The organism is Paenibacillus sp. 2TAB19 (genome assembly GCF_052115185.1).
Lineage (GTDB): Bacteria > Bacillota > Bacilli > Paenibacillales > Paenibacillaceae > Pristimantibacillus.
The window spans coordinates 1-176,924 of sequence record NZ_JBFRGE010000002.1; the positions used below are offsets into that span (position 1 = coordinate 1).

Here is a 176,924-nt window from a genome sequence, read left to right on the forward strand (position 1 = left end):
GCTTAAGAATGGTGAGAACGACGATGGTGGAGGGAGCGGGCGGCGGTGTAGAAAGAATAGGCTGTGAAATACAGCTTATCGGCACAAACATAGGCTACTTGAGGGGTAATAAGCTGTGAAATGCAGCTTAWGAATGGTGAGAACGACRATGGTGGAGGGAGCCGACGGCGTTGGACATAGAGTAGGCTGTGAATTGCATCTTATTGGTACAAACATAGGCTACTTGAGGGAAAATAAGCTGTGAAATGCAGCTTATGAATGGTGAGAACGACGATGGTGGTGGGAGCGGGGCGCCAACAGGCAAGCATCAAGTGCATCAACAATAAAAAAGCGCCTCAGCCGCTCGAATGAGCAGTCAAAGCGCTTTTCAATCAAGATCAACCTACACTTGGAACGCGCGCACGGATGCTCTAACCAATGAAATGAAGCGAGGGCGGGCTTGCTCGGCTACACGAACGACTTGCTCATGAGTGAGCGGCTCAAGCTCTTCGCTGATCGCCATATCCGTTATGCATGTAATGCCTACTGCGCGAATGCCGCAGTAGTTGGCTGCGATAACCTCTGGCGCAGTCGACATGCCCACGGCATCGGCTCCCCATCCAGCCATCATAGCGAGTTCAGCAGGGGTGCAATATGTTGGTCCGGATATGCTGACGTATACGCCCTGCTGCAATGGAATATTCAGCTCGGCGGCTTGAGCAGCAACGATGGAACGGAGCTCCCGGTTGTACGCTTGCGACATATCGGGGAAACGAGGGCCAAGCTCGCCGATATTTGCTCCCATTAAAGGATTACTGCCTGTATTGTTAATGTGGTCGGTAATTAACATGAGATCCCCGGCAGAGAAGGCGCGGTTCATGCCGCCGGCCGCATTCGTAACGAGCAGCGTTTCGATTCCGAGCTGCTTCATGACATAGACAGGGAAGACGACTTCTTTCATCGAATAACCTTCATAATAGTGGAAGCGGCCTTTCATGACGAGAACGCTCTTGCCTTCCAGCTCTCCGATGATAAGCTCACCGGAATGCCCCTCAACCGTCGAAACCGGGAAATGCGGAATTTCACCATAAGGAATGACGATGGCGTCTTTCACTTCATCGGCCATTACGCCTAGGCCGGAACCAAGAATCATGCCGATCTGAGGCGGTGCTTGCAGCTTGCCGCGGATGTAGGCAGCCGCTTCTTTTATTTTGACTAACATATTGTCCATAGGGCTATAATGCCTCCTTACTCGATTTGGAATGCTTTGACAGCATCATTATCATAGCGTAACGCGCGAGTAAAAGTAAACCGCTGAGGGATGCAGGCCAGCCGCGTTGTTGTTTCGCTGAATCGTTCGTATTATGATAAGTAGCAGAAGTAGCAGAAGTAGCAGAAGTAGCAGACGTATCGAAACGCCGCCAATAGGGACAGGCTAGATGAATCGGAGGAATGACGATGAGCATAAAAACGAATTATACGCCGGAGCAAGTAGCTTCAATGATTGACCATACGCTGCTGAAGGCGGACGCGACTAGTAATGAAGTGGTTCAGCTATGCAAGGAGGCCAAGCAATATCAATTTGCAACCGTATGTGTAAATGCGGGCTGGGTGTCGCTTGCGGCTAGCGAGCTAGCCGGATCGGGCGTTGGAATTACGACGGTAGTCGGTTTTCCGTTAGGCGCGACAAGCACGGCATCCAAAGCGTTCGAAGCGAAACAAGCGATTGAGGACGGAGCGACAGAGGTCGATATGGTTCTTAATATCGGGTTGTTAAAGTCGGGGGACAACGATGGCGTGCGACGCGACGTTGAAGGCGTCGTCGCGGCATGCAAGGGGAAAGCGAAGCTGAAGGTGATTCTGGAGACGGGCTTGCTGACGGATGAAGAGAAGGTTACCGCATGCGAGCTGTGCAAGCAAGCGGGCGCTGACTTCGTGAAGACGTCGACGGGCTTCGGCAAGGGCGGAGCGACGGTGGAAGATATTGCGCTTATGCGTCGTACGGTCGGTCCGGACATAGGCGTTAAGGCGTCCGGGGGAGTAAGAGACCTGGAAACTGCATTGCAAATGTTCGCGGCAGGAGCAACAAGAATCGGCGCCAGCTCGAGCATTGCCATTGTAACCGGCGGCAAGGGCGAGGGTTACTAAGACTCCAATTAGCGAAGCGAATAATCAAAAAAGGCAAACCGTCTCTATTCGAAGCTTGCTTCGAGAGAGCTCGGTTTGCCTTTTTTGCGTTATATTACGATTCGCAAGCGATCGTCAGATTAGCGTGAAGCTCCTGTCCGGCCTCCAGCAGCACAAGCTCCTCTTGGCGGTTAAGCTCACCCGTCATCGCCATCCAAGGCTCGACGCAGATGAACGGCTTGCCGCTCACCGACCAGAGAACGACGTATTTGAATATATCGTCGTACGTCATTCTCACGCGAACATCGCCGGCAACCGGGAAGGCGATCTCGCGTTGCTTCGCATCGAGCAGCGTGACGGATTCAACCAAGCCTTCTAGATCGAATTCGCCCTCGAACGGTTTAGTGACATTGTCATTATAGTCGAGATATTGCGTAGCATCCGTATCATATACAAGCGACTTGCCGTCTTCGATTGCAAAGTAGGGGTGGAAGCCGGCATAGAACGGCATCGTCCTGTCCGTGCTTAGATTGCGGTATTGCTGGCGCGTATGCAGCTTGCCGTCCTTGAGCGCATAAGTGAACAGCAGCTCGAATTCGAACGGGAAGGAAACAAGCGTCTGCTCATTGCTGCGCAGCCTGATCGTAATGGAGGCTTCGCCTTCCTCGCTCGTGCTGATAACGTCCCAAGGGGACGTACGCGCTACGCCGTGATTGGCCATGCTGTAAGCCTGTCCAWCCCACTCATAGGATTGATTCTCCAGTTGCCCGCAGATCGGGAATAGAATCGGATTGCCGCCCCTAATGTTAGCGGTCGGATGCTCGAAGGTTGGTTTGTCCAAATAAAACAATTCATAGCCGTTCAATTGACAGCCGATAACGATTCCGCCTCGCTCGGGGCATACAATGATACGCGATACCGTGCTTTGCTCCGTCAGCTCATAGATCGTATAGGTGTCCACGTAGCTGCGTACTCCATAGTTGCTCACTAACATAACCTCCATATGTACATGCTAAATGTGATAAAAAACGTATAGACAAAGCATACCATAGCATTGTTCTTGAACACCACATCACTCATACAGCGAATGGGGGCTTCGCCTTCATGGACAGGAAACCTTCCCCTCTATTAGTCTGCATAGCTCTCACACATGGAATACGGGTTTGAGATTGGGCGTTTCTATTAAATCATTCATCTACGCCATTCCGAGTTACGAGAATAGTATGTTATTAGCTTCAAGAGAAGGGCAGGTGAAAGATTATGTCAAACTGCAGACAATTTGGAAACAACGTCGCCGGCGCTGGTTCGAACAACTTTGGATCTAACTCCAAAGTTAACTCGATCCTTGCTATTCTTCGCAATGTTAGCTTGGGACAAACGATCACAGTTGGAACAGACAGCGGCAACTTTACAGGCAGATTCGCTGGTATTGAGAACGGAAATGTTCTTTTAACAACAACAACTGGTGCTCTCGTTTTTATCCCTCTTCGCCAAATTAACTTTATCTCTATCCCGTAATGATAACAATCGATCCCTGCATCTGAAAAAAACGGCATCCGTGCTGTCGCCCCTCCGAGCGACGGCGCGGTTGTTCGCCGTTCATACCTTAATGGCGGTAATCGAGGCCACACGTACATAAAATATTGCGTTTTTATCCGTTACGATCACGACCGTATCGTCTCGAACGCCCTGATATTTTCCTTCTACCGACGTTTTGCCGAAATAGACCCGTATCGTGCTTCCGAGCTTTACCCACTGCAATATTCTCACCTTAAGGCCTCCCAAGAAGGCATACGAGACAAGTGAGAGTATTTCGCATACCAATTTTCATTTGTTGTATTGTATGCAGGCGGAGCCCGTATGCTCTTAGACGCTACGCTATATCGTGACCTCAGGAAATAATTCAACTAAAAAGCGATAATTACAAATGGGCAGAAGCGGGGGACGGCCTTATAATGAGCTATATAAGCAGAAGATACCCCTGAGACTTTGAGGTGACGGCTCCATGTATAAGCTATTGATTGTGGATGACGAGGCGCTCGTTCGCGAAGCGATTCAGGAGGGCATGAATTGGGAAAGCATGGGGCTCGTCTGTGCGGGCACTTGCGAGGACGGCATTGAAGCGCTGGAATTCATCGAGCGCGAGAAGCCGGATATCGTCATGACCGATATCGGAATGCCGTTCATGAACGGCATCGAGCTGACGCGCGAGCTCTCCGTTCGTTACCCGGACATCAAGGTTATTATTCTGACCGGGTACGATGAATTCGAGTACGCCCAGCAGGCGCTTAAGATGAAGGTTGCCGACTATATTATGAAGCCGGTTACCGCTATGGAAATGGAAGAGATACTCGTCAGGATTGCCGGACAGATGGATATGGAGAATAAGCAAAAAAGAGATTACGAAAGATTAGAGCAGCAATTGAATGAAAGCATGCCGCTCTTGAAGGAGCGCTTCCTTGAGCGGCTTGTCACCTCCTCGATGACGGCGAAGCAGAGAAGCGAGAGTTATGACTATTTTCAGATCGCTTGGAGCGGACCGTTCTTGGTCGAGCTGGCCGTCGACGTCGACGAGCTTGAATTGAAGCTGCCGTCGACGCCTTCCGACGATGAGCTGTTCCGATTCGCCATCTRTAATATTACGAAGGAAGTCATGGAGAGATATGCAGGGGCGGAGGTGTTTCGCGACCGCGAAAATCGTGTGCTTGTCTTGTTGTCGGGTTCCGATTCCGAGGCGCTCCGCGAGGAAGCGGGCGCAGCAGCGGAACAGATTCATGCCGCAATTACCGCTTATTTGCCGCTTAAAGCGTCAATCGGAATCGGCCATATATGCAAGCAAGAGGATAACATCGCGCTTGCGCATCGATCGGCGTTGTCCGCGCTCGTCTACCGCTTCGTTATCGGGACGAACGAAATCATTCGCATCTCGGACATGGAACGGCGGGAGAAGCCGGCGATGCTGTCTGCCGTCGCATGGGAGAATGAGCTCATTACGAAGCTGAAGACGGGGACGCCTCAGGATATGGACGAGTGGATAAGCAGGCTGTTCGGGACGTTCCGGAACCGGATTTTCTCGCTCGACGTTTGTTATATTTATTTGCAGCGCTTCGTGCTTACGCTTATGCATACGCTCTACGAGATGGGAGCCGATACCGATACGATATTCGGGGAAGCGGCAAATCCGATTGCCGAGATGGGGCAGCTTGCTTCATTGAATGAGCTCGAGAGCTGGATGAAGGAGCTGTGCGGCAAGTCGGTAACGATCATCCGCAGTATGCGGGAGGATCACAGCATGCTGCAGATCGAGAAGGCGATGGCCTACGTGAAGCAGCATTATACGGAACCGGAGCTTTCGTTAAAGACGGTATGCACTCATATATCCATGAGCACGAGCTACTTCAGCACCCTTTTCAAAACAAATATGGGCAAGACGTTCGTGGAATACGTCATTCACGAGCGAATGGAGAAAGCGAAGGAGCTGCTCAAGCTCACCGCCATGCGAAGCTATGAAATCGCTTACGCGGTAGGTTACAGCGATCCGCAATATTTCAGCAGCGCGTTCAAGAAACATACGGGGGATACGCCTACGGAATTCCGCGGCAAGATGTTGGGAGGCGAAGGATGAAGCTCGCGTCCTTCTTGCGTTTTCGAAGCATGCAGACGAATATGGTGCTCGCGTTTGTGCTGCTCATTCTGATGACTATCGTTATCATGAGCGTTGTTTCTTATTTCCTGTCGGAGGATGCCGTACAATCGAATGCGAAGACCTATACGACGGAACTTGTGAAKCAAGTGAACAACAATATTAAATCGTACGTGAACGGCATGAAGTATATTTCCGACCTGGTCGACGGCAACCCGTATGTGCAGCAGTATATGTCGGGGAAGGCAGAGGACGACCCTGAGAAGGAACGGGAGCACAAGCAGGCTGTTGCCGATTTCCTCGAATCGATGGCTGTGTCGCGCGCCGATATTTCGTCGGTGAGTCTATTCGGCTACAATGGACAATTCGTGCCTGGCAACAAGGAGCTGGAGCTCAACCCATTCATAGATATTCCGAGTCTTACCTGGTACCGCAGCGCTCAGGAAGCGGGAGGCGAATACGTCATTTCTCCTTCGCACGTTCAGCCGGTATTCAAGGATAAATATCCTTGGGTTGTCTCATTGAGCATGGAGCTGACGAGCAGAGAGAGCGGAACGAAGTTCGGCATCTTCTTGATCGACCTGAACTTCAGCGTCATGAACGATATGCTGCAGGACATTCGACTGGGTCAGCGAGGGTATTTGTTCATCGTTAATTCGGAGGGACAGATCGTCTATCACCCTCAGCAGCAGCTTATCTACAGCAAGCTGAAGACGGAGAAAATTCAAGAGGTGCTTCAAATCGAGAACGGCACGTTCATGAGCGGAGAAGGCGGCAACCGCAAAATGTACACGGTGCAGGAATCCGACTTCGGGTGGAAAATCGTTGGCGTCTCCTATGTCAGCGAGCTGGTCGGCAATCAGAATAAGATGCGGCTGTCCATTATTGTGCTGGGGCTCGTCTGCATCGTTATTGCGATCATCATTTCCTTGTTCGTGTCGCAGCGGGTAAGCCAGCCGATCAAGCAGCTGCAGGGCTATATGAAAGAAGTGGAGAAGGGCAACTTCGACATTCAAGTCCCCGTCCCGACGACAATCGAGATCGGCAGGCTGGCGCGGGCGTTCAACATGATGGTTGGCCGAATCAAGGAGCTGATGTCCCAGGTCGTCAGGGATCAGGAGCTGAAGCGAAGAAGCGAGATTAACGCGCTGCAAGCGCAGATCAATCCTCATTTTCTCTATAACACGCTGGATTCTATCATTTGGATGGCCGAGAGCAAAAAATCACAGGAGGTCGTACTCATGACCTCTGCGCTTGCCAAGCTGTTCCGGGCTTCGATCAGCAAGGGGGAGGAGCTCGTCACGATCGAGACGGAGCTTGAGCATATTACGAACTACCTGAAGATCCAGAAGATGCGTTACAAGAACAAGCTGGACTATCGTATCGAGACGGATGAATCGGTGAGCCAGTACAAGACGATTAAGCTGATTCTGCAGCCGATTGTCGAGAACGCGATTTATCATGGGATTAAGATGAAGCGCGGTCCTGGACTCATCACCATATATTCGGAAGAGACCGCTACCGATGTGCTTCTGATCGTTGAGGACAACGGGAACGGGATGGAAGAGGAGAAGCTTGCTAAGCTGTTAACCCAGCAATACGAGGGAGAAGCGGGCAAAGGCGTTGGCGTGGGCAATGTACACGGGCGGCTCAAGCTTTACTTCGGCGCGCAATACGGGCTTTCGTATACGAGCAAACCGGGCGAAGGTACAACGGTAACGATACGGTTGCCTAAGCATCCCCMGTTATAGGAGGCAGCATAAGATGATCTGGAAGTATAAACGAACATTGGCCATTATCTTGCTGCTGCTGATAGCTGCAKCTGGTGTGGCTTACTGGGGGCAAGGGTTGTCGAGCAGGGATCCGGTCGATATTACGGTTATTATTAAGTCGACGGACGCTTCGATTGAGTTCTGGGAAGTGCTAATCGACGGAGTTCAGGAGGCTGCCCAGGAATTCGAAGCGAATGTGAAGGTGACCGGTTCCAAAACGGAAACAGATGTCGATGAGCAGATTGCGCTCGTCGAGCAGGCGATTGGGGAGAAGCCGGATGCGATCGTGCTTGCCGCCAATGATTTTGACCGTCTAGTCCCTATAGCCGAGAAGGTCAGGAGCAAAGGAATCAAGCTCATCATTGTCGATTCGGGAATAAATTCCGATGCGGCCCATAGCAGCGTTGCGACGGACAACGTGAATGCCGGCCAGAAGGCAGGCGAGATGATGCAAAGCCAGATTAACGGGCAAGCCAAGGTCGCTATTATCAGTTATGTCAAAAATGCCGCCTCGCACATCGATCGGGAGAAGGGTGTCCGTTCGATACTGGGGAACAATTCGAATATTGAATTGCTTCCTACGTATTATGTGGAGGGATCGGAGCAGAACGCTTACCTCATGGCCAAGGAAATCTTGCAGTCGCAGCAGGATGTCGTCGGCATCATTGGGTTGAACGAGCCGACGACGGTTGGTGCGGGCAGGGCTATCCAGGAAATTGGTGGGAAGGACAAGGTTACATTGGTCGGCTTCGACAGTTCGGTTAACGAAATTATGCTGCTGGACGAAGGCGTTATGAAGGCGACGGTTATCCAGCGGCCTTTTCAAATGGGATATTTGAGCATGAAGACGGCCATTGACGCAGTTAGAAATAAATCGGTGCCGAAGTCTATCGATACAGGCTCTTTGGTTATTACGAAACAGAATATGTACGAGGAGGAAAATCAGAAGCTGCTGTTTCCTTTCGTTACGAACTAGCAGAACCTTTTTGGGGGTTCTGTTTTTTTGTTTTAACACCCAAAATTATTCGACTTTTACAGAAAGAAATCACATGTAAGGGGACGGTGAAGATATGCAAAAATAGAGACACATCAGGAATCAATTAGCGATAAGGAGGGGCAGGGATGGAGCAGACGATTGTTCGCATGGAAGGCGTAGAGAAGCATTTCGCTGGCGTTCATGCCTTGAAGAGCTGCCGATTCGAGCTTCGTGCCGGCGAGGTTCACGCGCTTGTCGGCGAGAACGGCGCGGGCAAGTCGACGATGATGAAGGTGCTGACCGGCGTCTACCGGATGGATGAAGGAAGCATCGTCTACAAAGGCCAGGACGTGCAAATCGCAGATACGAGAGCTGCCCAGAAGCTGGGAATCGGAATGATTCATCAGGAGCTTAATCTGGCTCAAGATTTGACGGTAGCCCAGAACATTTTTATCGGCAAGGAGCCGCGAGGAAAGCTTCGCTTTTGGCTCGATGACAAGGAGATGAATAGGCAGACCGCCTTGCTGCTGAAGCAGATGAAGCTGGACATCGATCCGACGACGCCGGTGTCGAAGCTGACGGTAGCCAAGCAGCAGATGGTGGAGATCATCAAAGCGATCTCTTACGATTCTCAGGTGCTTATAATGGACGAACCGACGGCCGCGCTAAGCGACTCCGAGATCGATGAGCTGTTCCGCATGATTGCGCAGCTGAAGGAGAAGGGTGTCGGCATCGTCTACATCTCCCATCGGATGGCGGAGCTGAAGCGAATTACGGACCGGATTACGGTCATGCGTGACGGCACGTATATCGACACCGTCGATACAGCCGCTGTCAGCATCGACCGAATCATTGCGATGATGGTCGGGAGGGAAATCTATCAACCTGCGAGGCCAGACAGGCAAGCCGCAGAGCAGCTTGAGAAAGTGCTCGAGGTTCGGGGACTGTCGCGAAAGAACGTGCTTCATGATGTCAGTTTCTCGCTGGCTAAGGGAGAAATTCTGGGCGTCGCGGGACTGGTCGGAGCAGGTCGAACGGAGACCGCACGCGCGATCTTCGGCGCTGATCCGATCGATGCCGGCGAAATCTACGTGCACGGCCGCAAGGTGCGCATAACCGGGCCGCATCAAGCGGTAAAGCACGGCATCGGTTATTTGTCCGAGGATCGGAAGCACTACGGCTGCCTGCTGGATATGGATGTGAAGACGAACATAGCGCTTGCGGCGCTTGGCCGATTCAAGAATGCGCTCGGCTTCATGAGCGACAGGCGGATGGCTCGAATATCAGATCAAGTCATCGACGATTTGCGCGTGAAGACGCCGGGAATCGCACAGAAGATGAAGTTCCTGTCCGGCGGCAACCAGCAGAAGGTTATTATCGGCAAATGGCTGACGCGGGATTGCGATATTCTCATCTTCGACGAGCCGACACGAGGAATCGATATTGGGGCCAAAAACGAAATTTATAAGCTGCTGGAAGGTCTAGCGGCGGAGGGCAAGTCGATTATAATGATCAGCTCGGAGCTGCCTGAGATTCTGCGGCTGAGTCACCGTATTGTTGTGATGTGCGAAGGCAGAATTACGGGAGAGCTTATGAATGATCAACATGCCTCGCAAGAAAGGATTATGACGTATGCGACAGATCGAGTCAGCTAAGCGCCAGGCAGAAGGGGGATATCTTGCAATGAGAAATGCTACAATGGCCGGCGGCGTCAAACCAAAGTTCGCCATTCAATCCGGACTGCAGCAATTATTGGCATTCGGCAGCTTAATTCTATTAATTGTTTTTTTCTCCATCGCGTCGAGCAATTTTTTCGTATTCTCTAACCTGGTCGGCATTCTGCTATCGACTGCGGTAATCGGTGTACTCGCGCTTGGATCGACGTTCGTTATCGTTACAGGCGGCATCGATCTGTCGGTAGGTACGGTAATGACGCTCTGTTCGGTCATGACAGGGGTATTCATTACGATGTGGGGGCTGCCGGTGTGGGTCGGCATCCTCGGCGGATTGCTTACCGGGGCCGTATGCGGAATGATGTCCGGGCTCGTGATTGCGAGGTTAGGCATACCGCCTTTCATTGCCACGCTGGCGATGATGATGATTGCCAAAGGGCTGGCGCTTGTTATCTCGGGCACGAAGCCGGTGTACTTCACGGAGACGCCTGTATTTATGAAGATCTCGCAAGGCTCACTGCTGGGAGCCGTCATTCCCGGCTTCGATATTCCGAATGCCGTTCTTATTTTCTTCCTCGCTGCGATTATCGGAAGTCTTCTGCTCTCCCGAACGATTGTGGGCCGTTACAACTTCGCAATCGGCAGCAACGAAGAGGCGACGCGCCTCTCCGGTGTCAATGTGCGCAATTGGAAAATCGCCATCTATACGATTACCGGCACATTCACAGGTATAGCCGGCATTCTAATGGCTTCGCGCCTCAATTCGGCGCAGCCGTCGCTCGGCATGGGCTACGAGCTGGAAGCAATCGCGGCGGTTGTCATCGGCGGCACATCGCTTAGCGGCGGGAAGGGCACGATCATCGGCACAGTCATCGGAGCATTAATTATGAGCGTCCTGACCAATGGGCTTCGCATTCTGTCCGTACCGCAGGAGTGGCTGACGGTCGTTGTCGGCTTTGTAATCCTGCTCGCTGTCTACGCGGATAACTTGCGCCGGCGCAAAGCTTAACGGCAACAACCATTCAATAACCATTCATTCAAACAAAGGGGTAGTGAACAATGAAAAAGGGTTTGTTTATGTTGGTACTCGCGATTGTTATGGTCATTAGCGCATGCGGTTCGAACGGCAATGGAGGCAACAGCGGGAATAATGGCAATGAGCCGGCGGCAACGACCGCACCCAAGACGGAGACGGATAACGGCGGCAAGGATGCGCAAGCGGAGAAAATGTACATCCCGATCGTATCCAAAGGCTTTCAGCATCAATTCTGGCAAGCGGTGAAGAACGGAGCGGAGAAGGCTGCTGCTGAACTGGGCGTAGAAATCACGTTCGAAGGACCGGAAACAGAGTCGCAGGTCGATAAGCAGCTGGAAATGCTGCAGGTCGCGCTGGATAAGAAACCGAGCGCAATCGGTTTCGCTGCCCTCGACAGCCAAGCTTCCATTCCGCTGCTGCAGAAAGCGAAGGATGCCGGTATTCCGGTCATCGCATTCGACTCGGGCGTGGACAGCGACATTCCTTCCAGTCTCGTCACAACGGACAACGTTGCCGCAGCGGGCATGGCCGCGGACAAGATGTCTGAGCTGATTGGCGGAGAAGGAGAAATAGCGGTTATCGTTCACGACCAGACGAGCCGCACGGGCATCGACCGCCGCGACGGCTTCGTGAACCGAATCAAGGAGAAATATCCGAACATCAAGATCGTCGACATTCAATATGGCGGCGGCGATCATTTGAAGTCGACCGACCTTGCGAAGGCGATTATGCAGGCGCATCCGAATCTGAAAGGGTTCTTCGGTGCTAACGAGGGATCGGCAATCGGTGTTATCAACGCCGTAACGGAAATGAAAGCCGAAGGGAAAATTACCGTTATTGGCTACGATTCCGGCAAAGCGCAAATTGACGCAATCAAGAGCGGTTTGATGGCTGGGGCCATTTCGCAGAACCCTGTCGGCATCGGCTATGAAACGGTCAAAGCAGCCGTGGCAGCGTCCAAAGGCGAGACAGTGGCGGCGAAGATCGACAGCGGTTTCGTCTGGTTCGACAAGACGAATATCGATAGCGAGGAAGTTAGAGCCGTTATTTACGAGTAACCCATATAATCAGAACGACAGCAAAGAAGCTGCAGACACGCGCCYGATGCGCGGTTCTGCAGCTTCTTTCTTGCTGTCTTTATTATTATTGAGCAGCTGTGCCAGCGTCTGCTTGAGCAGGCGGCGGCGTCGGCATTGTATTCGAGATCTTCGCTTTCTCGCGAATTTCAGTCATCCATGCTTGGGACAGGCCGCTTGCTTCTTGAGCGACAAGCGTCTTACGAATTTCTTCTTTCTTCTCGTCGAGTGCTGGGTACGTACCCAATTTCTCTTCCGTTTTCTTGATTATGTGGAAGCCGAAGCTCGATTGAACAACGCCGCTCAGCTCGCCGACTTTCAGTGCGAAGGCTGCTTCGCCGAAGGCAGGGTCCATGTCAGCCTTCTTGAAGAAGTCAAGGTCTCCGCCGTTTGCTGCCGAAGCAGTATCCGTCGATTTTTCCTTGGCAACGGTAGCGAAATCCGCGCCGCCTTTCAATTGAGCAAGGATAGCATCCGCTTCTTCTTGCGTCGCTACTAGGATATGCGATGCGCGAATCGTTGTTGGCGTATCCGTGAACGTATCTTTGTTCGCTTCGAAGTATTGGGATATTTCTTCATCCGTTACTTCTGTCTTAGGCTCTAGAATCTTCGAAATCGTCAATTGGAACTTCGTATCGCGAGTCAGGCTTTCTTCCGTCATGCCGTATTGCGACAATACGGATTGGAATTCCTCAGGCGTGCCAAAGTTGGCTTTGATTTTCTCGATCTCAGCAGTAATCTCTGCGTCCGTTACTTTCACGCCGGCTGCATCCGCTTCTTGCTGTATCAGCTCTTCTGTAATCAGGTTGTCCAATGTAGTTGGACCGCCTGCATCTACGAGCGCGTCATACAGCCTGCTCTGCGGGATATCTTGTCCATTGACGGTTGCAACAGAGCCGCCATTGCTTCCGAATGGAGGCTTGATCAGAACAATGACGAGCGCAACAGCCAATATGGCGGATACGATCATCCATCCTTTGCCGCCGCCAGTCTTTGGCGCGTCGGATACTTGTCCCGCTGCGTTCAGAGGTACAACTTCTGCAGTTGCCGCGGCTTGTTGCTCCGCATCAGCCTCATAGGCTTCCTCCGCTTCTTTCTCCAGGTCGATATCCTCTTGACCTTCAACTTGCTCGAACAGCTCGTCCTGCTGTTCGTTCTCTTGCGTGAATTGCTCTTCCTTCGCAGCCGTTACTTTTTCTTCGTCTTTTTTGGACTGCGATTCATTGTTATTCATTGGATAAACTCCCTTCAATCTTCCTGTCATTTACCTACTATAACAAATCGTTTAGCAAAATACCTTAATCTAAAATAAAAATATTGCTTGCAACAATTGTCGTTTCATATTAATTGTATAGTATGTAAGACATGCTGTTGACGAGTTAACAGCTTTACGGAGGGATCAATTGTTCATACTGCGAGGGTATTATGACGGCTGGATTGTAACATTGTCATTTTTGATAGCGCTATTCGTAGCTTATTCCGCGCTTAATCTCACATTTAAAATAACGAGTACCTCAGGGAAATCGCAATTGGGTTGGCTTGCTGCGGCTTCTTTCGTCATGGGCAGCGGCATTTGGGCGATGCATTTCGTCRGCATGCTTGCTTTCCATTTGGAGCTTCCTGTTCATTATGATGTCCGCGAGACTAGTATTTCCGTTTTTGCCAGTATTATCGGTTCATTTGCCGCATTTTATTTGACGATGACAAGGCAAGCAACGAAGCGGCGGCTAGCGCTTGGCAGCCTCATCATGGGGGCTGGCATTGTTGCGATGCACTTCATCGGTATGTCCGCTATGCGCGCGCCAGCCACAACAATTACCTACAAGCCGCTTATATGGGCGGCGGCGGCTTTGTTTGCCGTCGTTGCTTCGTACGCTGCGCTGTATATTTTCACGAAGTTTCGCCGAGACACGAACCGGGGCTGGCCGAAGTGGGGGGCATCCGCATTAATGGGATTGGCGGTTTGCGGGATGCACTATACGGGCATGAGCGCGGCTGAGTTCTGGTGCGGCGACGATGAGCTGTTAATGAGGGTTTCGAAAGTTGGAGTCGACCTCGTATTGCTTATTTCGATTACCCTTGTGATGCTTATGATTATGATGGTTACCTGGATTGCGCTTTACGTGGATCGGACGCTGCTGGAGCGTATGGCTTTCAGCGATCCGCTTACGGGTTTGCATAATCGGCATGCGATGAATCATCATTTTGACCAAAAGCTCGGAGATTCATCTCAAAGCGCGGTGCTCTTCCTCGATCTCGATCAGTTCAAGCTCATAAATGATACACTTGGCCATGACATAGGCGATCTGCTTATCCAAGAGGTGGCTTCTCGTTTGCAGAAGTTTCTTGGACAGGACAGATATGTGTTCAGGCTTGGGGGCGATGAGTTTCTGCTGTTGGTTAATGAGATGAAGCAAGAGGCGATAGAAACGATGGCGCTGCTTATATTAGAAGAAATACGAAAAGTATATGTTCTGGAGGGCAACGAACTGTACATCACAGGCAGTATCGGTATCAGCTACGCGCCGCAGCATGGCAAGGATCGTTCGACCCTGCTGAAGGCAGCCGACACGGCGATGTACCAGGCTAAGCGTCTTGGCAAAAATCAATTCTGCTCCTTCAATATCGACTTGGAACAGAAGCTGATCCGCAGAATGGAGATTGAGAAGGGGCTGCGAAGCGCGCTTGCTTCCGAGCAGCTCGCTTTGCATTACCAGCCGAAGTGGAATTCGGAACGCAATTGCCCGGTTGGCTTCGAGGCGCTTCTGCGATGGAATCATCCGAAGTATGGTCTCATTGCGCCGAATGAGTTCATTCCGATTGCGGAGGAAACGGGCCTTATTGTCGGCATGACACGGTGGGTACTAGAGCGGGCTTGCATCGATTGTAAAGAGTGGAATATGCGAACGGACAATAAACTGGGCGTATCCGTTAATCTGTCAATCAACGTATTCGAGAGCAAGAACTTAATGGACATGATTACGGCTGCCTTGCAGCGTGCGGCACTTGCGCCGGATATGCTTGAGCTGGAAATTACAGAATCGATCGTAATGAAGGATGCGCCCGATGTTATACGCCAGCTGCTCCCGCTTCAGGAGATGGGCGTGACGATCTCGATGGATAACTTCGGTTCGGGTTATTCGTTCCTCGGGGCGATCGATCAGATTCCGTTCCATACGCTTAAGATTGACAAGCATTATATGCAGGAGAGCGACTCTCCGTCTAAGCGTGCGATCGTCAATACAATCATTACGCTCGCGAATCAACTGAATTTGGAGCTGGTGGCGGAAGGAGTCGAAACGGAGCAGCAGCTCGACTTCTTACGGGCGGCAGGATGCACAGTCATGCAGGGCTACTATTTCAAGAGGCCGATGCCCCGCGAGGAGCTTGATCGCTGGCTGTTCAGCTTGAAGCAAGAGGCTGTGTAATCTTTTGTTTATCGAATACGACAGGGATGGTATGATAACCATATCTAGGTAAAATATGTTCGCAATTTGCTGAAAGCTATCGATTTGGAATGAAATGCGCCTTGCCACTTAATAGACGACGATTGAAGTGTAGGAGGTATCAGCTTGCGCAAAAATGCTGGGGTATTCGCAGGTCTCTTATTGTCGATGCTTGTACCGTGGCTTGGCTATTTATGGCTGAGGTCAACGGCTCTCGACAAATTATTTCAGGCGCCGAATGAGCATTTTTACATGGTTAGTCTCGTATCCTTGTTTGCGCTGCTCCTAGCGGTTGCAGTTGGCATCGTCGCAATCAGGCAGAGAAACATCAAGATAAGCTTCCTATCCTTATCCTATGTCTCGCTTGCCGCGCTATTCGTCTTGCATGGCATGTCTACACCCGGCTTTCTTATGCATCATTCCACCATCGCCGGCAATGCCGCGCAGCTGAGTGTTTTAATCGCAGTAATATGGCTATGGCTCTCCTCCTTGTCAGCAGATTTATTCATTATAAAATGGTTTGCGAAGTGGCAGCGCTGGCTGCTTCCTGTATGGGTTGTTGTTCTAGCAGCAATCTGCTTTACGATATGGAATTACCCTGATCTGCTCCACGCTGCCCACTTGAAGGAGAACCCCATCAAATGGGTTGTCAGCGCATTTATTGTGGTGATGAATCTATGGACCATGTACCGCTATCTTCAAATCTACTTATCCTCGCGTTTTCCCTTACAGCTTGCTATTGTATACAGCGCCGGTTGGATGATCATTGCGCAGCTCATTATCGTGACCGGTGAAACATGGAAGGCAAGCTGGTGGCTCTATCACTTCATGCTGCTAGCATCCGTCATTGTAATGGTAGGCGGTATTGTTAGACAATATATGAGCTCCAAGTCTATTACGTCGTCGGTGAAGCTGTTATTTCGGGCAAATCCGAGAGATTGGATCAATACGCATATGTCGCCGAGCGTCAAAGAGTTGATTATGACAACAGAAGCGAAAGACTCCTATACAGCAGGTCATAACTATCGCGTTGCGCTCTACGCGCTCAAGCTTGCAGAAGAGCTTGGCCTGTCAAGAATTGAGCTGCGAGCTATCGCACAGGGCGGACTCGTTCATGATGTGGGCAAGCTTCGTATATCCGATCGCATCTTGAATAAGCCGGGTAAGCTGACGCCTGAGGAAAGGCTCGTTATCGAGCAGCACCCCGTCACGGGGTACGACTTGTGCAGGCGCCTTGGCTTTATGCCCGAGGAGCTGGGTATTATTAGGTCACATCATGAGAAGTGGGACGGCAGCGGGTATCCCGATCAATTGGCCGGCGACCTCATACCGCTGCTAGCTCGCGTGACAGCTGTTGCAGACGTATATGATGCGTTAACGTCCTCCAGGTCATACCGGAAGGCAATGTCCCATGAGGCGGCAATGAAAATTATTGAAGCGGAGAGCGGCATTCATTTTGATCCAAAATGCGTGCAGGCATGGGTAAGACTCGTTGCCGAGCAACCTGAATTTTTCAAAGAAACGCTTCGCAATACGCCTCATCTGAAGCTTGATCGCAAGCTGGCGAAATAATAGATTACATACCGCAGACCTATTTGACCTGCTTGGACGCGGGAGATATGCTATTCATGTAGGATCAATATTCCAATCAGCCGGATGGAGGAATACAGAAAATGACTTATGTTCCAGCAAGTAACCGATATGAAAGCATGAAATATAACCGCGTAGGGCGGAGCGGCCTGAGGCTCCCGGCAATATCGCTGGGCCTATGGCATAACTTCGGCGGTGGCGATCGTTACGAGAATGGGCGGGCGATGGTTCGCCGCGCATTCGACCTCGGCATTACGCACTTCGACCTGGCGAACAACTACGGACCGCCGCCGGGCTCGGCGGAAGAGACTTTCGGACAAATTCTGAAGCATGACCTGGCTGCTTATCGCGATGAGCTCATTATATCGACGAAGGCCGGCTATCATATGTGGGAAGGCCCATACGGGGATTGGGGATCGCGCAAATACATGCTGTCGAGTCTCGATCAAAGTCTTAAGCGGATGAAGCTGGATTATGTGGATATTTTCTATTCACACCGCCCAGACCCGAATACGCCGCTCGAAGAAACAATGGGCGCGCTCGATCATGCGGTACGTCAAGGCAAAGCGCTGTATGTCGGCATCTCCAATTACAGCGCTGAGCAGACGGCCCGCGCTTCAGCCATACTGAAAGAGCTCGGAACGCCTTGCCTCATCCATCAGCCGTCGTACTCCATGTTTAATCGCTGGATTGAGAACGGGCTGCAGGATGTGCTTGATGATGAAGGGATTGGCTCGATCGTGTTCTCGCCGCTTGCCGGCGGCGTATTAACGAATCGTTATTTGAACGGTGTTCCTTCAGATTCGCGCGCGGCTGGTCCAAGCGTCTTTCTGAAGAGCGATCAAATTACGGAGAGCAAGCTGCAGAAGGTTAAGCTGCTTAATGAGATTGCTGGAGAGCGCGGTCAGACGTTGGCCCAAATGTCGCTTGCATGGGTGCTTAGAGGCGGAAGGGTAACGACTGCCTTGATCGGCGCCAGCCGTACCGAGCAGATTGATGATTGTGTTGCAACGCTTAATAGACTGGAGTTCAGCGATTCTGAGCTTGATCGTATCGAATCCATATTAGCTGCCGAATAGAAAGAAAACATATGAAGCCGGGAGGCCTGTCTGATCAATTGGACAGCTTCTCGGTTTTTTTGTGGAGTAGTTGTTATCCTTTCATTTCTAAAACTCTTTATATAGTTCAATATCCTAATTAAAGGTATAATGAGATTGTGCATTTTGGGCGTTATACATAAGCAGACGGGTTGAGAGGAGAAAGACACTTGAATAAAATGTCTTTACGGACCAAAGGGCTATGTTTAATCATTCTGATTTCATTATTTCCGCTGTTGTTGGCAGGGATAGGCAACTACTCTGCAGTGAAGCAGTCAATGATGGCATCGGCGTTCGAGAAGGCGAGCAGCCAGCAGAGCTCTCAAGCGAATGACTTGGCTTCGTGGATGGCGATCCGCAAGGCCGAAGTGCTGGTGATGAGTCGCACCGACGCCGTAAGGTTCGGTAAGGACGACACGCGTCTGCCCTATTTTGAGCGTGAGCTGATTAGGAGCGGATTCATTTATTACTCGATGGGTTATGCGGACAAGGATGGTCTTGTATTGCGTACGGATGGCGAGCGGCGGAATATTAATAATGAGCCCTTCTTTCAGGAGGCTATCAGAGGCAAGGTAGTTATTACGGATCCGTATAAGCCTTCCTTCTCCGACCTGAAGCAAGTAATGATTGTCGTACCGGTGTATGGCGTGCAGAACGAAGTGCAAGGGGTTGTTTACGCATCGATCCTATTCTCGGCTATCGATCATTTTCTGGAGAAGAACAGCGACCAATCCGTTCTCTATTTGTATAACGACAATGGCAGCCTTATATATAATTCGATCTCTGGCATTACCGAGAATGTATCGCTCTATGATAAAGGCGGAAGCTTGGAGTCCGTTGCGGATGAGCTTACCTCGTCTAATCACGGTTATGTGCAAATAAGCGAGCAGGCAGAACAGTATGCGCTATTTTACACCAAGGTTGAGGAGACGCCTTGGCGGCTTGCGCTTAAGGAGCCGGCGTCCAAGCTGGAGGCTATGCTCAGTCCTATCTTCTGGCGCATCTTCATGACGATTGCTGTATCGGAAGCTATTATTGCCGTATCATTCTACATGTATTTCGAACGTATTATTAAGCGGCTGGAACGCATTCTTGTCGTTACGGAGCAAGCCGCGAGCGGCAACTTCGAATCGAATCATTTGGCCGCAACGCCGAACGACGAGGTCGGCCAGTTAGCCCATTCGGTTAATGGCATGATGGAGCATCTGCAGGAGATGTTCGATCGTCTTGAGGCGATTATTAATCAAAATCAGTATTCGTTTATCGTGCTTGACGATCAATACCGCGTCACTTATCTCAACAAGACGGCAGAGAATATGCTTGGCTATAAGACGGAGGAGTTAATGGGCTGGGCTACGCCGCTGCTGTTCATGGATATGGAGGAAATCGAGAGGGAAGCCGCCAAGCTGACGGAACGGTTGGGACGAGAGGTACAGCCGGGGATGGAAGTATTCAAGGAGCTGCGCAATGAAAACTTMTCTTATGAAAGAGAGTGGACATTCATCAGCAAGGACGGCAAGCGTATTCCGACTGTTCATAGCTCGAACGGCTTGCGCGACCGCAATGGCCGATTCTCTGGTGTCGTAGGGATGGTAACCAATATTACGGAGCGGAAGCAAGTGGAGAAGTCCCGCAATCGGCTGCAGGAAATCGTTGAATCGGCTAAGGACTTGATCGCTTCGGTTGATACGGAAGGTAACGTCATTTACTTGAATCGTGCCGGGAAGGAAATACTCGGGATCACAGTCGAGGATGATTCTCCCGAATTAGTAGAGGAGCATGTAAAGCCCGCCATATACGAGGAATTGACGCGGGGGGCTGCTCTTGCCGCTGAACACGGCTTTTGGGAGGGCGGCGCGCAATTGACAAGGAAAGACCGCGAACCGCTTCATGTATCGATGGTCGTTGTCGCGCATCAGGATATTACGACAGGGGAGAGATTTTTCTCCTGTATCGCGCGTGATATATCGGAGCAGATACATGTGCAGGATGAATTGATTCGGGCAACGGAGGAAGCAGAAGAGGCGAATCAATCGAAAAGCCGGTTTTTGGCGCTTATGAGTCATGAGATTCGAACCCCGCTTAACGGCATTGTAGGGCTCACCCATCTCATGAGGAAGACAGGGCTGTCTTCTTCGCAGAAGGATTATATGGACAAGATGCAGACGTCTTCGGAGACGCTGCTGCGCATCATTAATGATATTTTAGACTTCTCCAAAATTGAAGCAGGCAAAATCGAGGTTGAGCGGCTGCCCTTCCAGCCGGATGAGCTGTTTAGCCGACTGGCGGACCAGCTTAGCGTATTCATGGGCGGCAAAGAACAGTTCGAATTTATTATTGAGTCGTCCGAGCATATGCCGCAGACGGTCATTGGCGATGCGATGCGACTTGAGCAAGCGCTGCTTAATTTATGCATTAACGCGATTAAGTTCACAAGCAAAGGCCGTGTGAAGCTTGAGGTCGAGCAGCTGCAATCGACGGGTGATACCGTGCAGCTCAGGTTTGGTATATCGGATACCGGTATCGGGATGTCGAAGGAGCAGCTCGATAAACTATTCATGCCCTTCACGCAAGCAGACGGATCTACGACGCGGAAGTTCGGGGGGACGGGACTGGGGCTTGTTATTTCGAAGAGCTTCATCGAGCTGATGGGCGGCAAGCTGAAGGTAGAGAGTACGCCGGCAGTTGGCAGCCGCTTCTACTTCACTTTGTCGTTCCCTATCATTCATCATTATGCGCAGAGCTCATGGCAGCTTAGCGCCGACATGGTCGAGCAGCCGGTATGGATTGTTGAGGATGACGCTGAGATGCTGGCGCATTGGAGCGGCATGATGGAGGCATTCGGAATGGCGCCGGTAGCCTTCGATTCATGGAAAACGACGAAGGAAAGGCTTCTGCGGACGGGGGCGGGCACGCTTCCCAAGCTCATCATTCTCGATATGGAAATGCCGGACATGTATGGGGTAGAGACGTGGCTGGAGTTCCACCGTGTCGCAGAAGAAAGAGGGGTAAGAACCATTGCCATGACGACCTCTTACGGGCGGGATGAAATGCTGCAATTACCGGATTCGCAGCGTCCCGTTACCTTGCTTATCAAGCCGTTGACGCGCGAAAGCTTGCAGCGTGCGCTTAGCGGACTTGATGAGAAGCGTGATTCGGGCACGGAGCTATTGCCGTATCGCAGGGAAGTCGCGGCTGCAAGCGAGGCCGTAAGGGTGGGCAGGGCGAGAATATTGCTGGCCGAGGACAACAAAATCAATCAGCTCGTCGCCCTGGAAATATTGAAGGCCAGCGGCTATGAAGCGGGCTTGGCCGAGAATGGGCAGGAGGCGCTGAATAAGCTGGACGAAGAGCATTGGGATCTTGTTCTGATCGATATTCATATGCCGGTCATGGACGGTTCCGAGGCGGTGCGGATTATACGCGAACAGCCTAGATTCAGTAAGCTTCCGATCATTGCGGTAACGGCCAATGCGCTCAGACAAGACCATGAGCAGTACTTAAAGCTGGGAATGAACGGGGTTGTGACGAAGCCGATTGATGCCGAGCGTCTGCAAAATGTAATTACGTATTGGCTGGCGCAGGCCGGCAAAGACAAGCTGCTGCCTCCCGGCATATGGGAAGAAGATTTAATTGAAGCAGAGAACAGCAAGAGCAAGCAGGAGAAGACCCAGCTGGTGCTGCCGGAAGTGAAAGGAATGGATGTGCCGAGCGCTTTGGCCCGGGTGAACGGCAAGCTTCCGATCTTTATTCATATGTTAGAACAGTTTAGAAGGGATTACCTATCATTCTGTGAACAGTTGCGGTTGATGGTATTGCAGGAGGACCTATCCACCGCGAAGAGAATGGTTCATACGCTGAAGGGAGCGGCTGGTTATTTGTCGGCGGGGGAACTGTCGGCATCCGCAGCCGAGGTTGATCGCATTCTGAAAGAAGGGCAGCCCGAACCGGGGGAATTACATGCTTCCATTGCCATACTTAATAGGGATCTTACAACTCTTTTGGAAGAGCTTCAAGACGTTCCGGCGCTCTTCGACAGTAAAGCCTAACATTTTTCTAACAAGTTATTGTCCAGATATAATTGGTATTGTATAGTAGAGTTACAAAATATATTCGACAGAAATCTTCAATCCTGAAAAAGGGTGACGACATGTATAAAGTTCTAGTTATTGAAGATGATGTCATGATGAGTGATATGTTGTCTATGTATTTGTCGGAGGAAGGCTACTCCGTTGCGCAGGCGTATCGCGCCGACGATGGGATTAAGCTGGCAGCAGAGTTCGACCCTGATCTTGTGCTGCTCGATCTTATGCTCCCCGACCTAGACRGCATGGAAGTGTGCGCTGTTATTCGCAAACGGTCTAATGTGCCTATTATGATCCTATCGATGAAGAGCGAGGTGTCTGAGCGTGTACAGGCACTCAAAGCGGGGGCTGACGACTATATGTGCAAGCCCTTCAGCATGCACGAAATGACGGCAAGGGTGGAAGCGTTAATCAGGCGTTCACAGACGACGATATCCGAGACTGTGATGCAGGTAGCTGCAACGAGCGAGATTGCCCTCGACCTTGATCCGATTCAATTGGATTTTGAGAGAAGACTGCTGCTCGTGCGAGGGCAACTGGTGGAGACGACTTTTTCCGAGTATGAACTGATGAAGCTGTTTTTGGCTTATCCAGGCAAAGTGTTCAGCAGGGAAGAACTGATTAACACGATTCGAGGCTTCGACTCCTTCGTTACCGATCGCGCCATAGACGTACACATAGTCAATCTTCGGAAGAAGATTGAGCAGAACCCGAAGGAGCCGCGTCTCATTCGAACCGTATGGGGATTTGGTTACAAATACACGGCAGATCACTCGAACATAGGCAAGGAATAAGTTCCCATCTTCTACTAATCACCGAGACTTAATTAGCAAAGAAACCATTCCGCGATTCTAGCGGGTGGTTTCTTTTTTTTATCAACATAGTTATTTTTGCTCAAGGGCTATTAGCATGCGGATGGTTATTCGATAGCAGCGGAGGACCTATTGGAATAAGTCGTTAGGCCTGCCTCTGTGTTTGTTAAAATATCTAACGAAACTCTAAACCCTTCCCATAAATTTCCCTAATAGTTATATGGCAAGATTGCCTTAACGAAAAAAATGTTGAGGCGGTGACACTGGATGGAGGCATTAACCGGTTTATCTGGACGCAAGGAAGCATTTGCGCAACTGGAATCAGCTGTTCATCTTGCTCGAGTGGCAGACAATAGATTGCTTATTTCACTTGTCGATCTGGATCGGTTTTATCGGTTAAATGAAACAAGAGGACATGAATTTGGCGACGACGTGCTTGGCATCGTTGGGAATCGGCTGTTAGAAACAGGAATTGCTCCTACAACAGTGTGCAGAATCGGAGGTAATACGTACATGGTGGCTATGCAACTTGCACAAGGTACGGATACTTGTCTACATGCTGTGGAAGCAATCAAGCACGCAGTCGAACTCCCAATCGAGGAGAATGGGACTGAGTTATATCTGACCTCCAGCATAGGCGCTGCCATATTCCCGGAGGACGGGCTAGCGAGCGAACAACTCGTATGCCGTGCAGAATCCGCACTCCATCAGTCGAAGAATGAAGGCGGCAATCGCACACAATTTTACAACTCGGACAATACAGATAGATTGCAACGCAGAATTGACATTGAGGCGTCGCTCAGACCGGCATTGTATATGAGGCAGTTTTACTTGGCCTATCAGCCTATCTTCCGTTTAGAGGATGGCAAGATGAGAGGTTTCGAGACGCTCATTCGCTGGAAGCATCCCGAGCTTGGTACGATTAGCCCAGCGGAGTTTATTCCAATTGCCGAACATAACGGGCTTATTGTGCCGATTGGTGAATGGGTGCTTCGCGAAGCGTGCAAGAGACTTGCCGGCATGCACAAATACGGCTTGGGACCGCTCATCATGTCCGTGAATATATCGCCGGTGCAGCTTCAAGATCCAACGTTTCCGCAGACTGTGCTTCATATTCTTGACGAATACAAAATCCAATACAGCTCGATTGAGCTGGAAATTACGGAGAACGTGACGCTGAAGCATTCTGATACGGTGCTGTCCTCCTTAAGCAAGTTGCGCGGTGCAGGCGTGCGTATCGCGCTGGATGATTTCGGCACGGGCTATTCCTCCCTCAGCAATCTCAAACAGCTTCCGATTCATTGCTTGAAAATCGATAAATCATTCATTAAAGCGATCGATCTGCCAAGCGCGGAGAGATTAATCGTAGAGTCTCTGATTGAGCTTGTTCATAAGCTTGGCCTTGAGGTTATAGCTGAAGGCGTCGAGTACAGAGAGCAATACGATTTGCTTAAGTCTTGGGGCTGCGACTACGTTCAGGGATTCCTGTTCGGCAAGCCTATGGAGCCTGAGCAGCTCGATCTATCGATGATCAAGACAAATGACAAACAAGATCTACCATTTGGCGAGGGAGATGTACATGTTGAAGCAGGGGCTATCAAATAAGACAAAAGGTATTTTGAAGGGGAGGTTTCCTATTCGGGGCAAGCTCATGATGTTATGCTTGTCTTTGCTTCTCGTACCAAGCGTTATCGTATCGGTATTAAGCTATCAGGCTGCAACCGATGCATTGAACCATAACGGCGAGGTCATTCTTGAAAATAATGTCAAAAGCACGATACAGTTGATCGCCATGCTGGACGCGCAAGTTAAGGCTGGCGTAGTTGAGAAGGCAGGCGCCGAAGAATTCGTCCGCATGACGATGCTGGGGCCAAAAGGCGAGGATGGCAAACGGCCGATTAATAAAGCGATTGATCTTGGCGAAAGCGGCTATCCGTTCATTATCGATGATAACGGCCTGACGCTGGCGCATCCTTCGATGGAAGGAACGAGCCTTGACGGACTTGAGAATAACAAAGGCGAGCTCGTCCTTGATACCGTGAACCATCTGCCGGTTACCGACGCCTTCGTTGAGACGGCAAAATCCGGCGGTGGTTTCGTATATTACGATTGGCAATTGCCGGGACAGACGGATAAGTACGCATCCAAGGTTACATACATAGAGAAAGATCCGAACTGGGGCTGGAATATAGCGGCCGGCACCTATATGCAAGATTTCAACAGCGGTGCAAGCAAGATTATTAAAGTAACGATTATTACGCTCATCATTACGAGCCTTCTAGGAGTAGCGGCGGCCAGCTTGTTTACGATTAGATTGACGAAGCCGATCAAGCAAGTGTCACAGCGCGCGTCTGAAGTCGCGAAGGGCAACTTGAAATTAGAGCCTATCGTTTGCAAGAGCGGAGATGAGCTTGAAGCGCTCGCAGGCAGCTTCAATGAAATGGTCGTACAACTGAAGGGCCTCGTCGTCGAGGTTGGTCGGAGCGTCGATCAAGTGGCTGCGTCGTCGGAAGAGCTGATGGCAAGCGGTGAGCAGACGAGTCAAGCAAGCGAGCATATCGCTAATACGGTTCAGCAGGTTGCCGAGGGTGCTGAGAAGCAGTCGGTAAGCGCAGAGGAAAGCTATCAAGTCATTCACGATATGTCGGCTAGCATTCAGCAGATCGCATCCAGTACCGAACAAGCTTCCCATGCGGCCAAATACACGTCGGAGCGTGCGACTGCGGGCAACGATACGCTGGAGCAGGCGGTTACACAGATGGAGTCGATTCAACATTCCTTCAACAGTCTTGCCGTGGCAGTGCGTGGATTAGGTGCGAGGTCGCATGAAATTGGCAGAATGGTTGAGGTAATAACCGACATATCCGCTCAGACGAATCTTCTGGCGCTTAATGCTTCCATAGAGGCGGCTAGAGCGGGCGAGCATGGCAAAGGTTTTGCCGTTGTGGCGGGCGAGGTAAGGAAGCTTGCTGAACAGACGAAAGCGTCCAGCGGTCAAATCGCGACTGTGATTCATGCGATTGGCATCGAAACAGAGCAGGTTGTCAAAGCAATGGATGAGGCAGGCGAAGTAGTAACGCACGGTATCGTCGTTGTCGAAAATGCCGGCGAGATGTTCGATTCAATCCGCGTAGAGGTGCTTCAGGTAGCTCAGCAGATCGATGAGGTTTCCGTAGCGGCTGGTAGTATTGCGGCCGGGACAGAGCAGGTAATGCAGTCCATCAAAGAGGTTGCAAGAGTCGCTGTAGAAGGCGCATCCGGCTCCCAGTCGGTCGCAGCGGCAGCGCAGGAGCAGACGGCTTCGATGGAAGAGATCGCGGCTGCCTCAACGATGCTGGCGCGAATGGCCGAGGATTTGCAGCTTCAAATCAATCGATTCCAAGTGTAGTTTCAATAGGGCTGTCCAGCCGGCGATTGCTTGCCTGCTTGGACGGCTTTTTGCGTTCCTGGGCAAATACGCGCCTAGTCTCGTGACACGCCGAAGTAGTGCTGTAAGGGCATATGTGCGCTAATGGGGAGTAACAAGTGTGTGATTGGTCAGTGTAAGAGAGCATATGTGCTTACAGGCTTCAATGGGCTGGATGGAACGCAAAGAAACCGCCTTGGCGTCGGCGGCTTTCGCGGATTCGGCATGATATGAAAGAGAGATGATGACATGAAATGCGGTTAATTATAAAGGGTATAAAGTATTGTGAAAATGTTAAGAAACTTCCAAATAAAGCTTTGTGCCGTCCGTGTATTGGAAGATAGCGACGTCGCGTACCATTTCGACGGATTTGATCCGTCTCCACTTTTTGCGGAAGTCGAAATCGAGCTCCATTTGGTGCAATTTATGGTTGAGCTGTTCTACCAATGCTGATTGTTCGTTAGGATAATAGACGGGAACAGAACGTTTTTTGAAGTTAATGATTCGCATCATAACCTCGAACACCTCCGATCATTTTTTCCCATTCTAACGTACAATTTTTAGCGCCTTATGAAACTGCCGTGAGGATTTTGTTTACTTTGCTCATACTTTCCTAATACATTTACGAGCTGGAAAAGCTGCTATATTTTTTCTTATAATAGCCATGCCCGTAATGGCGCTGACTTGGCGGTGGATAGTGCGGTGGACGGTTATGACTTCTTCTATGGTCGCTGCTGCTGTAGTGGTGATGCCTATGGTTTTTTCGGCCGATGAGGGAGTAAAACAAACGCTTTAGCAAATGTCTAATCATCGTTATGACCTCCTGTTCATCCATTTGAAAAGTAGTACGGCGGGGCTGCTCCGAAGTTTCTTGCGAATGGCGGTTTTCTCCTCGACAACAAAAAATAGGCGATGTAAGCTGAGCTTACGGCATATATATAGGCTAACGCATACGCTTACGAAGTAAGTTTGCTACGCAAACTTAAGCACACGCTTACGAAGTAGGTTTGCATTYGCAAACCTTTAAGGAGGGAGTCACCATGCTGCATTCAATCGCTCACAAATGGAGAGAGATGCTTAATCATTGGCGAGATTATCCGCTCCGCGAAGGGAAGAAGTGGAAGGGACGCTACCTTATCGAGCGGTTCCTCGGAATGGGAAGCTACGGTCAGGCATATGCCTGCCTTGATTTGCAGAGCGGTCAATCCGTATTGCTGAAGCGCAGCAAGCCGAGCAAAGGGGAGCTGGGCAGGCGGCTGCTGGAGCGGGAAAGCTTTATTTTGCAGGAGCTGCTGCATCCCCAAATTCCGCGATGGTACGGCTTCGAGAGAATGGCGGGTGAAGACGGCCTCATTATGGAGCTCATCTACGGCAGTTGCCTGGAGGACGAGTTGCAGGAGCACGGCCGCACCTATTCGGCGCTTGAGGCGTTGTGCGTATTGCAAAATCTGCTTCAGCCGCTTAAAGAGCTGCACCGAATGGGGTTCGTGCATCGTGACGTCCGTGTACCGAATGTGCTGTATAAGCAAGGTGTCATGTATTTGATCGACTACGGCTTAGCCTGCCGCATCGGAGAAGAGCTCCCTCAGGAGCTGCGTGAACAGCTTAAGGAGGTAACGACGGGAGATAAGGCGGCGTCCGGCAGTTGGGCGGCCGTGAAGCGGCGAATGCGTGAGCCGAACCCAACGAGCGACCTGTACGGTCTCGGTCATCTGTTCCTCTTCTTGATGTACGCCGGCTTCGAGGCGACAGACGATCTCGAGGAACGCGGCTGGGAGGAGGAGCTGGCGCTTCCCGCGCAAGTCATATCCTTCATTCGCAAGCTGCTTACGTCAGGAGAGGACGGCTATCTATCAGCGGAGCAGTGTGAACAGGAATTAGTGCAGCTCATTGCAGCGCTTAGAGGGCCAAGCAACGTCATCCGGAAGTTAACAAGTAGTAGGCGGCGGTAAGCAGCAGAAGGTGGAGCGGGTAGAAACTTCGCCAAACGATACGCGGTATTTTGATCCGATCGGCGGCTTGAACGAATTCGGGCAAGTAGACGAGCAGCATCGTCGAAGCAAGACTGAATAGTTGAATATACCAGCCCTTATAAAATACGAAGATCGCATTTAGGGCAAAATGCCAAGCTATCATCCAATAAGGAGACGAGTAGCGATATAGGATTACTAGTAATAGGCAATAAGCGCCATAGCTGAAGGGTGATAGCTCAACGAGCAGGATAGCTGATGCAATGACGGCGATCTGCGCAGGCAGCTTTCCCTTCCATCGATCCAAAAGCATGAGCAGCAGCAAGCTGATGAATAACGTGCCGACCGTATTGACTTCCGCTTGCTTGAACAGCATCATATAAGGAATTTGAGAGAGTAGAGCGATAAGTCCGGTACGCTGCAAATAACGATTCACGCTGCGGGTGCGGAAGTAGCCAATCACAAGCGCATAGGCATAGAAGGGCAACGCTAGTCTGCCTAACATCCGCCATTTGGAGTCGTCTGGAAACCAGACGATGCCGATATGATCGATTAACATGGTCAGCATAGCTAAAAATTGCATGGAAACCACCTTTGAACTAAGGTTTTTCCCAGTATAGCATAACCTTGATCGGAATAGAGGGGTTAGAAAAGCCCCCAGCTTCGGCAGTTGGAAGCGGGAGGCTGCGAATCCTATGGAATCTGATCAACGAGCGGACAAGGTTCACAGCCCGGCGTTTTTCTGCAGCCGTCTAGCAATTTCCCGGAAGTCCTCGGCTGAGATACCTGGCGCGAATTCTTCTGGGATGGGTGCTAGATCAGGCATAGGCGCCCCTTGCGGAGCTCCTTGAATGACTTCGAGCTGGGCACCGGTTTGCGGGTTCTGTCCGTTCCATATAAGAACAATATCTTTGTAATCGTTCGGGCTGAACGTATACAGCTTGTTGCCAAGCCCCATCGCCTCGAACTTCCGTGCCGCATCGAAAGCGTTATTGCTTAGATCGGGGATCGGAATGAGCTTCTTCACATCCACGCCTGTCGCAATCTCCAGCGCCTTCGCATAGGCAAGTACATGAACCCCGCCGCGTACGAGCAAATATCCGATCATCTCCCGCGCTGTCGGGTGATCGGTCATTTCGTATACACGCATCTTATGCGTCCTGGCACCGCACTCCAGGAAGAAGTTATGCAGCAGGTCCAGCACAAGATTGCCGCTGCTGAACACATTGTCGCCAGTCCATGCTCTGCCCATGGAGTCCCCTGCTAGGGACGTCTGCGCCGTAGCAATGAAGTGATACGTATTTCGCTTATTCACGCCTTCGCTCAGCGGCGTAGAGTCCGGTGAACCAGGCTGGGTGGAGCCGGTCAGCACCATATTGATAGCCGTCGATACGAGCTCGACGTGGCCGAACTCTTCTGCCGTAATGCTGGAGACGAGATCGTAGAAAGGTTTGAGCCGTTTGCGGTCGCGGAAGTTGAACGATTGATACATATAATTGTTCAGCGTCGACATCTCGCCGAATTTGCCCCCGAGCAGCTCTTGTACGGCTGCCGCCGCATTAGCGTCTGCGTAGGGGGAGGGAGGCAGCTCGATTTGAAGCTTATTGATTCTCTCGAACAAGGCAGCGCACACCTCTTTCCGTCACGTATTCCTACCTTGACATGTGTATGACAGAAGTCGTCATCGTAGACCTGCAATCTGACAAAATAGGACACGCATTGTCGAATGGCAGTGAGTGAAGGTGTGCAGTTTAGCTATTTTAAAGCGATAACGAGCAAGTCGAATAGGAGCAGAGGAAGGACGGTATGGAATGGACTGTGGAACACACGAGGATCGTGCATGGTGCACTGCAAATGAACAAAGCACGGGTCAACATGTATAATGACGCCCTCGTAGCAACGGCCATCGGACATTTTGATACAGACGTATTTATGCATATGGCTGCCGCATAGGCGCATGACCTTGTCTCGAATATCGTTAACCGTCGCGGTATGCGCCTTATCGGCTTTGTAGACGATTGTATTGCTTGCCGCCGCTTGCTGTTTTTTGTCGGACAAGGAATGACCCCCATTCGAATCGATTTGTCATATAAGTATGCGCTCGGCCGGCATGTCATGCAGACAGGAAGCGAAAGCTCGGACGAAAAATCGACACAATTTAGGAAGCGAAAACCAGCTGCAAATCTATTGACTTTTGTTCAGAAAATTATTATTCTAATAAAGGTCTTTCTTGAAATTGCGAGGTGAAACGGATAACGCCGTCCTTTGGTGGCTAGGCGCGTTTCATTCCGGTGAAATATAAGCCTGTTTATAAGTCGGAAAACTTATAAAGTCTTATATTTTGAGAAAAACAAATGATTTGCTGATGTAGCTCAGGGGTAGAGCAACGCACTCGTAATGCGTAGGCCGGGGGTTCAATTCCCTTCATCAGCATACCTCTTAGTGCGAAGGAGTCTTCTGCGATTAACGCAGGGGGCTTTTTTTATTTTCCGGCAGATGCCGTTCGATTAGACTATTTTTTGATCAGATCGCCAAGGAATCCGAGAAGTTCGGTCATGAAATTGAAAAACGGTCCAAGCCAGTTCCCGCGCCTTCTTTTTGCTCTTCTTGCCATATGTATCCTCCTTCTATGTATCGCTTTTCTAATGACGACAGTCACGGCCGCCGCTTCGGGCGCATACCTTATTACAGCAAAAATGAGCTGGGATAAACGATTTCCTGAGCAGCGAGGAGTGACAATATGCCGCGCATACCGAATTTCCCTCCGGCATTGCTGGAGGAGCATCGCATATGGCATCATACGAACCATTTGGCGCCCGGTTCCATGCCGCCGCCAGGTTACGGGGAACGGTTTCTGCGATTTCACCGCGACTATATTAATCGGGTTGCCGGCTGGTATGCCAGCCAGGGCTACGATACGAGAGCGATTGCAGGATGGAACGGAATACCTGACGCCATTAGGCGTGCGCCTTGCTACAATGCGGAAGCTGAACAGCGCGTTACGTATCAGCCGCAATCGTTCCGATCAGCCGATGAGCTGGGCAGCTTCATCGAGATGAACCTGCACGGCTGCCTGCATCCAATGGCAGCGCAGCTGTGGAACAACCCGGAGCTGAACGACTTCGATCTGGCGCCGCGCAATACGGAATTTTATAATATTCATTTTTTGATTGACGGATGGTTTCAGAATTGGGAGCGGGCATGGGGAATGCGCGATTCGGACTCGAATCGCGCGGAAGTGAAGAAAGCTCGCTCTACGTGCAATTGCGGAGCGAGCGAAGGACGTTCGTATAATAAGAAAGCTCGCGCGGAACGAACTGATCTGCTTTCACTACAACATGGGAAGCCAGCAGCGGACCGCCGCCAGGAGGCAGCGCCACGCCAGTCGCCGGCAGCTCTGTCAGCGAGCCCTCGAACAAAGCAAGCAGCATCTCCAGGTCGGCCTCATACACCCCGGCCACTTCTTCGGGCTGCAGCCGAAGTTCGCTCAGAGGCGTCTCGCACACGAGCCCGAATACATCGCTGACCTCACGGTCGATGAACGGAACACCGTTCACGATGCCCTCGCATTGCTCGCGTACCTGACCGAGCGGGATGAGCTGCTCGAGAGGAGCTTGAACGCCAAGCTCCTCATCCAGCTCGCGCACCGCTTCCGCGAGCGTCTCTCCTGCCGTTAGATGACCGGCTGCCGTTATATCGTAGCAGCTTGGGTTCGTATCCTTCGTCGCTTGCCGAAGCTGGAAGCGGACGAAGCGGTTGTCGCCTTCGCGGCGAGTCAGCCAGCAATGGATCGAGCGATGCCAATAGCCCCTCGCATGCGTTTCGGATCGTGTTGCCGTGCCGAGCGGATTCATCTCTTCGTCATAGATGTCGAACAGCTCATCAGCCATGCTGTACAGCCTCCAACTGCGAAGTGCAGTGCTTGCAGCGAGTGGCCTTAATCGGAACCATGGACAAGCAGTACGGGCACTCCTTCTCCGTTGGCGCAGCAGGCGCTTCATCCTTTTTCTTCTCCGTACGCCGTAGAACATTAATGACCTTAACCAGCATGAAAATACAGAATGCAACGATTAGGAAGTCAATAAGTACGTTGATGAATTGCCCGTAGGCGATGACTGGTGCGACGAAATCGGCAGGTTTATCATCGAGTTGCTCTTTCGTATACAGCGGAATCTTCAAATGCTTGAAATCAACCCCGCCCAATACTCTTCCAATCGGCGGCATAATGACATCGTTGACAAGCGACGTAACGATTTTGCCGAACGCTCCCCCTATAATAACACCGACAGCTAGGTCGATAACGTTGCCGCGCATGGCGAACTCTTTGAACTCTTTGACGATTTTCACGTAAGCTTCCTCCTGATCCTATTTAACTATAGTTTGCCCTGAATCTAGCAAATGTATTCTATCATTCTAGCGAAAATGTCCGAAAGTGAAAAGTGCCCTAGAGGACCTTATCACTAAATATAGCGGTCATTCATGTTCGAAGTGCTCACATGGACGATTTTATAATATAATTTACATAAACGGGATGAACGGGAATGAAACCTGTTCCGAACGACGCACGTATAAATCCTCACCATACACATTAGAAGCACCTGGAATGAAAATTGGAAAGCTAATTTATAGGAGGATGTTCACATGTTCAATCGTTTTCTAGCCAGCATCGGGATTGGGAACGCAACGATCGATACGGTATTGGAGAAGCCGCGCTATATGCCGGGCGAGGAGGTTCGCGGTGTCGTCCGTATACGCGGAGGCAACGTGGAGCAGCAGATCGAGACGATTCATCTGTCCGTTATGACACAATATGTTCGCGAGAGCAATGACCAAAAGTACAATCAGAATGCCGAAGTCGGCCGATATCATGTTAGCGCTCCTTTCTTGCTGAAGGCTGGAGAGAATCGCGAGGTGCCTTTCTCGTTCAACCTTCCGCATCAAACGCCGCTTACTTTCGCGCGTACGCCGGTATGGGTGAAGACGGAGCTTGATGTGCGCGGAGGCGTTGATCCTGGCGACAACGACAAGATCGAGGTTGTGCCGACGCCGCAGATGAATACGGTTCTTGAAGCGATGAACCGCCTCGGCTTCCAACTTCGCAAAGCAGACTGTGAGTACGCATCCCGTCTCGGCGGCAAGATGCCGTTCGTACAGGAGATCGAATTCGTGCCTACGACCCAATTCCGCGGCCAGCTGGATGAGGTTGAAGTGATGTTCTTCCCGTCGGATCGCGAGCTAGAGATCGTGCTCCAGATCGACCGCCGCGCGCGCGGGCTTGCAAGCATGTTCGCGGAAGCGATGAACATGGACGAATCATTCGTGCGAGTCAAATATACGAATGAGCAGTTGAATCAAGGAGCAGCGACGGTATCGCATCAGCTCGCTGACATTATTGCTCGTTTCGCTCGTTAATAGCGATCAGAGACCGCAGCCGCAGCCTGGAAGACGTTCCGCTTGGAGCGCCTTCCAGGCTTTTTTTTTACGATTGACCAATCAGCATACGAAAAAAAACACCTTGAACGAAATAACTGGAATTTTTCCCGCTATTACTGAGCTCGCCGACTACTTTTTATCAAATAGATGGAATAACTCCCGTTAAAATCATCTATTTTCAATCAGAAGGGGTCATATCACTGAAATTAACTGGAGTAATTCCAGTTATTCTACATTTCCGTTTGGAATCCAAATAAATAACTGGAGTAATTCCCTCTATTCCAATACAAAGAAACTTGTATGTTCGTTAATCGAGCCGTCGTAGTTTTTTTGCACGTTCGCCTCGTTTACAGCGTAGGCTTGTGTCATTTGCTGCGGACAAACGGTATAATTCATCATAGTAGAGCAATAAGGGAGGAGAACCATTTGGCAGAACCGTTAAAAGCGTTATACGACGGATTATTTATTGAACAATTCGCCGCTAAGGTGAAGGAGGCGTGGCAGCCTTTCAACGAGCGCTCCTTCGCAGAACGGGTGCGCGGCGGAGAGTGGGAGCGTCTCGAGCTGAAGGCGCGGGCAAGAGCGATTACGCTGGCGCTTGGGGCAGAGCTGCCGAGCAAGTATGAAGAAGCGATAGCCGTATTGTTCCAGATCGATGAGCAATGCTCGGGCTTGCCTTATATTTTCTTCCCTGATTTCGTAGAGGTGTACGGACTCGAACAGCCCGATTGGGAGCTATCGTTCGCGGCGCTCGCAAGATTCACGCGGCGTTCGACCGCGGAGTTCGCTATTCGGACATTCATTCTGACCGATCAAGAGCGTACGCTTGCCCAAATGCATGCGTGGGCAGACGATTCGAATGAGCATCTAAGAAGGCTGGCAAGCGAAGGTATAAGACCGCGTCTGCCATGGGCGCAGGCGCTTCCGCTGTTTAAGCGCGATCCATCGCCGATCCTGCCGATCCTGGAGAAGCTGAAGCAGGATCCGTCGCTGTATGTGCGCAAGAGCGTGGCCAATAACCTGAACGATATCGCCAAGGACCATCCGGAGCTAGTCATAGAGCTGGCGGAGAGATGGCATGGAGAGCATGAATGGACGGACTGGATCGTCAGACATGGCTGCCGTACGTTGATCAAGCGCGCAGAGCCGCGCGTCATGCAACTGTTCGGTTACTCGGCCGCCGCAGATGAAGAGACGCTATTCACATCGGCGACGCTTAACGTAGATCCGTCCGAAGTGGCGATCGGCGGGGAAGTACAGCTGAGCTACAAGGTGCAGCTTCGCGATACCGCGCGGACGAAGGTGCGAATAGAGTACGGAATCGACTTCGTGAAGTCGGGCGGGAAAACGTCGCAGAAAAGATTTCTTTTGTCGGACAAGGAATACGCCGGCGGAGCTGTCGCTTCAGGGACGAGGACGCATCGATTCGCCGATCTGACGACACGAAAGCATTATGAAGGCGTTCATCGGTTAACCTTATGGGTGAACGGCGTTCAGGCAGCGAGCAGCGAGCTGCTCGTGAAAGGGGAAGTATAGTGGTGACTATTGGAGGAAGAGTGCTTAAGACGGGCATGGCCGTCGCGCTCTCGATCTACTTAAGCAGCCTCTTTGGCTTTGTGACGCCGCTTATTGCCGCCGTCGCAGCGATCTTCACGATTCAACCGTCGATCTATCGCTCCTGGCAGCGAGTGGCGGATCAATTGCAGACGAACCTGCTTGGCGCGCTTATCGCGCTTGCGGCTGTCAGATTGTTCGGCCATACGCCGATTGCGGTCGGGCTTGTCAGCATCGTCGTCATTCTCATTAGTATTCGGCTCAAAATGGAAAGTACGATCAGCCTGACGCTCGTCACAGTCGTGGCAATCATGGAGGCGACCGGACAAGGGTGGGATGTGGCGATCGATCGTTTCCTTATGGTTCTTACCGGCATCGGAGCTTCCTTTGCGGTGAACGTACTCGTCTTCCCGCCGCGACCGAAGCGCCAGTTCAATGAGCAGGTAAGTCAGGCCTATACTCAATTATCGTTGCTGCTGCGCACGGCCATATCGAATGAAATGAAGGAGCAGGTGTTCCGCCAAGAGAAGGACAAGCTGCATGGGACGCTGCGCAAGCTGGAAGAGCGCTACCTCGTCTTTGAAGAGGAACGCAAAATATTAGCTCGCACGAAAACCAGCCACGCCCGTAAGCTGCTCGTATCCAAGCAGATGATTAAGACGCTGCAGAAGGGCGCCGATCTGCTCGATGTCGTCGAAGAGCATTACTTCGCCTCGCCGAGCGCGAACGAATGGGCTGCGCGGTTCGACCGTCAGATCGAGGATATGACCAAATACCATGAGCACATCTTATTGAAGCATGAGGAGAAGATAAAACCGAATGCGCAGATTGAACCGGAAGAGGAGCGCGAAGGACGCCTAGTGAAGGACCTGACCGCGTATATTATGGATGATCCGGATGAGAACAAGCGCCTCGTCTTCGTCGCTTCCGCGTTGTTCGAATACGCGTATCACCTGCGCCGATTGGAGAAGCTGATCGAACAGGTGCAGCAGCGCACGGTGTCAGTGGAGGAGAAGGAAGGCTAAAGCTCAGAAAAATGAAGCAGGCTTCAGGCGTCTTGATGACGTTCTAAAGCCTGCTTCTTCTAGTTACTCCTCATCCGTCTTATTGCTGCCTTCGTGACGACGCGGATGCTGCATATGAGCTTCTATGTCGTCGTCATCATCATGCGGTACGAGCCTAGGATCGGTCTTGCCTTGATGATGATTGCTAAAGTCAAGCTCAACCAGCTCCCACTCGGTCGTGCCAAGAATCTCGTCGGCGGGAAATACGTCACCGCGCTTCATCTTCTCTTCGCGGCCCCATTCGTTCTTATAGACGCCGTCTACCTCGACCGGTTCGCCAGAGAGCGGATCCATTGCATTATGCTTCTCATTGTCGCTCATTGCCTAATACCTACCTTCCTATGATCAAAGTCCGTGCTTCGGCACTGCGGCGCGGTCGGCGGTCGATTGCTGTTCACTGGCAGCTTGCTTGCTGGCGAGATGGCGATCCGCTTTCGATTGCGCTTTGCTAGCAGCTACTTGCTGATTGGACGGTTGTGTACCGGACATGGCGGTATCCTCCCTTCGACAGAAGATCATCAACAGTTTGCCACAAAAGGAGGAATTGTATGAGTGCAATAAGGAAGGCTTAGAGCAAGCGGAGATCGCAAGAGGGACAATGGACGTCGTTCTGAGTAACGGTCTCGCCGCAAGCTGGGCAAGGCTCCGAGAAGGAAGCCGCGGGTTTCGTGAGAGGTGACGGTGAGGAAGAAGCGGAAGTTGAGGCGTCGCTCGGCGGGGCAGCTCGAAGATGAGCGGGCGTGCCGAATAACGTCTCGACCATCTCGCGTATTTCGGCATGCTTGTCCTCTCCGCTGGAAGCGATGCGAATGAAGAAGATCATCCCCGCTAGCAGCAGAAACGCCACCAGCAGAACGATTGCCGTGGCGCCGAAGCCGAACCAGGAGAACAGAAGCTGCGTATGCAGTGCCGCTGCTGCCAAGGTTGTCATTTTCGTTCACCTCAACTCATCAGTTAACTTGATAACGCGACTCCAACTTTTTGCCGCCGAACCACATCACGAGAACGGCCGTAATCGTAACGAATATGCGCCAAGGCTCATCGATTAGATTGCCGATATCGAAGCTGATAAGCGATATGCTGAAGATCATGACCGCTTTGCCGAGCAGCGTTGCGAGCATGAACGTCTTGAACGGCACATTGCTTATACCGGATACGACGGTAATGATAATGGAAGGCGTGAACGGAAAGCAGGCAAGCAGGAAGAGAGGCGTGAAGCCGCGATTCTCGACCCAAGTGAAGAAGCGCTCCGACTTCGGGAAGCGGCGCATGACCCAGCCCTTGAATCGTCTTCCGATCTTTCGGCTTATCCAGAATACGCATAATGCACCGGCCGCCGCGCCGATCCAAGAAAATAAGAAGCCGAAGCCTAAACCGTAAATGTTGGCATTGGCAGCTACGATGACGATTAGCGGCAAGAAGGGCAGGAAGGACTCGAGCATCGGCAAGAGCAATCCGGGCAACGGCCCCAGCTGCGAGTAGCTCTCCAGCGTTCGTTGAATTTGATCCAAATCCATATGTTTCAAATAATRCAGCCATTCTTGCCATTCGTTCATAAGTTAACTCCGATCTACTTGTTTGTAGCAGTTCCGCTTGCCCGAAGACCATGGAACGGAAACCATAGGTAAAAGAGGCCGATAAGGCCGAACAGAACGGCGCTGAACCAAACGACGGACGTTTCGCCATTCCAGGTGGCAATCAGTCCCCCGGCTACAGGGCCGATCATGACGCCGATTCCTTCAACGGTGGACAGGATTCCCCAACCAAGCCCCTCCTGCTTCGGCGGCACATAAGCCGCAAGCAGTGCATTCCAGGAAGGGAGTACGGTGGCGTAGGACAATCCGAGCGCCATCGCTATAAGTAAACAATACCAAAAGGATAGTCCCCATGCCAGCATGTACAAAGCGAAGGCGAAGAAACCGAAGCCGAACACGAGAAACCATTTCCTGCCGCCTAGCTTGTCCGACAGCTTGCCCATTGGAATAAGGCCTGCGGCGGCGCATGCGCCGCCGACTGTCAACAGGACGGAATATTGCGTGCCCGATATGCCGAGCCTGTTTTCCGCGAAAGCAGGCAATATCGGAACTAGCATGCTTGCCCCCATTGTCTGCAGGATCATGCCCGGCAGCAGCAGCTTCATTTGGCTCATTCTGCTCTTAAGCACGCCAAGCTGCTCGCGCATCGGCAGAAATTCGCGTTTCTGCGCGCGCTGCTTGCTCATGAACATGGAGAGCAGGCAGGCGAGCACCGATAGGCTGACGAGCAGCGTGTACGTGAACGAAGAGCTGTAATCGAGCAAAATATTGCAAACAATCGGTCCGCTTCCTAGGCCAACGAACCAAATCGTATACAGGAAGCCCATCTGCGTGCCGCGATTTCCCTCGGTTACTTTGGTCAGGCAGACGATCCAGATCGGCGACATGCCGATTCCGTAGATGGCGGCCGCGCCAATGAACATCCAAGGGAGATCGGCGAATTGCAGCAGGTAGACGCCAATAAGCGATATGAAGAGTCCGACTTGCACGATGAGACGCATGGAGAATCGGTCCAGCAAATAGCCGATTGCAATCTTGAGCAGCGTGTCGGTAATGTAGTGAGCGGATATGGCGACGCCAATCACGTCAGGGGAGAGCCCCAGCGTCTTCGCGCCGTAGATCGGCAGCAGGCTGACAAGCACGGCGCCGCGGACGAATTCGACGAAGAACATAATGATGGAGATGAGAGTCATCTCGGCTCCAAACCAGCGGGTTTGTTTTGTCGGCACGGATAAGCTCCTTATATTACAAGATAGAAGCTCTGCCCACTATAGAATGTCTCGCCAAAATATCCGAAACAATGCTGTCCGCTGCCGTATGCGCCGTCTGAAGCTGTTCGATTAATATCCTGCTGTTAGTTAAACGTATCGGATCGTCAATCAGTTTCATAATTTGCGCGCAAAGCTCGGCAGGGTCGCGTGCTATAGTGGCAGCGCCCTTCGACGATAAGTATTTCGCATTCTGTTTCTCTTGTCCGGGAACCGGCCGATAGACGAATATGGGCAGCCTGGCGGCAATCGCCTCGGAGAGCGTGACGCCGCCAGGCTTCGTGACGATGCAGGAAGCGAGCGACATCAGCTCGTGAATCGTATCGATGAAGCCGAACACCCGCAGCCGGCTGGCCTCGGGGTGGAAGGCGAACTGTTCCAGCGCAGCGGCCCTGAGCTGCTCGTTGCGTCCGCAGACGAGCGCGATCTGCAGTCGCGGATGCCGCAGCAGCAGGCTGCAGATGTCCCAGGTATCGGCAAGCGTGCCTTGCGCGCCGGGCATCATTAGGATGACCGGCCGATCAGGGGAGAGACCGTAACGGGCATACAGCATATCCGATGCGTCCAGCATGCGGAAGCTGCGCCTCAGCGGAATGCCGCTCACTTGCACCCGGCTGCCCGGAATGCCGATATGGCCAAGCTCACGCTTCAAGTCATCGGTCGCGACATAATAGCGGTCAATGCTCGGATGCACCCAGCGGCGGTGCAGGTCGAAGTCGGTAATGACGGCATAAGAGGGCGGGTGAAATACCGCCCGACGCCTGCGCGTAATGGGCGGAACGGCCAGCAACGGGAACGTATGAATAACCGCGTCGGGCCGCTCGGCGGCGATGATCCGCCTTATTTTCTCACTGCCGAACGAATGGAGCAGCCCGCCAAGCAGAGAGTTGTGCTTAATCGGCTTCGTAACGTCGTACATCCAGCCATAAAGAGAAGGCATGCGGGTATAGCTTTGTTGATAGAAGCGCCGTGTAACCTCATTGAGCCAAGGGTGCGATTCGGCCATCAGGTCAATCATAGCGGAACGATAATTGCCCCTTTCTTCGAGCGCGCCTTGAATAGCGCGGGACACCTGCAAATGTCCATCACCGTAAGAAGCGTATAGAATCAACAATTTTGGATGCCGATTATAGTCGAAACGAAGCATAGGCACACCTCCTGCCGTTAGTGTAGCGGGCATTTGTCATCTCAGCGTGAACTACGGTTGGTTTCCTTTATATTATTTTTGTATAATGGATTTAATATCCGCCTATCTAAAATTTGAAGGAGCGATAACGAAGATGGAGTATACGAAGCTAGGTCGTTCAGGTCTAAACGTAAGCCGCTTATGTCTCGGTACGATGAACTTTGGAGTAGATACGGACGAAAAGGAATCATTCCGAATTATGGATGCCGCTTTGGAGGCGGGCATTAACTTTTTTGACACCGCTAACATTTACGGCTGGGGTGAAAACTCGGGGCGTACAGAAGAAATCATCGGACGCTGGTTCAAGCAAGGCGATGGCAGACGCGAGCGCACCGTGCTTGCAACGAAAGTATATGGCGATATGCATGACGCCCATGACGGACCTAACCGCGAAGCAGGACTGTCCGCATACAAGATTCGCAGACATTTGGAGAGCTCTCTGAAGCGTCTACAGACCGATCATATAGAGCTTTATCAAATGCATCACGTTGATCGCAGCGTAGATTGGAACGAGCTGTGGAGAGCTTTCGAGAACGCGGAAGCGCAAGGAAAGATTGGCTATGTAGGCTCAAGCAACTTCGCAGGCTGGGATATTGCAGTAGCCCAAGGAGAAGCGAAAGCGAGAGGGCATATCGGCCTTGTATCCGAGCAGCACAAGTACAATCTGCTGTGCAGATTGCCTGAGCTCGAAGTGCTTCCGGCATCGCAGGCGCTTGGCCTCGGCGTAATCCCTTGGAGCCCGCTGGACGGCGGCTTGCTCGCCGGCAACCATCGCCGCAAGGACGGCGGCCGCCGCAGCGGCGACTCGAAGCGCCTGGACCAGCACCGCGAGAAGCTGGACGCGTATGCCAAGTTCTGCGACGAGCTCGGCGAGCCCGAGGATCTTGTATCGCTCGCGTGGCTGCTCGCGAACCCTGCCGTGACGGCGCCGATCATCGGCGTGCGCACGCTCGACCAGTTCAAGCGCTCGCTGCGCGCGGTTGAGATTAAGCTCGACGAGTCGGCGTTGAAGCGCATCGACGAGATCTTCCCTGGCCCTGGCGGCGACGCGCCTCGCGCCTACGCCTGGTAAGATAGCAGCCCCGGAATGCCGAATAGCGCAACAACTTTGCGCTATTAACAAAAGCGCCTCCGCCGCAAGTCGGCGAAGGCGCTAAATAACCAATCAAATCAACAGATTAAACAATACAGGGTCCTTGTTCAACTCGACGAACTGGAAGCCTTTGCGCGACATACGCTCCACGAGCGATGTGTAGTCGTCGCGATGCTTCAGTTCAATACCGACGAGAGCGGGACCATTGTCCTTATTATGCTTCTTCGTGTACTCGAACCTGGTAATATCGTCATTCGGTCCAAGCACTTGGTCTAGAAACTCGCGCAACGCACCGGCCCGCTGAGGGAAGCTCAACATGAAATAATGCTTCAAGCCTTCATAGATGAGCGAACGCTCCTTAATTTCTTGCATTCTGTCGATATCGTTATTGCCGCCGCTAACGATGCATACAACCGTCTTGCCCGCGATCTGATCGCGGAACGCTTCAAGCGCCGCAATCGGAAGCGCGCCGGCAGGTTCGGCGACGATTGCATTCTCGTTGTAAAGGTCGAGCATCGTTGTACATACTCTGCCTTCGGGAATAGCAACGACGTCATCCAGAAGTTCCTTGCATATCGCAAACGTGAGATCGCCTACCCGTTTGACGGCAGCGCCGTCTACGAACTTGTCAATTTGATCGAGCGGCGTAACTTCGCCATGGTCAAGCGAGACGCGAAGAGAAGGGGCGCCTTCGGGCTCGATGCCGATGAGCTTCGTCGTAGGCGATACAATCTTAATATAAGAAGCAACACCCGCCGCCAAGCCGCCGCCGCCGACCGTTAGGAAGACATAATCGGGAACCGAATCGGCGGCTTCCATAATCTCTTGGCCGATCGTTCCGTTGCCTGCGATTATCTTCGCATCGTCGAACGGATGAACGAAGGACATGCCGCTGCGCTCGCTTTCGGCGACCGCTTCTGCGTAAGCGTCATCGAACGTATCGCCGGTCAATATAACCTCGACCTGCGAGCCGCCGAAGAAGGACACTTGGCTCACCTTCTGGCGCGGTGTCGTGCTTGGCATATAGATTTTGCCTGGAATACCGAGCGCCTGACAGGAGTAAGCCACACCCTGAGCGTGATTGCCTGCGCTAGCACAGATAACGCCTTTCTCCAGTGTCTCAGGAGACAGGGAGCGGATAAGATGGTAAGCACCGCGTATTTTGAACGATCGGACGATCTGCAAATCCTCGCGTTTAAGCAGTAGGTTGCAGCCGTAACGCTCGGAGAGCACACGATTGTATTGCAGCGGCGTACGTGTAATGACATCTTTCAAATGCATTTGGGCATGTACAATATCTTCAAGCCCGATGCRGGGTGAAGGTTCAACGTGTTGACTCATAGCGTCCATCCTCTCGATCTGTATGAATATCCATAATTATCGGTCTATTATAGCACCTTCATTGCCGAATGACCGCATTCTCTATCGAAGAAATTGACGAATAGGAGGCAAACCATGCGCAAAGCTCTCAAAAGATTAGCTATCCTAATCGGTATCCTTATACTGCTGCTCGCCTGCGGAGGCTGGTGGCTCGTATCCTACGTCGAGCCGGATGAGGAGCTCACGATGTCGTATGAGGCAATCAGCGTGAAGGACAAGGCGCTCGATATGATCAAGAAGCTGAAGCCGGAGCTTGTACTGACCGAAGCGGATATTAACAACTTGGTCAAAATGCATATGTCCGCGTCCGCCGAGCCGCTCGCTCCGGATACGACACTGGACGGCGCCGCGTTCGATTTGGACGGCGATCGTCTGATTGCAAAGCTGAACGTTACTTACAAGGATCGCTTGCCCGTACAATTGCAGGCGGAGTATAAGCTGGAGTGGCAAGCGCCGAACATCGTGCTGCGGCCTAGGGCGCTGACCGTCAAGGATATCCATTTGCCGCTGCGGATGCTAGAGACGCAAGTCATTCCGCTAGATTTGCCGCAGCAGGACGTTGTGACCGTACAGGATGTCCAGTTCAGCGGCGAGCAGATAAGTATACTTTTCAAGCTGCAACTTAAGCTGAATTTATGATGGAAATAAAGAAAGGCCGACCCCCGAGAGTCGGTCTTTCTTTTATTCTAGTAAAATTAGTTGATCGTAATGCCCGCGCTGCCGAAGCCAGTTGCGGTGAAGAGTTCGATAAGAGCATCGCCTGTAACAGAGTAAACCATCAGCAAGCGAGTAGTAGCCGTTACCGGAACAGCTATAGGAGAAGTGATACCGCTAAACGTGTCGCCGATATTAAGCAGACCAGCAGGTAGAGTCATATTAACGAGGGCGCCTGGAACAGGAGAGAATACGTTATTGGTTAAATCCGTGTTGCTATAGAGCTGCGCAGTTACAGTTGCCACACCCGTGAGCGTGATAGAAACTGTGTTGCTGAACGTAGCGGAGATCGAAGTGATTGTGCCATCGCGAGGAACGGAGAATGCCATATTTGGACCGAGAAGGGCGATATTGGCAAGGCTTGTTAAATCGATTGTTCCACCAATCAAGGATACTCCCGGAAGGGCTATGCCAAAACCGACTAGACTAACGGTTTCTACTAATCCTAAAGCAGAAATTAGAACTACAGGAATACCGGAAGCGTACGGAATGATCGAACCGGTTGTTCCAGGTTCGCCTGTAGCGCCCGTACCGCCGGTAGGTCCGATCAAGCCTTGAATCCCTTGAATGCCTTGTGCGCCAGTAGCGCCAGCAGGTCCGGCAGGTCCTTGCGGTCCAGGAGCACCGGTTGCACCGCTTCCAGCAGGCCCGATTGGGCCGACAGGAMCAGTGAAACCGCGGGGACCTCTACGTCCCGTTGGAGCATTGACTTGAATTTTACCCGTTACGATTTTTTTCTTAATGACGATACAATCATCTTTTTTTCTTTTTGGATGGCAGCCAGAGATTTTAACACTACGTTTTTTCTCATAAAGATTACCCAGATGAAACACCTCCCTAGTATTTGCTCCTATCTTATGCGTGTCTTCTAACAGTGGCTTGGGGAGTTGTCTGCTATGTTAAGAGAATTAGCCTTATTTCTTAAAATTAGTTGTTTGCTAGCCATAGATTCACCTAGAAAAAGTAGAGAAAGTGCCTATCTCCCTTGTTTAGAGGGGGCCGTTGTACGTCAAGTAGAGGTCGAAGTACTCTATCAATTAGGTACATTTGGAGGAGGAGGGCAGATACCGGCGCAGAGCAGAAAAAGTTTGGCAGTTATAGGAAGAAGATGAGGTAGGTGTATTGACACCAAAACTGAGAATGGTTATCATATATACGAAAGTGATAATCATTATCAATAAATCAACACAACAAAAGTTGTTGCGTTAACCAGGCAGGAGGTTTCATGAGTGGGCTTGCTTTACGAGATGGTAACGAATAAACGGGAAATAAGCGTTTTGCTGCATGAGGAGAACCGTATTGCCGGACACGAAGCAGCAATTGCACGGACGCCAAAGGGAGAAGTATCCCTAGAGCATAAACAGGCAGATAACAATAATCCATTGACGCGGAGCGTATACGCGGTTGAATAAATAACGTGAAGCAGCATCAGCACAACAAGCGAACAACTGAGAATAAAGGAGAGAAACGTATGCAAACGGAAAAGAGCAGGCCCTGGAATTGGCTGCTGTTCCCTTTTTCATCGATCAAGGCAGGTCCGGACTTTTTGTACGCGGCTTCGGTTGGTCATGGTATCTACGCGATTGATGCTTCAGAGAAATGGGTGAAGCTGGGGAACGGGATGCCGGAAGGGACATCGGTTAATCGACTGCAATTGCAGCACGACCTGCTTCATGCTTGCACCAGCGACGGCTTGTATGAATGGGATGGAAGCGAGTGGGTGAATGACGGTCTGACAATCCCCTGCTATCAATACCGCCTGATCGGCGGAACTTCCTATGCGGCAACGGAGTACGGGTTGTGGGCGAAAGGAGCGGGGGGCTGGGAGAAAGCGGCTTGCTCGGATAAACGAGTGTACGATTTCATCAACTTACCTCAATATCTTGTTATTGCCAATGAGAGCGGTATTTCGCTATATGATCGCTTTATGGATGATTGGACGCATTTCGAGCTGGAGGCGAGCGTTACAAGCTTGGCCGTATATAGAGGCCATCTAATCGGAACAAGCGATAAAGGCGAGCTGTTAATCGGTGATAAAAAGGGGCGTTTCAATCGGATCCGCTTCGGTAAGCCGTTTATATTCTCCGTGCAAGCCAAAGGAAATGACATTTTTGTATGTACCGATAAGGGATTATTCCGACTTGCTTATATGAGACAGCAGGTGACGCTGCTTTCGGTGAAGCTGGGTTGCCCGGTTACGGACATCGATCTGCAGGGTGACAGTATTTATATGGCGACGTTGTTCCAAGGGATTCAAACGTTGAATAGAGGATAGAAGAAGACGGGAGGCTGATACGGTGCCAAAAGTATTAGTAGTATATGCAAGTATGACAGGCAATACGGAAGAGATGGCGGAAGCGATTGCCGCTGGGGCTGCCGAGGCGGGAGCAGAGGTCGTGTCGAAGGAAGCATTCGATGCTTCCGCAACAGAGCTGCTTGAGTATGACGGTATTATTATCGGCGCATATACGTGGGGAGACGGAGAACTGCCCGACGAGTTCATCGATTTCTTTGAAGAAATGGAGGGACTTGATCTGACAGGTAAGAAGGCTGCCGTATTCGGCTCAGGCGACACGTCGTATCCGATCTACTGCGGAGCAGTCGATACAATCGAAGAGAAGCTTAAGGAGCTAGGAGCAGACATCGCCGCTGAAAGCATCAAGTTCGAATATAACCCTTCGAACGAAGAATTAGAAGCAGGCAAGAGCGTCGGACGCCAGATCGCAGGCCTCGTTGCAGTTGTTGGTTAACTAGGGCAGAAGGGCGGCCGTTCCGATGAGTCAGACACATGAGGTATTACGGTTAGAGGATTACAAGCTGGAGGAGCTGCTTCGCAATCCTCGCCGCAACAGCGAGCGGGAGCGGGATGTTAACTGGCAGCAGTTGGCTCAATATGCGGCCAGTCATTGCGTGAACGAGTTCTATACGCTTCCATTAGAAGCTCGAACAGAGCAGTCGATAGCGGCTATTATTGAGCGGCGGTGGAGTAATCGGAATTATAAGTTTCATTCCAATGAGCATTTTTTGCAAACGAAACAGCAAGTGATTTCGCAACTAGCAGCGTTTCTCACAGGAGAGAACCGAGCCTGCGAACCGATCGTTTGCTTCGAGCAGTTTAGCGTCTATATACCGTCTATAGACATGGAGCTCTCGCAAATTATCCAGCTTATTGTCGAGGACAATAGCCGTGATTCGGCTGCGAAAGGCTACAAGGTTCAAAAGTGCGTTTTCGAAGCAAATGAAGCAACGGTCTCCACGTTCTTCCACATGACAACGGTGTTATGTGCGCATGCGTTCGAGTGTCTTCCAGTTTCAATTGAGATTTTGTCTTTGCATAATGGAAAAAAACACGTGTATCATCCCGATAAGGCTACACTCTTGCAATCGCTAGACTATATGAGCCTGGCCAAAAGTTTGTTGCCGCTGATAGATGCGGGGCAAGTTAATTGAGGATACGAGAATAAGCAGGTTAAGAGCAATCCCGACGGGATAATTCTTAACCTGCTTATTTGTTGTTTGATATAGACAATTGAATCCGATTTCAAGTAACATGGCAGTAGTTGCAAGGGTCATATAAGATGCTAATGGGAGAGATCAGGTTGACAGAGGAATTATTGCTAACATTTCGTTCGCCGCCGCTGCCATTTTTTATAGAATCGAATCGATTAACCTATCGAGTTGGCGAGGAGCATCCGAATCGTTCCAACTTAGGCGTATTTGATTTGTTATTTGTAAACGAGGGGTCGCTTCATGTAGCCGAAGAAAATCGCAGATGGACGCTAGGTCCGGGAGACGTGCTCATTTTGCGCCCCGATCGTTGGCATTATTCAACGAAGCCTTGCTCGGAAAATACGGTGTTTGACTGGGTTCATTTTCAGACAGTCGGCGCGTGGGAAGAGACGGAGGGCAGCCAGACGGGCTCGCTCCGAGGCGACTATTATACATATGCGATTCGGCTGCCGAAGCATATGAAGCTTACGTATCCGGATGAGGCCAAGGTTATATTCTCTCAGCTGCATGAGGCGGCTAAGAGCTCGTCGCATGGCGCTTTCTGGGATCGTCAGCAACGGTTTCTGCATTTGCTGCAAATGCTTGACGAGGGCTGGCGCTCGGATGCGGCGAAGGCTGCTGTATCCGTCGCGGAGAGGGCTGCCGCATATTTAAAGCTTAATTATCGCAATCCGATCAGCAATACGATGCTGAGCGAGGTGCTGCAGCTTCATACCAATTACATTACACGCTCGATGACTGAGGTGTTCGGCTGTACCCCGCAGCAATATTTGCTGTATTATCGCTTGGATCAGGCCAAGCTGCTGCTCATTAAGACGGACTGGACGATCGCTCGCGTAGCGGAGGAAACGGGCTTTCGACAGACGCCGCATTTCTCGCGGCTGTTCGCCTCCAATACAGGCATGCCGCCGCTCAAATTCCGCAAGCGATTCACGATGTAGTAGTTAACGATGTTCATGAATAATTTTCCTTCAGCTAACAAAAACTGGTTTCAACAACGCTGAAGGAGAGTGCGCGATGATTGAACGGTTTTCGTTAACGGGAGAAATTGGCGATATGGTGGAGATGTTTCAAGTAAGTAAAGTAGTTCGGGGGTATACGAATCGGTTCAACGTGTCGCCGACGCAGAACGTGTCGATTGTTATGAACGATCGCTTTGGACAACRCACGATGCAGGAGTCAAGATGGGGGCTATTTCCGTTTTGGGCGAAGGATTCGGTGAATGCCGATCATACGACGTTGTCTCAAAAGCCGTTTTTGGATCGGATGCTTCGCAAGCAGCGCTGCGTCCTGCCTTGCAGCGGCTTCTTCGGCCGCAAGCAAATCGGGCAGGAGCGCGACCCAAGGGCGATGCATGTTGTCCTCCCGAATCAACCGATATTCGGCGTCGCTGCTATATATGATTCGTGGAAGGATACGAGAGGACAAGAGGTTCGCGCCTTCACCATCATTACAGCGGCCTCTTCGGGAGCGATGTCCGTATGGCAGCCCCGCGTTCCCGTTATTTTAGATGAAGAAGGAATTGAAGATTGGCTCGATCCGAAGCTGACGGAATTCGCCGGCTTACGCAAGCACTTGGAAGCAATGGATACCTATCTGATGCGCGCTTACCCCGTCACTAACGCGGTCCACGACGAATATTTCGAGTCACCCGACTGCATCCGGGAAATCCGAATCGATTACGCATAAACAAATGAACTCCGATACGAAATATGAAACGGCAGATCTAGCTGTTCCTTGTACGAAAGCCAGAGCTCAATCCGAGCCGGCATCTCAAGGGAATACCTAGCTTTGCTGTTTTTTTTGTTTTGTAGAGTCTAGGGCTGTGGAAATGAAGGAAGCTCTAAAATCGGCTTTATCGCACTCTCCCGTTAGGTCGGGAAGAAGAGGAGGAGGCAAGGCTGAAATCGGCATTATCTCACTCTCCCTTTAGATCAGGACGAACGTTAGAGGGGCAATGAAGATGGGATGGAAGCAGGCTGGCGGATGGTTTCTGAGTAGAGGGGAGAGTGTGATAAAGGGATAAAAACGTATAGTTGACCAAGCTTAGGGAGTAGGAGGAGCAGTGTGAACGGTGATGGTAAGAGGGGGGTACGATAGAAAGAGGGAGAACTCTCCCTTCTAGCTCAGGAAGATTGTTATTTCCTGAGTAGAAGGGAGAGTGTGCTAAAGGGGTTAAAAGGTGTTGATGTTTATGCGCGAGCGCGTTGGAGCTCGGCGGTTAGCAGCGGAACGACCTCGAAGAGGTCGCCTACGATGCCGTAGTCGGCGACGCCGAAGATAGGGGCGTCGGGGTCTTTGTTGATGGCGACGATGACGCGCGACTGGCTCATGCCGGCCAGGTGCTGGATGGCGCCGCTGATGCCGCAGGCGATATAGAGCTGCGGCGTAACGACTTTGCCGGTCTGCCCAATTTGCTGGGCATAGTCGCAATAACCTGCGTCGCAGGCGCCGCGGGAGGCACCGACCGCGCCGCCGAGCACGGACGCGAGCGCATGCAGCGGCTCGAAGCCCGCTGCGCTGCGCACGCCTCGCCCGCCGGAAACGACGACGTCGGCTTCGGCGAGATCGAGCTGGCCGCTCGTGCGGCGGACGAGTCCGCGCACGGCGGTATAAAGCGGCGGCACCGTGAAGGGGAGCTCCTTCACGGCAGCCGTATGGCCAGCGGCCGCATCCAGCGGCTCGGCCGCAGGCAGGTTGTTCGGGCGGACCGTGACGACCCACGGTCTGCCCGGCACGAAGCTGCGCCGCTCGAACGCCTTGCCGGCGTAGAGCGGGCGGATGAAGCCGACGTCGCCGCCATCATCGCCGGAGTCCTCGATGGCGGTGACGTCGGCGATGTGGCCGGCGCCAAGGGCCGCGGCCACGCGAGGCGCGAGCTCGCGCCCCATGGAGGTGTGGCCGAGCAGCACCGCATCCGGCCGCACCGTGGCAACGGCGGCGCCGATGGCGGCGATGTACGCCTCGGGCGCGTAAGCGCGGAGGGAAGGATCGTCGGCAATGTGCACGACGTCCGCCCCCCGCGCAGCGAGCGCGGCGACTTCTTCCGCCGCGCCGCCGAAGCAGGCGAGAACGGCGTGAACCTCGCCGTCCTTGCCTGCCAGGCGCCTTGCGGCGCCGAGCGCCTCAAGCGCGACGCGGCGCAGGCTGCCGCTGCGGCTCTCGGCAAAAACGAGTATCGTTCTAGACATAGGTAGGCAACTCCTTTGCACGATAATTTAAAGCAGCTTCGCCTCTGTCCGCAGCAGCTCGGTCAGCGCTGCGGCTTGCTCCGCGGGAGTGCCCGCGAGCGTCTTGCCCGCAGCGCGGGGAGGAGGAGCGGATAGCCCGGAGCGTACCGTCCTTGCCTCAATACTTATAGCCAGCTCGGACAGAGCCACCGTTCGGAGCGGCTTGCGCTTCGCCTTCATAATGCCCGGCAATGATGGATAGCGCGGCTCGTTCAGTCCTTGCTGGGCTGTAATAAGCGCCGGCAGCGGAATCGTTATCGTCTCGGTGTCGCCCTCGACGTCACGCTCGACTAACGCGTAGCGCTCGGCCTCGCAGTCAACTTCATTGAGCGCGGCGCGTAAGCCCGCATGCTCCGCTGCGGCGATAATGCTTACCTTGACCGCCGCGGAAGCATGCGGCAGGCCAAGACGCTCTGCGACCTGCAGCGCTACGCTGCCGGCGCCGCTGTCAACCGCGAACAAGCCCGCCAGCACGAGATCGGGCTCAAGCGGCTGTACAAGCGAAGCTAGTGCGGATGCGGCCGCATAGCCGTCATCGCCCAAGCTTCCGTCATCGCTTAAGCGGATCGCTTCGTCTGCACCAACGGCAAGCGCCGTACGCAGCGCATCCTGCGTCCGTTCTGATCCGCAGGCGACGGCGATGACCTGTCCTCCATGTTGATCCCGCAACCGAATGGCCTCTTCGAGCGCATACTCGTCGTAAGGATTAATAATGAACTTGGCCGCGCTGTCATCGATGCCTCCGCCTGTTACGATGATTTTTTCCTCGGTATCGAATGTTTGCTTGAGCAGCACCACGATCTTTAACATTGAAGCTCCCCTCGCTTATTCCTGTATTAGACACGCCGCTGCCGCATGAGGACGGCAACAGCCGTTCATATGCAAGCGGCAAAGCCGAACATTGCTTATCCCATATCGGCCCTCGGCATTGTCCCATCATTGCTACCATATGTATTCGCGAAGACGAATAGACCGCAGGCAATTGACGTTTCCCCTGCATGTTCGCGCCGTGAGGCTCATATACATGGAGCACCGCGGCTATTTATGTAAGCGCTTTATTACTTGTCCCATTTCATTGCGCTAAGCTGTATCGGAACAGAAAGGGGGCGACTTATGACGCTAAACGGCGCTTGGAGCTGGGAGCAGATTGCGACCGCCTCGAGATGGATCTTTTTTGCAGCGCTTGTCGTATTGGCGGTTGCGATGTTCGTTGTCGTCGTCTTAAGGCGCGTAGGCTATATGAGGCTGGGCGTCCCGTACCATTTCATTCGTTACCGTCCGAGACGAGACAACGACAACAACAACAGCTTCTTTGCTCACGTATTTGGACATCGCAGGCTGCTGGGGGACTTGCGGAGCGGCTTGATGCATCTTGTTTATTTTTACGGCTTCATCTTGCTCCAATTCGGAGCTGTCGACCTCATTGCCAAGGGGCTGAGAGGCGGCGAACCGCTGCCGATCCCAGGGCAGGTGTACGGTCCATTCTCATGGATGCAGGAGCTGACGGTGTCGCTTGTGCTGCTCGCTGTTTTGTACGGAGCGTTCAGGCGGTATGGAGAGAGGCTTCCGCGGTTGAAGCGGGGCTGGAAGCCGTCGCTGGTCATGTGGTTCATCGGGTCGCTTATGCTGTCGATTCTGCTCTCCTTATCGTTCGAGAGGCTGGCAAGCGAGGGACACGTCGTGTCCGATGTTTATGCGCCTGTAAGTGAGCCGTTATCCATTGCGTTGCAATGGATGGGGATTCAGCCGCACAGCGCGATGGCGGATGTGGGGTTTGAGCTGTTTTGGTGGACGCATCTTCTAGTGCTGCTGGGCTTCCTTGTTTATGTGCCGCAGTCGAAGCATTTTCACCTGTTGACGGCTCCTGTTAATTTGCTTTATCGGAGAGGAGATGCGCATGGACGGCTGACGCCGCTCAATCTGGAGGACGAGGAGGCGGAATCGTTCGGCTCGGGCAAAATCGAACATTTTACGCAAAAGCAACTGCTCGATCTGTATGCCTGCGTCGAATGCGGAAGATGCACGAACGTATGCCCCGCTGCCAGCACCGGCAAGCTGCTGTCGCCGATGCATTTGATCGTAAAGCTAAGAGATCATTTGACCGAGAAGGGGGCGGCCATTACGTCCAAATCGCCTTGGTTGCCTGCTGGGCTGTGGCAGTCTAGGGAAACGGCCGCTGCGGCTCATACAATGGGGGCGGTTCTCCCTTCCTGGGACGATGCTGCTCTATCGGTTGGCGCGACGACGATTGAGCCGACGATGGCGGCACAGGAGCAGGCATGGGTGAAGCGCGACGGCGTGAAGCCGGAGGACGCGGCGTTGATCGGGGATGTAATGACCGAGGAGGAGTTGTGGGCCTGCACAACCTGCCGCAATTGCGAGGAGCAATGCCCAGTCGGTAATGAGCATGTCGACAAAATTATCGATATGCGCCGCTATCTTGTATTAATGGAAGGAAGCTTGCCGTCTGACGGTCAGCGAGCGCTGCAAAATATCGAGCGGCAGAGCAATCCATGGGGGCTGCCTCGCGCCGAGCGCGCTGCCTGGATTGACGAATGCGAGCGAAAAACCGGCATTCGCGTGCCGACGATGCAGGAGCTGAAGCGGCAAGGTCATATGCCGGAAATGCTTTTATGGGCGGGCTCGATGGGGGCATACGATTCTCGCAGCAGGCGCGTGCTGTTCGATCTCGTAAGGCTGCTGCATGCTGCAAAAGTAGATTTCGCGACGCTTGGCGCGGAAGAACGCAACTCGGGCGATACGCCAAGAAGGATTGGCAATGAACTGCTGTTCCAAGAGCTGTGTCAGGGCAATATCGAGACGCTGGCCAAATACGGCATTAATCGTATCGTAACCGCATGCCCGCATACGTATAACACGTTCAAAAACGAATATCCCGACTTTGGCTTAAGTCCAAATGTGAAGGTCGAGCATCATACGGAGCTGCTGGCGCAGCTAGTGGAAGAGGGGACGATCAAGCCCGTATATGAGCTTGATGAGACGATTACGTATCATGACTCCTGCTACCTGGGACGCTATAACAATACGTATGAAGCGCCGAGAAATGTGCTTCGAGCCATACCGGGCGTCGCGTTAAAGGAGATGGAGCGTTCGCGCGCTAACGGAATGTGCTGCGGTGCCGGCGGCGGGATGATGTGGATGGAGGAACGCTCAGGCACTCGCGTCAACTATGCCCGCACCGCGCAGGCGCTGGCGGTGAAGCCTACCGTCATCAGTTCGGCTTGCCCGTATTGCTTGACGATGATGGAGGATGGGCTCAAGTCGCTGACGGACGACGATGACGGTGAAATTGTGCGAGCAAGGGACGTGGCGGAGCTGCTTGCGGAAAGTGTGTTCGGCGAATAAATGACATTTGTTGAAATGTGCGCTTCCGCGGAAAAACAGTGGGCTAGTTCGTCTATGGTTAGATGCTCGATGGACACTTGTTGATCGCTTGATTGTCGTTCCACGTTGCAGAAACTGCAACAGAACGGATTTGAGGAGCGTGATTTAGTCGGCGTCGTTGCAGTTTTTGCAACTGACCTATGCGTTAAGTGCTGCATTCGAGCTGATATCGGAGAATCAGTTGCACTTTGTACAACGGAGTTAATCACTGGAGGCGATGGTAAGCTGTTCTGTTGCATAGTCTGCAACGGAGCAAGGAGCGAATGTGATCTGCTGTTAGTTACAACTTTCTGAAGCATGAGGGGAGGATTCAGGCTATGTCTACAAAAGGGCAAGGGCTGCCAAAAACCGCCGCATCCATCCGTTCCGCGGCCGTTATCGGCTCAGGTGTAATGGGGGCAGGTATTGCTGCCCATCTAGCGAATGCGGGCATGCGCGTCCTGCTGCTTGATGTCGTACCGCGGCAGCTTACGGCGGAGGAGGAGCGGCAGGGGCTTACGCTTGCGGATGCTAAGGTGCGCAGCCGATTGGCATCTGCTGCCGTTGCTCGCATGGCGAAGGCACAGCCGGCGCAGCTCTACGATGCCGCTTGGGTGACACGGATCAAGCCGGGAAATCTGGAGGATGATCTGGCGGCGCTCGGTGATGCGGATTGGATCATTGAGGCCGTCGTCGAACGGCTTGATGTGAAGCGTGAAGTGCTTGCAGCGATTGCCTCGGTACGGAGGCCGGGCACGCTGGTGAGCACGAATACGTCCGGGCTGTCGGCTGGGGCGATGGTTGCGGGACTTAGCGAGGAGTTTCGCCGTCACTTCGCGGCGACGCACTTCTTCAACCCGCCGCGGTATATGAAGCTCGTTGAAATCGTGCCAACGGCAAGCACGGATGCCGGCGTTGTAGCGCTGCTTAAGGACATATGCGAGAAACGGCTGGGTAAAGGCGTCGTCATTGCGAAGGATACGCCTAATTTTATTGCTAATCGGATCGGCTCCTATGGCATGCTCGTCACGCTTGAGGATACGCTCGCGTTCGAGCTGACGGTGGAGGAAGCGGATGCACTCACCGGACCGGCTATGGGGAGGCCGAAGACGGCGACGTTCCGCATGCTCGACCTCGTCGGACTCGATACGCTCCTCCATGTCGTCGACAATGTAAGGGAACGGAGCGAGGATGCGGCGGAGCAAGCGGTCTTTGCGCGGCCGCCGTTGCTGGAGAAGCTGGTTGCCGCAGGTCGGCTTGGCGAGAAGTCGGGAGCGGGCTTCTACCGCAAAGTGAAGGGGGCGGGAGGCAGCGTTATTGAATCGCTGAATCTTAGCACGATGGAGTATGGAGCACAGCGAGCGGTGAGCTCTCCGATCATTGATGCGTCGAAGTCGGCCAAGGGAGCAGCGGCGAAAGTGCGCGCGCTGCTGCGTACCAATCCGTCCGACCGTTATGCGAAGTTCGCGTGGTCAACGGTTAAGCGGACGTTGCTATACTCGGCGGCGCAGCTTCATGCGATCGCCGACTCCATTGCAGACGTGGACCGCGCGATGCGCTGGGGCTTCAACTGGGAGCTTGGGCCGTTCGAGTTATGGGATGCGATCGGACTGCGCGAGTCGGTAGCACGCATGAAGGCGGAGGGGGATGACGTTCCTGCTTGGGTGACGGAGCTGCTGGAAGCCGGACATGAGAGCTTCTACAAGGAAGAGGACAATATTCGGTCATACGCAGCGGGTACATCCTATAAACTGGAAGAACGGGAATCGGATTCGATTTCCTTAACCGCGTTAAAAGCGTCCGGTCGAACGATTCTCGCTACGTCCGGCGCGAGCTTGATCGACCTTGGCGATGATGTCGCCTGTCTGGAGTTCCATTCGCCGAACAATGCGATCGGCGGCGATATTTTGTCGGCGATCCGCCTGAGCGCGGCCGAGGTCGCCAGCAATTGGCGCGGCTTGGTCATAGCCAATGAAGGCCGCAACTTCTGTGTCGGCGCCAACCTCATGCTGCTGCTCATGGAGGCACAGAACGGGGAGTGGGATGAGGTCGAGGATATCATCCGCTATTTCCAAAGCAGCATGCTGCAGCTTAAGCGGCTTGATCGTCCTGTCGTCGCGGCTCCGCATCGGATGACGCTAGGCGGCGGGGTGGAGGCGTGCTTGCCTGCCGACCGGATCATCTATTCGCCGGAGACGTATTTCGGACTGGTCGAAACGGGCGTCGGTCTCATTCCCGCTGGTGGCGGCAGCAAGGAAGCGGCGGCGCTTGCAGCTTCGCGAACGGCAACCGGAGCAGATTTGCAGCCGCAATTGAACGCGTTGTTCGAGACGATTGCGCTGGCCAAAGCTTCATCGAGCGGCTTCGAGGTCAGCAAGCTCGGCTTTATGCGGCCGCAGGATACGGTCATTATGCGGCAGGATGCACGCATTGCCGAGGCGAAGCGGGCGGTGCTGGAGCTTGACCGCGCCGGGTATGTCGCGCCAGCCGAACAGAGCATACGGGTTGCCGGGCGGGAGGGCAAGGCGGTGCTCAAGGTAGGCGTGCAGGCAATGAGACTAAGCGGTCATATTAGTGAGCACGACGAGCTGATTGCGAGCAAGCTTGGTCATGTGCTGGCCGGAGGAGACGTTCGGGCAGACGCTGCAGTGAGCGAGCAATATTTGCTCGATTTGGAATGTGAGGCCTTCCTCAGCCTGTGCGGCGAGAGGAAGACGCAGGAGCGGATGAGCCATATGCTGCGAACAGGCAAGCCGCTTCGCAATTAAAGCAATTACGAAGTGAAGGGGGAGGGAACGATGTCGGCTGATTTACCGTTGTTTGTTGATCATGACCGCGATGCGGTCATTGTGTCCGCTGTGCGCACGGCGGTCGGCAAGGCGAAGAAAGGCAGCCTTGCCGAGACGCGGGCCGAGGATATGGGCCGCGCGGTGCTGCAAGCGGCGCTGGCCCGTGCGCCCGGCGTAACGCCGGAGCAGATCGAGGACGTCATTATTGGCTGCGCAATGCCGGAAGGAGAGCAGGGACTTAACGTTGCCCGTGTTTTATCGCTGTATGCGGGGCTGCCGGTGACGACGCCTGCTGTCACCGTGAACCGGTTCTGCGCGTCGGGCTTGCAGGCTATCGCCTATGCGGCCGAGCGCATTCGGCTCGGCGAGGCGGATGCCATCGCATCCGGCGGCGTCGAAACCATGAGCCATGTGCCGATGACCGGCTTCAAGCTCTCGCCGCATCCGGGCATCGTCGATTCGATGCCGGAGGTATACATGGGCATGGGCCACACCGCCGAGGAGGTGGCCCGCCGCTATGGCGTGACGCGCGAGGCGCAGGACGCTTTCGCCGCGAGCAGCCATGCGAAGGCCGCGGCAGCGATCGCGGCTGGCAAGTTCAAGGACGAGATCGTCCCGATCTTCGCGACGAGATCGGGCGTCAATGACGCGGGCCGACCGTGGGAGAAGAGCTTCACCTTCGATACGGACGAAGGCGTCAGAGCAGAGACGACGGTCGCGACGCTCGCCCCGCTCAAGCCGTCCTTTGCCCGCGAAGGAACGGTCACCGCGGGCAATTCGTCGCAGATGAGCGACGGCGCTGCTGCCGTCATCGTCATGAGCCGGGCGCGCGCCGCCGAGCTTGGCCTTGCGCCGCTCGCAGCTTTCCGCGGCTACAGCGTAGCCGGCGTTGCGCCGGAGGTCATGGGCATCGGCCCAATCGAAGCCGTGCCGAAGGCGCTTGCGAAAGCGGGCATTACGCTCGAACAAGTAGATTTGTTCGAGCTGAACGAGGCTTTCGCCGCGCAATGCGTGCCGATCATCGAACAGCTCGGCATCGACCCAGAACGGGTCAACGTAAACGGCGGCGCCATTGCGCTCGGTCATCCGCTCGGCTGCACGGGAACGAAGCTGACCGTCTCGCTTATTCATGAGCTGCGAAGGCGCGGCGGAGGAATCGGCGTCGTAACGATGTGTGTCGGCGGCGGCATGGGTGCCGCTGGCGTGATTGAAGTGTATGGCGAAGTGGAATAAGGAAGAAAACGATTGAGGGGAGGCCATCGGCATGACGGAAACGATACGTTTCGGCGGCAGATTCGTCGTCGAAGATAGCACGCCGGAATCGGTCGTGACGCCCGAGGATTTTAATGAAGAACAGGTCATGATGGGAGACGCTGCCCGGCAATTCATGGAGGCGGAGCTGTTGCCGCGCGATGCGGATATCGAAGCGCTGAACTATGAGCTGACGGTGGAGCTGATGAGGAAGGCGGGCGAGCTTGGCTTGCTCGGCGCGGACATACCGGAATCGTACGGCGGGCTAGGCCTAGACAAGGTAAGCACGACGCTGCTCGCCGAGACTTTGTCTCGCGCTTCGTCCTTCGCTTTGTCGGTCGGCGCGCATACGGGCATCGGCACGCTGCCGATCGTGTTCTTCGGCACGGAGGCGCAGAAGCAGAAGTATCTGCCTAGTCTCGCTACGGGCGAACGGATCGCGGCGTATTGCTTGACCGAGCCGTCTTCCGGCTCGGACGCATTAGGCGCTAGGACGACGGCTCGGTTGTCGCCGGACGGCAAGCATTTCATCCTGAATGGCTCGAAGCTCTACATTACGAACGCCGGCTTCGCCGATTTGTTCATCGTATACGCGAAGGTAGATGGTGAATATTTTACGGCGTTTATCGTCGAGCGGGGGATGAAAGGCTTCAGCATCGGGCCGGAGGAACATAAGATGGGCATCAAAGGTTCCTCCACTTGCCCGCTGTTTTTCGAGGATGTGCCAGTGCCGGTTGAAAACGTGCTAGGCGAGATCGGCAAAGGCCACCGCATCGCGTTCAATATATTGAACATCGGCCGCTTCAAGCTTGGCGCGGGCTGTCTAGGCGCTTCGAAAGAAACGATTGAGCTGGCGTCCAAATACGCGAACGAGCGCAAGCAGTTCGGCAAACCGATTTCTTCGTATCCGCTTATAGGCGCGAAGCTTGCGGACATGAACATTCGGACGTACGTGCTGGAGAGCATGGTGTACCGGACGGCGGGTTGGATTGACGGTATGCTGAGCGGGGCGTCGGCCGAGGAAGTTGCTGGAGAAGGCGCTGCCGACGCGGGCAGCCGGATTGCGGCAGCGATCAGCGAATATGCGTTGGAATGCTCGATCGTGAAGGTGTTCGCGTCGGAAGCGCTGGACTTCGTGGCGGATGAGGGCGTCCAAATTCATGGCGGCTACGGCTACATCAAGGAGTACAAGGTCGAGCGGATATACCGCGACTCGCGAATTAATCGTATTTTCGAAGGGACTAATGAAATTAACCGCATGCTCATACCAAGCACCCTGATGAAAAAAGCGCTCAAAGGCGAGCTTCCGCTCCTGCGCAAAGCGCGCGCCTTGCAAGCCGAGCTGACACAGCCAATGCCGCTGCCGACATTCGACGAGCCGCTCAGCAAGGAAACGTACCGCATCGCTCAAGGTAAAAAAGCTTTTCTCGCCGTTGGAGGGCTGGCTTTACAGAAGCTTGGCATTCGGCTTGAGGAGGAGCAGGAGATCTTGTGCTCGCTGGCCGATATGATGATCGAGCTGTTCGCGATGGAGAGTGCGATGCTTAGGACGAAGAAATTGAACACGGCGGGAGGCGCTGGCGTATCGGACAAATTCGAGCATGCAGCCGCAATGACGGAAGTGTTCGTGCAGGAATCAATGGAGAGGCTCGAGTCGATTGCGAAGCTTGCCCTTGCAGCAATGGAGCAGGGAGACGGACTGCAGATGCAACTATCGGTCTTGAAAAAACTGATGCGTGCGCCGCTTGCCGATACGATCGCGCTGAAGCGGGGAATAGCGGGACGCGTCATCCGAAGTGAGCACTATGTCGTATAAAGGGGGAGAGCGTCAATGGAACCGCTCGGACCGCAGGACCCGCTACTACCAAGTGAGCAGCCGACTGTCGATCAGGCAGATGCTGAATCCGTCCACTCCGCCGTATCCGAACCGCTTCCGCGTCCATGGCTGCGTCACTATCCCGAGGAAATACCTGCTTCGCTCGATTATCCGGACCAAAACATCGTCCAATTTCTCTTGAACGCCGTTAATCATTATCCGAATCATACAGCCGTTCATTTCATGGGCAAAACGATGACGTACCGTGAGCTGCATGCCAATGCCGTTAAGCTTGCGCAAGGTCTTGTAGGACTCGGCATCTCGCCGGGCGAACGCGTGGCGATTATGCTGGCCAATTGCCCGCAGGCGGTCGTCTCTTATTATGGAGTCCTGCTCGCAGGCTGCGTCGTCGTACAGACGAATCCGTTGTACGTGGAGCGGGAGCTCGAAAGCCAGCTTGCCGACAGCGGCGCTGTTGCGCTAATTGCGCTCGATCTGCTGGCGGGGCGTATTGCCCGCGTTCGCGGCGAGCAACCGGAGAACGGACCGCTGCCGCAGCTGCGGCATGTCATCATTACTTCGATTAAGGATGGCCTGCCTTTTCCGAAAAATCTGCTCTACCCGCTCAAGCAGCGCAAGGACGGTATTCGCATCCATATCGAGTACGGCAAGGATGGCGTCATTGCCTATCGCAAGCTGCTTAGCTCGGTGTCCTCTACTGTGCTGCTCCCCGAGCTGCCGAAGGGGGATGAGCTTGCCGCGCTTCAATATACAGGCGGCACGACGGGAACGCCGAAGGGCGTTATGTTGACGCACCGCAATCTGGTCGCCAATACGATGCAGACGTCGGCCTGGTGCTATAAGGCACAGGACGGCAAGGAGCGTTTTCTCGCGGCGCTTCCGCTCTTCCACGTATTCGGCCTGACCGTCCTTATGAATATGTCGGTCTTGCGAGCTGGCACGCTCGTGCTGCTGCCGCGCTTCGAGCCGGATACGGTGCTTCGGACGATCAAGGAGCAGCGTCCGACGATCTTTCCCGGCGCGCCGACGATGTACGTCGCCCTCATTCACCACAAGGATGCTCCGCGGACTGACCTCTCTTCCATCAATGTGTGCATCAGCGGCTCGGCCGCCTTGCCGCTTGAGGTGCAAGAGCAGTTCGAGGCGCTGACCGGCGGGCGCCTCATCGAAGGTTACGGTTTGACGGAGGCGTCGCCCGTCACCCATGCCAATCCGATCTGGGGGCTGCGCAAGATCGGAACAATCGGACTGCCTTTTCCCGATACGGAAGCATCGGTCATCGATCCGGCGACCGGAGAGCACTTGCCGGTCGGTTCGCTTGGCGAGCTGGTCATACGCGGACCGCAGGTTATGAAGGGCTACTGGAACCGCCCGGAAGAGACGGCGCAGACGCTGCGGGATGGCTGGCTGTATACGGGCGACTTGGCGACGATGGACGAAGAGGGCTATTTTACGATTATGGATCGCATTAAGGACGTCATTATCGCCGGCGGATTCAACATCTATCCGCGCGAGGTGGAGGAGGTGCTGTTCGAGCATCCGGCCGTGAAGGAAGCGTCGGTTGTAGGCGTGAAGGATGCATACCGTGGGGAAACGGTGCGAGCGTATTTAGTGCTGAAGGAAGGGTGGAACATTTCGCCGATGCAGCTGGATCGCTGGTGCCGTGAGCGCTTGGCCGCCTACAAAGTGCCTCACCAATATATGTTCCGGGACAGTCTACCGAAGACGATGGTGGGCAAAGTGCTGCGTCGCAGGCTGTTGGAGGAGGAAGCGGAAGCAAAAGCGAAAGCAGAGGCAGAGGCAACCAAGAAGGAATGAAGGGGGAGCGTCATGGATGAGGATTGGTTCGTGCAGCAGGCAGGCGATGCCGGTCTCTTGACGCGGCTGGCCGCGCGTGCGCAGGCTACCTTCTGGGGCTTGCTTGGCTGCGAGGTTGTGCAAGCGGACGGCAAAAAAGCGACGATCTGTTTGGATGCGGGAGATCAGCATTTGAACTTGATCGGCATCGTTCATGGCGGCGTGCTGATGTCGTTAATGGACAATGCGATGGGGCTTGTCGTTATGCTGGCTCATGCGAATGAACGAACGGTGACGGCGACGATGAACACGCATTTCCTATCGAGCAGCAAGGGCGGGCTGTTGATATGCGAGGCGGAAATGCTGCATCGTACGAAGCGCACACTGACGCTGCAAGGGCAGGTTAAGGATGAAGACGGCAAGCTGCTCGCTTGGGCAAGCGGCGCTTATCGACTCGTATAGGGGGATTGGCGATCATTTGCTTACCATTGTGGCATTCGTTATAATACCTAATATATGGAAGCGTAAACATTTGGGTTTTCGATAATAATTTGGACCGTTTTATCCGATAAATAATATATAGGAGGGAGGCGGGATCATGGTTGAAGGTTGGGTAACGATGCTGGTGCTGGCGTTCGGGCTGGCAGTTGCTATCATTGGCGTTATCGCTTATTTAAGAATGTTTCGTAAAGAAAAGTTCGCTTCGGCTGCCCAATCATCGGCTGAAATCCCACCTCCTGTCAAGATTTCGGCCCGTACGGCGGATACGGAGCTCGCTGCCGAGCCGATATCCGAACAAGCCGATCGCATAGATTAATAATTGTTCACTTTCATAATTGTTCCCAAAATGTTATAATAGTAAGAAAAGTTAAAACATTGTGACTCATTGGCCATGGAGTTACCTGCACCGAGGGGGGTCTTGCGGTGGAATAAGCCGCATGCGTTCTCGTACATTGCTGTTTAGGACGACCATCCATCGTATAAGGGAGGAGATTTCATGGCGAAACATAGCCAGAATGAAGTCAAGGAAAGCCTGAAAGAACTCACGAGAATTTTTCAACCCAAGGACCCGCGGAAATTTGTGAAGGATTACATTCGAAAGTACCGGATCACAGGTGGCTACGAGGATGAATTGACGACATTGGTTGAAGACGAGTTAGGCAGAATGAACTCCTCGGTCAGTTGAGCACACGTACCCGAATATATAGCTTTGTCCGTTCCTGCTGGGAACGGGCAAGGCTTTTTTGTTGTTTGTCGTAATTTTCCACCACTCCACCTTCCCCGGTCACTCAACCGTCCAACCCCACTCTGTAAGATCATATATGAGCTTACTACTCCTCAACTTGCCCCGCTATTTGTCGCATCCTCATAACCTTTGGAGGATGCGGGAAATGTTCACGAATAGACGTCATGGGGGAGTGATTCAACGAATATCGTTTACATATACACACGCTTACAAAGTCATCTCATACTTGAGCAAAAACTTTAAGGAGGCACAGTCATGTCACTGGAGTTGAAGTCCAAGGAGCATATTCGAGGCATTCGGAAAGCGGGGCGCATCGTCGCTGCATGCCACAAGGCGATTGCAGGGCGTATTGCGCCAGGCGTGACGACGCAGGAGATTGATCGGTTCGTTGAACGGTTCATGCTGGATCGTGGAGCGACGCCTGCGCAGAAAGGCTATAAAGGATATCCGTTTGCCACTTGCGCCTCCGTTAATGATGTGGTGTGCCATGGTTTTCCCGATAGCGTTCCGCTTGAGGCAGGAGATATTGTGACCATAGATATGGTCGCCGATGTAGACGGCTGGAAGGCTGATTCAGCGTGGACTTACGCCCTTGGGCGAACAACAGCTGCTGCCGACAAGCTGCTTAAGGCGGCGAAGCTGTCCCTGATGGACGGTATTCAGCAGGCTCTACCTGGCAAACGTCTCGGAGACGTCGGTTACGCCGTTCAGTCCAGGGCGCAGCGCGAGGGCTTTCAGGTTGTTACATCATTCGTCGGACACGGTATCGGCCGTCATATACATGAGTATCCGACCGTAGAGCATCGCGGCATACCTGGTACGGGCGTTTTGCTGGAAGAGGGGATGGTTATTACAATAGAACCGATCTTAACGGCGGGCCGCGATGATGTGTACATTGCGCAGGACGGCTGGACGGCACGCACAAGGGACGGAGCGTGGTCAGCCCAATTCGAGCATACAGTGGCCATCACCAAAGAAGGGCCTATCGTCCTGACGCGTTGGGAATAAATGACTAATCAAACCCAGTTGCGCCTCACGAGCCTTGACGCAGACCCGCCTTACGCCAGATCCCCCTCCGTCACACCTTATCTCGTCTAAGAGGTAACTCTCCTCCCTCGTCTAATGGACATTTTCGACGATTAGAGCAGTTTTTTTCGGGGGTTCGCGATTTAACGGACATTTTCGGCTACTAGCTGGCGAAATCGGAGCAATACAACTCCAATTACCCGCTAACTGCTTTAAATGTCCGTTACGTTTCGCAAACCTCAAAATGGAGCCGCTAACGGTCGAAAATGTCCGTTACTTACACGGCATTCTCGTCGTTTACATCAATCGTGCGTCAAACGCGCTAGCTGGCGAGGGAAGATAGGAAGGAGCTGGAGGAATAGTAGCTAGAGGTTAGAGGTAGGAGGCGGCTGTTAGAWATAAAGCGGTAGCTTCTGGCGATTTTGAGGATTTGCTACCGAGAAAAGGCGGGTACAACCCGGATAGATAGCCACATGCGAGTGTAACAACTCCATGTGGCTTTCTTTTTTACATTGAAGTTATCGGAGATTATCGTTATAGCTGCTACGACATGAAACACCTGTGCCAAGCGAGCCGAAAAAATGAGAAATCATAACTATAATAATATCCGTTGGTGATTACGATAACTTGAGTATGACACCAACCGGAGGCTCAACATAATATGAAAAGAAGATCTAAGCATAATCGCAGCGGTATATTTACGTTCTTGCTGGCATTTGTCGCCACAGTCATCTTTGCCCCAATCGGTAAAATTGAGGGGGAAGGAAATATGCTTAAGACAGGTAACTATTTTCATAGCCCTGCTCCGAACGGAGGGAACTCTCCCGACTGGAATGGGTCCGGGGTTATATCCGCGGCGGACGGCGTCTTGTTCGACGGAACCCCGGCTTACGCTGGCTGGATGGGTAGCGCAACCTCGCATTCAACCGTAAATGTAGTTATTGATTTGTTGAAGGACTACCCTTTGAGCCAGATTCGTATCGTGTTGAATTCACCCAACAAATATTGGGGATTTAAGGACATTACCGTAAAGTACCGTCCCGAGTCGGCGACCGGGTATTACATTGCAACCAGACACGTTAGAACGGGAACCGACTTGAACTATTCGGTCACCGTCCCGATGTCGAACGTGACGGCCAGGTTCATCGTGCTGAACATTAGGCGTACCCAAGCTTATCAACATATTCCGCTGACGGAAGTCGAGATTTATAGAGGTTCGGGCGTTGAGGGGCAAAATCCGACTCCTGCTCTTATTCAGGAGGGATTGCAAGCCGAACTGAAGAAAGAGGCCCTGCTGGCGGACAGGTTCGGTCAATGGATGAATGAAGCCTGGCCGGGAAAGGTCGCAACCGAAACGCAGTTGCGGACGGAATATGCCAATGAGGCCGCTGCCTTGGCGAATATTTCTCTGGATACCACGAAATATGATCAATATGGTGGCCTTAAAAGCTTAGGAAAGCAAGCAAGCACCGGATACTTCAGGCTTCAGGCCATCAACGGAAAATGGTGGTTTATTACGCCGGACGGATATCCCTTTATTGTTAAAGGAGTGGATGCAACAAGTTTGTGGGAGGCCGGGTATAAGACGCCGATCCTGAAACCAGACGGCACCCTCAAGCAGATTTTCGAGCAATTGCCCGATCGTACCGCTTACGCACCTGCCTACACCAAAGATACGGGCGGCGAATACATCAGTTTCGTCGTCGCCAATGTCATGAAAAAATACGGAAGCGACTTTGAGTCGAAATGGGAGGATATCACGAAGAAGCGTTTGATCCAGTGGGGGTTTAACACGTTCAGCAAGTGGACCAAACCGAAAAACGTGACGTTCCCGTTCATTCAATCGCTGCAGGACCCCTCGAATTTGAGAAGGATCTTATGGACGTACGACGTATTTGATCCGCAGAGCGGACCCATCATCGAGAACGCACTGAAGGCGCAGCTTCAAAATGCGAGATACAGCAAATGGTTGATCGGCTATACCTACGATAATGAAGCGGGCTGGACTACCGATATTGTAAAAGAGGTTCTGACCTATTCTTCGTCCTCTCCGGCGAAAAGCGCATTCGTCGATTTACTTGCGCAAAGATACAACGGTAGCCTAACCTTGGTAAATCAGAAGCTGGGCACGAACGCTGCATCGTTCGACGCTTTAAAGGATATCCCGGTCAATATCGACAAAGTTCCCGCGGCCGACGTATCGGAATATATCGGGTTTGCGTCCATAACTTACCATTCCATGATCAAAGACATTATTAAAAAATATGATCCGAACCATCTGTTCCTAGGCACGTCCATCGTTCCTACTTGGCGTACCAGCCTGGATTGGGATCATGCGGCCATGGATTATGTAGACGTCTTTTCCGTTGACAGTTATTCAAGAGACGGAAGCTGGATTACCAGATACGAAAGTTACGGAAAGCCTCTATTGAATCTGGAGCATACTTTCGGCTCGTCCGAACGCGGACTTTCCTATTTCAGCTTGGCTACGATGACAACAAGCATAAGGGAAAGAGGATTGGCATACCAAGCTTTTACGCAAAGCCAGGCTGTTCATCCATTGTTTGTCGGCTCGGGCTGGTATTCCTACTATGACCAGCCGGTTACCGGGCGAGTGGACGGAGAAAGCTACAACGTGGGCCTAGTCAATCAGCAGGATCAGCCGTATACGGAAATGGTCAACATCATGAGGACGACGCATGCCGGATTGGAAAATGTTCACCTTATGGGGCTAACCTCTCCTTGAGAGGAGAGAACAGGAATTTTCATCATTGAGGTTAGAACTAAGCAATTGAAAGATGAAGAAAGCCCTGTGAACATTATGTTCACAGGGCTTTCTTCATGCTGTACAAAAGTGAGTGAACAGCCGTTTTGTATTGCACAAAGCTGCTATTGTGCAGAAATGTCAGATTCGTTCACTGTCCAAAACTGTGAAATGTTCAGCAGTGAAGCGGATTTTCACTATGTAGAACATTGTCGGTCAACTATAGTAGGTCTCAGGGCCAAGGCGTCGACAAGATTCACAGTCAGACGCTACATAAGCACGTAAGGTGAACACGCAGTTGAACACGCAAGTACAGTCACAAGCTTCAGAACCAGTAGGAGGGAGTAAACAAGCATGTTAAAGAAAAAAGGAGTTTTGCGGGAGCTATACACGAACCGGATATTATTTCTAATGTTATTGCCGGTGCTATTGTACTTTCTAATCAATAACTATTTACCGATGATCGGGATCTACTACGCGTTCGTACAATTCGACTTCAATACGAGCCTTTTCCAAATGGAATTCGTCGGGCTGAAAAACTTCGAGTTTCTATGGAAATCAGGCAAGCTAACCGAGCTTACGCTCAATACGGTCGGATACAACGTCGCTTTCATCTTATTAGTAAACTTTTTATCGATAACGGTTGCGGTACTGCTTAGCGAGGTCAAAGGGAAATGGTTCAAGAAGATTACGCAATCCGCACTGTTCCTTCCTTACTTCGTATCTTTCGTTATTCTAAGCGTTATCGTATTCAACTTGTTCAACTACGAGCAAGGGGTTATTAACACGGTGCTCCAGCAGTTTGGAGCAGAGCCGGTAGACGTATACAGCAAACCGAAGCTGTGGATTTTCTTGATTATCATGTTCTTCTTATGGAAGAACTTCGGTTATAGCATGGTTATCTACTTAGCTTCCATTACGGGAATTAGCGAAGAATATTATGAAGCCGCGAAGATCGACGGAGCGAACATCTTCCAACGCGCTTGGCATATTACCGTTCCAATGCTGAAGAACACGTTCGCGATTCTGCTGCTGTTCTCGCTAGGAAGCATCATGAAAGGTCAATTCGACCTCTTCTACCAAATGGTCGGCAACAACGGCCTGCTGTTCAGCACAACGGATATTCTGGATACCTATGTATACCGCTCCTTGCGTGTAACGTTCGATATGGGGATGGCGACAGCTGCCGGCGTGTACCAATCGATCTTCGGATTCACGCTCATTATGGTCGTTAACACCATCATCCGTAAAATCAACAAAGATTACGCACTGTTCTAGGAGGGAGCTTATATGAAAATTAGAGAAGATAGCGCCACAAAGTGGTTTCGGTTAATCGCCTATACAGTCGTTCTAGTGGGCAGCATCTTATGCATACTGCCGTTCATCCTAATTCTGTCGGCATCTCTTTCAAGCAATGCATCTATTCTGCAAAATGGTTACACGATCTTCCCGTCGGAATTCTCGCTCGAGGGCTATAAAGTCATCTTCCAGGTGCCGGACGAGCTGTTCCGAGCTTACGGCGTAACGACCTTCGTAACGATCGTAGGTACGGTGCTTGGCTTGCTGCTTATGACAATGGCGGGTTATGTCCTACAGCGCAAAGATTTCAAATACCGCAACCTGTTCTCGTTCCTGATCTACTTCACGACATTGTTCGGCGGCGGACTTGTTCCTTATTATATGCTGATCACCAACTACTTGGATTTCGCGAATACGATGTACGCGCTCATTTGGCCGTCGTTAATGACGCCGTTCCTTATCATCCTAATGAGGAGCTTCATCAGCTCCGCCRTACCGGATGAGGTTGTGGAATCAGCCAAGATCGATGGGGCGAATGACTTCTTGATCTATTACCGGATCGTATTGCCGCTCGCAATTCCTGGACTGGCAACTGTAGGCTTGTTTCTAGCGCTTCACTATTGGAACGACTGGTTCTCGTCGGCGATGTACATTAACGACGCAACGAAATACCAGCTCCAATTCTACTTATATAACATCATTAATACTTCCGCATTCCTGAGCAACATTGGAGCGGGCGCAGGCATCGTGTTGTCGGAGGGCGTTCCAACCGAATCGATGAAGATGGGCATGGCCATCGTCGTTACAGGACCGATCCTACTGCTGTATCCATTCATTCAGCGTTATTTTGTCAAAGGCTTAACGATTGGCGCGGTCAAAGGTTAGAACCGTTGTTTGGGCAACCAGATTTCGGCTAACATAGATATTACACATTCAAAGGGAGGATTCACATGTTAGGAAAAACAAAAAAAGCGGCAGGTATTATGCTTTCATCTGTATTGCTCCTATCTACAATGGCCGCTTGCAGCAGCAATGGCGACGGCAACAACAAGAGTAACGACACTGGCAATACAGGAACGAACAATACGGCGGCAACAGACGCACCGGCAGACGGCGGCGAAAAAGCGGGCATCGACACTTCCAAGAAGGTAGAACTGCAGTTCTACATGCTCGGCAACGCGCCTAAGGACTTGCCTAAGGTCGAAGCAGAGATTAATAAAATGGCACTTGAAGATTTGAACGCGACGGTTAAATTCAACTTCACGACTTGGACGGACTGGGATCAAAAGTACAAGCTGCTCCTCTCCACGGGTCAAGACGTTGACTTGATCTTCACAGCGGACTGGACGCAATATCAGCAGTACGCGAAAAAAGGCGCATTCCTGGATATTGAACCGTTGCTTCCAACAGCAGCTCCAACGCTTAACTCCTTCGTGCCGAAGGATATGTGGGATGCCGTTCGTATCGATGGCAAAATCTTCACCGTTCCTGCAACGTACAAAGAGTATGTAACGAACGGCTTCGTATGGCGTGAGGATCTGCGTAAGAAATACGATCTGCCGACTCCTGTAGATATGGCTACATTCGAAGCATACTTGGATGGCATTAAGCAAAATGAGCCTTCGATTCAACCGGTAACGATTGGCGGAGCAATTGATCAAGCTTTGTCCGATGCCTATCTGGATTTCCAACGCAAAATTGTTGGAGCATTGCCTTACGGCGTATTCGCTACTTACCAAAAACCGAGCGAAGTCACTTCGTACTGGGGCTCGCCTGAGCACCTGGAAGACCTGAAACGTTTCAAAAGCTGGGCAGACAAAGGTTACTTCTCCAAAAACGAGCTGAACGAAAAAGAAACGTCCCAAGATAAGCTGAAAAACGGAACGGCTGCCGCTATGCTAGGCGATAACCCGACTCGTTACAACAGCACGCAAGAACAAATGAAGTCGCTTCACCCGGATTGGGAGCTGGGCTACACGCCTTACGGCCGTACGAATGGCTATGCAACGCCGGTTCACCCGATCCACAACGGTTTCGCTATTCCGAAGAGCAGCGACAACGCAGAGCGCGCGCTTGCATTCTACGAGAAGCTTGTAACGGACAAACGTTATAACCTGCTTGCGCAATACGGCTTCGAAGGCGTGAACTACACGGTAGAAGACGGTCACTACAAAATGGTTGGCGACGCGAACACGAACGGCTTCCCTCGTGAAGGCATGCAAGGCTGGGCATGGCGTAATCCGGAATTCATGCTGTTCGAGCCAAGCTATGACGGCGTGAAAAAGATTTTTGACGAGTTGGACGCTATTCAAGTACCAGACATCTACACGGGCTTTGCAGAAGACTACACGGAATATCAAGCAGAGAGATCGGCGCTTGAGCAAGTAGAGAAACAATATCTGTTCCCATTGATGGCTGGACAAGTGGCAGACGTGGAAGCAGGATTGAACACATTCATGGAGAAAGCGAAGCAAGCTGGTCTTGAGAAAATTCAAGAGGGCTACAAGAAACAATGGCTGGCGTATCTCACTGAAGCAGGTATTCAATAATAGCATTTAACTAAGAATAAGGGCTGTCCCATAAGGTTATGAACCTAGGGGCAGCTCTTATTCTATATGTGAACAACAGCGAAATAACACGCCGTTGCGCTTTTTACAATGTACGAGATTTGTTCATCTGGGCAAAATGAGATTAGTTCATGCTTACTCAGATTGTTCACTGTCATTGTTTATATGGTTATGGTAGCAATATAGATGTAACGAATCGCTTGCAAGAATAAGGGAGGAAGGAGTTCTGTTACAATTGAAGACGCTTACAAAAGTCTTCGGCTAGTGATGCTTAGTCAGTTACAAACCAAGAGGAGATGATTTGTTGTGAGTAAGATGTTCAAATTATTGCTGACTCTCGCTTTTGCTGCTAGTATCTTTAACTTTGGCGCATCCTCCACTGAGGCTGCCGCCCAAACGATCACGAACGGAACGCCGTGGAAAGACACGAGCGGCGCTTCGCTGCAGGCGCACGCCGGTTCGATTCTTCAGGTCGGATCTACGTATTATTGGTATGGCGAGGACAAGATTCATAATAGTGCGAATCTCAAGGCAGTATCCATCTATTCCTCGACCGACCTGAAGAATTGGACGTTCCAAAGCAATGCTCTCACGACGGCGTCCGCCCCGGAGCTTGCCAGCTCCAAGATCGAGCGTCCTAAAGTCATCTATAACGCTACGACAGGCAAATACGTCCTGTGGGGACATTACGAGAACGGAACGGACTATTCCCTTGCGCGGGTAGCCGTTGCGTCGTCCTCCTCGCCGACCGGACCGTTCACTTACCACGRCAGCTTCCAGCCGAACGGCATGCAGTCCCGAGATATGACGCTCTTCAAGGATACGGACGGTACGGCGTACCTCATCTCCTCCTCCGACAACAACTACAATCTCAGAATATACAAGCTGACGTCCGATTACTTAGCCATTGATTCCGAGATGAACATGATTTACGAAGGCGACCACCGGGAAGCTCCGGCGATCGTGAAGAAAGGCTCCATCTATTATTTGATTACTTCAGGCGCTTCGGGTTGGTATCCGAACCAAGCGAAATATTCGACAGCCACTAGTTTGAACGGACCTTGGTCGGCGCTGCAGCCGATCGGCAACTCGTCCACTTTCTATACGCAGGCTTCCTTCATCCTGACGGTACAGGGCAGCAGCGCGACGAACTATATCTATGTGGGGGACCGCTGGAACTCCGGAGCTTTGGGCGATTCCCGATATGTATGGCTTCCTCTGACGTTGAGCGGTACGACAGCGTCGATGGATTACTACGAGAAAGTCAGCATAGATGCCGCTACGGGAGCCGTATCCGGCGTATCGAACGGCACGCTCATCTCCCAAGGCAAGACGGCAACGGCTCAGTCCGCATTAGGGACCAATCCGGCAAGCTACGCGAATGACGGCAATTACCAGACGGAATGGGTCGCGACAAGCGTAACATGGCCGAATTGGTGGCAGGTAGACCTTGGAGCGAACTATACGATCAAAACGGTTGATCTCTCCTGGTGGATGATGAACGGCTCCGAAGGCTTCTACCAATACAAGATCGAGACGAGTCTCGACAATATGAATTGGACGGTAGCGCTGGATCGTACGAGCAATACGACTTACGGGTTTACTTCGGACTCGCTCTATGCAACGGCGCGGTATGTACGGGTTAATATGGTGAATGCGGATCTGTGGAATAACCCTGGCAATTGGTATACGCCAAGACTCTGGGAGGCTAAGATATACGGCACCCCTGCGACTGCGGCGGTGACGACGAGATGGTCGTCGCATAACTTCCCGACAAGATATATTGCCAATGATGCCGGCAACGCCAAGATTGTGGAGAATCCAACGCTCGCGAACTCCGAGTGGATTATGGTTCCCGGCTTGGCAGACCCGTCGGGCGTTTCCTTCCAGTTGAAAAGCAATCCTGGCATTTTCTTGAGACACTACAACTACGTGCTCGTTGCACAGACGAACACGGGTGGTGCCTTCGCAGCCGATGCTACGTTCTATAAAGTGGCGGGGCTTGCGGACAGCAGTAAGTTTTCGTTCCAATCCTACAACTATCCTACCCGGTATATTAGGCATTCCAGCTATAACCTAAGAATTGACCCAATCTCGACGGCTACCGAGAAGAGCGACGCTACGTTCAACCAACTATAAATGTACAGCATGGGGGACTAAAGATTGTTTTAGTCGCAATAACCAAAATAAATGCGACAGCCTGAGCGGATCGATTCCGCTGGGGGCTGTCGCCTTTTTTACAGATATAATGTTTGCCTGTATTTCATACAGTCTAATCGGCCCCATCGCCTGTGAAGTGACTTTTGGGTGGAAATCATACAGTCAAAACCGGCATTCTTGCGCCTAGCAGCCCGCCAGCGCCCATTTGACTGTACCAAATCCAATCAAAACCTGAATTGATCTCGTTCCTAGCCATTTGATTGGAAGAAATCCATTCAAAAGGTTAGGACACCTCTAAGGGATCCGTATGAACCGGAACCGGACACTCTCCGCTATAGATGCTTATTTTTTCTTAGGGTGAGCATTACGGAATTCGGACGGCGTGACGCCGTATATTTTCTTGAACATGCGATGGAAGTACGAGCTGCTCGTATAGCCGGTCTTCTCGGCGATGTCGGATACGGAGCATTCCGTCGTTGTTAGCAGTTCCTTGGCTTTCTCCATACGGACATGATTAATCATGTCGACGATGGTGGTGAGCGTCTGCTGACGATAGACGCGGCTGATGTGATAAGAAGACATGTTCAGCTCGTCCGCGACGTAGTTCAAGCTAAGGTTCGGATCAGTGAAATGGGTTTCAATAAGATGCGTAATCTTCCGTATGAGATCCTCTTGCTTGCCGCTGCGTTTCTCGACGAGCTTGGATTTCATTAAGTCGAAAAACGTGAAGTACGCTTCCGTCATTTCTTCCAGTGTTTCGAAGTCATCGATCTTCGGCACGGCGAGCTCCGCGTTAAAGCCTAGCTGCAGCGAGCCGTTTCGCTCGATTTCCTTAAGCATGTTGCCTAGCGCGACGGTCATATGCGTAGCCGCCGAATGGACGACGCGGATCGGATACGGCGCGGTCTCGCCGATGATTTCCGTGAACATCGATTTGGCCTCGTCGGTCTTGCCTGCGATCAGCGCATCGATCATACGTTTCTCCTTGCCTACCGGGAAGGAGTAATCGACGCCCTCAGAGAATTGAAGCGACTCTGTCTCGATCACCGCGCTTCTGCCTTGGAAGAAGCGGTGGAAGGAGGCTTCTTTGGCTTGCTTATACATGGCATGAAGTTGGTGCGGGTCGTCTGTAATAGGCGTTACTGCAACAGAGATGCCGATATGAATGTACTCGAGGCACGCTGCCTGCACTTCACTGAGCATTGCACGAAGCGGCTCTGATTCCGCTAACGCAGGATCTACTACATTGAGCAGCATAAGGATACTGTCATCCTCTAGCTCGATAGAATCGACGCGGAAGTTCTTGGAGCAGACTTCAGTCGCGATATTCATGWTCGCAAATTTGTAAGTGAGCATATCTTTGGAATTATATTTCTTCAATTTCTCGAACTGATCGATGCGCAGATAAATGAGCAGATAAGGCTTTGTGAAATCAAATGAGATATCTGCCCGTCGCAGCTTGTCCAGCTGCACCTGCGGATCGAACTCTTGAATCTGAACAAGCTTGTGCAGAATGTTCTGGCGTATCGTATAGCTGCTGTTTCTTCGTTCGGACTCGAGATCCGCCATGCGGCTCTCGATCTTGTTAATCGGCACGTACAAATAGCGGGAGAGCAGCCAGGAAAGGAACAGGCCCGCGAGCAGTACGGAGGAGGCGATAAGCAGCGTTGTAACCCTCACCGACTTCATTTCCTTGACGATCTCTCCGTATGGAGAAATGCGGACGTAGTGCCAGTCGTATTGCGGAGAAGAGGTGCGTGAGATTAACGATTTGACGCCTTCGAACGAGGCGATCGTGTACCCGTTATTCGGCTCCTCTTGCGCTGCTTGTATAAGCTCGAAGTCTTGCTCGCTTAGCTGCAAAGGCTTAAGATCGCCCACGGAACGCACGATATTCCGGTCATCCAATAGCAGCGTGCGTGCAGAGCCGTCAGTCGTTTTTCTCGCCAGCTCGCCAGTGATCCAAGAAGCCGAGATGTTGACGACTACGGCGGAATTCATTTGTTTGTTGGAGCTGATGGCATCGTAGCAGAGATACGTGTATACACCTATATCCTCCTCATTCGATTTGACTGCCTTGATAATCCTTGGAATCGGCGTGAACGGCTTATACTCCTGATAGTGGTCGAGAATGTCCATAATGCCTGCATCATTGACTTCGCTTTGTTCAAGAATACCGCTCTGACCGGTTTGCGCTGATATATAGAAGAGATCCTCAGTCGGATTATATACATATATAGACTGGATATAAGGCATGGTGGCTAAGTAGTTGCTGATATCGATCATGACGGCCTGCTCGTCAAAAGCGCTCGGATTTTGATAATAGAGCACTTTGGCAATCGCGCTGTTCCGATAAATTTGGAAAGCAACCGATTGTGCGCTTTCTGTCGTTTTGGCTACGGCTTGTCCGGTCTCCCTTAGATTACTGAGATCCGACTCATAGGCTTTATCCTGAAGTATGCGGGTGAATGAAAAGTAATACACGGACGAGCTGATCAGCAGCACCATTACGATGCTGAGGGTAATACCGAGCAGTAGTCTGACGTATAGTTTGCCGTTTCTTCTGATCCTGTTCAAACGCAATGAATACTCCCCCTTAATCTCTATAATGTTTCATTGCTGCGTGTGTACATTTCTGCTCAATTATAGCTTGTGCACAGTGTATACGGTAGTAGAGCGTTCCCTACTTTATGCATAAATTCCACTTTCGGCAGTGAACAAAGTTGCTTTATGTGAACATTTCTGTGAAAAGAGCCGCGCTGTGCGGGTGTTTGTCGAATAATGAACGATGCACACAACCGTTCACATGAAAACCGCACCTTTGTTCACTAAGTACAGCATGTTGCTATAGTCCAGTGAAGTTTTCGATTATAAACTGGTTGGAGAGAGGATGCAATAGAAAAAGATTGGAGTGGGGAAAAGCAATGGAAACTCTTTCGAATTGGCATGCGGATGCGTGGTCGCAGATTACGAAAAAGGTTGCAAGCACCAGCTTGCGTATAGGTGACGGATTTCCTCATGCAAGCGTCGAGGGGAAGTACAAGCTCGAGCCGGCTTCATGGTGGACGGCAGGCTTCTGGCCAGGTCTGCTTTGGCTCGTGTATCGAGATACAAAAGAGGAGCGTCTGCGGCAGCTGGCCGAATCCTGCGAGAATCAGCTGGATCAAGTCATTCTCGACTATGAGCGGCTGGATCACGATATCGGATTCATGTGGACGCTGACAAGCGTGGCGAGGTATAAGCTGCTCGGGGATGAACAGGGCCGGCGGAGAGGTTTGCTGGCTGCTAATCTGCTAAGCGGACGCTTTAACATGCAAGGGAAGTTCATACGTGCCTGGAATCCATGGAAGCCCGGCGACCGCAACGAAGGTTGGGCGATTATCGACTGCATGATGAATCTGCCGCTGCTTCTATGGGCGACGGACATTACGGGAGATCCCCGGTATAAGCATATGGCGCTGGCGCATGCGGATACGGTGCTGCAGCATTTCATCCGGCAGGACGGCTCGGTCAATCATATCGTTGAGTTCGATCCGGAGAGCGGAGAGCGTCAGCGTATTCATGGAGGACAGGGCTACTCGCCCGATTCCGCTTGGTCGCGAGGGGCGGCATGGGCGCTATACGGCATGAGTCTGGCTTTCCGTTATACGGGTGAAGAGCGCTACCTGGATGCTGCTAAGCGCGTAGCTCATTTCTTCATCGCCAATCTGCCGGAGGACCATGTGCCGCATTGGGATTTCAGACTGCCGCCGGAAGTCGTCAAGTACCGCGACTCTTCTGCTGGAGCTTGCGCCGCTTCGGGGCTGCTGCTGCTCGCAAGGCTGGTGCGTCAAGAAGAGAGCTCGCTCTATTATGACGCCGGAGAGCGTATGCTGCATTCGCTGTATACGAATTACGGTGCATGGGACCGCAACGATGAGGAAGGGCTGATCCTGCATGGCACGAGTCATTATCCGGAAGGCAGAAATGTTGATGTGCCGCTTATTTACGGCGACTATTTCTTCGCCGAAGGCATTGCGCAATTGAACGGGCATGAAGAGCTGTTCTGGTAAGAACGAGTGGTTAGAGAGAGGAGAGACAGGATCATGACGAATAATGGGAAGCCATTGCCGATCAAGTCGAACCCGCTCGCGACAAAAGAGGATATGCAGGATGCGCTTCGCCAGTTATGCGAGCCGCTGGTTCCTTATTATAGTGATGGGAAGGCGCATCTAAAGCTGGGTGAGACAGGATCGGGCTGTACGAGTGAAACCGCGGAGATGGAAGGTTTCTCGCGCGTGTTATGGGGACTTGCGCCGTTGGCAGCCGGAGGCGGCGATTCAGCGCTATGGGACATCTATAGGGAAGGAATCCGAAACGGAACGAATCCGGAGCACGAAGAATATTGGGGAGTCGTGAACGATTACGATCAGAAGCTGGTAGAGATGGCGTCCTTCGGCCTTGCGATGGCGCTGGCGCCCGAGCAGGTGTTTCATCCTCTGTGCGATGTGGAGAAGGGGCGCTTCTTCGACTGGTTCAACCAAATCAACGAACGTCCGGTCTACGACTGCAACTGGCTTTTCTTTCTGGTAATGGTCAATCTCGGCTTCAAGAAGCTTGGCCTTCCGTACGACCGAGAGCAAATGAACGCGAATTTGGATCGGATCGACGAGTTCTATCTATCGGACGGCTGGTATTCGGACGGCATCGGCGGACATTGCGACTACTACGGGCCGTTCGCGATTCATTATTACGGCTTGATCTATGCGGAGTGGATGGGGGAGGAGGATCCGAAGCGCGCAGCGCTTTATAAGGAAAGGGCGTCGCTGTTCGCGAAGGACTTCATTTACTGGTTCGCAGGCGACGGCTCCGCGCTGCCTTACGGTCGAAGCTTGACGTATCGGTTCTCGCAGGCAGCCTTCTGGAGCGCGCTTGCTTATGCGGGCGTGGAGGTGGTTCCCTATGGCGTCATGAAGGGAATTGTGTTGCGGCATTTGCGTTGGTGGTTCGCCCAGCCGATCTTTGAATCGGACGGAAGACTGTCGATTGGTTACGCCTATCCGAATCTCGTCATGGCGGAGAACTACAATGCACCGGGATCACCGTATTGGGCGTTCAAGACGTTCCTGCCGTTGGCGCTGCCGGAGCAGCATCCGTTCTGGCAGGCAGAGGAACTGCCGCTGCCCGAACTGGACGAGCGCTTCTTGCAGCCGTCGCCTCATCTAATCATTCAGAGGCAGGAAGCAAGCAACCATATTGTCGCTTTCAATGCAGGACATCCCTCGACGAACGAGCATACGCATACCGCTGCCAAATATGAGAAGTTCGCTTATTCCAATCGATTCGGCTTCAGCGTGCCGCGAGCGGAATGGGGACTTGCGCAAGGCGCATACGATTCGATGCTCGCGCTTAGCGAAGGCGACCGGATCTATCGGGTCAAGCGAAAGGCGGAGCGGTCGACGATCGAGGATGGCGTTATCCATACCGTATGGAAGCCGTGGCTTGATGTCGAGGTGCAGACATGGCTCATCGTCGGCGCGCCATGGCATGTGCGCATTCACCGCATCGCGTCCAGCAGATATCTCGATGCCGCCGACGGCGGGTTCGCGCTCGGCGTTGAAGATCGTCAAGGGAAGAGAACGCTGCAACAGGGCAAGGAGCAGGGAGGAGCGCTGGCCGTATCCGCTCTAGGTGCAAGCGGCATCCGACTGCTCTTTGGCAGCGGGCAAGCTGAGCTTGTTCATCCGAACGCGAATACGAATGTGCTGTACGCGCGGACGGTCATTCCGACGGTGACGGCCAGCTTGCAGCCGGGCGTCCATTGGGTAGCGACTGGCGTATATGGCAATCCGGGAAGCGAGCTAGGTGATTGCGCAGAGCAGTGGGAGATTGGGCCTCGAGTGGTCTGCGAGAACGATAGCTTCAACGTGTATATAGGCGGGGAGAGCATTTATAAACTAACGAATGTTGGCATAGAGAGGATTGAAGCATAAGCAATGGGAGCAGAAATGAAACCAACAAGCGGTTGGCTTAGCGACGTGAGCGTATTTCGGGTGAACCGTCTCGATGCCCACTCGGATCATCGTTACTATCGCACGATGGAGGAAGCGGAGGCGGGAGCGCCGATGGCGCTTAGACATGAGCTGAACGGAAGCTGGAAGTTCAGCTATTCGGGCAGAGCGGAAGCGAGAGAAGCTTTATTTTATGACGTAAATTATGATCACTCGGGATGGTCGGACATTCAGGTTCCGGGTCATATTCAGCTGCAAGGCTTCGCCTCGCCGCAATACGTCAATACGATGTACCCGTGGGACGGGCTGGATGGCGTGCGTCCTCCCGAGCTTCCGAAGGAGAACCCTGTCGGCAGCTATGTGAAGACGTTCGAGCTGCCTGCTAATATGGCGGGCCAGCCTGTATATATTTCGTTCCAGGGTGTCGAGTCAGCCTTCTACGTTTGGTTAAACGGCGAGTTCGTCGGTTATGCGGAGGACAGCTTCACGCCGTCGGAGTTCGAACTGACGCCATACGTGCGTGAGGGAGAGAACAAGCTCGCCGTAGAGGTGTATCAGCGGAGCACGGGAAGCTGGCTGGAAGATCAGGATTTCTGGCGGTTCTCGGGTATTTTCCGCGATGTGTACCTGTATACGATTCCTGAGCTGCATGTGCAGGATGTGCGCGTTCGGGCGGAGCTGGACGATTCCTATTCGCAGGGTACTTTAACAGTGGATTTGCAGTTGATGGACAATATTCATCCGGCTGCTCAGGCACGAGTGGAGCTGAAGGATGCGGAGGGCCTTACGGTGGCTGCTGTGACAGGACAATTCGGGGACGGTCCGCTGACATTGACCGCTGCTGCAGGAGAGGTGCAGCTCTGGAGCGCGGAGAAGCCCTATTTATATCGGGTCTGTATTTCGGTATGGAATGCCGAAGGGGAATTGGTAGAGGCGATTGTGCAGAAGGCCGGCTTCCGCAGGTTCGAGATGATTAATCGGTTAATGTGCTTAAACGGCGAGCGGATCGTATTTAAGGGCGTTAACCGCCATGAGTTCAATTGCCGCAGCGGCAGGGTTGTGACGAAGGAGGATATGCTTTGGGACATTGCGACGCTCAAGCGCAACAACATCAACGCTGTGCGTACGTCCCACTATCCGAACCAGACGTTATGGTACGAGCTGTGCGATGAATACGGCGTGTACGTCATCGATGAGATGAACCTGGAATCGCATGGTTCCTGGCAGAAGATGGGGGCCGTCGAGCCTTCGTGGAATGTGCCGGGCGATAAGCCCGAATGGCAGCCCATCGTCATGGACCGCGCGATATCGATGCTGGAGAGGGACAAAAACCATCCGTCCATTCTTATCTGGTCATGCGGCAACGAATCATATGCGGGCGAAGTTATCCTGAATGTATCGAACTATTTCCGCGAGGCGGATCCGAGCCGATTGGTGCATTACGAGGGCGTGTTCCACAATAGGGCGTTCGACGACACGAGCGATATGGAAAGCCGCATGTATGCAAAGCCGGCGGATATCGAAGCTTATTTGCAGAGCGATCCGGCTAAGCCTTACATTAGCTGCGAGTATATGCACGCAATGGGCAACTCCGTTGGCGGACTGCACAAATATACGGAGCTGGAGAGCAAATACCCGATGTATCAAGGCGGCTTCATCTGGGATTATATCGATCAGTCACTCGTGAAGAGCAATCGGTACGGTCAGGAGTACTTGGCGTACGGCGGAGACTACGACGACCGTCCAACCGACTATAGCTTCTGCGGCAACGGAATCGTGTTTGCCGATCGGAAGGAAACGCCGAAGATGCAGGAGGTTAAGTTCCTGTATCAGAATATAAAGCTGGAAGTGTCGCTCGACTCGGTTGCCGTTAAGAACGAGAACCTGTTCGAGAGCACGGAGGGATTGAGTCTCCAATACCGCTTGTATCGGGACGGTAGGGAAGTGTTTGCTGGTGAAAGCGATGTCCTCGTAGCGGCGCAGCATACGAATGTTATTCCTTTCATATTGCCGGAAGGAGTCGATAGCGAGGCTGGCGAATACTGCTTGCACGTTTCGTTAGTATTGAAAGAGGACGAGCTGTGGGCAGAAGCGGGGCATGAAGTCGCGTTCGGGCAGCACATTTATATCGTAGAGCTACAACCGCAAGCTGATGTTGCAGGGCAGGCGTCCGGGGAACTGAAGGTTATCGAGGGAGACGTTAATATCGGCGTAACCGGGGAAGGCTTCGCCATGCTGTTCTCGAAGCAAGCGGGCTCGATCGTATCGTTGCGGTATGGCGACGGAGGTGAGATGATCGCCGCTCCGCCAATGCCGTTGTTCTGGCGCGCGACGACGGATAACGACAAAGGCTACAACCAAGGTTTCCAAGCGGGAGCTTGGTATGCGGCAAGCCTGGCTCGCCGTTGCGAGAGCGTCGAGCTAACCGAAGAGGCCGGGTCGGCAACAGTTGCTTATCAGTACTCCTTCAGCATTAGCCCGGATGTGCGGGTAAGTGTAGCCTATACCGTATTCGCAGACGGACGTCTTCGTGTTCGCTCGCGGTATAGCGGTGCCGAAGGTTTGCCGAACTTGCCGATCTTCGCGTTAACGTTCAAGATCCCGGCTGATTATGATCGTTCGCAGTGGTATGCGATGGGGCCGGAAGAGAACTATGTCGACCGCGCTTTCGGTGCGCGTCTCGGCGTATTCGAGCGACGCGTTGACGAACTGCCTTCCAGCTACCTAGTGCCTCAGGAATCGGGAAATCGCACGGGTGTGAGAAGATTATTGATTACCGATGCTGCCGGAGCGGGCCTGAAGATGAGCGCCGATCCGCAAAGGCCTGTGGAATGCACGCTGTCGCCATACACCGCCTTCGAGCTGGAGAATGCAGCCCATGCATGGGAGCTGCCGAATATCCATTATACGGTCGTGACCATTGCTGGCAAGCAAATGGGCGTCGGCGGCGATGACAGCTGGGGAGCGCCTGTGCATGATGAATACTTGATTCCAGCAGATAAAGAAATAGCGTTCGAGTTTACTTTGAGCGCTGCCGGGAAGTAAGTGCCTTACTCGGCATGAAGGATCTCATTCACCACCTAACCGTGGCGGATGAGGTCCTTTCGTTTTCGTAATCCGTCATGTTATAGCATATCGAATATGTTCTATCGAGGCGCTATAATAGAAGAAGGATATAAATCGGAAATGAGGGAGCGGCAGCCGTATGGGGAAAATGCTTGCAAGCGTGCGCAAAGGATTTGGCAAAAAGCTCGTGTCGCTGCATACGTGGAACGGATGGATCGTCGTCCTATTGGCGCTTACGGGGCTCATTCTAGTGGGCGGCTTCTGGCGCGGCATTCTCGGCGAAGGACGCGTATGGATCAAATGGCTGCATATCGTTGTCGGTATCGCCTCGATTCTGCCGGTAATCTATTATTTGCTGCTTGCGGGTAAGCACTGGAAGCAGCTTAAGGATAAGCCTGCCCAGCGGGCAAATGTAATCGTTGTGCTGGCTCTGCTGCTGGGCTGGTTTTTGTCTGGTGTACTGCTATGGCAGTTCCGGGCAGTCGGGCCGCGCGTCTCTAATGTGGCGTTGGTCGTGCATGATCTGCTTACGTGGGTCGGCCTGCCGTATATCATTTATCACTCGCTCACTCGGGTGCGGTGGCTCAAGGAGCCGAACCGCCGAACGATTAAGCGAGGCGATGAAAGCGAGGCGGCTGCGGCTGCAGGAGCGCTGCATCCCGCAGCGCCACAGCCGGTGTATACGCGCCGCTCGTTCATACGCGGCGCAATTGGTGCAGGACTTGCGGTCACGATTGGACCTTCCTTCCTGAAGTGGGTCGGCGATTCGCTCGGCAACTTCGGCGTTGGCGGCAGCGAGTCGCTTGAGAAGCTGATCGAGAACGATGGCAACAGCCTCGTTCCCGTGCCGCAGCCGCTTCCGGCATCGTCGCCTCCGCTCGGCGGAGGAGCCCAAGGGCAATTCCGCGTGTACACCGTCACGCCGATCCCGACGTTCACGAACGAGAACTGGTCGTTCACGATAGACGGACTCGTCGACCACAGTTTCAAGTGGGACTGGAAGCAGTTCGTCGCGCTGAAGCGCGAGGTGCAGGTGAGCGATTTCCACTGTGTAACAGGCTGGTCGGTGTATAAGAATACGTGGGAGGGCATTAAGCTGAAGGATCTGCTGAAGCAGGCAGGGGTGAAGGCATCCGCCCGTACCGTGAAGTTCTATTCCGGTGACGGCGTATACACGGATACATTGACGCTTGAACAAGCGGATTTGGACGATGTGCTCGTCACCGTTATGCATGACGGTAAGCCAATCCCAAGCGATCTTGGCGGTCCCGTAAGGCTGATCGTGCCGAAGATGTACGCCTACAAGTCGGTCAAATGGCTGAACCGGATCGAGCTGATTGACGGCGAGCATGTCGGATATTGGGAGCAACGCGGTTATTCCAACGATGCTTGGGTGTAGTGTAGTTCAGCATGCCCCTTCTTCGGGCCTCTCCAGCTGATATGGCGTTTTGCCTGTATTTCATACAGTCTAATCGGTCCCAACCGCCTGTTAAGCGACTTTTGAGTGGAAAACATACAGTCAAAACCGGCATTTGAGCCCTCAGCAGGGTTCCTCCGTCCGTTTGCTTGTACAAAGTCCAATCAAACTCTGATATCGTATCGTTTTCAGCCATTTGACTGCACAAAATCCACTCAAAAGCCCAGGACTAGGCGTTAACTTTCCGAATTGGAGAAACGGACATGAATGGACACGATTTCCGCCCGCGAGCCGATACGGATCGGAGGGCCCCAGAAGCCGTAACCGGAAGATACGATGGAATGCAGCGATCCTTTCTGCAAGTAACCCCAATCGTTTTCAAACAACCTGTCGGTTATTAAATTGCCGGGTGCGATTTGTCCATGATGGGTATGGCCGGATAACATCAAATCGATGCCTTGCTCCTCCGCGATACCCAGTTCGACCGGTTGATGCTCAAGCATAATGACCGGCCCGGAGCGGTCGATGTCTTCCATTAAACGATCAAGCTCCGCTCTCTCCGTATCACTGTAATCCTTCCGCCCGACCAGCGTGAGCCAGTCTCCAACCTGGGTTGTCTCGTCATAAAGCACCTGGATGCCGCTTTCCTCTATAAGCGCGACTAGCTCCTCCGTCTCGCCTTTGAACCGGTCATGATTGCCCAAAGAAGCGAATACGCCAAGAGGCGCCTCGATCTCCGATAAAATATCGCCAATGCCATTTTCTTTATAAGGTAAAATATCGTCATCCACAATGTCGCCGGGCAACAATACGATGTCCGGTTTCAACGCGTTAATTTCCTCAACCATTCGCTGTGCATGGCCTTTCCCCGACAAATAGCCAAAATGCATATCGGACGCCATAACGATATGAAGCTCACCATTCGCTGTGCCTTTCTTGTCGATATGTATGTCATAGGATCTCACTGTCGGACTAAAGGCATTAAAGCTTCCATAACCGAGCAGAGCCACCAACAGGAGCAAAGTGACGATTCCCGACCACTTCTGGATGGCATGGCGCGGCAGCCGTGTCAGCTTCGTTAACCAGACCGTAAGGTGAACGAGCGGGAGCAGCATGATCAATAAACTGAATAGGGCCAGCCAATAGCTGCCGATGACGCTGAGGATGGTCGACCCCGCGACAATTCTGGAGAGAAAGAGAGAGCTTGCCAGAAAGACTAGCGTAATGATATAAAATAGCCGGAACCTGCGCGATACCGCCGGCTTTATCCACGTCCAACCGCTCCAACCGATATAGAATACGATGAGGGCGTACACAACGATAAACACAAGCCCGATGATAATAAACATGTTGGTCCTCCTTAATCATGTTGCCTTCTATTATACATCCGATTGACCGATCAGTGGTCAGGAGAACTTGCAGCCGAAAATAGACGAATGAATCAGGTACAAACGTCGTGCCATGACCTATCCCCCGAAAATACACTGTTAACCGGATAGTTATATATCCAACGCAATGGCAGGAGGGAATGAATGTTTTGGTGGTCAGAAGAAGAAGACTTACAGTTGTTGAACGAGTCAGCAGACTTGAGTTGCCTATAACAGCTAGAAATTTAATTGCAACTCCCGCATTCGATAAAGTTGTCCGTTCCGTGCTGCCGGGTCTTGTATCAACGCCCGCATTCGCGCAAGCCATTCAAGCTGCGAATATTGCTGAACCAGCTAGAGCGGTAGAATCCCAAGGAGCAGTTGGGCCACAAGGGGCAACTGGAGCTACTGGTCCACAGGGGCAACAGGGAATAGAGGGAATACAGGGCCAAGCGGGTCCCCCTGGCATTTTGGATGTACGATTTGCCGGAAGCAGTGAGCCTGTTCCTTTGACGGAAAACGAGGCAACGACCACGTTAACCCTGTCGCCAATTGTTCTTGGAGCAAATCAAATCGTGAAATTAGATGCTTTTGCAAATGTGGAATTTACTAATAGTCTAAGTTATTTGGTCAATAGCTTCCTATCAAGAAATCCGAATGATATTATCGCTGTTAATAATGAAGCCGTTGTGCCGGGGCCGAATCAGCCTCCATTCGAGCAAATTACCGTGACACCTAGTCTTACTTGGGTCGACAATCCGGGACCGGGTACGTACAATTATTCATTTACTGTTAAAGGGCTGGCTACAGCTGCAGGAGAYGCCGGGGGATCGATAAATGCCCGGGCTGTTACAGCTACGGTTGTAAATACGAATGGTACTATTTAATTTTCAAATGCGATGATCGTCATTTAGGCCGGATGCCTCTTTAGCGGGGAGACTTACGGCCTTTTTACGATTCATGCTGCTGTTATATGCATATTTCAAGGCTTGTCATACTATATTTAACATGGTACATATTGTAAGGTGTGAAATAAGGGATGAAGGGAGAGATTCAGCGATGTGGGAACGGAAAGAGCTGAAGCAGAGAGCCAAAGAGGTGCTGCGCACATCGTATTGGAAGGCGTTTCTCGTAAGTATTATTCTTGCATTTGTCACTGGAGGCGGAGGCAGTCCGTCAACCTTTAACCTTGGATCATCCCCTTCCTCCGACATGGATGTAGACTGGGAGGTTATCGGTCCTTTCATTGCGATCGCGATCATCATCTTTATTATTGTCTTCGTGTTCGCTTTAGCGTTTCGTATTTTTCTCTGTTTTCCTCTTGAGGTCGGTTCGATGCGCTACTTCAAGCAAGCTGCGGAGCATGAGGTGAATCTCAACCATATCGGCTACGCGTTCAACAAACACAGGTATTGGGATGTCGTGAAAGCGATGCTGTGGAGAACGTTCCTGAACTTCCTATGGTTTCTGCTCCTTATTATCCCGGGAATCGTGAAATCGTACGCATACAGCATGGTGCCTTACATTTTGGCGGACAACCCGAACATTGGGTATCGGCGCGCAGTGGAATTAAGCAAGGAAATGACACGGGGACATAAATTCCGTATCTTCGTGCTTGATCTAAGCTTTCTTGGATGGATTCTTCTCGGTATAGTCGTATTATTCGTTGGTGTTCTATTCGTAATGCCATATATATACGCCACAAAGGCGGAACTTTATCTGGCCTTGCGTCAACAGGCGCTGAAGAACGGACTAACATCGGAAGAAGAGCTGCGGCTGAATCAGACGCCAGTTATCTAAATAGGAATGGTGTTAAACAGAGTAGCGGAAATATGACGTCCGCTGCTCTGTTTGTTATGGCTTTAATGCACCTGTCGAGAACGTATAGACCCATTAAACCCTTTCACGATTAGCCATATCGCTAAAATCATCTCGTTCGCTGCTACAGGAAGCGATAAGAGCGCGCCCCAAACGGAAAGCTGAGCAAATACGCCGAACATTTCGAACAACGCCGCAATGAATACGAGAGTCGCCCCGGTCATGCCTAAGATGGAGATAAAACGCGGTACGAGCTTGGTTTGATAGAAGATATAACTGTACATCATCGTACTAATCCCTAGCATGAAGTTAGGTCCCAGTATGAATGTCCAGTCGTGAACGGCATGCAGAACAGTGCCCGAAGCATGGTAAGAGCCTGCGTCCGGAGTGCCTGCCGATACATACTCCTGGCTCAAGGTTAATAGGGCCAGCATGCTGACGATGCCGATGATAATGATAACGGCTTCCATGAACCGGAAGCATACATGGCCGAGAGCAAGGCTTTCATTGTACCTGCGCAAAAAGGGAAACATCATAATGGATGTGCCGATCGCCGATACGACAAGAATCAATTCCATGAGCGCCCCGAGTACGATCCGATTGGCATGAGCAGCGCCGTTAATCAAGTAATCGGGGTCATTGAGGATCGGATCGTACAGGATAAGCCCAATAATCGATGAGGCTGCCGCAAGAATAAACAGTATGCCCACCATTTTACCAGCAGTATTGGATGATTTCATAAGATAACCTCCTATTTTTCTTTACTCGCGTGTTCCCCGTAGAAAAATACCTCTTCCAAAGGCAAGCCGAAGGCAATAGCGATGCGAAAAGCCAGCTCGAGCGAGGGCGAGTAGTTGCCCTTTTCCAACGCTACGATCGTTTGTCTGGTTACGCCGACCTTGTCAGCCAATTGCTGCTGCGTCATTTCGTCATGGTTGAAGCGTAATTTGCGGATGTGATTGCCGACAAGATTTTTGCCCATTCTTACACTCCTCTCCGGTAGTGATACAGCTTCGTCACGTTGCTGGCAACATCGGAAATGAAACCCGAGACGATCAAGATGACGAACATCATTTGTACAGGCTGCTCGATAGCCAGCGATGCCATGGCGAGAAGGAAGCCGATTATGAATACGAAGAAGCCGTTTCGGTGTGCCTTCAATTCGATCTGTTTATCCAGTTCATCCGCGAACGTCGGCTCCTTCTCCCCGGTTGTAATCCGAAACACGATGTTGAATACGATGCTGATCACGATATGCGCGAGGATTGAAACCAAAGTCAGGACGAGGACGAAAGAGCCCCAATAACGAAGCATTTCCGTGGACGCCAGTCCTTCCTCCGGATACCGCACATACTTGAATACGCTGAAAGAAACGAAAATGAGGATGGCGCTGATGATCGATACAATGCTCTTTTTTTCTTGATAAGTCATGCCTTAAACCTCCTATAGGATTTATTTTCCAAGTTAAGCTTGATATACATAATGTATATGTTACCATTCATCGTGTCAAGTAAACTTTACATAGAAGGCGGAAATATTCCCGAATTAGGCGGTAGTGGTATAATCACGGTAGACCGACGGAATTAGAAGGGTGATAGCGATGAGCGTAATTCGTTTGGAGAATGTGACTAAGAAGTATGAAGACTCCCTGATCATTCGCGATATTTATTTTCGCGTGAGCCAAGGAGAGCGTATCGGCCTTATCGGGAGGAACGGTGCGGGCAAGTCGACGGTGTTCAAGCTGATCATGGGCAAAGAAGAGCCAACGTCTGGCAAAGTGGATATAGATCCGAAGGTGAAGATCGGTTACTTCTCTCAGTTCTCGGAAATGACCGGCAGCATGTCGGTTCAACAAGAGCTGGAGCTGTGCTTCGAGCAGGTTGCTCTTATCGAGCGTGAACTGCAGGAAGTGGGAGAAAAGCTGGGAATCGTCACCGATGATGGCGAGATGGAGCGGCTGCTGGCGAGACAAGCGGAGCTTTTTGAACAAATGGACCATTTGGACGGCTGGAACGTTTCCGTCGAGATTAACACGGTGCTTACGAAGCTGGGGTTCAACGATATATCCCGCAATCAGCCTATTGATGAATTGTCGGGAGGCTGGCGGAACCGCGCGGCGCTAGCCAAGATGTTAATCGAGCTGCCGGATATCGTCTTGCTCGACGAGCCGACGAACTACCTGGATATCGAAGGGATAACGTGGCTGGAGCAGTGGCTGTATCGGTTCAATGGAGCAATGATTCTAGTGTCGCATGACCGTCAATTTATAGATAAAGTGGTTACGCGCACGATCGAGATCGAGAACTATCATTTTCAGGAATACGAAGGCAATTATACGGATTATGTCCGCAAAAAGAAGATGCGCAAGAAGGAGCTGGACCGCCAGTTCGAGTGGGAGGAGGAGCTTCTGCTCATGGAGTCTGAAGCGATCGATAGCCGCGCGAGCAAGAAGGCGTCGAAGGACCGGCTTTCAAGGCAACTGGCAGACAACAAGAAGCGGATCGAGCCTCATCCCGTTAACGTGCTGATTACGGATATTTACGAAAAGCTGCGTTTTCCGGATAAGCTGTGCGAAGTGAAGAGCATCGGACAGACCTACGACGGTCGGACGATCTTCGAGAATATCAGCTTCGATATTCAGAAGGAAGACCGCCTAGTCATCATGGGACCTAACGGTAGCGGGAAATCGACGCTCATTAAGGTGCTTACAGGACAGGAGAAACCGGAGTCCGGCGAGGTGACTTGGGAGAAAGGCGTAGGATACGCCTACTTCAACCGGATGTGGGACGAGCTTGATCCGAAGGATACCGTTAGCCACGCGGTTAATACGTACGGCTTGGGACTGGATGCGCCTCGTAAAAAGGTGAATAAGTTCTTATCCATGCTGCAATTCTCGGAGATGGATCTAAGCAAAACGATCGGCAATCTTTCCGGCGGACAGAAGGCAAGGGTTGCCCTTGCCAAATGTCTTCTCTCCGGCGCCGCAGTCATTGTATTGGATGAGCCGACCAACCACTTGGATCTAACGAGCATTCAGGTGATGGAGCAGGCGTTGATCCATTTTCCCGGTGCCGTCATTACGGTCAGCCATGACCGGTTCTTCATCGACAAAATCGGGACGAAGATGCTGAGCTTTGACCCTGTGTTAGGTATAACGGAACAAAGTTTGTAGATGCGTGTTCGTGAACCAAGATACACGCAAGCAAGACTGCTGCTTACTGTACGATAAAAGCGTCGCATTTCCCGATGGGGGAAAGCGGCGTTTTTTGTTGTGAAAAATCGTCTTTATGTAATAAAACATGACACATAATTATTCTTTTGTATAAATTCACAATCAAAAACCCTGCATATTTGTGAAATTCACAAACAAAAACCGATTTACATGTGATATAATGTGACACATGAACACGAAAGAAAGCAATCATCTTATGAAATACGACAATCATGTGAGGTTTGAAAGGAGTTGAATCAACGATGCAGATAACAGCTAACCCCTATGCGTGGCCCTTTGACGGAAGCGTTGATCCTTCAAAAACGGCGCTGGTCATTATTGATATGCAAATTGATTTTTGCGGCAAAGGCGGATATGTGGAGCAAATGGGGTATGACTTGTCGCTGACGGCAAAGCCTATCGAGCCTATCAAGAAGTTGTTGAACCGAGTTCGGCAAATAGAAGGCATGACGGTTATTCATACGAGGGAAGGCCATAAGCCGGATCTATCCGATCTGCCTCCTAACAAAAGGTGGAGGAGCAAACAGATCGGCGCGGAGATCGGCTCGCACGGACCAGCCGGACGAATCTTGGTTAGAGGAGAGCCCGGCTGGGAAATCATCGAGGACCTCAGCCCGATCGAAGGCGAATGGATCATCGATAAGCCGGGGAAGGGAAGCTTTTATGCAACGGACCTGGAGCTTGTATTGAGAAACAAAGGCATTACGCATTTAATATTGACCGGCATTACAACCGATGTGTGCGTTCATACAACGATGAGGGAAGCAAACGACAGAGGATATGAATGCTTGATTCTGGAGGATTGCACGGGGGCGACAGACCCGGCCAACCATCAAGCGGCGCTGAACATGGTAACGATGCAGGGCGGCGTATTCGGAAGCGTAAGCAGCTCCGAACATGTGCTGAAGGCACTGCAAAGTTATTAATCTACTAAAACCAAATTATAGAGAAGAGATAAATGGAGGGAACTATTATGTGGAGAAATTCAAAGAAATCATTGTTTATCGTATTGGCGGCTATCATGCTCGTTGCGACGGCATGCGGATCTAATCAAGCACCTGCTTCGTCAGAAGCGTCGAACGGAGAGACGGCTGAACTGAGGAAGGTCGTGCTAAGGCTGAAGTGGATTCATCAAGCTCAATTCGCCGGGTATTATACCGCGGTGGAGAAAGGCTTCTATAAGGAAGCGGGCCTGGATGTCGAGATTAGACCAGGCGGAGCGGATTTCCCTTCCGTACAGATGATCGCTTCGGGAAGCGAGCACTTCGGCGTTACCGGTGCCGATCAAATCTTGATGGCGCGGGAAAAAGGCGTACCGGTTCAAGCGCTGTCGGCCGTATATCGCAAGACGCCTTTCGTCTTGTTTGCCCTGAAGGATTCCGGCATAACGAAAATGGAGGATCTTATCGGCAAGAAGGTCGGCGTGAAATTAGGCGGCAATGAGGAATTGACTTACCGCGCTATGGTGAACAGTGCCGGCATCGAAGCTTCGAAGATTGAAGAAATGCCGGTGAAATACGATATGAGTCCGCTTCTTAGCGGCCAAGTGGCAGCATGGCCGGGTTATGTGATTAACGAGATGCTTGCCGTTCAAGAGCAAGGGCATGAAGTGAATGTGATCCAACCTGGCGATTACGACATTAATTTTTATGCCGATACGCTGTTTACGACCGAGTCTATCATTAAGAAAGATCCAGAGATGGTCAAGAGCTTTGTCCAAGCCTCGATGAAGGGCTGGGAGTACGCGATTGCTAACCCTGAGGAGGCTGCGGAATTCGGGTTGAAATACGGCAGTAAGCTGAATCTCGAACATGAAGTAGGCATGATGAAAGCTAGCGTAGAGTTGCTTGAGCCGGACAATCTGCCGCTTGGAAAGATGGATACGGAAGCTTGGGGCGAGCTGCAGAAGAGCTTGATCGACTTGAAGTTTTTGAAGGAAGAACAGAACTTGGAAGAAGCGTTCACGAATGAATTTATCGAATAGGGAGTGATTTGAATGCAAGCGACATTAAGTGAATTGGGGAATCGTGCAGCACACCTGAATGACGGGAAAACATCAGCTTCTTCGAGGAACGAAGTCGCGGTTACATTGAAAAATTGTTCCCTTTCGTTTGGCGATGTTCAGGTGCTGAACAATGTATCCTTGGACATTTATAAAAATGAGTTTGTTTCCATACTTGGTCCGAGCGGCTGCGGAAAATCAACGCTATTGCGGCTCATGCTGAATCTCCTCCAGCCGAACGCCGGAGGGGAGGTCAGCTTTGCATCGGGCGATCAATCCATCGGGATGGTATTCCAGAAGCCGGTCCTCATGCCATGGCTGACGGCGATCCAGAACATCGTCTTGCCGCTCACGATCGGTGAGAAGCGTTTCTCCAAGAGCGTTGCGAGGGAAAAGGCGGAGGGCGCGCTGCGATTAGTCGGCTTGCAAGACTTTATTAATCACTTCCCGCATCAGCTAAGCGGCGGGATGCAGCAGCGAATCGCGATCGCGCGGGCGCTTGCCGCCGACCCGACGGTGCTGCTGATGGATGAGCCGTTCGGAGCGCTTGACGAATTTACGAGGGAGAAGCTGAATTTTGAGCTGCTCCGCTTGTGGGAAAGCCCGGATACGAGCCTCAGCACGGTCGTCATGGTTACCCATTCCATTCAAGAGTCCGTTATTATGTCCAATCGCGTGGTCATGATGTCGCCTAGGCCTGCCGGAGTCGATGCGATTATACCTGTTCCGCTGCCTTCGCATAGAGAGGTAGGCATGGAAGAGCTTCCCGAGTATCATCATACGGTCAGCGAATTAAGAAAGAGGGTCAAGCATCTATGATGAAAAAAACAAAAGAGATCATGTACCCTGTCGCTTTTGCATTAGGCTTCATTTTGATATGGGAATTAGCCGTGCGTCTGTTCGATATTCCGGTTTATTTGCTTCCTGCGCCATCGGCTGTTCTGACGGTAATCGACGGCTCCTTGGCGTCTCATATGTTCGTTACGCTAATGGAGGCTTTGATCGGGTTTGTGCTTGCCAACATTTTGGGGATGATAACAGCGGTTATTTTCGTACACTCCAAACCGATCGAGAAAGGCATATTCCCGCTGGCGATTGCGCTCAAGACGACCCCGCTCGTTGCTCTGGCGCCGTTGCTAGTGGTATGGATGGGTACCGGCTATTCCTCCAAAATCGTCGCGTCCATGCTCATTTGCTTCTTCCCGATTCTCGTTAACAGCGTTAAAGGCTTAAAGGCCATCGAGCATGAAGCGTGGGAGCTGTTCTCGACGTACAAAGGCACGAAGCTGGAAATATTCTGGAAGCTTCGTCTTCCGACGAGCTTGCCTTACGTGTTCTCGGCTTTGAAAATATCGACGTCGCTCGCCATTGTCGGCGCTATCGTCGGCGAATTCGTCGGGGCGAACAAGGGGCTTGGCTATGTCGTGCTCGTATCTTCCTATCATATGGACACGCCGATAATGTTCTCGGCTATTATTGCTTCGGCGTTATGCGGGTTGGTGCTCTTCTGGGGCATCAGTTGGCTAGAGAAGAAAGTCGTATTTTGGCAAAGGACGGATGAAATATGATGAAATGTTCGGTTGTTAAAGTTCCAGCTCGTTCACCTAACGATACCCATACATTGAAACAGCGCTTTGAAGATTCGACGATAAATCCGAAGGATGTCGTAGCCGTGCTCGGCAAGACAGAAGGAAACGGCTGCGTGAACGACTTTACCCGCGGTTTTGCCGTTCTTGCCTTGAAGAATCTGTTCGCTGCCTATAGCGGCGAGAAGGCGAAGTCCATCTCATTCGTCATGTCAGGGGGAACCGAGGGCATATTGAGTCCTCACTTCTCGGTCATCAGCCGCAGCGGAACGGTCGACAAGGATTCGGTTCAACAGGAGCAGAAATCGCTTGCGATCGGCGTTGCGAGAACGCCCGACTTCAAGCCCGAAGAGCTCGGGCGCATGGCCCAGGTTGATCAAGTCGCGGAAGCTGTCCGCCGCGCAATCGGCGAGGCAGGCATCGGCAGTCCTGCCGACGTTCATTTCGTGCAAATTAAGTGTCCGCTTCTGACGGCGGAGCAGATTCAGGATGCGCATCTTAGAGGCATGGGCATCGTCACGGAAGATACGTACAAATCAATGGGCTTCTCCAGAGGCGCCTCGGCTCTCGGGGCTGCAGTGGCACTGGGGGAAATCGACCGTGAGCAACTGCAGGAATCGGACATTTGCCATTCTTGGGGGCTATACAGCGATGTCGCTTCTACGTCTGCGGGGAGCGAGCTGCAGTACTGCGAGGTTATTGTGTTCGGCAATTCCGTCTTTGCGGAAGGGCCGTATTTTATCGACCATGATGTCATGAAGGATGCGATAGACGCCGCGGCATTAAAGCGGATATTGGACAAATACCCGAATGCGGAGATGGTGCAAGTGCTTGCGAAGGCCGAAGCCGATCCGACGGGGTATGTGCGGGGACAAAGGCATACGATGCTAGATGATTCGGATATTAACCACACGCGCCATGCCCGCGCGGTCGTTGGAGGCGTTCTTGCTTCCGTGTGCGGCGATCCGATGATCTATGTATCCGGCGGCGCAGAGCACCAAGGACCGGCCGGTGGCGGACCGGTGGCGGTCGTCTTTCGTCGCAAGGCTTAACCTTTTTTTATAAATCAAATAAAGAACTGAGAACAGGAGACTAACGATATGATCAATGCAAACAAGACAGAGGTAATGGTAGGAGAAGAGATGGCGTGGGGGCTTATGCCGGATCATATCCATCTCTATCACCGCGAAATCGTATCTGCTGCTCAGGCGGATAAGCTGGGCATTCGTTCAAGCTCGATTCTATGGGAGAAAATCGGCGTCGGCGGGCAAGTGCTGCCGCATTACCATGATGTCGCTGAAATTATATATATTACGGTGGGTAAAGTTAAGCTTCTATGCAATGGCGAATGGAAAAGCTACAAAGCCGGAGATACGTTCCACGTCCCTGCGGGAGTCGTTCATTCCGTAGCGAATGACGATGATCAGCCGACGGAGCAGATCAGCGTGTTCCTGCCTGTCGAGCAGGATGTGCCGGCTAACTCTTTCTTTAACACGACTCTCGTGGAAGACGTCTATTCCATTAAGAAATAAGATTGCGGGGATCAGCCATGGCGAATAACAATCAGGCAGGTATTACATGCGGGGACATTTTGTTAATGCCCGGTTTCAAGGAAGCGGTTGTATTGGCCGGAACCGGAGGAATGCATCGGAGCATTAACCGGGTGAACGTAATGGAAGTGCCGGATGTTATCGATTGGGTTCGACCAGGGGAATTTCTTATCACGAGCGGATTCCCTTTCCGCGATCAGCCGGAAGTAATCGCCGACATCATTCCGCAGCTGGCTGAGAAAGGCGTTGCGGCACTCGGCATCAAAACAAAACGGTTTATCGAGCAAATACCGCCGCGGGCGCTCGAGCTGGCCAACCAGCTCGACTTTCCTGTTTTCGAGCTCCCGGCTTCGACAGTGTTCTCGGATGTTGTTCGGGACATTATGGAGCGGGTGCTCGTTACGGAGGCGAGGGAGCTGTCGCTCCTGCAAAGCCGATTCCAGAAGCTGTCCCAACAGCTCCTCTATGGTAAAGGAATCGAGGAGTTTATGCACACGCTGGACGGCATGCTTAATAATCCGATTGTTCTTCTCGACGATTCCGATCAGCTGTTTCTGTCTCCTCAAGCTGAGCGATTGGAGCAGGCTAAGGATACCGCGTTKTGGTCTCGACTGCGGCTTGAATCCAATCTCGGAGTCAGCTTCATCACGATAGGTGATCGCCGCATTCGCGTATATGTATCTGAAGTCAACGATAAGCGGCACGAGAAATGTTTGCTAATTCTATTAGAGTGGAATCAGGAGCATTCCGTGGTCGATCAGTTGACGATCGACCGCGTGGGCATTCTCGTAGGGCTGGAGATGATCAATGCGAACGCTAGACGAGAGGTCGAATTGAAATATATCGATCAGTTTCTCCAAGATTGGATTTCAGGAAGAATCGTGACCATGGAGGATTTGAGAATAAGAGCGGAAGCGTCGGGCAGCTCGCTGGACGATTATCAGAATATGTACGTGGGGCTTGTACGCTGGATAGTCGGGAAGCCTCCTGCTAAGCAGCTGCTGCAGGCCGTCAGACGTCTACGAACCAAGTCGCCGTGCGAGGGCTTGCAGGCTACTCTGTTGGAAGGGGAGCTAATCATCCTCATTCCAGGTTCTCCGCAAACCCCGCAGCGAACGACGCTTGACCGAATTGCGGAAGAGCTGCGATCCCAATTCGGTTCGCAGGGCTTCTCTCTATGCGTTGGCAAGACGGTCAATCGTCCTGACCGGGTATGGGAAAGCTACGATGATGCCAAGAAAATTAACCATATTAGCGCTATTTGCAAATATGACGAGCCTTATATTGATTACAAAGGGCTTGGCGTTTATCAGCTGCTATATCATCTCCCGGACACGGAGGAGGTCATGAGCTTCCGCGATCAGTATGTCGTGCCGTTGCTCGAATACGATCAGAAGCATAATTCGCAATTTTACGAAACGATCAAGGTGTATTTCAAATATAACCGCAATCTGAAGAAGACGGCCGCGGAGCTTATTACGCATTATAATACCGTTTCTTATAGAGTCGATCGGGTATGCGAAATATTGGGCATTAACATCGATGACGGCGATGATCTATTTCAGTTGTATTTGGCCGTCAAGCTTAACGAGATGAGACCCAAATGACGGGGGAGGGTGAGATGATGAGCAAGCCGACTATTCCATTCGAGCTGACGATCGGTGTGCTTCAGGAGCTATATGCGAGTAAAGCGGTTACGCCTAGGGATGTCATCCAAGAGATAATAAGCCGTGTCCAAGCAGATTCGGCTATGAATATTTGGATCACGCCTCCTACTATCGAAGCGTTGGAGCCGTATCTAGCACGTTTGGAAGAAACGGAATTACGAGGTCTGCCTTTATGGGGCATACCGTTTGCGATTAAGGATAACATTGATGTGGCTCAAGTCGCAACGACTGCGGCCTGCCCTGCCTATTCCTATGAGCCGACCGAGCACGCGACAGTCGTACGGCGAATGATCGACGCAGGGGCGATTCCGCTGGGCAAAACCAATTTGGACCAATTCGCGACGGGTCTTGTAGGCGTTCGAAGCCCATACGGAGAAACGCATAACGCTTTGCGTCCCGAGCTGATTAGCGGCGGTTCGAGCTCGGGCTCGGCTGTCGCGGTCGCACGCGGCCATGCCGCCTTTTCTTTCGGCACGGATACGGCGGGATCCGGACGCGTTCCCGCTGCACTGAATAATCTAGTCGGTTATAAGCCGAGCTTGGGGGCTTGGCCGACTAAAGGCGTCGTCCCGGCATGCGCCAGCCTCGATTGCGTGAATGTGTTTGCCCATTCGCTGGAGGATGCGCTTAAGGTTGATACGTATGCACGAGGCTTGGATGCATCCGATCCTTGGTCTCGCAGCCTGGATCGATCGGCGTCCAGACTGCCGCAAAAGGTTTATTTGCCAGTCGACCCGCCGCAGTTCTACGGACCTTATGCGGCTGAGTATAGCGATGCATGGGATGCGGCAGTCGATCGCATTACAAAGCTTGATCTGCCAATTGCCTATATCGATTATGAATTATTCGGCCGAACGGCGGCGCTGCTGTACGACGGGCCCTGGGTGGCGGAGCGTTGGGCAAGCTTAAGCGAGTTTGTGGAGGCCAATCCGGAAGCGGTGTTCGGAACGACGGAGCAAATCCTGCGCTCCGGGGCGTCGGAGAAGCAGACTGCCGCTTCCGTGTTTAAAGCGATGCATGAGCTGCAGCAGTATAAGCTCGCTGCAAGGAAGCTGCTGGACAACGCCGTGATGATTATGCCGACATGCGGCGGTACGTATTTGCGCGACCAGGTGAGGTTGGACCCGATCGGCACGAACTCGAATATGGGGCGATATACGAACCACTGCAATTTGCTTGATCTATGTGCCGTAGCTATCCCTGCTGGAGAAGCTGCTCCGTCGCTGCCGTTCGGGATAACGCTGTTCGCGCTGGCCGAGGAGGAAGCACTTGTTTCCGGTACGGCGGAGATGATTACTCATGGACGGATAACGCCCGTGAGCAGTCCGGCGAAGGATATGATTCCCGTTGCGGTATGCGGCTTGCATATGCGGGGATTACCGCTGGAGAAGCAGATGCAAGAGCATGGCGCCCGGTTCGTACGCGAAGCGGCAACGGCTGCCAAATATGCAATGGTGAAATTGGCGACCGTGCCACCTAAGCCAGGCTTGATTAAACGGCTGGAGGGCGGGCATGCCTTCCAATTAGAAGTATGGGAAATGCCGGCCGCAGCTTTCGGGGCGTTCGCGGCACTTATACCTGCGCCGCTCGGCATCGGGAAAGTCGAGCTTGCGGATGGGACGCAAATTCCCGGTTTTATATGCGAAGGCTATGCCGAGCAGGATGCTGAAGATATCTCGGCTTACGGCGGTTGGCGGCATATTGGTTGAGAGGGACCTTGAAAACATTGAGCCCGAAGCGCGTTGACGCTTCGGGTTTTTTGTCGTTCAATCCAAGATGTGGGATGATAGGAAGAGGAATCGTTCCATTGAAGATTGAATCCGTAAACTATACTATAGATATAGGTGAAATTTTGAACGAAAGAGGAGAAGCAAAATGAATAATATCGTATCGTTGGAATGGCTGCAAGAGAAGATGGGGGACACGAATCTCGTTATCGCGGATTGCCGTTTCCGATTGGACGATCCCACGGCAGGGGGCAAAGCTTACGAGGAGTCGCATATTCTGGGAGCTGTCTATATGGACCTGGAGAAGGATCTGTCCGGGGAGGTTGAAGAGGTCGGGGGACGCCATCCGCTGCCGGATATATTCGCAATGACGGTCACGTTCGGCAAGGCTGGCATAAGCAACGATTCGGTTGTGGTCGCTTATGACGATCAAGGCGGAGCAATGGCTTCCCGCTTATGGTGGCTTCTTAAGTATCTTGGCCATGAGCAGGTCTATGTGCTGGACAAGGGCTTCTCGGCTTGGGTGAAGCAGGATCTGCCGGTATCGTCCGAACGTACAGTGGCGCTGCCTGCGACTTATCTCGCAACGGTGCAGCACTCCATGCTAATTGAGATGGATGAAGTGAAAGACCTGCTCGGCAGCGAAGGCGTGACGCTCATCGACTCGCGGGAAGCTCCGCGCTACCGCGGCGAAGTCGAGCCGATCGACCGCGTCGCCGGCCACATTCCCGGAGCGATCAACCGCTTCTGGAAGGATGGCCTTGCTGAGTCTGGCGCTTGGAAGGACTCCGCGGCGCAAGCCAACCGCTTCGCCGATCTCGACCGCGACCGCGAGCTTATCGTCTACTGCGGCTCGGGCGTTACCGCGACACCTAATGTTATCGCCCTGCAGGAGGCGGGCTTTAATAAGGTGCGGCTGTATGCGGGGAGCTGGAGTGATTGGATTAGCTATGCGGCGAATCCGGTTGCCACAGGAGACCAATAGTATATTGACTTAGCTACTGAGCGGGGCGAAATTAATTCTGTTGTTCTGTATTTTTGTGGCCCGCAGTCAACACGGAGTCAACAATCGACCTCAGAAATTTTTTATAATTGTCGTTTAAAGTATGTTTTCATGCTCTTTTCTAAATCAATGTTGCAATGTACTGAATGCAAACATAGGCATTGAATCAACAAAAGTAGATTTTTTTGGAGATAAATAACGAAAAATCAACATGAAATGCTGAAGATAATTGCTCAGGTGTAACTGTAAAGAAGGGAGATGTCGCAGACATCTCCCTTTAACCCGCCGTTTTGATATCGCGGCGAATCGTTTCACAAGTTAATTTTTTGTTGGAGCGAATAGATAGTTTTGAGATAAATTGATTATGATATTTTAATGTTTTTTTAATAGCAACGACTTTTTATAATTTTTTACACGTTGTTGAGCAATGGCTCTACGATACAACTTATCTCTCAGAGAGAACCAATTGGTCTTCATAGATGCAATAAATAGCACAGAGATAACTGATACAAATGAAGCTATGAATTTTATTAGATCCACATAAACCGACAGAGATGGTAGAAGCTGAATTATGACCGCAAGAAGTCCAAAAAAAGCAAATGTTACGGGAGCATAACGGTTAATCAATATTTCCATCCATCTTTCTGCATCTTTTTCAACGTGTTTATCTTCGAGATGCGTCTCATTCAAGGCACTATTTTTTTCATTTTCAAGTTCCACAATACGTTTTTTTTGATTTTCATTATCTGCAAGTAAAGAACTAATTTCATCATCTTTGGAGTTTATTGTAGTGATAAGTGGTTTTTGAATATCAGCCTTTATATCTTCAAGTAGTTGTTCAATTGTATCATTCTTAAAAGCGTCCTCTTCATTTAGGGTAATATTCTGTAAATAATTTTTCTCGAAAGCGTTTCTACGTAATAGCAAATAATCGCTATCTTTTATGCCTTTCGTTTGTTGGAGTTGCTTTAATTCATCAAGAAATTTCTCCATTACTTCTCTTGAAAGAGTAGTTGCAGCACTACAATCCGCCAAGAGCTTAAGTTTACTGTAACTTTCTAGTTTGGTACTGGACGTACTCAACCAAATCATTGTACCTAGGTAGTAATCAGTAATACATGGTGACTTATGGTTCTTATTATCCCACCAATAATCAGCAGTAAACTTCCGAGCTACATAGGCTAATGTTGAATTGTTGGTGAGGAATAAATACCTAAGCGTAGTGTAATCTTTGGAGGATTTTGTCCCCCAGAGTTTAACAATATTTTCAATAGAGCGGATATCGTAGTTCAATGAAGCTTCATTTTTTTGCTGATCATAAGCAGGGTTTCGGTTTTTATATGTTGTAACTAACTTGTCCTTTAATTGTAAGGTATCTATTTGAGCACTTTCGTGCACGACGTGATAATATTCATGTTCATCGATATTAATCCCTAAATCATTCAACATTTCAGTTAGCTTGCTTATGTATAACTCAACCTTAGTCCGATTGAATTTCTTTTCTATAAAGCTTAAAAGTGCAGGATTTGCATAAAGTGGATTATACGCAGGGTTATCTATCCAGTTAGCGCAGTCTGAAAGTATTTTTGAAATTTCATCAAAAGTATGTTGAAAGATTAATAATTTTGGCTTAATTGTTTCATTAAAACTTTCAAATAGTTCTTTATAAGAACTCTCTAACTCATCAGATTGTAGGCCTAACAGACGAAATACAATTGGTGTATCGAGGTAGATTGTCAACCGGCTGAATCCATCTACTCGTGCTTCAGTAGCCACATCAAAAGTTAATGCAGAAGCCACAAGGTATGACATAGCTAATTTACGAACTATTTCAAATAATTGTGTATCGTGCTCATAAACCTTTTGTATAAAAGTACCCATTAGGTATAAATTCCTCTTTAGATGCCCATCCACACCGTCGATTTCCCCTGTATCTCCAACAATTGTAGTTGCAGAATGTTCATCAAGAAAGGTAATAAACATATCAGATGCTTCTTCGTGACTCAATACAATCTGGTGACTATTCAAAGTAAACTCAATAAACTTATTTATTACCATGTTAACACTTGAAAGACTTTCTGGTTGTTTACCAAGAAATGAGTGTTTTTGTATCTCGTGTCTTACAGGGGTATACTGTCCGCCTTGTGTTTGTTTGATGATACCGCCCGTAACGCATCGAGAAAGGATAGATCGCATCGGTGAAATTGGTATTTCAATCCCGAATTCGTCCTTGAAATCCTTAACAGTAATTTCCAATTCAATATTGCTATAGTTATTTTTAAGGCATAGTGTGGCTATAAAAGGAATAAAACTTGAAAGGTAATCTCGCGTCAATAGAGACGTTTCCATTAATGCGAGACTGGTTAGTGCTTTTGAATTATAAGAACTCAATGTTGTAGTTGCTGGCGTCATTTTCAAACCTCCGACTCATTAATTTGTAAACTGCCCAATCTTTAATCCATCTTAATTTGAATAGGTGTCTTACTATTAAATTTGCTGATTCTCATGAATTGTTGGAGTTCAATAGCCAAGTCTAAAACAGGAATATATAAACAATTTTATATTAATTCTATCTGTTTTTAAATACAATAAATGTGCTGATTGTACAGAAGTCTATATGGGGAATGCGGTTGCCACCGGTGACGAAGAGAACCCTAAAGAAGCATAGTAGTATTGTTAGGATAAAAACAGAGCATGGTGAGCTATGAAGTGCACCCCTTATAATGGACATTGGATTAAACCCCTGGTTTATCCGATGAAATTCTAGGGGGTGCATTATTTATGCCGGTAAAGGGACAGAAGTTCAAACGATATACGCATGAGTTGAGATTGGAAGCAATCAGACCCCACGTTGTGGAGGGCTAGACCTATCGTCAGATTATTAATCGTTTAGGGATAGCAGACGTATTTCGGGTGAAAGTGTGGATGAGGAAGTTAGGCAAGTTTGGCTTAATGGACCGACGTGGTCGGCAAGAGGAATATATCGACGGGAATCGTCCTATCCAAAGCCTCAAACGGGAGAATAAGATGCAAAAAAAGTGTTTGGAAATCTGGATGAAGGAGACGTGCGCTGTAAGTACAGAACCATTGAGCAGGCATCGAAATGGTATACGGTAGCTGAACTTTGTAAAACATTCAACGTCTCACGAAGCGGTTATTACGCCTACATAAAACGTAAGTCTGTGGACCGGGATAAGGATATCAAGGAAAGGATCCAAGCCTTATACGCGAAGTATGACGGCATATATGGATATAGGCAGCTACAACTCTTTCTCTTTCAAGAACATGGGTTTTGGGTCAATCACAAGAAGGTTCTGCCCCTCATGCAGGAACTTGGCATACGCTCTAAAATTCGGCGTAAGCATCGTTGTAACTACGCTGCTTCCACAGGTGGCCTTGTCGCAGAAAACGTACTGAAACGGGAATTCTATGCCGAGTTGCCAAATCAAAAATGGTCACCGATGTCACGCAATACCCCGTATCGGATACTTGGCTGTACCTGTCTGCGATCAAGGATCTGTATAACAACGAGATTGTTGCCTATCACATGGGGCTTCGAAATGACAATCAGCTTGTTCTACAGACTTTTGAGAAAGCATTAGAAAAGCAAAAAGACGTGACTGGATTGATCGTTCACAGCGATCAAGGATTCCAATACACGTCACATGCGCTACCAAAGGTCGGCGCCCAAATCAGCATGTCTCGCCGAGGCAATGTTATGGCAATGCCTCAATGGAGAGCTTCTTCTCGCATCTCAAAACGGAAGGACTCTATCTCTATGACATACCAAGTATCGAAGAGGTCAAAGGCGAATTGAAATGTATATCACATTTTATAACGAGTCTAGACCGCAAAGAAAACCAAAAAAACTGACGCCGATTGCTTATCAGCGCGAGCATGCTGCTTGGGTGTTTTTTTCATTGTTCGCTAAATGGGGTCTTGACCAACTCTGAACGGTCTTTCACGTTGTTCCAGTCCAAATATCTACTCAGTTTGCCCGTTGCAATGCTGAAATACTTCACGCCGGGTACGTTCTCAATTAGTGCTTCTAGATTCCCGTATGCGACTCCAGGTATTCGACTATCCAACCCTAAGTTTGAAGCCTCGGTATTAAAGCCAGATTTACCGTGACGTGACCCGCCGCCTGTAAACATTATTTTTCTCACAATACTTCACCYACAAGTAAGTTATTTTCAGAACTTGTTAACTATCTCCAATATATGATTAATTGGTTCTTCACTAGTAATTGAATATTAAATTTCGTAATGGAGAGTGGCGTCCAAAAGGCATTCGACTGCTGGAGTGATTGGAGTTCAGTACGTGGGAATCTGATTGCGTTTGGGAAAGAGGAAGAGTCGAAAAGAGTATAACAATATATTATTGATACAGAGCGCGATGTGATATCCTTTTAATAATATAGAGGATGCTGGGATGCTGATTGTAATTGATTGTATTGACCATTTGGTATTAAACTGATATCATGTGGTGTATACACCACATGATACAAGAACTTTGAACAGGATTATGTTCACATTCATGCCAAGATCAAGAACAAGCATAACAATAAACAAGAGCCTCGAACATTCGTCTAACAGCGTGTTCGAGGCTCTTGTTTATTGTTTCTTAGTGTATATCCGCTTTGTGATTAGGCTTTACTGGCTCTTTCCTATCCACAGAACAGTGCATTTTAGAACTTGAAATTCTAGAATATATGTGTTATGATGCGGTGTATACACCGCATCATATAAAGTAATGTCATGAATAACTAGAAAAACGCTGTTGGAGCGCTCAATTTGCATTGACTGTACAACGTTTATATGGTATGCTGTGGTGTATACACCACAGCATACAATGACTATCTAGTGAAGTAGGTGAAGTGTTTCATGCCTAGACCAAGTCGATTTGATATTATGGAGCTTTTTAAACAAGAAATTAATGATGCACTTAGTGATTGTAATAAGCCCATCCTCACTGACGTAGATATAAGCACTACGTTTTTTTTGTATAAAGATTCCTGGAAATTGCCTCAGAGTACAAAAGTGCATGATTTTTTTGGTTTTCTTGTTAAGAAAAACATTATTAAGGAAGTCGGTATACAATCTCCGAAAGGGAAGATTAGTCGCTACTTGTTAAGTTCAATGAATTTAAATCCAAACAACTTGGATCCTAACTTAATCGCCATCTCACTGTTTCCTCAAGCATATATTAGTCACTATTCAGCTGTTTCATTACATGGATTGACTGATGAGATAGTAAAAGTGGTCTATGTTAATAAAGAGCAAACTAAAAAAACGTCAATTTATAGTAAAGAGCCACAATTGCTTCAAGAAAATATTGATAATGCTTTTGCCAGTCAAATGCGTGAAACTAACAATTACTATGAGTATTCCGGTCGACGTATTTATGCCTTGAACGGTAGATATACTGGAAGATTGGGGGTTGATAATCAAGCAGACGGTTATGCTGTTACTAATTTGGAGAGAACGTTAATTGATATTGCTGTAAGACCCAATTATTCAGGTGGGGTTTTTGAAGTGATAAAGATTTACGAGAAAGCAAAGGGTTCACTTAAAAGTAATAGACTTAGCGCATATTTAAAGAAGTTGAGTTACATATATCCATACCACCAAGCCATTGGATTTTATTTAGAGCGCGCTGGCTATAGTGATAGTGTTGTTAAACTTATGGAGCTTCCTATGAATAATAGGTTTTACTTAACATATGGGATGAAGGATATGGAATTTTCGGAGCGTTGGAATTTGTATTATCCAAAAAACATCTAACCCAAGAGGGTTAGATGTTTTTTATGCAACTAGTGCTGCTAATCCTTTTGTTTGCAGTAAATCAACGACATAATCAAAATAATAATCAAAACCTTTAAATGAATGTTGATCTACAATACTATCTCTGAGCTTGCTTTCTTCCTGTTTATGAAACTCTCTTGTTGTAGAGATTTGTGAAATTAAACTTAATCGTACACGCTTAGCCTTAAAGCATTCTTTGAGATGGTGGATTGTATCTGGATCCTGTAGGTTTACTTGAACCCCTGAATGTGTCATTACATTATAGATATCATAGAAGTCACGTGGCCGGGGTTTTCCGAAGTTATGCTCTTTCCCAATGCTTACATTGTAGTCTTCCATCTGCTGACAAATAGCTCTAATTTTCTCAAGAACAATTAATGTAGGCGTATAGATTGGGATTGTATAGTCATCTAATTCTGTTGTAGTTACATCCCCAACGTATTCATGTTTACCAAAATCTATAGTTATCTTTTTTCCCTCACCATCTATTGGGATGGACTTCGACATAAGGGCACCAGGATTGTCTTTATATTTTTCTAAAAAATCCGGGCTAATTAGCTTGAAATTGACTTCATATCCGCCCCAAAACGTCAATCTTTGAGAATCAATTAGTTGTTTAGGCTTTTCTTTGAATCTTACATCATGGATACAATAAGGGAAATTTTCATCCTTGAAAGTATCGCTGAGAAGTTTATCTAGTTTGGCAATGATTTCATCAGGATTATTTAATCCTATATCCTTAAAATCTTGACGCATAGAAAAGTCGAGATCGGTGGATGCTCGCGATACAATGCCATATCCAAGCTCTAATGCATTTCCGCCTTTTAACACTAATGTATCCAGTAGATCATCGTCGGAAAATAAGGCGATTATTGTAAGAGCACGTATTTTTCGGAGCTGATCTAAATCAAGAGAAACTGTTGTCATCCTATGTATCCTCCCTATCCTGACATATTTATAGGGATATTGTCTCATAAACTCGCATTATGGAAAACCCTGTGATTAAGAATTATTAAAAGAGACGACATGCCATGCCTGTTGCTCTACCACTTTTTATTAATTGGTTAGTTTTAAGTTTAAGTAAGTCTTTAATGTGAATAGTCGTGAGCGTCTAAACGTATTTTACATTACTGGTACTGAAAAAGTTGTTACTTGATTATGATAGGGATACCCAAAGTTGGAGCGATTGGATCTGTTACGGTGAAAATCCGGTTGATGTGGGAGAGGGCTAAGCGCTTAGAAAGCGAATTAAAATACAGAGCCCGGCGAGAGGGATGTCGCGGTTCTGTTTTTTTATTCATGCATTGCACATCGTGGAATGGATTGATAAATGGAAGAGCAACGCAATTGGGCGGGAAATTACAGATATAGTGCCGCGGAGCTGTTCGAGCCTGAGCGAATGGAGCAGCTCCTGGAATGGGTGGCAAAACGCCATAAAGTCAGAGCGCTTGTTTCGCGTCAGTTGACATTCTGGAAATTCCTGATATATAATTAGGATGCTAATTATATTAACGATCTTAGAATGGAGCCATACCGCCACATGTCTCAATCCATCCTTTACTTGAAAAGAACTTATATTATTATGCGCAAAGAGCTTGACGTGCGGTTAAGCACATTCAATCTGACGACTTCGCAATTCGAGATCCTGGGCTATTTGGCTCAATCTGGAGGGTTGGAGCAGCAGAAGCTCCAGCATCATAGCGGTATTACATCCGCGACGTTGACCGGAATATTAGATAAGCTGGAGGCTCGGTCATACATCTCCCGTAAGCCTAGCCATACGGACGGAAGGGCTAACGTTGTGACGCTCACGGAGCAAGGCAACGAGGTGTTCGGTAAGCTGGTCGATCTTATTCTGCAATTCGAGAACGAGATGCTTAAAGGGTTCACGCAAGCCGAGAGAGATTTGCTGGGACAGTGGCTGCAACGAGTGGCCAAGAACCTAGGGGATACGGAATATTATTAATAAGGGCTTTTAGCCTTCACTAATAGCTAGCATCCTAGCAATCGGAGAGGAGGTGAGTGCAATGGTACATCTATTGATGTAGATGGGAATATCAATTGCCATATAGCTAGGATCCTAATTAATAAAGGGGCTATTCTATTATGCGAATCGTAGTTACAGGAGGAACAAGCGGAATCGGTTACGGGACGGCGCGCTTTGCCGCGGAACGCGGTTGGGAGGTAACGATAGTCGGTCGTAATCGAACCCAAGGCGAGAAGATTGCCGCCGAGCTGGGGGCGGACTACATCTATGCAGATCTGTCCAAGATGTCGGAAGTACGTCGATTAGCGGAACAGCTCGAAGGGCCGATTAATGCGTTGGCGCTGTGTGCGGGAGGAATATCTACCGACAAAGAGGCACGACTGACCAATGAAGGGTTGGAGACGACTTTCGCAACAAACTATTTGAGTAAATTTGCGTTATYGGAGATGCTTCTTCAGCAGAACAAGATCGTACCTGACGGATGCATCGTTATGGTAGGAGGTAATGGCGTCCACAAGAATGCTTCGACCTCTTGGGCTGAACCTCAAGCCGGTCTATCGTCGGCGATGAAGGCAGCGCTTGCGGTCGATCTCTATGCTTCCGAGCTCGCCAAGCGATATCCGCAGTTGCGCGTGCATACCTGCTATCCGGGAATGGTTCGAACGAATTTGTTCCAAGAGGCACCGTTKCTGTTCCGATTGTTGTCTCGAATGTTCGGCCAGCCGATAGCCAAAGGCAGCGCTTATCTGGGTCGGCTGATCTTGGAGAAGCATTCGGGGGTTCATTGGAAGCAGGATCGCTCCATGCGTTTCCGTGTTCCTTTACCCGAAGGCCAAGAAGCCGAGGCGCTTTGGGCATATAGTCGACAATATATCTAACCATATAACAAAGGGGGTTAAGTATGCGTTATAAAGCAGGGTGGCTGGTTCAAAATCATATTTTGGCTTTGACGCATTTTGAACCGGTGGTAACGATGGAGGATTTCCGGGATATCGCTGCGGATGCGCACATGGCATTGCAAGCGGCGACGCAGCCCTTTCACCTTCTGATCGATAATCGGATTATCGCCGAAAGGACGGTCGCCACTTTGGATTCAATGTTGAAAGCTCTGCCGATCCTCCAACATGCGCACCTGCGATGGATTGTTGTCGTGCTGCCCGAAGCCGTCAAAGAGACTGCAGCAGCTAGACAAGTCGAGCGGCATGGATCGATTCAATTAAAATTTGCGGACAGTCTGGCTTCCGCATTCCAGCATCTTGCCCGTGAAGACGATCGTATAGACGAGGTGGCTGGCATGGAATTGAGTTGGAGCGATTGGATTTCTTATAGTGAGAATCCGAATGCGGTTGGGAAAGAGTAAGAACGAGGAAAAATAATAGTGCGCAGATTTTGAATCCATCGCCAAGTGGCCTATGCGCCACGGCGATGGATTACTTGAAATTTACGGTCTTTTGAATAGCCGTTATCGTATTATTAGCGTAAAAGGCCCGTCTTTCGTATGGAATTTTACTTCCGTCTCGCTAAGCCAGATCGGATGATCGCTCCCCAGCGTACGCTTGGCATTCGGATAGATATCAAATTCGTCGTTTGGCACCATTAGATCAAGTACTGTTAGGTATTCCATCGTAATGCTTAATCTGGATGATTGATAAAATTGATAAAAATAGGTTCTTTCGCCAAGGATTGCGTCGCGGTACTTGATGACCAACGTTTCGGTTCCTTTGGGGGATTCGATCGTCTCGTAATTCCATCCCATGATTAAGCCCCACATACGGAAGGCTACTAAAAACATTCCTAGTATACTAATAGTGATCGAGAACCGACGCCACTTGCGCGATACGAGCATGGCAACGGTCAAAGCTGACATATTGAGCAGTAACGGGATATTCCAGCGGGCTAAGGGGTGAATATAAAATTCGTAGTGATTAACATGCATGAAAATGAAGACAGCGTTCATCGCCAGCAACAAAAGCAGCAAGAGAATAGTGCCTTTTTTACCTTCCACTGCAGCTCTAATCCGCATTGAATCGAAGCTCCGTTCGTGTGAATCAGATGATTTAATATAGAGTACGTTTGTTTAGCACCAGTATATGTTTTCTAATGATATACAAAAAGTGAAAGAAACGACTCGTTTTATTCCTATTAAAATGAATCTAAGCGAAGCCCACCGTTAAGCGACCAACCTTACGCGGTCGGTTTTCGCTTGTTTAGCGTCCGTTAAATCCATTGGTTCAAAATCATATTTTGTTAACATTTAGTGAATCGTATTGAAAATGAGAAATAGTATGATACTCTATTACCGACAGACAGTCGGTCTATATGAAGGGGATGTAAGATGAGAGTTGTAAAAAAAGCCGAGGAGCGGAGGAACGAAATTCTTGACGCAGCGGACGAGCTTTTCGGCCAGAAGGGTTTTGACGGCACGAGTACAAACGATATTCTCGAAAAGGTCGGAATTGCGCGGGGAACGCTGTATTATCACTTCAAGTCGAAGGAGGATATTATGGACGCTCTGATTGAGCGGTATAATGTCCGTCTTATAGGCGCGGCGCAGGAAATTTCCGCAGACAAGAGCGTACCCGTAATCGAGCGCATTATTCGCGTTGTTATGGCACTGAACTTAAGCGGCGGAAGCAGCAAGGAAATTATGGAGCATATACACAAGCCGCAAAACGCGCTTTTGCATCAGAAAATACAAAGGGTCATTATTGCCGGAATTACGCCGATACTGGCGGGGATAATCCGCGAGGGCACCCAACAGGGACTGTTCAGCACGCCGTTCCCGTATGAATGCATGGAAATGGTTGTGATCTATGCGAATACCGTTTTCGATGAGGATATGGTCTCAATGACGAACGAGGAGCGTGCTTTACGCATACAGGCGTTTGTCTTCAATGCAGAAAGGCTGCTTGGTGCTGAAAGCGGGAGTCTTATGCACGTTATGCAGATGTTTGGCAGCGGAAATGGAGACGGTAATGAATAATTCGGAAATCCTGCAATTAAGCTTGAAGACAGAGGTGGCTTATGTATTACAGAATAATTCGCAATGACATTATAAAGAGCAAAGCGGTAACACTGATAACCATGATATTTGTCGCTGCCGCAGCCATGCTTGTTTCGCTTGCAGCGATACTCGTCGTCCATCTTTCGGGCTCGCTGGATACGCTTATGAAGCAAGCGGAAACGCCGCATTTTATGCAGATGCATTCGGGTGAGATTGATACTGCGAGGCTTACGGCTTTTGCGGAACAAAACAGTAACGTCGATGAATTTCAGGTGGTACAATTTCTTAACTTCGACGGCGCGCAGTTTATATTTGGTGAAAAATCGCTCGCAAACAGCGTTCAGGACAACGGGTTAAGCGTACAGAGCGAGAAATTCGATTATCTGCTAGATCTTGAAGGAAACGTGATTAACGTATCCGACGGCGAGGTTTATGTTCCGGTAAGCTATATGAAGGACAACACCGCTAAGGTCGGGGACATGGCCGTAATCAACGGAAAAGAATTTACCGTCGCGGGATTTCTCCGCGATTCGACAATGAATTCTTCGCTTTCAGCCTCAAAGCGGTTTCTTGTAAGCAGCAATGACTATGCGGAAATAAAAAACCTTGGAAATATAGAGTATCTGATTGAGTTCAGATTAAAGGATATGTCGGCGTTAGGCGCATTTGAAACCGCATATGCCTCCGCAGGACTTGAAATGAACGGGCCAACGGTTACGTATTCGCTTTTTAGAATGATGAATGCAATTTCCGACGGGATGATGATCGGGGTTATCCTTCTGGTAAGCCTGCTTGTCGTTACCATCGCGTTCATGTGCATACGCTTTACGCTCTTGGCGAAAATCGAAGACGATTATCGTGAAATTGGTGTTATGAAAGCTATAGGGCTGCGTATCTCGGATATTAAGAAGATTTATCTAGCGAAATACGCGGCAATTGCTGCGGCAGGCTCTATTCTCGGTTTTGCTCTTTCGTTAGTTTTCAAAGGAATGCTTCTTGAAAATATTCGGCTTTATATGGGGGAAAGCGAAAATTCTTCTTTTTCTTATGTCTTAGGAATCATCGGCCTATTGCTAGTATTCCTTGCCATTATGACTTTTGTTAACGGAGTGCTGAAACGCTTTCGGAAAATTTCAGCCGCGGAAGTCATACGCTATGGTACTTCCCAGGACAAAAACACGGGTACTAAGCGTTTTATCTTGAGCGGAAACAGGCTGTTCAGCACGAATATTTTTCTCGGTATCAAAGATGTTCTCTCAAGGAAAAGACTTTACGTCACAATGCTTATCGTGCTTGTGATTTCGTCCTTCATCATGATTGTTCCGCAGAACCTGTACAACTCGATTTCCTCAAAAAGCTTCATCAGTTACATGGGGATTGGAAACTACGATCTGCGCATACAGTTGCCCGGCAATATCGACGGCAATACCTCTGAAAAAATCGCTGAAATCGTAGAGACGGTGAAAAGCGATCAAGCCATTTCAAAGGTTGCCGTCCTTACAACAAAAACATTCAAAGCAAAAATGGAAGACGGATCAGAGGAAAATATTAAAATCGAACTCGGCGACCATGCGATATTTCCTATCGCATATTCCGAGGGCAAAGCACCCGCCGCGGATGACGAAATTGCGCTTTCGACTATATACGCCGATGGGATGAGCAAGAAGGCCGGCGATGTCATTACACTGGTGATTGAGGGGCAGGAGAAAGAGCTTACGGTAAGCGGAATCTATTCCGACATTACCAATGGCGGCAAAACCGCCAAGTCCGTATTCACCGACCATTCGGCGGGCATTATGTGGAGCATTGTCAGCGCTGAACTTTCGGATAAATCTCTTATTGACGCGAAGGTTGCGGAATATGCAGACAAGTTTGATTTTGCAAAGACTTCAGACGTTGATGAATTTGTTACACAGACCCTCGGTTCGATCATAAGCTCTGTCAAAATGGCCTCCTACGCCGCAGTTGCCGTTTCGCTGGTTATCACGTTACTGGTCACACTGTTGTTTATGAAAATGCTCGTCGCAAAGGACAGATATTCCATTGCCGTCATGAAGGCGTTCGGGTTTACAAACTCGGATATTAAGGCGCAGTTTGTTTCGCGTTCGGTATTCGTTCTAATTGTTGGCATTGTTCTCGGCACACTTCTGGCAAATACTCTCGGAGAGGTACTTGCGGATGTGGCTATCTCCTCTTTTGGCGCATCGAAATTTAACTTTGCCGTTAATCCGCTTTCGGCGTATCTGCTTTGTCCGTTGATGATGATTATCGCGGTACTTACCGCAACGGCGATCGGCACCTCGCGCGCGGGACAAATAAAAATTAGCGAACATATAAAGGAGTAGGCAAATGAAGAAGATACTTATCGGTGATCATATCGTAAAATCTTTCGGCGAGGGCGATGAAAAGCGCAATGTTCTCGATGGAGTGTCCGTTGAAATGGGCGAGGGCGAGTTCGTTGCGGTTATGGGACCGTCGGGCTCGGGAAAATCCACGCTGATGTTTGCGCTGAGCGGAACGGATAGCATTAATAACGGAAAGGTAGTATTTGACGATAGGGAGCTATCGTCGGCCTCTGAGAATGAACTTTCAGATCTGCGCAGAACTGCGATGGGATTTGTTTTTCAGCAGCCGACTATGCTGAAAAGCTTGAATATTCTCGACAACATCATTCTTCCGTCCATGCGGGGCAACAGAAAAAACGCCGCAAAAATTACGGAGAAGGCAAGAGCGAATATGAAAAGGGTAGGCATTGCGGAGCTTGAAAAGCGCGACATTACACAGGTCTCGGGAGGACAGCTTCAGAGGGCGGGAATATGCCGCGCGCTTATGAACAGCCCGAAAATTATTTTCGGTGACGAGCCGACGGGCGCGCTCAATTCACAGTCCGCGCAGGAGATTATGGACATATTTTCCGAAATCAATGCAGACGGTACTGCGATAATGCTTGTAACCCACGACGCCAAGGTTGCTGCGCGGACGGAGCGCGTTATGTTTATGCGTGACGGAAAAATCGTAAGCGAGCTGAAGCTTCCGAAGTTTGATGGGACGGATATGGATGGAAGGGTTGAGGAAGTAACGAAGAAAATGTGGGAAGTAGGCATATAATAGGATGTGACTTAGAGTACATCGCTCATGTGGCGGTGTACTCCTTTGCGCTGTGCTCATCAAAATTTTGACCACCCGAATGTCGGTCTCAAAATGGCGCGCAGCCAATAAGCGATGATTGTGCCTGAGGTCCATGAACCGGGATTCCGCAAATATTGTTGGTATTGATCGTTGATGATATAGGTTCTAGTGGAAGTAGGGTTCTTCAGCCCGAGCTTTTCCCACATCGCCGGTTCATTGGAACCTCCGAGCTTTGCGAGCATATCCGCCGACTCTCTCTCTATTGCAGCCGGTATTTGCTCGTAGGCCTGAATGATTTGGTCATGAAATTCATCGATCGGATTGCGTTTGACAAGGCTCGTCAGATGGATACCCTCCCGAATGTAAGAAGCATATGCCAGATGCTCAGCCCAGAACTTGTCGATAAAATAAAGCCGTACCCGCTGCTCCGAAGGGCTCATCGGCGTCTCGCCTTTCAAAATTCCAAGCCGCTCCTCGTATAACATACGCCTTTGATCCTCCACCATATCCGAATAGCTGTTCAGCTCCTGACGGATATGGAAGTTTTGGCCCATAATTGCACGCTGAATATGGTCAATTTTGTCCCGGAGCGCCGACTCTTCCAGAGCCTCATTCTGCCTAAGGCCGCGTTTCTTTATATCAGTGCCGAATTGAAGCATTAAATCGTCTTCCAAGCTAACGAAAAAGACGGAAGCTCCCGGGTCGCCCTGGCGGCCGGATCGACCGCGCAGCTGGTTGTCGATCCGCACGCTTTGGTGCATATGCGTGCCAATCACGTACAACCCGCCCAGATTGGCGACTATTTCTCCTTGCGCCGGGTTGCCGCCGCCAAGCCGAATGTCCACGCCGCGTCCCGCCATATTCGTCGACACGGTCACGGCGCCAATTTCTCCCGCTTTGGCAATGATCTTGGCTTCTTCTGCATCGTTTTTCGCGTTCAGTACATGGCAGGGGACGCCGGCAACCGCCAGCGCCTCCGCCAGCATGTCGGACTCTTCGACGCTTGACGTACCAATGAGAATCGGACGCCCCGCCCTATGGACGGACAAGATTTCTTGTACAAGCGCTTTAAATTTGGCTTCTTTATGGGTATAAATGCGGTGTGGATGGTCGATTCGTACGTTTGGCCGGTTCGGCGGAATTTGCACGACTTGCAGCGCATAAATGTCTTCGAATTCCATTGTGGATACTTGCGCGGTAGCCGTCATTCCGCAAATCTTCGGATATAGACTAAGGAAGTGCTGAAGAGTGATCGTGCCGAGAATGTTCCCGCCGGCTTTCGACTGAAGCCCTTCTTTGGCGTAGAGCGCGGCTTGCAGCCCTTCGGGCAAATGTCTATTGTCCGCCACGCGGCCGGTATATTCGTCTATCAGCTCGATTTTACCGTCCCGGACGATGTAATCGACGTCTCTTTTCAATAACAATTCCGCATGCAGCGCACAATTTAACGACATTAATAAATGACTATTCCGGTCTTCGTACAAATTGCCGCATCCGAGCAGCGATTCCGCTATCGCCGAGCCGGCTTCACTTAAATAAACATTCCGTTTGAACTCATCGAAGTCGTAATGCTCATCCTGCCGAAGCTGCCTAGCCACTGCTGCGAAAGGATTGTCGTCGTTGCCGGAGAACTCAGGCTCGCCGGCGATGACTAGCGGCACCCGAGCTTCGTCGAGAAGCAGCGAATCCGCTTCGTCGACGATGACGTAGTGGAAGGGGCGATGAACGGTATCGGCTTCGTCTAGCGCAATCGAATCGCGCAAATAATCGAATCCCGCCTCTTTGGCCGTCACATAGGTGATATCCGCGGCGTACGCTTCCCGTTTCCGTGACAAGCTCATGCCCGCTTGAACTGCGTTTACCGTTAACCCGAGGAAGCGATAGATCGGACCCATCCACTCCGCATCCCGATTGGCCAAATAATCGTTAAAAGTCAGCACATGAACGCCTTCGCCGGTTAGCGCATGTAGATAAGCGGGCATAACGGCAGAGAGCGTTTTGCCTTCGCCGGTATGCTGCTCGATCAGGAATCTCTCGTGCAGAGCGATGGCAGCCATAATTTGCACATCGTAAGGCTGTAATCCGAGCGTTCTCTTCGCTGCTTCGCAGACTAGCGCATAGGCATCGATCAGCAGCTCATCCAAAGGCGCACCCGATCGTGATTCCTTCCTTAGCCGGAGGGATTCCGCTTGAAGCTGCCCATCGTCCCAGGCTTCCAAATTCCTTTGTCGGATGCGTTCAACTTTGTCCCGATAGCCCTTCAGCCTAAGCTGGGCATCACGGGCCTTGAAATGTTGAATCAACTTGACGGCTATATTCATCGGAATGTATTCCCTCCTTTTCTCACTCATCCTTTAACCGTCGTTGATACAAAACAACGGACGCAATCGTTAATACGACCGTCCATGCCCCAGTAATAAGGAGAGGGGTTAATATGTCTCCCGTCGTAAAGTCTGCGTGGGGCATGTTTAGCAGATTCACAAGTTGAATGCTTGGCGTATAATCCAGCACTTTAAAAATCGGAAAATCACCGAATAGCAGCGTTGCAACCGGAGGCGCAGTAAATACCATCGCTGCAGGAATGATCGATAATGACGCATCAAGCAACGTTTTGGAGAATAAACCGCATATCGTCCCGACTGCCGTGTATAAAATAATCGAAAGAATGATTGCTGCCATAAACGCCCATATACTAGCTGGCTCATAGCCGAATATAAATGTAGCAATAGCGAGAACAACAGCAGACATGACAAAGACTAACGTGCTTTTTCCGATTAAAACATCCATGGTTGTAGCCGGAGTCATCATTAATGATCGTAGAGTGTTGCGCTCCTTTTCTTCCGCAATCAAGCATGCTTGCGCAAAACACGTTAGCAGCACAAACGAAATATTGAAAAGAAAACCGGCGGCCCCAGGCAAAGACGTACCTGCATTTCGAAAAAGAATTGCAAAAATAATTGGAAAAATCAGCATGATGGAGATCGCATAATTGCGTGAAAACTCTTTGTAATCCTTCACGAATATCGCTTGTGCGCGTTTTAATGAGATACTCATCGTAACTCACTTCCTGTCATTTTAATAAAGATGTCACCTAGACTTGGCTCTTTCGTTTCTAACGTATCAATTAACCCTTTTTTCATCCAATCGGCTATTTGATCAACTGTTCCATTATTAATCGGGAGCTCGTAGGCTTCTCCGCTTATTAACTCGACACAAACGACGTTTTCTCGATGCTGCTTTTTAAGCTCCTTCGGGGAGCCGATGGTTTGGATTTGTCCTTGATACAAAATCGCTACACGATTGCATAGCAATTCTGCCTCGGCCATATCATGCGTCGTTAAAAAAATCGTTGTCCCATTCTCATTTAAGCGGCGCAACCCTTTATAAATATGCGCGGAGTTTACCGGATCCAAAGCCGAGGTAGGTTCGTCCAAAAATAATAATTCCGGCTCGTGGATAATTGCGCATGCCAACATGACACGCTGACGCATCCCTTTCGATAGGAGATTGACTTTCTTTTTGCGCTCTCCGCTTAAGTTTACAAACTGCAGCACCTTATCGATCGAAGATTTAGGAAGATCATATAATTGGCGAAACAGCTCCAGATTTTCTTCTATCGTTAATCTCTCATAGAGACCRCTGTTATCCGTCAAAATGCCAAAGCGCATTTTCTGCGGAGACCGATGCATCATTTCCGCCGGCTCGTTAAATACGCTTGCTTGTCCGCTTGTCGGATCTAATTGCGCGGTCAACAGCTTTATAAGTGTCGTTTTTCCTGAACCGCTTGGACCCAGGAAACCAAAAATTTCTCCCTTTGGAATCGAAAAAGACACATCCGCCAATGCATCCTTATTTCCAAATCTCTTTCGAATATGTTCGACTTCGATAACGGCCATTCACACCACATCCTTGGAGTTGATGGCTTAACTATATTAAGATTGCGGGCTTCCAGCCATCAAAATCCGCCGAAATGTAGCTGTTATCGGCTGAATTGTACCATTTACTGCTTGATTGGTCCGACATCCCCCTCGGAATTAAAGGTTAAGAAGAGCTTTTAATTCCTGCAATTTCGATCGAGATAATGGAACGACGGCATCTTTGCCTGTAATTAATCGCAAGCTGTAGCTATTCTTCGTCCATGTAATAATTTCTCTTATTTTTTGAAGATTAACGATGTAGGATCGATGGCACCTGAAAAATCCGAAATTCGCCAATCTCTGTTCAAGCTCGGTTAGCGTGAGAGCACAGTCATAATTTTCTCCATCCACATGAACGAGAATCGAGCCATCTACGCTTTCTATATAGTCGATTTCAGGCGGATTAAATAAAATGACTTTGCCGTTTCTTTTCGTGTAAATCTTCTGCAAGGTGATATTGGCCTGATCTTGTTCCTGCACTTCTTGTTTGTCCTCATCCGAGTCCCGAATATCCAATTGATGAAAGCCGAGCTCGTTTAATCGATAAATGGCATCGCAGGAAATAAGGGCATCCTCTAAATTCGAAGTTAAAATGAGTATCTGCTTTTCGTTCGAAAGGTCATCTAATATCCGTTTGAAATGACGCCGATCCCGTTCTTCCAGGTAAAAATACGGTTCCTCCAGTACAAGCGTAGGCTGATGCGCAAAAAAGACGCGCAGCAAGGTTACATACATTCTTTTCGATGGGCTTAGATTTTTGATTTTTACTTTCCGTTCTTCTTTTAAAGCAAAATAATCCAACAACCGATCGGCACGCTCATTCCGCTCTGTTACGTTGATTAGAAAAGTGATTAATTCTTCCACCTTTAAATGCATATACTCGTTTTGCCCAGCTCGAAATAGGTAATATAGGGAACGATCCGGCAATTGATTCATTAAAAGCTGCTTTCGCTTCAAGTCCGTTATAATGCCAATTGCTTGATTCGGTGTCATAGTTAATTCGATCTTCGGTACAAATAATTGTCCATTTTCATACACGGGTTCAAATTGCATGCCTTCCTCCTGATCGGTACCGCTATAGGATATATGAAACAATTATAAGGTTGGGATACTTTTTTGTCAGTTTCTATTGAATTGACGACAGTAATTAGCTGAAGCGATTGGATTAGTTATGGGGAAAATCCGGTTGYGGCGGGAGAGGGTTAAGCGCTTAGAAAGCGAATTAGAATACAGAGCCCGACGAGAGGGATGTCGAGGTTCTGTTTTTTTTATGCATGTATTGCACAACATGGAATGGAGTGAAAAGTACAATGGAAGAGGAACGCAATTGGGCGGGAAATTACAGATACAGTGCATCGGAGCTGTTCGAGCCTGAGCGAATGGAGCAGCTCCAGGAATGGGTGGCAAAACGCCATAAAGTCAGAGCGCTTGGTTCGCGTCACTCGTTCAACAGCATTGCCGATACGTCCGGCAGTCTGGTTTCGCTGAATAAGATGAATCAAGTATTGGAGCTTGACCCCTCGCGAGGGACCGTCACGGTGGAAGGCGGCATCCGGTACGGAGAGTTGGCTCGTTATTTGCATGCAAACCATTATGGTCTGCATAATTTGGCTTCTCTTCCGCACATTACGATTGCCGGCGCTTGCGCAACGGGTACGCATGGTTCGGGGGACCGGAACGGCAATCTCGCTACCGCCGTGCGCTCGGTTGAGATTGTTACTGCAAGCGGGGAAGCGGTCACTTATACACGGGGTGAACAGCCGGAAGCAGATGGAGCCATCGTCGGTCTCGGAGCGCTAGGCATCGTGTCGAAGCTGACGCTAGACATCGTGCCGAGCTTTGATATCAGCCAGCAGCTGTTTGAGAACCTGGCTCTATCCAGGCTGGAAAACCATTTCGACGATGTTTTCTCGAGTGCGTACAGCGTCAGCCTATTTACGGATTGGAGCAGCGATCGCTTTAATCAAGTGTGGTTGAAACGTCTCTCCGATGCGGATGATACGTTTGCCGTGGATGACTTCTACGGGGCGACGAGGGCTACTGCGCCGCTGCATCCCGTGCCGGGTATTTCCGCAGAGCCATGCAGTGAGCAGCTAGGGAAAAGAGGACCTTGGCATGAGCGGCTGCCGCATTTCCGAATGGAGTTTACTCCGAGTGCGGGAGAGGAGCTGCAAAGCGAGTACTTCGTGCCGAGAAGCCAAGCCTACGCTGCGTTAGAGGCGATTAACAAGATACGGGAGCATATCGCTCCGCATCTATATATTTCGGAAGTGCGCTCGATTGCCTCCGATCAGCTATGGATGAGTCCAAACTACAATCGGGATTCGATCGGAGTTCATTTTACATGGAAGCCCCATTCTGAGGCGGTTGAGCGTGTGTTGCCGATCATCGAAGCAGCGCTAGAGCCATTCGAGGCGCGCCCGCACTGGGGTAAGGTGTTCACGATGGCGCCTGAACGATTGAAGTCGCTTTATGAGAAGCGCCTTGCATTCCTAAGTCTCGCAGCTAGCTGCGATCCGCAGGGGAAGTTCCGTAATTCGTTCTTAGATTCGTATGTGTGGTAAAGAAGAGAAGGCGTAATCAGCATGCATACTAATATGTGACTCGGAGTACATCGCTCACACGGCGGTGTACTTTTTTGCGTTGTGCTTGGGGCGTCAAAATCAACAGGGGAGTCAACGCTCAATTCCTGAAAATACTTACTGGCTATCTCGCGCGAAAAAAACTAACGGACACCAGAGACGCTTATCGGGCAAAAAACGCAAATCCGGGCACCTAACGGACACCAGCGACTCTTAAAACACCAGATGAACGGTATTCCGCTACTTTGGGCGCGCTAAGCATCACGTATGTCCGTTAGAATGGCGGATGACGAAAAAAACGCTTTTAGGTGCAGCTATGTCCGTTACAATCTTTCCCCCGACCGCGCTCCAGCCCTTTTTGTCCCGAGTATAGCTGTTCTGCCGCAGGAATTGACTCGACGGGGGAAATATATCCCTTACGAGATTATTGGAAAGTAACTTTGATTACATCCCTGCCGATGAGAGTGCCTGAACTGTTATAAACCGATGCGAGAATATTGAAAGTTCCGTTTGCCAGCACGATCTTCGTACTGTTCGATAGCGTATGACGAATGTCGTATCCGCTGGACGGCACGTTGAGCATGCCCGAATAGTAGGATAATGATCCGTTATTCGTTTCCTGAATGTGGAGCTCGTACTTGTAAGCCCCGGTCGGCTTCGTAATGCCGATATAATTCGGAACCGCGCCGATGCTATTCGGATACGGGTTAAACACATAAACCCCGTCGGCCGCGCTCGCTTGGGAAGCGATCCCGAGCAGCAAACCGATGACCATGACAAGCGATAATATTTTCTTCATTATTCGTTCCTCCTAATAAGGTTCGTCTTCCCCGTTCCGGCCGAAAAGGGGATGTACCTTTGCAGAGAGCTCTCGCGATGAATATATCACTATTTAGCAGAAGTGACTATATTTAGAAATTCGAATAGTATGTCTATTTCTATCGGAATCTTTCCAGCCGGCCGGTTGGGGTTGTGGTTGAGCCACCATGAGTGAAGAAATCGGTTCTGGTGGTGGCCCTCTTGGGCGTCCGGTTATTCTATTGGACCTAATATTGGTTGTCTCTAAGGCCTTGCCGGCCTTCGGGACAATCTTTTTTTTGCCCTCACTACCGTCTCCAACAAATAAACCAATGATACGGCTAATATTTTGTCGGCTAGCCGACTGTTTTGTATTAAACTATGAACTATAATCGTAAATACCGATAAGTAAACTTTGAATTAACCAAATAGCCAGAGAGGGGCGCAACAACGATGGGCCAAGAGGGCAAGTCCTTCTATTCGGAAGGAATCGTAACGGATAACGCCGAAGCCGAGCAACTCGCGTTAGCGAAACTCTTTGAGAATTTCGGYACTTCTCGCGACATGAAGAAGAACTCCTTTATCTTCAGTAGTGAGGAGGAAAGTCAGGAGATCTATTTCGTCCGGGAAGGACTGGTGAAGATCTCGCAGTTTGCGCAAGAGGGCCAGAGCATCACCTTGTTCCTGCGGCACAAGGGCGAGGTGTTCGGCGCAGCCGAGGTGCTGACGGGGCAGAAGAGGCAACGCTATGCGCGATRCATCACGGACAGCTGCATTCTCTCGATTCCGGCCTCTCACTTCACCGGCTTGTTGAAGATACATCCGGATGCCCTCTACGCGCTAACGGTGGCCAACGCCCGCCGTCTGCTGCAGACGCAGCGGTACGTGGAGACGCTCATCTCGCGGCCGGTTGCCTGGAGGCTGGCTCAGCTATTAATGCAGCTCGGTGTTCGTACGGGGAAGGAGACGGTCGTCACGCTTCCGCTTAGCCATGAGGAAATCTCCTATGTTATCGGCTGCAGCAGGCAGACGGTTACGGAGACATTGGGTCGATGGCGGGACGAAGGCATCATTCACTATGAGAAGAAGATGGTCRTCATTCTCGATACCGACGAGTTCCAACAGCACTTATAACGATATGGAAAGCTATGGGGGGCGGAGCATGATCCGGGTAAAAGGAGTGGGCAAGACGTTCGCGCAACGGGGCGGAGCAAGCTACGTCGCGTTGGATGATATCGACTTCGAGATAGGAAAGGGAGAGTTCGTCTCCATCCTCGGTCCTTCCGGCTGCGGCAAGTCCACGCTGCTTAATTTGGTAGCGGGGCTGGAGCGGGCGGATCACGGCCGGGTTGAAGCAAACGGGAAGGAAGTCACGGCCCCGGGACCTGACCGGATCGTCGTGTTCCAGGACCATGCACTGTATCCTTGGCTCACCGTGTTGGAGAACGTCGCATTCGGTCTCAAGCAAAAGGGGATCAAAAAGAAGGAGCGCCGCGAGCGGGCCATGGAGCAGATCCGGACGGTCCATCTGGGCAAGTTCGCGGACCGCTATCCCCATGAGCTGTCGGGCGGGATGAAGCAGCGGGTGGCGATAGCGCGGGCGCTCGTCATGGACCCGGAGATTCTGCTCATGGATGAGCCGTTCGCTGCGCTGGACGAACAGACGAGGCTGCTGCTGCACAAGGAATTGGAGCAGATATGGCTGAATACGCGGAAGACCATTCTGTTCATCACGCACAACATCCGGGAGGCGGTTACGCTGTCGGAAAGGGTGCTCGTCATGTCCACCCGGCCGGGACGGATCAAGAAGGAGTACCGCGTACAGGCGATACGGCCGCGAGAGGCAGGCGATTCCGTTCTGCACCATATCGAGAAACAGATCATGGATACGTTGGCCGCTGAACTGGAGAAGGTGGCGAAGGAGGAATACGGCAATGACTACACTCTGGAGAAAAGCCCTCTTTCTCATTCTACTGCTAGTAATCTGGGAGACGGCATATAGGACGATGCATTGGGGCTGGCGCTTCCCATCGGCGCTGCAGACGATGCAGACGTTCTATGATGGGATCGCAGACGGGCAACTACTTGAAGCGACGCTTAGCAGCTTGAGGCGAATCCTCATCGCGTTCGTCCTCTCGTGCGTCATCGGCATGACTCTCGGCGTCCTGTTCGCTCAGAGCCGACTGCTGGACGAGACGTTCGGCTTTGTCGTCGTCGCTCTGCAGACGGTGCCGAGCATCGCTTGGTTACCTTTCGCTATTATCTGGTTCGGGCTGAACGACTTCGCCGTCGTGTTCATTACGACGATCGGGGCGACGTGGACGATGACGATTGCGAGCCGGAGCGGGATCAAGAACATTCCTCCGATCTATCTGAAGTCTGCGCAGATGTTCGGAACAGGCCGCGGGTTCCGGCTCTTCTACCAAGTGATGATCCCCGCCGCCATCCCTCAGCTCATTACGGGCATGCGCATGGCCTGGGCGTTCGCCTGGCGGGCGCTCGTTTCCGGCGAACTCATTGCTCGCGGCATTGGGCTGGGGCAGCTGTTGGAGGAGGGGAGAAGCCTCGGCGACACCTCACTCATGCTCTGCATCGTGCTCGTGATTGCGATTCTCGGTACGATCTCCGACCACCTCGTCTTCAAGCGCATAGAAGACCGGATTTGGACCCAGTACGGTCTGAATGCTGCCAAAACGTAAGCTTAACTAGGAAAAGGGGAATGATCCATGTTCAAAAAAGCGGCTTATTCGAGTCTTGTAATCGTCTTTATTCTGACTCTGCTGTCGGGCTGCGGCTCCTCTGGTTCGGGGAGTAACGGGAGCTCCAATTCGGCCAATCCAATTACGGTGAAGATCGGCTTGCTCAAGAATGTGACACATGCTCCGGCTTTCGTTGCGATCAAGAAGGGCTATCTGCAAGACCGTCTTGGCGCTAATGTGAAGATCGAAGTACAGGGCTTCAACAACGGCTCCGACTTCTCGACCGCGATGGCGACAGGCCAAATCGACATCGGCTATGTCGGACCAAGCCCAGTAATCAACCAATACACAAAGAGCAAGAACATCAAGATACTGTCCGGGGCTAATAACGGCGGCGCCGTGCTAGTGGCGAGGAAGGGCTCCGGCGTGACGAGCGTCAAGGACTTGGCGGGCAAGCTGGTCGCCGTCCCGACCAAGGGGAGCACGAATGAGATCTCTCTCCGTCTGCTGCTTCAGGAGCAGGGATTGAAGGTGACGACGGACAAGAGCGGGGCACAGCTCATCGCGATGGCTCCGGCGGATACAATGACGGCCATGAAGCAAGGCCAGGTAGACGCGGCGCTATTGCCGGAGCCATGGGGTACGCAGATCGCGAACGAAGGCATCGGCGATATCGCCGTCGAGTGGGATCAGATTCCGCCGAACAAGGGAAATTATCCACTCACGATCATCGTATCTAGCGCGGACTTCCTGAAGAATCATCGGAATTTGGCCAAATCCGTTCTTCTCGCCAACGAGGACGCAATTAAGTTCATGAAGGATAGTCCGGACGACACGTATTCTCTAGTCAGCGACGAGTTGAAAGAACTGACGGGCAAGGGCTTGGACGTTGAATTGATCAAGGCCACACTGTCGCATCTAAGCCTGACGACGAACATCGACCAAGAAGCTTTGAAGATAATGGCTCAGGTAGCGGTCGATGCCGGCTACATCAAGGGAGTCGGAGCCGACGGCTTGGATCTGGGAGGTCTGTACGATCTGTCGCTGCTGAAGGAGACGCAGGAAGGCAAATAAACCGAAGACGAGAGGGATGACAGCGATGTATATCCAGCCACAAATGAATTTGCGGCCAGACTACCACCCAGACTTGACAGTCGTTCTGCTCGGAACGGGTTCTCCCCGCGCCTTCTATGGGCGAGCGAAGCCCGGAGCCGTGGTGCTTGCGGGAGACAAGGCGTTCCTCGTCGATTGCGGGGGCGCTACGGTGGACCAACTGATCAAAGCGGGCATCATGCCTCAGCGGATATCCGATGTCCTGTTCACCCATCACCATTACGATCATAACGGCGGATTCTTCGACGTGTTCATCACGAGCTGGCGCACGCATATTACCGCAGAACGTGTCTTCGAAGGCCGTTCGGTGCCGATGCAAGTGTACGGACCCGAGACGACGAAGGCGATCATCGGCAAAATGCGGGATTCCTTCGAGTTCGACGTCAAGCTCCGAATCAGCTATAACCTGTCGGACGAAGCGGGCTCGCGAATCGAGTATACGGAATGCAACGAGGGCGTTATCTACGACAAGGGCGGCATCCGGATTACCGCCTTCGAAGTGGACCATCGTCCTGTCTATCCGGCTATCGCTTACAAGTTCGAGTATAACGGCAAGACGGTCGTTATCTCGGGCGATACGATTCCGGTGGCCAACATGGTAAAACAAGCGGCCGGGGCGGATCTGCTCGTTCACGAAGCGTACAACAAGTCGTGGCTTGACGCCTTGATCGCGCAATATCCGAAGCACGAGAAGGCGCTGTCGAATCCCGCGAAGTATCATACGACGACGCTGGAAGCGGCGGACATCGCGCAACGGGCAGGCGTCAAGCATCTCGTGCTCACGCATCACATTCCCGCACCGGAGGCAAATCCGGCGGCGGAGCAAGCGTATATAGAGGGGATGGCCGAGATTTACGCCGGTCCGATCTCGGTCGGTCGCGACTTGATGGCTTTTGAATTAAAGTAGCGGGCAACCGTTCAAAGAAGGGCCTGGCGGGGTGCCCTTCTTTTTTCGCTCTATAGATGATACGGAGTAAAGTACTACCGGCCTTCCAGGGGTTTATCCTAATTGTGCAATAACGGCTTGGGTTACAGCCAACGTAGACTGAGGATTCTGGCCGGTAATCAAGTTGCCGTCCACCTCATAATGAACCGACCAATTCGGAGCTGCCACATAGATGGCGCCCAGATCGCGAATTTTGCTTTCCAATAAGAACGGGAGATGTTGATCCAGCGTTGTCGCTGCTTCTTCCCTGTCCGTAAAAGCGCTGATCCGTTTGCCTGCAACTAAAGGATTCCCGTTTGATAATTTAGCGCCTACGAGCCCCGCGGGCCCATGGCATACCGCGGCAACGATCTTGCCGGCCTCATAGAATTCCCGCAGCAATTCCTGAAGCTTGCTATTATTCGGAAGATCATACATCGTTCCATGGCCGCCCGGCAAGAAAATCGCGTCAAACCCATCCGCACCGACTTCATCCAATTTCAAGGTATTCTCCAAATGCTTCTGAGTATCCAATAGGCGCTGCGGGGTGGCCGAATCTACGCTTCCGGGGTCGATGGGTCCTCTGCCCCCGAGAGGGCTTGCCACCGTCACATCGTATCCTTTCTCGACAAACTCCAGATAGGCCTCCGCGAATTCCGTCAACCATATGCCTGTCCGTCTGCCTTCATAAATCTCGTCGTGATTAGTGACAACGATCAACACTTTCTTTGCCATTACGATCAGCTCCTGTACCAAGTAATTTGTTATATGGCCAGTTTAAGTCCAATCTATCTATAAAACAAATCATGAARTAACAGTTAATCCATAAATAAATTTATAGATATTCCAAAAATAAAGATCAAACGTAACATGATCCGCTGATCTCTATCTTTCTTCGCGAATGATCCTAATGATCTCGTTGATCTCAGGCAGATGCTTGTGCTTTGTTTGATAGGCAATAAATAATTCATTGGTGATTCTCAGGTGCTCGAATATGATTTTCGAACGGCCATTCCCTTGGCCCAAGAGGTAGGTAGGCAATAGGCTAATGCCTGATCCGTTCTTAATCGCTTCGAGAATCATATGTAGATTAGGGATGACATGAACCGGTTTAATTAGTGGGCGATTCCGGAAATGTTCTCTCCACAAACGTCTAATAATCGGCAATTCCAGCCCGTAACTGATCCAGTTCTGCATAGAAAGCCATTTCTCGATGGACGGAAGGTGATCCGTATCGGGAATTTCCAGACGTTCAGGGGCAACGATCACGAACTCCTCGTCATATAATTTGATATACTCAATTCCTGGAGATACAAACTTCTTCGATGTCACGATGAGATCGGTTTGTTCTTCCTTAAGCATCTCTATGAGTTGGCTCGCCGTTCCAAAATAATGAATGGTATGCATACTGTACTTATTTAAGTTCGGAAGGATTTTCTCGCTAAAAAATTCATGCGCGGTGCCCATTCGAATGACGTTAAGAGTAGGGAGAGACGCTGCTTTCAAATTCATGGTTGTCTCCTCCAGATGTTCGATAAGAGGAGCAACCTGTGAGTAGAGCTCTTTGCCTCTTTCGGTCGGGGTTAATTTCCTTGACGTCCTTGCAAACAGCGACTCTCCAACCTCGGCTTCCAGGGCTGACAAGTGCTGACTCATGGCCGGCTGCGTCATTATCCTCGTTTTGGCTGCTTCCGATAAAGAATTATGCTTATAGATGGCAATAAAACTCCGATACCATTCAAAGTCGACCATAGCCCTGCATTCACTCCTTTCCTAATCTCTGTATCTTAATATAACAAACTCCCACCCCCATTTGTTAGCGCAGTCTCCTCATTTTTGATCCAGATAGTCATCTCATTAATATCCGAAGTCGTTCCCATAACCGTGAAGGCTCCAGAGTAGGACAGAGCAGAGGCTTAGTTGAGCAAAGCCAATGATGTGGTTGTACGCAATGATATAAAATGACGAATACACCGCCATGAAGCTCAAGAACTTAGGCGGTGTATTTGTTATGCTCGGAGTAAATCACCTTGGAATTTAATATCGAATGACAATCTTGCCAAAATACGAGCCCTCCGCAAGGTGGGTGAGGGCCTTAACGGCCTGCGAGAACGGATACTCCGAGTCGATGACAGGGTGAAGCCGATGGTGTTCGATCGCAACGTTCATGTTCTCGAACATGGCCCGGCTGCCTACGTTTATGGCTTGAAGTTTGGCTCTTCGGAGAATGGCCGGAACGATGGCTAAATCTTCGACGCTGGCTCCAGACAGAATGCCGACGATACTGATTTGGCCGCCTACTTTTAATGCGGAGATAGAACGATTAAGCGTTGCCCCGCCTCCGAGATCGACGATATGATCAGCACCTTTTCCTTGCGTAAACTCCAGTACGGCTTTGTCCCATTCCGCCGTTTCCTTGTAATTAATGCCGTAATCGGCGCCTAAGCTTTTTGCGCGTGCAAGCTTTTCATTGCTGCTAGACGTTACGATAACTTTGGCGCCTTGGAGCTTGGCGAACTGAAGGGCGAACAGGGAGACGCCGCCGGTGCCTTGGACGACAACCGTATCTCCTGCTTTGACCTTACCCTCTTCTACGATCGCATGCCAGGCCGTGACCCCGGCGCAAGGCAGAGTCGCGGCCTCGACATCGCTCAAATGTTGGGGGACGCGAACTAACCCTTCTTCAGGCAACACGACATATTCCGCGAGCAGCCCCTGGAGAGGGCTGCCTAAAGTCGTAATCCAATTCTCCTGCGTAGCCTCGCCTGACTTCCAGCTTTGAGTAAAGATCGCGCTTACTCGTTCTCCTATCCGAAACTTGCCGGCATTTTCCCCTAAGGCAACGATTTCGCCTACTCCATCGGACACCGGAATGAGAGGCTCTTTTAGTTCGGGATTGTAGAAGCCGTCTATGACTCCGATATCACGCGCGTTCAGCGATACGGCTTTCATTCGAATGAGGACTTCACCTCGGCCTGGAGTTGGGATGGGGCGATCGACTTCGGCGACGTGATCGAGTCCGAAGCCGCCTTGAAGGACGTACGTTTTCATTGAGCATCTCTCCTCATCTTAGGTATAGACATACAATAATCCACACACTAAGATGTAGCTAGACGGCACTTTAAAGTCGGTTGCGAACCTTAAGGTGCGTAAGGAGGCGAGGCATATGAAGCCGCGGGATATCTCATTGGAAGATTGCAGCTATACCCATGTGTTGGAGGTTATTTCGAATAAATGGACCGCATTGGTTATCTACTCTTTGGAGAACGGTACCATCAGATATGGTGAGATAATGAGGCGTATCGAAGGCATTTCGCAGAAAATGCTGACGCAAACGTTGAGGCGGCTGGAGCGGGATGGCTTGGTCAGCCGGAAAGTGATGCCATCGGTACCGCCAATAGTTGAGTATACCTTAACCCCACTTGGAGAGACGTTGATTCCATATATGAAAAATTTAGTAGAATGGTCTTCCAATCACTACTCCGCAGTAAGGAAGGCAAGAGAAGAATATGATCTCGGTGACGCGGAAACCATCGTGAATGAAGTGGAACGGAAAGATGCATAGCAATATAAAAACATCGCCATGTGACTATACACTCTGGCGATGTTTTTTTTGTCTCCAGAGCAGTTGGCAAGGAATGAGTAATAATACACACAATAACCCGAGGAAAAGCCATGTTTGGGGGCAAATCGGTATTATAAAATGATTAATAATAAAGGATATTTTTGGGAGGTTTGCCTATGAGGCGTGGACTCGTGTACGTTCTTCCGATTTTCATAATTGTTGTAGTTATGGGGCTGCTGATTAACCGACAGGGGAGCAAAGAAATGCCCATTAAAGCTGCCTTAAGCAGCGAGCAGAGCGAAGCGCGGTATTTGGCTACCAATTACGACGTAAATGTACACAACGATATTGTCTATGCGAGCAAGGTGAATGAATCAGAAACCGAAGAGCCGTTGAAGTTGGATGTGTATGAGCCGACCAACGATAACAATAACCGAAGACCGGTATTTATCTTTATTCATGGAGGAGGATATAAGGAAGGAAGCAAGTCCGATGCGGCAACCATTTCCAATGAGCTCGCCAAGCGTGGGTACGTCGTGGTGTCCATGGATTACCGCTTGAAAAAGGACCCGTTTGTCCATTTTCAACGCACCTTGTCGGACGCTTACGAGGATATATCCGATGTGATCGGCTGGATTAGCCATAACGCGGAAGCCTATAGAATGGACGCAGAACAACTGGCTATAGGCGGGGATTCCGCCGGAGGTTATTTATCGATGAATGTTGTCAATGAATACTTGAAACGAGATCCGTCAATTGTTCATTCCATATTTGCTATTGTGGATATATACGGTGGTAAGTTAGAGAATAGCGTGGATGAACAATTGCCTCCGATTTTGATGATCCATGGAACGATTGATCAATTGATACCCTACCAACAAAGTGTAGACTTGAAGGATACGTTGGAGAGACAAGGAATATATCATGATCTGTTCACCATGGAGGGTGTGGGACATGACTATAAGAACGAAAAGTATATAGACGAGGTTATCGAGACGACCTTGCATTTCCTGTGGAATGTCATGCGTAATTCCGAGAGCCGATGGCTTCCGGCGAGCACGGGGATCGAGGCCGTGTCGGGGGATTCATTCGACATTAAGTTGCCTGATTTGAGTATCGGCCATTCGGCAGAAAGGCAGATCAGCGTTGCCCTGCCGGAGGGATGGTCACTGGATAATGCCGATAGCGACGAGTCTCTTCAGGTGCGCATCCCTGCAGGTTTGAATCGCGGCAATCGTTCGATCTTCATCACTCTGGATCAAAACAGGGAAGCTGTTCAAAGCTTTGCGATCAATGTCAATGTCGTTGATCCTTTGGAAGAGAGCTTTGAAACGTATTTTGATGCCACGGACCATAAAATAAAAACCCGAATGCAAATTACCAACCGATCCAAAAACAAGTTCAGCGGGACTATTCAGGTCGATTACGAAACGGAGCAATCGTCTCAGGGGAAATTCACGACGAACGTGGACCAGGTAGAGCCGGGGGATCGTGTATCCTTCCATATCCCGGAGCTGGCAAGAGGGAAGCGGGTCATTCATGCATACAACCAAGCGGGCGCTTTGCTGCAGAAGAAGGAAGATCTATTTAATGCGCTTGTCCTTCAGAAGTCCGAAAAGCCGATCCATATCGATGGAAATCTGGAGGAGTGGAAAGGTCAGACGCCATTCGATGTTAATAAGATAATGATCGCCGATTGGAAAGGGATTGAAGATTTAAGCGCGATCGGTTATATGACTTGGGACGTCGACCATGTGTACCTAGCGCTTGACGTTACTGACGATACACATACCCAAGAAGCGGAGGGGCTCGGCATCTGGAGTGGTGACAGCCTTCAATTGGCGATAGGTTTAGCGAATGATGACGGCAGCCTTCCTCTCGAGTATCACGAATTAGGCATCGCGATGACCGGCAAGGGACAGCTGTCCAAATGGCGTTGGATAGCTCCGAGGGGTTTTAGAGCTGACGATTCAATAAAGCTTGATTATGCCATCGTCCGCAATAATCAACATACGATCTATGAAATGGCCATCCCCATGAGTGAGTTAACCCAAGACATCGCAATGATAAAGCCAGGATTGAAAATGAAATTATCATTGCTTGTCAACGACAATGACGGTGCCGGGCGCAGGGGATGGCTGGAATACAATAGCGGAATAGGAACGGCCAAAGATATTAACGCATTCGGCGATGTTTTTCTGGCAGGGGATTGAATTTCCTCCCGAAAAGCATTCAGAATGGATTCTATACAGGCTAATGGGCCAAATGGCATCAAATAAGCGGTTTGAATGGATTTCGTACAGGCAAACGAGGCACTTTTGGTGAAAATGAGCAAATTGGGCGAATTAGGCTGTATGTTTTCCAATCAAAGGTGCAAATTCGTTTATAACATGCTATTTGATTGGACGATATCCATTCAAACAAAGGTAGAGTTCGAATGAAGGAGACCTCGTGAAGATGCCAAAATATGAATAGCAGGAGCTAGCGCAGCGGGAAAAAAACTCCTGCTGCGTGTTTTTTTCGACTATTTGTGGAAATTATTCCATTGTGTTAAACGCGCTGAAAATTATGATTAAGGTATAACTCCATGAACCTGCAATTAGACGAGAGGATGCTCAGACACGCATGAACTAAAAAACGAAGCAAAGGAAGGAGAGAGGTTGATGTAGGAGGTTTAAATCGTTTTGAAATGTAAGCGTTTTACTTGAGGTCCGTTATGCCAATATGATATTAAACGGAGGTTATCGGCCAATGAAGATGGTTCGGAAGAAAGGCTCGAGAAAGCTTGCCATTCTGCTGGTAGTCGGCAGTCTTGCGTGGTTGCCCGCAGTACCGGGAACAGGGAGTGTAGCTTCGGCGGCGGATCACGCCATGTCTCAGGCGTTCAATACGTCGACCGGCGTGCTGGACGTGGATTATGCTTCTTATTTGTCCAAGCATGACATCGTGTACCAATCGCCGGTGTCAGACCCAAAAGGCGCTTTGACCGTCGGCAACGGGCGGGTCGGAGGCATGGTGTGGGACACGCTGGGCGGCATCACGATGCAGGTGTCGGGCGTGGACGCTTCCCAAGAAGGCTTCGCTTCGCAAGGGTTGGTCAATCTGTATACGAATCCGGGGCTCAATGCGGGCTATACGTCGTACAAGCAGCGGCTGTCGCTGTATGACGGCGTGCTCACCACCGAGTATGACAGCAACCGCAAAATTACGATCATGGGTGCGCCGAACTCCGAAGTAATGGGTATCCATGTCGAGGACAGCCGTACCGGCTTGTCCAGCGTCTCCCTGGATCTAAGCCTGTGGGATGTCAGCAACTTCAACGGCGGCGACGTGCCGGATATCAACACTTGGAGAACGGTCTCTACTTTCGTCGATCCGACGGTCGTTGGACTGAGCAGGGGACAGACGGATGCGAATAACTTCGGCTACACGCTGGCGGCTACCGTCGAGGGAGCCAGCTTCACCACTCAGGCGGTCGGAGGCAACAAGGTCAGGCTGAATATTACCCCGTCTTCAAGCTACACGATCTGGATCTCCAGCGCGAGCCGGCTGAACGCGCCGGGCCACAACTCCGTAACCGCCGCCAAAAACCAACTTACCGGTGTCAAAAATACCGGCTACAACGCTACCTTGGCCAGCTACAAAAACTGGTGGCATAACTTCTGGGCGAAATCGTTCGTGCAGTATTCCAATGCATCCGGTGACGCCGATTATATGGAAAGCTTCTACTACTTGAGCACCTACATGATTGCGGCCGGCTCTTACGGCAACTATCCGTTCCACTTTATTAACGGCGTATTTAGCGCCGTTAACGACAACGACAGCGGCAAGTGGAGCAATGCCTATTGGTATTGGAATCAGCGTGACATCTACCATTCCTTCCTGGCTTCCAATCATGCCGATATGGTTAACGTCTTTAACAATTTATACAGCCGGAATTACAATACGCTGAAGGCGTATACGATGACCAGGTACGGAATCGACGGTATCTGGGTGCCGGAGACGATGGGCTGGAACGCCAGCGCGGCGGGAACGATCTACAGCGATTATACGCAGGATACGCTGTCGACGGCGGCGGAAGCCGCTCTGAACATGTATGCGCAGTACAAGTATACGAACGACGCTAATTACTTAAGCGGCACTGCGTATCCGTTGATGCGCGAGGCGGCGAAATTTTATGCCGACATTGTTTCCTACGACAGTGCGACAGGCAAGTATTATATGGCTTCCTCCAACGCTCACGAGCAGCATTGGGACGTGCGGAACGCGATTACCGATCTAGCCGCGATTCGCGCTTTGTTCCCGGTTGCTATACAGGCCAGCGCCAGCCTTGGCGTAGATGCAAATTTGCGCGCCGAATGGCAAACCGTGCTGAACAATCTGGTCGCTTATCCTATTGACCCTAGCGATCCGAACAAATACGCGCCGCATACGCCGCCGATTTCTCAGAATCGGAACAACGAGAACGTCGTTTTGGAGCTGGCATGGCCTTACAGCGTTAGCGGCATCGGCTATCCGGATTATCAGAAGCTGGTTAACAACTACAACACACGGCCTTATCCGTATAACTCGAACAACGTATGGGATCCGGCTCCGATTCAGGCCGCCCGGCTTGGTCTCGGCGATGAAGCGTATCTCGGCATGCGGATGATGCTGCAGCGCTATCAGCACTACCCGAACGGAAGAACGACCAATTCCAACGGCGAATTCGAGTATATGGGCGTCCATTTGTCGGCAATGAACGAATCGCTTCTCCAGAGCTATAACGATAAAATTCGGGTGTTCCCAGCGCTGCCGACCGAAACGAATTTCGTCAGCAAATTTACGCTGCTCGCCAGCGGAGGTTTTCTGGTCAGCTCCGAGAAAGCGGCTAACGAGATCAAATACGTCGGAATCAAGAGCCTGAACGGCAAGCCGGCTACCGTCGTGAATCCATGGGGAACGCAAGCCGTGCAGGTCAGAAGAATGTCCGACAACGTCGTTATTACGACATCTTCGAGTAGCGAGTTTACGTTCAATACGTCGGCTGGGGCTGTATATGTCGTGGAGCGCACGGCCAAACCTTTTGCCAACTTCGAACATACGCAGCTGACGGGAACGGCCAATCAAGGCGTAAAGTCGCTGAGCGGCACTAACTCCAAGCTGGGTCTGGACGCTAATGGCGGCAGAGCGACCATCACGACCTTCTTCGAGGATTCGAATTACGGAGGCGCCGCCAAAACGCTTGCGACAGGCAGCTACACGACCGCGCAGCTTACCGCGGCGGGCATTCCGAATAACTGGGTATCCTCCGTTAAGGTTCCGCTGGGCTATACGGTGACCATCTATGATAATGATAACTTTACGGGTACGCAGTGGTCGTTCACGGCGGACACCGACTTCCCAAGCAGTACGAATCCAAACGCCAACGATAAAATGTCCTCGATCGTGATTGTGGGGGGCAGCGGAGGCGGTGGTAGCGTCGTGAAATACGAAGCAGAGATTGGAGTCAGAACAGGAGCGGTAGGCATCTATAACGATACGAGCGCCTCGGGAGGCCAAGCGACGGATCATTACTCCAATATTGGCGACTCCGTGTCGGTTGCTAATGTTCAGGCGGGCTCCAAGCTCGTGATTGGCTACTGCACCGCCAACAATCCTGGACGGCTGAGCCTGTACATCAACGGGGTAGATAGCGGCAACGTTACGTTCCCGTCCACGTCCAGCTGGAATACGACGTATTCCACCGTTACGGTGACGGTTCCGATACCAGCGGGCGCTACGATTAAGCTGCAGCGTGACAGCGGCGATGACGGCGCGAATATTGACTATGTGGGCGTGCAGAACTAGAAGTATTGCAGTATATAAAATTTGTAGACATCGCTCAAGGTTACTTACCTTGGGCGATGTTTTTTTATAGAGCCGAATGATAGGTTAGGACTATAATTTATATAGATTTTATATATTTAACTTATAAATAGGACTATGCCATACTATCCCTAACATAAAAGTTGGGAGATGATTCCATGAGTTCCAATCAAGTTTGGCAATCCGATCACTATGACCGTAAGCTTGGATTTGTATCTGAATTTGGGAAGGACGTTGTTCGGCTTTTGAATCCGATCAAGGATGAACATATCTTTGATTTGGGCTGCGGAACCGGAGATTTGGCGAATGAAATAAGCCAAGCCGGCGCACAGGTTACAGGGATGGATTTGTCAGAGACGATGATCGGGCAGGCGCAGCGCAAATATCCTCAAATCCAATTTTTTGTCGGGGATGGAGAACGGTTTACCATAGATTCTACGTTCGATGCCGTTTTTTCCAACGCGGCGCTGCATTGGATGAAGAACCCGGGGGCGGTACTGGCCGGTGTATGGAATAGTTTAAAACCTGGCGGCAGGTTTGTTGCAGAGTTTGGCGGGAAAGGAAATGTGGAAACGATCGTTCAGGCCATTGGCGAGGTGCTGAGAGAGGACTTCGGCATTGATGCGAGCAAGCTGAATCCCTGGTATTTTCCAAGCATCGCCGAATACAGCATCTTGTTGGAACAGCAAGGCTTCCGCGTCACCTATGCGATTCACTTTGATCGACCGACAAAGATCGAGGACAATGAGCAAGGCTTGCATCATTGGCTTAGGGGCTTCGCCGACAACTTCTTCACAGCACTCTCTGAAGCTGAGAGGCATGCCGTTTGTGCGAAAATAGCTGATAAAGCGCGAAACGAATTGTTTCATAACGGTTCATGGTACGCGGATTATAAACGATTAAGAGTAATGGCGGTTAAGCCGGGATAAGGGAGAGATTCCATGATGAGAGTGCAATTAGAAGGTATTACCGTATTGTCGGACGATGTTTCACGCTTGGCGAGGTTTTATCATGAAGTGCTTGGATTCCATATCGTTGTTGAAGAGGATCATTACGTTGAATAGATCCGGATGGCAATATTCATTCGCTCTTTGCGGTAAACCAATAAACGCTTGCCCTTAGCGGATGATCGAATAAGCAGGGTATGAATACATCGCTCATGCGGCGGTGTATTTTTGTGTTGAATTCATTATTGCTGATCGAACGAGCGCGCAAGGAATAGATAGGACTTGAACAAGCCGTTGAAAAGGTTAATATGGATATGAAGCTATATTGGGAGGGGCGATCGGGAGAATGAGTCAACATGATGAAACTCAAATTTTGAAAGCGGTTACTGATCGAATGATACCGAAGGATGAGTGGCCATCGGCGTCCGAGGGGGGAGTCCTGACTTATTTGGAGCGCTACGCCGTTCAAGATGCTGCTACCTGGACGGATGTGATAGAACCCGGACTTGGCGCATTAAATGCAGAAGCAGGCAAACTTCATAACCAACCCTTCTCGGAACTGTCGGCTCATAAGCAAGATCAATTGCTGCATGATGCAGAGCGTGATTTCTTTCAGTACTGGCCTGTTTCGTCTAAACGTTTCTTTGACACGCTGTTGAGCCTAGTTGTCGAAGGGTACTATGGAAGTCCGGAATCAGGCGGGAATATCGGAGGCAAGTCATGGGATATGATCGGCTATCGTCCTGGCCCCGCGTCCGGAAAGAATAGTGTGGTCCCGGAAGGCGATTTGCCGCAAACCCCGTTCAATCAGCTGAAAGACCGCTATGACGTTATCGTTATCGGTGCTGGAGCCGGCGGTTCGGTTGCGGCGGCGGTATTGGCCGAAGCAGGGCTTCAGGTTCTCGTCGTGGAGCGCGGCAGTTGGCTCCGGTACGGTCAAGTCGGCACAGATCACTTGCGCAATCATCGGTTAAGCAAATATGGGCATAACACGGGACCTGAGCTGGATGGTAACCCTCGCACCATAATAATGGCAGGCGGGGACAAGCGAATTACGATGCCGTTCGAAGGGGATTACCATAATAATGCAATGACGGTAGGCGGAGGAACGCGGATCTACGGGGCTCAGGCATGGCGTTTTCACCCGAATGATTTCCGCATGGCGAGTCGCTATGGGGTACCAGAAGGCAGTTCGTTAAGTGACTGGCCGATTCAATATGAAGATCTCGAACCCTACTACAATCGGGCTGAGTGGGAGGTTGGTGTCTCCGGTGATGGGAATGCCCATTCTGGACGGGGAAAGCGGCAACATGCTTATCCAATGCCGGCGTTGTCGCCTACTTTGGAGGCTGAACATTTGGCTCGCGGGGCAGAGAAGCTTGGCTGGGAAACAGGGCCGGTGCCGCTTCTTATTAACTCTGTTCAGCGGGATGGCCGGCCGGCCTGCGTGAGGTGCGGCCAGTGCATCGGATTTGCCTGTCCGACCAACAGCAAGAACGGCGGGCACAATACGATGTTAGTAAGAGCCATGGCCACCGGTAACTGCGATCTGATCTGCGATACGTTGGTGGAGCGCATTGATACCGAAGGCGGCAAGCATGCGACCGGAGTTCATCTAGTACAGCAATCGGAGGGCTCCGTGCAGCGACGGCAAGTTCGGGCAGGCCATATTGTAGTTGCTGCAGGAGCTATCGAAAGCGCACGGCTTCTTCTCAATTCCGCAAATGATTCGGAACCGAATGGCATAGGCAATCGGAATGGGCAAGTGGGAAGAAATCTGCAAGGCCACGTCTATGCTGGCGCTTACGGCCTCTTTGACGAGCGGGTTCAAGATGGTCTAGGCCCAGGTGTAAGTATTGCGACCTTCCGCTTTGACCATAGTAACGAAAGCGGAATTATCGGCGGCGGGCTGCTTGCTAACGATTTCACCCGGTTGCCGCTTATCCATTGGTATCGGGCACTTGGACCGGATGCGGCGCGGTGGGGGAGCAAAGGCAAGGAAACGATGAGCGAGAGCTACTTGCGAACGAGCCAAATTCAAGGGCCGATCCAAGAGATTCCGAATCCGGAGTCCAGAGTGCGTCTATCGAAGTCGGTCAAAGATCGTTTTGGCATACCCGTAGCTAGCCTATATGGAAGCGTTCATCCCGAGTCTCTTCGTGCTGCGGAAATGTTGGGAGAGCAAGCGGAGAAGTGGCTATGGGCGGCTGGAGCGCGTGAGGTGTGGCGAACCCGGCCGGGCAGCGGGCTAAGTGCCGGTCAGCATCAGGCGGGTACGCTGCGTATGGGGAACGACCCTTTAACATCGGTCACTGATCCCTTGGGCCGTGTTCATGGATACGACAATCTTTGGGTGAGCGACGGCTCTGTGCATGTGACCAATGGCGGCGTTAACCCGGTGTTAACGATTCTTGCATTGGCTTTCCGCACCGCAGAAAACCTGGTGAAACAAGGATAAGCAGAACAATAGTAATGAGAGGCTGAAAATTATGGTAATATAGTTTCGATAGATTACTATTTCTATTTATGGAGGCGCTTACTTATGGACCAACAAGTACAGCAAGAAGGATACTTCGGAGAATTTGGGGGCAGCTTCGTCCCGCCGGAATTGCAGGAAGTGCTGAACTATTTGAGCGAGCAATTTAATAAGTTCAAAGACGACCATGAATTCAATGAAGAGCTTAGCTATTATTTGCGCGAATATGTTGGCCGCAAGAGCCCGCTGACATATGCGGAACGGTTGTCCAAGGCTTGGGGCGGACCCAAAATCTACTTAAAGCGCGAGGATCTGAACCACACCGGAGCTCATAAGATCAACAACGCTATTGGCCAGATTCTGCTCGCCAAGCGGATGGGTGCCAAGCGGATTATAGCCGAGACCGGTGCTGGACAGCACGGGGTCGCTACGGCAACGGCTTGCGCTATGTTTAATATGGAATGCGTCATCTACATGGGAGCCGAAGATACGCGCCGCCAAGCGCTTAACGTGTTCCGGATGGAACTGCTTGGCGCTACTGTCGTACCGGTTGATAAGGGCCAAGGACGACTGAAGGACGCGGTGGATGAAGCACTGGGCGATCTCGTTCGCAATTATAAAAATACGTTTTATTTGCTCGGTTCCGCGGTTGGACCGCATCCGTTCCCGACAATGGTCAAACACTTTCAAGCGGTCATCAGCGAAGAGTCGAAGCAACAGATTTTGGAGAAGGAAGGCCGTTTGCCGGATGCGGTGGTGGCCTGCGCGGGCGGCGGCAGCAATGCAATCGGCGCATTCGCCCACTATATCGACGAGCCAAGCGTCCGCCTGATCGGGGTCGAACCCGATCARGCGCCAACTTTGACCGAGGGCGTTCCCGGCATGATTCACGGCTTCAAGTGTTTGGTGTTGCTGGACGAGGAAGGCGAGCCGCGGAAAACGTATTCGATCGCCGCGGGGCTCGACTATCCGGGCATTGGGCCGGAGCATAGCCACTTGAAGGTGACGGGACGAGCAGAATATGCCACCGTTACTAACGACGAAGTGCTGAAAGCGTTCCAGGAACTATCCCGCACGGAAGGGATTATCCCGGCTTTAGAGAGCGCGCACGCAGTTGCACACGCGAAGAAGCTTGCGCCTACGATGGATCAGGATCAGATTCTCATCATCAATCTGTCTGGTCGCGGAGATAAGGATGTTGAGCAAGTGTTTCAAATGATTAAATAGTAACAACATTAAATACACCGCCAAGTGGACCTCGTGCCATGGCGGTGTGTTTTTGGTATGTATCAAAAATATATGCTACGCAGCTAAGAATGATAGGGAAAAGTTTAATAATGCCTCACTATATTAGAGGTTACCTATACGTTAAGCTATTAATGGTCCTTATATTTACAATTTTACCATTATGGTTGTCGAGGGGGGATAATGGAATCATCTTCACTATCTGCTTATTAAGCAGTCTGATGGCATGGTTTTGAAAGCGTTTACCGACGTATGCTCGGAATTCATGTAATGGGGAGGCAACAATTATAATGAAAAAAAAGGTTTTGAGCTTGTTCTTATCAGGTACAATGCTACTGTCTATCTTTTTCGGATTAGCATCTTCTTCTTCTGCCGCAGATCCAGTCATCAGCTCTGGTAATCCAATTTTCACTAGCATCTTCACTGCCGATCCTTCTGCGCGTGTGTGGAATGACGGACGTATTTATGTATATGCGTCACATGATATATTTCCTTCCAGGGGCAGCGATCTKATGGATAAGTATCACGTCTTCTCGTCGGATAATATGGTGGACTGGGTGGACGAAGGAGAGATCCTGCGAGCGGATGATGTGCCGTGGGGACGACCGGAGGGAGGCTTTATGTGGGCCCCTGACGCGGCTTACAAGAATGGAACGTACTACTTCTATTTCCCTCATCCAAGCGACACGAACTGGAACAACTCTTGGAAAATCGGCGTGGCGACAAGTGACAAGCCCGCCGCGGACTTCGAGGTTCAAGGCTATATACAGGGGCTTCCGGGCAGTAACTTAATAGATCCTAACGTGTTCCGCGATGACGACGGCACCTATTACCTTTATGCCGGAGGCGGTGGAACAAGCTACGGCATGAAGCTTGCTGCCAACATGACGTCGATCGACGGTCCCGTCAAGCAGTTCACCGAGCTGGACGACTTTCACGAGGCTACTTGGGTGTTCAAGCGGGGAAGCACGTATTACTTAACCTATTCCGACAATAACGCAGGCGGCAACCGTATGCGGTACGCGACCAGCAGCAGTCCGCTTGGACCATGGGTGAATCGCGGTATCCTTCTAGATCCGGTAAGCAGCGAAACGTCCCATGGTTCTGTTGTGGAGTATAAGGGGAACTGGTATTTGTTCTACCATAACGCCCAAATTTCCTCTAACGGTACGCTGCGTTCCGTCGCCGTGGACCGATTGTATTTCAATTCCGATGGCACTATCTCGAAGGTTATTCAGACGACCACGGGCGTCCCAGCGGTCGGCCCGCGTTCACATGCTACGGAGGTCAAGTACTACGACTTGATTAACGAGAGCTTCGATGAATATACTCAGAAAACGGAATATGCCATGAATAGCAGCAACGTCGCCTTTGGCGGAGGGGCTACCCGTTCGGGCGACAAAATTGAAAATATGCATACGTCAGGTTCTTATATCCAGTTGAATGGTATTAACGGCGGCACTGGTGGCAAGGCGCTTCTTACTGTGCTATACGCTTCAGCTGACGGCGGCTCAGCCTTCAAGGTAGACGCCAGCGGCGATACGGCCGGAGACGGATATTTCCTTTCCCTTCCCGGCACGGGTGGCTGGGGAAGCTACACCGGTCGGACCAATCGTCTGATCGATCTAAACGCGGGCACGAATAATATCATTCGGCTCAGCGGCGGTATGGGGGGAGCGAACGTGTCCCGTGTCATTGTATCGTTGATTCCGCAATCTGCCCAGCCAACGGAATATCCGATGAGCGGAGCCAATGTGTCAGTAGGGGGCGGGGCGGTTAAATCGGGCGGCACCATTGAAAATATGCACATTCCCGGCTCTTATTTCGAGGTGACGGGCGTGAACGGCGGCGCAGGCGGACAGTCGACGCTTACGGTTATCTACGGTTCCGCGGACACCCAAACAACGTTTCGGGTGAACGCCAGCGGCGACCCGACCGGGAATGGATATTCGCTCACGCTGCCTGGCACGGGGGGCTGGAGCACGTACACCGGACAGGTCAGCCGTGCCATTGATTTGAATGCAGGCGCGGGTAACGTGATTCGGGTGAGCGGCGGTCTGGGAGGAGCCAACGTAACGCGCATCATCGTCTCGTCGACCCCGTAAAGCCAAGGACGGTCCACTCATTGATGAGTGGGCCGTCTTTCTGTTTTCTTAGAATAATAAAATTTCTTAACAATTTATGTGAATTCACATTACAATGCATTGTTAAAATCCTTAATGACACGATGAATCTGTGATCAGAGAGGATGAAAACATGAATATTATTACAAAAGAATCGCGCAAAACGTTAATAATCGCGTTTGTATTAACGTTGCTAGGAGTAGAGCTACTGTCGGGATTCGGGCCGAATCCGCTTGTCCAAGCCGCAGATGGCACCGCATCCGTTATCGTTGAAGATTTTGAGGATGGCATTTCCGACGTTAAATTCAATCCTAAACGTATGTATGAAGCCACGCTGCACCTGGAAGACAACGCGAAGTACGTAAGGAATGGACAATATTCCGCCAGAATCGATTATGACATGATCGGGATCGTAGACAATCCGTCCCAAATCGAGGTAGGTTATCAAAGCTATATGCCGGTAACGGGCTACCCCATCAAAGTAGGAATGTGGGTTTACGGCAATAACGAAGGACATTTGTTAACGACGAAATTCAGGGAGCAAGGAGGGAGCGGCTCTTCCTTCCAGTCCGAATTCTACGATGCGGCTACGAACGGTATCAATTGGACGGGATGGAAATATATCGAGGCCGATGTTCCGCAAGGTAAAACCGGCCCTATCGTTCTGGAGTTGTTTTTCCAATTGAAGCAATCCGATATGAGCAAGAAAAACAAGGGCTCCATATGGGTGGACGATATTCGGTTTATTTATGAGGAGGCCGATGAGGATCATGACGTGCCGGTCATTAAACCGATTGCTCCTGTCGAAAATGCCGAATTAACGGCTCCGCTGGATCAATTGAAGGTCGAGATGCTCGATGCGGAAACGGGACTGGATATGGATACGTTGTCCGTTTATTTGGACGGAACGGATATTACGGCCGACGTGCAGTATGCTTCCGATTCCCATCTATTAACCTACCCAGGCGAACGTATTGACGGCGGGTATCATGTTCTTGCAATTCAGGTGAAAGATAATAACGGTAACCCGGCAGAGAAAACCTATGCCTTCACGATGAATGCTGGCGAGCGTCTATTCATGAAAGCCTCCGAAGAGGCAGTTAGCAATGAAATATATGCCGTCAACGTAAATATTAAGGATTATGCGAATGCAGAGACGGCACAGTTCGAATTAAATTACGATCCGAATACGCTGCAAGTAGAAAACGTTGACGCGGTCAACGGCGTTACCCAAACGTCGGATATCGATAATGAGAACGGAATCGTCCAAGTAAACCTTGACGGGCTATCTGCGGCAGTTGCCGACGATATCGCGACAGTCAACTTCAGAGTCAACTCCGAGGCTGTGCTGGCGCGAGGCGAGGCTTATAAATCCATAACGATGAGCGGTTCGGAGCTGGCATCGGGCGGAGTTCAAACGAGTTCGCCTCTCGCTACGCCCATCCGCTACACGATTGCTTTTCCGTTCCATCTGGAGATGACGGGAGTTGGAATAGGGACTACCACTACGTTCACGGTTACAGACCGTAATCATCAACCGTATGAGGGTGCCGATATTTACTTTACGGGCTTATTGAAGCAAAGCTCGGTCGTAACGATTGACGCCGCAACGACTAATGTATACGAGGATGACGATGCTTCCTCCGAGGTGCTGATGGTTGCAACGGCTGGCCAACGCTACTATGCGTCGGGAGAAGCCGATGACGGTTGGTTCGAGGTTATATTTGCCGATGGCCAAACAACAGGCTATATCGCCGAAGCCGATGTTAGCAGCCAACCGCTGGAAGGCAGCTTGGGCCAGACGGATGCCGAAGGACAACTGACTTCGGATTTAACGACACTGGCGCTTGGAACCTATCAGGTTCAAGCCGTCTTCGGCGATCAGAACAGTAAGGTTGTCGACTATGAGGTCGTCGAGCAATACGGCATGAACGCCCCGGAGTTCATTCAAACGTATGTCGCGGAAGACATGTCCACGCAGCTGAGCGCGGCATGGCAAACGAATTCCGCAACTAAAGACACGTTCATTCAGTACATCGCTGCGAGCGATTGGGGGACGGAAGAAGAACCTAATGCCTCTTATGTAAAGCAGCAGCAATCCGAGAGCGAGCTTCAGGTGCTTAGCATGAAGGAGAAGGGCACCAAGGGCGAGATCCGCTTCCATAATGTACGGGTAGAAGGCTTGAAGGCAAACACGGCTTACAAATATCGTGTAGGCTATGACGGCCACTGGTCGGCATGGTATGCCTATTCCACGCTTGATCAGAACAAAGCTACGCCAACCTCTTTCTTGTACGTTACGGATTCGCATACGAAAGAAGATGACGGATTGGAAATCTATCAAGAGCTCATGACTAACGCGTTCGCGCAATATCCGTCTACGCAATTTGTCATGCACGGCGGAGATATGGTGGACGTAGGCGGAGCCCTCGAAGAATGGATGCAGTTCTGGAAAGCTTCTTCGATCTATGCCACAACGTATCCGTCCGCGCTAACGCTCGGAAATCATGACGTGAAGGGCGAAGGGAAGGACGTGTTTACCAAAGGCGCCAATTTCCCCGAGAACGGACCGGAATCCCAAATGCAATATGCCTATGCTTACGATATCGACGATACGCACTTTGTCGTTCTGAACTCGGAAGGCACGGAAGAGCAAATGATGGATCAAGCTGCCTGGCTGCAAGAGGATCTGGATAAAAACGACAATAAATGGACGATCGCGATGTTTCACCGTCCCGCCTACCATACGGAGGAAGGCCGTGACACGCTCGTTGAGTATACGCAAACGTATTTCGCGCCTATATTAGAGAAGATGAAAGTCGATTTGGTCCTGGTAGGCCATGATCACGTGTACGCGCGCACTTATCCGATGCAAGACGGAAAGCCTAACAAAAGCACGAATAAGGGCACTGTTTATCTGGATGGCGGCGCCGCTGGCTGGAAATTCTACGACGGCATTAAGTACGACTATTTAAATCACATATTCGACGAGGATGTTCCCGTATATTCCGCTATCAAAATTACGCAGAACGAGATTCGCGTCGAAGCGCGCACGAGCGCGGGCGATTTGATCGACGAGTTCTCGATCACGAAGCCGAAGACCGGCGGGCCTTCGGTGCCGGGTCCAATCGACGAGCCGTCGCCGGAACCGACCCTGGAGCCGACGCCAACCGCGGATAAGGTCATTTCGGATAAGGAAGTAACGGCAGCGATCCAATCTGGAAGATTGGTCATTGATCTAAGCAGCGATGGCGGTACGATTCAAATTCCAACCGAACTGGCCTCCTTGATCAAACAATTGGAGAACGGAGAAATCGTCATCACCGTACCTAATCAACCGAACATCGTGATAAGCGGACAAGAGCTGAACAGATTATTTTCGGACAACAGCGACGCGGAGTCGGTTGAAATCACGGTGGAGTATGCAACGCCGGCCGAGCAGCAAGCCTATGTGGAGCAAATCCAAAGCTCGAAAAAGACGGCCAGCGCAGCAAGCAAAGCATTCACGGTTACAGCAACTTCAAGCGCTGCAACGGCCGCGTTATCTTATACGCTTGGCATGCAAGCCGATGGAATGTCTGCATATACGAATCTATATGAAAAAGGCAGCGATGGAAAGCTAACGCTGGTCCAAGCGAATGTCGCTCTTTATGCGAATCGTCTTGCATTACTGGCCGGCCACACCTACGTGGCCATTGAAGTGGTAACGAATTATTCCGATATGAACCGCAATCACTGGGCGTACGATTATATTCAAATGTTGTCCGCTGCAAATTTGGCTGCCGGAGTAGATGCCGAGCGGTTCGCGCCTAATGCATCGATTACTCGTGCGGAGTTTACGGCAATTATCGCTCGGGCTTTGCAGCTCTCCGCAACCGGAGAAGGGCAGTTCAATGATGTGGACGACGATGCTTGGTATGCGGATGCAGTCATCGCTGCCGCTGAAAAAGGCATCATATACGGACAAAATAATGAGCAATTTAATCCGCATGCGCAGATTAGCCGTCAAGAGATGGCGGTTATACTAAATCGAGCGTATGCGTACATGAATGGCAAAAATACGGGGAATACCTCAACCGCAAGCTTTACCGATATGAATAACGCGCAAAGTTGGGCAATCGAAGCGATTGCGAATGTAGAGCGGCTTGGATTAGTTCGGGGCGGAGGAAACGGGAAGTTTAATCCTCAAAGCTCATTGACCCGCGCCGAGGCTGCAACGGTTATTGCGAAGCTGCTCTCTCTATAACATTAAGAAAGTTAGCTTATCCGCGGCCTGTGCGGATGAGCTAGCTTTCTTTGTTTTGATGTCATTCAGATTGGAATAACGTGCAAATCTTAGAAATTTTGTAGTATATTTGAATGGATCGAAATCATATACCCACTTACTAGGAGCGAATACGATGAATTTATTTGAAGGCTGTTACAATCAATCCCTATCGTCCCGTTTGCATTGGATAAACGAACCTGTCAATTGGACGTTTCAGGAGGATCATAGCTTATCGGTGGCTGCGCCCGCAATGGCAGACTTCTTTATCGATCCATCGGGAGAAACGAACAAAGCGTCCGCGCCGTATCTGTACACTTGGGTAAAAGGCGATTTCAGCATCGTAACGCGCGTCAGCGTGGAGATGAAGCAGCAATACGATTCCGGTTGCCTCATGATAATGGCCGATGACCGTAATTGGGCAAAAGTATGTTTCGAGTTTTTTGAGAATCAGCCCTCCATCCTAAGCGTTGTCACTAGAAACACATCGGACGACTGCGTGTCCAGCCCGCTAGAGGCAAGGCAGCCTTATTTGAGAGCGGCGCGTTCCGGAAACTGCTTTGCCTTCCATTATTCGTTGGACGGGGAGCATTGGAAGCTGGTCAGATATTTCGGAATGGACTGCCCCGAGGAAATGAAGGTAGGCGTCGTTGCCCAAGCGCCGATCAGCGAAGGATCCCATGCGAGATTCGAGCAGCTCACGATTGGAGAGGCCGGTTCGGGAGATATCCGCATCGTTAAGTAAAATAAACGAAAGCCGTGTTCCTTCTTTGTCGAAGATCACGGCTTTTTCAATGGATTAAGTCATCAGCAGCTTGAGCTGCCGCAAATACGAGCGCAGCTCCGGAACCGCCTCTAGATGCGCCTTCAGAACCCGGAGCAAGGTGAGGTTGGGCTGCTCCGCCTGCACTTCCGCGCGCAGAAGACCGACAACTTCACTTAACTCCTTGAGGGAGGCTGACGGCAGGGGAAGGGTCTGAATCCGCTCCTCCATCGCCTTAAGAAATTCGGCGACCGTTCCTTTTCGCTCCGATTCGTCGTTAGAGTTCATGAGACGCGGCTCAACGATCCATTCGCCGATTATCGGCTTCGGTGCTGTGCGGATCATATTCTGTACGATGGCTTCCATGCGATCGACGATAAAGTCCGCAAGCTCGGGGATCGGCTGTGAGACCACTTTCTGCAAGACGCCGTTCGTATATTCGCGGAGAATGCCGCGGAAGATCATGACGGCATCCCACACATGCGGCTCAAGCTGATTGCCGAAGGCTTCAATCAACATCTCCTTCCGCCAGGTCAGCAGGGCATTGTTGATCTTCTTCTCTGCCTCTATGTAAATGTCGTTCTCCGTAATAGGAGACTCGTTGAATTCAATCATGAACAAGTGATTCTCAAGGATATAGTATAGATAAAATTCGTTCAAACGGCTGAGCTTCTCCTTAGGAGATACGCCAAGCGGCATTCCGGAGCGGTCAAGTTCGGCGGCCTGCTCAAGCAACGTCTGATGGCAGGCGACGAAAGTCGCTGTAAATAGAGCCTCTTTGGATGTAAAAATTTTATAGATGCTGGCTTTGGCCATCCCGCACGCTTCAGCGATATCTTGCATCGAAGTTGCGCTGTACCCCTTATTTCGGAACAAATCCATAGCCGCGTCGAGAACATTCGCTTTTTTTAAATCCGTCATGTAGACAATCACCCCATCCTATATTGACATGAGATTCGAAAGAGGTCAACGTTATAGCGTTGACAACGAAACTATATAGTTCTATATTGAACTCAAGAGTTTTATTTTATACCTATAAGGGAGGTGTGCCGAAGCTTGGCCCTCGCGCCGGCTCGGCAGCAATGATGCGTATTGCAGAAGGACTAGAGATGTTGGAGCTTGCGATGAAGCTTGGCGACCGTACGATGATCATTCATCCTATGATCGTTCATGACCAACACACTTGGACGTTGATCGATACGGGAATGCCGGGAATGGCCGAGGCGATTCTCGCGTACGCCAAGGAAGCAGGGATTTCCGAAAAGACGCTTCAAGCGATTATCCTAACCCATCAGGATATCGATCATATCGGTGGCTTGCCGGGATTTCTGGGGGATGGAGGCGAGGCAGCATTCGAGATCTACGCCCATGAGGACGATAGAGACACGATCGATGGGAAAGCGCCGCTTCTGAAATTTCCGACCGAGATGCTAAGCGCTGAGCTTGATACCTTGTCTGATCATGTGCGCCTGAAGTTCGAGAGCATATTCGTTCATCCATCCAAGCCGAATGTTACACGATTGATGTCGGACGGAGAGACACTGCCGATTGGCGGCGGGTTAACGGTCATTCACACGCCGGGGCATACGCCAGGCCATGTCAGTCTCTACCACCAAGCAAGCAAGACGCTTATCGCGAGCGATGCCTTGGTTATCCATAATGGCGAATTGCTTGGTTCCTCTCCTTATTCTACGGTTAACATGGAGCAGGCAATCCGCTCGCTCGAGAAGTTCAAGCCGTTCGAGATTGAAACCGTCGTTTGCTATCACGGCGGACTGCTGCGGGGAGACATTAATAAGCGTATTGAGGCGTTGACCGCGAATCCGTAAAGCCTTTATCTAGTCATATCTGACTATATAGCCTGATAGGGAGGTTAATCTTCCATCAGGCTTTTTGCATGGGTGATACTTACAAAAATTCCTTTTAAATTATAGATCTTACAGGTAAAATATTTGTAGGTTAGGACAGCTCATCGGCTTCATATTCAATTGATTTTGTAAGCGCTTTTTTTGCGGCAATACGAATGCAGAGGCGACAGGGAGAGAATCCATGAAACGAATTCCAATGATGCTGCAGTTGGCACTGATTCTGTTCTGCGTTATGGCCATTCCAATGGCTATCTTGACATGGTATAGCGGCGGACAGATTTTGCAGAACTCCGAGAGCGCTATCGCTGAATCCTCATTGGCCGGTCTGAATGCGAACCGCAAGCTTAATGAGAATGCGCTGAACAATCTGGCTCAGGATGCAGTGAGGCTTGCTGCTACGAATATTTTCGACCGCATTCGCGTGTTCGAGACGTTTAATGAGCTTAACGTGAACTATAGCAATGTGAGCAAAGCGCAAGCTGTATTGCTGGAGCTGCTCAACTTGAATCATAGAGTGAACGGCGTTTACTCGTCCTACTTCTATTTAGGGGATTCCKACTATGTTATTTCCACCGACAAGGGCATTACAACGCTGGAGAGGTATGAGTCGATTGATTGGACCGAGGAAGCATTTGTCGGCAGAAGAGGAATTAGCGGCGTATGGTATCCGCGTACGTTGGACTCGGGGGTAAAAGTGGTATCTTACGTGTTGCCGCTGAACCGTTTATTGACTACGACTCGCGGATTCTTAGTCGTCAACCTGAGAGAAAGCCAAATTGGGGAATATCTTCGCACCTCCGAGCAGGGCAAACATGATTATTTGCTCATGGGAGCGGACGGTACGATCATCTCGCATAATGACAAGAGCTTGTTGCTTACAGATGGCAAGCGGCAGCCCTATATCCAAGACATACTGGAGAGCGGCTCGAAGGAAGGTTATGCGTTCCATGAGATCGATGGCGAGCATTTGATCTATACGTGGTCCCGTTCTCCACAGTTTGGTTGGTGGAATGTTAACATTTATTCAATGGACGAGCTGATGACGAAGACACACTCCTTACAGAGCAACATTATCGTTCTTACAATTATAATTATCGTTGCAGGAACCGTGTTGACCGTCTTTCTCGCAACCTGGTTATCCAAGCCGCTAAGGGAGCTGGTCCGTGTTGTCCGCGCAAGCAGTAAAAATCTCGTTATTGGGGACAAGAATGAGCTTGTTTTCCTAGATGCGGCGTTCAGACGTATGCAGGACGAGGAGGAAGGGCTCTACAAGCTGCTGCAGGAACGGGAACAGGATACGCGCAGCCTGTCTATCCATAATTTGCTGCGGGGCGAAGTGGCAAAACAGATTGTTGAGCTATTTCCGGAGCCCTATTACTTCGTCGCCATTGTCTCAATTGATCAATATAGAAGGTATGTGAGCAAGACCAATCCGGAGACCCGTAATTACCATCGTTATTTGCTCATAGCCAAATGCGAGAGTTCGTTCGCGGACGGCGTACAGGCGCGAAGCGTCTATCAAGGGGAAGGCTGCTTTGCCATTGTCATCAACTTTGGTTCAGCGGAGCTTGAAAGCCAATATGAAGGCATCAATCAGACGCTTGCCGCAATCAGGGATGCGGCAGCAGAGCTGCTCGGCCACTCCGTTACCATCGGGGTCAGCAGCCAAACGATGGAAAGCGCCATGATCGCCGATCGAGTGGTCGAAGCGATGGAAGTCATCAAACATCGCATGATTGAAGGCAGCGGCGGTATTACGTATTGGAAGCAAGAAGCCGAGCAAAGCAAAAAGTATATATATCCATCGAACAGCGAGAGGCGGATACTCAACTTTCTCGATAACGGGGATCAGGTCAGCATAATGAAAGAGCTGGCGTTCATTCGGAGCGAGATCCAGTCGGTCGAGTACATCTCCTACGATAATATTTTGTTCATCTACACCCAATTGGTAGGCATAACGATCAGGCATCTTAGGGAGAACAATATTAGCACTTCGCGTTTCTTCGCCCGGCAAGGTAATATATATTCCGCCATTGCTTCCTTTGATACGCTGGATGAGCTTGAAGAATATTTGCATGGCTTCTTTGGCGAAATTATTCAATATGTTACGCGCAGCTCAGGCGAGGTCAACTACGGAGAGCGGATCATTCGGTACTTGGAAGAGCATTTCAGCGAAGAGATCGTATTTGAAGATATGGCGAAGGAAATCGGCATCAGCTATTCCTACATGCGTAAGCTCGTTTATGAGTTATCGGGCAAGAGCCTGATCGACTACACCAACCAGCTGCGAATCGAGTACGCCAAGCATCTGCTCTTGGAATCCAAGCTGAACATCGCACAGATTGCCATCGAGGTCGGCTACATGAATGTTCAAAGCTTTAATCGTTTTTTCCGCAAGTACGAGGGTATGCCTCCGAGCAGCTACAAGGCACTTAAGCATGGAAGAGCATCAGAACAGGAATTGCTGTAGCAGGCTGACCGAATAACAGATAAGTAAGCGGCGTGGAGCTGTCCTTCCGGTCTCTAAAGACAAACGGAGGCTGCTCCATTATTTTTGCTCATGCTAATCAGAATTGATTATTTAAGACTCGAAAACGGCGGAGTGACGCGGGAAAATCAAAAATGACAGGGGCAATCAATAGTCAGGATTTACGGATCGAATGACGGGAGGCTATGATGCTGTCATAACCCCGCCAATGTCCGAACAAACCGTCGGCCGTGGAAGCCCTAATGTGGAGGAGGTGTATCTATGAAAGTTGAAAGCGCTTCACTTATTGATGAAACCGCTTTAAAGAAACAAAAGGGTAACCGGAGAATGACATATTATCTTCGGCGGGACTGGCAGCTTTACTTACTGCTTCTGATTCCACTATCCTTTGTTGCCGTTTTCAAATACGCGCCGTTGTCAGGGCTCGTGCTTGCCTTTAAGAACTATAAGATCGCAAGGGGGTTCTGGGGCAGCGAATGGGTCGGTTTTCAAATCTTTCAAGAGATATTCGATAAACCCGACTTCATCCGCGCTGTCCGCAACACGTTGATGCTTAACAGCCTCGACCTCGTATTTAGTTTCACAATGCCCATTGTGCTTGCGCTGTTGCTCAATGAGATCAAAAGCGTCAGATTCAAACGCGTGAATCAAACGCTGCTGTATCTGCCGCATTTCCTGTCCTGGATCATTATTGGCGCGATTGCTTATCAGCTGCTCGGCCAAGGGAGCGGAGCGGTCAATAATCTCTTTGAATTAATGGGCTGGAATCGTGTCCCGTTCCTTCAAGAAGACACGCATTGGCTGTTCAGTTATTTGGCTATCGGGGTCTGGTACAGTATGGGGTGGGGCACCATCATCTACCTTGCTTCGATTAGCAGCATTAACCCTGAGATGTACGAAGCTGCTACCGTCGATGGCGCAGGGCGGTGGAGGAAGGTTTGGAACGTCACGCTGCCGTCCATCCGAGCCACGATTGTAACCTTACTGATCATGAACCTGGGCAAGGTGATGGAGGGCTCATTCGAGCGGATTTTTGCCTTGCAGAACAAAGCCACTACGGAATATACCACTACGATCCCGGTACTGGTCTACCGATGGGGGATCGAGAGCGGCAACTTCAGCCGTGCGACGGCGCTTGGATTATTCCAAGCACTCATTGGACTTGTGCTCGTGCTGCTCGCTGATCGTATTGCCAAGAAGCTCGGCGAAGACGGATTGTTATAGAAAGGAGGCGAACCATGAAAACATCCAATGGCACTCTTGCCATGCATCGCAAAAGGCGCTTCGACATCTGGGATGTGCTGATCCGCCTCACCGTGATGATCTCTTCGCTGGTCTGCTTGCTGCCGTTCGTGCATGTCGTGTCGAAATCCCTTAGCAATGATGCATACGTGATCGCGAATAAGGTTTTTCTCTGGCCGCAAGGCGTCACGATCGAGGCGTACAAAAAAATTCTCCAAGACGAGAGCATTCTGCGGTCGTTGTATGTATCCATTATCGTGACCGTATTATTCACGATTCTAGGCATGATCATCACGATTTGCGCGGCCTATCCTTTGTCTCGGATGCAATTGAAGGGCCGTACGGCGCTAACTTTTATCTTTATGTTCACGTTGTACTTTCACGGCGGAATCATTCCTGAGTACATGTTGGTCAACAATCTAGGCTTGCTGGATAGCATGTGGTCGATTATTTTGCCTCCGGCGTTCAGCGCATTCAACCTGTTGATTATGAAAACAGCTCTCTCCAGCAGCATTCCGGTTAGCTTGGAGGAATCTGCGCGAATCGATGGAGCCGGACACTTCCGCATTCTAGTCAATATCGTTTTACCGCTGTCCAAACCGATTATGGCAACGATGGCACTCTTCTACGCGGTCGGACGCTGGAACACCTACCAGGATGCGCTGTTCTACATTAAGCAAAATGTAGATATGCGGCCGTTGCAGCTGAAGCTGTATTACCTGGTTATTCAGGCCAGCGAGAGCTTCCAGCTGGAAGCGACGCAAGTGCAGCTGAGCAATCCAGAGGTGCTCAAAGCTTCATGCGTTGTATTCGCAACGCTTCCGATCTTATGTGTCTATCCGTTCATTCAGAAGTATTTTGTCCAGGGCGTTATGCTAGGAGCCGTCAAAGAGTAATACGGAGCCTTAAAAAATACGATAGCGGAGGAATAAGAGATGAGCAAAATGAAAGTCTTCACATCGTTGTTGATGACTTTAGTTGTGGGAACCACTCTTCTAGCAGGCTGCTCGGATAACAATAAGGGGAGCAATAACGCGACCAATGCGCCGGCGGCAACCAACAGCAATACGGCAACCAATGCCCCTGCGGAAAGCCCCGAAGGCGCCTTTGCCGATTACTCCAAAGGCTTCCCGGAGAAGGTCAATCTCGAGATTCCGGTATATGAACGCGCATTCGAGGGCTGGAACGTAACCGACAACTACTATACACGTTGGATTCAGAAGGAATTCGGGGACAAGTACAACGTAAACGTTAAGTTTATCCCGATTACCCGCAGCAGCGAAGTCACGGACTTCGAGCAGCTGCTCGCTTCCCACAAGGCGCCGGACATTCTATTCCACTACGACATGCCGCAAGCGCTCGCATACTATAGCGAGGACGTCATGCAAGAGTTGAATTATGAAGAGATCGCTAACTACGCCCCTACCTATTGGAAAAACATGAGCGAAACAATCGAACAATACGGCAAGGTAGACGATAAAAATGTGTTTTTCTTCGCTGCTCGTCCGGCTGTAGACAACTTCACGACTTTGATTCGTAAAGACTGGGTGGAGAAGGTAGGCATGAAGTTGGAGGACCTGACCTCCCTTGAGAAATACAACGAGATGCTGACGAAATGGAAAGAAGCCGGTCTAGGAGCTGGCGCCGGCAGCCTGCTGCAGAACAACTACACTTACAACTATGCATTCCGCGATTGGCCGGTTGACGCCAAAGAGCGCGCGCTTTATTCCGATCTCGGCGTAGCGGATTTGACGACGCCGGCAAGCGAGCGCTACTTACGCAACCTGAACGATCAGTACAATAAAGGTCTGATCGACAAGGAATTTTATCTGCGCAATGACGATGGCAAAATCAAGGCTGAGTTCGTTGCGGGCAAGACAGGTACCTATGGTCTGTATCTTGCCAGCAATACGGATGTCATTACGGCTACTCTTGCCAACAATCCGGACGCGCAATTCGCTGTTCTTCCTCCGACAGCAGGCACTCCTGAAGGCTACAAGCCGCAGGGACGCGCGTACTGGCCTTTCGGCTTTATCATGGGCATCAACTATGAGTCTACGGAAATGGAACGCGCAGCTGTATGGATGTATCTCGAGTGGATGAGCCAGCCGGAGAACCTGTTCTTCCTGCAAAACGGCGTCGAAGGTCAGAACTATACGCTTGACGGAGAAGGAATCGCCGTGAAAAACGCAGATTTCAAAGGCGAATCCGTTCTGTCGCAGAACAACAATAAGGATTATTGGGCACTTGTCATCGAAAGTCCGCAATATGCCGATCCTGCTGTAACTCGCAAAGCTTACCTGCGCAACTGGTCGCCGGCAGGGTATGAATATTTGGCTGAGGATCTGTTGAAATATTACGATCAAACGGCGGAATTCCGTACGCCGGACGCCATGTTCAGCGTAGTGCTGGAGAAGGTCAGCGAGTACAAGGCCGATCTGAACTCGCTGTTCCAAGAGCTGTATGTAAAGGTTGTTCTTGCACCGACGGACCAGTTCGACGCCATGTATGAAGAGGCTAAGAAAACGTACCTTGAGGCGGGCTATCAAGAGATTCTCGACGAGAAGCAAGCCGCAATCGATGCGGGTAAATTCAACTAATATTGGTATGCGGGTTGAAGGTAGGAAGATGGGCCGGGAGTCACCTTAAGGTGACTCCCGGTTCTTTTTGTTTTCTACTGTGGCTTAATAACTGGATTCGGAATACTAGGGAAGACAAAAAGCTGTAACAATTGGCCGTGCAAGCAGAAATTTCAGTTCGTTTATGCGTTGACAACCCGAGTAAATGTAGCTATATTAATACTCAGATGAAATTGAAAATCAATATCAATTAAGCTAAAGGGGTTTGAAAATGAATAAAAAGTTTCTTTTGTCCATCTTTCTTATTTTGTCCGTTATTTTCGTAAGTGCTTGCGGAAACAATGCAGCGAACAATGGTGCAAATAATGGATCGTCGGCAACTAACGCTCCAAGCGCAACGGATGCGCCTGCGACGGACGCTCCGGCCGAATCCGGCACGATCACATATGAATCCGAGGTTGGTCCAGTAGAAGTACCTGCGAATCCGCAACGTATCGTTGCTTTGACGAACGCGCCAAACATCCTGTCGTTGGATGGAAAGATCGTTGGCGTAGACGAATGGACGAACAAGAGCCCTCACTTCACAGATAAGCTGGCTGGTGTAGAGGTCGTATCCGATGAGAGCCTTGAGAAGATCATCGAGCTTGAGCCGGATTTGATCATCGCTGGTACACATAACAAAAACATCGACAAATTGCAGGAAATCGCGCCAACTGTTGTGTACACTTGGGGCAAACTGGATTACTTGACGCAACAGCTCGAAATCGGCAAGCTGTTGAACAAGGAGCAGGAAGCGCAAGCATGGATTGACGATTTCAAGACGCGTGCGGCAACAGCCGGCGAAGAAATTAAAGCGAAAATCGGCGCAGACGCTACGGTGTCGGTATTGGAGACGGATTCGAAGAGCTTCTACGTGTTCGGCGACGCTTGGGCGCGCGGAACGGAAATTCTCTATCAGGCAATGGGACTGAACATGCCTGAGAAAGTTAAAGCCGACGCTCAAGGGCCTGGCTACTATACACTCTCCAACGAAGTTCTTAGCGACTATGCCGGCGATTATATCGTTCTCAGCAGAAGCGCTACGGGAGACAATTCGTTCATGAAGACCGATACTTGGACGAAAATCCCGGCTGTTCAAAACAACCATGTCATCGAGATCGATACAGAAGCTGCTTCTTACAGCGATCCGATAACACTTGAATACTTGTTGAACATCTTCAAAGAAGGTTTCTTGAAATAAGCGTTTGCTTAACGCACTGGCTGATGAAGAAGGCCGAGTTGCCTCAGTTAACAAAGAGGCTGTCTCGGTCTTCTTCTTGCCCGTTATGCCCTGGAGGAGGAATGGCAATATGAGTGCTAGTCGGAAGCCAAAATCTTTTGTTCTCAAACTTATACTCAGCATAGCGGTACTAGCAGTCATGTTCGCGCTCGCTATGCTGCTTGGCGCGAAGGATGTATCCTTGCGCGAGCTCTGGTTAATATTAGCTAACCAAGGCGGAGATGATGATAAAATCTCGATGCTCAGGGAGATCCGTTATCCGCGGGAAGTGGCGGCCGTGCTTGTAGGCGCCGCGCTTGCGGTAGCCGGGGCAATCATGCAAGGGTTGACGCGCAATCCGCTTGCAGACCCCGGGCTTCTCGGTCTAACTGCCGGTGCGAGAGCGTCGCTCGCCTTGGCTATCGCCGTATTGCCGGCGATGAGTTATGTCGGGATTATGATCGTATGCTTCGTCGGAGCCGCGCTCGGCATGTTCCTCGTTATCGGTATCGGCTCGGTGAAGAAAGGCGGTATGTCTCCGTTCCGGATCGTATTGGCCGGTTCGGCAGTTTCCGCCTTTCTATATGCCGTAGCGGACGGTATCAGTCTTCTATCGAAGACATCCAAAGAAGCGACGATGTGGACATCCGGAGGGTTGATCGGTACGACATGGGGACAGGTTCAAGCGATGAGTCCTGTTATCATCGTTGCGATTCTGGTTGCAATGGCCATGTCCAAGTCGCTCACGATATTAAGCTTGAACGAAGAAGCCGCGGTTGGTTTAGGCATTCGCACGGCATACGTCAAAGCGGTATTATACATTATGATTATTCTGCTGGCCGGAGCCTCCGTTGCGCTTATCGGGAACATGGCGTTCATCGGGATGATGATTCCTCATATCGTAAGAGCGCTGTTCGGGACCGATTATCGCACCGTCATTCCAATGTCGGCGATCTGGGGCGCGACATTCATGCTCATGGCGGATACGTTGGGCCGAACGCTCAATGTGCCGTTCGAGACGCCGGTTGTGGCAATTATGGCCGTACTCGGACTGCCGTTCTTCTTGTTCGTCGTTCGTAAAGGAGTGAAGACGCTGTGATGATTTCGAATGCGAAGGTTAAGAAACAAGTGGTCGTCTTCGTGGCATTGCTGCTGCTCATCGTTGCAACGATCATTGTTGGAATGAGTCTGGGTTCTGGGGCTCTAACGATCAATCGGCTGTTCCAGACGTTGCTCGGGCTTGGTACGACTAAGGAAAATCTCGTGTTATTCTCCATTCGTATGCCGCGCATCGCAGTGACGCTGTTGGCAGGCATGGCTTTAGCATTGTCGGGAGCAATCCTTCAAGGGATTACTCGGAACGACTTGGCCGATCCGGGCATCATCGGTATTAATGCCGGGGCCGGTGTGGCTATATCGGTATTTTTTCTCTATGCGCCACTCGATCCGAAGTCTTTCGCTTATATGCTTCCGATTGTCGCATTCGTAGGAGCGCTAATTACGGTTGCCCTCATTTACTTGTTCTCTTATTCCAGAAGAGACGGGCTGCAGCCAGTGAAGCTGGTGCTTGTCGGGATTGGGTTTGCCCTTGCCTTGTCTGGTCTGATGATCGTGCTGATCTCATCCGCTGATTATCGGAAGGTTGATTTTATCTCGCAGTGGCTGGCGGGTAACATATGGGGAGCGGACTGGCCGTTCGTATGGGCGCTGCTGCCGTGGCTTGTCATTCTGCTTCCGTACACACTGTACAAGTCGAACGCACTTAACCTATTGTCGATGGACGAAGCGGTTGCTGTAGGGGCAGGTGTCTCCATCAACCGAAACCGTCTGCTGTTGTTAGGAACTGCCGTCGCTATAGCCGCTGCGGCGGTATCCGTCACCGGAGGCATCGCGTTCGTCGGCCTGATGGCACCCCATATTGCCAAGTCACTTGTAGGGCGCCGTCATCAATATTACGTCCCCATTGCCGTTCTGATGGGCGGGTGGCTGCTCTTGTTCGCTGATACGATTGGACGCAATCTTGTCGATCCGTCAGGCATTCCGGCGGGCATAATGGTCGCGCTCATCGGCGGACCGTACTTCTTGTATCTTCTTCTGAAAAAGTAGTGTAGTCGCTRTGACAGGTCATGAGCAATCATGAGGTCACAGCTTTTTTTATGAAAACTAGTTGCAATGACATCCTATTTGGCGTATTCTAAAATTAGTTGCAATAGCATTCTATTTGAGGGGAGGATGAGAACAGTGGAATCCGAATCGCACGGCCATTATATTTCAGCAATCTATCGTCATATGCAGGTGTTCATCTCAGCAGAGCTGGCGCCTTATCGAATCGGGAGCGGTCAATATATATTCCTTATGGCGATTGCGAATCAACAGCCAACCACGCAGAAGGAGCTAAGCGAGAAGCTGCTCATCGACAAGACGACTACCGCGAAAGCGATCGCCAGGCTGGAGGCGGAAGGTTATGTGCGAAGGGAGGCCGATCCTGCCGATAACCGCTACCAGCTGCTTTTTTTGACGGAAGCGGGTCACGAGGTTGTACCTAAGGTTCAAGAAGCGCTGAATCGGGTCAAAAGCAAGTCGAAGAAGGGCATGAGCGACGAGGAGTATGAGTTGTTGATAGGCCTGCTGAAGAACGTGCTTCGCAATATAATCGAATGATATTTGGGAGGGTGTAAGCGATGATTGCACAACCTTTTATCGCAGTGGAAAATTGCAAAGAGGAAATCAAGTATTATCAAAGCGTCTTTGGCGGCGAGATCACGATTTTGCGTAAGCAGGGAGAAGAGGTGCTGAACGCGGATCTGCTTGTTGACGGAGCAAGCCTCAAGTTTGCGGATACGAAGGCGGCGAAGCCGTCCGCCAAGGGCGACTATGTGCGGGTATTCTTGAAAATCGATACGGAGGAAACATTCCTAAGCATTTACGGCGAATTCGCGGCAAGCGGAACAGTTCAAACGGAAGTGTATGAAGCTCCGTTCAACGGACTGCTGGCGATCGTGACCGACCGGAACGGCGTGTGCTGGGTATTGTCGTATTATCGCAGTTAACGAGCAGAAGACCGAAGCTCCCAACTCGCAATTTGCCAGATAGTCAATTTATGTGWTTTTTCACATAAGATTAGTTAAACAAGGTRTATGTTGTAAATAGTTATGCTATTTTTCATACAAAAGCGCATAAATCATCATGAGTGGAAATCATACAGCCTAATTCGCCCATTTTGTTCGTTTCCGCCAATATAGCTCCATTAGCCTGTATGAAATCCAATTTAACTACCTTTTTAATGTTATTAAGCCTGTTAGCCTGTATGAGATCCATTCAAACTGGCAGGGGCTATGCGGTAGACCGCACGGTCATCCTCTGTCGGCTGCTCATCCAAGCGGCTGGCTTCCCAGCCGAAGGAGAGGACGCTTGCAAGCTTGTCAGCCTCTGAAGCGGTCAGGCGGGCAATAACCTGCTCCTCGCCAGCCTCCAGAAGCAGCTCCGCTTCTATCCCCAAGGCAACCAAAATCCAGCTGTGAATGCCGCGAATCGTATTGTATTTGATCTGATAGCCTTGCGTCACAGCCTGCTGAAACGTAGCTTCATTGTCTGCGGCAAAGGCCGTTAGCTGCGAATAATCGAAATGAAATTTGCTGTCGTCTTTAGGCAGTTCTTCTCCTGCAACAACTTTCCGTATAAGCTCCTCGTCCGGCCATCCGAGGGATTTGAGCGATTCCAGCATAAGCGCATCCCATTGGGACAGCTTAGCGAGCGGAGCAGATAAGTTAGACATGGCAATGACCTCCATATGCTTCAATGTAAGTAATTGATAAGAATGGCAGAAGACTGCCCGGCCATCCGCGATGTCCTGGGCAGTCTTCGAACTTGCCTATTACGTTATTTGCTTGCTTTGTAAGCGTCCAGGTATTCTTTCACTTTGGCCGAATCGGCTTTCAGCTCAAGACCGGTCTTAACCATTGTGCTGAGCGTAGAGATCGCTTTGAATTTGTTGCCGCCGTAGAAGGCGAGAATTTCGTCTTGGTTAATGGAGTAAAGCACTGCTTTTCGCAGATCGGCGCTTTCGGCAACCGTACGGTTTTTCGTGTTGAACAACAGGTACGAAACCGCATTGCTCGGTACAGTTTGCAGTTCAATCTTGCTGTCGCCTTTCACAACGTCGAATTTGTTCTCAGGCACGGAGTACAACAAATCGATTTCGCCGCTGCGGAGCGCGGACAAGCTTGCGTCCATGTCTTTGATAAAGCGGATATTGATGCTGTTCACGTTAGGCTCGTGCTCTGTGCCCTTCATGTAAGCCGGGTTTTTGTAGAATACAGCTTCATATTCGTTCTTGTAGGACAGGATGTACGGACCGCTTGTGTAAAGCGTATTGTTGTACGTGCTGCCTTCGGTTACCGTGTTCTGGTCGCCGTAAGGGATGTCCTTGTTCACGTCGAACTTAGCCACGTCATACGTGTTGATTTTCTCGACTTGTTTCTTCGATACGATACCCGCCGATTGGTGAGCCAGGTAGTTCAGAACTTGCGGGAAAGGCTCGGTAGTCGTAAGCTTCACGACTTGGTATTTGCCATCTTTGCTGCTCGCTTGCGTTTTGTCGGATACAAGCGAAGAAATTTTCGCATCCAATCCATTTTCAAGCGCTGCTTTTACCGTATCGCTGCCGCCCGATACTTTAACGGCATCAAGAGCTGCGACGTCGGTTACAAGCTCGACTTGACCGATATGCTCGTGCAGCGTAAACGTACGATGGTCAGGCACGGAGTTTTTGTCTTTGGCACGGTTCAGGGAGAAGATAACGTCGTCTCCGCCTACGCGTTCGCCCGTATCGACCGCCAGCTTGTCTTTAACTGCAGCAAAGTTAATGTTGTCTCTCAGAATGAAATAGTAATCGGAATTGCCTTCCGCAATGGCGTGATTGTAGGAAAGGGAGCCTTCGGACGTAATTTTGTCGTCGTCGGTCAAGTTCACAAGACGCACGTATTGGTTTGTGTTAATAATGTTGATCGAGCCGTCATTGCCTTTGATCGGATCAAGCGATGTCAATGTAGGCATCGTCGATTGAAGCACGATCGGATCTTTGGCGCGTTTACCCGCATCATTGAAATCAAGATCTTCCCAAGGAAGGGAACGCGATTTGGACAGGCGAACCGAATCCGATTTCAGCACGTCCTTATTGAACGCTTGCGATTTCAGCGAGCTGTAGAGCGGCGCGATATACGCTTTGTCGAACACAAGCTGTTGCTCGAACTGCTTGTATGTTTCCGTGTATTGCTCAGGCGTCTCGGAGCCAGCCTTATCGATAAGCGCATCAATCTCGGAGTCAGCAAGAATGCTGTAGTCGCCGCCTGTTTTGAACAGGGAACGAACCGCGTAGTCAGGGTTGCCCGTTACGCTCGTCCAGCCGGACAATGCGATATCGAAGTTGCCTGCATCTTGCTGGGATTTGAAGCTGCCGTAGTCGGCTTGAATGTTAAGCTTTACGTTAAAGCCGTTTTTCGTCAATTGGTCGCGAACGATGTTGAGGTCGGCTTCGTTGGAACTCATGCCGAGCAATTCAATGTCCACTTTCGTTCCGTCGCTCGGCGTTTCCGAGGTTTGCGTCGGCGCCGGCGATTCCGCGGCGTCGTCTTTGGTCGTTAATTTGCAGCCGCTGAGCATAAGCGCAGCACTGATTAACAGCAGAGCGGCAAATTTGGTTTTTCTTTTCATGATGATTCCCTCCACTTATCTATTTTTTTATATTAACTCACATTCATGTATCGTCCATGCATCGTTTCGTAACGTAGAGGCCGTAGGAATATGAATGAGGTTACCAAGGTTGATTGACCTACCGTGTTAGTCCAGCTTCGGATCGAGCGCATCGCGCAGCCCGTCTCCCAGAAAGTTAAAGGAAAGCACAAGCGCGATAATCGCCAGTCCCGGGTAGATCGCCGTGAACGAGTGTGTCTCCAAATATGCGCTTCCCAGCTTCAGGATATTGCCCCATTCCGGAATATGCGGCTCAACGCCGAGACCCAGATAGCTCAAGCTGCTTGTCGAGATGACGGCGGTGCCGATCGTCAGCGTTGCCTTGACTATCATGGGCGCTATCGAATTCGGAACGATATGCTTGAACAGGATTTTACCGTCGCCGACTCCGAAAGCGCGTGCCGCCTGCACATATTCAAGCGTCGATACGAGCATGACATTCGCTCTCATCGTCCTTGCATAGGTCGGAATGGCACCGACGCTAAGCGCCAGAATCAGATTGGCGGTGCTTGCCCCGAACGCCGCAATAATCGCGATGGCGAGCAGAATGCCGGGAATGGCATACAGGACATCGAGCAATCGCATAATGATATTGTCCGTGCGTCTTCCGTAGTAACCGGAGATGGCGCCAAGCGCGCCGCCGATTAGCAGCGGAATAAGGGTGGAGAGCAGACCGACGACAAGCGAGATCCGTGCTCCAAAAATAATGCGCGAGAACAAATCTCTGCCGTAATTGTCCGTACCGAGCGGGTAGGCCAGGTCAGGCGAGTGTAAGATCAGGCTATAGTTATTTTCAATCGCCATGCCGTAATCGAATGTCAGGTAGCTCGTTATGGCGATCGTTACCAGAAAGACGATAAACAGCAGTCCGAGCATAGAGGTGGAGCTTCGCGACAGCTTATCGATCACTTCGGCGAGTCTTGAGCCGGAAGAATAATTTTTGTCCCGCAGTCTCGCAATGAGCAGCAGGCCAAGGAAGAGCGCGAACAAGTTGCCGGTAGCTGATGTGACAATGAGAGTGCCTGCTACGAGACCCATCCACCCGGGTAGGACAGCATGGTCTGCGTACTTGGCGATGAGCAGCAGGGAAACCAGCTGAACCACCGCAATAATGATTAGCAGCGTCATGCCAAGCAAATATCCGTTAGCCACGAAAGGCTTGAATACGTTCAAGGCGGATACGGCAAATACGAACAATGTCGTGAGAAGCGTGTATACGGCGAGCGTGTACGCGGCGTTTTTTCTCCGTCTGATAAGTCCGAAAGCCGATGTCGCTATGAATACGTTAGCGGTTAGAAGGCTTAGCAGCAGCACGTAACCAAGCCGCCTGGTTGAGGTCTTGATCTCGCCGGTCTTCAATAAATTGCCCCGGATGATCGCCCATACCAACGTTTGGAGAAAGGCAAAGACGATCCAGGCGATGCCGCCGAAGAACGGCAACGGGTTGAACGCGCCTTGGGCCGGCACATAGCTGGCGAACAGCAAGGCGGCGCCTAGCGCAGCTGAGACGATAGCGGAAAAGCTGGCATGGCTATATTCGGAGCTCGACTTCAGTCGGAACCGCGCTTCTTGGTTGTTAATGGCGTTATTTTTCAAAAGTAGCACCTGCTTTAGTATTGTTTCATCTTGGAGCGGATTCTAGGGTCAAAGAAAGCATACAGCAGGTCGACGATAACGTTGACGATCGATATGGTAATAGCGGTGTAGATTACGCCGCCCATAATGGCCGGTATATCCGGAATAAACTGCTTGTCAACAATGTAGCTGCCGATACCGTTAATGTTGAATACTTTCTCGGTTACGGCCGCGCCGCCGAGCAGGGCGCCATATTGCAAGCCGACAATCGTAAGAATCGGTATGAGCGCGTTGCCGACCGCATGCTTCCATAACACATGTCCGCGGCCGAGTCCTTTGGCTTTGGCAGTCGTTATATAATCCTCGTGAATGACTTCAAGCGTCGATGATCGGGTCATTCTGGCTACGGCAGCGGTTAGGCCGGTACCGAGCACGACAATCGGCATAATGGAAGATAGCCAATTGTCGGGATTATACGTTGCAGGAAGCCAGGAAAGCTTGATCGAGAAGTTCAAGATAAAGATAAGTCCCTGCCAGAAGTTCGGAATGGACAAGCCAAGCAGAGCGATGAACATAAAGGTATAATCAAAAAAGGAATTCGAACGCGTTGCCGATATGATGCCGATCGGAAGAGCAATCAGCACGGCTATCAGGGTCGAGATCGTCGTCAGCGTAAGCGTAACGGGAAACTTGTTCGCAATCGCCGTCGTCACGGATTCATTCCCGGCAAATGACTTACCCAGATCAAATGTTAGTATGCCCTTTAAATTGTTCCATAACTGCACAAGATAAGGCTGATCCAGTCCGTATAAATGATTGAAATTGGCGATCTGTTCGGCGGTAGCCGTCTCGCCTAGCAGATTGGCAGCCGGATTCATCGGCGAAATATAAAGGATCGTAAATACGAGAAACGATACGCCGAGAATGACGAGAGCTGCCATTACGAGCCGTTCGGCTACGTACTTGACATAAGGGCTTGCATAGATGGCCATCAGCACATACATAGGAAAGCCGATAATGACTGATAGCGCCATAAAGACAGGATTAGCTGCAAGCGACTCATAAGTATCCGCTAAGGTATAGGTGTGAATCCGCAATCCTTCAAGCCGATCATGGAGCTTCTCCTCGAACTTATCGGAGGCGATACGTTCCGCTTCCCGGCGCGTATGCTCTTCGGTGACGGTTTGACCAAAAAAGGCGTGTTTGCGGCGCAATTGCTCCGTTGCTTCCTTTAGCAGCTTCTCTCTGGCGCCGCTCTCAAGCAGCAGCTTGCGGTTTTCTTCTATTAGAGCCTTCTGGCCGTCTTGCGCTTTGCGTGCTAGATGTATAAAGTAGACAACGATGGACACTGGCAAACCGGCAAGCAGCAGCAGGAATCCATATGTTTTATGAAGAAGCATCTTACGGTAGATGGCTGCCATGCGAGCCGTATAGCCATTACTTGTTGAAGTTGCGTGCCCTGTCAAGCTATTCCGCTCCCTTTCATCTAACAAAAATTTTAAATTGAATTATTCCGATCGATATAGTAGATTTTATTTTAACGGCTATGAAATGTCAATAAAGTTATAGTTGGTTAAAGTTCCTTGTTATTATACCTAAAACAATGAAATGACGCATCATTACACAGCTGAATTTTACAGAATAGCAGGTGCTTATATGGATACATTGTTACAAGTGAAAGATTTATCGGTTTCGTTTTTTGCGCATGAACGTGAAGTAGAGGCAGTGCGCCGAGTAAGCTTCGAGCTGCGCAAGGGCGAAACGCTGGGCATCGTAGGCGAATCGGGCAGCGGCAAGAGCGTTACGGCGCGTTCGATTATGCGGCTTTTGCCGTCGCCTCCGGCCATGGTCAAAAACGGAGAAATATTGTTTCAAGGCCAGAATCTCGCTTTCAAAACCGATAAGGAGATGGAAGAGATTCGCGGGCGGGACATCGGCATGATCTTTCAGGACCCGATGTCTTCACTCAATCCGACGATGCGTATCGGCAAGCAGATTGAAGAAAGCCTCGTCAAGCATCGTAAGCTTAATAAAGCGGAAGCGAAAGCCGAAGCGATCGCGATGCTGCGTATGGTAGGCATACCGAATAGCGAGACGAGGTACAGTCAATATCCGCACGAGTTCTCCGGCGGTATGCGCCAACGGGTCATGATTGCGATCGCTCTGGCATGCCGTCCTTCGCTGCTAATTGCGGACGAGCCGACGACGGCGCTGGATGTGACGATTCAAGCTCAAATCCTTAACCAGATGAAGGATCTTCAGCAGAAGCTCGGCACATCGATTATTCTCATCACGCATGATTTGGGTGTCGTGGCAGGGATGTGCGATCGGGTCGTGGTGATGAAGGATGGAGAGATCGTAGAGACGGGAACGACGGAGCAGATTTTCGAGAGCCCGCAGCATCCTTATACGATCAAGCTGCTTAACGCGCTGCCTCGCCTTGACGAGAAGAAGAAACCGAAGGCTGTATCCAGCGCCGTTAAGCGCGAGGAAGGCGTTCCTCTGCTGCAGGTTCGGTCGCTTAGACAGCATTTTGACCTAGGCAAAGGACAGTTGATTAAAGCCGTTAACAATATATCGTTCGACATCCATGCAGGGGAGACGCTTGGGTTGGTCGGGGAATCAGGCAGCGGCAAGTCCACCACGGGACGCACCATTCTTCGATTAAATGAAGCGACGGGAGGAGAGGTGCTGTTCCGCGGCATTCCGCTCCAGCAATTGAACCGAGGCGAGATGAAGAAAATACGGAGCCATATGGGCATGATCTTCCAAGATCCGTACGCCTCGCTGAATCCTCGGTTGCGTATTGTCGATATTATCGGAGAAGCGCTGGATGTGCATGGCATCGCGACATCGAAGAGCGAGCGGTTGCGGCGTGTCGAGGAACTGCTCGAACTCGTCGGCTTGCAAGCTTCGCACGCGATGCGTTATCCGCATGAGTTTTCCGGCGGCCAGCGGCAGCGGATCGGCATCGCCAGAACGCTCGCGGTCGAGCCGGAGTTTATTGTCTGCGACGAGCCATTGTCCGCGCTGGACGTATCGATTCAAGCGCAAATCGTGAAGCTGCTTGAGGAATTGCAGCAGCGTCTCGGACTAACCTATCTGTTCATCGCTCATGATCTGTCGATGGTTAAGCATATTAGCGACCGCGTTGCGGTCATGTACAAGGGCAAAATCGTCGAGCTTGCGGAAAGCGAGGAGCTTTACAGCAATCCGCTGCATGATTATACGAAATCGCTACTTGCCGCGATTCCGGTTCCCGATCCGAAGGTGGAGGCACTGAAGAAACGTGTCACGAACAACGAGGCAAGCAAGGCCGATCCTTACGGATTGGAACATTCCGAATTCGTTGAAGTAACTCCCGGCCACTGGGTAGCCATGGCTGCCGCTCATATAAGATAAAGATGCATGAACGAAAAGCCCGACTGGAAGGTGTGAACCTTACAGTCGGGCTTTTCGTATATATCGATATAGAAATTCGGTGAGCAGGAGGCGCTTTACATGGATGGAATAAACAAAGTCATCGAGCTCGTTTCTGGACAATGCGTCGTTATACAGTGCAATCCCGATAGCGGACGTACATTCATCCGGTCCATGAGAGGAGAGCGTGTATCATCGGAATATGGGATCTCTTATCAAGGGGAACGGTTAGCTCTGGAGGGCCCGGAAGCTGTCAAGCAAGTCGGATTCAGCACGCTCGACGAAGGGTTATATGAACGGCTGAAGGTGAGAGAATACCTTTCCTTTTGGGCAGAGCTCCATGAAGTTCAAGCATCGTTAGCGGAGCTGCTTAGCATCATCGGATTGGTGGGCAAAGCCCATGAACGAATATCCAAGCTTAGTTATTCGGAGAAGCGGCTGCTTAGCTTCGTACGAAGCGTTGTTCATGATCCTGCCATTATCATATGGGAAGATCCGGAACAGAATCTCGATCTGGAGAGCTGCATCATCGTCAGGAGGCTGATAGACGAGCTCATCCGCAGGGATAAGGCGATTCTCGTTACATGCGCGACGTTGGAGCAAGCGCATTCGATTTCGAATACGATTTTCCGGCTGACGGGAAGCGGGTTAGTTCCGGTTAGCGTACCTGAGCAGACGGAAACGAGCGAGCCGGATATGGACGCTGACGACGGGGAACCCGCGACTGTTAACAGCAGCAGCGAGCTGTCGGATCATGCCGTGAGGCTAGGTAAGCTAATGGTGAAAGCCGAAGATAAATATGTGTTCATCGATCCCCAAGAAATTCATTTTATTGAAAGCAACGAGGGTAACACCTGCTTACATACGAAGGAAGGCATTCTTGCTTGCACCTGGACGCTGGCTGAATTAGAGGATAAGCTCAGACCGTTTCGATTCTATCGCTGCCACCGTTCCTATATCGTCAATCTCGATCGGCTGACGGAGCTGATCGTGTGGAGCCGCAACAGCTATAGCTTGGTTCTGAGCGACGATCGCAAGTCGCGAATTCCGTTGTCGAAGGGCAAATTCGAGGAGCTGAAGACGATTGTAGGGTTATGAAGTTGGTTCCGTTCATCCCGCGAATGGCGTCATTCGGCTAGCGAATAGCTCTTTTCGCGGTGAATATGAGGCTGTCGGACCGCTTTACGCTTAATGTGGAACGGAGCTTACAGGCTACACGTGTCAAGGGAAGGTGTAATCGTCATGCAATCGATTATTGAGGTTGAACACCTCGAAAAGCTTTACAAAAAGAAGCAAGCCCTGAAGAAAATCAGTTTTCGCGTTCAACGGGGCGAAATATTCGGGTTTCTCGGTCCCAGCGGCTCGGGAAAGACGACTACGGTGAAAATTCTTACCTCTCAACTGCTGTACACATCGGGGCGGGTGAACGTGCTTGGAAGCGATCCTGGACGAAACCGGCATTCCTCGTTTTTGGGCAAAATCGGTGTGCTTACGGACAACAGCGGCTTGTACGAGCGTCTTAGCGTATATGACAATCTTGTGCTGTTTTGTCGGTTGTACGGCGTGGCGGATCAAAGAATTGAAGCCGTTCTAGAGGCGGTCAATCTGATCGAAGACATGTACACGGTAGTCGGGCGGCTGTCCAAAGGGATGAAGCAGAGGGTTACGCTGGCAAGAACGATCCTGCACGAGCCGGACATTCTTTTTCTAGATGAGCCTACGTCCGCTTTGGATCCGGTGAACAGCGGCCGCATTCAGGAAACGCTGCGCGAAATGAACCGTCGGGGGACGACCATCTTTTTGACCACGCACAATATGCAGGAGGCCGAAGACCTTTGCCACCGCGTTGCGTTTCTGAACAATGGGGAAATTTCAGCTCTAGACACCCCGCAGGCATTGCGTTTGCAGTACGGCGATCGCTCCATTACCGTGACGACCCGGGAGGGGAAGCAGGTTATGGAGCAAAACGAAGCGAGTGCGGATCATGTAAGGAGCTTAATGAACAGCGGAGAGCTGCTGGCCATTCATTCCAATGAGCCTACGCTTGGCGATATTTTCGTGAAACTGACGGGGAGGGGACTTGAATGACGTTCTCTATGCGCCGTTTCAAAGCGATCGTCAAGAAAGAATGGAAGGACGCGATTCGGAATCCGCAAATTTTATTGAACGCGGGCATGCCTATTTTGATTGCCGTATTATTCAACCAAAAAGGGGCTGATCCGAGCGACCTTTCGTTTATCTCTGTTCCTATACTGGTTACCATATCCATTACCGGAGCTTTCGTTCAAGCGAATATGATCGCGGAAGAGAAAGAGAAAAATACGCTGCGTTCGTTAATGCTGTCGCCGGCTACGAAACTGGAGGTGCTTGCGGGCAAAAGCGCGACGACCACCTTATTTGCAATTATTGTCATCGCAGCGTGCTTGGCCATATCCGGCGTACCTCACGTCAATTACGCTTACTTGACGGTGTTGGCGATTTTATTGCTTCTTATCTTTATGGCTTTGGGTACGGTTATCGGCCTTATCGCGCGAACGGCATCGGAATCCTCCATCGTCGGCCTTCCCCTGCTTCTGCTCTTTATTTTCGGACCTATTTTTGTTCCCGATCTGGATATGCCCGCCTTGATGAACATCATTAACTTGCTGCCCTCGCATCAATTCGTGCTGGCGGTAACCGAGCTTCATCAGGAGGGCGGACTTTCTCCGATTCTAGGGAATTTGACCAACTTGATTGTATGGACGCTTATATCGGTGGCGTTATGCTTCCTCGTGTATGGGAAAAGACGGTTCGATAAGTAAAGCAGCGACGGCGCTATGCCAATAATAATGGAGATGGAGGAGTTTCGATGAATAAATGGATCAAAAACATCATTTTTGGCGTTGTCCTGCTCGCTGTATGCCTGGTTGTAAGAAAGCTGTGGTTGCCTGACGGGATCTTCGGTCTTTTCGATTAATTGCGATTGAAATCATTTAGCCTGAATGGGAGGCCGAACCTTCTGTCAGGCTTTTTTTATATAGAGACATAGTTTACCCATTAAACAAAGTCTGCTAATCTAGAATGATGGAAGCGTCTAGGCCTGGCATAAAATTATGAAAGAAGTTGAATCTTTGTGGGTTACATTCTGTTGCTGCTCGCGACATTGGCTTGGAGCTTCGTCGGAGTACTTGTCAAGACAGCGTCGACAATGGTGGACAGTTCGATTGTTTCGTTCGCGCGCTTTTTTTTCGGAGTCATTTTTCTTGGCGTCTATCTGTTTATTAGGGATGGCAAGCTTCAGCTTCGCATGGGGATGAAGTGGATTTGGATTGGTGCAATAGGGAAGGCCGCCAATTATACCTTTGAGAATATCGCGTTAAAAATCGGATATTCCTACGGCAATATTCTCGTCCAACCGGTTCAGACCGTCGTACTCTTGTTTGCGGCAGGGCTGTTGTTCAATGAAAAGATAACGGCGCGCGGATGGATCGCGGCTGCGTTTTGCGTCGTTGGCGTTATCGTCGTCGGCTGGAATGGAACGCCGATTGGCAAGCTCGCGGAGGGAAGCGGTCTGACGTCGGTGCTGTTCACGCTTGCCGGGATCGGCGCTGCCGTTCATGTATTAAGCCAACGAATGCTTCTCAAGAAGATGGATAACGGCAACATGAACTTATCGGTGTTCTTCCTGAGCACGTTAATCGTTACCGTTCCGATTCCGATCCAATCCCAAGGATTTATAGGTCCGGTTAGCGTATGGGCTTGGGGAGCCTTGGTGCTGCTTGGCATCATTACGGGTCTCAGTTTTTATTGGTTCGCGGAGGCCATCAAGCGGGTACCGTTCGCAGTCGTAGCCATTGTCGGCAACTGTACCGTTCTCTTTGCGTTATTGTGGTCGTTTTTGTTTTTTCAAGAGCCGATCACGATCTACCTGATTAGCGGTACGTTCATATTCGTAGCGGGAATTCTATTGCTGAATTTCCCGATACCGCGCCGAAGCGTCAAGGGGCTGCGCAGGTCCCCGACCACACTGAATAACTGAACAATGGGGAGTGTCGATTTACTCGTTATACCGAAAACTTATACATGATTATCCTTTCAAAAGATTTCGTCTCCATTTTGTCATTCATTTGGCTCTATTACAGTTGTACTAGCCTTTTGATTGGATTTCATCCAATCAAAAGGCTAAGAACGGGCTGAATTCAGGGTTTGATTGGATTTGGTACAGTCAAATGGAAGCCTACGGGCTGCTGGGTGCAAAAATGCCGGATTTGACTGCATGTTTTCCAATCAAGTGTCACTTTATCGGCGAATGTGCCCGATTAGACTGTATGAAATACAGGCAAGCGAATAGGAGTAAATGAGGACCTGTGCTTCGGATTTAGGACTGGATTGACCAACAGTCAAGAATCATGTTTCCAACGTCATTGCCAAGCTGGAATTACGCGATCGGACCCAGGTGGCTATTTTTGCGGTAAAGCATGGAATCGGTTTATAACGTTCTAAAGAAGGGTATAACGGTTCATATTCGGTTATCCAAGGAGGCTGCGAGTATGAGCGTGTTATTGAAGGATAAAGTAGCAGTTATTACGGGCGCGGGTTCTGGCATAGGCCGTGCGGCGGCGCTGCATTTGGCTCGGAACGGAGCAAATATATGCCTGTTCGATCTGAATAATAATCGGACCGAAGAGGCGGAGCAGGCTATTCACGATATGGGAGGGCAATCGTTATTCGTGGACGTGGACGTATCGGATCCGCAGCGGGTGCAGCAAGCGGTGCAGGCTGTGATCGAGCGCTTCGGGCGGATCGATATCGTATTCGCCAATGCAGGCATCAATGGCACGCTTGCCCCGATCGAGGACTTAACGCCGGAGGCATGGGACGAGACGCTGTCGACCAATCTGAAGGGAACGTTCTTGACCGTGAAATACGCGATTCCGCATATGAAACAAGATGGGGGCAGCATCATTATTACGAGCTCCATCAACGGAAGCCGGAAGTTCTCCGGATTCGGCATGTCGGCCTACAGCGCATCCAAAGCGGGCCAAGTCGCCTTTGCCAAAATGGCCGCCCTGGAGCTGGCCCGCTATAAAATCCGCGTCAACGTCATTTGCCCGGGAGCGATCGAAACGAATATCGGCGAAAATACCGATCGCACGAAGCAGGTCGATAAGATCAGCATTCCCGTCGAATACCCAGAGGGCAATCAGCCGCTTGAGCACGGTCCGGGCCAACCCGAGCAGGTAGCTGACCTGATTCTGTTCCTCGCCTCGGCGCAATCCAGTCATATCTCTGGAACAGAGGTATTCATAGACGGGGCGGAAACACTGTTATAGCAAATGGAGCGGGATGCTCTGCATGGCCTTTAATACAAAGCATCTGAAGCTTACCTGTGTGGTTTATAAACCTCAAAGGGACGCATCATTTCGAGATCTTCATGCTCAAGCATGTGGCAATGCCACACGTAACGTCCGGTGAAGGGCCCAAAGCGGGCTATAATGGTTGTGACGTAAGCAAAAGGGGCTTGAACCGTATCCTTTAATCCCCCCTCATAGGGGTGAGGAGGAGACGGTGGCCCCGTGAAAACAAGGGTTCTCGTTTTTTGAAATTGAGTAACATCAAAAGGCTGGCGTTCGATAATTTGAAAATCGACCAAATGAATATGGATGGGATGAGGATCATCATCGACGACGTTGATGAGTCGCCAAATTTCAACCGTATCCACTTCGATTTTTTCGGATATGCGGTCCATCCACATTTTAGCACCCAGTAAGTTCAAAGACCTGCCGTATCGATCCTTGAATCGATCAAGCGTTAAATATCTTGTTCTCTTTGCCATCGTTGTTGGCAGTCGTTCGATTTCCCCAAGGTAATAAGGAATAGAGCTCGTATCTATGCTTTTCAATGGAACGAAGTGTTTATGGGGCAAATCATTTATTCATTTAACGTATAGAATATCAAATTGATAGTCACCCGTACGTTGGATTAACGCGTCATCTAATGCATCGTACAACGCCTTGACATCCTTAGCAGCATTAAGCTCCAACCCCAGCGCGAAAGCCGCTCCTCCATTTTGCTCAATCAAGCGGACAACTTCCTCGGCGGCATCCTTGCTTCTGCCATAGTGAACGGAAACCAAAGCACCCTCTTCTGCTAAGCGCAACGCGATGGCGCGTCGATCCCCCGGCTTGCTCCGGTAACGAGCGCAACTTTTCCATTCAGCTTTTTCATTTTCTCATCATCCTCTTCTTATTTCACTTTCAGTTTTAACATAGAAGGGATTTTGAGATGTTGCAGTCGTATTCGAAGCCGGATAATTGGCTAGTATGGTGGTAAACGGACTTTTTTGCAGGAGGATAATGAAATGAAATTCGAACTTGGCCGTTGTTTGCTGCAAGAGCGATTAGCGGAGGCCGGAATGACCGAAGAAGAGCTAGCCCAAGCGTTGCTCTACAAACGTGAGTTGATCTCCGATTATATGGAAAACAAGAGAGTGATGCCCTTGAAAAACGCTGTTGCCATCGCTCGTACGGTTGGTTGTAAGGTCGATGACCTGTATGAATGGATTGCCCCTGAATAGTTGACGCCTCATGCGCGCACAATGTAATTGGTAACGAAAAGAAGCAGAGGAGGCTAATACGATGAACATCCAGCGGGCACAGGAAATTGCGGCTTCGCCGACCATGGAGAACGTAGAGTATGACGGGGTTCGTATTTATATCCAGCATGTGAATGAAGAGAATGAGACAGCCAGAATATATCCGATCGATCAACCCGAGCAAGAGCAAGAAGTTCCCTTGCGAAGCCTCTCTGAACCTTCTTCGCAAGTGGCTATGGACGTCGAGCAAGTTGCCTGCAGGGTTCAAAGCGATTCCTAGTACCGCAACACGCGCAAAAAAACCGCAAGCGGGGCACTTTAACCAAAGTGTCAAGCTTGCGGTTTTTTAAACCTCATTATATTACTCGGTATACAATCGCCTCGTAAGGCAACATCTCAATGATCGTTTCTTGATTGGTTCTTTCGGCATTATTGCTAATGACGATGTCGCCAAGCTTCTCAAAGCCACACTCCGCGATGTTGCAGGTTGCGGGTTGATCCGAGATGTTCAGCAGAACGAGCCAGCATTCCTCACCCATCGTTCTCGTATAAGCGTAAATCTGCTCATGCTGGTCCAAGTAGGTTTCAAATTGTCCGTAAACCATAACCTCATTGCTTTTTCTTAATGCGATAAGTTGTTTATAGTAATAATAAACGGAGTTGTCATCTGCCAAGGCTTGCTCGACATTGATTTCTTTGTGATTCGGATTGACGCCAATCCATGGTTGGCCTTCCGTGAAGCCGGTTTGCGGCTCGGCGTTCCACTGCATAGGGGTACGGGAGTTATCGCGCGACAAGTGCTGCAGCTCCTTCAGCACCTCTTCCGGGTCGCGGCCTTTCCCGACTTCTTCTTTATACTTGTTTCTCATCGCTATATCATTGTAATCGTCGATGGAATCGAAACGAATGCCTGTCATCCCGATTTCTTCACCTTGATAAATATAAGGCATGCCCGGCAAGGTGTGAAGAAGGGTGGCAAAACATTTGGCCGACTGCTCGCGATATTCGGCATCGTTGCCGAAGCGCGTTACAAGCCGCGTATGGTCATGGTTGTTCAAAAACTGGGAGTTCCAGCCTTTGCCCCACAAGCCGTCATACCATCGCTTCTGGATTTGCTTGAAACGATGCATATCCCAATGGGCCATATAATCGCATACTTCGAAGTGGAACAACGTATTTAATTCGCCGCGGTCCTCGCCAACGTAGAGCACGCCGTCATCGGGGTTCACGAACGGAATTTCACCGACGGTAAACACATCGTAATGCTTGATCACTTTATCATGCATTTCCTGCAAGTACTCGTGAATGCCGGGATTGTTGCCCAAATACGAAATGTTCTCAGGCTGCTCGGAATCAGGGAAGCCAGGAATTTTCGCTAGCAGGTTGATCACATCCATTCGGAAGCCGTCGATCCCTTTATCCAGCCAGAAACGCATCAAAGCATAAACTTCTTCACGAACCTTCTCGTTCTCCCAATTCAAATCCGGCTGTTCGGCGGAGAAGGAGTGGAAGTAATACTCGCCCGTTGTTTCATCAAAGGTCCAAGCGGATGGAGCGAAGTAGGAGCGCCAATTGTTCGGTTCCTTGCRCCAAATGTAATAATCGCGCTTCGGGTGATCGACGGATGAACGCGACTCCTTAAACCAACTATGCTGATCAGACGTGTGGTTAACGACAAGATCCATAATGAGCTTCATGCCGCGATCATGCACGGCAGACAGCAGCTTCTCGAACGTTGCCATCGTGCCCGCCTTTGGCATAATCGAACGGTAATCGGCAATGTCGTATCCATTATCAACATCGGGCGAATCGTAGCACGGGTTCAACCAAATGACGTGGGCGCCCAGGCCTTGAATGTAATCCAGCTTGCTATACACGCCTTCAAGGTCGCCATAGCCATCACCGTTGCTATCATAAAAGCTGCGCCAATACACTTGATAGACGACCGCTTCTTTCCACCAGGTTTTGTTCATGTTGTTATCTACCCTTTCCTACTTCAACCGCATAGCCCGTCGTATTACGGAGCACATTCACATGCAGGTCTTGATTCGTCGTTGATCTTTGTAATTCGATACTTAAGTGGCCTCCGCCAATGGCAATTCGTTCAATCTTCAAGGTGTTCATCCCGCTTGGCATAGCCGGATGAAGCCGAATGGTTCTGGTTAAGGCATTGGGGAAAAGCCCCAAAGTTGATTGCGCTAGCACGACCGATACGGCGGCAGACCAGGCTTGCGGAGAGCATGTCGTCGGATAGGGGACGACGCCTTCGCCTTCACCCGCATATCCGCAAAACAATTCAGGGAATCGCGCATCATCGAAGGATAAAGAGGCTTCCAGCAAGCTGTCCATCAGCTGCACCGCTTCCGCCGTATAACCGAGACGGCTTAAGCCCAGCAGGATGAATCCATTATCATGAGGCCATACGCTGCCGTTGTGGTAGCTCATTGGATAATACCCCGTCGATTGATCGCTCATCGTTCGAATGCCGAAGCCGCCATTCATGTCCGCCGCGCTTAATCGCTCCGCCACCTTCGCCGCGCGATCTGTCTCCGGCAACCCGCAGAAGAGCAGGTGACCGGGATTGGATGTAACGGATTGAACAGGCTCTAGGCCGCGTTCAAGCGCTATGGCATAGTATTGATGTTCATCCATCCAATAGCGGGACTCGAATTGCTCCCGAAGATGGTCGGCCTCTTGATGCAGCTTCGTTCCCAGTTCGACATTGCCAAGGCTATCAAAGATCGCAGCGAGCTGCTGCTTGGCATAGTAGACATAACCCTGAACCTCGCTTAATGCAATAGGAGAGGACGCCAGACGTCCATCCGGATGGACGATACAGTTCGGCGAGTCCTTCCACCCTTGGTTGGGGAAGCCGAGCTCGGCTTCTTGATGGTAGGAGAGAAAGCCTCCGTATTTGCCGGAGGTGTTGTCAATCCACGCTAGAGCCTTTGTTACGGCAGGTGTTAGCTCTCGAACCAGATCTAGATCGCCAGTCCACTTGACGTATTCGGCAAGGACGACGAGAAATAACGGCGTTGCATCGACGGTGCCGAAGTATGGGCCGAACGGCGATTGTCCCGTAGCGACCAATTCGCCAAATCGTTTTTCATGCATGATTTTCCCTGGCTGCTCGTCTCGCGTAGCGTCATATCTGTCGCCTTGCCAAGCGGCCAATGTGCGCAAGGTTGCCTTTGCCGTCTCCGGTTGCAGCATTAGCATAGAGAGAGAAGTAATTAAGCTGTCTCTGCCGAACGGAGCCGCAAACCATGGCAGGCCGGCCGTAGGCATCTCGCCAAACCCGTAGTCAGACAACAACATCTTTAAATCCTGCACGCTTCGGTTAAATACACGATTAAATTGCGGATGATCGGTTTCTGCCATCATTCTTTCTTCCGTCCATGTACGGTAGCTGTCGGAGAGGGCCGTTAATCCTGATTTGAATGCTATGAAAGGTGTCTTTTTCAAACAATCCCACTGAGGGGTAATCATAAAATGAATCGAAACCGACTTGCGCGGCTGTAACAGACTGGAGAAACGAACATTACCGGCTTCACTCACCTCGGCAGGCTCCGAATCCCACTGAATGTGTATGAAGCGCTCCACGCCGTCCAAACCCGAGTATTGCAACGTTATAGCTTCGGAACCATAATCGGCATGACTGATTTGTCCAACCTCGCCGGTACGGTATTTGCGAACGAGAAACATATCTTGGAAGTCCCGGATGCCCGTCCTGCCGATATTGATCTGAAGTTTGGAGCGGACTTCCAAGATATGTTTCTCG

General features: G+C 50.7%; 144 protein-coding genes, 1 tRNA gene and 4 pseudogenes. 101 read left to right on the forward strand and 48 right to left on the reverse strand.

Features of this window, described 5'->3' with window-relative positions:
• Positions 1–382 precede the first annotated feature (382 nt).
• Positions 383–1,210 (reverse strand): purine-nucleoside phosphorylase, encoded by an 828-nt coding sequence (locus AB4Z33_RS01095; RefSeq protein ID WP_442048113.1) that lies wholly within the window; start codon positions 1,208–1,210, stop codon positions 383–385.
• A 227-nt stretch (positions 1,211–1,437) separates the two neighbouring features.
• Between AB4Z33_RS01095 and deoC the strand changes: the two genes are divergently transcribed.
• Entirely contained in the window at positions 1,438–2,127 is a 690-nt protein-coding gene (gene deoC, locus AB4Z33_RS01100) for a deoxyribose-phosphate aldolase (RefSeq protein WP_442048114.1), read from the forward strand.
• A gap of 94 nt (positions 2,128–2,221) precedes the next feature.
• On the opposite strand, the gene AB4Z33_RS01105 is transcribed toward deoC, so the two are convergent.
• Together AB4Z33_RS01105 and AB4Z33_RS01110 are read right to left on the reverse strand one after the other, a co-directional pair.
• Positions 2,222–3,094, reverse strand: coding sequence for an aldose epimerase family protein (locus AB4Z33_RS01105; protein WP_442048115.1), 873 nt, complete (start codon positions 3,092–3,094; stop codon positions 2,222–2,224).
• Positions 3,095–3,705: 611 nt separating this feature from the next.
• Positions 3,706–3,876, reverse strand: a complete 171-nt coding sequence (locus AB4Z33_RS01110; protein ID WP_442048116.1) for a DUF2642 domain-containing protein — start codon at positions 3,874–3,876, stop codon at positions 3,706–3,708.
• 235 nt (positions 3,877–4,111) lie between these two features.
• Here AB4Z33_RS01110 and AB4Z33_RS01115 point away from each other — a divergent pair, with 235 nt between their 5' ends.
• The 6 genes from AB4Z33_RS01115 (at position 4,112) to AB4Z33_RS01140 (ending at position 12,264) form a co-directional block, all read left to right on the forward strand.
• A complete protein-coding gene (locus tag AB4Z33_RS01115; protein ID WP_442048117.1) occupies positions 4,112–5,731 on the forward strand; it encodes a response regulator in 1,620 nt (539 codons plus the stop codon).
• Positions 5,728–7,500, forward strand: coding sequence for a cache domain-containing sensor histidine kinase (locus tag AB4Z33_RS01120; protein WP_442048118.1), 1,773 nt, complete (start codon positions 5,728–5,730; stop codon positions 7,498–7,500). Before AB4Z33_RS01115 ends, AB4Z33_RS01120 begins: the two co-directional genes overlap by 4 nt.
• A gap of 13 nt (positions 7,501–7,513) precedes the next feature.
• A complete protein-coding gene (locus AB4Z33_RS01125) occupies positions 7,514–8,497 on the forward strand; it encodes a substrate-binding domain-containing protein (RefSeq protein WP_442048119.1) in 984 nt (327 codons plus the stop codon).
• Positions 8,498–8,643: 146 nt separating this feature from the next.
• Positions 8,644–10,152: a sugar ABC transporter ATP-binding protein gene (locus AB4Z33_RS01130; protein ID WP_442048120.1), complete on the forward strand. Its 1,509-nt coding sequence runs from the start codon at positions 8,644–8,646 to the stop codon at positions 10,150–10,152.
• A 28-nt stretch (positions 10,153–10,180) separates the two neighbouring features.
• On the forward strand, positions 10,181–11,179 hold the full coding sequence (locus AB4Z33_RS01135) for an ABC transporter permease (protein ID WP_442048121.1): 999 nt from the start codon (positions 10,181–10,183) through the stop codon (positions 11,177–11,179).
• Positions 11,180–11,229: 50 nt separating this feature from the next.
• Positions 11,230–12,264, forward strand: a complete 1,035-nt coding sequence (locus tag AB4Z33_RS01140; RefSeq protein WP_442048122.1) for an ABC transporter substrate-binding protein — start codon at positions 11,230–11,232, stop codon at positions 12,262–12,264.
• An 85-nt stretch (positions 12,265–12,349) separates the two neighbouring features.
• On the opposite strand, the gene AB4Z33_RS01145 is transcribed toward AB4Z33_RS01140, so the two are convergent.
• Complete coding sequence (locus tag AB4Z33_RS01145) at positions 12,350–13,516, reverse strand: peptidylprolyl isomerase (RefSeq protein ID WP_442048123.1); 1,167 nt, start codon at positions 13,514–13,516, stop codon at positions 12,350–12,352.
• Between the two features lie 169 nt (positions 13,517–13,685).
• Between AB4Z33_RS01145 and AB4Z33_RS01150 the strand changes: the two genes are divergently transcribed.
• From AB4Z33_RS01150 to AB4Z33_RS01180, 7 genes are all read left to right on the forward strand, one after another.
• Positions 13,686–15,710, forward strand: coding sequence for a putative bifunctional diguanylate cyclase/phosphodiesterase (locus tag AB4Z33_RS01150; protein WP_442048124.1), 2,025 nt, complete (start codon positions 13,686–13,688; stop codon positions 15,708–15,710).
• 144 nt (positions 15,711–15,854) lie between these two features.
• Positions 15,855–17,300: an HD-GYP domain-containing protein gene (locus AB4Z33_RS01155; RefSeq protein WP_442048125.1), complete on the forward strand. Its 1,446-nt coding sequence runs from the start codon at positions 15,855–15,857 to the stop codon at positions 17,298–17,300.
• A gap of 101 nt (positions 17,301–17,401) precedes the next feature.
• A complete protein-coding gene (gene mgrA / locus AB4Z33_RS01160; RefSeq protein ID WP_442048126.1) occupies positions 17,402–18,397 on the forward strand; it encodes an L-glyceraldehyde 3-phosphate reductase in 996 nt (331 codons plus the stop codon).
• A 197-nt stretch (positions 18,398–18,594) separates the two neighbouring features.
• The gene (locus AB4Z33_RS01165) at positions 18,595–22,464 is read left to right on the forward strand and encodes a response regulator (protein WP_442048243.1); all 3,870 of its coding nucleotides are present in this window, start codon (positions 18,595–18,597) and stop codon (positions 22,462–22,464) included.
• Positions 22,465–22,565: 101 nt separating this feature from the next.
• Positions 22,566–23,294 (forward strand): response regulator transcription factor, encoded by a 729-nt coding sequence (locus AB4Z33_RS01170; RefSeq protein WP_442048127.1) that lies wholly within the window; start codon positions 22,566–22,568, stop codon positions 23,292–23,294.
• Between the two features lie 285 nt (positions 23,295–23,579).
• On the forward strand, positions 23,580–24,917 hold the full coding sequence (locus AB4Z33_RS01175) for a putative bifunctional diguanylate cyclase/phosphodiesterase (protein WP_442048128.1): 1,338 nt from the start codon (positions 23,580–23,582) through the stop codon (positions 24,915–24,917).
• Positions 24,918–24,963: 46 nt separating this feature from the next.
• The gene (locus AB4Z33_RS01180) at positions 24,964–26,700 is read left to right on the forward strand and encodes a methyl-accepting chemotaxis protein (protein ID WP_442048129.1); all 1,737 of its coding nucleotides are present in this window, start codon (positions 24,964–24,966) and stop codon (positions 26,698–26,700) included.
• A gap of 312 nt (positions 26,701–27,012) precedes the next feature.
• Here the strand turns inward: AB4Z33_RS01180 and AB4Z33_RS01185 are convergent, their stop codons facing one another.
• On the reverse strand, positions 27,013–27,231 hold the full coding sequence (locus tag AB4Z33_RS01185; RefSeq protein WP_442048130.1) for a hypothetical protein: 219 nt from the start codon (positions 27,229–27,231) through the stop codon (positions 27,013–27,015).
• 527 nt (positions 27,232–27,758) lie between these two features.
• Between AB4Z33_RS01185 and AB4Z33_RS01190 the strand changes: the two genes are divergently transcribed.
• Positions 27,759–28,670: a serine/threonine protein kinase gene (locus AB4Z33_RS01190; protein ID WP_442048131.1), complete on the forward strand. Its 912-nt coding sequence runs from the start codon at positions 27,759–27,761 to the stop codon at positions 28,668–28,670.
• On the opposite strand, the gene AB4Z33_RS01195 is transcribed toward AB4Z33_RS01190, so the two are convergent.
• The 3 genes from AB4Z33_RS01195 to AB4Z33_RS01205 all read right to left on the reverse strand — a co-directional run bounded on the left by AB4Z33_RS01195 (position 28,636) and on the right by AB4Z33_RS01205 (position 30,746).
• A complete protein-coding gene (locus AB4Z33_RS01195; protein WP_442048132.1) occupies positions 28,636–29,271 on the reverse strand; it encodes a TraX family protein in 636 nt (211 codons plus the stop codon). The genes AB4Z33_RS01190 and AB4Z33_RS01195 overlap by 35 nt on opposite strands.
• 141 nt (positions 29,272–29,412) lie before the next feature.
• Complete coding sequence (locus AB4Z33_RS01200) at positions 29,413–30,309, reverse strand: manganese catalase family protein (RefSeq protein WP_442048133.1); 897 nt, start codon at positions 30,307–30,309, stop codon at positions 29,413–29,415.
• Positions 30,310–30,443: 134 nt separating this feature from the next.
• A complete protein-coding gene (locus tag AB4Z33_RS01205) occupies positions 30,444–30,746 on the reverse strand; it encodes a hypothetical protein (RefSeq protein ID WP_442048134.1) in 303 nt (100 codons plus the stop codon).
• A 303-nt stretch (positions 30,747–31,049) separates the two neighbouring features.
• Between AB4Z33_RS01205 and AB4Z33_RS01210 the strand changes: the two genes are divergently transcribed.
• Positions 31,050–31,121 (forward strand) — tRNA-Thr (locus tag AB4Z33_RS01210).
• A 592-nt stretch (positions 31,122–31,713) separates the two neighbouring features.
• Here the strand turns inward: AB4Z33_RS01210 and AB4Z33_RS01215 are convergent.
• The 3 genes from AB4Z33_RS01215 to mscL all read right to left on the reverse strand — a co-directional run bounded on the left by AB4Z33_RS01215 (position 31,714) and on the right by mscL (position 33,002).
• The gene (locus tag AB4Z33_RS01215; protein ID WP_442048135.1) at positions 31,714–31,851 is read right to left on the reverse strand and encodes a hypothetical protein; all 138 of its coding nucleotides are present in this window, start codon (positions 31,849–31,851) and stop codon (positions 31,714–31,716) included.
• A gap of 91 nt (positions 31,852–31,942) precedes the next feature.
• Positions 31,943–32,578: an NUDIX hydrolase gene (locus tag AB4Z33_RS01220; RefSeq protein WP_442048136.1), complete on the reverse strand. Its 636-nt coding sequence runs from the start codon at positions 32,576–32,578 to the stop codon at positions 31,943–31,945.
• Positions 32,571–33,002 carry a large-conductance mechanosensitive channel protein MscL gene (gene mscL, locus AB4Z33_RS01225; protein WP_442048244.1) on the reverse strand — a complete coding sequence of 144 codons (432 nt, stop codon included), beginning with the start codon at positions 33,000–33,002 and terminating at the stop codon, positions 32,571–32,573. The genes AB4Z33_RS01220 and mscL overlap by 8 nt, the downstream gene beginning before the upstream one ends.
• A gap of 327 nt (positions 33,003–33,329) precedes the next feature.
• On the opposite strand from mscL, the gene AB4Z33_RS01230 reads away from it, so the two are divergent.
• From AB4Z33_RS01230 to AB4Z33_RS01240, 3 genes are all read left to right on the forward strand, one after another.
• A complete protein-coding gene (locus AB4Z33_RS01230; protein WP_442048137.1) occupies positions 33,330–34,100 on the forward strand; it encodes a sporulation protein in 771 nt (256 codons plus the stop codon).
• Positions 34,101–34,547: 447 nt separating this feature from the next.
• Positions 34,548–35,657 carry a DNA alkylation repair protein gene (locus tag AB4Z33_RS01235; protein WP_442048138.1) on the forward strand — a complete coding sequence of 370 codons (1,110 nt, stop codon included), beginning with the start codon at positions 34,548–34,550 and terminating at the stop codon, positions 35,655–35,657.
• Between the two features lie 2 nt (positions 35,658–35,659).
• Entirely contained in the window at positions 35,660–36,700 is a 1,041-nt protein-coding gene (locus AB4Z33_RS01240) for an FUSC family protein (protein WP_442048139.1), read from the forward strand.
• Between the two features lie 63 nt (positions 36,701–36,763).
• Here the strand turns inward: AB4Z33_RS01240 and AB4Z33_RS01245 are convergent, their stop codons facing one another.
• The 6 genes from AB4Z33_RS01245 to AB4Z33_RS01270 all read right to left on the reverse strand — a co-directional run bounded on the left by AB4Z33_RS01245 (position 36,764) and on the right by AB4Z33_RS01270 (position 40,689).
• Complete coding sequence (locus tag AB4Z33_RS01245) at positions 36,764–37,060, reverse strand: transposase (protein WP_442048140.1); 297 nt, start codon at positions 37,058–37,060, stop codon at positions 36,764–36,766.
• A gap of 24 nt (positions 37,061–37,084) precedes the next feature.
• The gene (locus AB4Z33_RS01250; protein WP_442048141.1) at positions 37,085–37,228 is read right to left on the reverse strand and encodes a hypothetical protein; all 144 of its coding nucleotides are present in this window, start codon (positions 37,226–37,228) and stop codon (positions 37,085–37,087) included.
• A 79-nt stretch (positions 37,229–37,307) separates the two neighbouring features.
• A complete protein-coding gene (locus AB4Z33_RS01255) occupies positions 37,308–37,670 on the reverse strand; it encodes a hypothetical protein (RefSeq protein WP_442048142.1) in 363 nt (120 codons plus the stop codon).
• 19 nt (positions 37,671–37,689) lie between these two features.
• Positions 37,690–38,295 (reverse strand): TVP38/TMEM64 family protein, encoded by a 606-nt coding sequence (locus tag AB4Z33_RS01260; RefSeq protein ID WP_442048143.1) that lies wholly within the window; start codon positions 38,293–38,295, stop codon positions 37,690–37,692.
• Positions 38,296–38,309: 14 nt separating this feature from the next.
• Complete coding sequence (locus AB4Z33_RS01265) at positions 38,310–39,503, reverse strand: MFS transporter (RefSeq protein ID WP_442048144.1); 1,194 nt, start codon at positions 39,501–39,503, stop codon at positions 38,310–38,312.
• A 16-nt stretch (positions 39,504–39,519) separates the two neighbouring features.
• Positions 39,520–40,689 carry an MGDG synthase family glycosyltransferase gene (locus tag AB4Z33_RS01270; protein WP_442048145.1) on the reverse strand — a complete coding sequence of 390 codons (1,170 nt, stop codon included), beginning with the start codon at positions 40,687–40,689 and terminating at the stop codon, positions 39,520–39,522.
• A gap of 133 nt (positions 40,690–40,822) precedes the next feature.
• On the opposite strand from AB4Z33_RS01270, the gene AB4Z33_RS01275 reads away from it, so the two are divergent.
• Positions 40,823–41,800, forward strand: a complete 978-nt coding sequence (locus AB4Z33_RS01275) for an aldo/keto reductase (protein WP_337104068.1) — start codon at positions 40,823–40,825, stop codon at positions 41,798–41,800.
• 93 nt (positions 41,801–41,893) lie between these two features.
• On the opposite strand, the gene ilvA is transcribed toward AB4Z33_RS01275, so the two are convergent.
• The gene (gene ilvA / locus AB4Z33_RS01280; RefSeq protein ID WP_442048146.1) at positions 41,894–43,162 is read right to left on the reverse strand and encodes a threonine ammonia-lyase IlvA; all 1,269 of its coding nucleotides are present in this window, start codon (positions 43,160–43,162) and stop codon (positions 41,894–41,896) included.
• 114 nt (positions 43,163–43,276) lie between these two features.
• Between ilvA and AB4Z33_RS01285 the strand changes: the two genes are divergently transcribed.
• Positions 43,277–43,840 (forward strand): hypothetical protein, encoded by a 564-nt coding sequence (locus AB4Z33_RS01285; RefSeq protein WP_442048147.1) that lies wholly within the window; start codon positions 43,277–43,279, stop codon positions 43,838–43,840.
• Positions 43,841–43,896: 56 nt separating this feature from the next.
• Here AB4Z33_RS01285 and AB4Z33_RS01290 read toward each other — a convergent pair whose 3' ends face one another.
• Complete coding sequence (locus AB4Z33_RS01290) at positions 43,897–44,748, reverse strand: exosporium glycoprotein BclB-related protein (protein WP_442048148.1); 852 nt, start codon at positions 44,746–44,748, stop codon at positions 43,897–43,899.
• 396 nt (positions 44,749–45,144) lie between these two features.
• Between AB4Z33_RS01290 and AB4Z33_RS01295 the strand changes: the two genes are divergently transcribed.
• The 6 genes from AB4Z33_RS01295 (at position 45,145) to AB4Z33_RS01320 (ending at position 49,114) form a co-directional block, all read left to right on the forward strand.
• On the forward strand, positions 45,145–45,327 hold the full coding sequence (locus AB4Z33_RS01295) for a hypothetical protein (RefSeq protein WP_442048149.1): 183 nt from the start codon (positions 45,145–45,147) through the stop codon (positions 45,325–45,327).
• A 59-nt stretch (positions 45,328–45,386) separates the two neighbouring features.
• Positions 45,387–46,190, forward strand: a complete 804-nt coding sequence (locus AB4Z33_RS01300) for a hypothetical protein (protein ID WP_442048150.1) — start codon at positions 45,387–45,389, stop codon at positions 46,188–46,190.
• Positions 46,191–46,212: 22 nt separating this feature from the next.
• Complete coding sequence (locus AB4Z33_RS01305; RefSeq protein ID WP_442048151.1) at positions 46,213–46,665, forward strand: flavodoxin; 453 nt, start codon at positions 46,213–46,215, stop codon at positions 46,663–46,665.
• A gap of 25 nt (positions 46,666–46,690) precedes the next feature.
• The gene (locus tag AB4Z33_RS01310; protein ID WP_442048152.1) at positions 46,691–47,365 is read left to right on the forward strand and encodes a hypothetical protein; all 675 of its coding nucleotides are present in this window, start codon (positions 46,691–46,693) and stop codon (positions 47,363–47,365) included.
• Positions 47,366–47,514: 149 nt separating this feature from the next.
• A complete protein-coding gene (locus AB4Z33_RS01315) occupies positions 47,515–48,366 on the forward strand; it encodes a helix-turn-helix domain-containing protein (RefSeq protein WP_442048153.1) in 852 nt (283 codons plus the stop codon).
• A gap of 76 nt (positions 48,367–48,442) precedes the next feature.
• Positions 48,443–49,114 carry an SOS response-associated peptidase gene (locus AB4Z33_RS01320; RefSeq protein WP_442048154.1) on the forward strand — a complete coding sequence of 224 codons (672 nt, stop codon included), beginning with the start codon at positions 48,443–48,445 and terminating at the stop codon, positions 49,112–49,114.
• Positions 49,115–49,617: 503 nt separating this feature from the next.
• Here the strand turns inward: AB4Z33_RS01320 and AB4Z33_RS01325 are convergent.
• Positions 49,618–50,616, reverse strand: coding sequence for an electron transfer flavoprotein subunit alpha/FixB family protein (locus AB4Z33_RS01325; protein WP_442048155.1), 999 nt, complete (start codon positions 50,614–50,616; stop codon positions 49,618–49,620).
• 27 nt (positions 50,617–50,643) lie between these two features.
• Complete coding sequence (locus tag AB4Z33_RS01330; RefSeq protein ID WP_442048156.1) at positions 50,644–51,465, reverse strand: electron transfer flavoprotein subunit beta/FixA family protein; 822 nt, start codon at positions 51,463–51,465, stop codon at positions 50,644–50,646.
• Positions 51,466–51,768: 303 nt separating this feature from the next.
• Between AB4Z33_RS01330 and AB4Z33_RS01335 the strand changes: the two genes are divergently transcribed.
• The 14 genes from AB4Z33_RS01335 to AB4Z33_RS01400 all read left to right on the forward strand — a co-directional run bounded on the left by AB4Z33_RS01335 (position 51,769) and on the right by AB4Z33_RS01400 (position 72,754).
• Positions 51,769–54,021, forward strand: coding sequence for a heterodisulfide reductase-related iron-sulfur binding cluster (locus AB4Z33_RS01335; RefSeq protein ID WP_442048157.1), 2,253 nt, complete (start codon positions 51,769–51,771; stop codon positions 54,019–54,021).
• A 356-nt stretch (positions 54,022–54,377) separates the two neighbouring features.
• Complete coding sequence (locus AB4Z33_RS01340) at positions 54,378–56,807, forward strand: 3-hydroxyacyl-CoA dehydrogenase NAD-binding domain-containing protein (RefSeq protein ID WP_442048158.1); 2,430 nt, start codon at positions 54,378–54,380, stop codon at positions 56,805–56,807.
• A gap of 30 nt (positions 56,808–56,837) precedes the next feature.
• Positions 56,838–58,061 carry an acetyl-CoA C-acyltransferase gene (locus tag AB4Z33_RS01345; RefSeq protein ID WP_442048159.1) on the forward strand — a complete coding sequence of 408 codons (1,224 nt, stop codon included), beginning with the start codon at positions 56,838–56,840 and terminating at the stop codon, positions 58,059–58,061.
• Between the two features lie 31 nt (positions 58,062–58,092).
• On the forward strand, positions 58,093–59,895 hold the full coding sequence (locus tag AB4Z33_RS01350; RefSeq protein ID WP_442048160.1) for an acyl-CoA dehydrogenase family protein: 1,803 nt from the start codon (positions 58,093–58,095) through the stop codon (positions 59,893–59,895).
• 15 nt (positions 59,896–59,910) lie between these two features.
• Entirely contained in the window at positions 59,911–61,734 is a 1,824-nt protein-coding gene (locus AB4Z33_RS01355) for a long-chain-fatty-acid--CoA ligase (protein WP_442048161.1), read from the forward strand.
• A 12-nt stretch (positions 61,735–61,746) separates the two neighbouring features.
• Positions 61,747–62,175, forward strand: coding sequence for a PaaI family thioesterase (locus tag AB4Z33_RS01360; RefSeq protein ID WP_442048162.1), 429 nt, complete (start codon positions 61,747–61,749; stop codon positions 62,173–62,175).
• Between the two features lie 136 nt (positions 62,176–62,311).
• Positions 62,312–62,530, forward strand: coding sequence for a hypothetical protein (locus AB4Z33_RS01365; protein WP_442048163.1), 219 nt, complete (start codon positions 62,312–62,314; stop codon positions 62,528–62,530).
• Between the two features lie 180 nt (positions 62,531–62,710).
• Positions 62,711–62,899 carry a hypothetical protein gene (locus tag AB4Z33_RS01370; protein ID WP_307206031.1) on the forward strand — a complete coding sequence of 63 codons (189 nt, stop codon included), beginning with the start codon at positions 62,711–62,713 and terminating at the stop codon, positions 62,897–62,899.
• Between the two features lie 315 nt (positions 62,900–63,214).
• On the forward strand, positions 63,215–63,967 hold the full coding sequence (map, locus tag AB4Z33_RS01375) for a type I methionyl aminopeptidase (RefSeq protein ID WP_442048164.1): 753 nt from the start codon (positions 63,215–63,217) through the stop codon (positions 63,965–63,967).
• A 679-nt stretch (positions 63,968–64,646) separates the two neighbouring features.
• Complete coding sequence (locus tag AB4Z33_RS01380; protein ID WP_442048165.1) at positions 64,647–66,731, forward strand: hypothetical protein; 2,085 nt, start codon at positions 64,647–64,649, stop codon at positions 66,729–66,731.
• A 372-nt stretch (positions 66,732–67,103) separates the two neighbouring features.
• Complete coding sequence (locus AB4Z33_RS01385; RefSeq protein WP_442048166.1) at positions 67,104–68,027, forward strand: ABC transporter permease; 924 nt, start codon at positions 67,104–67,106, stop codon at positions 68,025–68,027.
• 12 nt (positions 68,028–68,039) lie between these two features.
• Positions 68,040–68,933 (forward strand): carbohydrate ABC transporter permease, encoded by an 894-nt coding sequence (locus AB4Z33_RS01390; RefSeq protein ID WP_442048167.1) that lies wholly within the window; start codon positions 68,040–68,042, stop codon positions 68,931–68,933.
• Positions 68,934–68,998: 65 nt separating this feature from the next.
• A complete protein-coding gene (locus AB4Z33_RS01395) occupies positions 68,999–70,597 on the forward strand; it encodes an extracellular solute-binding protein (protein WP_442048168.1) in 1,599 nt (532 codons plus the stop codon).
• Positions 70,598–70,930: 333 nt separating this feature from the next.
• Positions 70,931–72,754: an AbfB domain-containing protein gene (locus AB4Z33_RS01400; RefSeq protein WP_442048245.1), complete on the forward strand. Its 1,824-nt coding sequence runs from the start codon at positions 70,931–70,933 to the stop codon at positions 72,752–72,754.
• 363 nt (positions 72,755–73,117) lie between these two features.
• Here AB4Z33_RS01400 and AB4Z33_RS01405 read toward each other — a convergent pair whose 3' ends face one another.
• Entirely contained in the window at positions 73,118–75,358 is a 2,241-nt protein-coding gene (locus AB4Z33_RS01405; protein ID WP_442048169.1) for a helix-turn-helix transcriptional regulator, read from the reverse strand.
• 341 nt (positions 75,359–75,699) lie between these two features.
• On the opposite strand from AB4Z33_RS01405, the gene AB4Z33_RS01410 reads away from it, so the two are divergent.
• The 4 genes from AB4Z33_RS01410 (at position 75,700) to AB4Z33_RS01425 (ending at position 83,230) form a co-directional block, all read left to right on the forward strand.
• Positions 75,700–76,827, forward strand: coding sequence for a glycoside hydrolase family 88 protein (locus tag AB4Z33_RS01410; protein WP_442048170.1), 1,128 nt, complete (start codon positions 75,700–75,702; stop codon positions 76,825–76,827).
• A gap of 33 nt (positions 76,828–76,860) precedes the next feature.
• Positions 76,861–78,747: a DUF2264 domain-containing protein gene (locus AB4Z33_RS01415; protein ID WP_442048171.1), complete on the forward strand. Its 1,887-nt coding sequence runs from the start codon at positions 76,861–76,863 to the stop codon at positions 78,745–78,747.
• 15 nt (positions 78,748–78,762) lie between these two features.
• Entirely contained in the window at positions 78,763–81,810 is a 3,048-nt protein-coding gene (locus AB4Z33_RS01420; protein WP_442048172.1) for a glycoside hydrolase family 2 TIM barrel-domain containing protein, read from the forward strand.
• Positions 81,811–81,970: 160 nt separating this feature from the next.
• Positions 81,971–83,230, forward strand: a complete 1,260-nt coding sequence (locus tag AB4Z33_RS01425; protein ID WP_442048173.1) for a molybdopterin-dependent oxidoreductase — start codon at positions 81,971–81,973, stop codon at positions 83,228–83,230.
• A 254-nt stretch (positions 83,231–83,484) separates the two neighbouring features.
• Here AB4Z33_RS01425 and AB4Z33_RS01430 read toward each other — a convergent pair whose 3' ends face one another.
• Complete coding sequence (locus AB4Z33_RS01430) at positions 83,485–84,597, reverse strand: metallophosphoesterase (RefSeq protein ID WP_442048174.1); 1,113 nt, start codon at positions 84,595–84,597, stop codon at positions 83,485–83,487.
• A 179-nt stretch (positions 84,598–84,776) separates the two neighbouring features.
• On the opposite strand from AB4Z33_RS01430, the gene AB4Z33_RS01435 reads away from it, so the two are divergent.
• Positions 84,777–85,502 carry a hypothetical protein gene (locus AB4Z33_RS01435; protein ID WP_442048175.1) on the forward strand — a complete coding sequence of 242 codons (726 nt, stop codon included), beginning with the start codon at positions 84,777–84,779 and terminating at the stop codon, positions 85,500–85,502.
• Positions 85,503–85,674: 172 nt separating this feature from the next.
• Entirely contained in the window at positions 85,675–86,415 is a 741-nt protein-coding gene (locus AB4Z33_RS01440) for a DUF975 family protein (protein WP_442048176.1), read from the forward strand.
• 62 nt (positions 86,416–86,477) lie between these two features.
• Here the strand turns inward: AB4Z33_RS01440 and AB4Z33_RS01445 are convergent, their stop codons facing one another.
• The 3 genes from AB4Z33_RS01445 to AB4Z33_RS01455 are packed head-to-tail and all read right to left on the reverse strand — an operon-like array spanning position 86,478 to position 87,864.
• Positions 86,478–87,173: a DUF4386 domain-containing protein gene (locus tag AB4Z33_RS01445; RefSeq protein WP_442048177.1), complete on the reverse strand. Its 696-nt coding sequence runs from the start codon at positions 87,171–87,173 to the stop codon at positions 86,478–86,480.
• An 11-nt stretch (positions 87,174–87,184) separates the two neighbouring features.
• Positions 87,185–87,415 (reverse strand): helix-turn-helix transcriptional regulator, encoded by a 231-nt coding sequence (locus AB4Z33_RS01450; protein ID WP_442048178.1) that lies wholly within the window; start codon positions 87,413–87,415, stop codon positions 87,185–87,187.
• 2 nt (positions 87,416–87,417) lie between these two features.
• Positions 87,418–87,864 (reverse strand): hypothetical protein, encoded by a 447-nt coding sequence (locus AB4Z33_RS01455; RefSeq protein WP_442048179.1) that lies wholly within the window; start codon positions 87,862–87,864, stop codon positions 87,418–87,420.
• Between the two features lie 169 nt (positions 87,865–88,033).
• Between AB4Z33_RS01455 and AB4Z33_RS01460 the strand changes: the two genes are divergently transcribed.
• The 10 genes from AB4Z33_RS01460 (at position 88,034) to AB4Z33_RS01505 (ending at position 99,182) form a co-directional block, all read left to right on the forward strand.
• Positions 88,034–89,605 carry an ABC-F family ATP-binding cassette domain-containing protein gene (locus AB4Z33_RS01460; RefSeq protein ID WP_442048180.1) on the forward strand — a complete coding sequence of 524 codons (1,572 nt, stop codon included), beginning with the start codon at positions 88,034–88,036 and terminating at the stop codon, positions 89,603–89,605.
• 302 nt (positions 89,606–89,907) lie between these two features.
• Positions 89,908–90,591, forward strand: a complete 684-nt coding sequence (gene biuH, locus AB4Z33_RS01465) for a biuret amidohydrolase (RefSeq protein ID WP_442048181.1) — start codon at positions 89,908–89,910, stop codon at positions 90,589–90,591.
• Positions 90,592–90,638: 47 nt separating this feature from the next.
• Positions 90,639–91,649 carry an ABC transporter substrate-binding protein gene (locus AB4Z33_RS01470; RefSeq protein WP_442048182.1) on the forward strand — a complete coding sequence of 337 codons (1,011 nt, stop codon included), beginning with the start codon at positions 90,639–90,641 and terminating at the stop codon, positions 91,647–91,649.
• 12 nt (positions 91,650–91,661) lie between these two features.
• A complete protein-coding gene (locus tag AB4Z33_RS01475) occupies positions 91,662–92,486 on the forward strand; it encodes an ABC transporter ATP-binding protein (protein WP_442048183.1) in 825 nt (274 codons plus the stop codon).
• The gene (locus AB4Z33_RS01480; RefSeq protein WP_442048184.1) at positions 92,483–93,235 is read left to right on the forward strand and encodes an ABC transporter permease; all 753 of its coding nucleotides are present in this window, start codon (positions 92,483–92,485) and stop codon (positions 93,233–93,235) included. The genes AB4Z33_RS01475 and AB4Z33_RS01480 overlap by 4 nt, the downstream gene beginning before the upstream one ends.
• Positions 93,232–94,305, forward strand: a complete 1,074-nt coding sequence (locus AB4Z33_RS01485) for a ring-opening amidohydrolase (protein WP_442048185.1) — start codon at positions 93,232–93,234, stop codon at positions 94,303–94,305. The genes AB4Z33_RS01480 and AB4Z33_RS01485 overlap by 4 nt, the downstream gene beginning before the upstream one ends.
• Positions 94,306–94,353: 48 nt before the next feature.
• Positions 94,354–94,785: a cupin domain-containing protein gene (locus AB4Z33_RS01490; RefSeq protein ID WP_337100498.1), complete on the forward strand. Its 432-nt coding sequence runs from the start codon at positions 94,354–94,356 to the stop codon at positions 94,783–94,785.
• A gap of 17 nt (positions 94,786–94,802) precedes the next feature.
• Complete coding sequence (locus AB4Z33_RS01495; RefSeq protein ID WP_442048186.1) at positions 94,803–96,410, forward strand: PucR family transcriptional regulator; 1,608 nt, start codon at positions 94,803–94,805, stop codon at positions 96,408–96,410.
• A 17-nt stretch (positions 96,411–96,427) separates the two neighbouring features.
• Positions 96,428–98,179, forward strand: coding sequence for an allophanate hydrolase (atzF, locus tag AB4Z33_RS01500; RefSeq protein WP_442048187.1), 1,752 nt, complete (start codon positions 96,428–96,430; stop codon positions 98,177–98,179).
• A 166-nt stretch (positions 98,180–98,345) separates the two neighbouring features.
• Positions 98,346–99,182, forward strand: coding sequence for a sulfurtransferase (locus AB4Z33_RS01505; RefSeq protein ID WP_442048188.1), 837 nt, complete (start codon positions 98,346–98,348; stop codon positions 99,180–99,182).
• A gap of 390 nt (positions 99,183–99,572) precedes the next feature.
• Here AB4Z33_RS01505 and AB4Z33_RS01510 read toward each other — a convergent pair whose 3' ends face one another.
• Complete coding sequence (locus tag AB4Z33_RS01510; RefSeq protein WP_442048189.1) at positions 99,573–101,612, reverse strand: hypothetical protein; 2,040 nt, start codon at positions 101,610–101,612, stop codon at positions 99,573–99,575.
• Between the two features lie 770 nt (positions 101,613–102,382).
• On the opposite strand from AB4Z33_RS01510, the gene AB4Z33_RS01515 reads away from it, so the two are divergent.
• The 3 genes from AB4Z33_RS01515 to AB4Z33_RS01525 all read left to right on the forward strand — a co-directional run bounded on the left by AB4Z33_RS01515 (position 102,383) and on the right by AB4Z33_RS01525 (position 104,983).
• On the forward strand, positions 102,383–102,802 hold the full coding sequence (locus AB4Z33_RS01515) for an IS3 family transposase (protein WP_442048246.1): 420 nt from the start codon (positions 102,383–102,385) through the stop codon (positions 102,800–102,802).
• A complete protein-coding gene (locus AB4Z33_RS01520; RefSeq protein WP_442048247.1) occupies positions 102,700–103,017 on the forward strand; it encodes a DDE-type integrase/transposase/recombinase in 318 nt (105 codons plus the stop codon). The genes AB4Z33_RS01515 and AB4Z33_RS01520 overlap by 103 nt, the downstream gene beginning before the upstream one ends.
• 1,093 nt (positions 103,018–104,110) lie before the next feature.
• Positions 104,111–104,983: a type IV toxin-antitoxin system AbiEi family antitoxin domain-containing protein gene (locus AB4Z33_RS01525; protein ID WP_442048190.1), complete on the forward strand. Its 873-nt coding sequence runs from the start codon at positions 104,111–104,113 to the stop codon at positions 104,981–104,983.
• Positions 104,984–105,004: 21 nt separating this feature from the next.
• Here the strand turns inward: AB4Z33_RS01525 and AB4Z33_RS01530 are convergent, their stop codons facing one another.
• The gene (locus AB4Z33_RS01530) at positions 105,005–105,931 is read right to left on the reverse strand and encodes a nucleotidyl transferase AbiEii/AbiGii toxin family protein (protein ID WP_442048191.1); all 927 of its coding nucleotides are present in this window, start codon (positions 105,929–105,931) and stop codon (positions 105,005–105,007) included.
• Between the two features lie 613 nt (positions 105,932–106,544).
• On the opposite strand from AB4Z33_RS01530, the gene AB4Z33_RS01535 reads away from it, so the two are divergent.
• From AB4Z33_RS01535 to AB4Z33_RS01545, 3 genes are all read left to right on the forward strand, one after another.
• A complete protein-coding gene (locus tag AB4Z33_RS01535) occupies positions 106,545–106,970 on the forward strand; it encodes a MarR family winged helix-turn-helix transcriptional regulator (protein ID WP_442048192.1) in 426 nt (141 codons plus the stop codon).
• 140 nt (positions 106,971–107,110) lie between these two features.
• Positions 107,111–107,869: an SDR family NAD(P)-dependent oxidoreductase gene (locus tag AB4Z33_RS01540; RefSeq protein ID WP_442048193.1), complete on the forward strand. Its 759-nt coding sequence runs from the start codon at positions 107,111–107,113 to the stop codon at positions 107,867–107,869.
• A gap of 23 nt (positions 107,870–107,892) precedes the next feature.
• Positions 107,893–108,351, forward strand: coding sequence for a hypothetical protein (locus tag AB4Z33_RS01545; protein WP_442048194.1), 459 nt, complete (start codon positions 107,893–107,895; stop codon positions 108,349–108,351).
• Between the two features lie 102 nt (positions 108,352–108,453).
• Here the strand turns inward: AB4Z33_RS01545 and AB4Z33_RS01550 are convergent, their stop codons facing one another.
• On the reverse strand, positions 108,454–108,996 hold the full coding sequence (locus tag AB4Z33_RS01550; RefSeq protein WP_442048195.1) for a hypothetical protein: 543 nt from the start codon (positions 108,994–108,996) through the stop codon (positions 108,454–108,456).
• Between the two features lie 330 nt (positions 108,997–109,326).
• Between AB4Z33_RS01550 and AB4Z33_RS01555 the strand changes: the two genes are divergently transcribed.
• The 3 genes from AB4Z33_RS01555 to AB4Z33_RS01565 are packed head-to-tail and all read left to right on the forward strand — an operon-like array spanning position 109,327 to position 113,103.
• Entirely contained in the window at positions 109,327–109,974 is a 648-nt protein-coding gene (locus tag AB4Z33_RS01555; protein WP_442048196.1) for a TetR/AcrR family transcriptional regulator, read from the forward strand.
• A gap of 41 nt (positions 109,975–110,015) precedes the next feature.
• A complete protein-coding gene (locus AB4Z33_RS01560) occupies positions 110,016–112,340 on the forward strand; it encodes an FtsX-like permease family protein (RefSeq protein WP_442048197.1) in 2,325 nt (774 codons plus the stop codon).
• 4 nt (positions 112,341–112,344) lie between these two features.
• The gene (locus AB4Z33_RS01565; RefSeq protein ID WP_442048198.1) at positions 112,345–113,103 is read left to right on the forward strand and encodes an ABC transporter ATP-binding protein; all 759 of its coding nucleotides are present in this window, start codon (positions 112,345–112,347) and stop codon (positions 113,101–113,103) included.
• A 59-nt stretch (positions 113,104–113,162) separates the two neighbouring features.
• Here AB4Z33_RS01565 and AB4Z33_RS01570 read toward each other — a convergent pair whose 3' ends face one another.
• From AB4Z33_RS01570 to AB4Z33_RS01585, 4 genes are all read right to left on the reverse strand, one after another.
• Entirely contained in the window at positions 113,163–115,445 is a 2,283-nt protein-coding gene (locus AB4Z33_RS01570; RefSeq protein ID WP_442048199.1) for a preprotein translocase subunit SecA, read from the reverse strand.
• Positions 115,446–115,467: 22 nt separating this feature from the next.
• Complete coding sequence (locus AB4Z33_RS01575; RefSeq protein WP_442048200.1) at positions 115,468–116,142, reverse strand: ABC transporter permease; 675 nt, start codon at positions 116,140–116,142, stop codon at positions 115,468–115,470.
• Between the two features lie 32 nt (positions 116,143–116,174).
• Positions 116,175–117,020 (reverse strand): ATP-binding cassette domain-containing protein, encoded by an 846-nt coding sequence (locus AB4Z33_RS01580; RefSeq protein WP_442048201.1) that lies wholly within the window; start codon positions 117,018–117,020, stop codon positions 116,175–116,177.
• Between the two features lie 138 nt (positions 117,021–117,158).
• Positions 117,159–118,094, reverse strand: coding sequence for a LytTR family transcriptional regulator DNA-binding domain-containing protein (locus AB4Z33_RS01585; RefSeq protein WP_442048202.1), 936 nt, complete (start codon positions 118,092–118,094; stop codon positions 117,159–117,161).
• A gap of 257 nt (positions 118,095–118,351) precedes the next feature.
• Between AB4Z33_RS01585 and AB4Z33_RS01590 the strand changes: the two genes are divergently transcribed.
• A complete protein-coding gene (locus tag AB4Z33_RS01590) occupies positions 118,352–119,605 on the forward strand; it encodes an FAD-binding protein (RefSeq protein WP_442048203.1) in 1,254 nt (417 codons plus the stop codon).
• Between the two features lie 442 nt (positions 119,606–120,047).
• Here the strand turns inward: AB4Z33_RS01590 and AB4Z33_RS01595 are convergent, their stop codons facing one another.
• Positions 120,048–120,422 carry a hypothetical protein gene (locus AB4Z33_RS01595; protein WP_442048204.1) on the reverse strand — a complete coding sequence of 125 codons (375 nt, stop codon included), beginning with the start codon at positions 120,420–120,422 and terminating at the stop codon, positions 120,048–120,050.
• 563 nt (positions 120,423–120,985) lie between these two features.
• Here AB4Z33_RS01595 and AB4Z33_RS01600 point away from each other — a divergent pair.
• From AB4Z33_RS01600 to AB4Z33_RS01620, 5 genes are read left to right on the forward strand one after another with little or no spacing between them, the layout of a single operon-like run.
• Entirely contained in the window at positions 120,986–121,555 is a 570-nt protein-coding gene (locus AB4Z33_RS01600) for a Crp/Fnr family transcriptional regulator (RefSeq protein ID WP_442048248.1), read from the forward strand.
• 28 nt (positions 121,556–121,583) lie between these two features.
• Entirely contained in the window at positions 121,584–122,423 is an 840-nt protein-coding gene (locus AB4Z33_RS01605) for an ABC transporter ATP-binding protein (protein WP_442048205.1), read from the forward strand.
• Positions 122,356–123,120, forward strand: coding sequence for an ABC transporter permease (locus tag AB4Z33_RS01610; protein ID WP_442048206.1), 765 nt, complete (start codon positions 122,356–122,358; stop codon positions 123,118–123,120). Before AB4Z33_RS01605 ends, AB4Z33_RS01610 begins: the two co-directional genes overlap by 68 nt.
• Positions 123,121–123,147: 27 nt before the next feature.
• Positions 123,148–124,194 (forward strand): ABC transporter substrate-binding protein, encoded by a 1,047-nt coding sequence (locus AB4Z33_RS01615; RefSeq protein WP_442048207.1) that lies wholly within the window; start codon positions 123,148–123,150, stop codon positions 124,192–124,194.
• A gap of 43 nt (positions 124,195–124,237) precedes the next feature.
• Complete coding sequence (locus AB4Z33_RS01620) at positions 124,238–125,140, forward strand: MBL fold metallo-hydrolase (protein WP_442048208.1); 903 nt, start codon at positions 124,238–124,240, stop codon at positions 125,138–125,140.
• Between the two features lie 93 nt (positions 125,141–125,233).
• Here AB4Z33_RS01620 and AB4Z33_RS01625 read toward each other — a convergent pair whose 3' ends face one another.
• The 4 genes and pseudogenes from AB4Z33_RS01625 to AB4Z33_RS01640 form a co-directional block, all read right to left on the reverse strand.
• Entirely contained in the window at positions 125,234–125,893 is a 660-nt protein-coding gene (locus AB4Z33_RS01625; RefSeq protein WP_442048209.1) for a type 1 glutamine amidotransferase domain-containing protein, read from the reverse strand.
• Positions 125,894–126,043: 150 nt separating this feature from the next.
• On the reverse strand, positions 126,044–126,670 hold the full coding sequence (locus AB4Z33_RS01630) for a substrate-binding domain-containing protein (RefSeq protein WP_442048249.1): 627 nt from the start codon (positions 126,668–126,670) through the stop codon (positions 126,044–126,046).
• A 63-nt stretch (positions 126,671–126,733) separates the two neighbouring features.
• A pseudogene (locus AB4Z33_RS01635) lies at positions 126,734–126,910 on the reverse strand (LysR family transcriptional regulator); the annotation flags it as partial.
• A gap of 285 nt (positions 126,911–127,195) precedes the next feature.
• A complete protein-coding gene (locus AB4Z33_RS01640; RefSeq protein WP_442048210.1) occupies positions 127,196–128,209 on the reverse strand; it encodes a zinc-dependent alcohol dehydrogenase family protein in 1,014 nt (337 codons plus the stop codon).
• 115 nt (positions 128,210–128,324) lie between these two features.
• On the opposite strand from AB4Z33_RS01640, the gene AB4Z33_RS01645 reads away from it, so the two are divergent.
• The 7 genes from AB4Z33_RS01645 to trpB all read left to right on the forward strand — a co-directional run bounded on the left by AB4Z33_RS01645 (position 128,325) and on the right by trpB (position 139,220).
• Complete coding sequence (locus tag AB4Z33_RS01645) at positions 128,325–128,723, forward strand: winged helix-turn-helix transcriptional regulator (protein ID WP_442048211.1); 399 nt, start codon at positions 128,325–128,327, stop codon at positions 128,721–128,723.
• Positions 128,724–128,899: 176 nt separating this feature from the next.
• On the forward strand, positions 128,900–130,936 hold the full coding sequence (locus tag AB4Z33_RS01650; protein WP_442048212.1) for a prolyl oligopeptidase family serine peptidase: 2,037 nt from the start codon (positions 128,900–128,902) through the stop codon (positions 130,934–130,936).
• Between the two features lie 538 nt (positions 130,937–131,474).
• Positions 131,475–134,552, forward strand: coding sequence for a glycosyl hydrolase family 95 catalytic domain-containing protein (locus tag AB4Z33_RS01655; RefSeq protein ID WP_442048213.1), 3,078 nt, complete (start codon positions 131,475–131,477; stop codon positions 134,550–134,552).
• Positions 134,553–134,728: 176 nt separating this feature from the next.
• Positions 134,729–135,499, forward strand: coding sequence for a class I SAM-dependent methyltransferase (locus tag AB4Z33_RS01660; protein ID WP_442048214.1), 771 nt, complete (start codon positions 134,729–134,731; stop codon positions 135,497–135,499).
• A 12-nt stretch (positions 135,500–135,511) separates the two neighbouring features.
• Positions 135,512–135,634 (forward strand): VOC family protein, encoded by a 123-nt coding sequence (locus AB4Z33_RS01665; RefSeq protein ID WP_442048215.1) that lies wholly within the window; start codon positions 135,512–135,514, stop codon positions 135,632–135,634.
• A gap of 229 nt (positions 135,635–135,863) precedes the next feature.
• On the forward strand, positions 135,864–137,975 hold the full coding sequence (locus tag AB4Z33_RS01670; RefSeq protein WP_442048216.1) for a GMC family oxidoreductase: 2,112 nt from the start codon (positions 135,864–135,866) through the stop codon (positions 137,973–137,975).
• A gap of 84 nt (positions 137,976–138,059) precedes the next feature.
• The gene (trpB, locus tag AB4Z33_RS01675) at positions 138,060–139,220 is read left to right on the forward strand and encodes a tryptophan synthase subunit beta (protein WP_442048217.1); all 1,161 of its coding nucleotides are present in this window, start codon (positions 138,060–138,062) and stop codon (positions 139,218–139,220) included.
• 130 nt (positions 139,221–139,350) lie between these two features.
• Here the strand turns inward: trpB and AB4Z33_RS01680 are convergent, their stop codons facing one another.
• Positions 139,351–139,662, reverse strand: a complete 312-nt coding sequence (locus AB4Z33_RS01680; RefSeq protein WP_442048252.1) for a hypothetical protein — start codon at positions 139,660–139,662, stop codon at positions 139,351–139,353.
• On the opposite strand from AB4Z33_RS01680, the gene AB4Z33_RS01685 reads away from it, so the two are divergent.
• From AB4Z33_RS01685 to AB4Z33_RS01695, 3 genes are all read left to right on the forward strand, one after another.
• Positions 139,568–141,343 (forward strand): family 43 glycosylhydrolase, encoded by a 1,776-nt coding sequence (locus AB4Z33_RS01685; protein WP_442048250.1) that lies wholly within the window; start codon positions 139,568–139,570, stop codon positions 141,341–141,343. The genes AB4Z33_RS01680 and AB4Z33_RS01685 overlap by 95 nt on opposite strands.
• Positions 141,344–141,494: 151 nt before the next feature.
• A complete protein-coding gene (locus AB4Z33_RS01690) occupies positions 141,495–145,607 on the forward strand; it encodes an S-layer homology domain-containing protein (RefSeq protein WP_442048218.1) in 4,113 nt (1,370 codons plus the stop codon).
• A gap of 154 nt (positions 145,608–145,761) precedes the next feature.
• The gene (locus tag AB4Z33_RS01695; RefSeq protein ID WP_442048219.1) at positions 145,762–146,370 is read left to right on the forward strand and encodes a DUF1349 domain-containing protein; all 609 of its coding nucleotides are present in this window, start codon (positions 145,762–145,764) and stop codon (positions 146,368–146,370) included.
• 54 nt (positions 146,371–146,424) lie between these two features.
• Here AB4Z33_RS01695 and AB4Z33_RS01700 read toward each other — a convergent pair whose 3' ends face one another.
• A complete protein-coding gene (locus AB4Z33_RS01700) occupies positions 146,425–147,309 on the reverse strand; it encodes a TetR/AcrR family transcriptional regulator (protein WP_442048220.1) in 885 nt (294 codons plus the stop codon).
• A gap of 125 nt (positions 147,310–147,434) precedes the next feature.
• On the opposite strand from AB4Z33_RS01700, the gene AB4Z33_RS01705 reads away from it, so the two are divergent.
• The 10 genes from AB4Z33_RS01705 (at position 147,435) to AB4Z33_RS01750 (ending at position 158,873) form a co-directional block, all read left to right on the forward strand.
• On the forward strand, positions 147,435–148,217 hold the full coding sequence (locus AB4Z33_RS01705) for an MBL fold metallo-hydrolase (RefSeq protein ID WP_442048221.1): 783 nt from the start codon (positions 147,435–147,437) through the stop codon (positions 148,215–148,217).
• A 220-nt stretch (positions 148,218–148,437) separates the two neighbouring features.
• Positions 148,438–150,726 (forward strand): AraC family transcriptional regulator, encoded by a 2,289-nt coding sequence (locus tag AB4Z33_RS01710; RefSeq protein WP_442048222.1) that lies wholly within the window; start codon positions 148,438–148,440, stop codon positions 150,724–150,726.
• A gap of 279 nt (positions 150,727–151,005) precedes the next feature.
• Positions 151,006–151,968: an ABC transporter permease gene (locus AB4Z33_RS01715; protein ID WP_442048223.1), complete on the forward strand. Its 963-nt coding sequence runs from the start codon at positions 151,006–151,008 to the stop codon at positions 151,966–151,968.
• A 14-nt stretch (positions 151,969–151,982) separates the two neighbouring features.
• Complete coding sequence (locus AB4Z33_RS01720) at positions 151,983–152,882, forward strand: carbohydrate ABC transporter permease (RefSeq protein ID WP_337100454.1); 900 nt, start codon at positions 151,983–151,985, stop codon at positions 152,880–152,882.
• Between the two features lie 39 nt (positions 152,883–152,921).
• Positions 152,922–154,586, forward strand: coding sequence for an ABC transporter substrate-binding protein (locus AB4Z33_RS01725; RefSeq protein WP_442048224.1), 1,665 nt, complete (start codon positions 152,922–152,924; stop codon positions 154,584–154,586).
• 250 nt (positions 154,587–154,836) lie between these two features.
• The gene (locus AB4Z33_RS01730; RefSeq protein ID WP_442048225.1) at positions 154,837–155,805 is read left to right on the forward strand and encodes an iron-hydroxamate ABC transporter substrate-binding protein; all 969 of its coding nucleotides are present in this window, start codon (positions 154,837–154,839) and stop codon (positions 155,803–155,805) included.
• Between the two features lie 109 nt (positions 155,806–155,914).
• Positions 155,915–156,922: a FecCD family ABC transporter permease gene (locus AB4Z33_RS01735; RefSeq protein WP_442048226.1), complete on the forward strand. Its 1,008-nt coding sequence runs from the start codon at positions 155,915–155,917 to the stop codon at positions 156,920–156,922.
• A complete protein-coding gene (locus tag AB4Z33_RS01740; RefSeq protein ID WP_442048251.1) occupies positions 156,922–157,929 on the forward strand; it encodes a FecCD family ABC transporter permease in 1,008 nt (335 codons plus the stop codon). The genes AB4Z33_RS01735 and AB4Z33_RS01740 overlap by 1 nt, the downstream gene beginning before the upstream one ends.
• 135 nt (positions 157,930–158,064) lie before the next feature.
• On the forward strand, positions 158,065–158,484 hold the full coding sequence (locus tag AB4Z33_RS01745; protein WP_442048227.1) for a MarR family winged helix-turn-helix transcriptional regulator: 420 nt from the start codon (positions 158,065–158,067) through the stop codon (positions 158,482–158,484).
• Between the two features lie 20 nt (positions 158,485–158,504).
• A complete protein-coding gene (locus AB4Z33_RS01750; RefSeq protein ID WP_442048228.1) occupies positions 158,505–158,873 on the forward strand; it encodes a VOC family protein in 369 nt (122 codons plus the stop codon).
• Positions 158,874–159,121: 248 nt separating this feature from the next.
• Here AB4Z33_RS01750 and AB4Z33_RS01755 read toward each other — a convergent pair whose 3' ends face one another.
• The 4 genes from AB4Z33_RS01755 to AB4Z33_RS01770 form a co-directional block, all read right to left on the reverse strand.
• Complete coding sequence (locus tag AB4Z33_RS01755) at positions 159,122–159,598, reverse strand: hypothetical protein (protein WP_442048229.1); 477 nt, start codon at positions 159,596–159,598, stop codon at positions 159,122–159,124.
• 104 nt (positions 159,599–159,702) lie between these two features.
• A complete protein-coding gene (locus AB4Z33_RS01760) occupies positions 159,703–161,535 on the reverse strand; it encodes an ABC transporter substrate-binding protein (RefSeq protein ID WP_442048230.1) in 1,833 nt (610 codons plus the stop codon).
• A gap of 126 nt (positions 161,536–161,661) precedes the next feature.
• Positions 161,662–163,170: an ABC transporter permease gene (locus AB4Z33_RS01765; RefSeq protein ID WP_442048231.1), complete on the reverse strand. Its 1,509-nt coding sequence runs from the start codon at positions 163,168–163,170 to the stop codon at positions 161,662–161,664.
• 14 nt (positions 163,171–163,184) lie between these two features.
• Positions 163,185–164,615 carry an ABC transporter permease gene (locus AB4Z33_RS01770; RefSeq protein ID WP_442048232.1) on the reverse strand — a complete coding sequence of 477 codons (1,431 nt, stop codon included), beginning with the start codon at positions 164,613–164,615 and terminating at the stop codon, positions 163,185–163,187.
• A gap of 190 nt (positions 164,616–164,805) precedes the next feature.
• On the opposite strand from AB4Z33_RS01770, the gene AB4Z33_RS01775 reads away from it, so the two are divergent.
• The 7 genes and pseudogenes from AB4Z33_RS01775 to AB4Z33_RS01805 all read left to right on the forward strand — a co-directional run bounded on the left by AB4Z33_RS01775 (position 164,806) and on the right by AB4Z33_RS01805 (position 171,881).
• A complete protein-coding gene (locus AB4Z33_RS01775; protein WP_442048233.1) occupies positions 164,806–166,551 on the forward strand; it encodes an ABC transporter ATP-binding protein in 1,746 nt (581 codons plus the stop codon).
• A gap of 99 nt (positions 166,552–166,650) precedes the next feature.
• Positions 166,651–167,667, forward strand: coding sequence for a LytTR family transcriptional regulator DNA-binding domain-containing protein (locus tag AB4Z33_RS01780; protein WP_442048234.1), 1,017 nt, complete (start codon positions 166,651–166,653; stop codon positions 167,665–167,667).
• A 144-nt stretch (positions 167,668–167,811) separates the two neighbouring features.
• A complete protein-coding gene (locus AB4Z33_RS01785) occupies positions 167,812–168,657 on the forward strand; it encodes an ABC transporter ATP-binding protein (protein WP_442048235.1) in 846 nt (281 codons plus the stop codon).
• On the forward strand, positions 168,654–169,370 hold the full coding sequence (locus tag AB4Z33_RS01790; RefSeq protein WP_442048236.1) for an ABC transporter permease: 717 nt from the start codon (positions 168,654–168,656) through the stop codon (positions 169,368–169,370). Before AB4Z33_RS01785 ends, AB4Z33_RS01790 begins: the two co-directional genes overlap by 4 nt.
• A 311-nt stretch (positions 169,371–169,681) precedes the next feature.
• Positions 169,682–170,587 carry a DMT family transporter gene (locus tag AB4Z33_RS01795; protein WP_442048237.1) on the forward strand — a complete coding sequence of 302 codons (906 nt, stop codon included), beginning with the start codon at positions 169,682–169,684 and terminating at the stop codon, positions 170,585–170,587.
• A gap of 357 nt (positions 170,588–170,944) precedes the next feature.
• Positions 170,945–171,043 (forward strand): annotated as a pseudogene (locus tag AB4Z33_RS01800) (LuxR C-terminal-related transcriptional regulator); the annotation flags it as partial.
• A gap of 55 nt (positions 171,044–171,098) precedes the next feature.
• Positions 171,099–171,881, forward strand: a complete 783-nt coding sequence (locus AB4Z33_RS01805) for an SDR family oxidoreductase (RefSeq protein ID WP_442048238.1) — start codon at positions 171,099–171,101, stop codon at positions 171,879–171,881.
• 50 nt (positions 171,882–171,931) lie between these two features.
• Here AB4Z33_RS01805 and AB4Z33_RS01810 read toward each other — a convergent pair whose 3' ends face one another.
• A complete protein-coding gene (locus tag AB4Z33_RS01810; RefSeq protein ID WP_442048239.1) occupies positions 171,932–172,384 on the reverse strand; it encodes a multicopper oxidase domain-containing protein in 453 nt (150 codons plus the stop codon).
• 111 nt (positions 172,385–172,495) lie between these two features.
• A pseudogene (locus AB4Z33_RS01815) lies at positions 172,496–172,776 on the reverse strand (SDR family NAD(P)-dependent oxidoreductase); the annotation flags it as partial.
• Between the two features lie 133 nt (positions 172,777–172,909).
• On the opposite strand from AB4Z33_RS01815, the gene AB4Z33_RS01820 reads away from it, so the two are divergent.
• Positions 172,910–173,125: a helix-turn-helix domain-containing protein gene (locus AB4Z33_RS01820; RefSeq protein WP_442048240.1), complete on the forward strand. Its 216-nt coding sequence runs from the start codon at positions 172,910–172,912 to the stop codon at positions 173,123–173,125.
• Positions 173,126–173,186: 61 nt separating this feature from the next.
• A pseudogene (locus AB4Z33_RS01825) lies at positions 173,187–173,360 on the forward strand (small acid-soluble spore protein H); the annotation flags it as partial.
• A 139-nt stretch (positions 173,361–173,499) separates the two neighbouring features.
• On the opposite strand, the gene AB4Z33_RS01830 reads toward AB4Z33_RS01825, so the two are convergent.
• Both AB4Z33_RS01830 and AB4Z33_RS01835 read right to left on the reverse strand, forming a co-directional pair.
• On the reverse strand, positions 173,500–175,116 hold the full coding sequence (locus AB4Z33_RS01830) for a glycoside hydrolase family 13 protein (RefSeq protein ID WP_442048241.1): 1,617 nt from the start codon (positions 175,114–175,116) through the stop codon (positions 173,500–173,502).
• A 4-nt stretch (positions 175,117–175,120) separates the two neighbouring features.
• Positions 175,121–176,924: MGH1-like glycoside hydrolase domain-containing protein (locus AB4Z33_RS01835; protein ID WP_442048242.1), on the reverse strand; the 1,804-nt coding region annotated here is incomplete at its 5' end.

Bases quoted from the DNA above. Each gene is read 5' to 3' on its own strand.
- AB4Z33_RS01300 (WP_442048150.1), top strand. From the start codon at position 45,387: ATGCAAACGGAAAAGAGCAGGCCCTGGAATTGGCTGCTGTTCCCTTTT.
- AB4Z33_RS01350 (WP_442048160.1), top strand. From the start codon at position 58,093: ATGACGGAAACGATACGTTTCGGCGGCAGATTCGTCGTCGAAGATAGC.
- AB4Z33_RS01190 (WP_442048131.1), top strand. From the start codon at position 27,759: ATGCTGCATTCAATCGCTCACAAATGGAGAGAGATGCTTAATCATTGG.
- AB4Z33_RS01610 (WP_442048206.1), top strand. From the start codon at position 122,356: ATGACTACACTCTGGAGAAAAGCCCTCTTTCTCATTCTACTGCTAGTA.
- AB4Z33_RS01325 (WP_442048155.1), bottom strand. From the start codon at position 50,616: ATGTCTAGAACGATACTCGTTTTTGCCGAGAGCCGCAGCGGCAGCCTG.
- AB4Z33_RS01750 (WP_442048228.1), top strand. From the start codon at position 158,505: ATGATTGCACAACCTTTTATCGCAGTGGAAAATTGCAAAGAGGAAATC.
- AB4Z33_RS01810 (WP_442048239.1), bottom strand. From the start codon at position 172,384: ATGGCAAAGAGAACAAGATATTTAACGCTTGATCGATTCAAGGATCGA.
- AB4Z33_RS01780 (WP_442048234.1), top strand. From the start codon at position 166,651: ATGGATGGAATAAACAAAGTCATCGAGCTCGTTTCTGGACAATGCGTC.
- AB4Z33_RS01510 (WP_442048189.1), bottom strand. From the start codon at position 101,612: ATGACGCCAGCAACTACAACATTGAGTTCTTATAATTCAAAAGCACTA.
- AB4Z33_RS01490 (WP_337100498.1), top strand. From the start codon at position 94,354: ATGATCAATGCAAACAAGACAGAGGTAATGGTAGGAGAAGAGATGGCG.
- AB4Z33_RS01140 (WP_442048122.1), top strand. From the start codon at position 11,230: ATGAAAAAGGGTTTGTTTATGTTGGTACTCGCGATTGTTATGGTCATT.
- AB4Z33_RS01590 (WP_442048203.1), top strand. From the start codon at position 118,352: ATGGAAGAGGAACGCAATTGGGCGGGAAATTACAGATACAGTGCATCG.
- AB4Z33_RS01450 (WP_442048178.1), bottom strand. From the start codon at position 87,415: ATGGGCAAAAATCTTGTCGGCAATCACATCCGCAAATTACGCTTCAAC.
- AB4Z33_RS01790 (WP_442048236.1), top strand. From the start codon at position 168,654: ATGACGTTCTCTATGCGCCGTTTCAAAGCGATCGTCAAGAAAGAATGG.
- AB4Z33_RS01725 (WP_442048224.1), top strand. From the start codon at position 152,922: ATGAGCAAAATGAAAGTCTTCACATCGTTGTTGATGACTTTAGTTGTG.
- AB4Z33_RS01270 (WP_442048145.1), bottom strand. From the start codon at position 40,689: ATGCTTCGTTTCGACTATAATCGGCATCCAAAATTGTTGATTCTATAC.
- AB4Z33_RS01690 (WP_442048218.1), top strand. From the start codon at position 141,495: ATGAATATTATTACAAAAGAATCGCGCAAAACGTTAATAATCGCGTTT.
- AB4Z33_RS01175 (WP_442048128.1), top strand. From the start codon at position 23,580: ATGGAGGCATTAACCGGTTTATCTGGACGCAAGGAAGCATTTGCGCAA.
- AB4Z33_RS01330 (WP_442048156.1), bottom strand. From the start codon at position 51,465: ATGTTAAAGATCGTGGTGCTGCTCAAGCAAACATTCGATACCGAGGAA.
- AB4Z33_RS01670 (WP_442048216.1), top strand. From the start codon at position 135,864: ATGAGTCAACATGATGAAACTCAAATTTTGAAAGCGGTTACTGATCGA.
- AB4Z33_RS01645 (WP_442048211.1), top strand. From the start codon at position 128,325: ATGAAGCCGCGGGATATCTCATTGGAAGATTGCAGCTATACCCATGTG.
- AB4Z33_RS01455 (WP_442048179.1), bottom strand. From the start codon at position 87,864: ATGACTTATCAAGAAAAAAAGAGCATTGTATCGATCATCAGCGCCATC.
- AB4Z33_RS01370 (WP_307206031.1), top strand. From the start codon at position 62,711: ATGGCGAAACATAGCCAGAATGAAGTCAAGGAAAGCCTGAAAGAACTC.
- AB4Z33_RS01660 (WP_442048214.1), top strand. From the start codon at position 134,729: ATGAGTTCCAATCAAGTTTGGCAATCCGATCACTATGACCGTAAGCTT.
- AB4Z33_RS01410 (WP_442048170.1), top strand. From the start codon at position 75,700: ATGGAAACTCTTTCGAATTGGCATGCGGATGCGTGGTCGCAGATTACG.
- AB4Z33_RS01720 (WP_337100454.1), top strand. From the start codon at position 151,983: ATGAAAACATCCAATGGCACTCTTGCCATGCATCGCAAAAGGCGCTTC.
- AB4Z33_RS01715 (WP_442048223.1), top strand. From the start codon at position 151,006: ATGAAAGTTGAAAGCGCTTCACTTATTGATGAAACCGCTTTAAAGAAA.
- biuH (WP_442048181.1), top strand. From the start codon at position 89,908: ATGCAGATAACAGCTAACCCCTATGCGTGGCCCTTTGACGGAAGCGTT.
- AB4Z33_RS01195 (WP_442048132.1), bottom strand. From the start codon at position 29,271: ATGCAATTTTTAGCTATGCTGACCATGTTAATCGATCATATCGGCATC.
- mscL (WP_442048244.1), bottom strand. From the start codon at position 33,002: ATGCGCGGCAACGTTATCGACCTAGCTGTCGGTGTTATTATAGGGGGA.
- AB4Z33_RS01220 (WP_442048136.1), bottom strand. From the start codon at position 32,578: ATGGCTGATGAGCTGTTCGACATCTATGACGAAGAGATGAATCCGCTC.
- AB4Z33_RS01740 (WP_442048251.1), top strand. From the start codon at position 156,922: ATGATTTCGAATGCGAAGGTTAAGAAACAAGTGGTCGTCTTCGTGGCA.
- AB4Z33_RS01785 (WP_442048235.1), top strand. From the start codon at position 167,812: ATGCAATCGATTATTGAGGTTGAACACCTCGAAAAGCTTTACAAAAAG.
- AB4Z33_RS01605 (WP_442048205.1), top strand. From the start codon at position 121,584: ATGATCCGGGTAAAAGGAGTGGGCAAGACGTTCGCGCAACGGGGCGGA.
- AB4Z33_RS01535 (WP_442048192.1), top strand. From the start codon at position 106,545: ATGTCTCAATCCATCCTTTACTTGAAAAGAACTTATATTATTATGCGC.
- AB4Z33_RS01445 (WP_442048177.1), bottom strand. From the start codon at position 87,173: ATGAAATCATCCAATACTGCTGGTAAAATGGTGGGCATACTGTTTATT.
- AB4Z33_RS01415 (WP_442048171.1), top strand. From the start codon at position 76,861: ATGACGAATAATGGGAAGCCATTGCCGATCAAGTCGAACCCGCTCGCG.
- AB4Z33_RS01820 (WP_442048240.1), top strand. From the start codon at position 172,910: ATGAAATTCGAACTTGGCCGTTGTTTGCTGCAAGAGCGATTAGCGGAG.
- AB4Z33_RS01760 (WP_442048230.1), bottom strand. From the start codon at position 161,535: ATGAAAAGAAAAACCAAATTTGCCGCTCTGCTGTTAATCAGTGCTGCG.
- AB4Z33_RS01695 (WP_442048219.1), top strand. From the start codon at position 145,762: ATGAATTTATTTGAAGGCTGTTACAATCAATCCCTATCGTCCCGTTTG.
- map (WP_442048164.1), top strand. From the start codon at position 63,215: ATGTCACTGGAGTTGAAGTCCAAGGAGCATATTCGAGGCATTCGGAAA.
- AB4Z33_RS01095 (WP_442048113.1), bottom strand. From the start codon at position 1,210: ATGGACAATATGTTAGTCAAAATAAAAGAAGCGGCTGCCTACATCCGC.
- AB4Z33_RS01485 (WP_442048185.1), top strand. From the start codon at position 93,232: ATGATGAAATGTTCGGTTGTTAAAGTTCCAGCTCGTTCACCTAACGAT.
- AB4Z33_RS01630 (WP_442048249.1), bottom strand. From the start codon at position 126,670: ATGAATTTGAAAGCAGCGTCTCTCCCTACTCTTAACGTCATTCGAATG.
- AB4Z33_RS01425 (WP_442048173.1), top strand. From the start codon at position 81,971: ATGGGGAAAATGCTTGCAAGCGTGCGCAAAGGATTTGGCAAAAAGCTC.
- AB4Z33_RS01180 (WP_442048129.1), top strand. From the start codon at position 24,964: ATGATGTTATGCTTGTCTTTGCTTCTCGTACCAAGCGTTATCGTATCG.
- AB4Z33_RS01145 (WP_442048123.1), bottom strand. From the start codon at position 13,516: ATGAATAACAATGAATCGCAGTCCAAAAAAGACGAAGAAAAAGTAACG.
- deoC (WP_442048114.1), top strand. From the start codon at position 1,438: ATGAGCATAAAAACGAATTATACGCCGGAGCAAGTAGCTTCAATGATT.
- AB4Z33_RS01475 (WP_442048183.1), top strand. From the start codon at position 91,662: ATGCAAGCGACATTAAGTGAATTGGGGAATCGTGCAGCACACCTGAAT.
- AB4Z33_RS01440 (WP_442048176.1), top strand. From the start codon at position 85,675: ATGTGGGAACGGAAAGAGCTGAAGCAGAGAGCCAAAGAGGTGCTGCGC.
- AB4Z33_RS01135 (WP_442048121.1), top strand. From the start codon at position 10,181: ATGAGAAATGCTACAATGGCCGGCGGCGTCAAACCAAAGTTCGCCATT.
- AB4Z33_RS01650 (WP_442048212.1), top strand. From the start codon at position 128,900: ATGAGGCGTGGACTCGTGTACGTTCTTCCGATTTTCATAATTGTTGTA.
- AB4Z33_RS01620 (WP_442048208.1), top strand. From the start codon at position 124,238: ATGAATTTGCGGCCAGACTACCACCCAGACTTGACAGTCGTTCTGCTC.
- AB4Z33_RS01545 (WP_442048194.1), top strand. From the start codon at position 107,893: ATGCGTTATAAAGCAGGGTGGCTGGTTCAAAATCATATTTTGGCTTTG.
- AB4Z33_RS01245 (WP_442048140.1), bottom strand. From the start codon at position 37,060: ATGAGCGACAATGAGAAGCATAATGCAATGGATCCGCTCTCTGGCGAA.
- AB4Z33_RS01565 (WP_442048198.1), top strand. From the start codon at position 112,345: ATGAAGAAGATACTTATCGGTGATCATATCGTAAAATCTTTCGGCGAG.
- AB4Z33_RS01365 (WP_442048163.1), top strand. From the start codon at position 62,312: ATGGTTGAAGGTTGGGTAACGATGCTGGTGCTGGCGTTCGGGCTGGCA.
- AB4Z33_RS01360 (WP_442048162.1), top strand. From the start codon at position 61,747: ATGGATGAGGATTGGTTCGTGCAGCAGGCAGGCGATGCCGGTCTCTTG.
- AB4Z33_RS01665 (WP_442048215.1), top strand. From the start codon at position 135,512: ATGATGAGAGTGCAATTAGAAGGTATTACCGTATTGTCGGACGATGTT.
- AB4Z33_RS01615 (WP_442048207.1), top strand. From the start codon at position 123,148: ATGTTCAAAAAAGCGGCTTATTCGAGTCTTGTAATCGTCTTTATTCTG.
- AB4Z33_RS01640 (WP_442048210.1), bottom strand. From the start codon at position 128,209: ATGAAAACGTACGTCCTTCAAGGCGGCTTCGGACTCGATCACGTCGCC.
- AB4Z33_RS01595 (WP_442048204.1), bottom strand. From the start codon at position 120,422: ATGAAGAAAATATTATCGCTTGTCATGGTCATCGGTTTGCTGCTCGGG.
- AB4Z33_RS01430 (WP_442048174.1), bottom strand. From the start codon at position 84,597: ATGTTTATTATCATCGGGCTTGTGTTTATCGTTGTGTACGCCCTCATC.
- mgrA (WP_442048126.1), top strand. From the start codon at position 17,402: ATGACTTATGTTCCAGCAAGTAACCGATATGAAAGCATGAAATATAAC.
- AB4Z33_RS01310 (WP_442048152.1), top strand. From the start codon at position 46,691: ATGAGTCAGACACATGAGGTATTACGGTTAGAGGATTACAAGCTGGAG.
- AB4Z33_RS01505 (WP_442048188.1), top strand. From the start codon at position 98,346: ATGAATAATATCGTATCGTTGGAATGGCTGCAAGAGAAGATGGGGGAC.
- AB4Z33_RS01395 (WP_442048168.1), top strand. From the start codon at position 68,999: ATGTTAGGAAAAACAAAAAAAGCGGCAGGTATTATGCTTTCATCTGTA.
- AB4Z33_RS01215 (WP_442048135.1), bottom strand. From the start codon at position 31,851: ATGAATATTATAAAATTCCGTATTGCGCGGCGCCAGATCGAAGTCGTT.
- AB4Z33_RS01345 (WP_442048159.1), top strand. From the start codon at position 56,838: ATGTCGGCTGATTTACCGTTGTTTGTTGATCATGACCGCGATGCGGTC.
- AB4Z33_RS01185 (WP_442048130.1), bottom strand. From the start codon at position 27,231: ATGATGCGAATCATTAACTTCAAAAAACGTTCTGTTCCCGTCTATTAT.
- AB4Z33_RS01420 (WP_442048172.1), top strand. From the start codon at position 78,763: ATGAAACCAACAAGCGGTTGGCTTAGCGACGTGAGCGTATTTCGGGTG.
- AB4Z33_RS01255 (WP_442048142.1), bottom strand. From the start codon at position 37,670: ATGACAACCTTGGCAGCAGCGGCACTGCATACGCAGCTTCTGTTCTCC.
- AB4Z33_RS01355 (WP_442048161.1), top strand. From the start codon at position 59,911: ATGGAACCGCTCGGACCGCAGGACCCGCTACTACCAAGTGAGCAGCCG.
- atzF (WP_442048187.1), top strand. From the start codon at position 96,428: ATGAGCAAGCCGACTATTCCATTCGAGCTGACGATCGGTGTGCTTCAG.
- AB4Z33_RS01585 (WP_442048202.1), bottom strand. From the start codon at position 118,094: ATGCAATTTGAACCCGTGTATGAAAATGGACAATTATTTGTACCGAAG.
- AB4Z33_RS01470 (WP_442048182.1), top strand. From the start codon at position 90,639: ATGTGGAGAAATTCAAAGAAATCATTGTTTATCGTATTGGCGGCTATC.
- AB4Z33_RS01460 (WP_442048180.1), top strand. From the start codon at position 88,034: ATGAGCGTAATTCGTTTGGAGAATGTGACTAAGAAGTATGAAGACTCC.
- AB4Z33_RS01700 (WP_442048220.1), bottom strand. From the start codon at position 147,309: ATGACGGATTTAAAAAAAGCGAATGTTCTCGACGCGGCTATGGATTTG.
- AB4Z33_RS01380 (WP_442048165.1), top strand. From the start codon at position 64,647: ATGAAAAGAAGATCTAAGCATAATCGCAGCGGTATATTTACGTTCTTG.
- AB4Z33_RS01555 (WP_442048196.1), top strand. From the start codon at position 109,327: ATGAGAGTTGTAAAAAAAGCCGAGGAGCGGAGGAACGAAATTCTTGAC.
- AB4Z33_RS01655 (WP_442048213.1), top strand. From the start codon at position 131,475: ATGAAGATGGTTCGGAAGAAAGGCTCGAGAAAGCTTGCCATTCTGCTG.
- AB4Z33_RS01525 (WP_442048190.1), top strand. From the start codon at position 104,111: ATGGAGCTTTTTAAACAAGAAATTAATGATGCACTTAGTGATTGTAAT.
- AB4Z33_RS01570 (WP_442048199.1), bottom strand. From the start codon at position 115,445: ATGAATATAGCCGTCAAGTTGATTCAACATTTCAAGGCCCGTGATGCC.
- AB4Z33_RS01275 (WP_337104068.1), top strand. From the start codon at position 40,823: ATGGAGTATACGAAGCTAGGTCGTTCAGGTCTAAACGTAAGCCGCTTA.
- AB4Z33_RS01735 (WP_442048226.1), top strand. From the start codon at position 155,915: ATGAGTGCTAGTCGGAAGCCAAAATCTTTTGTTCTCAAACTTATACTC.
- AB4Z33_RS01250 (WP_442048141.1), bottom strand. From the start codon at position 37,228: ATGTCCGGTACACAACCGTCCAATCAGCAAGTAGCTGCTAGCAAAGCG.
- AB4Z33_RS01230 (WP_442048137.1), top strand. From the start codon at position 33,330: ATGTTCAATCGTTTTCTAGCCAGCATCGGGATTGGGAACGCAACGATC.
- AB4Z33_RS01775 (WP_442048233.1), top strand. From the start codon at position 164,806: ATGGATACATTGTTACAAGTGAAAGATTTATCGGTTTCGTTTTTTGCG.
- AB4Z33_RS01285 (WP_442048147.1), top strand. From the start codon at position 43,277: ATGCGCAAAGCTCTCAAAAGATTAGCTATCCTAATCGGTATCCTTATA.
- AB4Z33_RS01625 (WP_442048209.1), bottom strand. From the start codon at position 125,893: ATGGCAAAGAAAGTGTTGATCGTTGTCACTAATCACGACGAGATTTAT.
- AB4Z33_RS01480 (WP_442048184.1), top strand. From the start codon at position 92,483: ATGATGAAAAAAACAAAAGAGATCATGTACCCTGTCGCTTTTGCATTA.
- AB4Z33_RS01730 (WP_442048225.1), top strand. From the start codon at position 154,837: ATGAATAAAAAGTTTCTTTTGTCCATCTTTCTTATTTTGTCCGTTATT.
- AB4Z33_RS01385 (WP_442048166.1), top strand. From the start codon at position 67,104: ATGTTAAAGAAAAAAGGAGTTTTGCGGGAGCTATACACGAACCGGATA.
- AB4Z33_RS01530 (WP_442048191.1), bottom strand. From the start codon at position 105,931: ATGACAACAGTTTCTCTTGATTTAGATCAGCTCCGAAAAATACGTGCT.
- AB4Z33_RS01340 (WP_442048158.1), top strand. From the start codon at position 54,378: ATGTCTACAAAAGGGCAAGGGCTGCCAAAAACCGCCGCATCCATCCGT.
- AB4Z33_RS01335 (WP_442048157.1), top strand. From the start codon at position 51,769: ATGACGCTAAACGGCGCTTGGAGCTGGGAGCAGATTGCGACCGCCTCG.
- AB4Z33_RS01560 (WP_442048197.1), top strand. From the start codon at position 110,016: ATGTATTACAGAATAATTCGCAATGACATTATAAAGAGCAAAGCGGTA.
- AB4Z33_RS01130 (WP_442048120.1), top strand. From the start codon at position 8,644: ATGGAGCAGACGATTGTTCGCATGGAAGGCGTAGAGAAGCATTTCGCT.
- AB4Z33_RS01805 (WP_442048238.1), top strand. From the start codon at position 171,099: ATGAGCGTGTTATTGAAGGATAAAGTAGCAGTTATTACGGGCGCGGGT.
- AB4Z33_RS01755 (WP_442048229.1), bottom strand. From the start codon at position 159,598: ATGTCTAACTTATCTGCTCCGCTCGCTAAGCTGTCCCAATGGGATGCG.